This window comes from Microbacterium sp. NPDC089695 (genome assembly GCF_044749085.1).
Taxonomy (GTDB): Bacteria; Actinomycetota; Actinomycetes; order Actinomycetales; family Microbacteriaceae; genus Microbacterium.
In genome coordinates, this window is record NZ_JBIVHG010000001.1 from 221,110 (window position 1) to 443,877 (window position 222,768).

Genomic DNA, 222,768 nt, shown 5'->3' on the forward strand with positions numbered 1-222,768 from the left:
CGCTCGCGCGGCGGCTCTGGCGCCTGCACGAAGATCGGCTGCTGCGCGAAGGCCGGCGCGACGACCGGCTCGGCGACCACGGTCTCGGAGACGAGGGGCTCGGACGGGACGACGCGGGTCTCGGTGTCGTCGGGAGCGGCGTACGCGGTGTCGGCGATCGACGAATCCCGTGCGACGGGTGCCGCGAACACGGCCGTCTCGTCGGCATCCGCGGTCGTCGACGCCGGCGTCGAGAACGTGCCCGGGTGGTCGCGCTCCGCGGCTTCGAACGCGGCGAGGTCGGGATCGACCGCGGGCTCGCTGCGGGGAGCGGGGACGTCGTCCGCGGGGACGTAGGCGGCACCGTCGGACGCGGGCACGTCGGCGCGCGCGGCCTCGGCGGCGTCGAGACCAGCGTTGGCGCTGTCGACGACGTCGTCGACGTCCTTCGGCCGCTCGGGCTGGGGAACCTCGGGGTCACTCATGGCTGCGCCTCTCCTCGGAAGTGTGCTCTGCGAGGCTACCGCCGCCCGCCGACGCCCGAACGGAGGCGTGCCGACGTGTCGTGGACCCCACGGCGTGTCGCGTCCTGCGCCACGCCTCGGCGCTCAGGGCAGGACCGACCGCAGGGTGTCGCCGACGAAGGATGCCAGGACCGGCATGATCGGCATCGACAGCCAGACGAGGCTCAGCACGATCCCGGTGCACACGATGCCCGCGATCCAGCTCATCGTGATGCTGCGTCCTGCGACCCGTGCCATGGCTCAACGGTACGACGCCCCGGGACGCCCGCCGCGGCGCAACGCCGCAACGCCGACCGCCGATCGGCACCAGCGCGGGAACGGCGCGATCGATACACTTTCCTGCATGGCTGACAGTTCCTTTGACATCGTCTCGAAAGTGGATCACCAGGAGGCCGAGAACGCCCTGAACCAGGCGCGCAAGGAGATCGAGCAGCGCTACGACTTCAAGGGCACGGGCGCATCGATCGCCTGGAGCGGCGAGCAGGTGCTCATCATCGCGGGCACCGAGGAGCGCGCGAAGGCGGTCCTCGACGTGTTCCAGTCCAAGCTCATCAAGCGCGGGATCTCGCTCAAGAGCCTCGACACCGGAGAGCCGTTCGCGAGCGGAAAGGAGTTCCGCATCGTCTCCTCCCTCAAGGACGGCATCTCGTCGGAGAACGCGAAGAAGATCGGCAAGATCATCCGCGACGAGGGACCCAAGGGCGTGAAGAGCCAGATCCAGGGCGACGAGCTCCGCGTGCAGTCGAAGAGCCGCGACGACCTCCAGGCGGTCATCGCGCTGCTCAAGGGCGCCGACCTCGACCTCGACCTCCAGTTCGTCAACTACCGCTGACGCACGGCGAGCGGGATATCGGGAGGCGGATGCTGTGGCATCCGCCTCCCGATTCCTTTTCCGGACGGGGCGCGCGCCGAGTGATCACACTCGACCCCGTTACCTGTGAACGGCGGTCGTGTAGACCTGAGGTTTATTGGCATACCAATAGACTTCGTGATGTAGTGGCGTTCCAGGCACGTCATGGGACTCGGGTCTGGAAACGCAGCTGGGGGCACTCCATGAACACCAACCACTCGACGACGGGTGTCCGCGAGAGCAAGCAGTTGCTCGCCGAGGAGGTCTTCCGCCACATCGGCGAGCAGATCGTCGACGGCTCGCTCGGCCCGGGGCACCGCATCCGCGACGTCGACGTGGCCGACTCGCTGCACGTGTCGCGGACTCCGGTGCGCGAGGCGCTGCAGCGCCTCGAACGCCTCGGACTCGTGGTGATGTACCCGAGCAGGTACACCGAGGTCACCGGGGTGACCCCGGAGGTCATCGAACAGACTCTCGAGTTCGCCGGATACCAGGCGGGCATGGCGGCGCGCATGGGCGTCGCGCGTATGGGTCCCCGCGACCGCGAGCGGGCCGCCGCACTGGTCGAAGAGCTGTACGTCGATTCGGACGACGCTTTCCACGACTTCGAGACGCGATGGGCGGTGTTCACGTTCCTGAGCGATCGCAGCCTCAACGTGCAGCACCAGATCCTGCTGAACGACGCCAGCATGGCGCTCGCGCGCAACCTGCGGACCTGGACGGTTCCCGCAGCTGACCGCGAGCGGATGCAGGGCATCTACCGCGACTTCCGTCAAGCCATCCTGGCGGGCGACCCCGACGCCGCAGAGCGCCTCGCCCGCGCGATGTACCTCGTCTGACGCGCCTCAGTTCTCCGCTGCCGACCAGCCCCGCACCCAGCGCGAGAGCCGGGCGTACGCCTCCTCGCGGGCCTCATGGCGAGAGAGGAAGACGTCGTGCAGCGCGCCGTCGATGCGTTCGATCGTCACGGACGGACCGAGCTTCAGCGCGGCGCGCGCGATGTCGTCCACCACGAGCACCGAGTCCGTGCGGGTCAGGTCGTCCGACCACCGCGTCGGCGTCGCCGATCGCGACGACAGCAGCACGCACACCGGCGCGTCGATGGAGAGACCGGCGGCGACGGCGGCGTGCCCCGTGAGGATCGCGTGGAACCATCCGGCGTGCACGGCCATCGTCTGCGCCGGGCGCCATGCGAGGTTCACGTCCATCGGATCGTCGGGGTCGGCGACCTCCTGTTGCGCGCGCGTGTAGAAGCCGAGATCGACCTGCGGCGCGACATCACGGGGAGACCAGCGCGCCTGCAACTCGGCCACGGGCGCGATGAGCGGCCGCGCCGAGGCGACCTGGAACTCCAGCCAGGGGCTGTTGAGGATCACCGCGTCGGCGACCCCGCGGTGCCGCGCGGCCCAGAGGCTCAGGGTCAGCCCGCCGGTCGAATGCCCGAGCAGCACGAGGCGGCGCGACGACGAGCCCGCGTCGTCCCCACGACCCATCGCCGCGAGCGCAGCCTCGATGTCCTCGTCGTACGTCGCGAGATCGGTGATGAAGCCGGGGGTCTGCCCCTCGCGCAGGCTCCGGCCGTACTTGCGCAGATCCAGCGCATGGAACCGCGCACCGCGAGCCGTCCAGAACCGCGCGAGCCTCTTCTGGAAGAAGTAGTCCGACCAGCCGTGCACGTACAGCACGTCGACGTCGTCCAGCATCCGCCGCCGGCCCGACCAGCGGGCCCACCACCCCTGCGCGGGAGGCAGCGCCCGCACCAGCGTCGCGACGACCGGCCCCTCGTCATCGGGAGCGAGTTCGAGCGTCAGCTGCTCGAACTCGTCACCGAGCACGTCGGGGACCCAGTGAGCCATGCCGCCAGGGTAGCCGATGCCTCGCGTCACTCCGGAGCCGTGACTCCCTTGGTGAGGTTGCGCACGACGGTCGGGGCGTAGGCGGTCGGGTCGGCGGCTCCCGAGCCGTTGTCGTAGGTCATCAGGCGGATCCAGTCGAGCCCGATCCGCAGGTCGAGGTAGCGCTGTCCGTGCTGGCCCTCGCTCGCGAGGGCGGCGTCCGCCCCCTCGATGTCGACGGCCGTGCCGACCTGCTTCTCGAACGCCCAGGCTCCGGCCGGGAGCGACGTGACCATCAGATAGCTCCGAGCCGTCTCCATGTTCCCCTCGGCCGACATGAAGTAGCAGATGCGAGAGCCGTTCACGACCTCGTAGATCTCGGCCGGGATGCCCCACCCGTCGAAACGCGTCGAGAGCGAGACGTCCTCGCCCGCGATGTCCCGCACGGCCTCCTTCGTGATGAAGTACTCGCACGGCATGCCGACGATGTCACTGTCGACGTACGTCACCTCGCGGATGCTCGCGGCCGCCGTGGTCGAGAGCCGACGCAAGGCCTCAGCCACGCGGTCCGTGTCGCCTGCGCCGAGAGCGGTGTCGCGGATCGACGCGGAGAGGAAGACGCCCCCGTCGGGGAACTCGAAGATGCAGGTGCCGGCGTCGCACCAGCCGACCTCGCCCCAGTACCCGCCGCGCTCCGTGGCTCCGGCGACGATCGAATCGGCGCCGGGCACGATCGACACCTCCCAGTTGCGCGACGAGTCGCCGGTCGAGCACGCGATGCCCGCCGCGCGCTGGAACATGTACTGCGCGGGTCCGGGAAGCCACCCCGGGCCGGAGACGAGGCTCAGCGCCGGGTCCACGGGGGTCGCCGGCTCGCCCACCAGGCCGGACAGCTCGGCGGCGACGTCGTCGCAGGTCACGTCGAACGCCGCCTCCGGTTCGACGGCCGGCTCGGGCGTCGGAGTCGGCGTGGGCGTCACCGTCGCCGAGGCCGTGGGCGTCGGCTCGGGGTCGGGCTCAGGGGCGCATCCGGACAGGACGATCAAGGCGGCCGTGCCGAGCACGAGGAGAGGACGCAGTCGCATGCGTTCAGCCTATTGACGAGGCCCGCCCGACACGCGTCGGACCGGACAACGATCCGGTGACGCTCACTCGCCCCGGGAGACCCTGACCATGTCCTCGCGCGGCACGACCTTGACCCGAGCGCGCTCCTGCGGGGCACCCAGCGCGATCTCGTGCTCGTCGAGCCGGTGCCAGCCGTCGAGGTCGGTCCACCGCACGCCCCGCTCCTGCAGCAGCGCCACGATCGCCTCCTCCGACGGGTCCTCCGGGTGCCACCACGAGCCCTGGTCGTTGATGATGTGACGCACGGTCTCCATCGCATCCGACTTGGTGTGCCCGATGAGCCCGACGGGTCCGCGCTTGATCCATCCGGTGGCGTAGACGCCCGACATCTGCTGGTTCGAGTCCTTCGCGAGCACCTGTCCCTCGCGGTTGGGGATCACGCCGTGCTTCTTGTCGAAGGGCACCCCGGGAAGCGGCGATCCGAAGTAGCCGATCGCGCGGTACAGCGCCTGCAGCGGCACCTCCCGCATCTCACCGGTGCCGGTCGCCCCGCCCTGTCCGTCGGGCTGCGTGCGCTCGTACACGAGCGCCGCGACGCGGCCGGCGTCGTCGGTGCGCACCTCGACCGGACGCGCCCAGAAGTGCAGGTGCAGTCGGCGGGATGCCGTGCCGCCGGCGTTGTTCACCGAGTCGCGCTTGCGCCACGACTGCAGGATGCGGTCGATGACCATGACCTGCTTGTTGCTGGCGACGGCATCCTTCGACGCCTCGTCGTAGTCGAAGTCCTCGTCGTACACGACCATGTCGACATCGCGGAGCTCGCCGAGCTCGCGGAGCTCGAGCGGGGTGAACTTCACCTGCGCGGGGCCGCGGCGGCCGAACACGTGCACGTCGGTGATCTCGCTCGCCTTCAGACCGTCGTAGACGTTCTCCGGCACCTCGGTGACCAGCAGGTCCTCGGCGTGCTTCGCGAGCATGCGGGCGACGTCGAGGGCGACGTTGCCGTTGCCGAGAACGCCCACGGACGCCGCGTCCAGCGGCCACTCGCGCGGCACGTCGGGGTGACCGTCGAACCAGCTCACGTAGTCGGCCGCGCCGTAGGAGGCGACGGCGTCGATGCCCGGGATGTCGAGCGTGGTGTCGCGGATCGCCCCGGTCGCGAAGATCACCGCGTTGTAGTGCTTCTTGAGGTCGTCGAGGGTGATGTCCTCGCCGAAGCGCACGTTGCCGAACAGCCGGATGTCGCCCCGGTCGAGCACGTCGCGCAGCGCCGTGATGATGCCCTTGATGCGGGGGTGGTCGGGCGCGACGCCGTACCGGACGAGACCGTAGGGCGCGGGCAGCTGCTCGAACAGGTCGATCGAGACGTCGAACTTGCGCTCGGCCTTCAGCAGGATGTCGGCGGCGTAGATGCCGGCCGGGCCCGCGCCGACGATGGCCAGTCGGAGCTTGGTCATAACAGGGTCCTTTCGTGAGCCGAGACGCTCGGACGGGCGCGGGCTGGGCCGCGAGCCGGTCAGCTGGAGCGTTCGACGAGGGTCTCGGCGAAGCGCGTGAGCGCCTCGCGCACGGTGCCGCGCGGGAGCGGGGCGAGCGCGTCGATCGCATCCTGTGTCCAGGTGTGCGCGAGCGCCAGTGTCTTCTGCGTGCCGGTGTGGTCACGCAGCTCGGCGAGCGGACCGTCGAGGATCGTGGGGTCGGCGCCGTCGGCGATGCGGGCGACGCCCTCGTCGATGCGCGCCGCGAGGTCGACCGACGCGGCATCCGGCTCGGCCTTGAGCAGGAGGTACGGCATGGTCGGCACGCCCGCGCGCAGATCGGTGCCGGGGACCTTGCCCGTGTCCTCGGGCTTGGCGGAGAGGTCGATCACGTCGTCGAGCAGCTGGAAGGCCACGCCGATCTTCTCGCCGTACACGCGCAGGGGCTCCTCGTATTCGCGGGGAGCGTTCGAGAAGATGACGCCGCCCTGCGTGGCCGCGGCGATCAGCGATCCCGTCTTGTCGGCGAGCACCTGGATGTAGAACTCGATCGGGTCGTCGTCGGGCTGCGCGCCGATCGTCTCGTGCATCTGTCCGAGCACGAGACGCTCGAAGGTGTCGGCCTGCAGGCGGATCGCCCGCTCGCCGAGACGCGACATCAACTGGCTCGCGCGGGAGAACAGGATGTCGCCCGTGAGGATCGCGATGTTGTTGCCCCACACGGTCTGCGCCGCCGGGACGCCCCGGCGACGGTCGGCGCCGTCCATGACGTCGTCGTGGTACAGCGAGCCCAGATGGGTGATCTCGAGCGCCTTCGCGACGTCGATGACCTGCTCGGTGTTGCCGTCGCCGAGCTGGGCGGCGAGCAGCGTCAGCACCGGACGGATGCGCTTGCCACCTGCCTCGTACAGGTAGCGGCTCGCGGCGTCGGCCAGGGGGTCGGCGACCCGCACGTCCTCCGCGAGTCCGGTCTCGACTCTCTCGAGTCCGTCTTCGATCGCCTGGGCGATGCGGCGACCGGCTGTGCCGATGAACACGCGGTCGCTGAAGCCGAGACGGCTCGCCAGTCGCGAACCCGGGGCAACGCGGCTCGAAGTCACGAGTTCAGCCTACCGTCGTCCGTGGTGCCGGTCCGCGCGCGATGCTCACGCGGTCGCGCTCGTGCGCGGCTTGCGGGCTCGGTGCAGGGCCACGATGCCGAACGACAGGTTGCGGTATGCGACATCGCTCCAGCCGGCATCCCGGATCCACGCCGCGAGCGTCTTCTGGTCTGGCCACTCCCTGATCGACTCGTTGAGGTAGTCGTAGGCCTCGCCGTTCGTGCCGGCGACGCGTGCGACGCGCGGCAGCACCTGCGCGTTGTAGAAGCGGTAGGCCGAACGGAACAGCGGCGCGGGCGGGGTCGAGAACTCGTTGATCACGAGGCGGCCGCCCGGCTTGGTGACGCGCAGCAGCTCGCGCAGCGCCTTCTTCGGGTCGTTCACGTTGCGCAGCGCGTACGACATCGTGACGGCGTCGAACTCCTCGTCGCCGAACGGCAGATCCGTGGCATCCGCCTGCACGAACGAGAGGTTGCGCATGCTGCCGTGTCGGCGGCGCCCTTCGGCGAGCATCCCCGGCGAGAAATCGGCGGCGACGACCTCGGCCCCGCTGCGGGCCAGGGATGCCGACGACGAGGCTGTACCGGCACCGAGGTCGAGGATCCGCTCCCCCGGCTTCGGCGCGACGGCACGGGTCGTGGCCGCGCGCCAGAGCGCGTCGTTGCCGACCGTCATCGCCGTGTTCGTGCGGTCGTATCCGGCGGCGACCTGGTCGAACATGCCGCTCACGCGGTCGGGGTCCTTGCCCAGGTCGGCGCGGTTCACATCGTTCGGGGTCACGCGTCCAGTCTAGGCGCGGGTCCTGGGCGGCAGCCCGAGTGCGTCGAGGCGATCGAGCCACGCGTCGGCCGTCGCGTCGTCGAACGGCGCGACCTGCGCGCGCACGCGGTCTTCGAGGTCGAGGGCGAGCGCTTCGAGTCGTACGACCACATCGGCCGGATACCCGAACAGCACGCGGTGCTCGGCCCACTCGTCGCGGTCGTCGACCCAGGTGCCGCGTTCGCCCACGACGCGCACCACGTCGAGGTCCATGTCGATGCCGGTCGCGAGCAGCGGGTCGTCCGACCACCGCACGTCCCACCCGAGGTCGATGTACACGCGCATGCCCCGCGGGTGATCCCGGTTCACCGTGAGCGCGAAATCGGGCTGCCGCGGGATGAGCGTCACGTTCGGCGTCTCCGCGATGAACGAGGCCCCGGGCCGGGCGCTCGGCCAGCCGGTGGGCTGACCGAGCCAGTCCCCCCACTCGTCGGCGCCCAGATACACGCACTCGTGCCGCCAGTGCGGAGAACCGTCCCACTTGCGCCACTGGAAGATCATCTCCGCACCGGGGGCCGGTCGCACGTCGGTCATGCCCTCAGCGTATGCCCGGTGCGGTGCGGTGCGTTTCGTCTCGCGGAGACCCGCTCTGAGCGAGCGCAGCGAGTCGAAGCGTCGCTCAACGACCGGCGAGAAGGTCGTTGAGCGAGGAGCGAAGCGACGAGACGAAACGCGTCGGGCCGGTAGGCGGCGAACGGGCGCCGGGGCCGAACTAGGCTGAGAGGGTGAGCAGCAGGCTGGTCGTGCGGACCCGTGAGATCGATCCGATCGAGGACCCCCTGGCCTACGCCGACCCCGATCGGCCGCTCGCGTGGCTGCGACGCGGAGACGGGATCGTGGCCGTGGGCCCCGGCGTCGTCGACACGATCCGTGTGCCCGCCGGTGCGTCGCCGCGGCGCTCGGATGCGATCGCCGCGGCATGGCGCGCGCTGACCGACGGCGCCGACGTCGACGACCCGATCGGCGTTCCTGGCAGCGGGCTCGTCGCCTTCGGCGCTCTGACCTTCGACGAGGACTCGACCTCCGACAGCGTGCTGATCGTGCCGGCGCTCGTGCTCGGCCGCCACCAGGGGCGCACCTGGCTCACCAGCATCCGCCGCGAGCACGAGGCCGACGACGCGCACACCGCGATGCCGACGACCGCCCCGTACGGACCGCACTGGGCGGGCACCGTCGGACCGGGCGCGCAGAGCCCGCAGGGCTATCAGGATGCCGTGCGCGACGCGCTCGCCCGCATCGCGGACGGCGAGCTGAGCAAGGTCGTGCTCGCGCGCGACCTCACCGGCAGCATCCCCGCAGGGTCCGATCTGCGTCGCCTCGTCAGGGCGCTGTCGACCGGCTATCCCGACACCTGGGCGTTCGCGGTCGACGGTCTGATCGGCGCGAGCCCCGAGACCCTCGTGACCGTGCAGGATCGCACCGTCACGGCCCGCGTGCTCGCCGGGACGATCGGACGCGGCGCCGACCCCGACGCCGACACCGCGGCATCCGCCCACCTCGCCTCCAGCATCAAGGACCTCGACGAGCACCAGTACGCCGTGCAGAGCGTCATCGCATCGCTGCGCCCGCACACGCGTGCCCTCGCCGCGAGCGAGCAGCCCTTCCTGCTGAAGCTGCCGAATCTCTTCCACCTCGCGACCGACGTCGAGGGCGAGCTCGCCGACGGCGGGTCGTCGCTCGACCTGGTGGGCGCCCTGCATCCGACCGCCGCGGTCGCGGGCACGCCGACGCCCGCCGCGATCGCGGCGATCCGCGAGATCGAGCCCTTCGACCGCGGCCGCTACGCCGGTCCGGTCGGCTGGGTGGATGCCGCTGGCAACGGCGAATGGGCGATCGCGCTGCGCTGCGCGCAGTTCTCCCCCGCGGCCGAGGGCATCGCCGTGACGGCGTACGCGGGCGCGGGGATCGTCGCGGGCTCGGACCCGGAGTCGGAGCTGCTGGAGACGCGGGTCAAGTTCCGCCCGCTGGTCGACGCGCTGGCCTGAGGCCTTCTGCGGGGCGTGGCGCGTTTCGTCTCGTCGCTGCGCTCCTCGCTCAACGACCGGGAGGGCCGCACTCCTCGTTCGAAGATCTGGTGAGGACGCACCCCGGTCGTTGAGCGAGCGCAGCGAGACGAAACGCTCGGGGGCCTCAACTCGCGGCGAGGCGCTTCTTCTCGGCCTCGACGTCGAAGTCCGCGGCCGGCCACTGCGGATCGATGCGCTGCAGGGCGTCGAGCAGCAGCTCCTGCACGGCGAGCCGCGCGTACCACTTGCGGTCGGCGGGCACGACGTGCCACGGCGCCGCCTCGGTGGAGGTGCGCTCGAACACGGTCTGGTAGGCCGCCATGTACTCGTCCCACAGCATCCGCTCGTCGACGTCGCCGGGGTTGTACTTCCAGTGCTTGTCCGGACGCTCGAGGCGCTCCATCAGGCGCGCCTTCTGCTCCTCGGGAGAGATGTGCAGCATGACCTTGACGATGCGCGTGCCGGCCGCGGTCGCGGCATCCTCGAAAGCGGTGATCGCCCCGAACCGGCGTTCGATCTCCTCGGCCGGGGCGAGCGCGCGCACGCGTCCGATCAGCACGTCCTCATAGTGCGACCGGTCGAACACGCCGATGAACCCGGGTTCGGGCAACCGCTTCTCGACGCGCCAGAGGAAGTCGTGCGCGAGCTCCTCCGCCGTCGGCGCCTTGAACGCGGTGAGCATCACTCCCTGCGGGTCGACCCCGCCGACCACGTGCCGCACGATGCCGCCCTTGCCCGCCGAGTCCATGGCCTGCAGGATCAGCAGCACCGAGTCCTCCGCCACCCCGACACGGCTCTCGGCGAACAGCCGCTCCTGCAGGATGTTCAGCTCGTCGAGGCCGGCGGCGAGGTCGCGGGCGCCCTCCGCCTTGCGTCCGTGGTAGCCGGGCGTGCTCGCGGGGTCGACGTCGGCGAGGCGGAAGCCGTCGCCCACCTGCAGGGTGCGGGACCAGGAGTGCGCGTTCATGTGCCCATCCTGCCGCGACGCGCGTGCCGAGCGCGAGAACCCGCACGGCGCGGATCCGCGTCAGCGCGGCAGCGGCACCTCGATTAGCTGGCGTCCGCCGGCGGGGGCGGTCAGCACCTGGTCGAGCGCCGACCTCGTCGTGACGCGCCGGTACTCCCACCCGTATGCCGTCGCGAGGTGCTCGAGGCGCACGGTGTGCGGGGTGTAGAAAGCCCGATCCAGAGTCGAGCGCTCGGTCGTCGCGGCGACCTCGAGCGCGTCGAAGATCGTGCCGCCGCCGTCGTTGCCGACGATGACCTGCAGGCGCGGTTCGGCCTCGTCGGGCGGCAGCAGCAGCGCCCCGACATCGTGCAGCATCGTGAGGTCGCCGAGCAGCACACGCGTCACGCCGGGGGCCCCGCCCGCCTGGCTGGCCAGCGCGATGCCCGTCGCGGTCGCGATCGTGCCGTCGATGCCGGCGAGGCCGCGGTTGGCGTGCACCGGCACCTTCTTCCCCGACAGCACGGCGTCGGCGACCCGCACGAGACGAGAGGATCCGAACACCAGACGGTCGTGCGGCCAGGTCGCCCGCCACACCGCGTCGACGAGCAGCTCGCGGTCGAGCGGACGACGCACGGCCGCGAGCTCGGCGGCCACGGCGTCGCGCCGGGCAGCCGGATCGGACGAGACGAGACCGTCCGGGTCGGGCGCCGCGTCGCTGAGGTCGACCGCATGCGCCGCGGATTCCGTGAGCCAGGCGCCAAGCCACTCGCGGTCCCCCTCCCCGGCGGGGACCGCGACGGACGAGGCCGCCAGGGTACGTCCGTTGAGATCGAGCGTCTCACCGCCACGGCGTACCGCGATCACCTCGACCTCGGGCCGCGCGAGCAGCCGCACGACCTGACGGCTCAGCGTCGGATGCCCGAACACGACCGCGCGCTCGACCCGCCCGCCGAGCGCGGGGTCATCGAGGAGCGCGCGGTAGCCGTGCACGAGCCGGCGACCGAAACGGGCGCCGCTCACGACCTCGGCCAGCAGCGGCCAGGATGCGAGGTGCGCGAGCTCCTCGGCATCCGGCCCCGCATCGGCACCCGCGATCACGATCGTGCGCGGCCCCTGCGTCAGACGCGTCGGCTCCACCGCCGTCGGCCGCGGCGCCTCGCCCGCGACGAGCTCGACGTCGCCCTGCGGACCCGACAGCGGCTCACGGGACGGGAGGTTGAGATGCACGGGCCCCGCGACACCGGGGAGCCCCTGCGTCGCGGCGCCGCCCATCGCGGCGGTCACCGCACGGATGCCGAGACCCGACCACGCGTCGGCGCGATCACCGGGCACCGGGGCGTCGATCTGCTCCCGGGCCCACGCCGCGAACATGCCCGGCTGCACCGTGGCCTGGTTCGCGCCGACCCCGCGCAGTTCGGGCGGACGGTCGGCCGTCAGCAGCAGCAGTGGCACTCCCGCGTGGAACGCCTCCATCGCCGCGGGCAGCAGATTCGCGGCGGCGGTGCCGGAGGTGCAGATCACCGCAGCCGGCACCCCGCTCTCACGGGAGAGGCCGAGAGCCGTGAAGCCCGCGACGCGCTCGTCGATGCGCACGTGCACGCGGAGCGCCCCGCTGTCGGCGGCGCGCACCGCGGCGAGCGCGAGCGCCTGAGAGCGCGAACCCGGCGACAGCACGACGTCGCGCACCCCGTGGGCCACGAGTTCCGCGATGAGGGATACCGCGGCATCCGTCGCCGGCGATGAGGTCACGGACGCGGATCCGGCGCCGGACCGTCGTCGGACTCGTCCTCGAGCTTCGCGAGCTCCTCTTCGAGGCGGCGGATGCGGGCATCCTGCTCGCTCTTGCTGATGCTGCGGAGGAACTCGGGATCGTCATCGGGGGCGATCACCCGGATCGCGCCCTTCTCGTTGGCGCGGCGGCGGCCGATCGTGAACCACAGGATGCCGCCGATGACGGGGATGAGGACGACGATGAGGATCCAGACCGCTTTGCGCACGCCCCGGTGCCGCGTCGACGGCTGCACGGCGCAGTCGACGATGCTGAACACCCAGAACACCGCGGCCAGGAAGCCGCCCACGATCAACAGTCTTGCCACCCCTTCAGTCTAGGCGCGCGCGTCGGCGACGGCTCGGCAGCAGGCTCCGGAGGTGCCACCGAGGCCGGATTGTTAGACTGCGCGCACCATGCGCACCCCATCGGATCACCCGCTGCAGCGCGGGACCGAGCGGATGCTGATCGCCAGGGTCGCTCTCGCTCTCGGCCTCGCCCTGCTGCTCGTGATCGGCGCCTGGGCGACGTCGCACCGCACGGCCGACGCGCATACGGCGCTCTGTCTCGCGACGGGCGTCTCGACGTCGACGGCCGACCACGGCGGCACCTCCGCGGTCGTCGACGCGTCGCTGGTCGACGCCGGCGCCCTCGTGATCGCTGCGGTGTGCGGCGTGCTCCTCGTGCTGCTCCTGCTCCGGTTCGCCGCCCGGGCACCGTGGCGGGCCGGCGTGCGACTCCGGCGCACGGTCACTCCCCCACGGGCGGGGCCGGTGCGCGTCGTCCCCGCGCTCACCCTCGTGCAGCTCTCCCTCTCCCGCACCTGATCCGGCACGCCGCACCGCGGCATCCGCCATCGTCCGCGCCGCGCGGGCGACCCCATCCGTGCCTGAACGACCCCTCTGGAGAGACCCCGTGAAGACCCCTGTCAAAGCAACCCTGATCGCCCTCGGCGTCGCGATCGTGCTCGCGATCGTCGCCATCGTCTACGCCATGACGCAGCGCGCGGCCGAACCTGCGCCCGCCGACGGCGAACGGCTGCAGACCGTGCGCACGAACTCCCACGTGCTCGACCAGGGCGGGGAGGGCGCCGTGACCGTCGTCGAGTTCCTCGACTTCGAGTGCGAGGCCTGCGGGGCGTTCTATCCGATCGTCGAAGATCTGCGCGCGCAGTTCGACGGCGAGATCACGTACGTCGTGCGCTACTTCCCCCTCCCCGGCCACATCAACTCGACGCAGGCGGCGCTCGCGGCCGAGGCCGCCGCGCAGCAGGACCGCTTCGAGGACATGTACCACCGCCTGTTCGAGACCCAGGCGCAGTGGGGCGAGAACAGCGTCGAGACCCCGGAGGTGTTCCGCGGCTTCGCCGAGGACCTCGGCCTCGACCTCGCGGCGTACGACGCCGCGATCGCCGACCCGGCGACGCTCGAGCGCGTGCAGACCGACGTGCGCGACGGCGAGCGACTGGGCGTGCGCAGCACCCCGAGCTTCTTCGTCGACGGCGAGGCCGTCGAGCTGCAGGCCTTCGGCGATCTCGAGACAGCGATCTCGGCGGCCGTCGGCACCGACCGCTGACGATCGATCGGATGGGTGCCGCGGGCTCGTCCTCGGCATCCATCCGCTCAGTCCTGCAACACGGGCACGATGCGGTCGTCTCCGTCGCGCGGGGTCCCCCGACCGTCGGTGTTGTTCGTCAGCACCCAGACGCCGCCGCCGGGGGTGACGACGACGTCGCGCAGTCGGCCGAGTCCGCCGGTGTCGCTCTCGGTGCTCGTCGACAGGTCGTCGAGGGGCACCATGCGCAGACGCTCCCCGCGCAGGTTGGCGATGAGGATCGATCCACCAGCCACCGCGATGCCGCTCGGACTCGCCTCGTCGGGAGTCCACTGCTGCACGGGGTCGATGTACCGCTCGTCGCCCGCGATGCCTTCGACCTCCGGCCATCCGTAGTCGCCGCCCGGTTCGATCACATTGAGCTCGTCCCACGTGTCCTGGCCGAACTCGCTCGCGTACATCGTGCCGTCGGCATCCCAGGCGATGCCCTGCGGGTTGCGGTGGCCGGAGGTGTACACGGGCGAGCCCGCGAACGGGTTGTCGTCGGGCACGGCGCCGTCGGGTGTGAGCCGAAGGATCTTGCCCGACAGCGCGTCGAGGTCCTGCGCGCTGTCGCGATCGCCCGCATCGCCGGTCGTGACGTACAGCATGCCGTCGGGGCCGAACGCGAGCCGTCCGCCGTTGTGGGTGCGCGCCGCGGGGATGCCGTCGATCACGACCGTCGCATCGCCGAGGGTCAGTGCACCCGGCTCGCCGCGGATCTCGCGCCGCTCGACCCGGTTCTCCCCGTCGGCCGTGAGGTAGGCGAACAGCTCGTCGTCGTGCACGGCGAGCCCGAGCAGTCCGCCCTCGCCACCGGGCACGACGCCATCGATCACCGCGACCTCTCGGGTCGAGCCGTCGTCGCCGATCTCGACGATCCGCGCGCTGTCGCGTTCGCTCACGAGCGCTGTGCCGTCGTGGAACGCGATCGACCAGGGCGCATCGAGCCCCTGGACGATCGCCTCTGTTGCCGGGGCGGATGCGGGTGCACCCGAGGTCGCGGAGCACGCGGCGAGCGCTCCGGCCAGCACCAGGACGGATGCCGCGGCAGAAGCCTGCCGGGCCCGATTCCTCGTCATCGGACGGCGTCGGAGCGCGTGGGGGACATGCCTCCATCCCACAACGGATCCGCCGCGCGGGCAAGGAGATCGCGCCTGCGGGACGGGTGCGATCGCCCGGTGCGCCCCTCGCGCAGGCCCCGCGCGAGACCTCCCGCGCGACCACCGCCGTCGCTACGCTGAGCGCATGACCGAGGCGCCCAGCACCCCGCATCCGGTTCTGTCGTTCGCGCGGCGGATTCCGGCGACGCTGACGATGGTGCTGCTGATCCTCGTCGTGGGCGTGGTGTGGCAGGGACTCTGGCGACCCTTCGAGGACTCGGCCCTGTTCGGGGATGTCGCCTACGGCCTGCCGAACCTGCTCGACGGCAAGTGGTGGACGCCGGTCACGGGGACCTTCTTCGTGAACCAGCCGTGGGTGTACGTCTTCACGGTCGCCGGGTTCTGGGGCATGGCCTACCTGGAGCACCGTCGGGGAAGTCGCGTCGCCCTCGCCTACTACGCCGTCGGCCAGTTGTTCGCGATCCTCGCGACGGCCCTCCTGCTGTCGGCGCTGTCCACGTTCCCCTGGGCGTGGGCCGACACTCAGGCGCAGGCCCTCGATGTGGGGGCGTCCGGCGGCACGATGGCCTGCATCGCGGCGGCCGTCGGACTGTTCCGCCCGCCGTGGCGTGTGCGCGGCTGGTTGATCCTGCTCGGCTTCGTGTTCATCGCGATGCTGTTCTGGGGCAAGGTCGCCGACCTCGAGCACCTGCTCGCGGTGCTGCTGATCCTCGTCGTCGATCGCTCCCTGAGGGTGGCCCGCACGACCGTGCGCGAGCAGCGTCTGATCGCGGTGGTGGCGATCCTCGTGCTCGGCGCGGTCGAGGTCATCACGACCCTCGTCGCGACCGACGGCCCGTTCGGTCCCACCGAGCCGGTATCGGGAGGGTTCATCGATCTGGCCATCGACCTGGTCGTGATCCTCGTGCTCGTGAACGGACTGCGCCGCGGCCGTCGTTTCGCCTGGGTGCTGGCGATCCTGCTCGGCCTGTTCAACGTGCTCATCGCGGCCCTCGTGCTCACCCTCATCACCGTGTTCAGTCAGGCGCAGGTGGACTTCCGGTGGGACGGCGAGACCGAGCTCGCGCTCGCCAACGGATTCCTCTGGATCGTGATGCTCGTCTACCTCGTGGGCGTGCGCCGGGCGTTCCGGGCGCGGCGGCGATCGTTGCTCGGCATCCAGCCCGCGCCCTCCGTCGACGACGTCCGCGCGGCCCTGCGCGCGCACGGCGGCGGGACGCTGTCGTGGATGACGACCTGGGACGGCAACAGTTATGCCCGCACCGGCGGCGGGATCGTCGCCTATCAGCGGCGGAACGGCGTGGCGCTCGCCCTGGCCGACCCGATCGGCCCTGCGCCCGATCGCCCCGCGGCCGTCGCGGAGTTCATCCGCGCCGCCGAACACGCGGGCCTCGCTCCCTGCTTCTTCAGCGCCGACGGCGCGACGCGCGACGCAGTGCCGTCGGGGTGGCGCAGCCTCGTGGTCGCGGACGACACGATCGTCGACCTCCCGGGGCTCGAGTTCACCGGCAAGCGCTGGAACTCCGTGCGCACCTCGCTCAACAAGGCCGGCCGTGAGGACATGACGTTCCGCATGACCCATCTGAAGGCCGAGTCCTGGGGCGTGCAGCAGCAACTGCGCGCGATCTCGGAGGCGTGGGTCGGCGACAAGGACCTCCCCGAGATGCGCTTCACGCTCGGGACTCTCGAGGAGGCCGAGGACCCCGAGGTGCGTCTGGCCCTCGCGCTGGCGCCCAACGGCGACGTCGACGGATTCCTCTCCTGGTTGCCCGTGTACGGCGGCGACGGGGTCGTGCGCGGCTGGACTCTCGACCTCATGCGGCGCCGCGACGGCGGCTTCGGACCGGTCATGGAGTTCCTGATCGGCTCCTCGGCCCGGCTGTTCTCCGACGAGGGCGCCGAGATCATGTCGCTGTCGGGCGCGCCGCTCGCCCACGACTACCCGCCGGATGCCGGCATGATCGCCGCTCTCAGCGACCGGCTCGCCGACGCGCTCGAGCCCGTGTACGGGTTCGGCTCACTGCACCGGTTCAAGCAGAAGTTCCACCCTCGGTACGAGACCATGTACCTGCTGTTCCGCGACGAGAGCGACCTCGCCGCGATCGGGCCGGCCCTGACCCGGGCTTTCCTGCCCGATGCGACGTTGCGTCAGTTCGCCGGTGCCGGGCTCGAGCTCGTGCGGGGCGGCCGGGACTGACGGCCCCGCCGTCGTCACATCATCTTCACGTGATGTCCGCCGTCGACGGGCAGGATCACACCGTTCACGAACTCGGCGTCGTCTGACGCGAGGAACAGCGCGGCGGCCGCGACGTCCCACGGGGTGCCCATGCGTCCACGGGGCGTGAGCGCGTCGCGGGCGCGGAGCATCTCGTCGACCGATCCGTACTGATCGGCGATCTCGCGGAACATCAGCGGCGTGGAGATCACTCCGGGAGCGACGGCGTTCACCCGGATGCCGTGCCGGGCGTACTCCACGGCGAGCACCGCCGTGAGCTGGTTCACGGCGGCCTTCGCCGCGCTGTACGCGGGATAGGGGTACCCGGTGTACCGCAGCGACGCCACCGAGGAGATGTTCACGATCGCCCCTCGACCCTGGGCCACCATGTGCGGCAGCACGGCCTTCGCGGTGAGGAACACGGACCCCAGGTTCAGGCGCAGCGAGCGATCCCAGTCGCTCAGCGACACGTCGGGCGGCAGACCCATCAGCGTGCTGCCGACGTTGTTGTGCAGCACGTCGATGCGACCGTGACGCTCGACGACGGCGGCGACGGCGGCCTCGACCTGATCCTCCGCGCGCACGTCGGCGAGCTGAGCCGTCATGGAGATCCCCTCGGCCGCCGCATCGTCGACGGTGCGCTGCGCGGCGTCGCGGTCGTGATCGACCACCACCACGGCCGCGCCCTCCCTGGCGTACGACAGCGCCGCGGCGCTTCCCAGGGTGTCACCGCTCTCGGGGCGGCCTCCGCCGACCACCATCACGATGCGTTCCTCGAACCGGCTCATGCCCGTACCTCTCCTTCGGCCGCGAGCGCGACGGCGTCGCGCAGCGGCATCCCCACGCGCACACCCTGCGCCTCCGCGAGCGGATTCGCGTGCGAGACCACGCCGCCGGCCCAGTGGTCGTCGGCGTCGCCGATGCGCGCGCTCTCGTTCGACACCGTGCACGCGGGCACACCGGCATCCTGCAATCGCACGAGCGCCCGGGTGCCGGCGTCGTCTTTGCCGCCGCCGGCATCGTTGAACGACACCCAGCACGGGGCGTGCTCGAGCGCGACGACGCCCGCATAGTCGCCGCCGTGCGACGCGCACACGACGATCGTGCCGACGTCTTCGCCCGTCAGGAGCGAGATCGAGTCCATCAGCACCACCCTCCGCCCCGACATCTCGATCTCCCGCCTCATCGCGTCTCCTCCGAGTACTCGCGCCGCAGCGCCTTCTTGTCGACCTTGCCGAACGGGGTGAGCGGGAGGACCCCGCGCACCTCGACGCGCTTCGGGCGCTTGTACGCCCCGAGACGTTCGCGACTCCAGGCCGTCAGCTCGACCGGGTCGACGACGCCGTTGGGCACGACGACCGCGCACACCAGCTCTCCCCAGTCGTCGTCACGGAGGCCAACGACCGCCACGGCGTCGACCCCCGGATGCTGTTCGAGCACCCGCTCGATCTCGGACGGGTACACGTTGTAGCCGCCCGTGATGATCAGGTCGGAGAGCCTGTCTTTGAGATGCACGTAGCCGTCGTCGTCCATGAGTCCCAGATCGCGCGTGTGCACCCACCCGTCGCGCAGGGACTCCGCGGTCGCCTCGGGGGCGTCGAGGTAGCGGTCCATGACGTACGGCGCGCGGAGGAGGACCTCCCCGACCTCGCCGCGCGGCAGGCGCCGCCCGGTCTCGGGGTCGCCGATCGCGACCTCCGCCAGCGTGCTGGCTCGCCCGCAGCTCCCGAGGAGCGCGGGTTCGCGGAGCGCCCGCAGGTGATCGGACTTGGTCAGGGTGGTGCCGAAGTTCGGACACTCCGACTGACCGAACAGCTGCACGAGCACGGGCCCGAAGAGGTCGATCGCCTGAGCCAGCCGTGCCGGCGTGATCGGGGCCGAGCCGTAGACGATCGTGCGCACCCCCGGTGCGTCGTCCGCAGCGCCGATCGCATCGAGGATGCGGTAGAGCATGGTCGGCACGACCGAGAGGAACGTCACTCCGTGCGCGGCGATGAGCCGCAGGTACGCCTCCGCGTCGAACTTCTCCTGCAGCACGACCGTCGCGCCGCGAGCGAGGGCGGCCTGAGCGAAGAGTCCGGCCGAATGCGACAGGGCGCTCGCGAGCAGCATGACCTCGTCGGATCGCACTTCGGCCTCGACGATGTGGGTCAGCACCGTCGCCGCGACCGAGGCCTGCGAGTGCACGACGCCTTTCGGCCGACCGCTCGTGCCGCCCGTGTACAGGATCACACCGTCGGCAGCCGCGTCGGCGTCGCGGCTCGGCACGGCCGGAGCGGCGTGCACATGCGTGCGCACCGCCTCGTCGTCGAGCACGACGAGACGGCATCCCGCCCTCTCGATCTCGCGGGCGACACCGGCGAGGCGCGGCTCGAGGTCCCGCGTCACGAGGAGGATGCTCGCCCCGGAGTGCCCCGCGATGTAGGCGATGTCGTCGGGGTCGAGCATCGGGTTGACGGGTATCTTCACGAGCCCCGCCCTCATCACGGCGAGATCGGCGACGAGATAGGTCGGCGTCGTGCCGAGCAGCAGCGCCACCCGCGCGCCCGGCTCGAGCTCCTGCGTCAGGTACGAGGCCACCGCGCGCACCTCGTCGTCGAGCTGCCGGTAGGTCATGGCCGTGTCACCCGCGATCACCGCGACGCGGTCTCCGCCGTCGCGCAGCGACTTGCGCAGCAACGACCACCCGCGATCCAGGGGCGCCGCGGTCATGAGCCGACCGCCATCACGACGCAGCCGTTGCCACTGAGGCCGGCGACGTTGCCGCCCATGGTCTCGACGAGTCCGACGTCGGCACGGGCGAGCTGGCGCCCGCCGGCACGACCGGTCACCTGCCAGGCGATCTCGGCGACCTGCGCGACGCCGGTGGCGCCGAGCGGATGCCCCCTCGACAGCAGCCCGCCGCTCGGGTTCACCACGAGGTCGGCCCCGGGGAGGGTCCGCCCCTCCAGCGTCGCCTTGCCGGCCGTGCCCTCGGGGAAGAACCCGAGCCCCTCCAGCGTGACGAGCTCGCCGATCGTGAACGCGTCGTGCAACTCGATCACGTCGATGTCGGCGTGACGGAGGCCCGCCTGCGCCAGCGCATGCCGCGACGTGTCGGCGATCAGATCGAAGTTCCACACCCGGTCGTCGCCGTGGGGCCATGGGCGTCCGCTCTCGACGTGCGACGAGAGGATCTTCGGCTTGCCCTCCCCTGCCCCGCCCGTCAGCACGACGGCCGCGGCGCCGTCGGACACCGGGCTGCACTGCAGGAGCGTGAGCGGATCCGCGATCACCCGGCTGTCGAGGACCTCCTGCACCGAGTAGTCGCCCGAATACTGCGCCCGCGGGTTCTGCAGCGCATTGCGGTGGTTCTTCACCGAGACGAACGCCAGCTCCTCGGGAGTCACGCCGTGCACGGACATGTACCGCCGCGCGCTCATGCCGTACACCCCGGGGAGCACCATGCCGAACGCCGCCTCCGGGTCGGTGAGGTCGACCGGGATCGGACCCCGCACGGTGTCGGACATCTTCTCCATGCCGACGGCGAGCACGGTGCGCGCCCGTCCGGTCGCGATCGCCTCGACGCCCAGGTGCACGGCGAGCGTGCCGCTCGCGCACGCGCTCTCGACGGTCGTGATCGGGGGACGCGCGAGACCGGCGGCCCGGAGTGCGCGGTTCGTCGTGCCGGGGTAGTTGAACACCGTGCCGATCACGACCGCATCGATGTCGGCCGGTTCGAGTTCGGCATCCTCCAGTGCTTCGCGTACCGCGGCATCGACGAGCTCCTCGGCGGTCGCCGACTGCTTGCCGAACATCGACGTGCCGACGCCCGCGATGACGGCGAGGTGGTCGCGGCTCATCGGGAGACCTCCTCGGCGATGGCGGGGCGGCCGTCGACCTCGACCACGCTGATGCGCTGACCGACCGCGACGGTCGGCACCGCCGCGGCGGGGACGTCGCAGAGGATGCGGGGGCCGTCGGCGAGGTCGACGTACGCGAGGGTGAACGGGGGTGTGCGCCCCGGTGCGGGCGTCGTGATGGTCGTGTACGACCACACCACTCCCGCCGGCCCGAAGACCGCCTCCTCGAGTCGCCGCCCGCAGTCCGGACATACGAAGTCCGCGTACGCGGTGGTGTGGTGCGCCTCGGGGCACCGACGTCCGACGACCCGGAGGCCGTCGTCGGATCGGACGAGCCGAAGCGGTCCGTTGAGCTGTCCTGTGTCGTTCACGTGTCACTCCTGACGGCGCGGCACTCCCTGTCGAGTGCACTGCGCGAGCGGCGGCGTCATCGCGTCGCTCTGGTGACAACCCTCACAGCGACGCCTCGTCGCGATCTGGTGCCTGTGTCGGAACTATGCTCGACACATGTCGAAGGGGTCATGCGCATGAAGCTTCAGGATGTGGTCGAGGAGCTCGCCGTCGAGCTCGGGCGGAGCGTGGTCATCAACGACCTGGAGTTCAAGCCGCTGGCGGCCAGTGCGCAGGGCGACGACGTCGACCCCATCCGCGTGAACTCGCTGCTACAGCGGTCGACGCCGTCTGCGGCCGTGGACTACCTGCGCGAACTCGATCTGGAGAACCTCCGCGGCAGCCGGACCATCGACCTCTCACGGTTCGACGCGCTCGAGCGTCTCGTGACCCCGATCCGCGCCGACGGCCGTACCGTCGCGTACCTCTGGCTCATAACGGGAGACCGCCCGCACCTGACGCACGCGCAGCTCGACGCGCTCGACGCGGCCGTGGCGATGGCGGCCGCCGAGCTCGGCGCGACGGGAGGCCCGACCGCCACCGACCGCCTCCTCGCCGAGCTGTTCTCGCCGATGCGGGCGGCGCGGCTCACCGCCCTGCAGGATGCCGTGAAGCAGCGCGTGCTGCCCTCGGTCGACGCATACAGCGTCGTGGCCGTGGACGCCGCGCTCGACGACACCGCGTTCGAGATCAGGCGGGGACCGCTTCAGCGGTCGATCAACGCCCCCGGCGCCCGCCCCGTGCACGTGGCCGCGATGCACCTCGGTCGGGCGCTGATCGTCGCGTCCCACACCGCCGACAACGACGTCTTCGTGCGCGTCCGCGAGGGCTTCCGCCGCTCCGGAGTCGAGGTCGCCGGTGTCGGATGCAGCGGCGGAGCCGACGAGGACGACCCGCTCGCCGTCGCCGAACGGGCGATCGACGCCGCGCGCTATTCGGCCGCGCTGCCCGAGCATCCGGGGGTGCGGTACGAGGACATCGGCGCGCTCGCCCTCGTGAACCCGGAGTCCGTGAGCCCGCGGCGCATCGCCGGGATCTCGGCGGCCGCGCGCGTGCTGCTCGGCCCGGGCATGGACACGGCCCGGCAGACCGTGCTCGCGTTCCTCGAAGCGGCCGGGGACGTGCGTCGCGCGTGCGACGCCCTGCACCTGCACCGCACCACCCTGTACTACCGCCTCGACCGCCTCGACCCCGTGGTCCGCGCGGCCCTCGACGACGGCTGGGGGCGGACGTCACTGCACGTCGCGCTGCGCCTCGCAGCGCTGCGCGACGAGGACGCCTGACCCCTGCGCAGCGCTGCGCGCGGCATCCGTCCGTCCGAGGTCAGTCGCGGAAGATCCACCTCAGCGTCTCGGGGAAGACCGATGCGGCGTGCTTGAGCGTGTGCCCGCCCTCGCCGAACTCGAGCCGGACGTCGTAGTCGCGGTACTCGAGGGCGGCGAGCATCTCGCGGTTCGCGAGCGGGATGTTGCCGAACTCGATGTCGAGATCCTTCGCGCCGGTCTGCAGGTGCACGCGGATGCCGCGGAAGTCGGCGAGCCGGATGGTCGACGGATACAGGTGCCCGCCCAGGATGTTGATGTAACTGCCGCAGTGGCTGATCACGCGGCGGAAGAGGTCGGGCCGGTGCCATGCGGCCGTGAACGAGCAGATGCCGCCGGAGCTGAAGCCGCAGATCGCGCGGCGCTCAGGGTCGTCGGTGACGGCGAGACCGTCGAGCGCGACGGGCATGAGCTCCTCGGCGAGGAAGCGGGCGTAGTCGTCGTCGACGGCGTCGTACTCGATCTGCCGGTTGCTCGTGCCACCCCACATGTGGCCGGGGCCCGGTGATCCCGGCTCGACGAACAGCGCGATGGTGGGTGCGAGGTCGCCGGACGCGATCAGGTTGTCGAGCACGACGGCCGCCGAGAACGACTCGTCGAGGTACGCCGAGCCGTCCTGGAAGACCAGGAGGTTCGCCGGCGCATCCGGCGAGTACTGCTGCGGCACGTACACCGTGTAGGCCCGCGACGTGCCGGGGTAGATGCGCGACGACGCGAACACGCCCGACTGGAGTCGTCCTTCGGGCACTCCATCGGTGCGGCGGGACTCCGGGCCGAGTTCGTACGGCTCGTCGCCCGACATGCTGTGGGCGTACGTCGCGACGTCCTTCGGCGCCATGATGCGGGCCGAGCCGAACGGGTTGTGTCGTGAGTCCACGTGCTCCTCCTTGGTCGTGCGTGTCGTGTGCGGTGCGGTTCTGGTTCAGGCCGTCTTCTGCGCGAGCCGTGCCCTCCGGCGCGCGGCCTGCTCGTCGGGGTCGGCGACGAGCGACGCCCCGACCAGCCGACGCGTGTACTCCTCGGCGGGGCGGTCGATCACGTCGGCCGTGCGCCCCTCCTCCACCAGCACACCATGCCGGAGCACGACCGTGCGATCGGCCACGTGGCGCACGACCCCGAGGTCGTGGGTGATGAAGAGGTAGGCGACGCCGAACTCGTGCTGCAGGTCGGCGAGCAGGTTCAGGATCTGCGCCTGCACCGACAGATCGAGAGCGGACACGGCCTCGTCGCACACGACCAGTCGCGGCTGCGGGAGGAGCGCTCGCGCGATCGCGATGCGCTGACGCTGACCACCCGAGAACTGGGGCGGGTATCGGGTGACGGCCGCGGGGTCGATCCCCACCCTCGCCAGCATGTCGACCACGCGGGCCCGCACCTGCGCCGCCGGCACGCCCTTGCCCGCGAGCGTCTCGCCCACGGACTGGCCGATCGTGCGATTCGGGTTGAACGACGAATACGGGTCCTGGAACACGGCCTGGATGTCGGAGCTCAGCGCCCGGCGCTGCGTCGGCGTCGCCCGGGTGATGTCCGTGCCGTCGAACACCACCCGCCCGGCGGACGCCGGCACGAGGCCGAGGACCACGTTCGCCAGGGTGCTCTTGCCCGAACCCGACTCGCCGACGAGTCCGACCGTCTCCCCCGCGTGCAGAGTGAGGTCGACGCCGTCGAGCGCGGGCCGCGCGGCGCGCCCGCGCCGTTGCCGGTACTCGACCGAGAGCCCCTGCGCCTCAAGCAGAACGTCGCTCATCGCGCGCCTCCTCCGTCATCAGCTCGTCCACGTGGATGCATCGGCTCTCCTGCCCGCTCGGCAGAACCACGACCGGCACGGGTGCGTCGGTGCACGCCGCGGTCGCGAACGCGCAGCGAGGCGCGAACCGGCAGGCGGAGGACCACGCGGTCGGTGGCGGCACGGTGCCGGGGATCGTGCGCAGGCGCTCGCCCGGCACCGCTTCCGACAGGTCGGATGCCAGGAGCGCGGCGGAGTACGGATGAGAGGGGTGCCGGGTCAGCGCGCGGATGTCGGCGCGCTCCACGACCTGCCCCGCGTACATCACCAGGGCGCGGTCGCAGCTGTCGGCGAGGACTCCCCAGTCGTGCGTCACGATGATCATGGCCATACCCGTCGTCTCGCGAAGCTCGCGCATGAGGTCGAGGATCTCCGCCTGCACCGTGACGTCGAGAGCGGTCGTCGGCTCGTCGGCGATCAGCAGCGCCGGTCTCCCCGCGAGTGCGCGGGCGATCGCGATCCGCTGCGCCATGCCGCCGGAGAGCTCGTGCGGATACTTGCGCGCCACCTCCGCGGGGTCGGGGAGACGCACCTGCGCCAGGAGCTCGAGCGCGATCGCCTTCGCCTCGCGCCGGCTCACGCCGCGGTGCACCCGCACCGCCTCGGCGATCTGCTGACCGGCGGTGTACACCGGGTCCAGGCTCGAGATCGGCTCCTGGGAGATATAGGCGATCCCGGTGCCGCGAACCGACTGCATCCTCCGCTCGGACAGCGACAGGAGATCCTGCCCGTCGAAGGTCATGCGGCCGGCGCGCAGCGTCGCTCCGGGCGGCAGCACACGGGTGAGTCCGCTGACCGTCATCGACTTGCCGCATCCCGACTCGCCCACGAGGCCGAGCGACTCGCCGCGGGCGAGCGAGAACGAGACGCCGTCGACGATCGTCACGGCCCCCGAGTCGCCGATCACCTCGATGCGCATGTCGTCGACGTCGAGCAGCGCCTCGGCCGCGGCCGATGAGCCGGGCGTCGTCTCCTCGACATCCGCCGCCAGGGTGCGCCAGCTGAGCTCGCCGCGCTGCCGGCTGGTGCGACCTGCGTACGCGGCCCGGATGCCGGAGCCCAGCAGGGTGAGCGCCAGCGACACGAGCGTCACCGCGCCGCCGGTGGGCACCAGCATCCACGGGGCGATCCCGATCGCGAGCTGCGCGTCCTTGATGAGGTTGCCCCAGGTGGGATACGGGGCCGGCACACCCAGCCCGAGGAAGCTGATGCTGGCCTCGATCAGGATCGCCGCTCCCGCGAGCACGCTCACCTGGGTCAGCACGGGGCCGACGACCGCGGGCAGCAGGTGGCGGATCTGCACCTGGAGTGCCGAGAGCCCGGCGACGCGCGCGGCGGCGACGAACTGCTCGTGCCGCACGTCGATGATCGCCCCACGGACGACACGCGTGAGCCCGGGGGCGACCAGCACGCCGAGGGTGAGCATCGCGGCCGACTCGTTGCCGGTGAAGATCGCCAGGATGACGAGGAGCACGATGAGGCCGGGGACCGACTGGATGAGATCCACGACGCGCATGATCGCGGCGTCCACGAGCCCCGGACGCGAACCGGCGACCACGCCGGCGATCACACCGACGATCGTGAAGACGAGCACGGCCTGCAGGGCGCCGACGAGCGTCACCTGCCCGCCGTAGAGGAGGCGCGTGAGGATGTCGCGTCCCAGTTGGTCGGTGCCGAGCAGGTGCGCGGCCGAGGGCAACGCGTACACCTCGGTGAGGTTCTGGGCGAGAGGGCCCGCTGGGGCCAGCAGCGGCGCAGCCGCGCACGCGGCGATCACCAGCACGATCGCGATCCCCGACACCACGGCGACGGGCTGGCGCAGCAGTCGTCGAAGGACGCCGTGGGTGCGGATGGTCGCGGGGCTGTCGACGGGCGTGAGCTCGATTCCGGTCATCGGGTCCTCACCTTCGGGTTCAGGTAGGCGGAGGCCAGGTCGTTCACCAGGAAGACCACGACCACGATGAGCGTGTAGAAGACGACGAGCCCCTGCAGCACCGGGAGGTCGTGCTGCGAGACGGACTTCACCATCTGGGCGCCGAGTCCGGCCATGCCGAACACCTGCTCCATCAGGATGGTCCCGCCCATCAGACCGACGACCGTGAGGCTGAGGATCGTGAGCACGGGCGAGGCGGCGTTGCGCAGCACGTGCGCGAACACGATGCGTGCACCGGGGATGCCGTTCGCCCTCAGCCCGCGCACGAAGTCGCTGCGCATGGCGTTCTGCATCTCGGCGCGGGTGATGATGGCGACGAGCGCGATCTCACCGAGTGCGAGCGCGAGCACCGGGAGCACGAGAGAGCTGAGCCACAGCTCGGGGGACGTCGCGAAGTCCACGTACCCGGAGACCGGGAACCACATCAGCTGCGCGCCGAACACGGCGACGAGCACGATGGCGAGCCAGAAGTTGGGGATGGAGCGCAGCAGCACGGCGCCGACCTCGAGGATCTGCGCGAGCGCGCCTCCGCGGATCGCGGCGAGCACACCCAGGGAGATGCCCACCACGATCACGAGCACGAGTGTGAGGAGTGTGAGCGAGAGGGTGATCGGCAGTCGTGACTGGATGATCAGCCCCACCGCCTGCCCCGTGTAGATGGAGACGCCGAGGTCGCCGGTGAGCGCGCCGGTGAGCCAGGACCAGTACTGCACGAGCACCGGACGGTCGAGTCCGAGTTCGCGGTTCAACGCCGCGATCTCCTCGGGAGTCGCTCCCCCGCCGCCACCGGTGAGCATCGTCTCGGCGGGGCTGCCGGGTGCGAGCGAGGCCAGCAGGAAGGTGAGCAGGGACACTGCCAGGAGGAGCGGGACCGTCCACAGGAGTCGACGGATGACGACGTGCATCATCGTTGTCTGCTTTCGTCGGGATGCGGGTGCGGGGCCCGGGCGTCAGTGCACCGGGCCCCGCGGGATTTCACTTCGAGGGCGCCCACGACACGATGTCGAAGGCTCCCAGCGCGGTGGACGTGCCGATGTCGATGCCCTTCGAGAACACCGGGGCGTACGCCTGGGTGATCGGGACGAACCACGACTTCTCGGTCATGACGGTGTTGAACTCGATGGATCGGGTCTCGACCTCTTCGGGCGTGGTCGCCGTCGCGAGCGACGAGTACGCGGCGTCGAGGTCGGGGTCGGTCGAGCGGAACGGGTTCCACACGTTCGAGTACGGCTGCTTGTAGAGGCGGACCGCATCGAAGTACACGTCTCCGAGCATGCCGTACGGGACGATCGTCGCGGGGTACTGCTTGTTGCCGATCGCGCCGAAGAAGTCGCCGGCTGCGGTGGGGTTGGCCACTGCGGTGACGCCGATCTCTGCCCATTGGGCGATCACGGCCTGGGTCGCGGTGTCGGCGCCGCCGACCGCCGGCGTGATGATCGGCAGTTCGAAGCCGTCGGCGTACCCGGCGTCGGCGAGGAGCTGCTTCGCCTGCTCGGGGTCGTAGTCGTAGTCGGCCGAGGGGTCGGATCCGAGGAACCCGTTGACCGCGAACTGCGCGATGGGCTCGTTGCCCTCGCCCAGTGCGTCGGCGATGCTCTGCCGGTCGACCGCGAGGTTGAGCGCCATCCGCACCCGCTCGTCGGCGAGCGCCGGTACCTGCTCGCCCGCTCGGTCGAACAGCATCACCGCGGTGCCCTGCACCTGCCCCTGGGAGACGTCGATGCCCTTGGCTTCGGCGCCCTCGATGAGCCCGGTGTCGGGAACCATGCTCACCTGCACCTGGCCGCTCTGCACGGCCGCGTACGCCGTGTTGGGGTCGGCGATCACACGTACGACGACCTTCTCCCAGTGCTGGCGGTCGGGCTCGTAGTAGTTCGGGTTCTTCGTGTAGGTGTAGTGGTCGTCGAACACGGTGTCGGCCGTGTCGAGCACATAGGGACCCGCGCCGAACATGTCGGTGGCCATCTTGTCGGGGTCGGCGAGCCCCGCCGCGCTGATGATGAGGCCGTTGTTGCACTCGCCGTCCGAGGCGAGCAGGGTCTCCATGCCGATGAAGGGCTCGTCGTACTCGATGCGCACCGTGTTGTCGTCGCCGGCCTCGATCACCGTGAACGGCTCCAGGTACCCCTGGTTGAGACCGGGGTTGTCGCGGTAGTAGGTGAGCGTGTCGACGACCGACTGGGCCGTCAGGTCTGTGCCGTCGGCGAACTTCACGTCGTCGCGGATGTCCATCGTGAAGACGGTGTTGTTGTCGGAGTACTCCCAGGACTCGGCGATCCCGGGCTCGTATCCGCCGTCGGCGTCGACGCGGATGAGCGGCTCGTAGGCGAGCGCGAACACGGCGTTCGTGCAGTTGGTGGGCAGCGCGAGACTGGTCGGCGCGGCCTGGATCGCGATCGTCAGCGTGTCGGTGGTCGCGGCGGCGTTGCCCCCGCCGCCGGCGCAACCGGTGAGTGCGATGGCGGCGGCGACGATGCCCGCCGCGGCGGCGCGTCCGCGCGCCGCTCTCGTGGTGCTGCGCCCTGCCCGGGCGTACGGGTGTTCCATGCGATGAGCCTCCTCGATCATGCAAGCGACTCCGGGATGTCCCGGATGAACGGCCTCCGTCGACGGGTCGATCGGTGCCTTCCGGCGAGCGTAGTTTTCGCCTCCGATGGGGCATGAGGGCGGGATGTCGAAACTCGCTTCGACGATTGTCGAAGCGCTGTGGTGCGGCCCGCGTCAGCCCTCCGGCGGTCGTCGACGGAGCTGTTTGACGTCGGTGCGGCGATGCTTCGCCGTGAGTCGACGCTCCTTCGAACCACGGCTCGGCTTCGTCGCGCGACGCGGCGGAGCAGGCGGTCTGATCGCCTCCGCGACGACCGTCGCGAGACGCTCGCGGGCGGCATCCCGGTTGCGCAGCTGCGCCCTGTGCTCCGAGGCGGCGATCGTGAGCACGCCGCCGACCAGACGGGTGCCGAGGCGCTCGCGGAGCCGTGTGCGCTGCACCTCCGACAGCGCGGCGCTGTTCGCGGCGTCCCACACGAGTTCCACCCGTGAGTCGGCCGTGTTGACGCCCTGGCCTCCGGGACCGGACGACCGCGAGAACCGCCACGACAGCTCGGCTTCGGGGATCGTGAGCGCACCGGACACCCGAAGACCGGGGCGATGCGAGGCTGTCATCCCTCCATCATCCACCCCGGGCCGGGATGAGCGCGGCGTCACGGATCCGGACACGCGTGCGGATCTCGGACGAGTCGGGGCGATTCGTCCGCGATCCGGGGCATACTCCGGATTCCGGATGCGGCGCTCAGCGCGCGACGGACTCGAGCGTCCCGGACTCGAGCGTCCCGGTCTCGAGCGTCCCGGTCTCGAGTGCCGCGGCGGATGCCGGTTCGCGCTTGGCCGTGTTCGCGACGTGCGCGCGGCCGACGACCACCGCGGCGACGATCATGAGCACGACGCCGAGCGCGTACGGCGCCGCGTGGCTGACGGTCGTGTAGAGCGCAGCGGCGATCAGCGGGGCTACCGTGCTCATCGCGGCGTTCAGCGACTGGGTCGCTCCTCCCAGCCACCCCTGCTCGTCGTCGCCGACGGCGTTCGACATCGCACCGTCCATCGCGGCCTGCGACGCCCCCTGACCGGCGGCGAGCAGCAGCGCGCCGACGATGAACACCCACGGCTGGGCGAGAACGGACGCGACGATCGCGAGCCCGGCGAGCCCCACGGCCTGCGCGACGATGCCGCTCACGATCACGCCGCGCTCGCCCATCCGCGGCAGCAGGATGCCGAGCAGCACGCCCTGGATCAGGATGTCGATGATGCCGACCGCGGCCGTCAGGAGGCCGATCTGCGTCGGACCCCATTGGATCGAGTCGAGCGCGAGCACGCTGAAGTTGTTGACGAAGAATCCGAAGGGCAGCGCGAGCAGGCCGAACCCGATCATGAGCGCGCGAAGCTCGCGGCGGCCGAACGCCTCGCGGAAGACGGCGAACGGCTGCACGTCGCGGGCACGGATGGCGGGGATGCGGTTCTCGGGCTTGAGGCTCTCGGGGAGCAGGAAGATGCTGAGGATCGCGATCACGAGCGAGACCGCCGCCGTGAGGAACACCGGCAGCTGCAGGCTGACCGCCGCGAGCAGGCCGCCGATCGCCGGGCCGAGCATCATGCCGATACCGGAGAGCGCGCCGAGGAGACCGAAGCGCTGGGCGCGCTTCTCGGGCGGGGTGATGTCGGCCAGGTATGCGAAGAGGGCAGGCATGTCACCGGCGGTGAGTCCCTGGATGACGCGCGCGAGGACGAGCACCCAGATGGCGCCGCCGATGCCGAACAGCGCCATCGAGAAGGCGGCGCCGAACGCCGCGGCGACGATCACGGGGCGGCGACCGAAGCGATCGGACAGCCGTCCGAGGAACGGTGCGACGAGGAAGGCGCAGAGCCCGTTGATGGCCTCGAGCACACCGACCCAGAGCGCGAGGTCGTGCTCGTGGGTGACGTACTGCAGAACGACGAAGGGCAGCACGGGGAGGACGACGGTCATGCCGATGACGGTGAGCATCGTGAGGACGATGAGCATGACCCAGGCGCGCGTGTCGCCGCGTGCAGACGTGTTGAGTGAAGTCACTTCGTAACTGTATCAATACCAGTTTTGATGTCAACCCATTTCTGTATCAAGTTCGCGATAGAGTGGCGGCATGTCGACCACCGAGCCCCTCGGCCGCCGCGAGCGCAAGAAGGCCGCCACACGCAAGAACATCTCCGACGTCGCGACCAGGATGTTCCTCGAGCGCGGGTTCGACGAGGTCAGCATCCGCGAGGTGGCAGACGCCGCCGACGTCTCCCCCACCACCGTCTTCGCGCACTTCCCGCAGAAGGAGGCGCTCGTGTTCGACGAGGACGACGAGCAGCGCGACCGCCTCGTCGCCGCGGTGCGCGAGCGCGCGGAGGGCGCGACGATCAGCCGGGCGATCCATGACTTCTACCGGAGCGAGGTCGGCATGAACCTCGACGAGCACGGTGAGGACATGGCCCGCATCTTCATGCACTTCCTGAACGAGACCCCGGCGCTGCGCGACTACGCCGCGAAGATGTGGCTGCGTCATGAGGACGCCCTCGCCGACGCGATCGCCGACGAACTCGCCCTCGATGCGCCGACGGCCGAGGTGCGGGTCTTCTCGCGATTCGTGCTGCAGATGCAGCTGCTCGTGACCGACAGTGACGACCAGCTGGCGACCCTCGAGGCGGGCTTCCGCGTGCTCGACGGCGGTTGGGATCGCATCGAGCGGGGGCTCGCGCCGGAATCCTGAGCGTCGGCCTCCAGCACTCCCCAGCAATGTCAGATGCCTCTGCTACGCTGGCCCCGCCGGCGAAAAGAGGTCCAGGGGATCTCTTCCCTCAGGGGATAGCCGGCACACTTCTTCCTGCGGTGCCCCACGGCGTGAACATCGTGGCCAACGATGGCTCGACGGATTCGCGGAACCACGCTCCGCCCTTGCCCACCAGGTGCCGGTGAACGCCCCAGAGCGCGTAGTCGGCAACCTGTAGACCCCACGATGTCGACGCATCCCACTCGCAGAGGGTGACTCGCCGGTCTATCTGATTGCACACGTCCTGAATCGCCTCCCTGGCCTGCGACGCTCGGGCCCTGGTTCCGAAGCTCCCCGCGATGATCACCACGCGGTCGGAAGACGATGACACCCGACGGACCACCTCCTTGATGTGGAGATACCAGGCGAGTTTGTACAAGTACATCTGGCCTCTGGCGCGGACGTAGTCATAGGCGTTGGTCTTGTAGAGGAATGTGGTGTCCACCCTCGGTGCCAGATCGCGGATCACGGCGAACATCTCGTTTCGCGTGGCGACGCTGTCGTTCTTCGCGTGGAACCCGCTGGGAAGCTGAAATCCTTGCGCAGCGAGCGTCGTGCGCAACTCATGGCCGCGCCACAGCGCATCGCCGTGCGCGTTCTCGAACATGACGGTGCCGAAACCGAAATACCCGGACTCCGTCGGTGCGGCGACAGCGTCGTAGTCGAGATTCCCCGTCTCGTCCGCGTACAGGTAGATGTCTGCCATCGTCGGATCGTAGGCTCGCCGACGAACCCATCGCTGCCACGACCCGAGATATCGCGCGAGCGCTGAGGGGTGTGCGGATCAGTCGTCGAGGGCGCGGGCGAGAGCGCCGGGAGCGAGGCCCAGGGTCCATTCGGTCACGTCCGCGACGAACAGGCGGTACGCCGGGTGTGAGAGGTCGGCGATGCGGTTCACGTACGAGCCCCGGCCGTCGACCGCCGCGAAGATGCGGATGCTCGCACCCTCGGCATCCACGTCGGCGAACTCCCCCGCGGCGACGCCGTCGACGATGATCGCCGACAGCCGAGCGCGGTCGAGCGCATCCTGCTCTTCGAGCGCGGCGTCGAGCGCGGGGATGAAGCGCGCGAGGTGCTGCGCGTTCAGCCACAGCCTCGCGAGCGCCGACGACAGACCCTGCTGCACGTAGTCGACGAAGTGCGCCATGCGTCGCAGCGCCGACCCCTCGCCGTCGGGGAAGAACTTCTCCCGCTGGTTCACGGCCGCGCGAGAGAACGCTTCGACGACGAGGTCCTCCGCGGCCGGGAAATAATGCGTGATCAGGCCGGGACGCACGCCCAGGCGCTCGGCGACGGCGCGCAGGGTGATGCGCTCCATGCCCGACTCGAGAGCGATCGCGGCGGCGGCGTCGACGATCTCCTCGCGCCGCTCCTCCGGCCTCTTCCGAGATCGCGCGGGCGTGGGGGTTGACGACATGGCTCCGATGCTATTGAATTACTGACCAATAGTCCATTGGGCACCCGACCAATAAGCCCGATCCCGGTTCGAAGGAGAACCCATGTCCCTGGCTCAGCACGACGAGGACTCCGGCACCGCCACGCATCCCGAGACGCGCGGCATCGAACTCGTCTCCGACTCCGAGCGCCACGGCCGCGCCCGCGACCTGTTCTTCATCTGGGCGGCGCCGAACTTCAGCATCCTCAACTTCACGATGGGCGCGACGCTCATCCTGCTCGGCCTCGAACTCTGGCAAGCCCTGCTCGTGATCGCCGCCGCCTGCTGCCTGTGGGTGCTCCCCGGCATCATCGCCGTGAGCGGCCCCGCCGCCGGGACGTCGGGCTCGGTCGTCACCCGCGCGATGTACGGCCTGCGCGGCAACAAGGTCTTCGTGGCGTTCGTCGGATGGTTCATCGGCGCCGTCTTCCTCTCGCTCACCTGGCTGGCGTCGTCGTTCATGGGCGCCGACCTGCTCGGCCGTCTGGGGCTCGACGACCCGGTGTGGGTGCCGATCGGCGTGACCGTCGTGGTCGCCGCCATCACGATCGTCATCGCGATCTTCGGCCACGGTCTCATCCTGCGCGTGTACCCGCTCGTGGCCGTCGCACTGGCGGTGATCTTCGTGCTCGTGGCGGCGTTCATCCTCCCGACGGTCGACTGGCAGTACACGGCGCCCGCGCCGCTCACCGGCATCGCCCTGTGGTCGTCGATCTCGATCGGGTTCACGATCCTCGCCTCGAATCCGCTCTCGTACATCAACAGCCCCGACATCGCCCGCTATCTCCCCCGTTCGACGAAGCCCTCGCACATCGCCGCCGCGACCGCTCTGGGCGGGGCGCTCCCCTCGTTCGTCTTCACGTCGGTGGGAGCCCTCCTCGCGACCGGCGTCGGGGTCGACGGCTTCGCAGCCGGCATCGACGCCGTCATCTTCGAGATGCTCCCGAGCTGGCTGGGCCCTGTGCTCGTGGTCGGCGTCGTGCTCAACACGATCGCGCTGAACTCGATGACCGCGTACACCTCGAGCATGTCGCTGCAGGCGATCGGTCTGCCGCTCAAGCGCATCCCCGCGACCGTGATCGTCGGCGCCGTGGGCATGGCGCTCACGATCTACCTCGTCACCGCCTCGACGTTCCTCGACGCCGTGAACCTGATGATGCAGTTCCTGGTCGTCGTCTCGGGTCCCGCCATGGCGATCTACGTGGTCGACGCCCTTCGACGCCGGTTCGCGTACGACGGGCTCGCCCTGTTCGACGACAGACGCGGACGCGCCTACTGGTACAGCGGCGGATGGTCGATCCCCGGGATGACCGCGCTCCTCAGCGGCGGACTCGTCAGCATCCTGTGCCTGTCGACCGACCTCTGGGTCGGACCGATCGCGCAGGCCACCGGCTTCATCGACCTGTCGGTACCCGCCGGCACGATCGTCGCCGCCGTCCTCTACACCGCTCTCTCCCGCACGTCACTCGCGAAGGACTCCACCCGATGAGCACTCTCTACCGCAACGCCCGCGTCTTCACCGCCGACGCGGATCCGGCAGGCGCCTGGGCAGAGGCCTTCACGGTCGACGACGATCGGATCGCCTGGGTCGGCGCGGATGCCGACGCGCCCGCCGCTGATCACGTCGTCGACCTCGACGGCCGCCTCGTGCTGCCCGGATTCGTCGACGCGCACACCCACCTGCTGATGATGGGCGAGGCGCTCGGGCAGATCCCGCTCACGCACGCCCGGTCGATCGAGGAGATCCAGCAGGCCCTGCGCGACGCACGCGCAGCCGCCCCGGACGCGACGGCGCTCGTGGGACGCGGATGGCTTTTCGACGCCGTTCCGGACGGCCGGCCCCTGGCATCCCTGATCGACGAGGTCGTCGCCGACATCCCCGTGTACCTGGATGCGAACGACTACCACTCGTGCTGGCTCAACACGGCAGCGCTCGCGGAGATCGGCATCACGCGCGACACCCCCGATCCGCACGGCGGATCGATCGTGCGCGACCCCGACGGCCATCCCACCGGACTCGTGCTCGAGACCGCGGCGACCCAGTACGTCTGGGCGCACCGCGAGGCCGCGGCGACCGACGCCGCCCGCGATCACGCACTGCGGCGGGCGATCGACGCGTACCTCGAATCGGGCGTGACCGGAGTCGTCGACATGATGCTCGACGAGTACGGGCTCGCCGCCCTCCTGCGCGAACAGGAGCGCCGAGGCGGTGAGCTGCCGCTGCGCGTCGCGGCGCACTGGTTCGTCGGCAACCTCGACGACCCCGATGCCACGCTGGCGCAGGTGGGTCGCGCCGCCGAGCTCGCCGCGGCACCCTCGACGCACTGGCTGCGCGTCGTGGGGATCAAGCTCGTGCTCGACGGCGTGATCGATGCGTGCACCGCCGCCATGAACCGGCCGTACGCCGACGGGAGCTCCGCGGCGCCGATCTGGTCGCTGACCGACCTGAAGCCGGTCGTCGCCGCGGCCGACGCCGCGGGCCTGCAGGTCGCGCTGCATGCGATCGGCGACCACGCGATCGACATCGCGCTCGACGCGGTCGCGCATGCCGCGGCGGCGAACGGCGACCTTCCGCGACGGCACCGCATCGAGCACCTCGAGTACGCGGCACCGGGCACGGCCGAGCGCATGGCGCGGCTCGGCGTCACGGCGTCGATGCAGCCCGTGCACTCGGACCCCGCGATCTTCGCGAACTGGGCAGCGATGCTGGGCGACGACCGGGTCGACCGCGCGTTCGCCTGGCCGGAGTACGAGGATGCCGGTGCGCTGCTCGCCTTCTCGACCGATGCCCCCACGGCGCCGCACGAGGCTCTGGCGAACATGTACGTCGCCGCGACCCGCGCCTCGGCGTTGAACCCCGAGGTGCCCGCCACGCATCCGCAGTACGCCCTGCCGCTGGAGCGCGCGCTCGGCCATGCCACGCGTGACGCCGCTGCTTCGGTCGGCGACGGCGAGTGGCGAGGGCGCATCGCCCCGGGGTTCGCAGCCGACGTGATCGTGCTCGACATCGATCCGTTCAGGGCGGGGAACGCGGCGCTTCTGGACGCGCGGGTCGTCGAGACGATCGTCGCCGGACGGACGAGGTTCCGGCGGTAGACCGCGCGAAGAACGAGTGGACGCGACGGCGGGAGTCGAACCCGCAACGCCGTCAGATATGAGCTGAGGCCCGGGACCGCCCGGATCGCCGCGATGGGGACGACGTTACCCCGCCGTGATCCGACGCACCAGCACCATTCCCTGGATTAACCCCGCGTGTCGCCGCGTGACGGCATCCGTCATCCGGCGACATCCGCGGCGGCTGCCGCGGTGTCGGCGGGTTCGGTGTAGCGTCGCGGGCATGGCCGCCGTCGTCGACTCCGCCTCCACCGGCCAGAAGACGCATCGGTACCTGCGGCTCTCGCTCGTGCTCGTCGTCTTCGCTCTGCTGGCGGGCGTCGCGCTGCAGAGCGTCGTCATCACGTGGGAGCCGCTCCGCGTCGGCTGGCGCCCGCTCGCATCGATCAGCCATCTGTTCTACACGCCGATGCGAGACGTGTTCACCGGCGCTCTGATCGCGGTCTCGGTCGCACTGCTGGCGCTGTCGGGCCGCAGTCGCGCGACCACGCTGCTCGACGTGTGCGCGGTGTTCGCGCCGCTGATCGCGATCGTGCCCACGGGGATCGCCTACTCCGGCGCTCCGGACAGTCTCTCCTGCGGCGGCCCGGTCGACTGCATACCGACCACGGCCATCGCCTCGGCGAAGGCCGGGATCGCCGTGTACGCGATCGTCGTCGTCGCGACGGTGACCGTGATGGCGGTGATCCGCACCCGCACGCGACGGCCGAACCGCTCCGCGGTGATCGTGTCGACGATCGCCCTCGCCACGGCCGCGGCCGTCTCGGTGCTCGCGTTCTCTCCGGCCCTGAACGAGCACTTCCCCTTCAACTTCTGGCCCGTGAACAGCATCCACTTCGCGGTCACGCTGCTGTTCTTCGGGTGCTTCGCCGCGGTGCCTATCCTCTACGCGGGCGGTCCGCTCGATGTGCACGAGACCCCGCCGACACCCCGCCAACGCCGCGTGTACCGCTGGATCGCGGGCCTGCTGATCGCCGACCTGTTGTTCCTCGCGGCTGCGATCCTCTTCCGTCAGGTGTTCGGCGAGACCCCGGCCGTCCTGATCGGCGAGGTCGTCGCGCTGGTGCTGTTCGCGTGGTTCTGGATCATGCAGACGTTCCAGCGCTGGTACGACGAGAACCCGCCGTCGATCCTCCCGGCTCGCTGACGTGCGGCCTCACCGCCCCTGATCCGGTCGGAAGCGCGACGGCGGAGCGGGCGCGTCGAGCGCGCGGACGAGCCGGCCGAGCGCCTCGCGCAGCTCGGAACGGTGCGGCTCGGGGAAGTCCGTCGTGTACTCGACACCGGGCGGCACGTAGAACATGCCGTACACGGCCTCGCGCCAGTCCGAGCCGCCGATCGGCCAGCGCGTGCGATCGCCCTCGGCGAGCGCACCGTCGGCCCAGATGCCGAAATGCGCCCGCATGGCCTCGAGCGGCAGCTCCATCACGACATCCGCCTCGATCTTCTGCGGCGACCACGACGTCGCGAGCAGGATGCGCTCCTGCACCTCCTCCTCCGACATCTCGCGCGGCGGGAACAGCACGCGGGTGTGCTCGACCGAGACGATGCGGTCGACGCGCAGCGTGCGCCAGTCGTCGCGCTCGAGATCCCAGCAGAGGAGGTACCAGTTGCGGTCGGCGGGCGACAGCACGTGCGGCTCCACGCGGCGGATGCTCTCGACGCCCTCGCGGTCGACGTAGCGCAGTCGCACCCGTTCATGGTCGCGGGCGGCGAGCGCGAGCTCGCCCAGCACGAGAGGCGAGATCACGGGCGCGGTGCGCGCCGACGCCGGCTGCACGGCCGCGGCGAGCGCGTTCACCCGGCGGCGCAGCGCGGCAGGCAGCACCTGCTCGAGCTTGGCGAGCGCGGTCAGGGTGACCTCAGCGCCCCCGGCGATCTGCTGCGTGGCGGCGACGCGCAACCCGATGGCCATGGTGACGGCCTCGTCGTCGGTGAGCAGCAGAGGCGGCACCGCGCTGCCCGCCTCGAGCCGGTAGCCGCCGGCGGCGCCCGGCGTCGACTCGACGCGGTACCCGAGGTCGCGCAGCCGGTCGACGTCGCGGCGCACCGTGCGCTCGGTGACGCCGAGCCGGGCGGCGAGTTCGGTCCCCGGCCAGTGCCGGTGGGTCTGCAGCAGGTTGAGCAGTGCCAGCGCGCGGGAGGTGGTGTCGGACATGCGTCCAGAGTCGCAGATATCGCGGACAGGATCTGTCCTGGTTGGGTTCTACCGTCGGGGCATGGCGAATGAACCCATCATCGAAACCGAGGGCCTGACGAAGGTCTTCACCGTCAAGAAGACATCGGTCGAAGCCGTGACCGATCTCTCCTTCACCGCCGTGCGCGGCGAGCTCGTCGCTTTCCTCGGGCCCAACGGCGCCGGCAAGTCCACGAGCCTGCGCATGCTCACGACGCTCATCCCTCCGACATCCGGCTCGGCACGCGTCGTCGGGCGCGACATCCGCACGGATGCCGCGGGTGTGCGCGCCCGGATCGGCTACGTCGGCCAGCTCACGAGCGGCAGCTTCGCACAACGCGTGCGCGACGAACTGCTCAGTCAGGGCGCGTTCTACGGCATGACGCGGCGCGACAGCATCCGACGAGCCGAACAGCTGATCGAGTCGCTCGACCTCGGATCGTTCCAGACCCGCTCGGTGCAGCAGCTCAGCGGCGGCCAGAAGCGACGACTCGACATCGCGCTCGGGCTCATGCACGCCCCGCCGCTGCTCTTCCTCGACGAGCCGTCGACGGGCCTCGACCCGCAGAGCCGCGCGAACCTCTGGGAGCACATCCTCGATCTGCGCACGCAGCACGGCACGACCGTCTTCCTCACGACGCACTACCTGGAGGAGGCCGATCGCTACGCCGAGCGCGTCATGGTCATGGACAAGGGCCGCATCATCGCCGACGACGACGCGACCTCGCTCAAGGCGACGCTCGCCGGAGACCTGCTGACGTTCGGCTTCGAGACGGCAGCGGATGCAGCGGCAGCTCGCCCCGTGATCGCACGCATCAGCGACGCCGCACTCACGCTCCACGACGACGCGGTGTCGTTCGCCGCTCCGGACGGCGACCACCTGCTGCCTCGGATCGTCCGCGAGCTCGACGCGGCGGGCATCCTCGTGCAGCGGGCGACCGGCGTGCCGCCCACGCTCGACGACGTCTTCCTCGCGCTCACGGGACGCACGCTGCGGGAGGCGGGAGAGGGCACCGGCGAGGATCCGGCATCCGATACGACCGAGACCGACAAGACAGGAGTGCTCTCATGACCGACCTCACGACCGCCACCGCGACGCCGGACACCCGCGTGCGCCCGAACCTCGCCCGCGACACACGTCACGTGCTCACCCGCGAGCTGCGTCCGGTGCTGCGCGATCCGTTCACCCTGATCTTCAGTCTGCTGCAGCCGCTCGTGTTCCTCGGGCTGTTCGCCCCGCTGCTCGTCGGCGGATCAGGCGAGCCCGTGGGCGAGACCCTCGGCTGGTTCGTGCCGGGCGTGCTCGTGATGATCGTGCTCTTCGGCACCGGTGCGACCGGGTCGAACCTTCAGTACGAGATGATGACGGGTTCGCACGAACGCACCCTCGTCGCCCCGCTCGCCCGCTCGTCGCTGCTCGTGGGCCGCGCCCTCAAGGAGATCGCGCCGATCGTCGTGCAGGCGCTCGTGATCGTGCTGATCGCCTGGCCGTTCGGCTTCGCGATCGACGTGCCTGGTCTCCTGATCGGCCTCGCACTGCTCGCGGTGTTCGGCGTCGGACTCGGCTCGCTGTCGTACGCGCTCGCGCTCGGCACCAAGGACCGCGAGTGGCTGTTCTGGGGTGTGCAGCAGTCGCTGATCTTCCCGCTGCTCATCCTCTCGGGCATGCTGCTGCCGCTCGACGACGGCCCGGCCTGGATGCGGGCGGTCGCCACGGTGAACCCCGTCAACTGGGTGGTGCAGGCCGAGCGCGCGCTGTTCGCGGGCGACCTGAGCGACGTCACGGTGCTGTGGGGATGGATCGCGGCGCTCGCCGTCGCCGCGATCGGCCTCGTGGTGGGCGTACGGGCGATCCGCCGCAGCAGCTGACGGCCCGGACCGGAACGGAGCCGTGCCCTGACTCAGCGCCGGATCGAGTCGTGGAACGGGTTCGGCTCGAGCGTGAAATCCGTCGAGGGGTCGGCCCACGTGGCGCCCTCGGCGGATGCCCGGCCGCTGCGCAGGCGTGCGAGCGCCGCAGTGGCCGGGATGCCGAGCGTCAGCGCCACGGCGCCGCGCAGCGTCCTGTCTTCACGCCCGAGGACGCTCGCGCGATGCCATGCCACGTGCATCGATCCGCCGCGCGGGGCCGGGATGCGCCGTGCCGGCAGCGCACCGGCGCGACGGAGCGCCACGAGCTTCTCGACCCGCTGCCACCACGTCGACTCCGCCGCGGGATGGAAGTAGTTGTCGCGCAGCCAGTCGGGGTGCGGATGCCGGAAGCGTCCGGCGACCACCTCGCTGCGCCCGCCGAGCAGACCGCTGCCGACGAACACCGTGTTCAACAGCCCCTTGCTGACGCCGAAGGAGTCAAGAGCGATCACCGGGACGCCGAGCGCGACCGCCTCGATCGCCGCGGTCGAGCTCACCGTCACGAGACCGGCGGCGGTCGAGAGCGCCTGCCCCATGGAGTCGTACGACACGACGAGGTTCTGCGGGCGGCGCGCGGGCAGCAGGTCGAGGTACGGGTCGCGCTCGAGGTGGGTCTCGGACTCCCCCGGTCGCGAGCGCAGCTTCACGACGACCCGGCGACGCGGGTCGGCCTCGGCCGCACGCACGAGAGTGGCCGCGATCTCGGCCCGCTCGTCGCGCCCGACCGGCACCAGCGCCTGCGCGGCGAACACGATGTCGGTGGCGGGCGTGCGCACCGCACGCTGCGGCCCGGTGCCGGTCGGCGGCTCCGAGCGCTCCGCGAGCAGCGTCGCGCCCGCCCTCTCCGTCAGCGAGCCCGTGACGACCTTCGCCCGTTCCGCGGCGATCATGCGCGACCGCGGCCGCGCGAACGGCAGGGTCGCGAGTGCGGTCGGCATCTCGACGCCGATGCGGCGTCCGAGCTCGGCGAACGCGCGTTGCTCCCGGTGCGAGTGCACCACGAGCAGGTCGGCGTGGCGGCGGTAGTCGAGCGCTCCGCGCTGCGCAGGGATCGCCATGCCGGGCAGGCCCGCGACCACGACCGGGCGTCGCGCGAGCCGGTCGATCACCCGCCCCATCAGCCGCACGAACGGACCCCGCCCGGCGAGCACCACCACGTCGGGGCGCTGCCCGTCGAGCCATCCCGCGGTCTCGCCGAACGAGAGGCGCGTGACGGCGTGCTCCGGCATCCCGGTGCCCGCGAGCGCCGTGCGCTGCTGCTGCTCGCTCGCCGTGAGCGGTGTGCGCACGATGAGCAGGTGAGGACGGATGCCGTCGACGCCGCCGAGCATCGACGCCGACCACTTCACGAACGAGTCGGCGTCGGCGATCGCGACGACGCGCAGCGCCTGCGATGCACTCATGCTCATACCCGCGGCTCCCGTCACGCGGTGACGCGACGCAGCTTCGCCATGGGGGCGCGCTCGCTGTCGAACACGCGCTTGACGCCGTCGCCGAGTGCCGTCTCGATCACGCGGATGTCGCGCACGAGGTGCTCGAGACCGGTCGGCTCGAGGGAGGCCGCGTGGTCGGAGCCCCACATCGTGCGGTCGAGCGTGATGTGGCGCTCGACCGCGACGGCTCCGAGGGCGACCGCGGCGAGCGAGATCTGCAGACCGCGCTCGTGGCCCGAGTACCCGACCGGAACGCCGGCGTAGCGGTCGCGCAGCGTCGCGATCATGCGCAGGTTCGCCTCTTCGGGCTCGAGAGGGTAGGTCGAGGTCGCGTGCAGCAGCACCACGCGGTCGGTGCCGAGCGTGTCGAGGGCCCGGTCGATCTGCTCCATGGTCGACATGCCGGTCGAGAGGATGACGGGCTTGCCGGTGTCGCGCAGGGCGACGAGAAGCTCGGTGTCGGTGAGGCTCGCGGACGCGACCTTGTGGGCGGGCACGTTCAGGTCTTCGAGGAACTCGACGCTCGGCACGTCCCACGGCGAGGCGAACCAGTCGAGTCCGAGCATCGTGGCGTGGTCGCCGATCTCGACGTACTCGTCACGACCGAACTCGATGCGCTTGCGGTACTCGAAGTACGTCATGGTGCCCCAGGGCGTCTCCCGCGGGACGTCGCGCATGTGCTCGGGGGTGGAGATCTCCGGCGTGCGCTTCTGGAACTTCACGGCGTCGGCGCCGGCCTTGGCCGCGACGTCGATCAGTCGCTTCGCGATCTCGACGTCGCCGTTGTGGTTGAGGCCGATCTCCGCGATGACGTAGGCGGGACGACCGCTTCCGATGACACGCGATCCGATGCTGACAGTCATGATTCCTCCGGTCGTCGAAAGGGCCTTCTGTCCTGGGTACGCGCCGAGGGTGAACTCCGTGCGACAGGAGGGTTACCGGCACCGGTCAGCCCGGCAACACGCGTTCGATCAGCTCGCGCACGGCGCCGTGTCCGCCGTGTCGGGCCAGCACGACCCGCGCCTCGGCGAGGACTCGCGGGTGGGCGTTCGCGACCGCGATCGGCCACCCCACGATCCGCATCGCCGGGAGGTCGTTGACATCGTTGCCGAGGTAGGCGATCTCGTCGAGGTCGAGGCCGTTCTCCTCCGCCCATCCCCGCAGAGCCGACTCCTTGTCGTCGATCCCGTGCAGCACCGGGACCTTGAGCTTCTCGGCCCGCGCTCGGACGACCGCGTTCACCTCGGTCGACAGGATGAGCATCGGGATGCCGGCGCGACGCAGCAGCGCGACGCCCATGCCGTCCTCCCGGCTCACCCGCACCCGCTCGACGCCGTCGGCGTCGAGGCTCGCGGTGTCGTCGGTGTGCACGCCGTCGAAGTCCGTGACGACCGCACGCACGGGGATGCGCTCCGGCGTCTCGTGCAGCGAGGCGAGCGCCCGGGCGATCTCGAGCTGCTGCGTGTCGTCGATCTCGATCGCGGTCCATTCCGGCACTTCCGCGATGCGGATGCGACCGAAGAACCGGTGTCTGGCGGTGCGGAAGCCGTCGGCCCGGAACACGTAGAACGCGCCCGTCTCGAGATAGTGCGGCTCGCGGTCCTGGCGGCGCGGTCGATGCCCGGCCTCGTGGTTGAGTGCGACGGCGGCGTCGTCGCCCGTGCGCCCCCACAGGAAGCCGTAGGTCTCGTGGGCCGAGAAGACGCTGTCGGCGCGATCGCCGTGCACGTCGCGCACGGCGGCGGACAGCGCGTCGCTCGGTATGAACGGCGACGTCGCCTGCAGGAACGCCACGACGTCGATGCTCTCTCCCGCGGCTTCGAGCTCGTCGAGGGCATGCAGGATCGCGCTCTCGGACGACGCGGTATCGCCCGAGATGTCGACCGGACGACGGATGACGACCGCCCCGGCTGCCGCTGCCACCGCGGCGATCTCGGCATCATCGGTCGACACCGCGACGAGGTCGATGCCGTCGGCGGCGAGCGCGGCGCGCACGGCACGTTCGACCAGCGGCACACCGCCGACCCGCTGCACGTTCTTGCGCGGCACCCCCTTGGAGCCGCCCCGCGCCGGGATGATCGCGACCGTCGTCATCGTGCACCCTTTCGTCCGTGGTCTCGTGTCATATCGGGATTCACCGGCCCCGCAGCGCCCGCCAGGCGCGCCCCACTCGTCGCCGGGCGCCGAGAGCCGTGAGCTTGAGCTCCTCGACGCGCCCGACTCCTCCGACGGGACGGATGGCCCGACCCACGAGGCCCTGCTGCGGCGCTCCGGGCAGACGCAGCTCGAGCAGTCGCTCCGGAGAGAAGTACCGGTCGCGGTCGTCGGGGCCGATGCCGTCGAGCAGCAGTTCCGCGCGTTCGCGCAGGTGCGCGGCGATCACCGGTTGCATGGCGTAGCCGACGGCGTCGACGAGCAGCTGCAGCCGCGCGGGTTCACGGTACGGCGAGTCCTGGCGCGTGAGCGCGTCGACGATCGTGGCCGGGATGCGGTTGCTGTTCTCGTACGGGCTGAGGCGCCGCAGCACGGCATCCGTGCCGACGGCGTCGATGTCGCGGCCGAACAGCGCCCGCACCGTCGGCAGCGCGGTCGAGAAGCCGGCGATCACGGCCTGCGCGTCGAGGCGTTCGGCGAGCAGCTCGGCCGACAGGGCGCCCCGGTACTCGACGAACTCGACGTCGTGGAAGGCAGCGCGTTCGCGAAGTGCGTCGGTCACCCGCGGGGGCGCCGAAGGGTGCGGCTTGAACACGATGCGATGCGGCGAGCGCCGTGCGGCACGGTCGATCATGTCGCGCTGCAGATCGACCTCCTCGGCGTCGGTCATGAGGCCCAGAGCCGCGAGGTACTGACCGAGCACGAGCACGACCGGGCCGTCGGGCACGGCATCCGCGGGTGCGGCGTCGTCGGGAGCGGCGTCGGCCAGCGCACGCCGGAACAGCTCGGGGCCGACCGGCACGGGCACGGCGTGCGGCGACCCGACCAGCGGCGCGACGCCCGGCACGACGTCGGCGTGCACGACCCGTGTGATCCGGGCGGTGACCGTGTGCGGCATCCGCACCCGCATCGGCGAGTACGTCATGAGCCCGTCGCCGATGACCGTGAGCCGCGCGCGCGGGAACATCGCCATGAGGGTGCGCGCAGGCGCGACCTGCGGGCTCTGCACGAGCAGTTCGAGGTCGTCGGCGTCGAGACCCCAGGCCCGCGTGAGCAGTCGTTCGAGCACGGGGAGGTCGGCGTCGTCGGGAGCCCAGGAACTCGGATGCAGGGGGCCGAGCAGCGCGTCGAGATCCTCGATCCGGTCGAAGCGCTCCCGCAGCCGCGCGAGCGCCGGGTCCGCCGCGATGCCGACCGTGGTCTCGGGGACGCGCGCCGATACGAAGGGCACGAGCAGCCGGTCGCCGTGGTCGCCGAGCAGTCCCCCGTCGATCGCCGCGGCGGCCGTCGCGAGGCCGTAGGCGCTGTGCAGAGCGAAGAGCTGGGTCATGCGACGCGACCCGCCGTGCGCAGGAGCGGCGCGAGCACACGGCGCCGGGGACCGTCGAGTCGCCGCAGCACCGCCTCCGACTCGGCGTCCGGCAGGCGTCCGAGCAGATCGCGGATGCCGGAGCGCATCTCCGCGCGCAGCGACGGCGTCATGCGGCGGGCGCGCACCAGGTGTCGTGCACTCAGCGCCAGCACGGTCCACACCGCCTTGGGCAGGAAGCGCTCCGCCTCGGCATCCGCGGTCACGATGTCGACGACCTCGCCCATGGCTCTCGCGAAGTCGAGCTGTCGCCTGTCGCGCACCTGGGTGAGCGAGGTCGCGACGCCCCGGCGATAGAGCAGCGCGGGGGCGTCGACCACCGCGAACGATCGCGCGCGCAGGTGCAGACGCCAGATCCAGGGGCGGTCCTCGGCCGTGAACAGCCCGGGGGTGAAGTCGGCGAATCCCTCGTCGAGCACCCGGCGATGCAGCAGACCCGCCCACGCGAACGGATAGTCGACCATGGTCGGCTCGTCGTCGGGCAGGATCGCGTCGCGCGGCGAGGCGACCGTCTCGCGCCACGCGAACGGCGCGCGCATCAGGACGCGCGCGCTTCCCCGCACCGTCACGTGATCGGTGCGCACGATGTCGCAGTCGAGGTCGCGCAGGCGCCGGGCGAGCACCGCGAGCCGCTGCGGCTGCATCCAGTCGTCGCCGTCGAGGAACGTGAAGGTCTCACCCTCGACGTGCGCGAGCCCCTGGTTGCGGGCCGTCGCCAGTCCCTGCGCGTGCGCGTTGCGGATGACCGTGGCATGCGGCATCCGCTCGGCGTAGCTGCGCATGATGGCGCCGGTGTCGTCGCGGGAGCCGTCGTCGATCGCGACGAGCTGCAGGTCCGCAGGGTCGTCGAACTGTCGGGTGAGCGTCTCGAGCGTCGTGCCGATGTAGGCGCCGGCGTCTTTCGCGGGCAGGACGACGGTGACGAGGGGTGTGCGCACGGATCTCCCGGGGTGGACGGTTCCGGCATGGTGCCAGTCGCTCGTTGCCGACCGGCGACCTGCAGGTGAACGCCGGGTGTCCCGAGTGCCCGGCGGCGGAGTCGGGTTCGCGCGATCCGCCGCTATCGACCACCATGGAGAGCATGCTCTGGCCGTTCGGAACCACCTGGCGCCCGGTGCGGCAGAAGCGGCGCACCGCGATCGACCTGCGCTGGCTGACGGCGCGATCGTGGACCCGCCGCTGGTACCCGCAGGGCGTCGACGTCGGCGAGTGGCACGGTCGTCGCACCCTGGCCGTGAGCTGGTTCCGGCAGCGTCTCGACGGACAGCACCTCGCGTCGCGCGTGGCCCTCGTCGACCTCGAACGCTCGAGGCACCTCGACGTGCTGCTGGCGGTCGACGAGGAGGGTGTGCTGCAGCCCGCCCCCATCCATGCCGGAGGGCTCGCCTGGTGCGGCGACCGGCTGTTCGTCGCCGCCACGGGTCGGGGCATCTGGGAGTTCGACCTGTCTCGCATCCGCCGCGTGCACGGCGCCGATGCGCGACGGATCGCCGGCGCGCGAGCGCGCGGTCATCGAGTCAGCGCCCTCGTCGCGGTGCGCACCCGCGTGCATCCGATCGATCTGCGCTGCTCGTTCCTCGGCCGTGTGGTCGACGCCGACGGTACGACGCTCGACCGCGTGCTGATCGGCGAGTACAAGGCCGACGACACCGGGCGCATCGCGGAGTTCGACGTTCCCGAGGGCGCAGGCGGCTTCACCGAGCGCGAGCGCTTCTCCCCCGGCATCCCCCGTATGCAGGGCGCGGTGCGCTGGGGTGAGCGGCACTTCGTGTCGCAGTCCGACCACCTGCGACCCGGCGTGCTGTGGACGGGCCCGCGCGACGCGATGACGCGCAGCCGCATCCCGCTGCCGATCGGATGCGAGGATCTCGCGCTCGACCCCGAGGCACGGCTGCTCTGGACGCTCGGCGAGCACCCGTGGAAGCGCGTCGTGCGGGGCATCCCTCTCGGTGCCCTCGGCCTCTGAACCTGCGCACCCAGCCTGCTGATCAGCGCCCGAACGTAGACTGGCGGGGTGAAGAAACCAGCACCCCTCCTCGTCTACACCGTGCTCCGGCTGCTGGCGTTCCTCGTGCCGCTCGCGATCCTCTGGTTCTTCTTCCCGATCTTCCGGGAGTTCTGGTGGCTCGCCGCGATCTTCGCCGCACTCATCGGCGTGAGCATCTCGATGCTGTTCCTTCGTGCCCCGCTGACCGACGCGTCCGCGCGGATCCAGGAGCGGCGCTCCAGCCGGTCAGCGGGTGCGCAGGCCGACGCGGATGCCGAGGATGCAGCCGTCGACGCCGACGAGTCCGACCGCCCCTGAGGTCGTCGAGCGAGCGCCCCGCGCACCCGGCGTCAGGCCACGAACGCCCAGAACACGGCACCCGCGTACAGCAGCGCGGTGAGTGACGTGAGTGCGAGCGCGATCACGAGCTCCTTGGCCTCGCGGTACGTCCACACGATGAGGATCGCCGGGAGCCCCGCGAGAAGCGCGAGCAGACCGATCCACGCGATCGGGTAGAGCAGTGCGAGGAACGCGAGGATGCCGAACGGCACGAGCACGAAGAGCGTGAACAGCACCTGCGTCGCGCGGCGTCCGATGAGCACTGTGAGCGTGCGCTTGCCGACGAGGCGGTCCTGGTCGATGTCGCGCAGGTTGTTCGCGAGAAGCACCGCGCAGGCGAACAGCCCGGCCGCGATCGCGCCCAGCCACGCCTGCGAGGGCAGCGCGAAGATCTGCACCCAGGTGGTGCCGAGCGTCGCGACGAGTCCGAAGAACACGAAGACGAAGACCTCGCCGAGGCCGTAGTACCCGTAGGGGCGCTTGCCGCCGGTGTAGAACCACGCGGCGACGATGCACGCGGCGCCGATCGCCAGCATCCACCACTGACCTGTGCGCACCACGATCGCGATGCCGACGGCGGCGGCGAGCGCGAAGAACAGCAATCCGATGATCAGCACGGTGCGCGGCTTCACTCGGCCGGAGGCTGTGAGGCGCGCGGGGCCGACCCGCACGGCGTCGGTGCCGCGGATGCCGTCGCTGTAGTCGTTCGTGAAGTTCACACCGATCTGCAGCAGCACGGCGACCGCGAGGCAGGCGAGGGCGATGACCCAGTGGAACTCGGGCCCGGTGCTGCGCGCGGCCCCGGTGCCGATCACGACGGGGGCGATCGCGAGAGGCAGAGTGCGCAGGCGTGCCGCGCCGATCCAGTCGCGCGCGGTGATCGGGCCCGCCTCGACCACCGGACGCTTGGCGGGATTCCCGCTCGATCGGACCGGCTTGCGGGTGCTCTTGGTGCTCTTCTTGCGCTGTGAGGATGCTGCCACGCAGGGAATCCTACTGGCCGGGCCTATCAGGGATTCGGGTTCGAGTCCTTGCCGTCGAGCCAGAGCGTGTCGGACTTGTCACCGTGCGCGCCGCCCTTGCCGACGTGCGTGGAGCTGATCTTCGGCCCCTTGAGGATCACATGCACCATGGCCTGCGCGTGCCCGTGACCGAGGCCGTACTCCCCTTTGAGCCAGTTCAGCACGACGGTCGACTTCGTGGTCTCGTCGAAGCCCTGTTCCTTCGCGAGCTCGATGAACTGCCGCGGGGTGAGACCGGTCTGAGCCTCGACCTTGTCGAGATACGCCTGGAAGGACATCGATGCTCCTGGGTTCGGGGACGACGCTCACGGTACCGCGCTGCGCGCGATGCGCACTACCCCTGGGTGACTGTGACGATCGGCCGGTGCTCGTAGTAGGTCTGCAGCACCACGGTGGTGCGCGTGTTCACGTTCGCCGCGAGACGGATGTCGCGCACGAGCTCCTCGAGGTCGCGAGGCGTCGCGACCCGCACGAACAGCATGTAGCTGGCGTCGCCGGCGATCGAGTGACAGGCTTCGATCGCGCTGAGGTGCTGGAGCCGGTCAGGCGCATCGTCGGGCTGTGCGGGGTCGAGCGGCGTGATCTCGATGAACGCCGACAGCGGAGCGCCGACCTGCTCGGGGTCGAGCACGGCACGGTATCCGGTGATCACCCCGCGGGTCTCGAGGCGGCGCAGCCGCGACTGCACGGCCGACACCGAGAGGCCAACGGCGTCAGAGAGCTGGGCCAGCGTGGCACGCCCGTCTCGGGAGATCGCGGCGAGGATCGAACGGTCGACAGCATCATCCATGGATGTAAGATTATCGTCAGGATTCCGCTATCGCCGGAATATTTCCGCCCATACCCGCGATCGGAGGTTCCATGTCCACTCCCACCCTGAACACTCAGGCCATCGTCGGCGAACCCGAGGTCGTCGAGGACGCCGCGACCGCCGAGCAGAGCGCGGCCTGGGCGCAGCTGAAGGACGCCGCGATGGCGATCCGCGAGCTGCAGGTGAAGGACGGCTCGATCCCGGATGCGGCGCACCACGCCGCCGCCCGCGAGCTGGTCGCCGGCATCACCGCCGCGATCCGGGCGCTGACCCCCGCCTTCCCCCACGACGCCGACTACCTCTCGGCGTCGGTCGTCGACTTCGAGCGCTGGGTGGCCGAGGGCTTCGGCGTGCCCGACTTCCTCGATTCGCTGCTCGCCTTCCAGCCGCAGCAGCACCGCATCGACGGCATCCGCCATCTCGTGGTCTTCCCGATGTACACGCAGAACGGATCGAGCGATCGCCTGGTCGAGGCGTTGATCGTCGAGACGATCTGGCCCGAGTTCATCGCGGCCCTCGAAGCCGGCGACTACGGCAACAAGCTGTTCGTCTCGCTGCGTCTCGTGGACTTCACCCCCGGGTACGACACGAACTCGGCCGTGCTGTTCCCCGAGACGGTCGCGATGCGCGAGATCCCGTCGTTCACGTGGGGTGCGATCTTCCAGGACCGCGAGGCCGCCCGCTACCGCCGCGTCACCCGCGCAGCCGCCGGGATCACGAACCTCGAGCTGCCCGAGCGCGCCGCCGCGATGCTCGACGACCAGGCCCTCACCGAGCGTGCGTTCGTGATGTGGGACATCATCCACGACCGCACGCACATGCGCGGTGACCTGCCGTTCGATCCGTTCATGATCAAGCAGCGAATGCCGTTCTTCCTCTACTCGCTCGAGGAGATGCGCTGCGACATGACCGCGTTCCGCGAGTCCGTCAAGATCGAGCGCGCCCTCGCGGCTCGCATGGAGGCCGGCGAAGAGCTCACCGACGCCGAGCGTGAGATGCACGAGCACGCCGGACTCGTGCAGTACGCCGTGATCTTCGACCGGATCTTCCGCTTCGCGATCACCGGCACGCGCGTCCGCAACTACGACGCCGTGGGCGGCCAGCTGCTGTTCGCGTGGCTGCACCAGCGCGGCGTGCTGCACTGGACCGATACGGCCCTCGCGTTCGACTGGGACGCTGTTCCCGACGCGGTCGTGGCTCTGGGCGACGCGATCGACGACCTCTACTGGCACTCGATCGACCGCCCGAAGGTCGCCCATTGGCTCGCGGCGTACGAGCTCGTGCGCGGTACGCTCACCCCGCACCCGGCCTCGCAGTGGGCCCGCGGTCTGTCCGACGAGATCCTCGCCGGCGCGCCCAAGGGGTACACGGATGCCGTGATGGACGACGAGTTCCCGCTGTCGATGTTCTTCGAGACCCTCGACAAGAAGATGAAGCCGGTCATCGAGTCGACCGTCGGCATCCGCGGGACGGACGACTGATCTCGACGCAGTTTCTGGGGAGCTCGGCCGCGCCCCTGCGGCCGGGCGCAACTTCTGCGGCCACTCCAGGGGGCAGTGGCCGCAGAAGTCGTTCCGATCCGCGAGAGGTGAGCACATGAACGTCGAACACCGCACGATCGTCCTGGCCGGGGCCACGAGCGCCTCGGGACTCGCCGTCGCCTCCGCGCTGATCGAGGCGGGCGCACGCGTCGTCGCGACCGGACGCTCCGCCGACCGCCTGGCGCCGCTGCGCGAGCTGGGGGCCGAGATCGAGGTCGCGGATGCGACATCGCTCTCCTCGATGTCCGACCTCGCGGCCCGGCTCGGCGCCGTCGACGCGGTCGTGCCGCTCGTCGGAGGGTGGCGCGGCGGCGGTGGGCTCGCCGGGCAGTCGGATGACGACTTCGCGGCGCTCCTCCCCGCTCTTGAGGCGGTGCGGGCGACGAGCCGTGCGTTCGACGCGCTGCTGCGCGCCGCAGATGCCGGACGCTTCGCGATCGTGTCCTCGACCGCCGTGGCACGCCCGCTCGCGGGCGGAGCGAACTACGCGGCGGTCAAGATGGCGAGCGAGGCGTGGGCGCGTGCCGTAGCGCAGGGCTTCGCGAAGGCGGCGCGAGATGCCGGGGAGCCGTTGCGCGCCGCATCCGTGGTCTTCCGGGCGAAGGCGCTGGACCCGTCGTCCCTCGCCCCGCGCATCGCGGCCCTGTGGGACGAGGACGCCGCAGACCTCAACGACCAGGTGCGTCTGCTCGACGACTGACTCAGTGGCGCCGGTCGGGGTTCAGCGCCCCGGCTCGTGATGCGGCGCCCGCGCTCGCGTCTCAGCGCTCGCGCTCAGCGCCCCGGCTCGGGGTTCGGCGGCGGCGTGCCGCGAACGGGGGCGGGAGCGTCGACCACTCGGGCCTCCCCCGTTGTCTCGACCTCCACGTCGGCGAGGTCGCCGTTCGCGTCGTCTGCGCGCGAGCTGTCTGTGACCGCAGGCCCCGACTCCCCTCCCTCTGCAGGCAGCTTCTGCTCCGGCGCATTCGCGTACAGGTCGGTGAGCCGGCGGTACGAACGGGTGAAGAAGGCGAGCGTGCCGACGACGACCATGACGAGTCCGGCGAATAGGCAGATCAGCGCGATGCCCCGGGCGTCGCCCTCGCCGAGCAGCCAGCCCCACTGCTGCTGACCGGGCCGCGAATCCATGTACGGGATGATGAGGAACTCGGCGATCGGTGCGATCAGGAACGCCGTGATCGGAGCGGCCGCCGCCTCCATCGCGGCGGCGACGCCGAACACGCGCCCCTGCCGATCGAAGCGCACGACCTTCTGGATCACGGTCTGCTCGGCGGCCTCGGCCGGCGGGACGAGCGCCATGTAGACCCAGATGCCCACCACGTAGAGCGGCCACCACTCGCGCAGCATGAACACCGCGCCCAGCAGCCCCATCGCGATCACGACGAGCAGCAATGTGCGCATGGGCTTCTCGCCCAGGCCGAACTTCGCCACGAGCCCGCCGCCGATCAGGAAGCCGGTCGACGCGAACGCGAGCGCGAACCCCCAGGTCTGCGCGTCGAACAGCGTCAGACCGTATGGGTCCATGAGGGCTATGTAGACGCCGCCGATGAGGTTGTTGAACGTCGAGAAGATGATGAGGGCGAAGAGACCGGGGGCCTGGCGGATCGCCGTCACACTGCCGCGGAAGTCGAGCGCGCTCGACGCGTCGGGGTCGGGGGTCGGCGCGCCCTCGGGGATGCGGATGAACAGCAGGTGCACGAAGGTGACCACCATCGCGACGATCGCGATGCCGAGGGTCCATCCCATGCCCAGGAATCCGATGGAGAGCCCGGAGAACACGCTCGTCACGAGGAACGCCAGCCCCTGCACGGTGCCGACCAGCCCGTTCGCGTTCGCGCGCCGCTCTTCGGGCACGAGCAGTGTGACGGTGGTCGACAGAGCGATGTTGCGCATCTGCTCGATCACCCCGCCGAACAGGATCAGCACCGAGAACGCCCAGAACCACGGACCGCCGAGGTCGAGCAGCGCGGACTCGGGCTGCCACACGTACAGAACCCCTGCGAGCAGGAACGCCACGGCCGAGACGACGCTCGAGATCAGCATGACCGTGTGCTTGCGATAGCGATCGACGATCGTGCCGAAGATCATCGCGAAGAACGCGATGAACAGCATGTAGGCACCGCCGATGATGCCCGTGGCGAGCACCGACTGGGTCTCGATGTACACCCAGAACGTGAGCGCGAACCACAGGAAGCTCGTCGTCACGTTCGCGATGAGCGTGTTGACGAGAACGTTCGCGAAGGCCGTCTTCGCCGCAGTCCGTTCCATGCGTCCGAGGGTAGGGGGTGCCTCCGACATCCGGTAGGGCATCCGCCGATTAGGCTTGTCCGGTGACCATTCAGCATGACCCCGCGATCCGCGGATTCGCCAGCGACAACTACTCCGGCGTGCACCCCGAGGTGCTCGAGGCGATCGCCCTCGCCAACGGCGGACACCAGATCGCCTACGGCGAGGACGCCTACACCGAGCGTCTGCAGGAGGTCTTCCGCGGCCACTTCGGCGACGGTGTGCAGGCGTTCCCCGTTTTCAACGGCACGGGCGCGAACGTCACCGGCATCCAGTCGATGCTGCCCCGCTGGGGTGCCGTCATCGCGGCATCCACCGCCCACATCAACGTCGACGAGGGTGGAGCGCCCGAGCGCATCGGCGGGTTCAAGATCCTCTCCGTCCCCACCGACGACGGCAAGCTCACCCCCGAGCTCGTCGACCGCGAGGCCTGGGGGTGGGGCGACGAGCACCGGGCGCAGCCGCTCGTGGTGTCGATCACGCAGTCGACCGAGCTCGGCACCCTGTACTCGGTCGACGAGATCCGCGCGCTCGCGGATCACGCCCACGAGCGCGGCATGACGCTGCACCTCGACGGCGCCCGCATCTCGAACGCCGCCGCGGCCCTCGACCTGCCCCTCCGGGCTTTCACCCGCGACGCCGGGGTCGACGTGCTGAGCTTCGGCGGCACCAAGAACGGAGCGATGCTGAGCGAGGCCATCGTGGTGCTGAACCCCGAGGCGTCGACTGGACTCACGTACTCGCGCAAGTTCAACATGCAGCTGTCGTCGAAGATGCGGTTCGTGTCGGCCCAGCTGATCGCCCTGCTCGAGGGCGACCTGTGGCTGCGCAACGCCCGTCACGCGAACGCGATGGCCCAGCGCCTGCGCGGCTCGATCGAGACGGGCATCGCCGACGGCTCCATCTCGGGCGTGACGTTCACCCAGCCCACGCAGTCGAACGGCGTGTTCGCAGCGCTGCCCGAGGGCGTCGCCGACCGGCTGCGCGAGAGCTTCCGCTTCTACGACTGGGATGCCGCCAAGCGCGAGGTCCGCTGGATGTGCGGCTTCGACACCGAGGAGTCCGACGTCGACCAGTTCGTCGCCGAACTCGCCCGCCTCACCTCCGCCTGAGCGGCCGCTCCGCCGGCTCGCGCAGGGCGGTCAGCGCAGCAGACCGAGGTTCGCGAGCGCGTGGCGGATGAGCGTGCCTCGACCGCCCTCCATCTCGGCGGCGACGGCGTCGGACGCCGCGGCCTCGGGCGTGAACCACGTGACCTCGAGTGCGTCCTGACGCGGTTCGCACGTGCCGCTCACCGGCACCACGAACGCGAGCGACACGGCGTGCTGCCGGTCGTCGTGGTACGCGCTGACGCCGGGCAGCGGGAAGTACTCGGCCACCGTGAAGGGCAGCGGGGATGCCGGGAGCAGCGGGAACGCCATGGGACCCAGGTCGTTCTCGACGTGCCGGAACAGCGCGTCGCGGATCGTCTCGCCGAAGCGCACCCGACCCGACACGATCGTGCGGGTCATCTCGCCGAGCGGCGTGGAGCGCAGCAGGATGCCGATCTCGGTGACCTGCCCCGAGCCGTCCGTGCGCACCGGGATCGCCTCGACGTAGAGCATCGGCAGGTGCCGCCGGGCCTCTTCGAGTTCGATGTCGCTGAGCCATCCGGGGTTCGAGTCGGGTGCCGGCGGCTTCGCATCGCCGAACCCGCCGATGCCGTCGTCGGGCTCGGGATCGGGATCGGGGGTGCGGACAGCCATGTGTCCTTTCTACCAGCCGCACCCTCGACCCGACAGCGACGACCGGCATACTGGGGCCGAGCCCTTCGCCTGGCAGCGGAGCTGCCGCACGAACGTGGGTGGCGGGGCGAGCAACCGCCGCCGCGCCTACAAGTCGCTGCTAGCGGGGTCGGATTCGCGGGGTATCCCGCCGAGAACCACTCGACGTCTGAGGGCGTTCGGGGCCATGCCCGCTACAGCACGAGATCTCCAGCCCGCAGGGGGCGTTCGAGGAGGGCTAGGTGCTCTTCGAATGCTGAGAGGAAGAACATGAGGTTCGACTCGAGCGAAGGTTCGTCGGGGTCTGGATCTTGGGGTATGACGACGCGCGAGAACTCGACATGTGTTTTCCCCGCGCGGCCATGGAGGGTGAGCCAGCCCCCGTCGTCAGTCACGCCGCGGTCGCTGTCGACGGTGAGCGCGAACTCTGTGTCGATGTCGTCGAGTTGGCGGGCGATCATCGTTCGAGCTCGCTCGAGCTCGTATGCCAAATCGAGTTCGTCAGCAGCCACAGTTCTCACCTCGCTGGTAGGCGGTAATCACTCCGACGGGTCGACCGTCGTTGCTAGCCTTGTCGACCCTACCGGTCCAGACAACGTAGATGACGATGTCCGGGTTTCCTTCGATGGATCTTCTACAGGTGTATTTGCCACTCACCGCAGTCGGGTTCTTGCACCCAGGACCTGTCAGAACCCGCTCGATTTGCTTGGACCAGAAGGAATACGTTGCTTCAGATGCGTGCCCCTGAGCCACCATGTGGTTCCAACCGAATCCGGTTTGAGTAGATGTGTCGGCCCGCCCCCATCGGAGGGGTACATCATGACCGCCCGCTGAGACATAGGTCGTTCGCACGCTCCAGTTCGTGACTGCCGAGGCGGCCTGAGGAAGGGCGACGCCAGCCCCCACGACAACCAGCACGGCAGCGATGCCTGCGAGAACCCGCCCCCGGACAGAAGTAGATGTGTTTCTCATCATTCAGCACTCCTTCGACGCTATCGGTAGCGATCAAAGTACCTGCGGGAGAGATATCTGTCTGTCCCCTTTCCGACGGACAGACATTTGACGAGATGGTGGATGTTATGGCGCATCCGGGATCATTTTGTTAACTTCTCGTTCGAGATAGATGTAAACAATGTCAGGACCCGCGGACAGAATCCTGAGTATAAAAGCAACCGGTCTAGCGTCATGGATCGGCTGGGACGATGCCCGTCGGGGAGCGCGGGGAACGCGAGTCGCGGCGGGCCGGATGTCGGCACCCGCTGGCAGGATGGACGCGTGACCGACGAACTGAGACTCGACGACGCGCTCACCCGGTGGTCGACCCACGAGCGCAGCGGGACGCCGCTGCTGGTGCTGCTGCACGGTTACGGCGCCGACGAGCACGACCTGTTCGGCCTCGTCCCCTACCTTCCCGACGGCATCGCGGTGGCATCCGTCGCGGCACCATTGGCTCCGCCGTGGCCGATGCCCGGGCGATCGTGGTATCCGATCGAGGGCCTCGACGGGCGCAGCTCGCAGAGCGTGACGGCAGCCGCCGAGGCGTTCCTGCGCTGGGTCGATGAGAACGCCTCGGATGCCGCCTCCGTCGCGTTCCTGGGCTTCTCACAGGGCGCGGCTGTGGCGCTGCAGGCGCTGCGCCTCGCCCCCGAGCGCGTCGATGCCGTCGTGGCGTTGAGCGGGTACGCCGCCCCGGGCGACCTCCCGCGCGACGAGGAGCTCGCCGAACTCCGCCCCCATGTCTTCTGGGGTCGCGGCACGCACGACGATGTGATCCCCGAGGCGCTCGTCGCGCACACCGCCGAGTGGCTGCCGGCGCACGCCGAGCTCTCGGGCCGCGTCTACACCGGGCTCACGCACAGCATCTCGGAGGAGGAGCTCGGCGACGTCCGCGCGTTCCTCGCCCGCTGGCTGGAGCGCGTCGCCACGGCCTGAGCGCTACCGCGGATGCGGTCCGTCGATGTCACGAGGATCGTCGGGATTCTCGTCGAGCTCGTCTCCGGGCAGGCCCTCGTCGCCCGGCATCCGCTTCTCCCGACGCCACGGCGCCTGGCTCAGCGCGACCGACAGCGACAGGCCGATCACCAGACCGATGCTGATGCCGAGGATCCAGTTGTCGAGCGAGACGCCCAGCGCGACGCCGACGCCCATGCCGACCGCGAGCCCCGCGCCCAGCCCGAGCCGGGTGCGCATCTCGTGGGGACTCGGTTCGCGATCTGCCATGACTCCACCGTACGGAAGGCGCACGACGACGGCATCCCCCGCACGGCGGAGACCGCGACACGCCCGGGAGGTTGCGCGCGCCGACACGCCCGGGTATCGTCGGGGAGTCCTGTCCGCCGTGTCTGGAAGTCCTTTGATCTGAATCGTCGCCTCCGCGCTCTCTCATCCGCGCGCTGACCCGACGATCGCCGACTCCACGGCCGACCACCGCCCGCTGTCTCTCTGACGGCATCCGCCTCTCGCGGTCCGCTTCCGCAGGCCCGGGCGCCCGGTGTCAGTGCACCCTCGCACACGACAGGAGACCCCATGACCACCCCCACCCTTCACGCCTCCGTCACGCTCGACCGCGTGACCTTCACCTGGCCCGACGGCTCGACGGCCCTCGATGCGGTGTCCGGCTCGTTCGGCACCGGCCGCACGGGACTCGTCGGTCGCAACGGCGCCGGCAAATCGACGTTGTTGCGCCTCATAGCCGGCGAGCTCGCCCCGGCGTCGGGAGTCCTCTCGACCACGGGCGAGGTCGCGTACCTGCCGCAACAGCTCACGCTCGACGTCGATCGCCGGGTCGCCGACCTGCTCGGCGTCGCAGAGACGCTCGATGCGGTGCGCGCGATCTCGGCCGGCGACGTAGACCCCGCGCACTTCGACACGGTCGGCGACGACTGGGACATCGAGGCACGCGCCGAGGTCGCTCTAGCGGAGGCCGGACTCGCCCCGGACTTCCTCGACCGTCGCGTCGGCGAGCTGTCGGGCGGCGAGGCGGTGCTCGTCGCGATCGCCGGCATCCGCCTGCGTCAAGCGCCGATCACGCTGCTCGACGAGCCGACCAACAACCTCGACCGTCACGCACGGGCCGCGCTCGCGGCGATGGTGCGCGCCTGGAAGGGAACGCTCATCGTCGTGAGCCACGACTTGTCGTTGCTCGAACTCATGGACGACACGGCCGAGCTGTACGCGCAGACGCTGAGTGTGTTCGGCGGACCGTATTCCGAGTGGCGCGCCTGGCTGGACGCAGAGCAGGATGCCGCGCGGCAGGCCGAGGCGACCGCGAAGCAGGAGTTCCGCAAGGAGAAGCGCCAGCGCATCGAGGCCGAGGTCAAGCTCGCGCATCGCGCCCGCACCGCGAAGAAGGCCGAGATCGAGAAGCGCGTGCCGAAGATCATCGCTCATGGGCGTCGCGGTGCGGCGCAGGTGTCGGCCGGACGCCTTCGCACCGAGGTGGCGGGCAAGGAGGAGACGGCGCGGGCTGCCCTCGACGATTCCGGACGCCGCATCCGCGCCGACGCCTCGATGAAGATCGAGCTGCCCGATCCGCAGGTGTCGCCCGGGCGGCGGATCGCCGAACTCGGCGACGGCGAGCGCACCTGGGTAGTGCAGGGCGCAGAGCGGGTCGCGCTGATCGGCCGCAACGGCGCCGGCAAGACGACCCTGCTGGAGCGGTTGGTGCATCGAGGCGTCCACAACTCCGGAGATCTGGGCATCGAGGGGTCGGATTACCCGGGAACAGACGCTGTCGGCGCGGATCTCCGGAGTTATGAGCAGCGACCGCAGGTGGCGACCGCGCTGCCGCTGACCGACCGCATCGGTTACCTGCCTCAGCGGGTCGACGGGCTCGACGAGGCGCGGTCGGTATTCGAGAACATCGCGGATACCGCGCCGCACGTGCCCGAGAAAGAGCTGCGCAACCGCCTGGCGCGCTTCCTGATCCGCGGGGCGACGGCCGACCGTCCGGTGTCCGCACTGTCGGGCGGCGAGAGGTTCCGGGTCGCGCTCGCGAAACTGCTGCTGTCCGACCCCGCGCCGCACCTGGTACTGCTCGACGAGCCGACGAACAACCTCGACATCGACACGGTCGACCAGCTCGTCGAAGCGCTGCGCGCGTATCGCGGCGCGGTGCTCGTGGTGAGCCACGACGACGCGTTCCTCACCCGACTCGATCTCGATCTCACGCTCGAGATCGACGCGGAGGGGATGCTGCGGGAGGTGGATTGACCCTCAGGCCCGCCGACTCCGCATCGCTCTCGTGTGGGCGACCGCGGGGTCGGCGGCGCGGAGCGCGTACTCCTCGGACTCTCGCGGCACGAGTGCGACGCGGCCTTCCGCGTCGTGATCGAGGCCCCATCCATAGCGCTTGCCGAGCGGCGAAGATCGCAGGCACGGCTGCCCCTTCGCGAAGAACGCCTCGCGGGCGGCGATGTCGTCGGGGTCGATGCCCTGCCGCAGCGCGTGGGTCGTGAAGATCACGTCGTCGGACGTGAGCGCGTACGGCTGCTCGGCGATGAGTCGGTAGTGCAGGGCCGCGATCGTGGGCTTCTCGCCCGCTGGCGGCTCTTCGGCGTGGTCGACCGGGCAGTCCTCGGCGACCTCGATGAACGTGGTGCGGTAGTTCGTGGTGTGCGCGGCCATGCCTACAGCATGCTCCCGGCCTCCGACAATCCGGAACCCGATGTCGGTGGCACCCACGATGATGGAGGGATGGGTGACGTCCTCGAGCGCTTCACCCCGGCCACGCAGGACTGGTTCCGGGGCGCCTTCACCGCGCCCACGCCCGCGCAGGCCGGAGCGTGGGAGGCGATCTCGCAGGGCAAGCACGCGCTCGTGGTCGCCCCGACCGGGTCTGGCAAGACGCTCTCCGCATTCCTCTGGGCGATCGACAGCGTCTTCCGCGAGCGCATCGCCGCGGGAGCCGTCGCCGACCAGGCGGAGAAGAAGACGAAGAAGGATGCCGGGGCGTCGCGCACCCGCATCCTCTACATCTCCCCGCTCAAGGCGCTGGGCGTCGACGTCGAGCGCAACCTGCGCTCCCCGCTGATCGGCATCGGGCAGTCGGCGCGGCGGCTCGACCTGCCGGCGCCGGCGGTGACGGTCGGCGTCCGGTCCGGTGACACCACGTCGAGCGACCGTCGCAAGCTCGTGTCGGATCCGCCCGACATCCTCATCACGACCCCCGAGTCGCTGTACCTCATGCTCACGAGCCGCGCGGGTGAGACGCTGCGCGACGTGCACACCGTCATCATCGACGAGGTGCACGCGGTGGCCGCGACGAAACGCGGAGCGCACCTCGCGGTGAGCCTCGAACGCCTCGACTCGCTGCGGGCGTCGCACGGACACGAAGCCCCGGCTCAGCGCATCGGCCTGTCGGCGACCGTGCGGCCGATCGACGAGGTCGCGCGCTTCCTCGGCGGCGCGGCACCCGTCGAGATCGTCGCCCCGCCCGCCTCGAAGACGTTCGAGCTCGGCGTGGTCGTGCCCATGGATGACATGACCAACCCGCCCCCACCGCCCGGGGCCTCCACCACGACCGCCGATGACGACGCGGCCGAGTACACCGAGGTCACGGGTTCGGTGTGGCCGCACGTCGAAGAGGCGATCGTCGACCGCATCCTGCAGAACAATTCGACGATCGTGTTCTCGAACTCCCGTCGCCTGGCCGAGCGACTGACCGGGCGGCTCAACGAGATCTACTCCGAGCGCATCGGCGTCCCTCTGCCCGAGAGTTCTGTGCCGGCGTCGATGATGGCGCAGGCCGGGGCGACGGCCGGTGCCGATCCCGTGCTCGCGAAGGCGCACCACGGCTCGGTGTCGAAGGAGCAGCGCGCACAGGTCGAGGAGGAGCTGAAGTCCGGGGTGCTGCGCTGCGTCGTCGCGACGAGCAGCCTCGAGCTCGGCATCGACATGGGCGCGGTCGACCTCGTGATCCAGGTCGAGGCGCCGCCCTCGGCCGCCTCGGGCTTGCAGCGAGTGGGCCGCGCGGGCCACCAGGTCGGCGAGATCAGCCGCGCGGCGCTCTTCCCCAAGCACCGCGGCGACGTGCTGCACACCGCGATCGTGACCGAGCGGATGCTGGCGGGCAAGATCGAGGCGATCCAGGTGCCCCGCAATCCGCTCGACATCCTCGCGCAGCAGACCGTCGCGGCCAGCGCGCTGGGGGCGATCAGCGTCGAGGAGTGGTTCGAGACCGTGCGGCGGTCGGCGCCCTTCCAGTCGCTCCCCCGGTCGGCGTACGAGGCGACGCTCGACCTGCTCGCGGGGCGATTCCCGTCCGACGAGTTCGCCGAGCTGCGGCCGCGGCTCGTGTGGGACCGGGATGCCGGAACGCTGACGGGGCGTCCTGGCGCACAGCGCATCGCCGTGACGAGCGGCGGCACGATCCCCGATCGCGGACTGTTCGGTGTGTTCGTGGCGGGCGAGTCGACCGGCGCCCGGGTCGGCGAGCTCGACGAGGAGATGGTCTACGAGTCGCGCGTGGGCGATGTGTTCACGCTCGGCACGACGAGCTGGCGCATCGCCGAGATCACTCACGACCGCGTCAACGTGATCCCCGCCTACGGGCAGCCCGGCAAGGTGCCGTTCTGGCACGGCGACGGCATCGGGCGCCCGTTCGAACTCGGCGAGGCGCTCGGCAAGTTCTCCCGCGAGGTGTCGTCGGCTGCGCCCGAGAAGGCGGCACAGAGGCTGATCGACGCCGGGCTCGACGAGCAGGCGCGGACGAACCTCATGGCGCATCTGACCGAGCAGCGCGAGGCGACGGGGACGCTGCCGACCGACCGCACGCTCACGGTCGAGCGCGGGCACGACGAGGTCGGCGACTGGCGGGTGATCCTGCATTCCCCCTACGGCATGAAGGTGCATGCGCCGTGGGCGTTGGCGATCAACGCTCGCGTGCGCGAGCGCCTCGGCGTCGAGGGATCGGCGGTCGCGAGCGACGACGGCATCATCGTGCGGTTGCCTGACGCGGAGTCCGAGCCGCCGGGCGCCGAGCTCTTCGTGTTCGACCCCGACGAGCTCGAGCAGCTCGTCACACAGGAGGTCGGCGGCTCGGCTCTGTTCGCGTCACGGTTCCGCGAGTGCGCCGCGCGGGCACTCCTCATGCCGCGCACCAATCCCAACCGTCGAACGCCACTGTGGCAGCAGCGGCAGCGGTCGGCCCAACTGCTCGAGGTCGCGCGACGGCATCCGACGTTCCCGGTGATCCTCGAGACGCTGCGCGAAGTGCTGCAGGACGTCTACGACCTGCCGTCGCTCCGGCGCCTCGCGACCTCGATCGCCGACCGCCGCATCCGGCTCGTCGAGACACAGCCGTCGCAGCCCTCGCCCTACGCGCGCGACCTGCTGTTCGGGTACGTCGGGGCGTTCATGTACGAGGGCGACTCGCCCCTCGCCGAACGCCGCGCCGCCGCGCTCTCGGTCGATCCGGCCCTGCTCGGCGAGCTGCTCGGCACGGTCGAACTGCGGGAACTGCTCGACCCCGCGGTGATCGCGCAGTTCGAGCGCGAGGTGCAGCGCCTCGCCCCCGAACGGCGGGCACGCGGGCTGGAGGGCGTCGCCGACCTGCTGCGCATGCTCGGCCCGATGGATGCCGAAGAGGTCGCGCTCAGGTTGGACCCGGCTGCTGACCCGGCCCCGGGCTCGCCGACTGGTACGACCACGGACTCGCATGCGGTTGCGGGCTCGACGGCAGACCCGATCTCGGGGTCTGCGACCGACACGGCGTCGGATCCGGACGCGGCGACCGACGCGGCGACCGATCCGTCCGCCGCAGGACTGTCCGTCGCCGAGGCCGCCGCGCACCTCGACGCCCTCGTCCCGGCACGGCGCGCCATCCCCGTGACGATCGCCGGCACGACCCGCATCGCCGCGATCGAAGACGCAGGACGCTTGCGCGATGCGCTCGGCGCGGCACTGCCCACCGGCATCCCGGTCGCGTTCCTCGAACCGCTGGCCGACCCGCTCGGCGATCTCGTCGCGCGCTACGCCCGCACCCACGGGCCGTTCAGCACCGACGCCCTCGCATCACGACTCGGCATCGGCGCGGCGGTCGCCCGGCATACCCTGCAACGACTCGAACACTCGGGTCACCTCACCAGCGGGTACTTCCTGCCCGAGGCGTCAGGGTCGGGCACCGAGACCGAGTGGTGCGACACCGAGGTGCTGCGGCGGCTGCGGATGCGGTCGCTCGCGGCCATCCGAGGCAGCGTCGAACCCGTCTCCCCCGAGGCCTATGCGCGGTTCCTGCCCGAGTGGCAGCACCTCCACCGTCCGCTCGAGGGCATAGACGGCGTCCTCACCGTGATCGAGCAGTTCGCGGGTGTCCCGATCCCGGCAAGCGCCTGGGAATCCCTCGTGCTGCCGTCGCGGGTGCGCGGCTACTCCCCCGCTCTGCTCGACGAGCTGACGTCATCGGGCGAGGTGATCTGGTCGGGCCACGGCACCCTCCCCGGTCGTGATGGCTGGGTCTCGCTGCATCCGGCCGACCTCGCCCCGTTCACGCTGCCCGAGCCCGACGCAGAGATCGCCGCCGAGTCGCTCGAAGCCCGCATCCTCGACGCGCTCGGCGCGGGCGGCGCGTACTTCGCGGCGCAGCTGCGCGAGATGGCCGAGGCCGAGAACGAGCAGTCGGTGCTCGACGCGCTGTGGTCGCTGACCTGGGCCGGGCGCGTGACCAACGACACGTTCGCCCCCATCCGCTCGCTGCTCGCCGGCGGATCCCAAGCCCACCGCGTCACGCGCAAGGCTCCGCGCACCCGCGCCTACCGCGGCATGTCGCTCGCTCGCCCCGCTCCCCGCCCCTCGTCGGTGGGCGGACGCTGGTCGCTGCTCCCGACGATCGAGACGGACGCCGCCCGCCGCGCCACCGTCACGGCGGGCCTGCTGCTCGACCGCTACGGCGTCGTGACCCGCGGCGCGGTGCAGTCGGAGGGCGTTCCCGGCGGTTTCGCCCAGGCGTACCGCGTGCTCGCCGGCTTCGAGGAGGCCGGGCACTGTCGGCGCGGTTATGTGATCGAGCGCCTCGGTGCCGCACAGTTCGCGGCATCGGCCACGGTCGATCGCCTGCGCACCTTCGCCGGTCTCGCCGATCCGCCGCCGCGCACCGCCGTGACCCTCGCCGCGACCGACCCCGCGAACCCCTACGGCGCCGCTCTCGGCTGGCCGCGCCGCGATGACGTCTCGCATCGGCCGGGCCGCAAGGCCGGCGGTCTGGTCGTGATCGTCGACGGATCGCTCGTGCTGTACCTCGAACGCGGCGGCCGCACGGTGCTGTCGTTCACCGACGACGGCGAGGTGCTGCGCGCCGCGACAGCCGACCTCGTCGCCACCGCGCGCGCGCGACGCCTCGACACGCTCACGGTCGAGAAGGTCGACGGCGACGCCGTGTACGGCACCGAGCTCGCGACCGCACTGCAGGAGGCCGGTTTCGTCGCGACGCCGCGCGGCTTCACGCTCCGCAAGGCGATCTGAGGGCGGTCACCGCCGAGGCGCACGACAGCGCTCAGCCCGTCTGCCGCGTGAGCGACATCCCCTGCAGCGAGGCCTGCACCTGGAACGTCATGACGTCGGGGAGGTACCGGTCGTCCCCCGCCTCGATCGCACGCCCGTCGGCGGCGTAGCTCACCCGGTTCACGCGCAGCAGCGGACTCGACCGCCGCACGTCGAGCAATCGCGCGTCCTCGCTCGGCGCCGCGATCGCATCGATCGCGTGTTCGCCGTGCACCATGCGCACCCCGCGGGCCTCGAGGGCTCCGACGACGGAGGGTTCTTCGGGCGACAGGTCCTCCACGAGAGGCGCGATCCATGACGGATACGCCGTGCGTTCGAGCATCACGACCCGTCCGTTGAGCATGCGCAGCCGCACGACCTCGAGAACCTCGCCGATCCCGTGCCCGCCGCGGAACCTCCGCACCTCGCTCGCCGTCGCCGCCCGTCGCCGCTGGGCGACAACGCGACCGCCGGGTTCCATACCGCGGCTCCGTGCCCACTGCGCGAACGAGCGCATCTCCGAGAACCGCTGGCTCAGCGCGGTGGTTCGCACGAGCCATCCCGATCCGCGTCGAGGCGCGATCGCGCCCTGCCGCGCCATGAGCACGAGGGCGTTGCGCACCGTCCCGCGCGAGACGTCATAGGTGACGGCGAGCTGCGCCTCGGGAGGCAACATGCCCGTGGCGTCGAACGCGCCCTCTGCGATCTGCATCGTGATGTCGCGGGCGATCTCCCGGTACCGGTGCACAGCGACGTCTCCTCTCCGCGGCGCCCCTCGGGTTCGGGCGGCGCGCTGGGTCCGCCGTCAGCGTAGTCGCGCTCCCACGGCCTCGAACGCCGTACCCCCGGCATCCTGCACACGTGCACGCAGCTGTCTGCGGAGTTTCCCCGTCCGTCCTCCTCGCGTTCATCCGCCGTTCTCCCGCGGGCCGCGCTCCGGTCGCCTCGCGACGACGGGATGGACGTGGCGGTCCGTTCGAGATCGGCGTGACCGGAGGAGCACCATGACAGACGACGCCCCGCCGAGCTGGGGAGTGCTGAGCGACATGGACGGCACACTCCTCGACACCGAGAACACCTGGCTGCGCGTCGTGGAGCGGTTCGTCGACGACCATGACGGTGCGGATGCCGCGGGCCTGGCGGCCGCGTCCGAGGGCCTCGACCTCGACCGGGCCGCGGCGCTGCTGCGCACGCGTCTGGGCCTCGACGACACGCACGAGGCCGTGGCACACGATCTCGATCGCCGCGCCCTGGCGGCGTACGCCGAGTCGGTCACCTGGCGCCCAGGCGCCCCGGAGCTGCTGCGCGCTCTCGTCGACGCCGAGGTGCCCCTCGCTCTCGTCACCTCGTCGCCGCGGCACTGGGTCGAGCGCTTCACGCGGAGCGTCGACCTGTCGGCGTTCCGCGTCTCGGTCACGGCCGACGACACCACGCGCACGAAGCCGGCGCCCGACCCCTATCTCGACGGCGCCGCCGCCCTGGGACTCGACGCCGGGCGCTGCGTGGTGCTCGAGGACTCGCTGGTCGGTGCGTGGTCGGCTGTCTCCGCCGGGTGCGCCACCGTCGTCGTGGGCGATCCCGACAGGAGCCTGCCCCCGGGCGTGCACCGCGTCCGCTCGCTGAACGAGGTCGACGTGCGGATGCTGCGCACGATCGCCCACACCCCCTGATCTCCCGAGGCGACGACGTCCTCCACGCTCATGTCGGCGCCCCCTCCTAGGCTGGACGCATGATCCGCGAGTTCGGCGAGGGCGTGCGCATGCTGCTGCGCGGTTTCGGCACGTGGCGCACCCGCCCGCGCCTCATGGCGCTCGGACTCGTGCCCGCCGTGATCGCGGCCGTGCTGCTGTTCGCGGCGCTGATCCCGCTCGCGCTGTCTCTGGGGGCGATCGCCGACGCCTTGACGCCGTTCGCCGACGGGTGGATCGCCCCGTGGCGCGCACTGTTCCGCGGCGCGGTCGGCATCGTCCTGTTCGCGGCCGCGCTCGCTCTCGCCAGCGCGGTGTTCAGCGCTCTGGCCCTCGCGATCGGCGACCCGTTCTACCAGCGCATCTGGCGAGCGGTCGAGACCGACCTGGGCGACGCGCCCGCGACCGACGGCGGCGGCTTCTGGTCGGCGCTGGGCGAGGGGCTCCGACTCGTGCTCCTCGGCATCCTCGCAGCGATCGTCGTTCTGCTGCTCGGACTCGTCCCGCTGATCGGGGGCGTGCTCGGCCCTGTCGTCGGTGTGATCCTCACCGGACGGATGCTGGCGCGAGAACTCACCGCCAGGGCCTTCGACGCCCGCGATCTGACGTCGATCGATCGGGCGGAGCTGTTCCGCGGAAGCCGCGCCCGCGTGCTCGGGTTCGGTGTCGCCACTCAGCTATGCTTTCTGGTGCCCGGCGGCGCGGTCGCCGTGATGCCGGCCGCTGTCGCGGGATCCACGGTCCTCGCCCGCACGATGCTGCAGCGGACCCCGCTCACCGCACAGCCGCAACCGCAACCGCAACCGACACCCCCGCCGCCGCCCGCCGCTGACGCGAGACCCGCACCGCTCCCGCCGCCTCCCGGCGCAGGACCCGCCTGATGCCCGAGGGCGATACCGTCTTCCGCACCGCCCGCCGTCTGGAGCAGGCTCTGGTCGGCGACGAGGTCGTGCGCTTCGACCTCCGCGTGCCGCAGGCGGCCACGGTCGATCTGACGGGGCAGGCCGTCGTGTCGTCGGGTTCCCGCGGCAAGCATCTGCTGCTGCGCATCGGCGACACGACGCTGCATTCCCACCTGCGCATGGACGGCGCCTGGCTCGTCTACCGTCCGGGCGAGAGGTGGCGGCATCCAGCCTTCAAGGTGCGTGCGATCGTCGGCACCGCCCGCAGCGAGGCCGTGGGGATCGACCTCGCCGACATCGAGGTCGTACCGACCCGTGACGAGCACGAGCTCGTCGGGCACCTCGGCCCCGATCCCCTCGCCTCCGACTGGGATGCCGTCGAGGCGGTGCGGCGGCTGAGCGCCGACGCCCGCAGCATCCATGTCGCCCTGCTCGATCAACGCAACGTCGCGGGTTTCGGCAACGAGTATGCGGCCGAGCTGCTGTTCCTGCGTGGCGTGCTGCCGACGACGCCGACGCCCGAGGTCGACGTCCCGGCGCTGCTCGACCTCGGCGTGCGCACGATCCGCGCGAACCGCGATCGCCGGCACCGCACCTTCACGGGGGTCGACCGACCGGGGCAGGGCACGTGGGTGTACGGGCGCTCGGGTCGTCCGTGCCGTCGCTGCGGCACTCTCATCCGGCGCGGCGAGCTGGGCGCCGACCCGACGCGCGAGCGCGTCACGTTCTGGTGCCCGGTCTGCCAACGGTGACACGCCGCATCCATCCCATCCATTCCGGGGAATGAATCCGAACACCAAGTGGTTGTTCATATATCCGGGAAGCTCCGGAACACGGGAGGAATCGTGGGCAAGAACTACGTCGACATCGAGAACGACCGAGGCGACACGCTGCGTTACCGCAAGCACGCCAACGGTCGGGGTCTCGTCGCGCATGGCGCGAAGGTCCATCCGAAGGCGCACATCGAGGCCGGCGCCTACATCGAACCCGGCGCGCGCGTCGGCGCCGGGGCGTCCATCGCCCGCGGCGCGTGGATCGAACCGGATGCCGTGATCGGCGAAGGAGCGTTCATCGACGCGCACGCACACATCGGCGAGGGCGCGGCCGTGGGAGACCACGCGCACATCGGCGTCCGCACCGAGATCGGCGCCGGAGCGCGCATCGTCCGCGGCGCCCGAATCGGCGACGACGAGACCGTCGCCGCGGGTCTCACGATCGCCACCACCCCGAAGGGACTCTGGCTCGCGGCGTGACCTGCTGAGCTTCTGCGCCTGCAGGAGGTGACGTGGCCCGCCGCACGCTCCGCGACGCGGCGAGTAGCCTGGAGCACATGGCGAACCAGGGACGACGACCGGCGCGCGGCTCCGGCAAGGGAACGCCCGCGCGCCGCAACAAGGCCGCTCCCGCGCAGCGCTTCCCGCCGGCCAAGCCCCCGCGCAAGACCGCGAAGATCGTGTTCGATGCTCCGGCGGCCGAGCCGGAGGAGCCGCGCACCTTCCGCCTCGGAGCGGTGCCGGGAGCGACACCGGGCAAGTGGATCGATGCCTGGAAGCAGCGCATGTCGCACGTGCCGCTCGATCTCGTGCCGATCGAGATCGCGGGCCAGCGCGCCGCTCTCGACGATCTCGACGCCGCCCTGGTGCGCCTGCCGATCGCCGATGACGGCCTGCACATCATTCCCCTCTATGACGAGGTGCCGGTGGTCGTGGCCTCGAGCGAATCGCATCTGCTCGCCGCTGACGAGCTCACGACCGCGGACCTCGCGGGCGAGGTCGTGATCGCTCTGACCGACGACGCGCTCCCGGCTCTCGACATACCGGGTGCGGTCGCCGCGCGCTTCTCCGCGATGTCGACGGCCGACGCGATCGCCACCGCCTCCGCGGGCACCGCAATCGTGATCGTGCCGATGTCACTCGCGCGACTGCATCACCGCAAGGATGTCGGGCACCGACCCCTCGTCGACGGCCCCGCCTCGACGGTCGCGCTGGCGTGGCGGCGAGACCGGACGACCGCCGATGTCGACACCTTCGTCGGCATCGTGCGCGGCCGCACCGCGAACTCGTCCCGGTGACAGGTGCGTCGGGCGACATCGTCCGCGCTCGTTAGACTCTCGTGGTGGTCTCGCTTCTCTACGTGTGCGTACGCCCGGAGCGCGGGGCGGCGGATGCCGAGCACGCGTCGTTCCGGCGGGCGCTCGGCGTCGACGTCGTCGACCGCCTCGATCTGCTCTCGCACCGCCTCGACACGGTCGACCTGAGCCGGTACCGCGGCGTCGTGGTGGGCGGGTCGCCGTTCAACGTGAGCGACGATCACAAGACGCCGGAGCAGCAGCGGGTCGAGACCGACCTCGAGACACTGGCCCGGCTCGCGATCGACCGACGCATCGCGGCGTTCTTCACGTGTTTCAGCATCGGTGTCGTGACGCGGATGCTGGGTGGCGAGGTCACGACGGCGACGCCGGAGCCGGCCAGCGCGACCGTGATCGAGACGACCGCGGCCGGAGCCGCCGACCCGGTGTTCGGCCCCAGCGCGCCGGCGCTCACGGTCTTCACGGCGCACAAGGAGAGTGCGGTGGCGCTGCCCGACGGCGCCGTGCTGCTCGCGACGAACGCGACGTGCCCCGTGCAGGCCTACCGCGTGGGCACGCACCTGTACACGGCACAGTTCCACCCGGAGCCCACGCCGCGCGACTTCGCCGACCGCATGACGTTCTACCGGACGACCGGGTACTTCGACCCCGAGGAGTTCGACCTCGTTCAGGGCCAGGTGCTCGCGGCCTCCGTGACGGAGGGCGCCGCGCTGCTGCGTCGCTTCGCGGAGACGTTCGCCGGCTGACGCGCGACGCGTGTCGCCTCGTCGCTGTGCTCCTCGCTCAACGACCGGGATGCAGGAGCTCGATGCGTTCGCGCAGATACGCCTCCAACGGCATCCATCCGCCGGCCGTGCTCCAGTGCACCGAGGGCACGCCGTCGACGACCGCGAGCGGCCCTGACGCTCCCCCGGCATCCACGGCGTCGACGTCGATGACCGACCATCCGACGTGCGCGACCTCGCCCTCGTCGAACCCGCCGCGCAGGGCCAGCGCCCGGCGCTCGGCCCGTTCGCGCGCCGACTCGGCGGTGTAGCCGCGCCGGCCGGGGTCGGCGGCGCGCAGCACCTCGGCCGTCGCGAGCGCATGCGTGTCGGTGAGCAGGAGCACGCCGAGGTGCCAGACCCGGCCGATCTTCACGATGCGGTGGCCTCGCCAGCGCGACTCCCGCTCCTCTCCCAGCCCCTCCGTGGGGGCGCCCTGCAGAGCGACTCTCGCGTCGGCGAGCAGCTGCGAGGCGAGGGGTGCGGGCGTCTGCATCCCTCCAGGTTATGGCCGCGATTCGCCCGGTGGTCGCATCCACGGCAGAATCGATGCACACCCCCGAGGAGTCCCCATGCCCCAGCCCGACACCGCCCGCCTGCTGATCGCCTGCGACGACCAGCCCGGCATCGTCGCCGCCGTCGCGGGTGTGCTCGCGCAGCACGGCGCGAACATCATCTCGCTCGACCAGCACTCGACGGACTCCGAGGGCGGACGCTTCTTCCAGCGCACGGTGATCCACCTTCCGGGGCTCTCCGCCGCCCGCACCGCGCTCGAGGCCGATCTCGCCGTCGTTGCCGATCGCTTCGGCATGGAGTGGTCGCTGCACGACACCGCCCGCCGCAAGCGCGTCGCGATCTTCGTCTCGAAGTACGACCACTGCCTCATGGAGCTGCTGTGGCGCACGCAGCGCGGTCAGCTCGACATCGACGTGACGATGGTCGTGTCGAACCACCCCGATCTCGCCGAGGCCGTGCGCTCGTTCGGGGTGCCCTTCGTGCACATCCCCTCGGGCGACAAGGAGACGATGGAGCAGCGCCAGCTCGATCTGCTGCGCGGCAACGTCGACCTCGTGGTGCTCGCGCGTTACATGCAGATCCTCACCGACGACTTCATCGAGCGCCTAGAAGCTCCGGTGATCAACATCCACCACTCGTTCCTGCCCGCGTTCATCGGCGCGAACCCCTACGCGCGAGCCAAGGAGCGCGGCGTCAAGCTCATCGGCGCCACGGCGCACTACGCGACGGCCGACCTCGACGAGGGGCCGATCATCGAGCAGGACGTCACGCGCGTCACGCACTCCGAGTCCGCGGCCGAGCTGCAACGCCGGGGCGCCGACGTCGAGCGTCTCGTGCTCGCGCGAGCCGTGCAGTGGCATGCCGAGGACCGTGTGATCGTGCACGGCCGCTCGACCGTCATCCTCTAGCGGCGAAGCGCCGTCAGGGCGAGCCGCCGTCGTCGATCACGTCGACGGCGAGACCATGCGACGCGGATGCGAGCCTTCGGTCGTTCGTCCAGAACTCCGCGCATCCCGAGAGCTGCGCGGCGGCGAGATGCAAGGCGTCCGGCGTCTTGACCCCGAAGTCGGCGCGGAGCTCAGCGGCACGCACGAAGACAGCTGTGTCAAGGGGGATGCTTTCGAGGTGATCGAAGAGCGCCAGATATCGATCCCGCACCTCGAGGTTCCGCTCCCGGATCGGGAGCACGAGACACTCCTGCAGCGCGAGCGGACTCGACGCCACCGTCTCGTCCGTGCTCCGAAGCCGGCGGCGAACGGCATCGCCGCGGGGCCCTGCGTCCTCGAGTGCGTAGATCAGGATGCAGGAGTCGAGATAGATCATTCCCAGGCGTCCCGATTCTCGGCGATCTGCGCGTCGATCTCGCGCGCGAGGCGCGTGAGCCGCGGTGGGAGCGGCGAGCTCTCGATCCACTCCACGAGCAGTCGTCCGCTCTGAATCATGTCGACGGGTCCGACGGGCACGAGCCGGACGACAGGAGTGCCGCGCCGGGTGATGACGACGTCTTCGCCGCTCTGCGACTCCACGATCAATCGCGAGAGGTTGTTCCGCGCATCCAGAACATTATGGGTCGACATGTGTGCATTCTAGCCAGCTCTCTAGCCATATCCGAATCAGTTTCGTTCCGGCACCCCCGCCAACAGTTCCGCGAAGGCCTCGGATGCCGTGCGCCCGCGCGCCAGCGGAGCGCCCTGCCCCATCCACAGCGACTGCAGCTCCCCGAGGCCCTGCTCGTTCGCCACGGCGCGGAACTTTCCGGTGAGCCAGTTCTGCATGGGGAACGGCGCGATCGTGCCGCTCGCCTCGATCGCCCGCACGGCACGGTTGCGCGCCCCGCGGGCGAGACGTCCGCTCATCGCCCGCGTGAGCATGGTCTCGTCGGCCGCCGTCGAGCGGATCGCCTCGCGGTGGGCGTCGGTCGTGGCCGACTCCGCGGTCGCGAGGAACGCCGTGCCGACCTGCACGGCCGAGGCGCCGAGTGCGAACGCCGCGGCGACCCCTCGCCGGTCGGCGATGCCTCCCGCCGCGATCACGGGCACGTCCACGGCGTCGACGACCTGCGGCACGAGCGCCAGCGTGCCGATCAGCGAATCCTCCGCCGGGCGCAGGAAAGACACCCGGTGGCCTCCTGCCTCCAGGCCGGTCGTGACGACGGCATCCACCCGCGCCTCGGCGAGCGCGATCGCCTCGGCGACGGTCGTGGCGGTGCCGACGATGCGGATGCCGCGGCGACGCGCCTCGTCGATCATCTCGCCCGAGGGCACGCCGAACACGACGCTGAGCACGGGAGGCGCCGCCTCCCAGATCGCGTCGAGCTGCTCGTCGAGCGACGGCAGGTACTGCTCCGGGCGCCCGGGGACCTCGAGTCCGACGGCTTCGTAGAACGGCTGCAGCGCCTGCGCGAACACGGTGTGCTGGGCGTTCGGCTCGACCTCGTCGCCGGTGGGCAGCCAGATGTTCACCGCGAAGGGGTGCGCCGTCGCCTCCCTGAGCTCCGCGACGGTCGAGCGGATGCGGTCGCCGTCGAACCCGTACAGACCGAAGCCGCCGAGGCCGCCCGCCTCGCTCACCGCGGCGGTCAGTGCGACAGACGAGAGGCCGCCGAACGGGCCGAGGACGATCGGATGCTCGATGCCGAACAGGTCGCGCAGATCACTCATGTCTCGAGGCTACGCCCGCAGCGGACAGAGCGGCTTCGACGACTGACGGACCATGCCCCGGTGTTACGCTCGCCGGAAGGGAGGTGTGTGCGCATGGGCGACTGGTTCGGTCAGATGCTGACCTTCGTCGCGTCCGCGCTCGGCCTCGTGGCGGTGCCCGATGCCGCCGCCCTCGGTCTCGCGATCGCGCTGATCGCGCTGACCACCCTCACGATCGCCGTCGCGCTGAGCCTGGCGCCGCCGACACCGCGCAGCGCCCCGCATCCGCTGCGCGCGATCGACGCCTCGACGCTGCTCGCGCAGAGCGATCCGGATGCCGCGGGGCATCCTCGTCCTCGTGCGCCGGGAGTCGCCTCCGCCGCGTAGTCCGTCCTCCGTACGGGATCGCGCGGCCTTCGCCGACCCATCCCGACACACGAACGGACTTCCATGGACATCTTCGCCTTCCCTCCCATCGCCGCTCTGCTCGACGCCGCCTACGGCGCGCTGGCCGGCCTCGCCACCCTCGTCGAACCGCTCGCCGGAGCATCCGCCGCGGCCCTCGCGGTCGTGCTCGTGACCCTTCTGGTGCGCGCCCTGCTGATCCCCGTCGGGGTCTCGCAGGCCAAGGCCGAGCAGATCAGGGCGCGTCTCGCGCCTCGACTGCGCGCACTGCAGAAGCGCCACAAGAAGAACCCGGAGCGGCTGCAGAAGGAGATGATGGAGCTGTATCGCTCCGAGAACACCTCGCCCTTCGCGGGCATGCTGCCCGTGCTCGCCCAGGCGCCGGTCGTGGGCCTGATCTACACGCTGTTCCTGCGACCCGAGATCGCCGGTCACCCCAACGATCTGCTCACGCACGAGCTGTTCGGCGCCCCGCTGGGCACGAGCCTGATCTCGGCGCTGTTCGGCGGCACCGCGACCGCCTCGACGTTCCTCGTGTTCGGCGTGCTGCTGGCGATCATCGTGGCCGTCGCCGAGATCTCGCGACGGGTCTTCCGCCCCGTGCCGGTCGAGGGCGCCGAGGAGTCGCCCCTGAACTCCCCGGCCATGATGCGCGTGGCGGGAGCTCTGCACTACCTCACGGCCGTGTTCGCCGCGTTCGTGCCCCTCGCCGCGGCGATCTACCTCACGGTCACCGTCGCGTGGACGCTGGTGCAGCGCGTGCTCCTTCGGCGGCGCTACCCGCTGCCGTCCGCGGCCTCCGTCGCGGCGTGACGGCCTCCTTTGCGGAGCGACCCCTCAGTCGGGAAGCGGGATGGGCGCGGTGAACGGGCCGGTGTCGGTGCGCCCGCCCTCGTCCCGCCGTCGGCGTGCGCCGAGGGTCGTCCCGACGCTCGCGACCACCACGAGCGCGATGGCCAGCATCTTGAGCGGGGTGGCCGACTGCCCGAGCACCAGCCAGCCGGCCAGCGTCGCGAATGCGGGCTCGAGACTCAGCAGCACGCCGAACACGCGCTGCGGCAGTCGACGGAGCGCGGCGAGCTCGAAGCTGTAGGGGATCACCGACGACAGCACAGCGGTGATCGCGGCGAGCAGCAGCAGCTGCAGGTCGCCCGCCACCGTGACGGCGGCCGGGATGCCGACCGGGACGAGCAGCACGGCGGCGACGGCCAAACCCATCGCCAGACCTCCGCTGCCGGGGATGAGCGCGCCGACGCGCGCGCTCATCCGGATGTACATGACCCAGAATCCGGCGGCGATGAGCGCGAACATGACGCCGATGGGGTCCAGCGGCTCGGCGCCGATCAGTCCGTCGACGCCCAGCAGCCCGATGCCGACGACCGCGACGCCGACCCACGCGGCGTCGGCGAGCCGGCGGGTGAGCACCGCGGCGAGCACGAGCGGACCGAGGAACTCGATCGCGACCGCAGGACCGAGCGGGATGCGGTCGATCGCGGCGTAGAAGCTCGCGTTCATCGCCGCGAGCGAGAGACCGAACAGGGCCGCTGCGGCCCACTGCGCGCGGTTCCAGCCACGCGGCTTCGGACGCACGATCGCCAGCAGCAGCAGGGCCGCGATGGCGACCCGCAAGGAGGTCACGCCCCAGGGGCCGAGCACCGGGAAGAGCTGGGCCGCGACGGCGGCGCCGAACGGCAGCGAGAGGCAGGAGCCGATGACGAGGGCGACGCCCACCAGCGGGCGAGACGACGCGGACTTCTGCACCCGTCCAGCCTAGGGGCCGGCGACACGGATGGTGGTCGACGGCCGCGTCCGGTCGCGGGTCAGACCTGCGGCGTCACCGATTCATCGACGTGCTCTGCCGCCGCGTGCGACTCCTGCGGTTCGGGTACGAGATGCAGGCCGCTCGGCGCATTGGCGGTGAAGGCCAGCGCCTCGATCCACGCGCGGTTGATCGACGGCTGACGGCTGCCGAAGTACTTGAATACGAGGGAGCTGCCCGGCTGCACCCACACCGTGGTACGCCCACCGCCCACGCTCGCATCCTCCCGCCAGCTGAAGGGGAACGGCTCGGAGCGTCGCAGCTTCGCGGTGATCACGAGCTGCAGGTGCGTGAGAGCCCGATCCTCGATCTCGGTCTTGACGTTGCCCTCGTAGATGAACTTGCCCATCGGACCTCTCCCGCCCGTTCTCCTCGCCACGGATGCCGCACGGTGACCGGCGCATCGACGTGGATGGCTCGATCCTAAGCGACGGGTGCGACATGTCTCGCATCGACTGACGGCGCGGACCCGGGAAGTCAACCCCTCTTTGCGGCTTCCTCGCCTGCGCCTAGCATCGTCGTACACATCGAGGAGGCCTGCTCATGAACGCACGACACATCGACGACCGCCCGGACGAGGGGTACACCCCCACGACGACGCACGCGGAGTACGGCGCCGGAAACCCGCGTCTGCGTGTGAACCACGACGACGACCGGTCCGAGTTCGCGCTCGAGAGCGAGGTCGTGCGCATCGGCTCGTCCGCAGACGCCGATCTGCGCATCCCCGACGCCGATCCCGTGCACGCGACGATCACGCACGATGAGCGCGACGAGTACGTGCTCGAGATGCACGGCGAGGGTGGTATGAACACCAACCCCGCGGCGGATGCGACGCATGCGGGCGACCGCAGCGAGACGCTGCGCACGGGCGCGCAGTTCACGATCGGCGACTGGACGCTGACGTTCGCGCGCGAGGAGTTCGCCGACCACGGGCGACCGTTCGGAGGGCGGCTCGGCGGCGAGTACTCCGACCAGCCGCTGCAGCAGCCGCGGCCCGACTACGCGGACCAGGGGGATGCCGCGCACGACGCCGAGGGCGGGGCGGACGGCGCCGAGGGCGGGGCGGACGGCGCCGAGAAGACCGGCTGACTGCGGCGGGCAGACGTCCTTGCGCCGGCGCGCGGTGGACGTGCGGGATGCCGGTATGTTCCGTGACACAACGGTTCAGGTTCGAATATTTGTTCTAAACTCGAGGTATGGCATCGACCACCGACCTCGACCTCGACATGCAGGAGCGGTGTCGTCTGCTCGATGAGTGGGTCGAGACCCGACGGCAGATCGCGACGCTCGAAGCGCGCGCGTCCGGCTTGCTGGTCGAGCGGATCGCGGTGCACGACGCGGATGCCGCCGGAAGCCCGTTCCACCGGGATGCGATCTACCGATCGATGATCGCGGAGTACGCGGCCGCGGGTCGCACACCTCAAGCCACGGTGGAGCACTCCTTCACCGACGCCCGCACCCTCGCTCTCGATCTGCCCGCGGTGCGGGCAGCGTTCGAGGTGGGGGCGATCAGCGCGGGGCACGTGCGGGAGATCGTGCGCGCGAGCGGCGTGGTGGGCGAGGCCGTGCGGAGCAACCGGGTGGATGCCGAGACGTTGACCCTGTTCGAGGCGGCGGTGCTCGTCGTCGCCGAGAACGACACCGCCGCTCGCACCCGCGCCCACGCCCGCCAGGTGGCCGCGTCCCTCGCGGGTGAGACCATCGTCGAACGACACCGCCGTGCCGCCGGCGAACGCTGCGTCACCGTGCGGGCGGTCGACGACGGCCTCGCCCTGCTCAGCGCCGTGCTCCCCGAATGGCTCGCCGTCGCGATCGCCGATCGCCTCACCGCCATGGCCCGCCACATCGTCCGCACTCGAGACGATCGCGCCCCGGTCCTCCCGCCCCTCGAACCCCTCGGTGATCACCCACCCACCGAGCGCGACCCATCCGCGGCGATCTTCGGACACAGCGACACGTTCACGACCGACCCCACCACGGGAGACTCCGATCCGCTCGCCGGACTGGTCGATCCGCTCACAGACCCGTCCAGCCCCGACATCGAACACGTCTCCGGCGACGAGCGCACGCTCGACCAGATCCGCGCCGACCTCCTGGCCGACCTGCTCCTCACCTCCGCCCCGAGTGAGGCACTCGGGGCGGGGCTCGGGGCCATCCAGCCACGCATCCAGGTGACGGTCGCCGCGAGCACCCTGACCGGTGGCGACGACCGCCCCGCAGAACTCGACGGCCACGGACCTCTCGACCCCGACATCGCCCGCGCTCTCGCCGGACACACGACCGGATGGACCCGCCTCTTCCTCGACCCCGCCGGGCTGGTGACCGAGACCGACACCTACACCCCGACGGAGTCGATGCGACGGTTCCTCCGCGCCCGCGACCAGCACTGTCGCTTCCCCGGGTGCCGCGCCCCGGTGCACCGCTGCGACATCGACCACAATCACGACCACGCCCTCGGCGGCCGAACCCACATCGACAACCTCGCGCACCTCTGCAGAGGCCACCACACGCTCAAACACCCCGACGTCCACGAGGAGCACCGGTGGACCGCGCACCAACAGCCCGGCGGCGACCTCACCTGGACCAGCCCCCTCCGGCGCCGCTACACCGACCCACCCCGACGACGAGTCATGTTCGTGTGATCGGTGTGCGTCGTGATGAGCGTGCGTGGTGTGAGTGCGCTTCGTGATGAGTGCGCGTCGTGCAGGCGTCGCGCCGGCGCGGCGGGACGCGTCGACGGCGCGATCCGCGCGAGCACGAGCCGCTGACCACGGCACCAGAACGCAAGACGCCCGATCTGCGAACCACGGCCCGAACCCCACGACCACGACCCGAGAATCCCGTGACCACAACCCGCGATCCGAAACCCGCGACCCGCGAACCCCACGACCCGCGAACCCCGCAGCCCAAACCCCGCAACCCGCAATCCGCCTGTCACGACCCACGACCCACGACCCGCGGCTCGCGCGCCTCTCGCCTCACCGCCCGGGGATGAGTCCGATCCGCAGGGGCGCGTCGGGTGCGGATGCCGCGGCGAGCGCATCGTCGATCGCCGCGAGCTGGCGCACCTCGCCGACCGCCTCCGCGAAGGGATACGCCCGGCCTCGCCCGGCCAGGAACGCCACAGCATCGGCCAGATCCGCGCCCGTGTAATTGTGCACCCCGGCGATCGTGACCAACCGGCGCACGGCGCTCTCGGCGTCGAACGGCACGGGATCGGCCGGGAACACGCTTCCGACGAGTACGACGATGCCTCCGGTGGCGACTCCGTCGAGGGCCTCGACCACGGCATGTCCCGATGCCTCGATCACGACGTCCGGGTCACGGTGCCCGCACCCTGCACCGAAGCGTGTCGCGAGAGCACGTCGGCGTGGATTCGGGTCGAGCACCTCGACCGTCGCTCCCTGCTCGACTGCGATGGCGGCGGCCGAGAGCCCGACCAGGCCCGCGCCGTGGATGCGCACGACGGCGCCGTCGAGGTCGTGCTCGCGCGCTGCACGAGCGACCGCCGCCCACGCCGTCGCGGTCGCGCAGGACGCGGGCGCGAGCACGGCCGCCGGCAGCGACTCCGGCGCTCGCACGATCGCCGTGCCCGCGCGCACCTGCACATGGCTCGCGAAAGCACCCGCGAGGTCGCCGTGCACGCCGATGCGATCGTGTCCGTACTTGCCGAGCGTGCGACACTTCTGCGGCAGACCGCCGTCGCAGCGATCGCAGGAACCGCACGACACCGTGACCGACCAGACGATGCGATCGCCGATGCGCACCGGCGTCCCGTCGACGGTCGTGGCGCCGACGTCGCCCGTGGCGATCACACGCCCGACGCTCTCGTGCCCCAGAACGAGAGGCGTCGGCGCCGACCGACGACCCTGCACGGTGTGCACATCCGACCCGCAGATGGTCGACAGTTCGACCGCGACGAGCACGTCGCCGTCACCGAGCGCGACCCCGGGCACCGCGATCGTCTCGTGCGGGTGTCCTTCTCCGATCCAGACCATGGCGGTCGCGGCGGGTCGCAACGCGACGTCCCGACGATGGCCGGGAGGACGGATCAGCAGTGTGCCCATGCCCGGGCCTCAGGAGGCCGTGACCAGGGGTAGCAGACCGCGCGCCGTCAGCGCTCCGTGCAGCCCCGTGACATCGGCGAGCACCGCGTCGGCGCCCGCGTCCGCGAGAGCGCGAGCGTCGTGGGCGCCGGTCAGCACTCCCGCGACGAAGCCGGCACCCGCGCGGCATCCGGACTCGACGTCGCTGACCGTGTCGCCGACGACAGCGACGGCCGCGACCGACGACGTCTCCATGCGCATCAACGCCGTGAGCACGAGGTCGGGTGCGGGGCGGCCTCGTCCGGCATCCACCGGCGACAGGGCGAGGTCGACGAGCCCGCGCCATCCGAGAGCGTCGATCAGCGCGTCGCGGGTGACGGGTGCGAATCCGGTCGTCAGCGCGACCGCGAGGCCGGCTGCCTTGAGCTCACGGATCGCGTCCGCCGCACCGGCGACGGGCGTCACCCCCTGCTCGGCGACGATCTCGGCGTAGGCGTCCTCGAAAGCTGCGGTCGCGCGGGCCGCCGCGTCGCGGTCACCCGCCGCGAGGTGCGTGAAGACGTCGATCTTCGACTGCCCCATGGTGTCGCGCACGTACTGCAGCGCGTCGTCCCAGGGCATCCGGTCGGCGACGCCGGTGCGCTCTGCCGCGCGCTGGAACGCGGATTCCACGACGCCGTCGTCGCGCACGGTCGTGCCGGCCATGTCGAGCACGACGAGTTCGAGGGGACGAGATCCGGGAGCGGTCATGATGTTCCTTCCAATGCGGGTGTCCACCCGAAGGCGGCGGTGAGATTCTCTTCGGCGAGCCCCAGTCCCGTCGTCATGCCGATGCCGGTGGTCGCGGCGAGCACCAGCACCCCCTCGACGCCCCGGTCGACGAGGAAGTCCTGCGGTCCCTTGGCGTACACGCCCTGCCAGCGCTCCAGTACTCGCAGGGCGCGCATGTCGAACAGCGACTCCGCCTCGGTGAGGAACGCCGAGAAGGCGGCCTCGGGCTGGAAGGGCTCCGGCGCCGCGGCGGTCGCGTGCGAATCGCCCAGGATGAGCGTGCCGTCGGGCAGCTGTGTGTACATCTGGTTGAGGTCGAGCGCCGCGAGATCGGGTCGCTCGGCGTGCAGCCGCTCGCGCACGGCCTGACCAGCCGCACCCGCCGAGAACCGTCCGTACCGCACCAACGACCACCCGGTGAGGAGCGGTGCGGAGAGCGGGCGCGGCAGATCGACCGCGATGCGCATCATGTCGAGGGCGCAGCGCTCCACACCCGCGCGTTCGGCGAGCTCGGGCATCAGCTGGTCGATGTCGTGGTTGGCCGCGACGACGACGGCGCCGGCCGCGATCGTCCCCCGTGTCGTGCGCACGATGCCCGTGGAGACCTCCGTGACCGCGGTGCGGAACCGGAACTCGACGCCGAGCGCCGCGAGATGCCGCACGATCGCGGGTGCAGCGGCCCGCGGATCGGTCTGCAGGTCGGTCTCGATGTGCGCTCCGCCGACGAGCCCCTCGGCGCGGAGCGGTGCGAGACGCCGCAGCTCGTCAGCATCCAGCATCCGGATGCCGCCGTCCCGCGCCGCGTGCGCGAGCACGGCCATCTCGTCATCGTGCCGCGCGGCGACCAGCGTGCCCGACTCGCGGAGCCAGAATCCGGCGTCACGTGCGAGACGCAGCCAGAGTTCGCGCGAGAGGTCCGCGTAACGTCGCGCCTCACCCGACTGCGCGCCGATGCACAGATGTCCGAAGTTGCGGATCGTCGCCCCGACGGGAGCGGCCGAGCGATCGACGACCACGACACGCAGCCCTCGCCGCGCAGCCGCGTAGGCCGCGCCGAGTCCGACGATGCCCGACCCGACGACGACGAGGTCGGCGGAGTCCTGCGCTCTCGGACTCGGAGTGCCCGGGCTCTCCGCGCCGCTCACCGGAAGACCGTCAGCACCCGAGACCGGAACACCACCCGCACCCGTCACCGGAACACCTTCCGCATCCGTCACCGGAAGACCTTCCGCACCCGTCACCGGAACACCATCCGCACCCGTCACCGGAACACCATCCGCACCCGTCACCGGAACACCATCCGCACCCGTCACCGGAACACCATCCGCACCCGAGCCCGGAACACCATCCGCGCCGCTCACCGGAACACCTTCCGCATCCACATCGCGAGGCCCTCGACCACGAGCACCGTGACGAGGATCATGAGCACGATCGCCGTCACCGTCTCGTAACGGGAACCCTGACTCGCGTTCAGCAGGTAGTAGCCGACGCCCCCGCCACCGACGATGCCGAGGATCGTGGCCGCGCGGATGTTCGTGTCGAGCATGTAGAAGCTGTGCCCGATGAGCGCCTGTGCGCCCTGCGGCACGGTGGCCGAGGCATAGGTCTGCAGGCGCGTCGCACCCACCGCTCGCAGCGCGCGCTCGGGGCCGCGGTCGACCTCTTCGAAGGAGTCAGCGATGAGTTTGCCGAGCAGACCGATGCCTCCGATCGCGAGCGCGATCACGCCGGCCTGCGCTCCGAGCCCGGTGATGACGACGAGCACGATCGCGAGGATCAGCTCGGGGATGCCGCGGATGCCGACGAGCAGCAGACGCGCGGCGCCGCGGATGCCGGAGTTCGGCGCGACGTTCGAGGCTGCGAGCGATCCGAGCAGCAACGACGGCAGCAGCGTGAGCACCGTCGCCGCGAGCGCGATGGCCACGGTGTCGCGCATCGCGAGGAACATCGCCGAGGCGTCGTAACTGCCGAACGACGGCGGCCAGAACTTCACAGCGACCTCGGGCAGCTTGCCCCAGAAGGTGAAGAAGTCCATCCAGTTGATCTGACTGACCACGATGCTGCCGATCACGACGAGCACCGCGACGGCGATACCGGTCGTGTTCCGCACCCGTTCGGCGGTCCAGGGCCGACGCACGGCCGTCTCCGGCGACGTGGCCCACGCGGGGCTCTCGGCGGGCGCGACGGCCTCCGCATCCCGCATCCGCGGGTGGATGATCCGGTCGATCCACGAGCGCGTGTGCTTCTGCTGTCCGAGCATCGCGCCGCGCACCATGCTCGACACGATCTCCATGGCGATGCAGAGCACGAAGATCACGAGCGCGATGCCGAGGCCCTTGCCGTAGTTGAGCGCCTTGAAGGCATACGACATCTCGAGGCCGAGACCCGCGACGCCGACGTAGCCGAGCACGACGCTGCCGCGGAGATTGATGTCGTTGCGGTGCAGCACGGTGGCGACCCAGCTCGGCAGCACCTGCGGGAGGATGCCGGCCGTGAACTCCTGCACCTTCGAGCCGCCCGCCGCACGGATCGCCAGACGGGGTCCCTCGTCGATCTGCTCGATCGCGTCGGCGAACATCTTCGAGATCATGCCGATCGAATGGATGCCGATCGCGAGGATGCCGGGGAGCGTGCCGAGCGAGAACATGAGCACGAACGCCATCGCGAGCACCACGTCGGGGAGCGCGCGGGTGAGCACGCCGACGAACCGCGCGGCGGCGCGCCATCCGTTGCCTGGGGTCGTGTTCACGGCGGCGAGGTACGCGATCGGCACCGACAGCACGGCGGCGAGCAGCGTCCCCACGAGCACGAGTCCGACCGTGAGGGCGATGAGCCACACCAGGTCGCCGAACTCGGGGAACGCGAGTTCGCCGACCCGGGCCATGAAGTTCTCGGCGTTGCCCCAGCTCTGCACCATCGCGGGGATCGAGATGTCGACCTCGCGCACCGCGAGGATGCCGAGCACGACGAGCGCGAGCAGGGTGAGTCCGGCGGCGATGCGTTCGGGCGAGACGGGGCGACGGGGTGCGCGGTGCGCGACGGTGCCGCCCGAGTCGGATGCCGGCCCCTGCGGGGAATCCGCGACGTCGAGGAGCGTCATGAGGTGGCGGCCGCGCTCGTGGAGACAGCGGATGCGGTGGGGACGGCGGATGCGGTGGGGACGGCGGACGCGGTCGGGACGGCAGACGCGGTGGGGACGGCGGACGCGGTGGGGACGGTAGACGCGGCGGCTTCGCGGTCGTGGTGCGCGACATCCGCCGCCGTCAGGGCGAGCTCGACCTGGACGGCCTGGATCTCGGCGGTCGACGTCGCGACGCGCCCGTAGATCTCCATGACCTCGGACTTCGTGAGGTCGGTCGTCGGGGTGTCGAGCACGATCTCGCCGTGGCGGAGCCCGACGATGCGGTCGGCCCACGAGATCGCGAGGTCGACCTGGTGCAGGCTGCACACGACGGTGAGTCCCCGGTCGGCGGCGATCTCGCGGATGAGCGCCATGACCTGATCGCTGGACTCGGGGTCGAGCGACGCGACGGGCTCGTCGGCGAGCAGGATGTCCGGGTCCTGCATGAGGGCGCGGGCGATCGCCACACGCTGCTGCTGGCCGCCCGAGAGCGTGTCGCTGCGCTGATAGGCGCGGTCGAGCAGGCCGACGCGGTCGAGGTGCTCGAGCGCGCGGATCTTGGCCGCCCTCGAGTAGCCCCAGAGCCCGAGCCTGGGTCCGCGCACGGTGGAGAGTGATCCGGTCAGCACGTTCTCGAGGACGCTCAGCGAGGGGACGAGCTCGAACTGCTGGAAGATGAAGCCGACGCGACTGCGCAGCGCGCGCAGACGGCGGCCCGTGAGCGCCGGGACCTGCTCGCCGAGCACCTGCACCGCGCCGGCGGTCGGGGTCTCGAGGCCGTCGAGGTGTCGCAGGAGCGTCGACTTGCCCGATCCGGAGAGTCCCAGGAGGACGACGATCTCGCCGCGCGCGACCCGGAGCGACGCGTCTTTCAGTGCCGTCGTCGAGCCGAAGGTCTTGGTCACGCCGTCGAGGCGGATCAGGTCGGCGGATTCGGGGTTCATGTCTGTGTCTCCTGGTTCTGGTCGTTGAGCGAGCGAAGCGAGACGGAACGCGCCGGAGTCGACGCGTTCCGCCTCGTTCAGGAGGTCAGGCCTTGCACTGCTCCGCTTCGGTCTCCGCGCAGATGTCGCGGATCAGGTCGTAGTACGCGTCGTCGACCGGCTCGGTCGCGTGGAAGACGTTGCGGAACGACTCGCTGTCGGCGCTGTCGATTCCGGCCGCGATGATGTCGTCGACAGTGATCTCACCGAGTCCGTCGATCAGCACCTGGGCGATGTCGTCGGGGAGGGTCGAGGAGTAGACGAGGGGCGCACCAGGGACCATGGTCTCGTCGATCACCTTCACCTTGTCGGACTTCGCGACCTCGGAGTCCTCGGCGAAGCCGACCTCGCATTCGACGCCTTCGCCGACCTTCTGCACCGACACGTCGTGCTTGCCCGCGAACACCGGGGTGATGTCAGAGGTCGGGTCGATGCCCGCTTCGATGAGGTTGTACGACGGGAAGAGGTAGCCGGACGTCGAAGACGGGTCGACGAAGCAGACCTTCTTGCCCGCGAAGTCCTCGATGCTGTCGATGTCGCTGTCCACCGGGACGATCGCCTGCGAGTAGTACCCGGGCTCCTGGCCCTCCTCAGTGACGATCGAGGAGATCGGGGTGAGCTTCGCGCCGTTGTTCGTCGCGGTCACGTAGGTGAAGCCCGAGAAGGAGGCGACGTCGACCTTGCCGGCGACGGCGGCTTCGATCAGCGCCGCGTAGTCGGTCGACTCGTGGTACTCGACCGTCTTGCCGGTGATCTCGGCGATGTAGTCCATGAGCGGCTGGTAGTTCGTCTCGGTGTCGACCGAGTCGGGCACGACGCCGAAGACGAGCGTGTTCTCGTCGACCGCGAACCCGCCGGCGGTGGACGCCGTGTCGGCGTCGGAGCCGGTCGCCTCGGCGGCGCCGGAACAGCCTGCGAGACCGAGCGCGAGGATCGCTGCGCCGGCGAGAACGGGGAGAGCGCGAAGCTTCATGAGGACCTTTCAGAGGTGGGAGGGGTGATCCACCCGTAACTCTGACAGCGCCATGACCGACTTGTGTACCTAACTCGGAAGAGTTCAGGGGTCGTTCACTCCCGATTTCCCCGAGTGAACACACACGAAACAGCGGAACGGTGGTGGGTATGGAGAAGTAGTATGCCTATGTGGCCGAAGCTGTGTACACCAGAATCGCCGACGACCTGCGCGAGCGGATCGCGTCGGGGGCGCTGCGTCCCGGCGAGGACGTGCCGACCGAGGCCGAGCTCGCCGAACGCTGGAGCACCTCGCGCGGGCCGATCCGCAACGCGCTCGCGCGACTGCGCAGCGAGGGCCTCATCGAGACGGGGCGCGGCAGGCCGGCGCGCGTCGTCGCGCGCAAGCAGAGTCAGGCCGTCGACGTGTCGGTCCCGTTCACCCGCTGGGCCCGCGACCTCGGCGTCACGCCGGGCGCGCGCACGCAGGAGCTGAGCCTGCGCCGGGCGGGCGAGCGAGCCGATCTCCTCGGCGTCGACCCCGACGACACGATCGTGAGCGTCGTCCGACTGCGACTGCTCGATGGACGTCCGACCATGCTCGAGAGACTCTTCTACACGGAGGTCCCAGGGCGGCGCCTGTTCGAGGTGGACACCGACGCGGTGTCGATCACCGACTATCTGGCATCCGTCGGCCACCCGATCGTCGGCCTGCAGCACCAGATCGACGCGGTCGCGGCAGACGAACAGGATGCCGCACTGCTGCGCATCCCGCAGGGCGCCCCGATCCTGCGCCTGAGCAGGATCTCCCGCGATGCCGACGGGCGGGTGTTCGAAGCATCGGAGGATCGCTATCTCAGCGAGGTCGTGCGCTTCACGGTCGCGGCGTCCGGGATCTCGACGGACGGCCACTACATGCGTGCGGTGGGCGGCTGACGGATCGTCATGGATCCGCGTACCGGGATGTCGATGCTCGTCAGGAGATGACGGCGATCGCTTCCGGAGAAGAAGCCGATCGCGAGCGCGATGGGGATCAGATTCCAAGGATCGCGCTCGCGATCAAAGCGCTGGGGATGCGCTATTTCTGGGGTGCTACCAAGGTAAGCGTCCAGATGCACCATGGAACACTGTCGAACGTCGAGACCTTACATAGACTTTCGTCTAGTCCTGCGGGGAACCCGGATCTCGAGGCGAGTGCTCTCCGACGAGCCTACCGTGTCGACTGTGTCGCCGCGTGCATCGAGCGCGGGAGCGTCGTCATCACGCGCCTGGCGCGCGATGGGCAGGTGCGCCTCGACGACCCAGCGCCCGTCGACCTCTCCGGCGTCGAAGCGTCCGCTCGCGCCGAGCACGCGCTCGGCCATGCGGCCGATCCCGGTGCGGCTGGACGACAGTTCACGTCGCGGGGTCGAAGAGAGCGGGCTGCTCACCGCGAGTCCGGCGGAGTCGTCCGTCACGTCGAGTCGGATCTCGACCTGCCCGGGCCCGGCGTACTTGAGCACGTTGGTCGCGGATTCGCGCATGATGCGCGCGAAGATGATCTCGGCGGCGCGCGGGATGCGCTCGTCGGCGGGGTCGCCGACGATCAGCACCGAGTGGCCGGCCGATTCGAACTCCTCCGAGGCCTCGGCGATCGACGCGGCCAGGTCGCCGGCCGGCATCCCCGCGGCACGGGGGCCGTCGTCGGCGAGGTCGATCACGAATCGGAGGTCCGTCATGGCCTTGCGGGCCGCGATGCGGATGGCCTCCTGCGATGCCGGACTCGCATCGGCGTCGTCCAGCATCTGCACGTGCAGCGACACCACCGTGAGGTGGTGGGCGATGCTGTCGTGCAACTCGCCGGCGATCCAACGTCGCTCGGCGAGAACCGCCTGTCGTTCCTGTTCGGCCTTCTCGGCCAGTTCCACCTCGAGCTTGCGCCCGCGGGCGAAGGCGAGGCGGAGTGCGTAGCCGACCGCGCCCGAGACCACGGCGCTGATAAGGAAGATGCCGATGTTGATCGGTTCTTGCGTGTCCACCAACGCGACGACTGCCGTCGCGAGGAGGAAGAGACCGGCATACGAGAGGATCAGTGCGTTCCATCCCAGACGCATGATCAGACCCGCTGCGAAAGCGGCCACGATCACGACCTGGGTCTCACTGCCGGTGAGGAAGGAGAGAGCGAACACTGCCGCGAGGGAGATCGTCGCGATGAGCGGCGACCACACGTACACGGCGAGAACCAGAGTCGACGCGATACCGATCGCGGCGACGAAGGGGTCCACTCCAGGCGGAAGGAAGAGACCGATGACGTCGACGATGACGATCGTCCCGACGACGGCGAGCACGGCGATCCGTTCGATCGCGGAGAGCTTCTCTCCCTTGCCGAGGCGCGTTGCGGTGGATTCGCGTTCGCTTCTCGGACTTAAAGCCATGCTTCAGTATCTCCTATTCGCCAGGTAGATTAGCGAGTAAAGCCAAAGAACTTGCCGACACCCTGCCAAAAAGTCATATCAATTCACCTCCTGAGTTGGTCTTTTGTGAAGTCGTGATTACATCTTCTCGATGAGTGGCGCTCCTACACATCTGTCTTCCGTCTAGACCTCACTGGCCAAACGTCTAGTTCTTCTCGCTTGGGCTCGCCGCAGGTAGGCTTCCTCCATGCCGGAAATCCGTGTCGTGATCGTCGACGACGATCCCCTCGTGCGCTCTGCTCTGTCCCACTTCGTGTCCCGCGACCCCGAGATCACCGTGATCGCCGAGGCCGAGACCGGGCTCGAGGGCATCGACACGGTCGAGCGCGAGCGCCCCGACGTCGTCATGATGGATGTCCAGATGCCCGAGATGAACGGCATCGAGGCCACCGCCGTGATCGCCGAACGCTGGCCGGAGATCCGCATCCTCGCCGTCACGACCCTCGACGGCAGCGACACCGTGCTGCCCATGCTCAGCGCCGGCGCGTCGGGATACATGCTGAAGGACTCGAGCGCCGCGAGCATCGTCTCCGCCGTGCGCGAGGTGTACAGCGGTCAGAGCTCGCTGTCGCCGCGCATCGCATCCCTTCTCATCAAGCACGTGCGCGACACCGAGCCGATCACGAGCGACGGCACCCTCGAAGACCTGACCGATCGCGAGCAGGAGGTGCTCCAGCGCCTCGCTCAAGGCATGTCCAACGCTGAGATCGCCCGCTCGCTCATCGTGTCGGAGGGCACGGTGAAGGCCCATCTCGGACGCATCATGTCGAAGTGGCACGTGCGCGACCGCGTGCAGATCCTCGTGACGGCCGCGCACGCAGGACTCGTCGAGTTCCGCTGACGCGACGGCCCGAGGCGACGTGCGCCCGCAGCGCGGCGCGCACAGTGCCCGTGGCGCGGCGCGCGCAGAGCCAGTAGGACGCACACAGCGCTCGCAGAAAGCGCATGGCGCAGTAGAACGCTCACAGCGGGAGCAGAACGCGCACAACGCCTGCAGGTCGCTCACAGCGCGAGCAGGACGATCACAGCGGGAGCGGAACGCACACAGCGCCCGCCGGAGGCCCACAGGTCGCTCACAGCGCGAGCAGGACGATGCCGCCCGCGACGACGACGGAGGCTGTGATCCGCCACCCCGGGCGGCTCTCGCGCAGCACGACGACGCCGAACAGGCTCACGAGCACGACGCTCACCTCGCGCAGCGGGGCGACCAATGCGACCGGCGCGATCTGAATCGCGGTGAGCACCAGGATGTACGACAGCGGCGACAGGATGCTGAACGCCACGATCCGTCGCCACTGGGTGAGCCACAGCATCCGCACGGCCGGCCAGCGCCTGCGCACGCCCGCCGTGTAGAACGGGATCTCGAGCAGCGTCGTGCCGACCATGAACGCCACCGGCGAGAGGCTCCAGGTGCGTACGGCGTTGGCATCCCAGATCGTGTAGGCCGCGATCGCGACGCCGGTGAGCACGCCGAACACGAGCCCGGGGTCGAGGCGCCGCCGCACGCCGCCGGGACGCCCACGGTCGACCAGGCCGATCGCCACGACGCCGGCGATGACGGTGGCCACTCCGACCAGAGCGATCGCGAACGGCCGCTCGCCCAGCAGCAGCACCGCCACGATGACCGTGAGGAACGGGCCGGTGCCGCGTGCGGTCGCGTACACGGTCGACAGGGTGCCCTCGCGATAGCCGCGCTGCAGCACGGCCATGTACAGGACGTGCAGCACCCCTGACACGGCGACGCCCAGCGCGAACCCCCACAGGTCGTCGGTACCAAGACCGCCGGTGAAGGGGATGACGCCGACCCACACCACCGTGCTGCCGACGGCGCCCCACCAGAGGAACGGCGTGCCCGCCCGGCTCACGCCGTGAGCGATCACGTTCCACGACGCGTGCGCTATCGCCGCAGTGATGACGAGTACGAAAGCGAACGCGGACATGACCGACCCTTCCGCCCGTCGCGGGGCGCGACGAACAGGGTCCTCCGGGCTTTTGTCCTGTCAGATGACGGCACCCCTGCGGAGGGCTGCCGTGGCGCCGCTCGGACCAGTCGGGGCGGCACCGGCATGCGATCCGTCGCCGCGCCCCGGAACCCTAGGCGCTATCGAGTGCCACCGTAGTCCGCGGAGATGACCGGCGGGTGAACAGGAGTGATCACACCTCCCGCATCCGTCGTCGACGGACGGCGCCGGCCCAGAGCAGGCCTCCACCGGCCAGCAACAGGATCGCGAGCGTCCCTCCGACGATCGTGGCTCCCGTGGCCGGAAGCGTGCGGAGGTCGACGGTCGCCTCCCCCGAGGCCGACACCACCGACAGGCCCGCATCACCCGCGACCGTCGCGACGTTCACGACCTCTCCGGCCGCGACGTCCGCGGCGGTGAGCCGGTAGACGATCGGTCCGCACTCGGTCTGCGCGCCCGGCTCGAGCGCGGGGAGATCGCAGTCGACCTCGCCACCGAGCATCGGATCGACGATCGTGAGGTCGGTGAGCACGACCGCGCCGGTGTTGCGCACCGTGAAGCGGAACGACACGATGTCGCCCACTCCGAACGTGCCGTCGCCGTCGGAGTCGACGGCCTCACCCGTCTTCTCGAGCTCGACCGCCGGCTGGACGTCGAGCGCCGTATCCACGGTGTCCGACGCGGCCACCGGGTCGGCGCCGAAGCCCTGAGCCGAGACGGAGGCGGTGTTCACGATCAGCCTCGCGTCGATCTCCGCCTGCGTGAGCACCGCCGCCGGCCCCGTGCAGAGCGTCGATCGGGCCGGCGCGAGCGTGTCGGTTCCGCAGTCGACAGCACCCTCGAGACGCGGGTCCTCGACCGCGATCGCGGTGAGAGTCGTGGTGCCGGAGTTCGTCACGGCGAACGTGTACGCGATCGTGTCGCCCGCGTCGCGTCGGCCGTTGCCGTTCGCATCCACCGCCGCGGCGGCGGACTTCTCGATCGCCACCTCGTCGACGCCGACGGCATCCACATCCGCACCGGCCGTGTCCGCGACTGCGCCGACCGGCGAGGATGCGGCGACGGACGCGTCGTTGTGCACCGTGCCGGCGTCGATGTCCACCTGGGTCAGCACGTACGCCGTCGGGGCGCAGTCCACGGTCGCGCCGGGTGCGAGCGTGGCGGCCTCGCACACGGCCGCGGCGCCGAGGAGCGGGTCGGTGACCGCGACCGCGCTGAGCGTGGCCGTTCCCGTGTTGCGCACCGTGAACGAGAACGGGATCGTGTCGCCTGCGCCGACGCGACCATCGCCCGTCGCGTCCACCGGCTGTCCGGCCGCCTTCGTGAGCTCGACCCCCGCCGTCCGATCGACGTCGACCGACGCCGATCCCTCGTCCGTGACCGCACGACCGGCTGCGTCGGCCGTCACCGTGGCGGTATTGCGCACGATGCCGGCGTCGATGTCGCCCTGCACCAGCGCGTGGTCCACCGGTGCGCATTCCGCCGACGCCCCCGGGGCGAGTTCGACCCCGTCGAGCGCCGCACAGTCCACAGCGCCGCCGAGCATCGGGTCGACGATGCCGACGTTCTGCAGGGTGGTCGTGCCGGAGTTCGTCGCCGTGAACGTGTACGCGATGGTGTCACCCGGGGTCGCCTGTCCGTCGCCGTCGACGTCCACCAGGGCGCCCGCGACCTTCGACAGCACGATGCTGTCGACTCCCGCGACGGCGACGTCCGCCTCCGCGGCGTCGGCGGCCTGTCCGCGGGGTGTCTCCGCCGCCACCGACGCCTCGTTGTGCACGGTGCCGGCATCGACGTCGGCCTGCGTCAGCGTGTAGGTCACGGGCGCGCACACGGCCTCCGCGCCCGGAGCGATCGGTGCGCCGAGCGCCGTGCACGTGACAGCGCCCCCGAGCAGGGCATCGGTGATCGATGCGCTCGCGATCGTGACCGCCCCGGTGTTGCGCACCGTGAACGTGTAGTCGATCGTGTCGCCGGCATCCGTGCGCCCCGTGCCGTTGGCATCGGCAGGTGCGGCGCCGACCTTGATCAGCTCGACGGCGGGCGTTCCTGCCAGGCCGATCGTCACGGTCGACGAGTTGTTCGCGGGGTCGGGGTCCGGCGTCGTGGATGCCACGCTCGCCGTGTTCGTCATCGTCGCCGCGGCCGACGCCGGGTCGATGCGTCCGCTCACGGACGCCGTGAAGGTGCCGCCTGACGGGATCGAGTCGCCCGCACACCGGAGTTCACCGCCCGCGATCGTGCACCCGGGCGTCGGAGTCGTCGGATCGAGCAGGTCGGCGGGCAGCTGATCGACGACGGTCACGGCTGCCGCGGCGCTCGGCCCGGCGTTGCTCACGACGAGCGTGAAGGTGAGCGACGCGTTCGCGATGCCGGGGTCGGCAGAACTCGTCTTGACGATCGACAGGTCGGCGGAGGGCGTGACGGTCATGGTCGCCGTGCCGGTGTTGCTCTCCGGCGCCGGGTCGATCGCCGAGGACGTGCCCGACGCCGTGTTCGTCTGCGCACCCGTCGCTGTCGCGCGAGCCGTCACCGCGAGCGATGCCGACCCTCCCGGTTGCACGGAACCGACGAACCAGCGCGACTCCCCCGCCGACCAGACGCCGACCGACGGTGTCGCAGTCGTGACGAACAACCCGCTCGGCGCCAGCTCGTCGACCACGACGGCGTCGGCGACCGAGGGTCCGTCGTTGCGCACGGTGATCACGAAGGCCGCGTCGCCCCCGAGCGGGACGGTAGGAGTCGACGTGGTCTTCTCGACGACGATGTCGGCACGCGGCGCGAGGGTGCGCTGGACGGTCGAGGCGTTGTTGGTCGCATCGGGATCGGGTGTGGGCGACGCGGCCGATGCCGTGTTGGTCAGCGTTCCCGTCGCACCGGGGGCGAGAGTGCCGTCGAGGCGCACGGCTGCATCCTGACCGACCGCGAGGTCGCCGAACGCGCACGTGACGGTGGCGCCCGCCACCGTGCATCCGTCCGGGACGGCACCGAGCGCGAACGCGGACGGCAGGGTGTCGCTCACCACGACTCCCCGAGCGAGAGACGGCCCGGCGTTCGTCGTGGTGAGGGTGTATCCGAACGCCGCACCGGGAATCGCCGCGGCATCGGCCGTCTTGACGATCGACACGTCGGCGCTCTGCACGATCTCGACGTCGACGGCGCTCGCGTTGTTCGCGGGGTTCGGATCGTCGACCGGCGACGTGACCGACGCCGTGTTCGTCGTGAGGCCCGCGGGCGCATCGGCGGCGACGGTCGCCTGCACGGTCACCGTGCCGGATGCCCCGCTCGCGAGCGTGGCCCAGGTGCAGCGCACGGACGCACCGTCGGGCTGCGTGCACGTCGCGGTGCCCGCGTCGATCGCGGAGACCGCGAACCCCTGCGGCAGCGTGTCCGCGAGCACGACGTTCACGGCGTCGGAGGCTCCGGCGTTCGTGGCCACGAGCGTGTAGGTGATCGTCTCGCCGGCCGCGGCCTGCGTGGCCGACGCCGTCTTCGTGAGCCCCAGGTCCGCGATCCGCGAGGGATCGAAGCTCGTCGACGAGGTGTTGTCTGCGGGGTCGGGGTCGGACGTGCTGCTCGACACCGAGGCCGTGTTCTGCACGACGGCCGTGCCGCCCGGCGCGAGCGTCACGACAAGCGGGACGGTGACGGTCGCTCCCGCGCCGATCGTCCCGAGGTCGCACGTGAGCGTCTGCGCGGCGACGGCGCAGGTTCCCTGCGGCGGCGTCGCGCTCACGAAGGTGCTCGCGGGGTCGAGCGGGTCGGTGATGCGCACGGCGCGAGCGTCGGAGGGACCGTCGTTGCGGACGGTCAGCGCGTACGTGACGCTCCCGCCCGCCACCGGCGTCGCCGGCGAGAAGCTCTTGGTCATCACGAGATCGGCCGACGTCGTGACGGTGCCGGCGACGGTGGCGGTGTTGTTCCCGGGCGTGGGATCCGTCAGCGCGCCTGCGACGGATGCTGTGTTCGTCAGCGCGGATCCGGGGTCGAGGGAGGGGGAGACGGTGCCCACGACGGTCACCGTTGTGCTCGCGCCGCTCGCCAGATCGGGCAATGCGCAGTCGATGCTCGCGCCGACCGTGCAGGTACCGCCGCTCGGAGTCGCCTGCACGTTCGTGAGACCGGCCGGGATGACGTCCGTCAGGGTGACGCCGGTGCCCGTCTGCGGGCCGTTGTTGGTCACCGTCACGGTGAACGTCGTGGGCAGACCGGCGACCAGGGGCGCGGTGTCGAGGGTCTTCGCGACAGCCAGATCGGCGGCCGCCCCGACGGGCGTCTGCGTACGATCGCTCAGCGCGACACGGTCGGTGTTCCCCACGGGGTCGCGGAACGCGACGGACGCTGCGTTGCCGATGGTCGTCGCCGCGGCATCCGTGGCCACCCTCACATCGAACGTGTACGACGTGATCGCTCCCGGAACCAGATCGCCGCCCGCCGTTCCGGTCGCACCGGCACCGAGACGGACGACGACGGTGCGCGTGTCGCCGGCGTACTCACCGCGGTCGTCTCCGGCCGCGTCCGTAGACGTGCCGGTGCCGGGGCCGGTCGCGATGCGGATGGATCCCGGCACGAAGACGACCCCTGCTGGAAGCGCGTCCGACGAGATCGTCTGCTGGGAGGCGTTTCCGCCGTCATTCCGCACGGCGACGGTATACCGCAGCGTGTCGCCGACCTCGGCCGTCGCGCCGGCGCGCGAGAGGTTCACCACCGACTTCGAGGGCAGGAGGCAGGGCCCGGTGCCGAAGTCCACGTCGTCGATGAGATTCCCCGCGACCGGGTCGTTCGCCGACGTCTGCACCGATTCGAAGGCGATGCGCGTCGACGTCTGCCCGGTCGGCACGGCGTAGGCGCCGCTGTGCGCACCCCAGGCCCCCGCACCGTCGGTGAGAGAGCCGCTGACGTCGGTGAGCGTTCCACCGGCGGCTCCGATCAGCACCCTCATGGTGTCGTCGCCGTCGCGACCGCGGTGCTTCAGCGACCAGCGCAGCGTCTGCCCCGGTTCGGTCGCCACGTCCTGGTAGGTCCGCCCCGCCTGGCCCGCGTTGAGCTCGATGAACTGCGTGCCGTCGACTGCCGGCGTGCCCGCAGGATTGCTCGCGGCGGGCCAGATCTCGATCGCGTCGTCGCCGGCGGTCGTCTCCCATCCTGGCACCGCGCTCTCGGCGACCGCGGTGGCGCCGGTCACGACGGGCTGCTCGAAGCTGCGGTTCTGGAGCGCGACGACACCGTCGCACCGCGTGGGGTCGGGAATCGACAGGGAGTAGGCCCATCCGTCGGAGGATGTCGAGAGGGTGCTGCTCACGGCACTGTTGCGCAGCGAGATCTGCTGGATCAGGCCGCTGGCCGCCGAGATGCGCAGCGAGCCGCAGGCGCCATTGGGGTTCGCACCGGCATTGGTCTCGCATCCGCTCTGACCCGCCTGCACCTGCACCGAGTTCCAGCGACTGCCCGACGATTCGAGCTCGTTGTTGCCCGAGATGCGCTGCACCGTGATCGGCGCGCCGGTCGTGCTCACGCCGGTGATCTCCAGGTACGAGCCGTCGAGACCGATGACGTGGATCATGGGCTCCGCGATCGGTCGGTCGAACGTGATCGTGAAGTCCCGGGTGCCGCGGGTGGCGCTGGGACCGATTCCGAGGCAGGTGACCGCGGACGCGGGCGTGGCCGCGGGAACGGCAGGGGTCACGAACGACGCCAGGTTCGTGCCGGCGAACGCGATGACGCCGCTCATACCGCACGCCTGCCCCGTCGTCGCCACGGTCCGTTCGGTCGCCGTCACTCCGGTCGCACCGAACGTGAGTGTGCGGCTCGCATTCGTGCCCGTGCCTGAGGTCGCGGAGATCGCGGTCACCCACTGCTGCGCGATGGTCCCATCGGCACCCGCGGCAGATGGGAGCGCCGTGACGGAGCCCGCCACCGTCAGTCCGGCGGCGACGAGGAGCGCTGCTCCGACACCGGCGATGGTGCGCCGCATGGCGGCACGGACGTTCGCAGACATGGCCTGTCTCCCTCTTCTCCCCGACCGTCGACGGTGCCGGGAAGCATTCGCGCACCACGGACGGCGGTGCTTCTCTCTCGTGGGGAAGCTACTGGAGATGCACGGGCCTTTCCCAGGAAGCCGGTGCGCCATACCGGTATAGCGAAATACAGCACCGAAGAGGTGTAACGACCGCACTCGCGAGACGACGTCGACGCGCCGATTACGATCGAAGGACGCCACCAGGAAGGTCGACCATGCCCGTCACTCCCGACGCCATCGCCCACGCCGAGGACCTCGCCGACTTCGTCGCCGCCTCGCCCTCCAGCTATCACGCCGCCGCCGAGACGGCTCGTCGCGTCGAGGACGCGGGCTTCACGCGCCTGCACGAGGAACAGGCATGGGAGATCGTGCCCGGCGGGCGCTACGTGGTCGTGCGCGACGGCGCCGCGATCGCCTGGAGTGTGCCGGCGGACGCCACCGCGACGACCCCGACGCACGTCTTCGGCGCGCACACCGACTCCCCCGGATTCAAGCTCAAGCCGCAGCCCACGACCGGAGCGAAGGGCTGGCTGCAGGCCGCGGTCGAGGTGTACGGCGGTCCCCTGCTGAACTCCTGGCTCGACCGCGAGCTGCGCCTCGCCGGCCGCCTCGCGCTCGCCGACGGACGCGTCGTCCTGGCCGACACCGGCGCCCTGCTGCGGCTCCCCCAGCTCGCGGTGCACCTCGACCGCGGCGTCAACAACAACGGGCTCGCACTCGACAAGCAGGCCGAGACGCAGCCGGTGTGGGGACTGGGCGACGCCGCAGAGGCCGATGTGCTCGCCGAGCTCGCGGCATCCGCCGGCGTCTCCGCCGACGAGGTGCGCGGATACGACGTCGTGATCGCCGACGCCGCGCGCGGCGCAGTGTTCGGCAAGGACGACGCGTTCTTCGCCTCGGGCCGACTCGACGACCTCGCCTCGGTGCACGCCGGGCTCGTGGCGTTCGAGAGAGCGGGCGTCGCGGAGTCCGGCCCCATCGCCGTGCTCGCGGCGTTCGACCACGAGGAGCTCGGCTCGAACTCGCGCTCCGGGGCAGCCGGCCCCTTCCTCGAGGACGTGCTGGGACGCGTGTACGACGCCCTGGGCGCCGATGCCTCGCAGCGCCGTCAGGCGTTCGCCTCGTCGTGGTGCCTGTCGAGCGACGTCGGCCACTCCGTGCACCCCAACTACGCGCAGAAGCACGACCCGATCGTGCAGCCCGTGCTCGGCTCCGGTCCGATCCTCAAGCTCAACGCCAACCAGCGCTACGCGACGGATGCCGTCGGCTCCGCCGCCTGGCGCCACTGGTGCGACGCCGCCGACGTCGTGACGCAGGAGTTCGTGTCGAACAACAACGTGCCCTGCGGGTCGACGATCGGCCCCATCACGGCCACGCGTCTCGGCATCCGCACGGTCGACGTCGGCATCCCGATCCTGTCGATGCACTCGGCGCGCGAGCTCGCCGGGGTCAGCGACCTGCACGACCTCACACGGGTCGCCGCAGCGTTCTTCGCCGGCTGAGCGTCACGCGCGCACGATTCCCGCCCCGAAACCCCGGGGGCAGTGCCAACACGACGAGCACAGTGCATCACGACGAGCACAGTGCCAACACGACGAGCGTGCCATCATGACCAGCACAGTGCCATCATGAGCAGATGACGCAGATCCAGCCGGTCGAGACCCGCGGCGCCCTCATCGAGCGCGCGGGCATCGAGATCATCCCCGAGTCCGAGCGCACCGCGAAGCCACGCGACCTGTTCTGGCCGTGGTTCGCGGCGAACGTGTCGGTGTTCGGACTGTCGTACGGCTCGTTCGTGCTGGGCTTTGGCATCTCGTTCTGGCAGGCCACGATCGTGTCGGTCATCGGCATCGTCGTGTCGTTCCTGCTGTGCGGGCTCATCGCGATCGCAGGCAAACGCGGATCGGCGCCGACCATGGTGCTCTCCCGCGCGGCGTTCGGCGTGCAGGGGCAGAAGGTGCCCGGCATCGTGTCTTGGCTCACGTCGATCGGGTGGGAGACCTTCCTCGCGATCATGGCCGTGCTCGCGACCGCGACCGTGATCACGCAGCTCGGCGGCGACGGCGAGAGCATCGCGCTCAGGATCGTCGCGACGATCATCGTCGCCGCGCTCATCGTCGCGGCCTCGGTGCTCGGCTATCACACGATCATGAAGCTTCAGTCGGTGCTCACGTGGGTCACGGGCGCCGTCACGGTGCTCTACGTGATCCTCGCCGCGCCCAGCATCGACATCGCCGCCGTGATGGCACGCCCCGACGGCGGGCTCGGCCAGGTCATCGGCGCGCTCGTCATGGTCATGACCGGCTTCGGCCTCGGCTGGATCAACATCGCCGCCGACTGGTCGCGGTACCAGAAGCGCACGGCATCCGACGGCGCGATCGTCGCGTGGAACACGATCGGCGGATCGATCGCCCCCGTCATCCTCGTGATCTTCGGGCTTCTACTCGCCGGCTCGAACGACGATCTCATGACCGCGATCGCCGCCGACCCGATCGGTGCGCTCGCGACGCTCCTGCCCGTGTGGGTGCTCGTGCCGTTCCTGCTCACCGCCGTACTGGCCCTCGTCTCGGGCGCCGTGCTCGGGATCTACTCCTCCGGGCTGACCCTGATCAGTCTCGGCATCCGCATCCCCCGGCCCTCTGCGGCAGCGATCGACGGGGTGATCCTCACGCTCGGCACGATCTACGTCGTGTTCTTCGCGACCGACTTCCTCGGGCCGTTCCAGAGCTTCCTCATCACGTTGGGCGTGCCTCTCGCGTCGTGGGCCGGCATCCTCATCGCCGACATCCTGCGCCGGAAGAAGGACTACGACGAGGACGCGCTGTTCGACAGCCGCGGTCGCTACGGCGCCTGGGACTGGACGTCGATCGGCACCATGGTCGTCACGAGCGCGATCGGCTGGGGCCTGGTGGTCAACAACTTCGCGGCGGATGCTCCGTGGAACAACTGGCAGGGGTATCTGCTGTTCGTCATCGGCGGTCGCGAGGGCGACTGGGCCTACGCCAACCTCGGCGTCTTCTTCGCGCTCGTGCTGTCGTTCGTGTTCACATGGTTCGCGCGCGCCGGGAGGATCCGCCGGCAGGAAGCCGCGTGAGCACGCCCGACGCGCGACCCTGGCTGGTCGTGATCGACCCGCAGAACATCTTCGCGTCGCCCGACTCGGCGTGGGGCTCGCCGTTCTTCGCGGACGCGATCGTGCGCATCCGCGAGCTCGCGTCGGCGTTCGGCGACCGCGTGCTCGTCACCCGATGGATGCCGACGGCCGACCGTTTCACGGCCTGGGGCGACTACTTCGCGGAGTGGCCGTTCGCCGACCGCCCCGCCGACGATCCGCTGTTCGATCTCGTTCCCGACGAACGGGACCTGTCGCCGCATCCGACCCTCGACCTGCCGACGTTCGGCAAGTGGGGGCCCGAGATCGAGGCGATCGTCGGACGCGGTGCGCACGTCGTGCTGACTGGCGTCTCGACCGACTGCTGCGTGCTGTCGACGGCGCTGGCCGCCGCGGATGCCGGGGCGCACGCGACCGTCGTCGCCGACGCCTGCGCCGGGTCGACGGCCGAGAACCAGGCCGCCGCCCTGCACGTCATGGGGCTGTACCCGCCGCAGCTGACGATCGCCGACACGACCGCGGTGCTCGCGGGTCTCTGATCGGGGCTATCGGTGAGGTGTCGCTCCGTCACTTCGGGGGCCGACACGCCACATCTCGGACCGTTCGCCCGCATCCATCCGACATCCGGCGTGTCGGCCCCCGAAGTGTATGCCGGGGTGCGGGCCGATGCCGGGGCGCGGGCTGGTGAGGGTGCGGGTCGGACGTCAGCCGGCGGCGCGCACCGCCGCGGCGATGTCGGCGGGGGTGCCGTGCCAGGGCGCTCCGTGCCCGGGCAGCACCCAGGATGCCGCGACGTCGGCGAGCCGGTCGAGGGAGGCTATCGCCTGCTCGGGCTCGTCGGTGAACGGCGCCGGCTGGGCACCCTCCCGCCCGGTGAGCACGTGCCGTGTCGTGAGCGCGTCGCCCACGAAGACCGCATCGACGGCGGGCACGTGGATCGCGACGCTGCCCGGCGAATGCCCCGGCATCCCGACGATGACCGGCGATCCCGGGAGGTCGAGCACATCACCGTCGGCGACCTCGACGACCTCGGCCACGTGCCGGGTGCGCAGGGCGTTCTTGCGGATGCCGTAGGCGAGGAACCCCAGGAGCGGACCGAGCCGCGACGGCCCCATGGCGGTCTTGGGCTTCTCCCCCGTGCGCACGCGATGCGCGTCGGCGGCATGGATGAACACCGGGACCCCGGCCTCTGTGCGGAGGCGCTCCGCGAAGCCGATGTGGTCGCTGTCACCGTGGGTGAGGACGACCCCGCGGATGTCGGACACGGGTCGCCCGATCTCGGCCAGCTCGCGCTGCAGGTCGTGCCAGTGTCCCGGCATCCCCGCGTCGATCAGCGTGATGCCTTCGGGGAGATCGATGAGATAGGAGGCGACGATGTCGTCACCCAGTCGGTGGAGGTGCGGTGCGAGCTTCATGGCGGTTCCTTGTCGAAGTTGCGATGTCGAGGGTGAGATGTCGCGGTTGCGATGGCTACGTTACATAGCTATCATGGCTAACGTCAATAGCCATGATTCTTATTCCCGGAGGACCGGATGCCGACTCCCGACCGCACGTCGCTCGCCGCCATCGTCGAGGCCGGCCGCGCCATCCTCGAGGCGACCGGCCCCTCCGGCGTGACGATGCAGGCGGTCGCCGCACGCGTCGGAGTCCGGGCGCCCTCCCTGTACAAACGCGTCCGCGACCGCGATGCGCTCCTGGCCGAGGTCGTGCAGGCGACGGCCGACGACCTCACCGCACGCCTCGAGCGCACCGACGGCGGCCTCGCCGAGATCGCCGCCGCCTACCGCCGATTCGCCCGCGAGCAGCCCGAGGGGTTCCGCCTGCTGTTCACGGCATCCGCTCCGCCCGACGCCCTGCGCGACGCCGCGGTGCCCGTGCTGCGCGCCTGCGAGGCGCTCGTCGGCGCCGACGAGGCACTCGACGCGGCACGCCTCTTCACGGCCTGGGCGACCGGATTCCTGCAGATGGAACTGAGCGGGGCGTTCCGCCTCGGTGGCGACGTCGATGCGGCTTTCGACTACGCGACGCAGCGCATCATCCGCGCGCTCACGACCTGACGGCGGGACTCAGACCTGACCCGACCCACGCGCCATCTCCCGATCGGCCGAGCCCCTGGCGGGGTCAGTCACCGAACCCGGGACCGGGAGGGCAGATCGGCACCTTCCGAAGACGGTCAATCACCACCGGGTCCATGCCGCCCACAGGTCGGCGTAGGGACCGGCATCCGCCACGAGCTCGTCGTGCGTGCCCGACTGCACCACCCGTCCGTCCTGCATCACGAGGATGCGGTCGGCCACGACCGCCTGGCTCAGCCGGTGTGCGATCACGATGCCGGTGCGACCGCCGATCGCCCCGAGCGAGGCGCCGTCGAGCATCTCCGAATCGGCAGACCCGGCCTCGGCCGTGGCCTCGTCGAGGATCACGACGGATGCCGTCGACAGCGCGACCCGCACGAGCGCGAGGTGCTGCGCCTGACCGGGGGTGAGCGGATGCCCCGCCTCGCCGATCACGGTGTCGAGCCCCTCGGGGAGCCGCAGGATCCAGTCGGCGCCGAGACGCTCGATCGCCTCGCGCATCCGGTCCTCGTCACCGTCGCCGAACAGGGCCAGGTCGTCGCGCACGGTGCCGGCGAACACATGCGGCTCCTGGCTGAGCATCACGACTGCGTCGCGCAGATCGTGCGGATGCCAGTCCTCGATGCCCCGGTCGTCGTGCCGCACCGTGCCATCGCCGACGGGCAGCGCGCCGGCGAGCACCCGTGCGAGGGTGGTCTTGCCGGCGCCGCTCGCCCCGACGATCGCGATCGTGTCGCCGGGAGCCGCACGCAGCGAGACCGCGTCGAGGTCGCGCCGATCGGCGCGGTGCCCGAACGAGAGGTCGTCGACGTCGATCGCACCGCGGCGCTCCGCCCGGGCGGAGTCGGCGGAGCGCTCCCGGGGCGTCGGGAGTCCGATCACGCCGAACAGGCGGGCGAGGCTGGCCCCGGCATCCTGCAGTTCGTCGATGCGGTACAGCAGGGTTCCCATCGGTCCGAAGAGTCCGAGGAAGTACAGCGCCGCAGCCGTCGCCGCGCCGAGCTCGACGTACCCGCCGGTGACCAGCAGGTAGCCGACCACGAGCACGGCCGAGAGGCCGACGAGCTCGGCCCCGTTCAGGAACACGTTGAAGTCGTTGCGCACCTTCGTGGCCCGCACCTCGAGCGCGATCGCCTGCTCGCTGGACTCGGCGATCCGATCGAGGTGGCGCTCCTCCGCGCGCAGGGCGCGGACCGTGTCGACGCCGCGCACCGCTTCGATCGTGCGCTGACCGCGCTCGGCGACCACCGCCCGGTGCTCCCGGTAGACCGGGGCGGAGCGGCGTAGGAACCAGCGCAGCGAGAAGTACTGGATCGGAGCCGCGGCGAGCGCGGCCAGCGCGAAGCGCCAGTCCAGCAGCCCGAGTCCGAGGAGACTGAGCACGATGCCGAACAGCGCCGTGAGGAACGCGGGAAGAGCCTCCTCGACCACCTCGCCGACCGCACGCACGTCGCCGGAGAGGCGCGCGACGAGGTCGCCGGTGCCCGCGGCCTCGATGCGTGCCGTCGGCTGAGCGAGCGCGGTGCCGAACGCGGCCTCGCGCACCTCGCGGATCGTCCCCTGACCGAGGCGGGCGAGCAGCACGCGGCCGACCCAGGTGAGGCCGGCGCCCACGGCGAGCGAACCGGCGAGGGCCAGACCGTAGGGCAGCAGCGCTCCACCTCCGGCCACGATGTCGTCGACCATGAGGCCGATCACCCACGGGGCGACGAGCGCGGCGCCGACCCCGGCGCACAGCGTCAGCATGGAGGCGAGCGCGAGCCCGCGTCGGTGCCCGAGTGCGGTCAGCAGTCCGCGGGCGGTGTCGCGGCGCGAGGCGATCGGGAGCTTCTCCGCGGTCATGCGTGCGCCTCCCTCACGTCGTGCACGCGATGGCAGGTGGAGAGAAGCGACGCGCGGTCGGTGAGCAGCAATGCCTCCGCGATCATGCGTGCGCCTCCCTCACGTCGTGCACGCGATGGCAGGTGGAGAGAAGCGACGCGCGGTCGGTGAGCAGCAATGTCTCCGCGGTCATGCGTGCGCCTCCCGCAGGTCGTGCACACGATGGCAGGAGGAGAGGAGCGACGCGCGGTCGGTGAGCAGCACGATCGTGCGGCCCTCACTCGCGAGCCCCGTCGCGACCTGCGCCTCCGTGATCGGATCGATCGCGGTCGTGGGTTCGTGCAGCACGAGGAGCGGTTGTGGCTGGTGCAGCGCGCGGGCGAGCAGGAGTCGCTGCCGCTGCCCGCCGGAGAGCCGCAGGCCGCGTTCGCCGACCTTCTCGTCGAGTCCGTCGGGCAGCCGACGCAGCACCTCGTCGAACGCGGATGCCGACAGATGCGCGTCATGGATGTCCGCCGCGATGTTCTCGGCCGCGGTGCCGCTGAACACGGCGGCGTCGTGCGGGGGCGCGAACACGGCCTCGCGCAGCCCGGCGTCGCCGAGGTGCACGGCATCCGTGCCGTCGATCACGAGCTCGCCCGGCGTCGCGGGCCGGAGGCCGCCGAAGAGACGCGCGAGGTCGACGATGCGCTCGGGATCGGCACGGATGCCGGTGACCTGGCTTGCGACGACCTCGATGCCGCGGCCGTCGACCGACAGGCGCGCGATGACCTCGCGGCCTGACGCGTTCGGGTCCGTGAATCCGGCCGTGGGCGCCTCGGGTTCGGCGAGCACCCCCGTGCCAGGAGCCACCTCGACGGCCGCCTCGACGGCCGCAACCGGTCCGCCCTGCGCGAGCGCTCCCGCGTCCTGTGAGAACTCCGCGATGCGCCGAGCGGATCCGTGCTTCGAGGCGATCGCGGCCGGCAGGTACCCGAGCGACTGCAGGGGACCGCGGATGGTCTGCGCGAGGCCCATCGCGGTCACGAAGCCGCCGACCGTGATCGCCCCGTCGAGCGCGAGCCACCCCCCGAGCATCGCGATCCCGGTGAAGGCGAGCCCGCTCACGAGGAGGTTCAACGCCGTGAGGCCGGCGGCGGCCTTCTCGGCCCGATAGGCGGCCTCGGCCGCGACCGCGCTCTCGGCGACGTAGCGCCGGGTCGCACGGGAGGCGCCGCCGAGCGCACCGAGCACACGCAGCCCGGTCGCGAAGTCGGTGCTCACGGCGTCGAGTCTCGCGGCCTGCTTCTGCGCCTCGTATCCGCGACGACGCAGTCCGCCGCTCACGACGTGCACGAGGAACGCCTGCACCAGAGTGCCGATCACGACCGCGACCGCGAGCGGCCACGCGATCGTGAGCAGGGTGATGCAGGCGACGAGCACCGCGGTGGCGGCTGCGGCCTGCTCGGCGATGACCCAGAAGAACCCGGCGGTCTGTCCGGCATCCGACGAGGAGATCGTCAGCACCTCGCCAGCGGGCCGACGCGTGCGGCGGTGCAGGGCGAGGCCGAGCACTCCCTGGCGCAGCGCGTGCTCGCCCCGCGCGTAGACCACGGTGCCCGCGCGGTCGCCGAGCTGCCACGCGCAGATGAGCACCGCGAACACGGCGACGAGGAAGGCGAGCGCCCATCCGAGGGCGACCGGGTCTCCCGGGGCGATGGCCCGGTCGATCACGACGCCGACCGCGACGGGCACCATGACCTCGGCGAGCTGGTGGCCGCAGAACCCCACGACCGACAGCACGGCGCGCATCCGGCGACCGCGGCCCCAGACCCCCTCGGCGAAGACCGTGCCGACCGTGGTGGTCACGTCGGATCCGCGGCGGGAAGACGGCGCGCGGGCGCAGGAGTGCAAAGGGACATCGGGGCTCCGGAGAGGCGAGGGTGGTGCGGCGCGGATCGGCGCGACGGCGAAAGCCTTCTCTCACGATAGGCGAACCGGATGTCGCGGAACGGCCGGGTCGTGCGCCGCCGACGCCGAACTTCCGGGCCGCATGCGGATCAGCTGTCGCCGTCAGAGCGGCGGGTCCAACTCTTTCAGCGCGGCATCCATCCGCTCTGCCATCTCCGCGTACCCCTCGTCGGACGGATGCACTCCATCTGCTGCCATCCAACTGTCCTCCGACTCGGCGTAATGCCCGTCGAGCCAGCGGCTCGCTCCCGGGATCCAGTCGGCGCCGATCGTGGCGGCCGCGTCCTCGACCCACCCGCTGATGATCTCGACGGAGTCGGGGCGGTCATCGGTGTACCAGAACGGCTCGACCACGACGAAGCGCGCATCGGGGAGTTCGTCGCGCAACCGGGTGAGGTCATCGACGATGGTCTCCCGGATGAGGTCGGCACGGAGGTCGTAGCTGAAGTTGTCGTTGAGCCCCATCGTGATGAAGACGATGTCGGGGTGCTCCGCGATGATCAGCGCGGGGAGGTCGTCTTCACCGAAGGAGGTCCGCTGATTCACGAACCCGAGCCCGTTCACGCTCGGATTGAACTCCCGCCATCCGCGTGCCGCACTGATGACCGTCGACCACCGGTTCGCCTCGTCGCTCGCCCCGGTCCCGAGCGTGTACGAGTCGCCGTAGAACGCCACCAGCGGCCCATCGCCCGGCGTGGGCGACGCGTCGGGGGCGGGGGAAGGACTGCACGCCGTCAGGCCCAGGGCGAGGGCGAGGGCGAGGGCGAACACGGACACGAGAGCGGATCTGCGCACCCCGCCCTCACCTCATCGTGTCGAGGATGCCGGTGAGCTCCTCGAACGTCGTGAGCGGGTTGAGGATCGCGAAGCGGGTGTTCGGCCGGCCGCGGTGCGAGCTCGGCACGACGAACGCGCGCTGCGAGTCGAGCAGCTCGTCGGACCAGCGGTCGTAGTCGGCGCGCTCCCATCCCTCGCGCTCGAACACGACGACCGAGAGCTGAGGGTCGCGCACGAGGCGGAGCTCGGGGCGGGCGGCGATCTCGGCGGCGATGCGCTGCGTGAGCGCCAGCGTCGCGCTGACCGCGTCGCGATAGGCCTCGACCCCGTACGTGGCGAGCGAGAACCACAGGGGCAGTCCGCGCGGTCGCCGCGTGAGCTGGATCGAGTAGTCAGAGGGGCTGTAGTCCCCGGCATCCGTCAGGGTGTCGAGGTACTCGGCGTGCTGGGTGTGGGCCCGGCGGCCCGCCTCGGGGTCGCGGTAGATCAGGGCGCAGCAGTCGAACGGCGCGAACAGCCACTTGTGCGGGTCGACGATGACGGAGTCGGCGCGCTCGACGCCCGCGAACACGGGTCGCGCCTCGGGGGCGAGCATCGCGGTCAACCCGTAGGCGCCGTCGATGTGCAGCCAGAAGTCGAACTCGTCCTTGAGCGCCGCGATGCCGCGGATGTCGTCGACGATGCCGAAGTTCGTCGATCCGCCGGTCGCCACGACGGCGCAGATCTCGTCGCCGTGCTCCTCGAGCGCCGCGCGCACCGCATCCGCCCGCAGCACGCCGTCGTCGCCCGCGGGCACGAGCAGCACGTCGGCGTCCATCACCTTCGCGGCGGATTTGTTCGACGAGTGCGCCTCGACGCTGCAGACGATCTTCCACCGTGCGGGCGGCTCGACGCCGCGCTCCGCCAGCCGCGCCTTCGCCGACTCGCGCGCGGCGACGAGGGCCGACAGGTTGCCGATCGTGCCACCCTGCACGAACACGCCCCCGGCGGTGTCGGGCAGTCCGAACTCCGCAGCGAGGAACGACAGCACCTCGTTCTCTGCGTGCACGGCGCCCGCGCCCTCGAGCCAGCTGCCGCCGTAGAGCCCGGACGCCGAGACGACGAGGTCGAACGCGATCGACGCGATCGTCGGCGCGGTCGGGATGAACGACAGGTAAGAGGGGTGGCTCGTGGTGAGGCACGCCGGCGCCAGGATGTGCTCGAACACGCTGAGTGCCCGCTGTGCGCCGAGGCCGGCGTCGGTGATGGTCGTGCCGACGAGGCGGTTCAGCTCGGCCGGGGTCTGCGGCTTGTCGAGCGGCACGTCGGCTGCCAGCATCCGTCGTCGCGAGTAGTCGAGCACGGCGTCGACGATCGCGGTCGACTCCGGCGATGCGGCATGCATGCGATCTGCGGCCATGGGTGTGTCCTAACTCTTCATCCCCGCCGCAGCGAGGGGGTGGTCGTCAGCGGGTGCGCCGAGCACGGCGGCGAGGGTGCGCCGGGCGAGGGCGGCGCGGTCACGCGGCTCCCATCCGACCAGGGAATGGGCGCTCATGCCGTCGACCATCGCGAGCAGCATCCACGCCGAGAACACAGGATCGACGCGGACACGTGGGTCTTCGGCGACCGCGCGGGCGATGAGATCTTCGAGCGCGCTCTGCCAGCTGTCCATCTCGGCGCGCACGCAGACGGCGAGCGTCTCGTTGCGGGCGCCCATCGCCCACGACTGCGCCCACACCATCGCGACGTCGTCGCGGGCGGAGTCGAGCAGGGTCTCGATGAGTCGCAGCAGATTGGTGCGGAGGTCGACGGCGGGGTCGTACGACGCGATGACCTCGTCGCGTTCGGCCGACACGATCGACGTGAACACCTCGGCGACGAACTCGTCCATGACCGGGCGGTAGTGCGCCACGAGCGCCGGAGTCACGCCGACCGTGGCGGCCACCGCGCGCACCGTGAGGGCTTCGAGGCCGCTCTCGGAGGCGAGCGCCGTCGCGCCGAGCACGATCGATCGCTCGCGCTCCTCCGGCGGGAGGCGGCGAGCGGCGGGTCTTGACGGTTCTGTCATCACGGGTTACCGTAGCACTCGTTGATCACATGTTCAATAGTGTCGGCGCGACGTCGCTCCGACAGCGAGGAGACGAGCACATGGCCTGGCACATGCCCGCCGAGACCGCGCCGCACGAGCGCACGTGGATGGCGTTCCCCGCCGAGGGGGTGACGCTCGGCGAGAGCACCTCGGAGCGCGAGGAGGGCTATGCCACCTGGACGGCGGTCGCCCATGCCGTCGCCGAGTTCGAACCCGTCACGATGCTCGTCGATCCCTCCGAGATCGCCCGTGCGCGGCGCATGCTGAGCGGCGCCGTCGAGATCGTCGAGGCGCCCGTCGACGAGTTCTGGATGCGCGACTCCGGCCCCACGTTCGTGGTCGACGACGACCGGCCGGGCGTGCTCGGCGCGGTCGACTGGATCTTCAACGGCTGGGGCGCCCCCGCCTGGGCGCAGTGGCGCAAGGCCGCCGAGCACGCCCGGATCATCGCCGGGGCGGTCGGTGCCGAACTCGCCAGCTCGACGCTCGTGAACGAGGGCGGCGGCATCCACGTCGACGGCGAGGGCACCGTGCTGCTCACCGAGACCGTGCAGCTCGACCCGCGACGCAACCCGTACGCCGACCGGCAGCGGGTCGAGGCCGAGATGGCGCGCACGCTGGGCGCCACGAAGGCCGTGTGGCTGCCGCGCGGCCTGACGCGCGACTACGACGAGTTCGGCACGAACGGGCACGTCGACATCGTCGCGACCCTCACCTCGCCCGGGCATCTGCTGCTGCACGAACAGCGCGACCCCGATCACCCCGACCACGCCGTCACCCGCGACCTGCGCGCGCATCTCGCGGAACAGACGGATGCCGCGGGTCGGCGCTTCGAGATCACCGACCTCCCGGCGCCCTCGACGCTGCGCGACAGCGAGGGATTCGTCGACTGGAGCTACGTCAACCACCTCGTCACGAACGACGGCGTGGTCGCATGCGGTTTCGGCGACGAGCACGCGGATGCCGCGGCCCGCGCCATCCTGTCGGACGTCTATCCGGGACGCCGGGTCGTCACGGTCGACGCCCGCCCGCTGTTCGACCGCGGCGGCGGCATCCACTGCATCACGCAGCAGCAGCCGCGCATCACGGCGGTGAGCTCGTGAACGTCCACGAAGCCTCCATCGCCGACCTCCGCCACGCGCTCGAGACCGGCACGGCGACCGCCGTCGACCTCGTCGACGCGTACCTCGCCCGCATCGCGGCCTTCGACGCCCCCGGCACCGCGACCGCGCTCAACGCCGTGGTCGTCGCGAATCCCGAGGCGCGCGCCGAGGCCGAGGCCTCCGACGCCCGGCGGGCACGCGGAGAGACGCGCGGGCCGCTCGACGGCATCCCGTATACCGCGAAGGACAGCTACCTCGTTCGGGGCCTCACCGCGGCATCCGGCAGCCCGGCGTTCGCCGAGCTCGTCGCCCAGCACGACGCCTTCACGATCGAGCGCCTCCGCGCCGGCGGGGCCATCTGCCTGGGCCTCACGAACATGCCGCCCATGGCGAACGGCGGCATGCAGCGCGGCGTCTACGGCCGCGCCGAGAGTCCGTACAACGGCGAGTTCCTCACGGCGCCGTTCGCCTCGGGGTCGTCGAACGGATCCGGCACCGCGACGGCGGCGAGCTTCGCGGCGTTCGGGCTCGGCGAGGAGACCTGGTCGAGCGGCCGCGGACCCGCGACGAACAACGCCCTGTGCGCCTACACCCCCTCGCGCGGTGTGATCTCGACGCGCGGCAACTGGCCCCTCGTCCCGACCATGGACGTCGTGGTGCCGCACGCCCGCTCGATGGCCGATCTGCTCGAGGTGCTCGACGTGATCGTGGCCGACGACGCCGAGACGCGCGGCGACTTCTGGCGCGCGCAGCCGTGGATCGAGATCCCGGCGCCGTCGAGCGTGCGACCGGGGTCGTATCCGGCGCTCGCGGATGCCGCGTCGCTCGAGGGCGCCCGCATCGGCATCCCCCGCATGTACATCAACGCGGATCCGGATGCCGGTACCGCCGCCGACCCCGGAATCGGCGGCCCGACGGGCCTGCACATCGAGACCCGCGCATCCGTCATCGCGCGCTGGGAGGCGGCCCGCCGCGACCTCGAGGCCGCCGGAGCCACGGTGGTCGAGGTCGACTTCCCCGTCGTGTCGAACTACGAGGGCGATCGCCCCGGCGCGCCGACGATCGCGACCAGAGGCCTCGTGTCGCCGGAGTACCTGCACCGCGAGATCGTCGACCTGTCGGCCTGGGGCTGGGAGGACTTCCTGCAGGCGAACGGCGACCCGCACCTGTCGACCCTCGTCGACGTCGACGGCTCCCGGATCTTCCCGCACCCGGAGGGGGCGCTTCCCGACCGCTACACGGGCTTCGACGACGACATCGCCGAGTACCCCGACTGGGTGCGCGCGAACCCCGGCGTCGGCATCGCGGACATGCCGGAGCTCCCCGACGGCCTGCGCGGACTCGAAGAGACCCGTCGTGTCGACCTGGAGGAGTGGATGGACAGCCTCGGCCTCGACGCGGTCGTCTTCCCCGCGGTCGCCGACGTCGGCCCGGCCGACATGGACGTGAACGAGTCCTCCGCCGACCTCGGCTGGCGCAACGGCACCTGGATCGCGAACGGCAACCTCACGGTGCGCCACCTCGGCATCCCGACCGTGACGGTGCCGATGGGCCTGATGGCCGACATCGGGATGCCGATCGGCCTGACGTTCGCGGGTCGCGCCTACGACGACACGAGGCTGCTGCGCCTCGCGGCCGCGTTCGAGGCGAGCGGAGCACCCGGCGAGCGACGCACTCCCCCGCCGCGGACGCCGGCCCTGTAGACGTCGGGAGGAGTCAGTGGGTCCAGGTGTGCACGGGCTCGCCGGCCTGCATCCGCTCGAGGTAACCCGCGAGCATCCCGTGCAGCGCCTCGGTCCGCGATGCGCCGGAGCGCTCGCGCGCCGCGACATCCTCGCGTTGCCAGACGGCACCGTTCTGGCCCGTGACACACCGCTGCGCGATGATGCCGAGATACCGATCGCGTACCTCGGGGTCGACGCCGAAGGCCTCCAGTCCCTCGGCCGCCGCCGGCAGCAGCCGTCGCAGCACGAGCTCTCGCGCGCTGATCCAGCCTGCGTCGGGCCAGTACAGACGCGAATCGATACCCTCGCGCGCTGCGGCCCGCAGGTTCTCGGCCGCGGCGTCGAAGGTCATCTGTGTCCAGATCGGTCGGTCGGCCTCTGCCATGCTGCGCACGAGGCCGTAGTAGAACGCGGCGTCCGCCATCACGTCGACGACGCTCGGTCCGCCCGGCAGCACCCGGTTCTCGAGCCGCAGGTGGGCGGTGCCGTCACCGGCGTCGTAGATCGGACGGTTCCAGCGATAGACCGTGCCGTTGTGCATGCGCAGCTCGGAGAGTTCGGGGGCGCGCCCCTCGTCGAGCGCCGCGAAGGGGTCTTCGTCGGAGCACACCGGCAGCAGCGCCGAGAAGTACTGCGAGTTCTCCTCGAAGAGGTCGAAGATCGACGTGATCCAGCGCTCACCGAACCACACGCGGGGCCGCACACCCTGATTCTTGAGCTCCTGCGGACGGATGTCGGTGGCCTGCTCGAACATCGGGATGCGGGTCTCGTGCCACAGCGCAGTGCCCGCGAAGAACGGCGAGTTCGCGGCGAGCGCCACCTGCGGGCCGGCGATCGCCTGCGCCGCGTTCCAGTACGAGGCGAATGAGTCGGGTGCGACCTGGAGATGCAGCTGCACCGAGGTGCAAGCGGCCTCGGGCAGGATCGTGTCGCACACCATCGAGAGCCGCTCCGCGGGGCGGCCGTCGCTGAGCGGCACCCCGTCGATCTGCAGCTCGATGTCCTCACCCCGCGCCGCGAGGATCTGCTGGCCCAGCACGCTGTAGCGAGCATCGGCCGAGAACCACCGCTCCGTGAAGTGCGTCTCGTCGAGCGTCGGGAGCATCCCGATCATCGCCAGACCGCTGCCGGTCGAGCGCGCCCGCTGGTCGGCTACGTCGAGCGCCCCGCGCAGCACGTCTTCGAGCTCGCGGAGGTGGCCGCCGCCGATCGGTCGCGGCGCCACGTTCACCTCCACGTTGAAGCGCGCGAGCTCGGTCTGGAACGCCGGCGACGCGATCGCGTCGAGCACGGCCGCATTGCTGCGGGCCGGTGCCCCCTGCTCGTCGACGAGATTCAGTTCGATCTCCATGCCGAGCTGCGAGTCCGGTGCATCGACGGGGGCGAACCGCCCATCCGCCAGCATGGCCGCGAGCGCATCGAGGCAGCGCTCGGTCTTCGCACGGAACTGCGTACGGTCCTGACGCGTGAACGTCCGCGCCTCGATGCTGTCACCCATGTGTTCGACGGTAGCCATCCGGGCGGGTGCTCGTCGAGGATGGACGCCCCCTTGACAGGGGCTACTGTGAGCGCATGGACAACGGCGCGTTCTTCTTCTCGATCTTCGGGCTTCCGTGGGCGCTGATCGTGCTCGTCCTGCTGCTCCTGGCGACATCCACCATCGTCTGGATCGCGGTGGCCGTGGTCCTGGGGATTCTCGAGACACGGAGAGCGGCACGCGAGCGGCCCCTCGCGAACTCACCCTCAGGGGAGGATGCGCTCGCCGTCTTCCGCGGTGCCGGAACCGGGACGAGATGATCGCCCCGCAAGAAACCATGTCGGGTGAGCTGATGGAGAGCCTCGTCTTCCTCGTGCTCTACGGCCCCCTCCTCCTTCTTTTCGGGACGCTGACGCTCGTGCTCCTGCACCTGTCGATCCGTCAGATCGTCACCGCCCTGCTCGCCGCACACCGGCGCAGGAGGGGACGAGCCTTCGTGCGCAAGTACAACGAGGCATATCATCTCTGTGACGCTCGCCACTAAAGTGATACATTCGGGATATGAGCCCCGAGAACGAGCGCGCGCTGGAGTCCGGCATCGTCACCGACCTGAGCGGCAGGATGACGTACGGGTCGTACCTGTCGCTCGACCAGCTGCTCACGGCACAGCATCCGGTGAGCGTGCCCGAGCACCACGACGAGCTGCTGTTCATCATCCAGCACCAGACCACCGAGCTGTGGCTCAAGCAGCTGCTGCACGAGCTGTCGTCGGCGCGTGAACTGCTCGCCCGTGACGACCTGCGCGAGGCGCTCAAGCGCATCGCCCGCATCAAGCGCATCCAAGACGTCATCACGCAGCAGTGGGCGATCCTCGCGACCCTGACGCCCACCGAGTACGCGCAGTTCCGTGGCGCGCTCGGCAATTCCTCCGGTTTCCAGTCGGTGCAGTACCGCGCCGTGGAGTTCGCGCTCGGCAACAAGAACGAGAAGATGCTCGGCGTCTTCGCCGACCACCCCGCCAACCGGGCCCTGCTCGAAGCCGAGTGGGAGAAGCCGACGCTGTACGACGAGTTCCTGCGTTTCGCGGCTCGACGCGGGCTGCCCGTGCCTGCCGAGATCCTCGATCGCGATGTGCGGCTCCCCTACCGCGAGACGCCGGCGCTCGTACCCGCGATCCGCGAGATCTATCAGGACCCGAGCACGTACTGGGATCTCTACGAGGCCTGCGAGGACCTCGTCGACCTGGAGGACAACTTCCAGTTCTGGCGGTTCCGCCACCTCAAGACCGTGGCCCGCACGATCGGCATGAAGATCGGCACGGGCGGATCGAGCGGCGTCGGCTTCCTGCAGCGCGCCCTCGACCTCACCTTCTTCCCCGAGCTGTACACGGTGCGCACCGAGATCGGCGGCTGATGCGCACAGCGACGTTCTTCGACGGGGAGGGATGGCGCGAGGGCGTCGTCTCGCTCGACGACGACGGGCGGATGCTCGTGCGCGACGAGCCCGCATCCTCCGGCATCCCCCGCCTCGACGGCGTGATCGTCGGCGGGTACACCGACCACCACGTGCACCTGCAGCTCGTCGAGCACGAGCTGCTCGCGGACTCGCGGCTGGGACGGGTCGTGGATCTCGGCGGGAACCCCTCGGTCGTGGCGACGCTGGCCCGCGGGGTCGAAAAGGCATCCGCCGGCCGGCGCGGGGTCGAAAAGACATCGGAAACCCGCGAATCGGATGCGTTTTCGACCCCGCGCCCGCTCCGCGCCACCCGGATCGAGTACGCCGGGGCGTTCCTCACGCCGGTCGGCGGCTACCCGTCCGACCGCGACTGGGCGCCGATCGGCTCGTTCCGCGAGATCGCGAACGACGCCTCCAGCACGGCACTCGCCGCGGCAGCCGTCGCCGAGATGGCGGATGCCGGGGCGTCATGCATCAAGGTCGCGAGCAACCGTGCCGTGGGGCCGGTGTTCGACGACATCGTGTTCCGGGCGATCGTCGAGGCGGCGCGCGCGCACGGCCTGCCCGTCGTCGCGCACGCCGAAGGTCGTGGCGAGGCGCAGCGCGTCGCGCGGCTGGGAGCCGCGACCCTCGCGCACGCGCCCTTCACCGAGCGCCTCGACGACGAGGAGATCGCCGAGCAGGCGGCATCCGTGTCGTGGATCTCGACGCTCGCGATCCACGGTGGCGCCGATCTGCACGTCGCCGTCGACAACGTCCGCCGCTTCCACGCCGCGGGCGGGCGGATGCTGTACGGCACCGACCTGGGCAACGGGCCGATGCCCGTCGACCTGAATCCGCTCGAGGTCGCCGCCCTCGGCGACGCGGGGCTCGACACCGACGCCCTGCGGAGCGCCCTCGCGCCCTGCGACCCTCGCGACCCGGCATCCGTCCTGCTGCTCCTGCCGCATCCCGACGCCGACCCCACTCACGCCCGCCGCCTCATCGCGGCCGACCTGGAGGCCTGACATGACCCACAGCTCCCGCCCCGCGGCCGACACCCTGCTCGAGCTCGCCGCCGCCCTCGACGCCTCCGACCCGCTCGGCGCGCATCTCGACGCCTTCGCCCCGGCGCCGGGCGTCACGGCGTACCTCGACGGCAACTCGCTCGGGCGCCCGCTGCGCGACATCCCCGAGCGGCTGGCCGCGTTCGCCCGCGACGATTGGGGGACCCGGCTCATCCGCTCGTGGGACGAGCAGTGGATGGCGCTGCCGATGGAGCTCGGCGACCGCATCGGCGCGCTCACCCTCGGCGCAGCGCCCGGGCAGACCGTCGTGGCCGACTCGACGAGCGTGCTCATCTACAAGCTCATGCGCGCCGCTCTGGCCCACGACTCCTCGCGCACGGAACTCGTGATCGAAACCGGCAACTTCCCCACCGACAGGTTCCTCGCAGAAGGCGTCGCCGCCGAGACGGGTGCGACGATCCGCTGGATCGAACCCGACCCGGTGCACGGTGTGCAGGTCTCCGACGTCGAGGCGGTGCTCTCGGATCGCACGGCGCTCGTGTCGCTGAGCCATGTCGACTATCGCTCCGGCGCGCTCGCCGACATGCCGGCGATCACGACGGCGGCCCACGGAGCCGGCGCCCTCATGATGTGGGACCTCTGCCACTCCGCCGGTGTCGTGCCGATGCAGCTCGACGAGTGGGGCGTCGACCTCGCGGTCGGGTGCACCTACAAGTACCTCAACGGCGGGCCGGGCTCCCCCGCCTTCGCGTACCTGCGCCACTCGCTGCAGGGTGTGCTGCGGCAGCCGATCCAGGGCTGGTGGAGCGCCGCCGACATCTTCGCCATGGGGCCGGAGTACGTGCCGGCCGGCGACATCCGGCAGTTGCTCAGCGGCACGCCGCCGGTCACCTCGATGCTCGCGATGCAGGGGATGCTCGACCTCATCGAACAGGCCTCGATCGACGCCGTGCGGGCCAAGTCCGAGTCGCTCACCGACCTCGCGGTGCGCGCGCACGACGAGTTGCTCGCGCCGCTCGGTGTACGCCTGCTGAGCCCGCGAGACGCCGCGCTGCGCGGCGGTCACGTCACGATCGGCCACCCGGACTTCCGCGCCGTCACGCAGCGCCTGTGGGCCGACGGCATCATCCCCGATTTCCGCTTCCCCGACGGCATCCGCCTCGGTCTCTCGCCGCTCAGCACCTCGTTCGTCGAGACCGTGACGGGTGTGATCGCGGTGCGCGACGCCCTGGAGTCGCATGAACGCTGACGCCGGGGTCGCGGGCGCGGCAGCAGGGGGTGCGGTGCTCGACGACATCGATGCCCGTCCCGGCAGCACCGCGTCACTGCTGCGCACCGTGATCGGACTGTACCTGCGCCCGCTCGGCGGATGGATCTCGACCGCGCACCTCGTCACGCTGGCGGCGGAGCTCGGCATCCCGTCGGCACCCGCGCGCACCGGCATCGCACGCCTCAAGCAGAAGGGGCTGCTGCTCGCCGAGCGCCGCGACGCCGCGGGCTACCGACTGAACCCGGCCGCGGTCCCGATGCTCGAACGCGGTGATCGGCGCATCTTCGCGATGCGGGAGATGACGGATGCCGACGACTGGTGCCTCGTGTCGTTCTCGATACCCGAGAGCGCACGCAGCGTGCGGCACCAGCTCCGGCGCCGGCTGCACTGGATCGGCGCGGGGGCGGTGTCGGCGGCGCTGTGGATCTGTCCCGGTCATCTGCAGGACGAGGTGCGCGAGGTCGTCGACGACCTGGGTGCTCAGGGGTGGGTGACGCTGTTCCGGGGCGCGCAGCCGGTCGTCGACGTGTCGCTCGCCGAGGCCGCGGCGTCGTGGTGGGATCTCGGTGCGCTCCGCGACGAGCACCTCGCGTTCCAGCGCTCGCTCGCCGCACTGCCGTCCGAGCCCTTCGCCGCGTATGTGCAGCTCCTCGACGCCTGGCGCGTGCTGCCGTACATCGACCCCGGACTCCCCCCGGCGATGCTCCCGCGCGACTGGCCCGGCCGTCGCAGCGTCGACGAGTTCACGCGGCTCTCCGCCGACCTCGCCGACGCGGCGTCGGCCCGTATGCGCGCGGTCGTCTCCCGCGCCTGACCGCCCCCTCCGCGGCGGCGCCCCACGCGACCCATCCGCAGGACCGAAGCACGGATGCAGGACGAAACCGCCGAAACGGCCCTGCATCCGCGCCCGGCTCCTGCAGATGACACGGCCCGGCCCGCGCGCCGGACCTAGCCGGCGACGGCCGAGACGAACCCGGCGACGTGCTCCTGCAGCGCCAGGATGCGCATGTCGCGCGCGAGCTCGCGATCGTAGCCCTGGTACGCGAGCGGAGGCAGGATGCGCACGTTCTTCGAGCATCCGAATTCCGCGCAGGTCAGGGTGCCGATCGTGTCGCCCTTGCGACCGGCGGGACCTGCCTTGCGCGCGACGAACAGCTGCACGTCGTTGCGCAGCGTCACGTCGTCGCACCACGAGCACTGGGCCCGGGCGATCACGCGCTGTTCTGCCCGCTGCAGGACCACGCCGGTCGCGACGTCATCGATCCACACCACGACGTAGGCGCGGCGGGGCATCTTCGGGTCGGTCCAGCCGAGATAGTCGAGCTTCTCGAAGTCGATCTCGTCGAAGCCGGGCGGGAGGTGCAGGTCGGAGACCTCCTTGCGGGAGGCGTTGATGAAGGAGGCGCGGAGAACGCGCTCGTCGAGGGGACGCATGGATGTGTGCTTTCGAAAGGGCCGCGGTCACGCGGCGGGGTGTCAGAAGAAGAGGCCCGACAGGATGCCGGGTACGACGTGGCACCGGGGGCGGGATGTTCCGCCTCCGGCCGTTCGTCAGCCTCTGTCCGCGGCGCTGATCGCGCCTGCGGCTCCGTTCCGCACCCGCTGCGGGGCGCTCATCGATGACAGCACCCGGCGAGTCTACGCCCGTTTGTGTCGTCGCGTGTCGGCACGGATTCCGCAGCGACCGACGATCGACCTACTCTTTCCGAACACCCGCTACCGAAGGAGACCCCGTGTCCACGCCGCAGAACCACCTCTCACCCTCGACGGTGCGTGAGCGTTCGGCGTGCATGTGCGACCACGGCGACGTCTGCTCCTCCTACGCACCAGGGCACGCGCTTCACCTGATCCAGGCGCGGATGGCGTCGGCGACGCCGTCCGACTGGAACGACGCCCTCGTCGAGCACGCGGATGCCGCGGCCGGGCGCCTCGTCGTCCGTACGCTCGACGGCGCAGCGCACGACCTCTGGAGCGCCGCGGGAGCAGCCCTCGAGGCGCCGGTCGGTACGCCTGTCGCGCTGCACGGACGCTACGGCGTGCTCGCCGTCGGGCGCACGAAGTTCAACGTCGCCCGGGTCTGAGCACGTTTCGTCTCGCTCCGCTCGCTCAACGACCGAGGTCGCCCGGGTCTGAGGGACCTCCCGCCCCGGATCAGGCCGGCATGAGCATCGCGCGCACGGCCATGCAGGCGTCCATGCACGCCTGACACGCCTGCGCGCACATCCGACAGACGTCGCTGTGTGCGGCGTGCTCCATGCACTCGTCCATGCACGTCTGGCACATGGCGATGCACGCGTCGAGCATCGCCATCATCGACGCGGGCGTCATGCCCTGCATCCGCATCATCGCGCGCATCATGGTGCCTGCCATGTCCGCGCAGTTCATGCACGCGGGCGCGCAGTCCATCATCTGCGTCGAGCACACCGTGCACGCCTGTTCGCACGCCGAGCACGCGTCCATGCAAGCCTGCAGAACCGACATGTCCATCGCGGCCATGTCCATCATCGAGGCATCCGGCATCGAGGACATGTTCGTCCGCCAGGCATCCATCATCATCGAGTCCATCGCGCACCGCTTCCGTCGTCGGCCTGGGCCGGAGGTGAGAGCGGGCAGGTCCACCCGCCTGAGGCCAGGGTAGCCCCGGATGCCGCGGGCGTCGACGGCGGATTCCGCTGTCACGACAGCCGCCGGTTGTCAATCCCGTGGCCGGTTGCGCGCGCGGGTGCGAGGGTGGCAGTCCCGTTGATCGGACGACGAAAGGACACCCATCATGAGTGCTGGCGACGACATCAAGAACACCGCCGAGAAGCTGACCGGAAAGGTCAAGGAGGGCATCGGCAAGGTCACCGACAACGAGCGTCTCGAGGCGGAGGGCAAGGCCGATCAGGTCAAGGCCTCGGCCAAGCAGGCCGGCTCGAACGTGAAGGATGCCGCCAAGAACGTGGGCGACGGCCTGAAGGACGGCTTCCGCGAGTAGACGAGAAAAGGGGGCCCGCCATGGCGGGCCCCCTTTTCAGCTGTTCGGGTCAGCGCGTGCGGTTCCCCGAGATCGATCGGATCAACCAGGCGATCACGGCGATCGCGAGCAGCACGAGTCCAACCCACAGCAGGAACTGCAGCGACTGGACGAGTCCACCGGTGATGGCCAGGATGACGGCGATAACGATGATGATGATCAGAAGGATGTTCATCGGTCTTTCCCTTCTCTCGGGGCGCGGTGGCGCCCGTCTCTGCGTTTCAACCTAGTCCCGGGCACACAGTCGGCCAGAGGGGCTTGACGCGGGGCATCCGCACGTGAGTAGTGCGGAGCATCCGCTCGCGAGGAAGGGATGACATGCCGGGACGCAGGAACAGTCCGTTGAACGATCCGGAGCTGTACGAGAAGCTCCGTGACGACGGGGCGTCGAAGGAGAAGGCCGCGCGGATCTCGAACGCGGCCGCCCGCGACGGTCGCAGCGCCGTCGGACGCCGTGGTGGCGAGAGCGGCGACTACGAGGACTGGACCGTCCCGGAGCTGCGGAAGAGGGCGAGGGAGATCGGTCTCACCGGATACAGCGGCCTGCGCAAGGCGGACCTCATCTCGGCGCTGCGGAATCACTAGCCGCGCCGACGAGCCGGGTCGGCGTCGATGGTGCGCCCGAGGGCGTCGAAAGATCTGAAACGCCTCCCCGCGGCATCCTTCCGATGCGTTTCTGATCTCTCCCGGGCCCCGAGCCTTCTCCGCGGCAGTAGTGTCGGCCTGTGGCAACCTCTCGCTTCGCTCCGCTCCAACGACTGGTGATCTCGGTCGCGGTCCTCGCCTCGTTCGTGACGTTCCTCGACGGGACGGTCGTCACGGTCGCGCTGCCCGCGATCAGCCGTGAGCTCGGCGGAGGGATCTCGACCCAGCAGTGGGTCGTCGACGCGTACCTCATCACCCTGAGCGCCCTGATCCTGCTCGCCGGCTCGCTCTCCGACGCCTACGGCCGCGTGCTGGTGATGCGCGTCGGTCTGATCGCCTTCGGCGTGGCCTCCGTCGCGGTCGCCGCGGCCCCCGACCCGCTCGTGCTGATCATCGCCCGCGCCGCCCAGGGCGCGGCCGGCGCCCTCCTCGTCCCCAGCTCGCTCGCCCTCATCACGGCCACGATGCGCTCCGACGTGCAGTCCCGGGCGATCGGGGTGTGGACGGCGTTCACGACGGGGGCGCAGCTGGTCGGACCGCTGCTCGGCGGACTATTCGTCGACTTCCTGTCGTGGCGCCTGGTGTTCCTCATCAACGTGCTCCCGATCGGCGTGACCCTGCTGCTGCTCGCGCGTCTGAAGCTCAACGAGAAGCCGAGCGGCGTCCGCGTCGACTGGACCAGCGGCATCCTGTGCGCGGTCGGACTCGGCGCCGTCGTGTTCGCGCTGATCGAGCAGCCCAACCTCGGATGGTCGTCGCCCGCGATCTGGCTGCCCGGCATCGTCGGCGCCGCGCTGTTCGCATGGTTCCTGGTGCGGCAGCAACGATCGGCGTCGCCGCTCATGCCGATGTCGCTGTTCCGCGTGCGCGACTTCGCGTGGGGCAACCTCGCGACCCTGTTCGTCTACGCCGCGCTGTCGCTCAACGGCTTCGTCGTCGGGGTGTACCTGCAGCAGGGCGCCGGGCTCACCGCGACCGCCGCGGGGCTCGCGAGCCTGCCGATGACCATCCTGATGATCCTCGTGAGCTCGCGAGCCGGGTCGTGGGCCGGTCGATACGGGCCGCGCATCTTCATGACCGTCGGCCCTCTCGTGATGGCCGCAGGCGCTGTCATGCTGCTGCTCGTGTCCGAGGATTTCGACTACTGGTGGCAGGTGCTCCCGGCCATGATCGTGATGGGACTCGGCCTGTCGCTGACGGTCGCACCGCTCACCTCGGCCATCCTCGGCGCGATCGACGAGTCGCGCTCGGGCATCGCCTCGGCCGTGAACAACGCGGTCTCGCGCGTCGCCGGACTGCTCGTGGTCGCGATGCTGTCGACCATCATCGGCGGCACCCTGAACCTCGCCGGCTTCCACAGCGCGGCGTGGGTGACGGCGGCGCTGCTCGTGCTCGGCGGCGTCGTCTCGTGGATCGGCATCCGCCGCAATCCCGCCGAGGAGCAGCCGATCGAGGCGGTGGCGGCACCGGAGGCGTGAACGCACGGGATGCCTGACCGCACGGGATGCCGGACCGCACGGGATGCCGGACCGCACAGGGCGTTGACGGTGTCGGTGGCCGGGCGCAGACTGAGGGGCACGTCGCCGCGCACACGTGGTGACGCGCACATCGACCGCATCCGGAGGCCATCATGAGCACGACCGAGACAGCCCGCCCGCCCGTCGTCGACGCCGCCGCGTGGCGTCGTGAGCTCGACGCCCTCCGCGTGCGCGAGAAGGCGGCCACGCGCGAACTGGATGCGATCGCGGCCCAGCGCCGGAGGCTGCCCATGGTCGAGCTGCCGGAGTACACGCTGGTCGGAGCCGAGGGGCCGGTGCGTCTCGCCGACGTGTTCGACGGGCACTCCCAGCTCATCGTCTACAACCACATGTGGTCGGACGGCAACGAATGGCAGTGCCCCGGATGCACGGGCTTCACCTCGCAGTTCACCCGCCTCGACACGATCGAGCGGTACTACGACGCCCGCTTCGTGATCGTGACGAACGGTCCGATCGACGAGGCCCTCGCCTACCGCGACAAGGTGGGCAACACCATGGCGTGGTACTCGAGCGCCGACAGCTCCTTCGGCGCCGACATGGACGCGGGCCCCGACGAGGGCTTCGGGGTGAACGTCTTCCTCCGCGACGGCGACACGGTCTACCGCACCTGGCACACGAACGGTCGAGGCACCGAGCGCCTCAGCTACCTGCAGGGGCTCGTCGATCTGCTCCCCTACGGCCGCCAGGAGGAGTGGGAGGACTCGCCGGAGGGCTGGCCGCAGCATCCGACGTATGCGCAGGGCATGGGGTCGAAGGAGATCGCCGAACTGTACGGCCCGGCGCACTGAGCGGGGCGGAGCGGGAACCTCGTCGCCGGCGATAGGTTTCCATCATGACTTCCCGTGCTCGCCGACGACGATTCGGCACGCTCGCTCTCGCGGCGCTGATCTGCTCGACGTCCGTGCTGTCCGGCTGCTCGACCGACGGCGGTCCCGACGAGCACAGCACCGGGTCCGCAGCGGCCGACGCGCCGGCGTTCCCCGCGTCAGCGACCCCCGACTACCAGCTCGGCGGCGCGTACGACCCCGCCGACGGGGTCGGGATCGTGGGCCGCGACCGTGCCGACGATCCGGCCGACGGGCTGTACTCGATCTGCTACGTCAACGGGTTCCAGACGCAGCCCGGCGAGCTCGACTCCTGGCCTGAGGATCTCCTGCTGCAGGGCGACGACGGACCAGTGTTCGACCCGGACTGGCCCGACGAGGCGCTGCTCGACACGTCGACCTCCGAGAAGCGCGAAGCCATCGCGGCGATCGTCGGCCCGTGGATCGAGGGCTGCGCGGCGAGCGGCTTCCAGGCGGTGGAGTTCGACAACCTCGACACCTACTCGCGCTCCGACGGCGCGCTGACGCTCGACGACAACCTCGCGATGGCGACCCTGCTGGTGGGCGTCGCGCATGACAGCGGCCTCGCCGCCGGGCAGAAGAACGCCGCGGAGGACGCCGCCGACCTCCGCGGCAGCGCGGGGTTCGACTTCGCGGTGGTCGAGGAATGCGCGGCCTACCGCGAATGCGAGGCGTACACCCGGGTGTACGGCGACCACGTGATCGACATCGAGTACACCGACGAACTGCCGCGGTCGTTCGCCGAGATGTGCGCCGATCCCGAGACTCCTCGATCGGTCGTGCTGCGCGACCGCGACCTGCGCCCGGCGGGCGTCGAGGGGCACGTGTTCGAGACCTGTCCGTGATTCGAAGGAGCACTCGATCGTAATTTTTTCTTGATTGCAGTTGTCAAGCGAAGAAAATTCGGCGATGATGGACGCGGGCTCACCCGCCCCCTCACGACGAAGTGGAACGACTCCGATGACGAAGACGCATGTGATGGCCCTGGATGCCGGCACCGGCAGTGTGCGCGCGATCCTGTTCGCCCATGACGGGTCGATCACGCACATCGCCCAGGAGGAGTTCCCCCAGCACTACCCGCAGCCCGGGTGGGTCGAGCACGACGCCGACGTGATCTGGGAGGCACAGCTGCGGGTCGCGCATCGCGTGCTGTCCGAGTCCGGCGTACGAGCGGATGAGATCGCCTCGATCGGCATCGCGAACCAGCGCGAGACCTGCGTCGTGTGGGACAGGTACACCGGTGCGCCCGTGCATCGGGCCCTCGTCTGGCAGGACGGCCGCACGGCGGAGTTCTGCGACCGCCTCCGCGAGGACGGTCACGCCGACCTGATCCGCTCGGCGACGGGCCTCCCCATCGACACCTACTTCTCCGCGACGAAGCTCCGGTGGATCCTCGAGACCGTGCCGGGGGTGCGCGAGCGCGCGGAGGCGGGCGACCTCCTCTGCGGCACGATCGACTCGTGGTTGATCTGGAAGCTCACCGACGGCGCAGCCCACGTCACCGACGTCTCGAACGCCTCGCGGACCCTGTGCTTCAACATCCACACCCTTGACTGGGACGACGAGATCCTCGAGCTCCTCGACATCCCGCGAACGATACTTCCCGAGGTGCGCCCCTCGAGCGCGGTATACGGCTCGACCGGATCAGCCGCAGGCTTCGCGGCGGCGATCCCCGTCGCTGCCGCGGTCGGTGACCAGCAGAGTGCGCTCTTCGGCCAGGCCTGCTTCACCCCGGGTGCGGTCAAGGCCACCTACGGTACGGGCGGCTCGGTCATGATGAACACCGGGACGACCCCGGTGATGTCGGATGCCGGACTCCTGACCACGGTGGCCTGGGGCCTCGGCGACCAGGTCGAGTACGCACTCGAGGGGGTGTTCTTCGCCGTCGGCGCCACCGTGATGTGGTTGCGCGACGAGCTGCGGATCATCGACTCCGCCTCCGATACGGCCGCCCTGGCGGCATCCGTCCCCGACACCGGAGGGGTCTACATCGTGCCCGCGTTCCACGGTCTGGGCTCTCCGTACTGGGACCAGTACGCCCGGGCGGCCGTTCTCGGGATCACACCCGGCACGGGCCGCGCGCACCTCGTGCGGGCCGCGCTCGAGTCGATGAGCTACACCTACCGTGACGCGATCGAGGTCATGGTCGCCGAATCCGGAGCGCCGCTGCCCGAGCTCCGCGTCGACGGCGGCGCAGTGTCGAACGACTTCCACCTGCAGTTCCAGGCCGACCAGCTCGGCGTCCCCGTGCATCGCGCGCGTGTGACCGAGTCGACCGCGCGGGGGGCCGCCTTCCTCGCCGGACTCGCCGTCGGGTTCTGGAACTCGAAGGACGAGTTGCGCGACTCGATCGCGATCGAGGCCTCGTTCACGCCGGCGGCCGACCCCGCCGAACGCGACCGCCTGTACGCGGGGTGGCGCAAGGCCGTCGAGCGGGCCCGCGACTGGGTGGACCATTGAGCCGCCGACGCGCGCGACCGGGTCAGTGGGTACTACCGGTCCCGCGCGTCGGCTTGATCGCCGCGAGATAACTCGCCTGCAGGTAGTCCGCGGTCTCCTCGTAGTAGCGAGCCGCGTAGGTCGCGTAGAGCGCGTCGATCGCCAGGAGCTGACCCCACTTGCCCGTCACGGACTCGCCGTAGACGTCGGAGCTCGCGACCGTCCCCGCAGTGAGCACCACACTGTCGACGACGGCGGCGAGTGCCGAGTCGATGTTCGACGTGACGCCGAGCACGAACGCACCGTGGAACTTCGCGATCTGCGCGGACGAGACGATCGGGGTGGAATCCCCCGAGTCGCTGATCGCGATCAGCACATCGCCCTCCCCGGCCGTCGCGCTCCCCATCGACTGGATGCTCTGGTCGCGGAAGAAGAGGCAACGCTTGCCTGCGCGCACGAAGCGCATGATCGCGTTCTCCGCCGAGGTCGCGGAAGACCCCATCGCCGCGAAGTAGATGCACGACGCGGCATGGATCCGCTCGGCGGCGTCGTCGAGCACCGCCGGGTCGAGGCGCTCCGCGGTGCGGTGCAGCGCCTCGACGCTTCCATGCAGCACTTTCTCGAGGATCTGCTCGCGGCTGTCGCCCCGCAGCACCCCCTCGTACACCCACGTCGCCCGCTGATCCGCGGCCGCCGGACGCGAGTAGATCGCCTGCGCGATGCCCAGACGGAGCTGGTTGTAGCCGTCGAGGTCGAGTTCGCGCAGGAATCGCGAGACCGTCGAGTCGGCCACGCCGGCGCGGCTCGCGAGCTCGGTGATCGAGAGCGACTGCGCGTCTTCGGGGTTCGCGAGGATGACGTCCGCGACACCGCGCAGAGCCGGGCTCAGCGAGCTCGCCCGGCGGGAGATCTGATGGAGCAGATTCCCGCCCTCGTCCTGGTCAGCCACGTCTGGAGTCTATGACATCGGCCGAGCACGTCATCGGAAGGTCAGGACCGACTTCATGCCCGCTCCCGAGCGGGAGTGATCCATCGCGGCCTCGATGTCGGCGAGGTCGAACCGGGCGGAGACGATCGGCGTCAGGTCGATGGCGCCGTCGGCGACGATGCCGATGACGTCGCCGTAATCGTCCACGCTCGACCCCGTGGTGCCGGTGAGCACCTGCTCCCGGTAGTGCAGAGCGTTGACGTCGATCGCCGGGCGCGCCTGGTCGCCGAGGCCCGAGAACACGTTGATGCGTCCCCGCCGACCTGCGAGCTCCGTGGACGCGGCGATCACCTCAGGTTTCGAGACGCACGTGATCACCACATCGACCCCGGCTCCGTCCGTGAGTGCCATGACCTCGGCATGCAGATCCTTCTGCCCGACGTTGATGACATGGTCGGCGCCGAGGCGCGCCGCGATGTCGAGCCGGGGCTGGCGCGTGTTGGCCACGACGACCTGGCGGGCTCCGGCGCGCTTCGCGAGCACCGTGTGGAAGCATCCGATCGGACCGGCACCGATGATGAGCACGGAGTCCTCCGGTGAGACCGAGACCGCGCGCTGCCCGTGCAGGCAGCACGACAGGGGTTCCATGAGTGCGGCGGTCTCGTCGGAGACCGTGTCGGGCACGCGGAACACGTTGCCGCGCTCGATCGCCGACGCCGGGATCCGCAGATACTCCTGGAAGCCACCGTCCCAGGTGATGCCGAACGCGTCGTACGTCGGGCACAGCTGGTTGAGACCGCGCGTGCACATCGCGCAGATCCCGCATCCGACGTTGGGCGCCACGCTGACCCTGTCGCCCACCGCGAACCGCGAGACGTCGCGACCGGCGTCCACGACGCGTCCGGTGAGCTCGTGGCCGAGCACGCGACGGGTCCCGTCGGGGATGCGGAAGTGCCCGTGCGTGAGGATCCGCAGGTCGGTGCCGCAGATGCTGGCCGCTGCGACCTCGACGAGCAGGTCGCCGTCGCCGATCTCGGGAATCGCGACGTCCTCGACCTCGATGCGTCCCGGCTCGACGAAGACCGCGGCCCTCATGCGTGCACCGCGCGCGCGGAGAGCGACCGGGCGAGCGCTGCCTCGCGTTCGGCCCGAGCATCGTCGGAGATCGCGAAGAGCGTCTTGTTCGACCATTCGCCGCGGTCGGCCAGCCGTGCGAAAACCGCCGGGGCATCGTCCAGGCGTTCGACGTGGCTGACAAGGTCTTCCACCCGCAGGGTGCCCTGCGCGAGACAGGCCGTCACCATCTCCCAGTCGTTGGTCGTCCGCGGCGTGATGACCGCGTTCCATGTTCCGCGGAGTACGAGCTCACGGCGCAGGATGCGGGACACGAGCTCCTTCGGGAGGTCGACGTCGTCGCGCAGATCGCCGAGGAGGATGACCTGGCCGCGATGCGCGGCGGCGCGGAGCGCCTGGAGGAACGTCACCGCCAACCCGCTCGCCTCGACGGCGATGTCGACGCCGCGTCCGTCCGTCGCTGCGACCGCGAGGTCGTCCGAGGACCCGGCTGTGGCGTCGAGGACCTCGAAGCCGAGGTGCTCGGCGATCTCGCGCTTGCGCGGGTCCACATCCGACACCAGCACCCGTACGACGCCGAGGATCCGCAGCCACTGGGCGGCGAGGAGCCCGATCGGACCCGCGCCGATCACGAGCGCCGACGCATTGGGCGGCACATGCGCCTTGCGCACGGCGTGCAGCGCGACGCCGGCCGGCTCCACCATTGCTCCCGCGAGCAGCGAGGTTCCCGCCGGAAGCGGCACGAGGTTGCGTTCGGGCACGTACAGGTACTCCTCCAACCCGCCGTCCCGACGGGACCCGAAGTAGTCGTAGCGTTCGGCGAGTGTGAACTCGCCGATCTCGGTCATGGGGTCGTCGGCGTCCGGGATGCACGGGAAGATCGCGACACGATCCCCGGGGCACAGCAGACCGCTCGGCGACGGCTCGACGACCGTGCCCGACATCTCGTGCCCGAGCACCAGCGGGAACCCGTATCCCTTTCCGACCGCATAGCGGAGGACGTCGGAGCCGCACACGCCGACCGCGCCGATGCGCACGAGCACCGCGTCCGTGCCGACGGGCTCGGGGTCGGGGACGTCGACGACCGCCATGTCGCGGACGCCGCGCAGCACCGCCGCGCGCACGGTCACACCTCCATGCCGTACCGGAGCACCTTGTGCGTCGGGTACAGCGAGAAGGTCGGAATGGTCACGTCGGGGGTGCGCGTCGCGATGTACAGGGCGGCGTCGGCGACGTTGGAGACGTCGATGCAGGTGGCGGAGAGTCCTTCGGCGATCTCCTTCTCGTCGAGCCACCCGTCGGTGTAGGCCGGCAGGTCGCCGTCGTAGAGACCCTTGTCGATGATCTCGGTCATCGGCGTGCGCACGTGGGAGGGGTTCAGCACGGTGACGCCGATGTTCTTGTGCATCCCCTCGATGAGGATGTTCTTCGAGAAGCCGAGCATCCCGTGCTTCGACGCGCGGTAGGGGCTGTGGCCAGGTCCGGAGGCGACCTTGGTCGACGACGAACCCATGTTGATGATGCGGCCGCCGGTTTCCTGCGTCTCCATGACGCGGAACGCCTCGCGGCAGCAGAGGAAGACGCCTGTGAGGTTCGGCCCGATCGTCTTGTTCCACTCCTCGAGCGTCACCTCGGTGACCGGCGGCGCGAGAGAATCACGGCCGGCGCTGTTGATGACCAGGTCGATGCGGCCCCACGCGGCGACCGTACGGGCGAAGAAGTCCTGCACGGCGCCCTCGGAGGCGACGTCGGCGACGATCGCCAGCACCTCGCCTCCGCGCGCCGTGATATCGGCGGCGACCTGGTCGAGCCGCGCGGCGTCGATGTCGATGAGGGCGACACGACTGCCGTTGGCGGCGTAGATGCGAGCGACGGCCTCGCCGATCCCCGATGCCGCACCGGTGATGAGCGCGACCTTTCCGGTGAGGGCCGTGCCGTGTTCGGGGAGATAGTCGGGCACCATGATGGCGTTCCTTTCGTGTGCCTGTGGAGTGTTGTCCGGGATGGAAGGACTCATGACGTGATCCCCAACTGCTCGGGTGTCTTGGCGCCGACCATGAGCGCGACGGCATCCGCCATGTCGATCTGCGAGGTCTCGACCAGGGCGATGCGCCGACCGAGTCGTTGGATGTGGATGCGATCCGCGACCTCGAAGATCTGCGGCATGTTGTGGCTGATGAGGATGACGGGGATGCCGCGGGCGTTGATGTCCTTGATGAGCTTCACGACACGGCCCGATTCCTTGACACCCAGCGCGGCGGTCGGCTCATCGAGGATCACGACCTTGGAGCCGAAGGCCGCGGCGCGGGCGACCGCTACTCCCTGGCGCTGCCCGCCGGAGAGAGTCTCGACCGATTGACCGATGTTCTGCAGGGTCTGGAGTCCGAGTTGCGACATCACCTCGAGCGCTTGCTCGCGCATCCGCTTCTTGTCGAGCATCCGGAACACTGATCCGGCGATCCCCGGTCGACGCAGTTCGCGCCCGAGGAAGATGTTGCTCGCGATGTCGAGCGCGGGCGAGACCGCGAGGCTCTGGAAGACGGTCTCGATCCCGAGTCGACGGGCCTCGACGGGGGACCTCAGCGTCGTGACTTCACCGCTCACCCGCAGCTCTCCCTCATCGGGTTGGACGGCCCCGGCCAGGACCTGGATCAGCGACGACTTGCCGGCGCCGTTGTCGCCGATGACGGCCAGCACCTCGCCCTGCCTGATCTCGAAGTCGGTGTGGTCGAGCGCGACCACCCGTCCGTATCTCTTGACGATGCCGCGAGCCTCGAGAACGAGCTCGGCGACGGTGGAGTCCGTGGTGGTCATGTCATCGTCCGATCTTGCGCAGGCGCTGGTCGACCGCGACCGCGCCGATGATGAGGATGCCGATCGTGAACTCCTGCCACAGGCTGTCGAAGCCCGCGAGCGAGAGTCCGCTGGAGAAGACGCCGACGATCAGCGAGCCGAGCAGGGTGCCCATGATCCGCCCCCGTCCGCCGAAGAGGCTTGTGCCGCCGATCACGACGGCCGTGATGGATGCGAGGTTGTACGCGGCGCCGGCCGTCGGGGAGATCGATCCGATCCGCCCGATGAGGAGCCACGCGGTGATGCCGATGATGAGCCCGGCGATCACGTACACCGACATCAGCACGCGGTCGACCCGGATGCCGCTCAGCCGTGCGGCCTCGAGGTTATCGCCCACGGCGTACACGTGCGTCCCCCAGGCGGTGTTGCGCAGGATGTAGGCGAACAGCGCGAACATGAGCAGCGTGAGGACCTGGCCCCAGGTGAACGTCGTGCCGAGGATCTGGAACCCGCTGCCGAGCCACGTGAGAAGCGCGGGCACCTCGGCGAAGGGCACGCTCTCCCCGTCGGAGATGAAGATGTTGAGCGCGTAGAAGATGCTCAGCGAGCCCAGGGTCGCGATGAAGGGCGGGATGTTGAGCTTGGTCACGATGAGGCCGTTGATCGCACCGCAGACGACGCCGACCAGGATGCCGAGCACGAGCGAGAGCTCCACCGGAAGACCCATCGCGACGGCGAACCGACCCATCGCCACCTGTGCGAGCAGCATCACGGCCGCGACCGAGAGGTCGATGCCGGCCGTGAGGATGATGAGCGTCTGCGCGATGCCGAGCATCGCGATGACCTGCACCTGCTGCAGGATCAGGGAGAAGTTCTGCAGCGTGCCGAAGTTCGGGGACACGATCGAGAACACGATGACGGCGAGCACGAGTACCGCCAGCGGTCCGATCAGCGGACGCGAGAGCATCTTGCGCTCGATCCACTGCAGCGGCGTCGGCCGCGCGCCCTGGTCGATCTCGACGAGCCCCATCGAGAATCCGGCCGTGACCGTGCTCGGCCGCTCGTCGTCGGGGATGTCCGTTGCGCTTCTGTTCATGGTCGGCTCTCCTCGCCGTCGAGTGCGGGGCGTCAGCCCCAGCACTCCTCCAGGCCGAACGCGGAATCCTCCGACTCGATCCCGGACTGCGGGAGGTCGGTGATGAGCGTCACGCCGGTGTTCGTGAAGTCGAGGCCGTCGCTGTTCTTCGGCTTCGTGCCGTCGGCGAGATAGGCGTCGACGGCCTGCAGCGCCTGCGCGGCCATGTCGAGCGGGAACTGCATCGACGTCGCGTCGATGATGCCCTTCTGCACGTTGGCGATGCCGGGGCATCCGCCGTCGATCGAGACGATCATGATCTGTTCCTGCAGCCCGGCGGCGACGATCGCCTGGTAGGCGCCGGCGGCGGCGGGTTCGTTGACCGTATAGACGAGGTTGATCGTCGGATCCTTCTGCAGGAGCTTCTCCATGCCGGTGCGGCCGCCCGCCTCGTTGGCGTCGGTCACCTCGTGTCCGACGAGCCGTGGATCGTCCTCGTCCCACATCTTGGCCGGGTCGGCGACGTCGATGCCGAAGCCCTCGAGGAAGCCCTGATTGCGCGCGACGTCGACCGGGATCTGATCCGTGCTGAGGTCGAGGGTGCCGATGCGCGGCTCCTGGTCTTCGAGCGCGGCGCGGGCCCACTCCCCCACCAGTTCACCGGCGAGATGGTTGTCCGTGGCGAATGTGCCGTCGACCCCGGAGTCTGCTCCGAGCGGGGAGTCGAGCGCGAACACGAGTACGCCCGCCTGCTGTGCCTTGCGGATGGCGGGGATGATCCCGTCTCCGGCCGGAGTCACGAGAATCGCCTTGGCGCCTTGCGCGGTGAAGTTCTCGATCGCCGTGATCTGCGAATCGACGTCGCTCTGACCGTCGCCGCTCGCGATCTGGAGGTTGAGACTGAGCGACGCGGCCTCGTCCTTCGCGCCCTCGGTCATCTTCACGTAGAACGGGTTGTCCTGCGTCTTGATGACGAGTCCGACGAGGGGCTCGTCGGATCCCGCTGACGATGCGGCGCAGCCGCTGAGCCCGAGGAGCGCCGTCGCTCCGATGGCTGTCGCAGCGACGATGCTGCGGATGTGTGCGTGCATGATCTCCCTTTCGGATCACCAGCTCGAAATGTTTACCGACAAGACCAAGGTACCGGAAATTTCTATTTTGTCGAGAGCGAGGGGAAAATTCCCGAGATCGACGTCCGACCCGTGAGCTGCGGAGCCGTCGCAGCGGCTCGCTAGGCTGACCTCGTGACCAGGTCGGGGGGAGACGGCGCGGCAGCGCGCACCGGCTCCGTCGCGCGCTCCGTCGTGCGACGCTGGATCCGCGCGGTCGCCGACGTGCCGCGATGGATCTGGTTCGCGGCCGCCGCGCTCGCCGTCGGACTCGTCGTCGTCGCCGCGACCGGTGGACTCGCAGCGACGCAGCCATCCGCCGACGAGGTCGGAGCGGGCGCGGAGGTGCGCACCTCCGCGTACGCGATCACGGTTCTCGACGCCGAGCTCACCGACGAGGTCGAGTCGGAGTTCCTCCGCGCCGACGACGGCGAGGTGCTGCTCGTGCTCACCACGCGCATGGAGAACCTCTCGGACGAGGCGATCGGCGTCGCGACCTCGGCGGATCGCACCAGAGCCGGATTCGTGAACACCGACACCCCGCTGCTCGACCTCGCCGGGGTGACGCCGCTGGGTGTGACCTCGGTCTGGCGCGACGACGGCTCCTCGGGGCAGGTCGTGCTGCAGCCCGGCGTCCCGAGCGAGGTGACGTTCGCGTTCACGGTGCCCGACGACGCGTACGCCGATCGACCCGTCGCACTCGAGGTGCACGACGTCGAGGTGCGCCGAGGCGCGGTCATCCTCTCCTCCCGCGTCGTGACCTGGCGCCCCGCCGCCCTGGTCGCACGCATCGTGCTGCCCACGGACGGGATGTCATGAGGCGCGCGCTCCCCTGGATCCTCGGCGCCGCGCTCGCGATCGGCGCCGGAGCCGTGACCGCGGTGACTCCGACGGACGACGACGTGCTCGCGCCGTTCTCGCTCCGCGCGGAGGTCGGCGACGCGGTCTCCTCCCGCACGATGGCCGCGACTGTCACCGCGGCGACGCTCGCCGACGAGATCGTGGTGCCGGATGCCGGATGGAGCGCCGAGGGCGACTGGTTGGTCGTGACGATCGAGGCGTCGGCCCGGCACACCGAGGTCGATGCGGCGGTGCAGCTCGCGACGCTCACGGTCGACGGACGTGTGTTCCTCGCGAGCGAGCGGCCGTCCGCAGCGCTGCGGGGCACGCCCTTGCGCGCGGGCATCGACACCGCCGGGATGCTCGCGTTCGAGCTGCCGCCCGACGCGACCGGCGGGACGGCCGAGCTGCGGCTCACGACGGCGTTCATCACCTCGGAGCTCGACGACATGATCGTCGTGACGATCGACCTCGACGACCTCGACCGCACGGCGAGCGTCGATCTCACCGCGTCCGAAGTGGTCGGCCGATGAGCTGGTGGCGGAGGCAGCGCCTCGCCCTCATCGCTCTGGGCGTCGCGGCCGTCGCAGCCGTGGGTGCCATCGTGTGGCTCGACGTGCTGCCCTCGCTGCGGCCGAGCGACCGGGTGATCACCGCAGAGGACGCGGTCGACCTCTCGGGTCAGACTCTCACGATGGGGCCGGCCGAGTGGGGCGAGTTCGAGTCGCCCGCGGGCACGCGCACCCTGAGCATCCGGCTGCGGGCGAGCGGCGGCGCGGACGCCGCCCTGTGCGGAGTCGCCACGCTGAGCGACGCGTCGCGCACGTGGGTCAGCTCGCGCGAGGGCCTCGACGTGCCGTCGGGAGAGGGTGAGACGTCATGCGTCCCCGAGGCCTCGTCGTACCGCATCCTCCTGGTGTTCCTGCTCCCCGACGACGCCGACGGACCCTTCCGTCTCGACATCGAAGGCGCCGATGACGTGACCGCCCGGTTCGACATCGACCCCTGACGGGCCGGTCGCGGATGCCGGGGCGGCGTCGACCCCCGACGGGCGCGTGTCGAGCCCGGCCTGCGGGCGCCCGATCACGCCGTCGTACGCCGTCGCGACGATCGCGACCCGCAGCGGCTCGGCGAGAGCGCCGACCGCGATCAGCACCAGCGGATACACGCCCGCCCAGAACGAGCTCTCGTGTCCGCCGATGAGCTGCAGCACTCCCCTCGTGCCGTTCTGCTCGGCCCACCCCCACGCCGCATAGGCGAGCGCGTACGCGCCGAACAGCAGGGGTCCGCCGCGCCAGATGACCGCGACCGCCGCCCACAGCCCCTCGAGCCGCATCACGATCGTGCGCGCGATGCTCACCACGGCTCCGCGCATCGCGCCGCCGCCCCACCGTGCGAACGACGGCGTGGAGTCGAACGTCGTGCCGAAGATCACACCGGCGACCGTGAGCCACGCAGCCGGGACGATCACGGCGGCGATCACGATGCCGACCACGGCCGTCGCGACCTCCCACACGACCGCGACCGGGGCGAGATTCACGGCGAACCAGTCACCGAAGACCTGCAGCCATCCGACGACCTCGCGCTGTGCGATCCACTCCACGATCCCGCTCCACCAGCGCGCGACGAGTGTGAACAGCATGAACGTCCAGAGCACCTCGGCGTAGACGCCGAGCACGACGCACCAGCGCGGCAGTCGCGCGGAGACACGCATGTAGACCAGCCGTGCGGCGAGCGCGATCACGAGCACCGTGACGGGCAGCACGCCGACGCCGATGAGGCCGCCGCGGTCGCCGATCTGGTCGAGCTGATACCCCGAATCGGCGAGCGCGATCGCACTGGCGACGCGGAAGAACTCGATCTGATCGGCGTCCAGCATCCCCCACGCCGTGTAGAACGCGAAGAACGGCAGGATCGCCGCGAGGGTGGCCGAGGCGAATTCGCGCGGACCTCCGGCATCCGCCCGTCGGCTGTGCGGCAGCGACGGGCGCACGGTGAGGTACATCGCGACGTACGACACCAGCCGCGCCGCGACCGCGAGCGGCAGGAGCAGGAGTCCTCCGAGGGTCGTGTGGCCGCCGACGAACCCGGCGAGCTCGATGAGCAGGCGGTGCAGCGCCTCGCCGCCGAGGTACCAGGCCATCAGCGCGGGCCAGTGCCGCGCGAGGATGCGCCCGAACGTGCGGAGGGCCGGTGACATACGCCCTACCGTAGCGGGCGGGTCGTCCGAACGACGCGGCCGGCTCCCGGATGCACAGGGGGTGTTGCGGTTCGTCGCCTATCCTGGAGTCCGTGATGTGAGAGTCGGTGCATCGGCACCGCGAGGCGAACGGGACGACCCGGTCGCCATCCTCAGTCGGGGACGGCCCCACCTCCAAGGAATGCACCATGTCACCCACCATCCGGAGTCTGGTCCGCCCCACTGACATCGGGCGCATCGCGCTCGGCTGGGGCGCGTTCGGCGCCGTCATCCTCGCCCACCCGCTGCTCGCCGCACCGGCGCCGGCGTTCGTCCTGATCGTCGGGCTGTGCGCCATCGTGGCGGTGATCCTCGTGTGCGCGTTCGGCGTCGTGAAGCAGGCCGAGGCGCTCGCTCACCGGCTCGGCGACCCGTACGGATCGCTCGTGCTCACGCTGTCGATCGTGCTGATCGAGGTCATCCTGATCTCCGCGGTCATGCTCGGCCCCGGCGAGCACGCCACGATCGCGCGCGACTCCGTCATGGCGGTCGCGATGATCATCATGAACCTCGTGATCGGCCTCGCGCTCCTCGTCGGCGGCCTCCGGCACCGAGGGCTGCAGCACAACCGCACCGGCACCTCGGCCTACCTCGCGATGCTCGTGCTGCTCGTGACGCTCGCGTTCGGTCTGCCGGCGCTCGTCGGCGTCGACGGCGCCTTCACGGTCGCGCAGGAGATCCCGATCGTCATCCTGACGCTCGGGATCTACGCGTTCTTCCTCGTGCGGCAGATGGGCGCGCAGGCCGCGGACTTCACCGAGGTGGGCGCGCACTCCTCGGCGGATGCCGGACACTCCCGCGCATCCTCGACGACCGGCATCCTGCAGACGATCGCCGCTCACCGCACCGAGGTCGCGGTGCGGCTCGCCCTGCTCGTCGTCACGGTGCTCCCGATCGTGCTGCTCTCGCACGACATGGCGGCGCTGCTCGACGACGGACTCGGCCGCCTCGGCGCTCCTCCCGCGCTCGCGGGCGTGCTCATCGCGGCGATCGTGTTCCTCCCGGAGTCGATCACGGCGGTGCGGGCGGCGCTCGGAGGCGAGGCCCAGCGCGTCAACAACCTGTGCCACGGCGCGCTCGTGTCGACGGTCGGACTCACGATCCCCGCGGTGCTCGTGATCGGGATGCTGACCGGTCAGACCGTGATCCTCGCGGAGTCCCCCGCGAACCTGCTGTTGCTCGGTGTGACGCTGCTGCTCTCGGTGACCACGTTCTCGGCCCGCCGCGTCACGGCGATGCACGGCGCCACGCACCTGGTGCTGTTCGCCGCCTACGTGATCGTCCTGTTCAGCTGAGCACGTCGGTGCGCGCCTGCGCGCGGGTTCTCGCCTGCGCGCGGGCGCTCAGCGGTCGCCGCTGAGGTCGCCGAGCAGCGACACGAAGCGGTCGAGGTCCTCGGCCGACCACCCGCGCACCCGCTCGCCCAGGCGGGCCTCGTACCGCGAGCGAGCCGCCGCGATGCGCTCCTGCGCGAGAGGCGTCGCGACGAGCACGCGGGCACGGCCGTCGGCGGGGTCGGGCACGCTCTCGACCAACCCGAGCTGTTCGAGCTGTCGCACATGACGGCTGACCGCGGACTTGTCGGTCTGCAGGCGATCGATGATCGCGCCCGCCGACGTCGCGGCACCCGACGCGATCGACGTCAGCACCTGGTAGCCGAGCGGCTGCAGGTCGGGGTGCACCGTGATGGCCGCCTCGCGCCATCCCACCCGGATGCGGGCGAACAGCCGTCCGAGCTCGTGCTCGACGCGGTGCACGGCCTCGTCGACATCGGCGGGTCGGTCGGCGTCGCTCATGCTCGACAGCTTACGGCGAACCGACGCTCGCCCTGTGCGCTCCCGCCAATCGCGCCCTACTACGATTCCGCCGCGACGTGCCCGGGCTCTCACAGACCGAATTCAAGCGTGTGGCTGGTGATCTTGGCCAAAGGTCTGTCCACCGAAGAGAGGACATACAGAATTGTTGATCTCCGTCTATCTTTCTGGCTATGGAGCGAGATCTACTCGCACCGTATGCGAGCGGGGTTCAGATGCGTCGGATATCAGGCAGATCGTCGGTTGTCGGTGCCGCGGTGGCTGTTGTGGTCATGATGATGGTGGGAGTGCCTGGACTCCCGACGGTAGCTGACGAGCAGAGCGCAGCGGATGGTGTGGCCGTGGATCCGACATCGCAGAGCGTAACGGTGGAATCGAGTGATGTGGGCCTCCAGTTACCGGGAGATCTGACAACCGTCACAGTGGACACCTCCCTCATCTCCGATGACGTGTTCTCCGGTCAGGGGGCATCGTTGCTGAACACCTCCGTGCAATCCGCTGTGCTCAGCAGTTATGCCACCGTGGACGGCGTACAGACCCTCATCCAGATCGCCGGCGCGGACGCGCCTACTGAGTATCGTTTCCCATTGAACCTTCCTGAGGGCGGGCAAGCGGCACTCTTCGATGACGGGGCTGTGATCATTTCGGATGGGTCCGGGGCCTCCGTCAGCGGATTCCGTGCACCCTGGGCCCTCGATGCAAACGGAACAGCAGTACCGACATCGTTTCGTGTCGAAGGAAACGAACTCGTCCAGGTGGTCGGTTTCAACGCGGACACAGCGTTCCCCGTTACCGCAGATCCCGACCTCGGCACAGAATGGTGGGGCTACTACGTGCAGCTCACTCGCGCCGAAACCAAGAGGGTCGCCACGATCATCGCCAACAACCAGGGACCCGCCGTTCTCGCTGGTGTTGCCTGTGGAGCACTCCCCGCACCACCCGCTGTGATTGCCTGCGGTGCGGCGATCGCACTCGCATACTTCAAGATCATCGACCCCATCAACAAGGCCAACACTGCAGGAAAGTGCGCCGCGGTCAACTACCCGTGGCTCGTGATCTCGAACCCGCAGATTGGGTGGACCTCGATCAACGTGACTACCGTCAACTGCCGGAGGTAAATAATGTCCAAATACCTATCCAGAGCGCTGATAGCCGTCCCGTTCGCACTGTTCCTATTGCTGTTCCCGTTGATATCCGGGCTGCCGATAACCTGGTGGAACATCGTCGGTTCGGTCCTGTTCGTCGTCGTCTTCTATGTCAGCCAGAGCATCTACGACAGACGACGAGACCGGAACAGCAGGCCGGACACCCATCTCTAGACCGACCCGCCCGGCCCGCATCCGTGGTTCGGGCATGCAGGTGAGCACGCGACGGCGCGGGGCTCACACCTCCGACAGCAACCGGAAGACCTTCGACGCCGCGCGGATCTCGTCGGGCGAGAGCTCCGCCATGACGGCGTGCAGGCGCAGGCTGTGGTCGCGGCGCAGCGCGGTCAACGCCTCCTGCGCGACCGGCGTCGCGCTGAGCACGCGCAGCCGGCCGTCGCGCTCGTCCGGCCGCGACTCGAGCAGGCCCAGCTCCTCCAGCATCCGCACCTGGCGGCTGATGACGGACTTGTCGATCTCGAAGCGCTCCGCGAGCTCGTGCGCACTCGCCGTCCCCGCCCGGTCGATGAACGTCAGCAGCTTGTAGCTCCCCACCTGCAGGTCGGGGGCGATGCGCGCCGCCGACTCCTTCCACAGGGCCCGCGTCCTCGCGAAGATGAGGTTCAGGTGCGTCTGGAGGTCGCCGATCGCGGTCTCCACGTCGGGAGCATCGGCGGCGGGCTCCGCCACGAGGGCGGAGTCCGCGCCGAGGGATGCCGGGGCGTCCGACATGCTCATGTCAGTCCTTCGACTCCCGGTCGTCCTCGCGCTCGAGGACGGCGACCGGAGAGGTCGTGGGTGCGGACGACGACGTTCCCGCGAGCCCGGAGATCCGGATGACGCCGGTGGAGGCGCCGACCTCGGCCTCAGAGACCTCGATCACCGACTCCTCGACCTGATCGCGCATCTGCTCGGCGGCGTTCTTGGTCGACAGCGGCTTGTTGCGGATGAACGCGATCGCGATGATCGCGATGACGGCGAGCGGGATCGCGATGACGAACGCGTCCGCGATGCCGTGGCCGTAGGCGCCCTCGACGATCGCGCGGATGCTGTCGGGCAGCTGCCCCACCTTCGGCACATCACCCGAGCCGAGGTGCTGCAGCGCGTCGATCTCGTCCTGCGTGGTGGGCGCGAAGCCCTCCAGACCGTCCTTCACGTAGGTGGCGACGCTCGACGAGAGCAGCGACCCCATGATCGTGACGCCGATCGTGCCGGCGATCGTGCGGAAGAAGTTCACGTTCGACGAGGCGGCGCCCAACTGCTGCGGCGCGGTGTCGTTCTGCACGATGAGCGTGAGGTTCTGCATGACCATGCCGAGGCCGGCGCCGAGCACGAACATGTACGTCGCGACGAGGCCGAACGGGGTGTCGTAGCGGAGGGTCGCCATGAGCGAGACCCCGACCGTGGTGAGCACCGAACCGGTCAGCATCCATCCCTTCCACTTGCCGAAGCGGCTGACGAGCTGGCCGATGATGATCGACGCACCCATCTGCCCGATGATCATCGGGATGGTCATGAGGCCCGACTCGGTGGGCGTGGCGCCACGCGCGAGCTGGAAGTACTGCGCGAGGAACACCGAGGTCGCGAACATCGAGACGCCGATCGCGATCGATGCGATCACCGAGAGCGTGAAGGTGCGGTTGCGGAAGAGCGACATCGGGACGATGGGCTCCTTGACGAAGAACTCGACCGTGATGAACGCGGCGAGCGCGACGGCGGCGATGACCGCGAGCATGATGCTGGTGGAGGAGTCCCACTCGAACTGGCTGCCTCCCATCGACACCCAGATCAGCAGGGTCGAGACGCCGACCGCGAGCAGCACGATGCCGAAGTAGTCGATCGACACCTTGGTGTCGCGTTGCGGCTTCGGCAGGTGCAGGGTGAACTGCAGCAGCACGAGGGCGAGGATCGCGAAGGGCACGCCCACGAAGAAGTTGGAGCGCCAGCCCCACACGTCGGTGAGGAGGCCGCCGAGCAGCGGTCCGCCGATCGTGCCGAGGGCCATGATGCCGCCGACGACGCCCATGTACTTGCCGCGCTCGCGCGGGGAGATGATGAGGGCGACCGCGATCATGACGAGGGACATGAGTCCGCCGACGCCGATGCCCTGGATCACGCGGACCGCGATGAGCATGTTCGTGTCGGTCGAGAAACCGGCGATCACGGTGCCGATCGTGAAGAGGATGAGCGAGATCTGCACGAGGATCTTGCGGTCGACGAGGTCGGCGAGCTTGCCCCAGATCGGAGTGCTGACCGCGGTGGCCAGCAGGCTCGCGGTGATGACCCAGGTGTACTGGGACTGGGTGCCGCCGAGGTCGGCGATGATGACCGGCATCGAGGTCGAGACCACGGTGCCCGAGAGCACGGCGACGAACATGCCGACGACGAGTCCCGAGATCGCGGTGAAGACCTCGCGCGCCGAGCGGGTGGTCTCGGTGGAGGTGGATGTGGGGGTTGTCACTGTAGGAGAGCTCCGTCTAGAAAGTTGATAAGTATCAACTATAGAACAAGTGGTTGCAAAAGCGCAACTATTCGAGGGAGTCGATTCCGATGCGAGGATCGGAGGATGACGGATGCCTGGGAGCTGCGCCTGTGGTTCGAGGACTACCTCGACGCCTGCAACCGGCACGACCTCGACGCCGTGCGCGAGCTCCTCGACCCCCGGGTGCGACGCGCACACCTCCCCGCCGGCGCCGACGCATGGATCGACGACCTCGCCGACCTCTTCCATGGGTTTCCGGATTGGCAGTGGCGGCGCATCCAGATCGTCGTCGAGGACGACCGTGTCGCCGTGCACCTCCGGGGCAGCGGGACCCACTCCGGCGTGTACCGCGGCATCGCTCCCACCCGACGGCACGTGAACGTCGCCGAGTTCGGGATGTACCGTGTCGCCGGTGGACGCGCGACCGAGTTCAGCGGCACCGGGACGACGCACTGCTGCGAGCTATCGGGGTGTGACCGCACACCCCATCAGCGTCGGCGGTATGCGAGCAGGCGGATGCCAGCAGCGACGACGACCTCGGTGCCGTTGTGGCGCCGCCAGTTGTCGGCGATCCCGGCTCCGATATCGCGACAGGCGTTCACGACGATCCGCCTCGTCGTGTCATCGCCGATCAGGTCGGCGAACAACGTCTTGAGGTCGGATGGCTGCGCCCCGGGTGCCGGAGTGCGGTGAGTGGTGTTCTCGATGGTCATGATGGTCCTTCTCTCTCGATCGCGCACCGTCTTTCGGTACGTTCCGACTCTGAGGCCGCGGGCCGCGAGACAGAAGCCGCGATCTGTCCGGCATCTGTCTCCCGGTGTCCGACGCTTTCCCGCGGCCGTCCGGTGTCGACCCCGCACACACCGTCGGGCTGGCATGATCGGTGATGTGCACGACACCGACGGCCTGACCCTGAGCAAGGCCCTGTGGGATGCGCTGCCGAGCGACCTACGCGAGTTGTCGCGCCCAGCGGCCGCAACAACGGTCGCGGTCGCCGTTTTCGTCGACGCCCTTTCCGAGGGTTACGGCATGGCCGATGAACAGGACGAGGAGCTCCTGCGGCGCGCGCAGCAGGCAGCCGAGGCCGTTCCCGGGCTCGCGCGACTGCTGTCCCCCGAGACCGGAGCGCTCGATGCCGAGGATCTTCGCGACCGCCTCTATCGTTCCCTGACGCACCTGGTCTCGTCGCCCCTGCCCAACGAGACCACCGAGCGGATCCTGCGATCCGCTCAGATCTACTGGGCGCTGTCATGGCACGAAGAGACCCGCCCGCTGCTGCCGCTCCGTGGCGGTGAGCCGGTCGAGGACGCAGACACGCTCGGCCGACCGATCAGACTCAAGGCCTCCATCGGCTTGTCGAGCCGCGGGGCGGACTTCGCGCGTCTGCGTCGCACGGCGCGCACGGAAGATGCCCGGGGCATGAGACAGACCTCGGGGAACGCTCTGCGAGAGGAGGGTGCGCGCATCGCGCTCCGGGTCGCCGAACACCTCGTGGACTCGGTCGGCGTCGACACACCACTCTTCCCGGATGCGCGCATCGTCGAGGCACCCTCCGGCGCAAGGGTGACGCGCACGCTCGTGCTGCACAGACCCGCCGCACGGCCCCCGGCCGCACGACCGACTGGGAACGACCACGTCTCCGCACACCGCGGCATCCAGGAGCAGGCACGCGACCTGGAGGCGAGCGGCCTGTTCGTCGAAGCGGCGGAGATGCACTCGATGCTGGTCGGCCTCATCCGGCGCCGGTCCGAGAGCGCGCCAGGCGACCACGAGGGGGCGCTCGCCGCCGCAAGCCTCAGCGCGGGATTCGCGCAGTACCAGGCGGGCGATGCCTCGACGGCGATCACGCACTTCGACACGACCGCGCGGATCAGTGAGATGCTCGCCGTCCTCGACGCGCGCACCGTCTCGCACACGATCCACCTCGGAACCGCGCTGACGATGCGCGGGCTGATTCTCCTTCTCCGTGGAGAACCCGTTGACGCGGTCGCGGCGCTGGCACGCGCCGTCGGTGCGCTCAGAGACGGAGCCGACGTCCATGATGAGTGCGAGCATCTGTTGTCCGGAGCGCTCAGCCTCCTCGGAGCCTGCAAGCTTCAGACCGGCGACACCGACGGCGGCCTCATCGACATCACGCGAGCGGTGGCCATCACCCGCAAACTTACACGCCGAGAACCCGCCGATGCCGACATCCGCCTACTCCTGGCCGGAACCCTCTTGTCGTCGGGCGTCCTCCACCTCCGGTCGGGCGACCTCCGCGCGGCCGGGGCACAGCTCAGCGAGTCAGCGGAGATCGCCGACGCACTCGCGACCGCACATCGCGCCGACTGGACGTTCCGATTCCAGCTCGCGACCTCGCTCAGCACGCTCGGTGGGCTGCGGCTCGCCGAAGACCAGACGGACGAGGCGTTGTCCCACCTCGACCGAGCCGAGGCCGCCCTGAGCGAGCTCGTCGACGAACGCGGATCCGATCGCCACGTGCACCTCATCCGTGCTGTGACGCTCGTATCGCGCGCGATGTGCCATGTAGTGAGCGACGACGAAGCTGCTCTCGCCGCCGATGCGGAGCTCGCCGTTCGCGAGTTCGAGTGGTCGGACGACGGCGCCGGCACGGGCAACAGCATCCCGGAGATGCTGAGCAGGTCGCCCTACGCGTTGGCCGTGCTGTTCGCCGCGCACGCACGTTTCGAAGCCGGCGAGGAGTCGCGCGCCGAGGACGTGCTCCGCCGCGGGGTCGGCGCGCTCCGTCATCCGCGCGACGACGACGAGCGCGAACGGCTATCCGACCTGCTGTCGGTCCTCGCGGAGCTCTACGAGGACCAGGACCGCCACGACGACCTCCGCGACGTCCGCGCCGCGCTGGGCGACCTGGGCGTTCCGTAGGCGTCCCCGACGCCGCGTTCCACGGCCACGCTGCCGCCATGCGTCAGAATGGGTCGTGGGCCGCGCGCCCGGAGGAGGCAATGGTGGCAGAGAGCGGTGCACGCACCCCCGTCGCGGATCAGATGTACGAGGTCCTGCTGGGTCAGTTCATGGACGGCATCCGCGGAGCCGGCGAGCCCCTCAACATCGGTGCGCTGTCACGCGAGCTGAACGTCAGCCCCACCCCCCTGCGCGAGGCGCTGGCCCGCCTCGAGCACACCGGTCTCGTGCATCGCGAGGCGCTGCGCGGCTACCGCGTGGCCCCGATGATGAGTCTCACCGAGGTGCGCCAGCTGCGCGACGCCCGGCTGCTCATCGAGCCGCATCTCGCGGCGGAGGCCACGGCGCGCGCGACCGACTCGTTCGTCGCGAGCCTCGAGGAGACGGTGCGCGACTTCGAGTCCTCGATCGACCACGCCGACCGCGAGACCGAGGGGTTCCGGATCTACTGGCGCTCGGACGACCGCTTCCACCGGCTGATCGCGGCACACGCGGGCAATCCGTTCCTCGCGACCGCCTACGACACGCTGGCGGGGCAGATCCAGCGCTTCCGTCTGTTCTCCAAGCTGGGACGCACGGGGGCGAAGTGGGCCGCACCCGAGCACCGGGCCATCCTCGACGCGATCCGCGCGAAAGACGTGGAGGGCACGCGGGAGCGGATGCGCGAGCACATCGAAGGTGCCGCGGGCCGCCTGCTCGACCCCTGAGGCCGACCGCCCACTCCTGAGAGGCCCTCGTTCCCTGCACCGACCTCAGTCGGCACACAGTCATGCGCTCTCGACCCAGTGCAATACTATTGTCGATAGTATTGATTGCGGGCGTGTCGACGAGGACCCCATGACTCCCCGCCCGAAGGGAGAATCGACCCATGTACTCGCTGCACTCGCTCGTCGACGGCTTCCCCGGCAAGTCCTCCTCGCACGGGGCCTTCGGCTGGAGCAGTCTCTGGCTGCTCCAGGACGGTGAGCGTCGCGTGCTCGTCGATGCCGGGCCGCCCGCCTACATCCCCCTGATCCACGCGGGACTCGCCGATCTCGGCCTCACCACCGCCGACATCACCGACGTGCTCGTGACGCACCTGCACTGGGACCACGTCGGCAACTTCACGATGTACCCGAACGCCACGACGTGGGTCGGCGAGGCCGAGCTCGCCTGGGCGTCGACGCAGCCGGCCGGCACTCCGTTCGTGCCCGACCTGCACGTCCAGGAGCTGCGGCGCCGCACAGACGGCGTCGAGCGCATGCGCGACGGCGTAGAGGTGCTGCCCGGCATCACGGCGATCGCGAGCCCCGGCCACACCCCCGGCCACCTCGCGTTCCACGTCGAGGCCGCCGACCGCGCGCACGTGTTCGCGGGCGACGCCGTGAAGAACGTGTTCGAACTCAACACGCTGCGCGTCGACTCGACGATGGATGCCGACGCGAGCCGCGCGAGCGTCGACCGGCTGCGCTCGCTGCTCCGCGACACCGACGGGCTCCTCGTTCCCGGCCACGACGTCGCCCTCGGACTCGATGCGGGCGAAGCCGTGCGGCTGACGTCGCAGAGTGCGCGGATCGGGTTCTTCGCCGATGGCGTCCGCGGCGAGACCGACCGGAGCATCCGCTGACCATGAGCCGGCCGCCGCTGACCGCCCGCCCCGAGGAGAGACCATGACCACCCTGCGATTCGATGCCAATCTCAAGTGGCTGTTCACCGAGCATCCCTTCGAGGAGCGGTTCGACGCCGCGGCCCGCGCCGGCTTCCGCGGCGTCGAGTTCCCGGCGCCGTACGCGTACGCCCCGGAGCGTCTCGCGGAGTTGCTGCGGCAGGCGGGCCTCTCGCAGGTGCTGGTCAACACCCCCATGGGCCCGGCGGGATCGCCCACACGTCAAGGGCTCGCGTGTGTCCCTGGGGCGGAGGAGTCGTTCCGGGCGGGGGTGCTCGACGGCCTCCGGTACGCGACCGCGCTCGATGCGCCGTTCCTGCACGTGGTGGCCGGCATCGTCCCCGACGGGGTGGAGCGCGATCGCGCCTTCGCGCTGTACCAGGACAACATCGGGTGGGCGGCGGAGCAGGCGAGGGGCACCGGCATCCGCCTGCTGCTGGAGCCGCAGAACAAGCGCGACGCCCCCGGCTTCGTGCTCGACACGCAGGCACAGGCCGCCGCCGTGGTCGACACGGTCGGGCGGGACGCCGCCGGCCTGCTCATGGACTTCTACCACGCGCAGATCGACGAGGGCGACCTGATCACCACCTACCTCGCGCACCGCGAGCAGATCGCGCACATCCAGATCGCCGACCCTCCGGGACGCCACGAGCCCGGCACCGGCGAGATCGCGTTCGACCGCATCTTCGCGACGATCGCCGAGTCCGGCTACGACGGCTGGATCGGCTGCGAGTACCAGCCGCTCTCCGACACCGTGAGCGGCCTCGACTGGATGAAGGGCCTCACCGCATGACCACCACCACCCCGCGCATCGCCCTGATCAGCGCCGTCACGGCCGCGATCGGCCCGGCCACCGCGGCGCTCGGCGAGCTGTATCCCGAGGCCGAGGTCTGGAACATCCTCGACGACCGGCTGCTCGTCGACGCCGACGAGCGCGGCGGTCTCGACGACGCCCTGCGCGCGCGCATGACGCGACTGATCGACCATGCCCTGTCCGAGGGCGCCGACGGCGTGCTGCTCACCTGCTCTCTTTACGGCCCGGTGGCTGCGGAGACACGCAGCGACGCGCCGGTGCTCGCGCCGGACGACGCGGCCTTCGCCGAGATCGCGGAGACGGGATACCGCCGCGTGCTCGTGGTCGCCTCGTTCGAAGGCGCCAAGAACGACTCGGTCGCACGCCTGCGCGCGGCGCTGACGCGCTCCGGATCGTCGACGACCGTCACGGGCGTCGCGGTGCCGGCCGCGATGGCGGCGACGAAGGCGCAGGATGCCGACGCCCTGCTGACCGCGCTCGTCGAGGCGTGCCGTCCCCTCGCGGACGACGTGGATGCGATCCTCCTCGCCCAATACTCACTCGCCCCGGCCGGGCCCGCGCTCGGCGCGGCCGTGGATCTCCCGGTGGTGTCCGGCCCGGCGAGCTCCGCGGTCGCGCTGCGCACCCGCCTCTCGCCGCGGGAGGAGGCGCGATGATCGGCATCATCGCCGACGACGTCACCGGGGGCACCGACGTGGCCGTCGCGTGTCGCCGGCAGGGCCTGCGCACCGGGATCGTGTTCGGCATCCCGCGCGCCGATGCGATCGACGTGTCGTGGGACGTCGCGGTCGTGGCGCTCAAGACGCGTACCGTGCCCGCGGCGGATGCCGTGGCGCAGTCGCTCGCGGCGGCAGAGGCGCTCCGCGCGGCGGGCGCGACCCAGCTGTATCTGAAGTACTGCTCGACCTTCGACTCCACCGCGGAGGGGAACATCGGGCCGGTGCTCGACGCTCTCGCTGCGCTCGTGGGCGCGGAGCGCGTGGTGACGACACCGAGCTCGCCCGAGCACGGACGGACGGTCGAGGCCGGACAGCTGTTCGTGCACGGCACGCCCCTCGCGGAGTCGCCCATGCGCGACCACCCGCTCACCCCGATGCGCGACTCCGACCTCGTGCGCCTGCTCGACCGACAGCTCTCCGCGCCCGCGAGCGCCACGATCCCGCTCGACGTCGTGCGCCAGGGCACCGGGGCACTGACCGACGCGATGCCCGCTCTCGAGCCCGGCATCCGCTATGTGCTCCCGGATGCCGTCACGGACGACGACCTTGTCACGGTCGCCCGCGCATCGGCGGGCGATGCGCTCTGGGGTGGCGCGGCAGGATTCGCCGGAGCGCTCGCCCGCGTCATCGCCGAGCAGCGCGGCGGCGACGTCGCGACCGCGGCACCGCCCACCGCTACGGGCCGCGCGGTCGTGCTCGCCGGCTCCTGCTCACGGCGCACGCTCGAGCAGATCGACGCCATGCTCGACGCCGGACGCGCCGCGTTCCGGCTCGACGCCCTCCGCGAGCAGGACCCGGAGCGTCTCGCCGCCGAGGCGCTGTCCTGGTACGACGCGCTCGACCACGACGCCGCCCCTCTCGTGTACGCCTCTCTCCCGCCCGAGCAGCTGCACCAGGTGCAGGAGCAGCTCGGCGTCGCGGAGTCCGCGGCCATCCTCGAAGGAGCCCTGTCGCTCGTGGCCCGGGGCCTCCGCGAGCGGGGCGTGGACCGATTCGTCACGGCGGGCGGCGAGACGTCGGGAGCCGTCGTCGCAGCCCTCGGAGTGGATGCCGGCGAGATCGGCGCCGAGGCCGCCCGCGGCGTGCCCTGGATCCACTCCGCCGACGGCATCCGCCTGCTGCTCAAGTCCGGCAACTTCGGCGACGTCGACCTGCTCCTCTGCGCCTCCGAGGATCCCGACGCGGATGCCGGCGGAGACGCCTCGTGACCGCGGAACGCACGGCGGTGGTCCGCGCGGCGAGGTCGCTGTTCGATCGCGGGCTCACGCACGGCAGCACGGGCAACGTGTCGCTGCGCACCGACGACGGCATCCTCGTGACCCCGACCGGATCGAGTCTCGGCACCGTCACGGAGGACGACCTGTCGCTCATCGACGCCTCGGGAGCCCACATCGCCGGCCCCCGACCGTCGAAGGAGGCGTTCCTGCACGCGGCCGTGCTGCGCGCACGCCCCTCCGCGCGCGCAGTCGTGCACACGCACTCCACGCACGCCGCGGCCGTGTCGTGCCTGCGCGACGTGGACCACGACGACGTGCTCCCGCCACTGACCGCGTACTTCGCGATGCGGGTCGGACGCCTGCCGCTGCTGCCGTACCACGCCCCCGGCGACGACGCGCTCGAGAGCCTCGCGGAGGCCACGGCACGGAACCACCGGGCGCTGCTCCTGAGCAACCACGGACCCGTCGTCGCCGGTTCCTCTCTGTCGGCGGCCATGGATGCTCTCGAGGAGCTCGAGGAGACCGCGAAGCTCTTCCTGCTGCTGCGCGGCATCCCCACCCGCCCGCTCACTCCGGCGGAGGCCGCGGCGCTCCGGCCCACCGACTGATCCGGCGACGCACGAGAAGGGGCGGGTGAGGATTCCTCACCCGCCCCTTCTCGCATCCGTTCGTCAGCGATGCGCGATGACCGCCGCCGTCAGCGCGTCGGCCACGGCCGCGGCGTCGATGTCGAACAGCACGTCGACGTTCGGCTCACCCTTCCAGCGGTCGATCATCTGCACGACGGTCTGCCCGCGGGTGTGCTCGCCGTGCAGCTCGATATCCACGTGCAGCCGGCGCACCGTGAACCACTCGGGGTTCAGCGCGTAGGCGACACACGGCACGTCGTTCAGGTGCATGCCCTCGGTCTTCCACTCCGGCATCTCATCGGGGTCGTCGTGCCGGTCGGGGTAGCCGATCATCTCGCACAGCGCACGCCCCATCGGCGCACCCGACTCCCACAGCGTCGCGATGTGGGCGGGGCTGAGGGCGAAGCTCCGCGACACGTCGAGTCCGACCTGGGTGAGGGGAGCGCCCGACTTCACGACGATCTCCGCAGCCTCGGGGTCGTTGTAGATGTTCGCGCTCGCGACGGGAGTCACGTTGCCCCATGTGAGCGCCGCGCCGCCCATGTAGATGATGCGGCGCACCGACTGCGCGAAACGGGGCTCCAGCTTGATGGCCAGCGCGACGTTCGTGAGCGGCGCGAGCGCCATGATCGTGATCTCGCCGGGCGACGACATGACCGCGTCGATCATCCGCAGCACGGCGTCGGAGGGGACGACGGCATCGGGGTCGGGGTCGGGGTACTCCCAGTAGCCGACGCCTCCGGGGCGGTGGATGTGCTCCGCGAAGTGCGGCTCGCCGACGAGGGGGCGCGCCGCGCCGCTCCAGATCGGCAGGTCGGGGCGGCCGGCGAGGGTCGCGATCTTGCGGGCGTTGGCGGTCGCCGTCTCGACGGGCACGTTGCCGAAGACGGTCGTCAGCGCCTCGATCTGGAACGCATCGGATGCGAGAGCCCAGAACAGCGCTCCGGCGTCGTCGATCCCCGGGTCGGTGTCGATGATCAGTCTTACCATGTCCATGCTTTCTTTCCGGTCCTAGCGGCGGGGCTGCCGCACGGACGCTTCCGTGGAGTCGGGGATGGGGGTGGAGGTCGTCTCCGCCCGCGCGGTTCGCGCCGCCCGTGCACCCCGGATGAGGTACACGACGTTGATCGCGATCAGGGTCACGTTGAGCGCGACCATCGGCGCGGAGCCGAGCAGGAGGTTGTAGGCCATGAGCAGCGTCGACGCCCCCAGGTTGACCCACCGCAGGCGCGAGATCGTCGGCTGCATCAGCGATGTGATCAGGAGGGCGCTTCCGGCCCACCCGACGATCTCGCGCCAGAGGTCCATCAGGTCGTCACTTTCCCACGAAGAGGCCGTTGCGCCGCTTCGCGACGACGTACAGCACGACGCTGACGGCGCACAGGGTCGCGATGTAGATCGGGAACACCCACATCAGGCCCAGGCTCTGCAGCCAGAGCAGCAGATACGAGGCCGTGCCGCCGAAGATCGCGACGCCGAGTCCGTAACCGAGCCCGAGAGCCGTGCCGCGGATGTGCTGGGGCAGGAGGGAGTTCGACACGACGACGAAGATCGTCATGTTGAGCAGCAGCACGATCGCGCCACCGAACATCACGCCGGCGAGAGTGCCGACGCCGGGCTGCGAGTACAGCAGGGCGAGGAAGATGGTCGGGATGGCCAGCAGCCGGGCGATGACGAACCAGCGCGACATCGGGAACCGGTCGAGGACGCGGCTGAGCGCCAGCGCTCCCAGAGTGAGGAACACGCCCATTCCGGTCGTGATCGCGAACACCGCGGTGGGATCCTCGCCGAACGTGCCATTCGCGAGGTTGGGGAGTCCGGCGATCCACGTGTAGTTGTACGCCTGGATCGCGCCGACGATGAAGATCGCCGCGAGCACGCTCAGCCAGTACTTGCGCACCTCACGCCATACGGAGTTCTCCGGCGTGGGCACGGCGCCTACGGTGCGGATCGCCTCGGTGTTCAGCGTCTCGGGCAGCGTTCGACGCAGCCACAGGACGAGAAGTCCGAACACGCCGCCGATCAGGAACGGGATGCGCCAACCGTACTCGGCCAGTACCGCCGGGCCGAGGAGGGAGCTGATCGCGAAGATCGACAGCGGCGCCAGGAGATTGCCGAGGTTGTTGAAGAACGCGAAGAAGCCGGCGACATAGCCCGGCCGGTTGGGCACCAGCTCGAGTGCGTAGGCGGTGCCGAGGGGAGCCTCGACGCCCGCCGAGAGGCCCTGCAGCAGACGGGCGGCCACGACGATGATCGGGGCGGCCACGCCGATCGTCTGGTAATCGGGGAGCACGCCGATCACGAAGCTGCCGAGGGCGACGGCGCCGATCGCGAAGATCATGATCTTGCGTCGGCCGAAGCGGTCGGCCACGAAGCCGAACACGACGCCGCCGAGCGGGCGGGCGACGAATCCGACGGCGAAGACCGCGAGGGCGTTCAGCGTCGACGCGAGCGGATTGTCGGAGGGGAAGAACGCCGCCCCGAGGTACACCGACAGCAATCCGAAGATCGCCCAGTCGTACCATTCCAGCGCATGCCCCCAGCTCAGTGCACGGAGGTTGCGACGCTCGGTCTTGCTCGCCTTCCCCTTCAGCTGCTGCGGTGCGGTCGTCTTCACTGCTTCATCAGTACTCATTCGAGCTCCTTCGCTCTACCCCGTGAGAGTGGGGTGGTCGGGTGTGGGGTATTCGGGTGGGTGTTCAGTTCCAGGGCACGGGCCGGCGCAGGGTCTCGCCGATGAGGTCGAGCACGCCGTCGAAGTCCATGTCGAAGATGACGCGGTGCAGCGGCCGGGTCTCGCCGCGCACCGGGTGCACACCGGCGAGGTAGCGGTCGCCGGTGGCCGGGTCTTCGAACGTCTGCAGCGGACGCCGCACGGCGCCGGCCACGAGTTCGGGGCGCAGCAGCGTCGCCACCGCGAGGCTGTCGTTGATGCCCATGATGCGCCGATCGTCCGGCTGCTCGTACGAGCGCGTGTAGAAGCCGGCATAGTCGGCGCTGATCGCTGTGATCAGCTGTGCGGCGGGCGATCCGGTCTCTTCGGCGATGTCGAGGAAGAACCGCTCGGGTACGAGGGCCTGCCGGGTGACGTAGGGACCGCACCAGGTGACGTCGCCCTCGTGACGCGCGACCTCCTGTGTCGCGTCGGGGTCGAACGAGACGTTGGGGTCGCGGGAGACGCGGAACCGTCGATCGGCCCACGGCTCGGTGTCGTGATACAGCGCGGGGCCGAGCGTGCCGACGATCGTGACGCTGCGCAAGCGCTCGATCAGGCGAGGCTCGCGCTGGAGCGCGAGGGCGAGGTTCGTCTGCGGTCCGAGCGCGACGTAGTCGATCTCCCCGTCGTGCGCGTCGACGAGATCGAGCAGCATCTGCACGCCGTCGGGTTCTGCGGGGACAGAGACGGCGGGGCGCAGCCCGGTGTTGCCGAAACCGTCGTCGCCGTGCACGCCGGGGTTGAGCTGCAGCTCCTGCACGAGAGGCACGGATGCTCCGCGGTAGACGGGCACGTCGGATCGCCCGCAGGTGTCGAGCACGTAGCGCGCGTTGTCGGCGGCCCGCTCGCTCTCGCAGTTGCCGAAGACGCTGATCGCGGCGAGGAGCTCGACCTCGGGATCCGCGGCGAGCAGCATCAGCGCGAGCGCGTCGTCGACGCCCGTGTCGGTGTCGACAATGACTTTTCTCATGTTCCTCTTCTTTCGGGTGAGGGGATGTCGGTGGACGGATGCCGTCAGGGAGCGCTGAGGCCGATGTCCGCGAAGGCGCGACGGGCCGCAGGCTGCAGGAGGTTCTCGGCGAACACCGACGCGGCTGGTGCCTCGGCCCGTACGCCGATCGCGAAGCGCCCGTACGACTGCAGAGCCTGCGGCAGTGGTGCGACGACGTGGGGGCCGGCGACCGCGCGCAGCTCGCTGATCTGCTGGATCGCGACGGTCGCCCGTCCGTCGATGACGGCCTCGGCCGTGAGCCCGGACGGGAATCGCACGGCTCTCTCGTCGATCTCGTCGAGCAGGTCGCGCTCGCGCAGCACGGACATGAAGTGCAGTCCGCTCGCTCCGCTCAGCGTGTAGGCGACCGCGGGCGCCGCCCGGAGGTACTCGACGAAGGCGGCCTCCCCGTCGTCGGCGGGTGCGGGGCTCTCGGGGAGCCGGGCGAAGCCGACCGCCGACACCGCGATGTCGGCCACTTGCGCGGGATCGAGCACGCCCTGCTCCGCGAGCTCGCGCACCGACGACGACACCCCGAGCAGCAGGTCGGGGCGCTCGCCCGCGGCGATGCGGTCGAGCAGCACGGTGGTGGGCTCGAACGTCGTGGCGACGCGCTCTCCCGTCGCCCGCTCGAACGCGGGGATCACGGTCTCTTCGAGCGCCTGCTTGACGACCAGGCCGCTGAACAGCGAGATCACGCCGGCACCTCCCGCGACTCGACCGCGCGGTGCGCCACGGCGCGGTGCTCGGGGTTCACCACGAACGGCGGCTCTCCCCCGCCGAGCACCGCGATCACGGTGGCGGCGGCGATGCGGCCGGATTCGCCGCGCGCCTCACGCGTGGCGCCGGCGACATGGGTGGTCGCGAGGATGCCGGGCGTGTGCAACAGCGCGCTGTCGGCGGGCAACGGCTCCTGAGCGAACACGTCGAGGGCGGCGCCGCCGATGACGCCGCGCTCCACGGCATCCACGAGCGCGTCCTCGTCGATGATCCCTCCGCGTGCGGTGTTGATGAGGATCGCGTCGTCCTTCATGAGTGCGAGGCGGTCGGCGTCGATGAGGTTGCGCGTGGAGTCGTCGAGGAACAGGTGCAGGGTCACGAAGTCCGACTCCGCGAGCACCTCGTCGAGAGTCGCCCGGCGGATGCCGTTCGCCGCAGCGAACTCCTCGTCGAAGTAGGGGTCGTACGCCGCGACGTGCATGCCGAAGCCGCGCGCGATCGTCGCGACGGCCTTGCCGATCGAACCGAGACCGAGGATGCCGAGGGTCGCCCCGCGCAGCTCCCGTCCGGTGAGCTGGTTCCAGCGGCCGTCCGCGAGGTTGCGGATGTTCTCGGAAACGCGTCGCGCCGACGAGAGCATGAGCGCGAAGACGTGTTCGGCGACGGCCTGGCGGTTGGCTCCGGCGGTGATGCAGACCGGGATGCCGCGTCGCGTCGCCGTGTCGACGTCGACGCTGTCGTAGCCGACGCCGGTGCGCACGACGACCTGCAGGTCGTCGGCGGCGATGAGGTCGTCGGCGCCGAGCGGCCGGGTGCCGGCGATGATGGCGCGGACGCCCGCGAGCACGGCGGCGCGCTCCTCGACGGGGAGGGTGTCGAGCTCGGGCTCGTGCCGGGTCGCGAGACCGGCGTCGTGCAGCAGGGCGTCGACCTCGTCGCCGGGTGCGAGGAACGCGGTCGTGATGAGGACGTCGGTGCGCGGCGCCTCGTGGTTCTGCGTGGCGGTCACCAGATTCCTCCCTCGTAGTCGGCGGCGGTGAAGGCGCCCCCGTGCCGGCGCGGTGCCGGGGCATCGGTGTCGATCCCGTCGGCATGGTCGGCGGCGTCGTCCTGCGGCGCGTAGCCGATCGCGGCCCAACCGGCGGTGCCGTCCCACCACGAGTCGCTGTTGGCGGAGCATCCGTAGACGACCTGACAGCCCACCGGGCCGTTCTCGATCGCGCACCGGACGAGCTCGATGCCGTCGCGCCAGCTGAGCCACAGCGCGAGCTGGCGGGCGTCTTCGGGTTCGGGGCGGAACGTGCCGATGCGCAGCAGCACCGATTCGACGCCCCACTTGTCGTGATAGAGGCTGGCGAGCGCCTCGCCGAAGGCCTTCGAGACGCCGTAGAACGTGTCGGGACGCAGCGGGGCGCTCTCGTCGAGCACGGTCGTCGCGTCGTGGAAGCCGATCACGTGGTTGGAGCTCGCGTAGACGACACGGCGTACTCCGGCCCGCCGCGCCGCCTCGTACACGTGCTGGGTGCCGTCGATGTTCGAGGCGCGGATGCTCTCGTAGGTGGATTCGTCGGCGATGCCGCCGAGGTGCACGATGACGTCGACGTCCGTCGCGGCCGCGGTGAGGCCGTCGAGGTCGGCGAGGTCGCCGATCACGACCTCCTCCCCCGGGTGCAACGGCTCCTCCGGGGAGTGACGCGTGAACAGGACGACGCGGTCGTAGCGGCCGGCGAGGCCTTCTCGGATCACCCGCCCCATGCGGCCGGTGCCTCCCGTGTACAGAACTGTGGTCATCTTCGTCCTTCGATCGCGTTCCGAATCAAATAGTATTTTACATAGTATTGGATTTGGGTCTAGTCCCGAACCCGAAAAACTCCACCCGAGACCTCGAGGTCCAGTCTCCCACCGGCGAGGATGCACACGGAGCAGGGGCGCCGGCCCGGGCGGAGCACCGGCTCAGGATCGGACGCCGCACGGGCATCCGACGTCCGCGGTGTGCCGGTACCTACCGCGAGAGCACCCGCCCACCCGAGACGCGACTACCGCGCGCGGGTGATGCGCGCGACCGCCTCGGCGACCTCGCCCGGGTCGCGCGGCTCCTCGTCGAGCGCACGGTGGATCGAGATCCCCTCGATCATGGCGTCGAGCAGTCGGGCGGTGTCGTGGTCGAAATGGCGCTCGAGCGCGGCCCTGCTGCGTCGCATCCACGCCGTGGTGAGCGCGCGGTAGGCGGGCTCGCGTGCGGCGAGCGTGTACAGCTCGTGCGACAGGACGAGCTCCCGCGCGTCGCCGAACACGTCGCCGTGGATGATCTCGACCACGGCGGCGCGGGCCTCCTCGGCGCCGACCGCGGAGGCCATCCGGGTCTCGAAGCGCTCGCTGATCGTGTGCGAGAACAGTGTGAACGACTCGAACAGCAGCTCGTCGATGCCGTCGAAGTGATACGTCATCGACCCCAGAGGCACACCCGCGGCCTGCGCGATGCGGCGATGCGATGCGCCGGCGACACCCGACTCGGCGATGACGTCGAGGCACGCCGCGATGATGCGATCGCGACGTTCCGGGTCGTTCTTGCGCCCGCTGCGGCTGCCCGCGCCCGGTGATTCAGTCATGCGATGCCTCGATCGATCGCACCACGCGGGCGGGACTCCCCACCGCCACGACGTTCGCCGGGATGTCGCGCGTCACCACCGATCCGGCGCCGATCACGCTGTGGTCGCCGATCGTGACGCCGGGGCACACGATCACTCCCCCGCCGAGCCACACGTTGTCGCCGATCACGATCGGCTCGGCTGCCTCGAGCTTGTCGCGGCGCAGATCGGGATCGATCGGATGCGTCGGCGTGAGCAGCTGCACGTTCGGACCGATCTGACAGTCGGCGCCGATCGTGATGCGGGCGACGTCGAGGGCCGTGAGTCCGAGGTTGACGAAGGTGCGGGCGCCGATCGAGATGTGGTCGCCGTAGTCGACGTGCAGCGGCGGACGGATGACGACGCCCTCACCGAGATCGCCGATCAGGTCTTCGAGCCACCCCCGTGCCGCCGGGTCGCCCGACAGGGTCTGCCGCTCGTACAGGTCAGCCAGTCGGGCGGCCCTCGCACTGCGGGCCGCCAGCTCGGGGTCGTCGCCGATGTAGAGGTCGCCCGCGAGCATCCGCTCCCGGTTGGTGCGGGGGTCGCCTGCGAAATGGTCGGTCATGACCCGACTCTAGCAGGGTGCGTACGTTCGTACTCAAAGGCCGTCGGTCATGATGCCGCCGTCCCCCGAGCCCCGAGCGGCACCACCGCGCTCAACACGACGAGCGAGACGGCGCCGAGTGCGGCGATGCCGGCGGGGATCCAGAAGAGGTGCGGCATCCCGAGCCAGGCGGCGCCGACGCTGCCGAGGAAACCGCCGAGCGCCGCGTTGAGCGCGTAGGAGCTGAGGAAGACACTGGATGCCGTGCCGACGCGCTCGGGCAGCAGTCGTTGCGCCACCGTGATGCCGAGCACGCCGAACGTCGCGATGACACCGGCCATGAGCAGCTGTCCGAGGATGAGCAGCAGGATCGGCTGCGCCACCGCGTCCGCCGACGCGTAGGCCACGTGCGCGCCGACCGCCATCGTCGCGCCGCCGAGCAGCACGCGCACGACGCCGACACGGTCGGCGAGCTTCGCTGCGACCAGCATGAGCGGCAGCTCGACGAGAGGCTGCAGGCCGATCACGGCTCCGCGGAGCCCCGCATCCATCCCCAGCGTCCTGTCCATGTACAGCGGGAGGTACGCGAGCTTCACGGTCTCGCCGCACATGATGAGGATGTAGATCGCGGTGAACAGCAGCAGCGGGGCCATCGAGCGGCGCACCGCGACGATCGTCGCGCCGGTGGCGGCCGCACCGAGCTCGGCCGGGTCGTCGGGGGCCGAACGGATCGGCGACGAGCGCTCCGCGCGCACCGGCGGCGTCCGCACGCCGATCAGCGGAACGATCGAGAGCAGGATGCTGAGTCCCGTGAGCAGCAGCAGCGGACGCAGCCCGAGAGCCGCGCCGAGCACGGCACCCAGCACGGGGCCGACGACCCATCCGAACGCCATCGCGGTGCGCATGACGGCGATCACGCTGTTGTCGGCCGGGGTCGGCCTCGCGTTGAGCTCGTCACGGACGGCCGCCTGGAGCTGGGCGGCTCCGGCGCCGGCGGCGCTCAGCAGCAGCATGTTGATCGCGAACGGCATCCACGCCTGCATCGCGACGGCCATGAGCGCCCAGCCGACGAAGCCCGCGACCGCGGAGATGCGGAACACGAGCAGCCGCGATCCCATCCGGTCGGAGAGCGAGCCGACGATGTAGCCGGTGATCGGCGCGACGAGGTTCGTGAGGAAGTACAGCCCCGCCTGCGAGTCGGTGAGGTGCAGCTCCTCGACGAGGAACAGCGTGATCTGCGGCGCGGTGATCGACATGCCGATCCCCGAGACGACGAGGCTCAGGAAGGCGCCGCGCAGCAGACGCGACCGGAGGATGTACCTCGTGGCCGACGCCTCGGGCCGTGGCGGCTGCTCGTGCGACACGCGTGACCGCCTCTCGGGCGTCAGGGGGATAAGGAAGGAGAGGTTACAAACCTCGGGAACCTCCATCGTATCGATTCGACGCCGGCAGGTCGGCCCCCTGCACCACAGGCGCCGCACATACCCGCGCGATACGCTGGACGCATGCCCTCCCTCGCGATCTCCGGCGCCGTGCGCGCCCCGCGAGAGCTGCCGTCGGCCACGCCGATGGCATCCTGGGCGAAGGTCGTCATGCACCCGGGGACCAACGGGTGGACGAGCGTGTGGGGCACCCTCTCGCACGGCGAGATCGCGGGCTGCCCGCCGCCACGGCACTGACGCGCCGCCGTCCCTCGGCGTGCGCACGCGTGTCCGTGTCACCCTTCACCCGAGGTCCCACCATGTCTTCGTCGTCTTCACCGTCCCGTCTTCCCGTCGCCCGCCACGAGCTGTGGCGCGGCATCCGTTCCACCGTCCGCAGCGACGTCACCGCCGGCGTGCTGCTCCTCACCGCGACCGTCGCCGCGCTGATCCTCGCCAACGGGCCCGCCGCAGAGTGGTACACCGCCCTGCGCGATGTCAGGTTCGGTCCGGCGGCCCTGCACCTCGACCTCAGCGTCGGGGCGTGGGCGGCCGACGGCCTGCTCGCGATCTTCTTCTTCGTCGTCGGCCTGGAGCTCAAGGAGGAGTTCACCACCGGACGCCTCCGCGATCCCCGCGCGGCCACCCTCCCCGTCGCCGCGGCGATCGGCGGGGTGATCACCCCGGCCCTCATCTTCCTCCTGATCACCGCCGGGAGCGGAGCCGATGCCGCACGAGGATGGGCGATCCCCACCGCGACGGACATCGCCTTCGCGGTCGCCGTGATCGCCGTCGTCGGCAGGTTCCTGCCGCCCTCGTTGCGGGTGTTCCTGCTGACCCTGGCCGTCGTCGACGACCTCATCGCGATCACGATCATCGCGACGGTCTACACCGACAGCATCGAGCTGGTGTGGCTCGGCCTCGCACTCCTGCCCCTCGCGGCCTTCGCGATCGCGGCCCAGCGCGGCATCCGCTCCTGGTGGATCCTGCTGCCGCTCGCGGTCGCGACCTGGGCGCTCGTGCACGCCTCGGGAGTGCACGCCACCGTCGCCGGCGTACTCCTCGCGTTCACAGTGCCGGTGCGACCGACCGACCGCGCGCACGTGCTCGTGCGGCACGACGGCGAGGTCGAGCGCGAGGGCCTCGCCCCGCACTGGGCCGACCGATGGGGCGTGGTCGCGACCCTGTTCGCCGTGCCCGTGTTCGCGTTCTTCTCCGCCGGGGTCGCGATCGGCGGCGTCGACGGTCTGCGCTCGGCGTTCGCCGATCCGATCACGCTCGGCATCATGTTGGGCCTCGTGCTCGGCAAGCCGATCGGCATCCTGCTCACCACCCTCGCCGTCGGACGCATCCCCGCGCTGCGCCGAGACCCGAGCCTCCGGTGGTTCGATCTGATCGGCATGTCGTTCGTCGCCGGGATCGGCTTCACGGTGTCGCTGCTGATCGGCGAACTCGCGTTCGGCAGCGCTTCCGTCGCCGACGAGCACGTCAAGATCGGGGTGCTGACGGGATCGCTCGTCGCCGCACTCGTCGGCGGCACCCTGCTCGCGATCGGCAGCCGACGGCACCGGCGGGGTCGGCTCGACGCCTGACCCCGCCGGCGCACCGACGGATCGCCCGCGTCACACGGTCGCGGGCAGGAGCTCCCGGAGCAGGTCGTCGAGGGTCACGACGCCGAGCATGGTCTCGCCGTCGACGACCACGGCGAGCTGCACGTGCTCGCGACGCATGCGGCTCAGCGTGTCGTAGGCCGTGAGACCCGACGCGACCGTGGTCGCGGCGCGTGCGATGTCGGCGACCGGCGTACCCGCATCGAGCGGGAGGGTGTCGCGCACGTGCACGACGCGCACACCGGCGCCCTCCCCCACGAGGATCCGCAGGTGACCCGACGCGGCGGCCACGGCCTGCACGTCGGCCACGGTCGCGGATGTCGCGACGGCGGTCGGCGCGGTGTCCGTGCGCACGATCTCGCCGACCGTGAGCGACTGCAGCGAGATCGCCCGCACGATCGGCTCGGAGTACTCGACCTCGAGCGTTCCCGCCGCGCTCGAGTGCGCGACGAGCTCACGGATCGTGTCGACGTCCTGCCCGCCGGCCGCGGCCTTCTCGACCGGTTCGACGCCCGACGCCTTCACCAGACGGTTCGCGATGCGGTTGATCCACAGCAGGAACGGCCGCAGCGGCCAGGTGAGAGCGCGGGCAAGGATGCTCGTGGCCTTCGCCGCGGTCTCGGGGTGCGCGATCGCCCACGACTTGGGCGCCATCTCGCCGATCACGAGGTGCAGGAACGTCACCACGATGAGGGCGAGCATGAACGCGATGATGTCGGCGGCGACGTACGGCAGCCCCCACGCCTCGAACACGGGCGACAGCGCGTAGTCGATCGCGGGCTTCGTGATCGCGCCGAGCAGGAACGTGCACGCCGTGATGCCCAGCTGGGCGAACGCGAGCATGACCGTGAGCTCGTTGAGGCCGCGCAGCGCCGACCGCGCCGCGGCGCTCGTGTCGGCCTCGGCCTCGAGCCGGTGCCGCCGCGCGGCGAGCAGGGCGAACTCGACGATGACGAAGAAGGCGCTCGCGACGATCAGCAGCGTCGTGATCAGGGTGACCATCCACCAGCTCATCGGGCCACCTCCTCTGTCGTCCCGGCGCCCGGCTCCTGGCCGCGCTCCGCGTCATGACCGCGTTCCGTCTCGACGAGCGCGATGTGCACGACGGCGGGAACGTGACGCGCGACCTCGACGATCCGCACGTCGAGCCGGCGGTCGATCTCGATGCCCTGCACGGTCTCGGCCGCCTTCGCGGGCAGGTCGATGCGCACGACCTCGCCCTCTGCGGGCAGATCGCCGTGCACGCTGACCACGAGACCCGCGATGGTCTCGGCGTCGTCGTCGGGTGCGAAGTCGTGCCCGATCAGGCGCTCGATCTCGTCGAGGTGCACGTCGCCCGCGAGAGTCCAGCCGTCCTCACCGCTCGCCACGACCACGGCATCCGGGTCGTGCTCGTCCTCGATCTCGCCGACGACCTCCTCCGTGAGGTCCTCGATCGTGAGGATGCCGTCGAAGTTGCCGTACTCGTCGACCACGCACGCCAGCTCGTTGCGGGTCTGGCGCATACGGTCGAGCGCGAGCGGCAGGCGCATCGCGGTCGGGAGGATGACGGGTGGGCGCATGACGTCGCCGACCGGGGTGCCGCCGCCCGGGGCGAGACGCAGCAGGTCGATGAGCTCGACGACGCCGACGGGGATGTCCTCGTCGCCGATCACCGGGTAGCGGGTGTGGCCCGTGGACATGAGCTCGCGCACCTCGGCGACGGTCGTCTCGGGGGCGACCGTGTCGACCTTCGACCGCGGGACCATGGCGTGCTCGACGTCGCGCTCGGGGAAGTCGAGCATCCGGTCGATGATGATCGACAGGTCATCGGGCAGGTCGCCGCTCACGCGGGACTCCTCGACGATCGCCTCGAGGTCGCGCGCCGTGGCGCTCTCGTCGACGTCTTCCAAGGGCTCGATGCGCACGAGTCGCAGCAGCGCGTTCGCGGCGACGTCGAACACCGTGATGAGCCAGCCGAACGCCGCGAGGTAGATGCGCGTCGGCAGCGCGAGCGCGCGGGCGAGGGGCTCGGGGCTCGCGATCGCGAGGTTCTTCGGGTACAGCTCGCCGAAGATCATCGTGACGATCGTGGCGAGCAGCAGCGCTCCGGTCGTGCCGATCAGCACCGACACCCCGGTGGGGATGCCGACGCCGCCGAGCAGTGTGCCGATGGAGGCGCCGATCAGCGGCTCCGCGACGTAGCCGATGAGGAGGCCGGTGACCGTGATGCCGAGCTGGGCGCCCGAGAGCATGAACGAGGTGCGCTTCGTGATCGCGAGGACGCGTTTGGCCTGCGCGTCGCCCTTCTCGGCGAGGGCCGCCATGCGCGATCTGTCGACCGACATGTAGGCGAACTCCTGCGCGACGAAGAAGCCGCACGCGGCGATGATCGCCAGCGTCAGCAGCACGCCGAGCAGCAGTGTCAGCACTGCCTCCAGCATCCGAACTCACCCCCTCGCACGAAGACGAAGGGGTCGGTAGATCGACCCTCCTGATCAGGGGCAGGGCGGTGACGGCTCACAGGTCTCTTCCTGGGGGTCGTGTGGAGGTCGGTCGTCCGGCGGACGGCGCACCCTCAATCTAGCGGCAGAAGCCTGTGATCGCGATGAGCGGGGTCAGCCGCCCAGTGACTCCTCGAGGAGCACGTCGCCGTCGCCCGTGAGGATCGACACGGAGGCGATCTCGTCGACGCGCAGCGATGAGGCCGCGTCGAGCGACATGCTCCCGCCCGGCACGGCCAGCCAGCTCGCGACCGTGGTGGCCGTGCCGTCGTCGTCGGTGAGCACGAGCGCGTACGACCACAGACCGTCGTCGTCCCGCCAGTCGCTCCCGGACGGGTAGTCGCAGTCGACCACGATGCGGGTCCCCCACTCGACGTCGTGGAACTCGAGGTCGACCGTCATCCCCGTGGATGCCGTGAGCCCGAACGCCACCGCGGCATCCGGCGGGTCCGTGGTCAGCGCGATGGGCACGGCCACCGCGGCGACGACGACGGCCGCGGCCGTCAGACCCGCGATGATCGTGCGGCGCGTGCGCTGCGACCGCGCACGGTCGATGCGGTCGACCGTGCGTGACAGGAGATCGTGCGGTGGGTCAGGCACCTCCGGGGCGGCGACGAGCGATGCTGCTCCTGCGCGCGCGAGCAGGCCCGGCATCCCGGCGAGCTCGCCGACGGCATCCCGGCATATCGCGCATCCCTGCATGTGCTGCTCGAACAGACGCCGATCGGTCGGCGTGAGAGCTCCCAGCACGTACGCGGCATCCCACTCGGCCATCCGTCGGTGCTCGGCGTCGACGCCTCCGCGTTCGTGGTTCATCTGCTCACCCCTCTCTCCTGCAGCGCCAGACGCAGCGCGCGCAGACCGTAGTGCAGCCGCGACTTCACGGTGCCCTCGGCGATCTGCAGCTCCTCGGCGAGCTCGACGGTCGTCATCGAACCGAAGTAGGCGCGCACGATCACCTCGCGGTGCAGCGTGCTCACCGCGGCGAGCGCCTCCTGCAGCAGCATCGCGTCGAACATCTGGTCGACGCGATCCGAGATCGGCCGGTCGGGCTGGTCGACCGCCGTGTGCTCGTGCCGGCGCTGCGCGCTGCGCACGCGGTCGATCACGAGGTTGCGTGCGACCGTGAACAGCCGTCCTCCGAGCTTCTCGGGCGGATCGTCGAGGATCCCCTTCGCCTTCCACGCGCGGATCAGCGTCTCCTGCACGACATCGTCGGCCTCGGCCGCGTCGCCCGTGAGCGACATGACGTAGCGCCACAGCGGAGCGGCGTGCCTCTCGTGCACGTCGCGCAGGGCCTGGGCCCGAGCCTGTCGCATGCGGAATCCGCTCCCGATCCTGATGACGCTCCGGTCACGTCACAGGAGTACCACGAGAGCGGATGCCGTCTGGTTCAGTCGGATCCGGCTGTGGATAAGTCGCGAGCGGACCCCGGGTCAGGCGTGCGCCCAGAGCCGGTCGATCGGCACCTCGCGTCCCAGCACCCGCTCAGCGGCCCGGTGCCCCGAGAACATCGCGGCGGGCACCGTGGCGGGGTCGTCGGTCCAGGTCGCCTCGCCGGCCAGATGCAGGATGCCGTCGATCGGCGTCGCGAGGTCGTCGTGGTCGGACGTCGTCGAGCCGAGCGTCATGAAGGCGTAGGAGCCGTGCGACCAGGGGTCGTCCTGCCAGTGGGTGCGGTGCATGCCGACCGGCTGCGGCACCCCGTCGCCGAACAGGCGCCGCAACGGCGCCAGCACCGACTCGACGACCTCGTCGTCCGACCAGTCGCGGATGCCGTGGGCGGCCGGGCCCGCCGCGAACGTGAGCAGCGTGGGCTCGCCGTGCAGGGCCGTGAGGTCGTACCAGGAATGCCACCATCGCGCCTCGGGCCCCTGCTGCCGGATCGCGTAGACGCCGTCGTCCCAGAACCGCTCGCCGAAGCGCAGGAACACCTTCTCGAAGGCGTTCATCTCCAGACGCGACAGCGCCTCGGCGTTCACGGGAGGCAGCGGCGGGATGACCTCGATCGAGCCGGAGCGCAGCACCCCGACCGGGACCGTCACGACGGCGGCATCCGCCGCGAACTCCCCCTGAGCGGTGTGGATGCGGATGCCGTCACGGCGGTCGACCGCGGTGACCGCATGGCCGAGGCGCACGTCGAGACCCTCCGCGAGCCGGGTCGGCAGCACGTCGTACCCCTCGGGGAAGACGACCTCGTCGCCGTCGATCGAGTCGTCGTCGAGCCCATGCGCGGCGAGGTCGTCGATCCAGGCGCCGTACTGCTCCTCCGAGCGGTGCTCGAGGTACTCGCGCACGCGCTGCACGCGGTCGGCATCCCACCCCTGCCGAGCCAGAGCGGCCTCGGTCACGTCGCGGTACGAGGCGTCGGGGGCGGAGTCCGCGATCACCGTGCGCAAGGTCGCATCCACCGCGTGCACGTCGTCGGCGAAGGCCCGCGCCGCGTCGTCGTCCAGCCGCGATCCGTCAGGACCGTAGTAGGCGATCGGGCGACTGTCGGGCTGGTAGCCGCCGACCGTGAACTCGACCGTCGGCATGCCGAACGCGGCGGCTGCCGCCGCCACGGGGCTGTCGGTGACACCGTGGATCCACGACGCTCCGAGATCCGTCGCTGCGCCCGAGCGATCGGTGTGCACCCGGCCGCCCACGCGGTCCCGCGCCTCCAGCACCACGACGCGCTGCCCGGCATCCGCCAGCAGTCGCGCCGCGCTGAGCCCCGAGACGCCCGCCCCCACCACGATCGTGTCGACGTGCTCCATCGCCTGTCCTTCCGTCAGCATCCCCCACCTCCGAGAATACGGACGCAGACGCCCTCACCGGTAGAGTGCCGGGCATGGCCGCTACGACGCAGACCCCGAAACGCGAGGCCTTCGGCTCGCGGAACGTCTTCATCCTCTCCGCGATCGGATCCGCGGTGGGCCTCGGCAACATCTGGCGCTTCCCGTACGTCGCGTACGAGGGCGGCGGCGGCGCATTCCTGATCCCGTACCTGTGCGCGCTGCTGACCGCCGGCATCCCGCTGCTGTTCCTCGACTACGCGATCGGGCACCGCTACCGCGGCTCCGCTCCGCTCGCGTTCCGACGCATGCACCGCGCCGCCGAGCCGCTCGGATGGTGGCAGGTGCTGATCTGCGTCGTGATCGCCGTGTACTACGCCGTCATCGTGGCGTGGGCGGGCATGTACACGTGGTTCTCGGCGCAGCTGACCTGGGGAGCGGGCAACGAGGAGGACTTCTTCTTCACCGACTTCCTCCGCTCGGCCGACGTCGCCGAGGTCGGCCTGTCGGGCGAATTCGTGCCGCAGGTCGGCATCCCGCTTGTCGTCGTCTGGCTGCTCGTGATCGTCATCATGGCCCTCGGCGTCAAGCGCGGCATCGGCGCGGCCAACATGATCCTCATGCCGCTGCTCACGGTCATGTTCGCCGTGCTCGTCGTGCAGTCGCTGTTCCTGCCCGGAGCCATGCAGGGGCTGAACGCGTTCTTCACCCCTGACTGGCAGGCGCTCGGCGACCCGGCCGTCTGGGCCTCCGCCTACGGCCACATCTTCTTCTCGCTGTCGGTGGCGTTCGGCATCATGGTCACCTACTCGTCGTACCTGAAGCGCAAGACCGACCTCACCGGCTCCGGCCTCGTCGTCGGCTTCGCGAACTCCGGCTTCGAGATCCTCGCGGGCATCGGCGTCTTCGCCGCGCTCGGCTTCATGGCGCAGGCGCAGGGCGTCGACGTCGACGGCGTCGCGTCGTCGGGCATCGGGCTCGCCTTCGTGGCGTTCCCGACGATCGTGTCGCAGGCCACCGGCGGGTCCATCATCGGGGTGCTGTTCTTCGGCGCGCTGGTGTTCGCCGGCATCACCTCGCTCATCTCGATCCTCGAGGTCATCGTCGCGGCATTGCAGGACAAACTGGGCTGGCGACGGGTGCGCACGACCCTCATGGTCACCATCCCCCTCGCGGTCATCTCCATGGCGCTGTTCTCGACCACCACCGCGCTGTCGGTGCTCGACACGACGGATGCGTTCGTCAACGCGTTCGGCATCATGGCCGTCGCGCTCGTCGCGGTCGTGGTCGTCGCCTGGCTGCTGCACAAGCTCCCCGCGCTGGCCGAGCATCTCGATCGGCGCTCCAGCTTCCGCGTCGGTCGTATCTGGAAGCTGCTGGTGGGCGTGCTCGCGCCGCTCGTGCTCGGGTACCTGCTGATCAGCGAGCTCGTGTCGAAGATCACCGAGCCCTACGGCGGCTACCCCGACTGGTTCCTCGGGGTGTTCGGCTGGGGCATGGTCATCGCCCTCGTCGTGCTCGGGCTGCTGCTCGCGGCACTGCCCTGGGGTGCGCACTCGCACGCGAAGGACGACCCCGACTACGACGAGTTCCTCGCCAGCGAGGAGTACCAGCCCGACCCCGAGACCGCCGCCGTGCCGACGGCATCCGCCGCGAGCGAGAGGAGCGAGGCATGACCCCCGTCGCGATCGTCATGATGGTCATCGCCATGGTCACCGTGTGGGGCGGCCTGATCGCCGCCGTCGTCAACCTGGCGCGGCACCCCGAGGTCGCCGAGAGCGAGCCGCAGCCGCCCGTCGAGCTGTAGACGGAGACGCCCCTTTCATCGTCGTCTCCGGAGTTGTTAGGGTCGTCGGACATGGCTTCCGAGAGCAGCAGACGACGCGCGGCGCGCCGCGCGAAGCCCGGCGACGGCCACGAACTGCAGCGCTACCGGTGGTGGCAGCCGTTCTCCCGGTCGCTGTTCCATCTGAGGATCGTCGGGCCCGACGGCGTCCTCCAGACCTGGTCGGTCGACGTGCGTCACGGCGGCGACGAGAACGGCGTCGTGCGGGCGCAACTCTACCGCGACGGCGTCAACCAGGCGCGATCGAAGCTCCCGGCGGCGTTCGCCGTGACCGGTGGGGTGATCGAGGTCGCGGCGAGCGGCTACGGGCTCAAGCGCTGCCACTACGTCGCCGATGACGGCACGGAGCGCGCGCTCTCCCCCGACGCCTCCTCCGCCGAGGGCTGGCGGGCGCGACTCCATCGCCGCGCCCCGGGCGTGAGCCGCGCGATCGGAGCCGTGTCGATCTTCGTGCTCGTGGTCGCCCTCGTTCTCGGCATCCCGCAGATCATCGAGCAGATCACCCACATCCCGCCCGTCGCCGACGCGATCGGCACGTTCGAGAGTCCGATCCACCTGCCCGCGTGGCTCAACATCTCCCTCGTCGTGGGCGCGCTCGTCGCCAGCACCGAGCGGGCGTTGCGTCTGCGCTACAACTGGCTGCTGGACGGCGGGTTCTTCGACGGCGAGGACTGACACGGGGCGGGGTCACGGACCAGACTGTCGTCATGAACTCCCTCCTCTACGAAGGCGCCCTGCAGGTCGTGCCGTTGCTGCTGAGATCGACCGGCGGCGCACGATGAATGCACGCCCGCAGCCGCCACGCGAACAGAGCCCGCAGCTGCGTGCCGCGGCCCTGAAAGAGCGCGTCTACGTCACCTTCACCGCCCTCGCCGTCGTGCTCGCGATGCTGTCGCACAGCGCCGACTTGACCGTCGGCGGCGCAGCCACCACCCTCACCATCTCGGTGCTCGGCACCGCGCTCGCGGTATTCGTGGCCGACTTCGTCTCACACATCGCCGTGCACCAGCATCTGCCGACCGCGGCGGAGACCCGCGACATGATCGGCACGTCGGCGAGCGCTCTCGCGGTGCTCCCCGTACCGCTGCTCACGCTCGGCGGGGCCGCTCTCGACTGGTGGAGCCTGACCGGCGCGCTCACCGCCGCGATGTGGGTGCTGCTGGGAACGCTGATCGTGATCGGCTACCTCGCGATCCGGCGCGTGCGACTCCCCTGGTGGCAGCGACTCGTCGTTCTCGGCGCCGAAGCCGTGCTCGGAGCCGCGGTGATCGCGCTGGAGCTCATCGCGCACGGGTGAGAGTTCACGACTCGACGGCTACGGGCGGGAACGCAGCCCGAACGGCACCCGCGGCAGCCGTCGATCCACGGCGAGCAGGATCGCAGTGAGGATGATCGTGAAGACCACGATCATCCCCGCGCCGGCGAGCGCGGCACCGAGTCCGACCTTCGGGACGTCGAGGAACAGGTACGGGTACCATCCCGTGATCGCGCCACGGACGAAGGTCCCGACGAGCCACGCGACCGGCCAGATGAACGCCAGCGGGATGATCTTCCACGTCCACTGACGACGCGGACCCCACAGCAGCCATCCGAGCGCCATCGCGATCGGAGACACGTTGTGGAAGAGGGCGGTCACGACGGCCGCCACACCCCGCAGCTGCAGGTCCGGATCGAGGATGAAGCTGAACGCCGCACCCGTGACGATGATCCCCAACAGCGCATCGAGATAGACCACACGTCCGACCCGGCCAAGCGTGCCCCGAATCGCCAGGAGCAACGCCGCGATCAGGACGAACAGGTTGCTCTGCACGGTGAAGAAGCTGAACAGCCGCACGAACCGCACTCCGAGCGGGATCGTGTTGCCGGCGTCACCGGAGTTCGCATCGGCACCGCCCGTGAACAGGAGGTAGAACTGCAGCACGAACCCGACGAACACGACGACGGCCACGCCCGCGAACCAGGCTCGGCCCCACACGCTCACACGATTCTCCACGCCATCATCCTGGCGCATGGATGGCGTCTTCCCGTGTGCGTCGCCGCTACTCGGCGTTAGCTGCTGCGTCCCAGGTGGCGGGGTCCCATTGCAGATCGGGAAGCGGAAGCCGGTGCAGTTCTTCGAAGGCGAGTTCGGTGAGAACGTTGTCGCCTGAGTTGAGGCCGTGCTTGACCTTGCCCCACCCCGCGATGAGGAGGTCCCAGTTGGGCACGCGGGTCGTGAACACGGCGCGGTAGCGGAAGGTGAGTGGGATGACGGAGTTGCGGGCGATGTCGACGAGCACGCTGTTGGGGCACAGCTCGAGGAGTGCGTCGTAGAGGCGGAGGGTTGCGTGCATGTGCGTTTCGACGTCGCGGGCGCGTGCCGCGTCGATGGAACCCTGCACCAGCGCGACGAGTCGTTCTCGCGTCGCCGCGTCGAGCTCGCCGACGGTGACGCGGATCACCGCGCCGATGACGCCGCCGATGGCCTGGAGGCTCTCCTCGACCTCCTCCGCGGTCACGGTCGCCACGCGTGTTCCCGACTGCGGACTGATGACGACGAGCCCTTCGAACTGGAGCCGAACGAGCGCGTCGCGCACCGGGGTGCGGGATACTCCGAGCCAGGTCATGAGCGCAGAATCCTCGAGCGTCTCCCCGGGCTTCAGCGTGCCGTCGAGGATCGCCGCGCGGATCGAGTCCGCGGCCTCGTCGCGGAGCAGCCGACGGGCGACCTTTGCTGAGGAGGAAGGCACGGGCATGGTGCGATTATGGCATCCCGGCCGCGAGCTCGGCTCCGACCACCCAGAGGACGCGAACCTGGCCGTCGACCGTCACCTGCACGCAGACGGGTGCGTCGTTCGCGGAGATGACCGCGCGCCATCCGCCGTCGTCGCCCTCCGTGATCTCGACGGGGAGATCGCCGACCCGAAGACGCACACCTTCGAGGTCGGCATCGCCGCGAAGAGTGAGGTCGTAACCGTCGGCCGATTGCTTCGCCGACACGCGGACGTCGACCGAGTCATTCACTTGTTCGACGAGTGCGTCTGCAGTGTCGTCCCCGAGGGTCGCCGTGAGGCGGATGACATCGACCGCCACGCCCTGAGGGAGCGTCAGAGACCATCTGCCGTCGTCGTCGGCGGTCACGACGGCGAGTTCGTCAGTCCCCGTCTGTTCGCAGGCCTGCTCCTCAGGATCTTTCGACTCGGCCGGCGCGGTGTCGGAGGTGCCTGTGCAGACCTTCTCCGTGTGGAGGGTGACGTCGGCACCAGGCTGTGCCGTGCCTGTGACCGCGAGCGCGTCATCGATGACGTTCTCGTATCGGCTTTCCGTGAACGTCAACGGCATCGACGACGCGTCCTCAGCCTCCGCGACGTCGTCCTGTGCTCGCGGGAGCGTGGGGCGGGTGGGCCGGTCGGCCGCCGTGCCGTTGACCACGACGTCGAGTCGTGTGTCACTGGCGGCGGCATGGACGTCGGTGACGACCGAACGGTCGAGCGGGGGGATGTCGCGCGAGACCTCCACCGGGAACTTCAACCTTCCAGCAGGGACACTCGAGCCGAAGTTGCTGTCCTTGGAGATGCCCCAACCCCAGAGCGATCCGTCCTCGGCGACCGCGATCACGGATGTCCAGCCCATATCGAGGCGCTGAATCGGCGGGACGTCATTGACAGGGAACGGTGACCACATGTTGCCCCGGCCTCCCACCCCCAGGGTCAGGTAGTCATCGTTTCCCCACCCGAACACTTTGCCCGAGGCGGTGAGCACTGCGACACTGCCTCGATAATCGTTGGACACGACCTCCACGACATCCGCGAGCCCAGGAATCTGCGTCGGGATGATCTTGGACTCCACACCGTACCCGTGACCGAGGAATCCGTCACCCCGTGAGTCGATTCCCCAGGTGTAGACCGAACCATCGGTAAGACGCGCTACGGCCCCGAAAGACTTGAAGTCCAGGATGTTGTCGAACTGTCGGCCGGTGACGCGGGTCTCTGCCAGCTGAGACGCGGAAAACGGCAAGGCCTGCCTGAGCGCGGAAGGGCGCGCGACGGGTACTCCTTCCGTGTCGAAACGGTCGAGAAGGGAGTATCGGGAGTTCCCCACGCCGAGCAGTTCGCCCGACTTCATGCGGAACCACGCGCCCGTCGTGACGGGAAAGATGGCGTCGACGTTGGTCGTCACATTCGCCGGAGTGTGAACCCCACTGGTGGCCCCGGTGCCGAGGGCGCCGTGCGTCGCGGTTCCCCACGCGACCACGCTGCCGTTCTCGGTGAGTGCGTAGGCGGCACGCGTGCTGACGACGATGTCGACGACGCGCGAGGTGGCTGCGTATGTACTCCCGAATCTGATCTTCTGCGGGAGAAGGCTCGCGCTGTTAGACGCTCCGAACCCCGTCAGGCCATTGCGATCCGTGCCCCAGGAGTAGACGCTGCCTTTGTCGGTGATGACGAAGCTGACGAGGTTGTAGTGCACGCGCTTGATGATCTTCTCATCTGCGGGCACCATCGCCTGGTAGTCGACGGCGGAGTAGTTGGTCATGACTCCGCCCGAACCGGTGCCCGCTTGTCCGCGGTCGTTCTGCCCGGCGAACAGCGACATCGGCGTCTTCTTCGAGTAGTCGAGGCCGATGGTGTTGCCTTCGATGATGGCTTCCGGCGGGAACTCGGTCGCGTCGACCGGCGTCATGACTGGCGCGGTGGACAGAATCGTGAGCGCGGCGAGCACGGCTGCGATGATTCGGCTGGCGCGCGTGGCCGGGAGTCCTACCCGGCGACGGGTGAAAGCATCAAGCATTGTCTGTCTTCTTTCGCGTTCCTGCGAGCATGGCACCGGCGAGAAGAGTCGCTCCGGCAATGCCGAGCGCGAGCGCGGGGATTCCCGTACCGGTCTCGGCGAGGTGTTCCCCGATGGCGATGGATTCGAACTGCAGATCTGCCGTGGCGATCCCGGCCGGCGCGTCGGTCGCGTCGGGGAGCAGCGCGACGGAGATGCAGATGTCACGAGTCTCGCCGGGTTCGAGGCGTCCGTGCTCGATGCTCTGCCCGCTCGTGAGGGCGACATCGTGGGTCGTGGGGCAGTCGCCAGTGGACGCGGCGAACATGATCTGGTCCGTGGACCCGGTCGGGCCCCAGTGGTCCGTTACGGTCGAGGAGAGGTGAACGAGAACCGGCTCGGAGCTGGCGTTGGTCAGCGTCGCCCGACGCTGTTCGCTTTCGCCGGCATACAGGCGCACGTCGAACAGCGCGGTACGCGGAGAGACGATGAGACCACCGGTATCTCCACCGGTCGTGTCGGTCACCACCCCATCGCTGGATCCGGCGGACGTCGGTTGAGCACGGTCCCCAGAGCTCCCGCTGGCGGCTGTCGCCGTCGCAGCGGCGAGGAGAATGGCTCCGGTCGCGCACAGGGCGCCGAGCGCTGCGGCGGTGGTTCTCACGGCCTTGTTCATGAGCGATGTACTTTCTCGTTGGCGCGGCAGGAAGTGACGGTCACGGAGTGGCGGGCAGGTGGTCGAACCGGAAGTCGACGGTGAGGCTCGTGCCATCGGCGATGCCCGCGGCTTGGAAGGCCGCGGCATCCTTGATGTAGACCTCGACACGAATCTCGTCCGTCGTCGCGGCGGTGAGCACTGTTCGGCTCGCTTCAGGGATCGACATCGCGTTCAGGGGCCCCGTCTCCACCGTCGTCGTTCCACGGACGATCCGCGTGTGGAGTGCTGCCATCAGCTTCAGCGTCTCGGGAGTCTCCGACACCAGTCGTGCGGCGACGTCGTACTTCACATCACGGTCAGAGGTCACGTTACGCAGATCGAAATACTCGTACGCATACTCGCCGTCGATCACACCGCTGAACGTCGCCGTCAGCGGTGTGCCGCTGACGGCGAGGTACACCGGCACTGAGGCCACGCCGAAGACGTTGTCGAAGACAGTGCTGTCACGCGTGACCAGCGCACCGCCGGTGGACACACCAGCGACGAGCATGGCAGCGACACCGCCCGCGACGAGCGCGCGTTTGCGGATCTTCTTAATCATGGGAGTGGCTCTCTGCGGGGGTGTGGTCGGCTCAGACGGTTGCGAGCTCGACGTCGGGTGTGACATTCGTGCGGGAGGGCCGGGAGCCGCGTCGAGCGGACACGACGAAGGCGGGAAGCATCACTGCGGCGATGCCGATCCGACCGCCCCAGCTCTCGATGAATCGGAACGCGTCAGCGACCGGCCCCTGGAGGGCGAACCGGGGAGAACCCATGACGAGGTCCTGCGTGACCGGCGAGGGATCCTGCCGCTCGTTGCCGTCGCCCTTGAGGATCGCGTCGGTGTCGGTGTGCGACAGCACGCGGTGCACGTACTGGGTGTCCTTATCGCCGGGGGTCATGGTGACGACGACGATGTTCCCGTCGACGCGCAGCTCGTCGCCCTGGGGGCGCTGCACGGCGAGCACGTCGCCGATCTCGTAGGTCGGGAGCATGGATTCGCCCGTGACCACCATGAAGTAGTCGCCGGTCACACGCTCCCAGACGAACGGGGAGACGAGGGTGAGCAGCGCGATGCTCGCAAGCACGCGCCAGATGATGATGAGAGTCTTCATGGGAGGCTTTCGGCGTGAGGGGTTCGGCGGGGTTTCGGGCCCCGTGGGGTGGGCCGAGGACGGACCTCGGCCCACCGGAGTTCTTCTCGGATCAGCTGAAGATGCTGTTGTAGAGGAAGTCGACCGTGAGCTGCGTGCCGACCGGGATGTTCGCGGCCTTGAACGCGGCGGCGTCCTTGATGTAGACCTCGACGCGGACGGTGACGTCCTTGTTCGCGGCGAGCTCGGGGAGCTGCGCGGTCGGGATGTTCATCTTGTCGAGCTTGCCGGTCTCGATGGTCGTGCCGTTCACGACGATGCGGGTGTCGAGGTTCGCCATGAGCTTCAGGACGTTGGCGTTCTGCGACTGCGGCAGCGCCGAGACGTTGAACTTCAGCTTGTTCGTGGCCGACTTGTTCGCGACCGTGTAGTACTCGAACTTCGACTCGCCGGACTGCGCGCCGGTGAAGTCGTACGTCATCGAGGGACCGGCGACGGTCATCTCGGCCGGGTTCGCCGGAGCGGCGACCGCACCGAAGACGTTGTTGAAGATGGTGCTGTCGCGCGTCACGAGTGCACCACCGGCGGTCACGCCGGCGACGAGGACGGCGGCGATACCACCGGCGATGAGCGAACGCTTACGGGTGTTCTTCTGCATGGGATTTTCCTTCGTGTGAAAGCTGTGGCGACGGTTTCGCCGGACAACACACGAGCATGACCGGTGATGGATTAGCACGCTAAAATTTCACTTTGCGAGATGCGCGACGTCTCGAACCGGCGCGGCATCAACCGATGCCGATACATCGGTGTGCGAGGTTCCGGCGGGTCCGGATCGATGGTTCCAAGCTGGACGAGGCAGCGGCCCGGGTTCAGCGGACGTTCGGGTGTTCGCAGGGTTTTCGGCGAGGGCCGCTGCCGTTCTCCGTTCGCGGGGTCGGCATCTCTTCATCGCGAGATGTCGAGGGCTTCGATGACGCCGCTCTGCGCCGCGTCGCCATCCCCGGCCAGGATGGCCGCGAGAACACGGTCGACATCCTCACGCAGACGCGTCGCGGCCGCCTCGGGCAGCCGTGCGGCCGCCACCGAGCGCAACAGGTGCAGCCCGAGGTGGTCCCGGAGCAGAGCGTGCACGACGTTGTTGCCCGTCAGCACCACGATCTGCTCGAAGAATCGATACCACCGCGTCAGGCCGGCGATCTCGACGAGTTCTCGCCCCTCGAGTTCGTGGACGCCGTCGCGAGAGCGGCAGAGGCCCGCGAGAGCATCAGTCGCAGCGTCGGCGGCGAGGTGGCGGGCGCAGTGACCGATCAGAGCGTGCGCCGCGCCCATACGCTCCCGTTGGAGGGTCGGGTCGATCGGCGCGACCCGCGTGTACCGGTTCGCGCTGATGTCGATCAGGCCCAGGTGCGCGAGTCGCAGGAGCGCCTCGCGAATCGGAGTGCGCGACACCCCGAACTCGGCTTGCAGATCGCTCGCGCAGATCTCGTCCATCGGCTGCAGCCGCCCGGACACGATGTCGCGGGCGATGCGGTCGAAGACCTGCTCGCGGATCAACGTGCGTGGTCGAAGTCGCTGGAACTGGGGATTGTCGCTCATCGGCAGTCAGGGTAAGCGTCGAGCGCGCGACGCCGTGGCACCCTGCAAGCTGATGTATCAGTTGATCCGTGAGTCGTTCTCGAGGAAGGGCACAGTGACGAAAGCGTAGAGGTCGCGGACGATGTCGACCCCTTCGTCGCGGTCTCCCATCCGCACGGCGACGGAGAGCGCCTCAACAGCGGAGATCAGCATCTTGGCGTTGCGGGGACGGGTGAGGTGCGCGATGCCGAAGGCGAGCGCATGACGCTTCTCTTCGTGGAGGCGGGCGATGTGCCTGTTGCCTGACCAGTCGGCGAGCAGTTGGATCAGATCCCAGACCGCAGCGGACGCGGAGAGCTGGTCGACGGTCGGAGCCATCCAGGCTGCTCGGGCTCGAGCTGCGTGATCGGCGAAGGCCTCCCGCTCCTCGTCTGTCGCGTTCGCGATACCCAGGTCGGTCGCTGCGATGGACAGGCCGGCGCACTCCGCCGCCATCGCGACGTACCACTTCGGGGTCGGCGTGACGATGCGAGAGGGGCGGTTCGGCTGCTCTTCCACGAGGTTCAGCGTGTTGAGCGCGGCCAGTGCTTCGCGGACGGTGGCCGCCGCCACGCCGAATTGCTTCGCCAGAGTCGAGACCGTGAGCTTCTCGCCGGGCGCGAGGGTCCCGTTGTCGATGGCAGCGAGGAACGCGTCGACGACGACGTCGCGTTGCGACAGGGAGTGAATCGGCTGCGGCTCCCCGTCGTCGTCACCGCGCACCCATTCGATGCGCCCGTCAGTCATGATCCCTGGTCTCCGACGTCGCCATTCGGATGCGCGACGTGCGCACTCCATGCGTGCTTCTGCTCTGCCGCGTGCAGTTCGATCGCGCGCAGCATCGGGGCCGTCACCGTCACGGTGAACGCGTTGATGATGAGGTCTCGGGCCGCGTGGCCATCGCGCCGGGCGAACGTCGATTCGATCTCGTCGACGTACCGCTCCAGGTACGCGATCATGTCGTCGGGCATGCGCGCCTTCAGCACCGACCGCAGGAGATGCAGTCCGAGCTGTTCGCGTAGCAACGTGTAGATCACACTGTTTCCGGCCATGCGAACGATGGCCTCGTAGAAGTCGTACCAGAGCACGAGCCCTTCGTGCTTCGCGAAGTCGCCGGTGTCGAAGGCGCGGATCACGTTCAGGAGTCGAGACAGCTCAGCGAGTTCCTCATCAGTGATCCGTGGCGCGAGTTGGAGCGCAGAGTGTCCGATCAGAGCGTGGGCGGCTTCGGTGCGCTGCAACTGAAGCTGCAGATCGATGGGCGCGACGCGGGTGAACCTGTTCGAACTCAACTCGATCAGGTCGAGATCGGCGAGTCGGATCATCGCCTCCCGGATCGGCGTGCGAGACACACCGTACTCCGCCTGCAGGTCCGCATCCCGGATCTCCTCGAGCGGTTGCAGACGTCCGGAAACGATGTCGTTGGCAAGCCGGTTGAAGACCTGATCGCGGATCAGAGTTCGCGGGCGGAGCCTTCGGAAGTTCGGAGCATCACTCATCGCTGTCATGGTAGGTGCCGAGAGCACCGCAATGCCAGACCTCACTCAGTGACATACCGGTCGTCGCTGAACCCAGGACATCACCGCTGAGTGCGTAGTGACATTTCAGCGCGCTGACTCCGGGGGTCGTAGCGTGAACGCAGTCGACGACACCAGGCATTCCCCAGTGCAGGCTTTCCCAGAGCGCACGTCGTCGCCGTCGCCGAGCGGGGCGGCCTCACGGCCTCCCCCTCGGTGGGGTGCCGCGCCGTACGCCTCCTGGGCTTCAGCTCCCCCTCGCGACGGAGGACGGCACCGATAAGGCCCCGCATCCCAGTGATATCAAAGGGAGGCGGGGCCTTCGTGGCGGTGACGGTGGGATTTGAACCCACGGTAGGGGGTTACCCTACACAACTTTTCGAGAGTTGCACCTTCGGCCGCTCGGACACGTCACCGCCGACTAGCTTACGACAGTCCGCGCCCCCGCGCGAATCGGGGCCTCGGGGTTATGCACGGTCGCACTCCTGCGGGACGCGCGAAGGATAGTTAGGATGGCCTAAGCGACGCGAGGGAGGGAAGCGTACATGGGGTTCATCACGTCAGAGGCACTGGCCGAGACCGGCTATGTCGTACTCGACGACCACGACCAGGCATCCGACCCGGCCGAATGGCTCGATCTCGAGTACATCGGCTGGCGCTCCTCGGGGGTCACCCGCTTCGCGCCGCTCGCGAGCTACGCGGGCGAGATCGAGTGCAACGGATTCTGGAACCACACGCCCCCGCGCACCGACAAGGACGGCGTGTGGGTGCCGTCGCAGGTGGCGATCGCGCCGACCCTGCAGCGCCGCGCGCTCGAACCCGGCGCCGGCATCGGTCGCTGCCGCGTGATCGAGCTGCAGCCGAACACCTACGCCGACGCGATCTACAACCTGCACCAGGACGACAACAACCGTCTGAACGACGATGGCACCGGCTGGGTCGTGCGCGGTTACTACAACCTCACCGACGACCCCGACTCGCTGCTCATCCTGCGCAGCGACCGCTTCGACCCGGCGACCGAGATCCGCCTGCCGCTCCGCGAGGGCTCGCGCATCATCGTCGACACCCAGCGCTTCTGGCACGCGGTGTGGCACCGCGGCACGGCTCCCCGCTACGCGCTGATCACCTCATGGACGTCGGGCCCCGAGCTCGACGCCTACATCTCCGCGCACCACGGCGACCCGCATCCCCCGGCGGTCGATCTCGACCCGCAGCTCGTCGACGACGCCCAGGTCGAGCTGCACCGCCGCATCGAGGAGCGTCGCCGCGCCTTCGAGGCCCAGGGCATCGTCATGGAACCCCGCGCCGACCTGAACGTCTGAGACCGCCGGCGACCCCGGCCCAGGCACGCCTGCAGTACCGCGGCACGCCTGCAGGACCAGAATCCCGGATGCCGTCGGCACACCGTGCCCGGCTCCTGCAGATGGCCCGCCCGGCGCCGCCAGAACCTCAGACCGTGCGGCCGTCCTCCAGGCGCACGACCCGGCACACCTGCAGGACCGCGGCACACCTGTAGGACCAGAACCCCGGATGCCGTCGGCACACCGTGCCCGGCTCCTGCAGATGGCCCGCCCGGCGCCGCCAGAACCTCAGACGGTGCGGCCGTCCTCCAGGCGCACGACCCGGTCGACCGTCCCGGCGGGCGGGGCGACGTGCGAGATCAGCAGCACCGACTGCTCCCCTGCGGCGCCGAGGAGGTCGCTGAGCAGCGCGTCCGACGCCTCCGGGTCGACACCCGCGGTCGGCTCGTCGAGCACGAGCACCGGGAAGCCGCGCAGCAGCGCCCTCGCGAGCGCCAGACGCTGCGCCTGCCCGCCCGAGACCAGCGCTCCGCGATCGCCGACCCGCGCGTCGAGGCCACCACGCTCCCGCACCCAGTCGCCCAGACCGACCCGCGCGAGCACGGCGAGCAGCTCCTCATCGGTCGCGGTGTCACGCGCGAACAGGAGGTTCTGGCGCACGTCCTCGTCGAACAGCTGCGGGCTCTGCTCGCACAGGCCTATCGTGCGCCGCAGCGCCGGGCCCGACAGCTCGGCCGCAGGGACGCCAGCGACCGTAAACGACCCCTCGGCACGCAGGAACCCGACGAGCACCGCCGCGAGCGAGCTCTTGCCCGCGCCGCTCGGGCCCGAGACGAGCACCCTCTCCCCCGGATGCAGGTCGAGATCCACTCCGCGCAGCGCCGGGGTCCCTCCCGGCCAGGCGGCCCGCACGTCGCGCAGACGCAGCGTGACGGCCCCGTCGGGAGCGGCGTCCTCCCCGGCATCCGGTCGCAGCTGCTCCGGCATCCGCTCGGGCAGCACGTCGACGATGCGCTCGGCGCTCGCACGCACGCTCCGCCAGGATGCCGCGGCGATCGGCACCGCGCCGAAGACCTCGAACACGACCATCGGCACGAGCACGGCGACCGCGAGCCACGGTCCGTCGATCGCGCTGCCCAGTCCGGGCGCCGCAGCAGCGAGCGCCCACACCGAGGCCGCACCCGCCACCGCCGACACGACCCCTGCCGCGACGGCCTGCGCCAGCGACGCCCGACCGACGGCCTGCCGCAGCGCAGCATCCGCGCGGCGCACCCGTTCCCGCGCCTCGGACTCCGCGCCGTACGCGACCAGCACGTCGAGGGCGCCGAGGTAGTCGGTGAGCGCGGCCGACAGGTCGCCGCGGCGACGGGACACCACGGCCTCGGCGCGCGAGCCGAACAGCCACCCGAGACCCACCGCGGCGAGCGCGGCGATCACGAGGCAGGCCGCCAGAGTGAGCGCCGCCGGCACGGAGACGAACAGCAGGAAGACGACCGCTCCCCCGGCCACGACCGCCGACACGGCGAGCGGCTGCACGACGCGCAGCGGCACGTTCTGCAGGTTCTCGACGTCGTCGACGAGCGCCGAGAGCACGCGGCCGTGATCCGTGCGTCCGAGCCCGGCGGGCGAGAGCGGCGTGAACCGGCGGACCATGTCGGCCCGCGTCGCGGCGAGCTGCCGCAGGGCGGCGTCGTGTCCGCTCAGACGCTCGAGGTATCGCGTGACCGCGCGGGTGACGGCGAAGAACCTCACCCCGACCACGGCGATCGACAGCGGGACGAGCGAGTCGACGATCGAGGCGCTCACGATCAGCCAGCCGCTCACGGCCAGCAGACTCACCGCCGCGCCGGCCGAGAGCACGCCCCAGACGAGCCCGGGCAGGAACCGCGCGAACGGCGGCTGCGCGAGACGCAGCACCTCGCGGATGCGCTCGGCACGGGATGCGGTGCGGATGCCGGTGCTCATACCCGCACCCCCAGCTCGACGACCCGGTCGGCGATGTCGCGCGCGGAGCGTCGATGCGACACGAGCAGCACGGTGGCTCCGGCATCGGCCCGCGCGCGCAACGTGGCCCAGAGACGCTGCTCGGTGTCGGCGTCGAGCGCGCTGGACGGCTCGTCGAGCGCGAGCACGGCATCCGGACGCCGGGCGTGACGGTACAGGGCCCGCGCGACCGCGACGCGCTGCGACTGCCCGCCCGAGAGACCGCTGCCCTGCACCCCGAGCTCGAGGGCGGCGTCGACCTCGCCGGCACACGCCTCGTCGAGCGCGCGGCGGATCGCGGCGACATCCGGTTCCCCGTCGCCGAGGGCCACGTTCACGGCCACCGTGCCGCGACTCAGCTGCGGTCGCTGCCCCGCCCACGCGAGCCAGTCGGCCGGCGAGAGCGCTCGGACGTCGACGCCGCCCACCGTCGCGGTGCCCTCGAAGTCGACCGCACCGCGGAGGGCGGCGAGCAGACTCGACTTCCCGGCGCCACTCGGCCCCTCGATCAGGGTGACCGTGCCTGGTTCGGCCGTGAAGGACACCGGCGGGAGATCGCGCACGCGCAGGTCCCGCACGATCAGGTCTCTGCGGACCGCCGTTCGCAACTCCGGAGATCCGGCACCCGAAACCGCCTCAGCCGAGCCGGGAAGCCGCCCGGGCGACGCTTCTCCGGAGTTATGAACGCCGCCGTCTACAGCCCCGGCCTCGTCGAGCACCGCGAACACGTCCTCGGTCGCGGCTACGCCCTCCGCGGCGGCGTGGAACTGCACCCCGACCTGGCGGATCGGCAGGAACGCCTCCGGCGCGAGCAGCAGCACGAACAGACCGACCTCGAGCGACAGGTCGCCCGACAGCAGTCGGAACCCGACTGCGACGGCGATCAGCGCGACCGCGAGCGATGACAGCAGCTCCATCGCGAATCCCGACAGGAACGAGAACCGCAGCACCTTCATGGTCTCGCGGCGGTAGTCGTCGGCCGTCGTCTCGATCTGCGCGGCGGCGCGCCCCTCGCGACCGAACAGCCGGAGCGTCGCGAGCCCCTGCACCGTGTCGGCGAAGCGCGCGGCGAGCCGCTGCAGCGTCTGCCACTGACGGCGCTGCACGGTGCGCGTCGCGATCCCGATGAGGATGAGGAAGAGCGGGATGAGCGGCAGGGTGATGATCGCGGTGAGTCCGCTCGGCCAGTCCTGCCACCACATGATGGCGACGATCACCGGCGTCGCGACCACCGTGAGCACGAGCTGCGGGATGTAGCGGGCGAAGTACGCGTCGAGCGCCTCCAGACCGTGGCCGGCGGTGAGGGCGAGTCCGGCGCGGTTGCGCTGCGCGAGCCATCCGGGTCCGAGCCTCCCGATCGCGGAGAGCAGGGCGGCACGGAGCTGCATCCCGGTCCTCGCGGCGGCGCGCATGCCCGCGGCATCGGAGGCGGCGATCAGCACCCCGCGCAGCGCGGCGAGCGCGAGCAGCCACAGCAGGGATGCCGTCACGTCGCGCCCCGCGAGGGCGCCGGTGACGGCATCCGTGAGCATCCAGGCGAAGGCGATCACGACCGCGGTCTGGAGCACGCCGATGGCTCCCGACAGCAGCAGGAACCCGCGCGCCGCGCTCGCGTATCGGATCAGTCGGATGTCGACGGGCTTCACGCGTGCGCCGGAGCCCCCTCGATCGAACGGCGGGTGACGCGCTTGCGGAACACCCAGTAGGTCCACGCCTGGTAGGCGAGCACGAGCGGGGTCGCGATCAGCGCCGTCCAGCTCATGATCTCCAGCGTATATCGCGTGCTCGACGCGTTCGCGATCGTCAGGCTGTTCGCATCGGCGATGGTCGACGGCATCACGTACGGGAACAGCGCGGCGAACAGCATCACGACTGCGAGCATCACCGTGACCATTCCGGCGACGAACGCCCAGCCGTCCCGCCGCACGAGCGACAGGCCGACCGCGGCGATCAGCGCGACCGCGGCCACGGCCCCGGCTCCGATCACGAGCCACAGCAGCGGAGCCTCCCGGTTCATCGCGATCACGGCGGTCCACACCACGGTCCCGGCGGCGGCGAGGATCGTCGGACCAGCCGCGAGCTTCGCCAGTCGGTGCGCGTCCTCGTGCACGGGTCCGTCGGTCTTGAGCGCCACGAACAGCACGCCGTGCAGGAAGAACAGCAGCAGGGTCGTCACGCCGACCAGCAGGGCGTAGGGGTTCAGCAGCGCGAAGAAGCCGCCCACGTAGATGTGGTTCTCATCGAGCGCCACCCCCTGCACGATGTTGCCGAACGCGACGCCCCAGAGCAGGGCGGGCACGACCGAGCCGATCACGATCATCCGGTCGAAGCCGCGTTTCCACGCGAGGCTGTCGCGCTGATGCCGGTACTCGAAAGAGACCCCGCGCAGGATCAGCGCGAGCAGGATGAGCAGCAGCGGCAGGTAGAACCCGCTGAACAGCGTCGCGTACCACTCGGGGAACGACGCGAACAGCACAGCGCCGGCGACGATGACCCACGTCTCGTTGAGGTCCCACACGGGGCCGATCGTGTTGATGACCTGGCGGCGCGAGACGTCGTCCTTGCCGAGGAACGGCAGCGACATGCCGACGCCGAAGTCGAATCCGTCGAGCACGAAGTAGCCGACGAAGAAGAAGGCGACGATGAAGAACCAGAGCGTTGCGAGATCCATGGTGTTCCTTCCTCTCAGTAGACGACCGACGGCAGCTGGGCCGTCTCCTCGTGGGGTTGCTCGTCGGTGTCGGGGCCCTTCTGCGCGGCCTTGACGATGAGCCTGACCTCGACGACCGCGAGCGAGGCGTAGATCAGCGTGAACGCGATGAGCGAGATCAGCACGTCGACGCCGGTCACGCCCGGCGAGACGCCGTCCTGCGTGGTCATCAGGCCGAACACGATCCACGGCTGACGCCCCATCTCGGTGAACACCCAGCCCATGATGTTGGCGACGAGCGCGAGCGGGAACGACCAGATCGCGAGCTTCCACATCCACGGCGCCGGCGGCTTCTTGGCGCCCTTGCGGGTCACCCACAGGCCGATCACGGCGACGAGGCCGGCGGCCATGCCGAGGCCGATCATCCAGCGGAACGCCCAGTACGTGACCCAGAGGATCGGGGCGAACTCGGTGAGTCCCGTGTCGGCGTACGTCGTGGCGTACTCGGCGTTCAGGTCGTTGATGCCGTGCACGCACGCGTCGAACGTGTGCGTCGACAGCAGCGACAGCAGGTACGGCACGCGGATGCTGAACAGCTCGGAGCTCCCGTCGGGGGTGCCGAGCGTGAAGAGGCTGAACGCGGCGTCCGGTCCGCAGACCGTGTTGAACGTCGCCTCCGCCGCGGCCATCTTCATGGGCTGCGCGGCGTACATCGCGAGTCCGAGCTGGTCACCCGTGAGGAGCACGCCCGCGGTCGAGAAGATCATCGCCCACAGGCCGAACTTGAGCGAGATGCGCATGGTGTCGAAGTGCTGGCCTCGGGCGAGGTGCCAGGCCGACACCGAGATCACGACGCCGGCGGCGAACATCAGCGCGCCGAAGATCGTGTGCGGGAACGCGGCGAGCGCGACGGGGTTCGTCAGCAGGGCCCAGAAGTCGACGAGCTCGGCGCGGTTCGTGACGGGGTTGTAGGTGTACCCGACGGGGTTCTGCATGAACGCGTTCGCCGCGATGATGAAGTACGCCGAGAGGATGCTGCCGATCGAGACACACCAGATCGTGGCCAGGTGCAGCTTCTGCGGGAGCTTGTCCCACCCGAAGATCCAGAGTCCGATGAACGTGGCCTCGAAGAAGAACGCGAGCAGCCCCTCGAAGGCGAGGGGGGCGCCGAACACGTCGCCGACGAAGCGGGAGTAGTCCGACCAGTTCATGCCGAACTGGAACTCCTGCACGATGCCGGTGACCACGCCCATCGCGAAGTTGATGAGGAAGATCTTCCCGAAGAAGCGCGTGAGGTGCAGGTACTGCACCTTGCCGGTGCGCACCCACGCGGTCTGGAAGATCGCCGCGACGAGCGCCATGCCGATCGTGAGAGGCACGAACAGGTAGTGGTAGACGGTCGTCAGACCGAACTGCCACCGCGAGAGGGCGAGCGGATCGAGCCATTCCATGGTGGCCACTCCTTCTTGTCTGCCTGAGGCCGCGCTTCCGAGGACCGGCGGTCCTCGTGGGACCGTCGGCGGGGTGTGCAGATGGACGCCTAGGCGGCGGTCATCTCCGTCAGACGCAGCTGCACGGTGCATTCCAGGGGCGCGCAGTCCTCCGGGAGTCCGGAGGCGCGCACGGCCTCGGCAGCGAGCGGCCCGCCTGCTTCGGCGAGCACCCCCTGCATGAGGCCGAGATGCACGGAGCACAGCATCGGGCGGTCTTCGAGGCGGCCCGCGGCGTGCGGGCACGGGGTGAGGTCGACCGTGAGCTGCTCGTCGTCGACGACGGGCTCGAAGCCGCTCTCCTCCAAGTGTTCGATCAGGGCGTCCAGCTGGTAGGTCGCGTCGCGACCGAGAGCGGATGCGGATGGGGATGCGGATGCCGGGAGCATCCGGCGCAGCAGATCGCCGCGGTGCGCGGCGGCCTTGGCCTTGTCCCGTGCGATGGGACTCGAGGCCTCCGGTGCGCCGGTCGCCGCGCGGTAGAGCGTGCGCGGCCGACCGCGGGTCGTGCGGTGCTCGGTGGCCTGCAGCACATAACCGCCCTCGATCAGGCGCTGCAGGTGCTCGCGCACCGTGTTGGGGTGCAGGCCTGTGGCCTCGCACAGCTCGCCGATCGTGCAGGTGCCGCGGGATTCGGCCGTGCCGGACTCGAACAGCGCGTGCAGGATCCGCACTCGCGAGAAGGTCGAGATGGGCCCGCAGACGGGCGCTCCGTTGGCCATGGATCCAGTATCGCGTGGCCGCTGCGCGACATCGAGGGGTTCGACCGTGAATAATCGACGCCGCGATAGGGATGTCGGATGCCGGCGATAGCCTGGCTGCATGGCTGCCCGTAAACCCGCTCCCCCCGCCTATGTCTGCACCGAGTGCGGGTGGACGACGGCCAAGTGGGTCGGCCGGTGCGGCGAGTGCCAGCAGTGGGGAACGGTGCAGGAGCAGGGCGCGCAGACCGGCATCCTCAACCGCATCACGCCGCTCGCACCCACCGCCGAGCGGGCGGCGCGGCCGATCACGCAGATCACCACGACCGACGCGCCCCGGCGTTCGAGCGGCGTCGGCGAGTTCGACCGCGTGCTGGGCGGCGGCATCGTGCCGGGGGCCGCGATCCTGTTGAGCGGAGAACCGGGGGTCGGCAAGTCGACCCTGTTGCTCGAGGTCGCGGCGAAGGCCGCGCAGGCCGGGCGCCGAGTGCTCTACGCGAGTGCCGAGGAGTCCCCGGCCCAGGTGCGCCTGCGCGCCGAGCGCACGGGAGCGCTGCACGACGAGCTGTACCTCGCGAGCGAGACCGATCTCGCGACGATCCTCGGACACATCGACGAGGTCGAGCCGCAGCTCGTGATCGTCGACTCCGTGCAGACCGTGTCGTCGGCGCTGATCGACGGCGCCGCTGGTCAACCGAGCCAGGTGCGCGATGTCGCGTCGACCCTGATCCGCGTGGCGAAAGAACGCAGTCTGCCGATCGTCATCGTCGGGCACGTCACGAAAGACGGCCAGGTCGCGGGCCCTCGCGTGCTGGAGCACCTGGTCGACGTCGTCTGCCACTTCGAGGGCGATCGGCAGACCTCGCTGCGCTTCATCCGCGCGCTCAAGAACCGCTTCGGACCGACCGACGAGGTCGGATGCTTCGAGATGACCGGCGACGGGATCGCCGAGGTTCCCGACCCGTCCGGCCTGTTCCTGTCGCAGGGCGCGACCGAGCCGGGCACGTGCGTCGCGATCTCGCTCGAAGGTCGCCGCGCGCTGCCGGTCGAGGTGCAGGCGCTCACGGTGGGCACGACGGCGCCGAACCCGCGGCGCGTCGTGCACGGCCTCGACTCCTCACGCGTGGCGATGGTGCTCGCTATCCTCGAGCGACGCGCGGGTATCAAGACCAGCACGCTCGACGTCTACGTCTCGACCGTGGGCGGGGTGCGGTTCACCGAGCCGGCCGCCGACCTCGCGATCGCGATCGCCGTGGCGGGCTCGATCCAGCAGATCTCGGTGCCGCGCACGGTCGCGGCGGTCGGCGAGCTCAGCCTGGCCGGAGAGATCCGTCCCGTGACGCAGTCCGCTCAGCGGCGCTCCGAGGCCGCGCGCCTGGGTTACGAGCAGGTGGTCGACGATCGGTCGAAGACGCTGCGCGCCGCGCTGAACGACGTCCGCGCGCGCAACACCTCACGGCGCGGAGAAGCCGACATCCCGCCGTTCTGAAGACCGGCAGACCCGGTCAGGCGTCGAGCGCCTTGAGCAGTTCCTCGGGAGACGCCTGCATCGGATGCGGTCCCGCGATGTCGAGGAATACCGTGGTGATGGGATGCGTCGCGAGGAACTTACGCAGCCAGTCGGCGGAGTAGATGCCGACGCCGGGCGGGAGGTTGGCCGGCTTGTTCTTCGCATCGCTGAACAGGAGCAGCGCGAGATCGCCGGTGTTCGGGTCGCGGTACGTCCAGACCTCGCCGCTGTCGAGAGGATTGTCGCGCGCACCGGGCTTGACGAGCGGGACGACCGTGGTGCCGTGGCGCAACGCGAGGGCGACCGCCGCGACGTCCTGCTTCTCGAGTGCCTGCGCGAGAGCATCCGAGCGGAAGTCCTCCGGTGCGGGCTTGGCGCCGCGCTTCGCCTTCTTCGATGCCATGACTCCAGCGTAGTCACGGGGCGGACGGCACCGCGTCGCATCGGCTCAGGAAAGGATTGGGCCCTCTCGAGCCCCACATTGGGGACTGGGGTACTCGAGAGGGCCTCGGGCTCTCGCGCGGCAGTGTCGAAGCGCTGGGGACGCTGTGAGTCGACGCCACTGGGGATGGCATGGAAGCCGCATGATCTGAGAGCCGTTTTCAATGGTATCCCAAAGAATGCGAGGTGTCAGCCCCGATACTGAGTACAGGGATGTATTCGGGCGTGTCGCACCGTCGCCGCAGTCGCGTCAGTACAGCAGGATCTGCTTCGTGGTCGCGCCGGCGAACCCGCCGATCTCGACCGCCACATGGTACGACGAGCCCCCGCCCGGTGCCCGCGGACGGTTCTCCTGCGCGCAGGTCTCGACGCTCGATCGCGTGCGGTCCCACACCACCGGCACCTTGCTCGTCACGGTGGCGCCGGCCGCCAGCGTCGCGATCATGCTGCTCGGGTTCTCCTGGCAGTCGGTCGACCGCCACCACACGTCGGCGCCGCTCGAGACCGTGAACACCTGGGTGGTCGATCCGACGTCGATCGTACAGTCGGTCGCGCCGTTGTTGGTCAGCGAGATCGACAGGTTCGGGAGCACGCCGGCCGCATAGGAATCGGCGTCGGTGACCGCGGCGACCGTGATGTCTCCGGCTTCGCACGCCACCACGCCGGGAGTCTCCTCGGCCGAGGGGCCGGGTGACGGCGACTCGGCGCCGTCGGTCGGCGTCGTGTTCGGCGTCGGCTTGCCGGTCGGGGTCGACGTCGGCACGGGCGTCGCGTCCGTCGCCGCCGCCCACGGGCGTGTGATCAGCAGCCACGCCGAGACGCCCACGAACGCGATGAAGAGGATCAGCCCGATGAGCGCCACGATGCGCCGGCGACGGTAGACGGCGGCGGACTGACGGGGCATGAACCCAGGTTAAGCGATCGACCTGCCGATCTCTCGGAGCGTCAGCCCGGTATTCCGATGCGGCGTTCTCCGGAGCGCAGCTGTTGGATCACGACGGCGATCACGAGGAGGGCGCCCTGGGCGACGTTCTGCCAGAACGAGTTCACACCGAGGATGGTCATGCCGTTGGTCAGCACGCCCAGCAGGATCACGGCGAGGATGGTCCCGGAGATCGTGCCCTTGCCGCCCTTGAGCGCCGCGCCGCCGAGTGCCGCGGCGGTGATGGCCTGCAGCTCCAGGCCCTCAGATCCCGAGATCGGCTGCCCTGACCCGGTGCGGGCGGTGATGAGGATGCCGGCGATCGCCGCGACCGCACCGGTCACCATGTACACGCCGATGATGTAGCGGTTGATGTCGATGCCCGCGAGGCGGGACGCGATGTTGTTGCCGCCGACCGCGTAGATGTTGCGGCCGACCGAGGTGTACCGCAGCACGATGTGCGCGAGCAGCGCGACCAGGAGCAGGACGAGGATGAGGGTCGGGATGCCGCCGATCGCGCCTCGTGCGAGGAACACGAAGAACGGGTCGGCACCGGTGTACCCCTGCGCCCGGCCGTCGGAGATCAACTGCGCGATGCCTTTGAACGCCGCGAGGGTCGCGAGCGTCGCGATCACGGGATTGACCCGTCCGAACACGATGATGCAGCCGTTCACGAGGCCGCACAGCACGCCGATGCCGATCGCGCCGGCGACGCCGAGCACGGGTCCGGCCGCGGTGAAGATCATCGCCGACGTCACCGAGGTGAGACCGGCGATCGATCCGACCGAGATGTCGAGCGCCCCGAGGATGATGACGATCGTCTGCACCACCGCCAGCAGGCCCATGATCGCGATGGCGGTGCCGATGACCTTGAGATTCGCGACGCTGAAGAACAGCGGGTTCTGCAGTCCGATGATCGCGACGACCAGCACGATCGCGAGGATCAGCGACACGTTCTGCACGCCCACGCCGCCGAGGATCCGGCGCATCCTGGAGGGGCCCTCCACGTCGGGTCTCTCGAACGTGGCCGTCGCGGCCGCACCGGTCTTCACGACCTCCGGGTTATCGATCCTGTCGCTCATGCGGCGACCTCCTCGTCCATCGCGAGCGCGAGAATGCTCTCTTCGGTTGCCTCGGCGCGCGGGAGCTCTCCCGTGATGCGGCCGTGAGCCATGACATAGATGCGGTCCGAGACGCCGAGCACCTCGGGGAGTTCGCTGGAGACGACGATCACCGCGACGCCCTCGTGCGCGAGGCGGTCGATGATCGCGTAGATCTCGGCCTTGGCGCCGACGTCGATGCCGCGCGTCGGTTCGTCGAGCAGCAGCATCCGTGGTGCCGTGGCGAGCCATCTGGCGAGCACCACCTTCTGCTGGTTGCCGCCCGAGAGGCGTCCGACGAGCTGTTCGGTGCCGGGGGTGCGGATGCGGAGGGAATCGACGTAGCCCTGCGCGAGGGCGGTCTCGGCGGAGCCCTTGACGAAGATCCAGCGGGAGAGCGATCGGAGCACCGCGAGGGCGGCGTTGTCGCGCACGCTGCGTTCGAGCAGCAGCGCCTCGGCCTTGCGCTCCTCGGGGGCGAAGCCGATGCCGGCGCGGATGCTGTCGCGCGGGCTCCGGAACCGTGTGGCCCTCCCGTCGACCCGGATCGTGCCGCCGTCGACCGGGAGGTCACCCGCGATGGTCTTCATGAGCTCACTGCGTCCGGCGCCGACGAGACCGGCGATGCCGACCACCTCGCCCGCCCTCACCTGCAGCGAGATGTCCTGCACGAACTCGTTCGACACGTCGTCGAGCTCGAGGACGACCTCGCCGAGGGCGGCCGGCTCGCGGTGGAAGAACTGGGTCAGGTCGCGGCCGACCATCATGCGTACGAGCTCATCGTGATCGGTCTCGTCGACGGGCTTGGTACCGACGAAGGCACCATCGCGGAGCACGGTGATGCGGTCCGCGAGCTGGAAGATCTCGCCCATCCGGTGGGAGACGTAACCGATCGCGACGCCCTCCGCCTGCAGCTGGCGGATCAGCGCGAAGAGCAGAGTCACCTCCTCGTCGCCGAGCGACGATGTCGGCTCGTCGAAGCAGATGACCTTCGGGCGGGCGATCACGGCGCGCATGATCTCGACGATCTGGCGCTGCGCGGGCGAGAGGTCGGCGCCGAGCGTGCGGGCGTCGATGACGCGGTCGAAGCCCCAACGACGGAGCTCCTCGGTGGCGGTGCGCTCGAGGCGGCTGCGGCGGAATCCACCGACGCCCAGGGCGCCGATGTAGATGTTCTCGGCGACCGAGACCCAGGGGACGATCTCGGGCTCCTGGGCGATGACGCGCAGCCCGGCGTCCCGGGCATCGGCGGGACCCGAGAAGGTCACGGCCTCTCCCCCGATCGCGAGCTCGCCGCCGTCCGGCTGATAGTCGCCGCCGAGGATCTTGAGGAGCGTCGACTTGCCGGCCCCGTTCTCGCCCATGAGCGCCGTGACTTCGCCGGCCCGGAGCTCCAGTTCGACGCCACGCAGCGCCCGTACGGGGCCGAACGACTTGGTGATCGCCTGTGCGCGCAGCGCGACGGCCTGATCGGTCATGTTGTCCTCTCGTGATCGGATGCCGGGGAGGCGGCGGGGCGGCCCTGCTCACGGCCGCCCCGCGGGAGACGTCAGGTGCAGACGACGCCCTTCTCCTCCCAGTTGGACGCATCGACGATCTCGGTGTTCGCGACGGTCTTCGGCGGCAGCTCGGTGCCGTTGCGCAGCAGGTCGACCATGGAGGTGACGGCAGCCTTGCCCACCTCGACGCCCGAGATGAAGAGCGCGGACTTGTTGCCGGTCTCCTGTCCGGCGTTCCAGTCCTTGCAGGTCAGGTATGCGCCGAGCCCGACGCCGACGATATCGGCGGGGGCGACGCCGGCGTTCTGCAGGGCCGTCACGACGCCCGTCTCGTTCTCGTCGTTGCAGCCCCAGACCACCCAGTGCTTCACGCCGGAATTGGCGGTGATGACGGCGCCGGCCTTGTCCTGCGCATCGGTGGCGGAGTTGTCGGTGCCGACCTCGATGACCTCCGGTCCCTCGGACACGGCCTGCGAGAAGGCGTCGATCGCGCCGTCGACGCGCTCGACGCAGTTCGGCTGGTCCTGCTTGTAGGCGGAGAGGATGCGGGTGTCGGCGGACGTCCATCCGGCCTCCTGGTAGAGGCGGGCGGCGTCCGCGCCGACCTTCTCGCCCATCGAGGTGCCGTCGAATCCGGTGAACGGGGCGGCGTCTCCCTTGGCGTCGACGATCGGGTCGTCCGCGGCCATGAGGGGGATGCCGGCGTCGGCGGCGAGCTGGATCACCTGCGGGCCGATCTGCGTGTCCGGCACGACGATGATGATGCCGTCGACACCCTGGGCGATCGCGGCCTCCACCTCGGAGATCGCCTTGTTCGAGTCGCTACTGACGTCGACGACGTTGATCGTGACGTCGCCGTCGTCCTTCGCCGCCTCCTTCGCCCCGTTCGCCTCGTCGATGAAGTACTGCTGATCGCCCTGCTTCTGGATGAGGGCGATGGTGAGCGGGCCGTCCGACGTGCCCCCACCGCCGGCGGCGGGCTCGGCGGTCTCCATTCCGGACGAACAGGCGGTGAGCGCTGCGAGCGCGAGGACGGCGGCGCCGCCAGCGGCGGTCCTCGCCCAGAGGCGGCTGCGGGTGGCGAACATTGAGACTCCTTCGTCTTCGTGCGTGACCGGCCAGGACGACCGGCAGGTGTGCGGAACAGATCGAACGTACATCGCGCGAACGGCGCGCGTGGAGGACGATCAAACGGATCATATGGACGTTCCTCTGACGCCGCCTCTCCCCGTTCGACACGGATCTGCTCGTATCGTCATCGGCGAGGGGCATTATCCTGGCAGTGACGAGTCGTCACGGCGACCCATCGCACCGCCGACCTTCGGGACACCTCATGGACGAGACGCCTATTGCCCCTCCGCCGCATTACCGGATGGAGGGCTTCGAGCATCAGCGCCTGTGCGTGCTGCCGAGGCCCCTGGTCGACACCGCTCTCAGCGCGGCCGGCACGCGACGCCTCCTCGTCACCGACGCCGGATACTTCCCGAATGCCCGCGGGCATCGACGGGTACGGCCGCGCGGCACCGCCGAGACCGTCGTGCTCCTCTGCGTGGCCGGACGCGGCACCGTGACGATCGCGGGCGAGTCGCATGCGCTCACCCCGTCGACCTCGATCGCGATCTCGGCCGGCACGCCTCACTCGTACGAGGCGTCGGACGACGACCCGTGGAGCATCTGGTGGCTGCATGTGCGCGGGACGGATGCCGCGGAGCTCGCCGTGCAGACCCTCGGCCGGCAGAGCCCCACCACGCGGCTGCGGTCGATCGACCGGGTCGTCGCCCTGTTCGACGAGCTCGTCACGGTGCTCGAGAGGCGACTGTCCCCTCCGCAGCTGCTCGTCGCTTCGGGCATCGCCTGGAATCTGCTCACGCGCATCGCGGCCGACAGCATCCTGCCCGGCGAGGGATCCGCGCTGGAGCGGGCGATGCGATACCTGGAGTCGCGTGTCGACGGCAACATCCAGGTCGCGGAGCTCGCAGCGCTCGTCGGCATGTCGCCGTCGCATCTGAGCGCGCTGTTCCGCCAGGCGACAGGGAGCGGACCGGCCGCGTTCCACACGTCTCTGCGCATGACCCGTGCCCGCCACCTGCTCGACACGACCCCACTGTCGGTGCGCGAGATCGCGACCGCGGTCGGCTACACCGATCCGCTGTACTTCTCGCGGCACTTCCGACGTCTGCACGGCGTGAACCCGACGAGCTATCGCGCCCAGCACAAGGGCTGATCGCAGGGGCTGCGCACCAGGACTCACCGGGACGAGGATGCCGCGTCACCGCCCGACACTGCGGATCACCCACCCCGCGCCCGCCGACCCGCCGGGCGGCACGATGATCAGGTCCCGACCCGAGCGGAACGCATCCGGCGGACAGCTCGTCGGCTCGACCGCGAGGCCGGCGCGGTGGGCGGCGCCGTCGCCGTGGTCGGCCGTGTAGACCTGCGCCCACGGGCACCGCGCGTCCCACTCGACCTCGACGCCGCGTCCCTCGTCGTCGGTCAGACGCGCCCGATGGCGGCCGTCGCGGAGCGCCAGCCCGGTGAACGCGTTGTTCACGACCGTGTCGCCGAGGCGACGAGGGCGTCGGAAGTCGCGGCGTGCGACGTCGTCCTCGACCGCGATGAGGCGGTCGGGCAGCATCCGGTCCTCGGTCACGAGCAGCACGCGCTCGGCGTGCAGCTCGAAGGTCAGCGCGTCGATGGACCGCGCGCCGGCGGACCCTGCGGTGAGATAGGGATGCCCGCCGAGCCCGACCGGCGCCGCCGTGCCGCTCTCGTTGGTCACCGCGACCTCCTGCGCGAGCCCGTCCGGTCCGAGCCGGAACTCCACATCGATGCGCAGCCGCCACGGATACCCGGGCTGCGGAGCGACGACCGCCGAGAGCACGGCCCGGTCGACCGCCGACTCGACGACCGCGAAGTCGCTCCACGCGACGAGGCCGTGCGCGGCGGTGCGCGTCTCCGTCTCGTTCTGCGGGAGCCGGTGCACGGCTCCGCCGAACACGTACTCGCCGTCGGCGATCCGGTTAGGCCACGGCACCAGCAGCGCTCCCCGCATCGCCGGACGGATCTCGTCGGCTCCGAACGGCACGACCAGGTCGACGCCGTCGTGCTGCAGCATCCGCACCGTGGCGCCGACGCTCGCGATCGAGGCGCGGTAGCGACCGAGGCGCAACTCGACCGGGATGCCGGAGAGCGGCGCGCTCACGAATCGTCCTCGCCCTCCTGCGTGAACAGCAGCAGTTCGGGAAGGCTCGTGGCGAAATAGTCGGTCACGCCGTCGTCGCGCTTCGCCACCGGCGGCACGTAGGCCGCGCGGGCCTCGCCGAGCGACGCCGGCGGGTCGGCAGGCGGCATCCCGAGCGCATCGAGCGTGAGATCCCACGTCGCGATGGCCCGCCCCTCCCCGCCCTCCCACGGTCGGAACTGCCGCGTGAGCAGGATGCTGTGCGCACGTGCGGCGTCGCCCTCGGCGACAAGCAGCCGGATGTACTCGATCGCGAAGTCGTCGCGCGTGAGCACCAGGTCCTCGACCGGGCGCAGCGTCGTGAGACGCCGCGACGCGTCGTGACCGAGCCGCGCGGCGAGCTGGTCCTGCTCGTAACGGATGCGAGCGTCGTCCGGCGCGAGCTCAACCGCCTCGGCGTACAGCGCCCACGCCCGGTCGGCGTCGTGTTCGATGTTGTACGCCGCGAGTGCCGCGTTGCGCAGCAGCACGGCATCCCGGTGTCCGCTGTCGATCGCGCGGTTCCACGCCGCGGCCGCGTCGCGTCGACGTCCGTGCGCGTACAGCAGCATGCCCAGGAGAGAGAGGGCGACGCCGTCGGACGGATCGGCCGCGATCGCGTGCTCCAGCGCCTGCAGCGCGTCAATGCCGAACGGGAAGGCCCAGCGCTGATCCGCGCGCTGTGCGCGGCGGCGATGGCTCGCGGCCTCCGCGCGCCTGCCACGACGGTCGAGGAGCGCGGCCGCCAGGTAGTCGGCGATCGGGCGCACGTTCCCCGATCGCCGAACGGGCACGGCGACGGCAGCCTCGAGCAGAAGAAGAGCGTCGTCATCCGCCCCGGCGACCGCCAGATCGATCGCCACATCGAGTACCAGCCCGGCGTCATCGCCGAGGCCGCGTCCGACGAGAACCCTGAGCGTGGCATCGAGCGGGTCGTCGGCCAGTGCCGCGCGCGCGACCGCGTCCGCTCTGACCGCGTCGCCACGGGCGCGCAGCGCCAGCACCCGGAGCGCGATGCGCCGAGTGTCGTATCCTGCTGTCGCGTCGAGCTGGTCGAGCACCCGCAGCGCGGAGCGCACGCGACCAGTGCGCAACAGCGACCGTACGAGTTCGACCCCGGATGCCGCAGCCCACGTCCCATCCCATCCGGCCTTGCCGAACATCTGCTGCGCGTCGTCCTCACGACCCAGCCGAGCGAGCGCCAGGCCGGCGACATAGTAGGCCTCGGTATCGGTGGGATTGGCGTTGCGACGGGTCAGCCGCGCGATCGCGGTGCGGGCGTGCTCCAGCGCGACCTCGAAGCGCCCTGCTCGGAACGCGCGGTCGGCGAGGGCGAGGTGCGTGCGCGCGTCGCCGGGGTCGATTCGCAGCGCCGCCCGCCAGTACGGCAGTGGCGAGCGGGTGGGATGCCGATTCTGGGCGAGGTGCAGACCTGTGAGAAACAGCTCCTCGACGGTGTCGATCTCATCGGGGCCGGGCGGTTCCGCGGCGACCCATGGCTCCTCGTCCGGGGCGTCGGAGGGCGCCCAGCGCACGAGCAGCCGACCGTCGACATCCAGGAGCTCGACCGACAGATCGGACGACGGCGCGGCATCCGCATCCAGCGTCTGAGGCTCGCCCGGAATGAGGTCGGACGTGCGCTCGGCGATCACGCGTTCCCCGTCTCGGATGCGCAGCACCGCGCCGGGACGCGGGCTCGTCACGGCGAACAGAGCGGAGACCGTGCTCCCCCGTTCGACGTGCACGGCGGCGTCGGGTGTGGCCTGGTGCGCGGCGCCGATCGCGGGGATCGGGTACCAGTACTGCGAGAAGACCTTCGTCTCGCCGGGTAGCAGCCATGCGAAGTCCGGCTGGTTGTCGGTGTAGACCCCGGCCATGAGTTCGACGTAGGGGCCGTCGCCATCCGTCAACTGCGCGTCCCACGCGTGGCCGAACGGCGCGTCCCCCCACGTCCACTGCTTCTTGCCGGGGGCGTGACGACGCTCGGCCCAGTGCACGAACCCCGCGCCGGCGGCGTGGTCGTAGCCGCCGAAGAAGTCCTGCTGCGAGTCGACGATCATGTACGACGTCGGCACGGGGATGTTCCGGTAGAAGTCGATGCGGTCGGCGCCCTCGCGCTCGGCGGCGAGCGCCGGATAGTCGACGCCGTAATAGGGACGGTCGGCTGCGGGGAACGCCGTGAGCGCGCGGCGCGCGTGGTCGGCGACGTACCGCACGTCCTCCGGGAAGAACGACTGGTAGTCGTCGTGCACGCGCGCCGCGACGTTCGCCCACCAGAGGAACGACTGCCGCTCGCTCGTGCGATTGTGCAGACGGGCGACGAGCTCGACCACCGAGCTTCCCGGACGCAGGCGGATGCCATGCTGCGCCGACATGCGGGTGAACGGGTCGTGGTCGTGGCACCACACCGTCACGGACCCGTCGTCGGCCTTCTCGATGCTCGTCTCGACGGGCAGGTAGGTGCCCGGTCGGTGGTGCTGCGGCCAGTTGAACTCAACGCCGCCGCTGATCCACGGACCCGCGAGCCCGACGAGCGCGGGCTTGATGACGTTGTTGCGGTAGAAGAAGTCGTAGCCGGTGGTCTTGTCGAAGCCGATGTGGATGCGGCCGCCGAGCTCGGGAAGCACGACGAGACGCAGGTACTCGTTCTCGAGGTGGATCGCCTCCCACTCGCGCACCACCGGCTCGTCTGCGATGTGCTCGGTGAACGGGATCGGATAGACCTTGCCGCTCGACCCCTGGTACACCCGCTGATCGAGGTAGAGCGGATGGATGCTGGGCTCCCCCGCCTCGTAGGTACGGATCGGCAGCGGCTCGCTCCATGCCACCGCGGCGCCGCGATCGAGAGCCTCACGCTCTTCTCCCGTCGCCTCGGGCAGGACGATCCGGTGACCGGTCGGCACATCTCCCGCGGGCGGGTATATGGTCGATCCGACGTCGGGGTGGCGGTCGTTCATCTGAGGGTCCTCCGTGGAGCCAGGGGCCGCCGACATCGCTCCATCGACGACAGGACGCGTGGTCCCGCCACGAAGCTATCCGTGCCGGGGGCGCGCCCCCATGGTGCGAACGGGGGAGAACATGGACGATCCGATGGATCGTCGCGACGAGGAGCGACGGACGCGGCGTCAGAGCCGCTTCAGCATCCTGGTGTTGCCGAGCGTGTTCGGCTTGACGTGCGCGAGGTCGAGGAACTCCTCGACACCGGCGTCGCCGCTGCGCAGCAGCTGGGAGTACACGTCGGGGTCGACGACCTGCTCGCCGATCGGCGTGTAGCCGCGACGGCCGAAGAACTCGACCTCGAACGTGAGGCAGAACAGACGGCTGAGACCGAGTTCGCGTGCGTGCTCCTCGAGGCGTCCGACGATCGCACCGCCCACGCCGTGGTGAAGCCAGTCCTCGCGCACCATGAGCGTGCGCACCTCGCCCAGGTCTTCCCAGAACACGTGCAGGGCGCCGCACGCGATGAGCTCGCCTTCGGCTTCGGCGACCACGAACTCCTGCACAGCGCCGTACAGCACCGCGAGATCCTTGCCGAGCAGGATTCGTCGTTCGACCATCGGCTGCAGGAGATTGCGGATGCCGACGATGTCCGCGCTGCGCGCCGGACGGACGATGTACTCGCTCACCCGTCCAGCCTAGAACCCGTCCCCTGATCGAGCGCCGGACACGACGAAGGGGCGGATGCCGCAGCATCCGCCCCTTCGTGTGTTTACAGGCTCAGTCGTTGCCGGTGATCGCGAGGTCCGGCGTGGCCGAGATCTCGCCGCCGCCGGTGTTCACGCCGACCGCGACCTTCTCGCCGCGCGGGCCGTGCTCGAACAGGAACTCGCCGTCCTTCGCGTCGACCTTCACGTGATCGCCGGGGTTCAGCTCGCCGTGCAGGATCTTCTCCGACAGACGATCCTCGACCTCGTGCTGCATCGCGCGACGCAGCGGCCGGGCGCCGAGGGCCGGGTCGAACCCGATCTCGATCAGGCGCTCCTTGGCGGCCAGCGAGAGCTCGATCGTCATGTCGCGGTCCAGCAGACGCTCGCCGAGGCGCTTGGTGAACAGATCGACGATCTGCACCAGCTCCTCCTTGTTCAGCTGCGGGAACACGATGATGTCGTCGACACGGTTCAGGAACTCGGGCTTGAAGTTGCGCTTCAGCTCCTCGTTGACCTTGCCCTTCATGCGCTCGTAGGTCGTGGCGTTGCTGCCCTCGATCTGGAAGCCCACGGGACCGCCGGCGATGTCACGAGCACCGAGGTTGGTGGTCATGATGATGACGGTGTTCTTGAAGTCGATCACGCGACCCTGGCCGTCGGTCAGACGACCCTCTTCCAGGATCTGCAGGAGCGAGTTGAAGATGTCCGGGTGCGCCTTCTCGATCTCGTCGAAGAGCACGACGCTGAACGGCTTGCGACGCACCTTCTCGGTGAGTTGGCCGCCCTCTTCGAATCCGACGAATCCGGGAGGGGCACCGAACAGACGCGAGACGGTGTGCTTCTCACCGAACTCGCTCATGTCGAGCGAGATCAGTGCGGCCTCATCGTCGAACAGGAACTCCGCGAGGGCCTTCGCGAGCTCGGTCTTTCCCACACCGGTCGGGCCGGCGAAGATGAACGAGCCCGAGGGGCGCTTCGGGTCCTTGAGGCCGGCGCGCTGACGACGGATCGTCTTGGAGAGAGCCGCGATGGCCTCCTCCTGACCGATGACGCGCTGGTGCAGCGCCTTCTCCATGAAGACGAGACGCGAGGACTCCTCCTCGGTCAGCTTGAACACCGGGATGCCGGTGGCCTGCGCGAGCACCTCGGCGATCAGACCCTCGTCGACGACCGCCTGGGTCGCGACGTCGCCCGAACGCCACTGCTTCTCGAGGCGCAGACGCTCGGCGAGGAGGCTCTTCTCCTCGTCGCGCAGCGACGCGGCCTTCTCGAAGTCCTGCTCCTCGGAGGCGACCTCCTTCTGCTCGCGCACGGCGGCGATCTTCTCATCGAACTCGCGCAGCTCGGGCGGGCTCGAGAGGATCGACAGACGCAGGCGCGCGCCGGCCTCGTCGATCAGGTCGATCGCCTTGTCGGGCAGGAAGCGGTCGGACACGTAGCGGTCGGCGAGGTTCGCCGCCGCGACGATCGCGCCGTCGGTGATCTGCACCTTGTGGTGCGCCTCGTAGCGGTCGCGCAGCCCCTTGAGGATGTTGATCGCGTGCGGCAGGCTCGGCTCGTTCACCTGGATCGGCTGGAAGCGGCGCTCGAGCGCGGCATCCTTCTCGAAGTGCTTGCGGTACTCGTCGAGCGTCGTGGCGCCGATCGTCTGCAGCTCGCCGCGCGCGAGGAGCGGCTTGAGGATGCTGGCCGCGTCGATCGCACCTTCGGCGGCACCCGCACCCACCAGGGTGTGGATCTCGTCGATGAAGACGATGATGTCGCCGCGCGTGCGGATCTCCTTCGTGACCTTCTTCAGGCGCTCCTCGAAGTCACCGCGGTAGCGGGAACCGGCGATGAGCGAGCCGAGGTCGAGCGAGTAGAGCTGCTTGTCCTTCAGCGTCTCGGGCACGTCGCCCTTGACGATGGCCTGTGCGAGGCCCTCGACGACGGCGGTCTTGCCGACGCCGGGCTCACCGATCAGGACCGGGTTGTTCTTGGAGCGACGCGAGAGGATCTGCATGACCCGCTCGATCTCCTTCTCGCGCCCGATGACCGGGTCGAGCTTGTTGTCGCGCGCGGCCTGCGTGAGGTTGCGGCCGAACTGGTCGAGCACCTGCGAGCCGCCCTGGGCGCTCGGGGTGTCGTTCGACTGCGCGCCGACGGATGCCGGCTCGCGACCGGGAGCGCCGGACAGCAGCTGGATGACCTGCTGACGGACCTTGTTCAGGTCGGCGCCGAGCTTGACGAGCACCTGGGCGGCCACGCCCTCGCCCTCACGGATGAGGCCGAGCAGGATGTGCTCGGTGCCGATGTAGTTGTGGCCGAGCTGGAGGGCCTCGCGGAGGCTGAGCTCGAGCACCTTCTTGGCGCGCGGCGTGAACGGGATGTGCCCGGTCGGCTGCTGCTGACCCTGGCCGATGATGTCCTGCACCTGCTCGCGGACGGCGTCAAGGGAGATGCCGAGACTCTCGAGCGCCTTGGCGGCGACGCCCTCACCCTCGTGGATGAGGCCGAGCAGGATGTGCTCGGTGCCGATGTAGTTGTGGTTGAGCATCTTCGCCTCTTCCTGGGCGAGGACGACCACACGACGGGCTCGGTCGGTGAATCTCTCGAACATGCTGTGACTCCTTTATTCGCACGTGTTGTTCGACACTGGCGAAGACGCATGAAGCGCTTGTACATCGAGAGTAACCACCGCGGCGAGGAGGTATGCCCGTGTTCGCCGTCGGCATAGCGCCGTGACGGCCGGTGACGGACGGATGCTTGACGGGCTTATCGACAGTCGTTATGTTAACGATCAACGATAATAACGACAGTCGATAAGGAGTGGATCATGAGCTCGACGAAGGACCGCGCGCTCAGCCGCGGCGACATCGGCGCACTCGTCGCCTTCTGCATCGCGGGAGCCATCATTGCGATCTATCTCTCGGTGTTCTCGATCGTCCGGATCATCGAGCTCGCGGGCAGGCAGCGGGTACCGGTGCTCGTCGAGTTCCGCGGCGAGAACGTCGACCTCCCTCTCACGACCGGCGGGAGCATCCCGGTCGGACTCGAGAGCGGGACCATCATCGCCCCGGAGCTCCCCCTCGTCGCCATGGTCCCGGGGATCATCGCCCAGGTGGTGCAGATCATCACGGTGATCGTCGTGATCGCGTGCCTGATCCTCCTCGCCCGTATGACGATCGGGGGCCGGATCTTCGGTCGGGGCCGCACGGCACTGGTCGCCACGGCGGGCATCACCGGTCTCCTCGGCTTCTCCGGTGTGCGCTTCTTCGACAACATGCTCGCGAATGCCACGGTCGCGCACGTCGCCGACAACGGCGTCGACAACGCCGTGCTCACGGTCGAGCCGTTCACCTTCATCCTCGCCGCGTTCGTCGTCGCGCTCATCACCACGGTGTTCTCGATCGGCGACCGCCTGCAGCGCGCCCACAGCTCGCTCGAGAAGGACACAGAGGGCCTGGTCTGATGTTCACGTTCGGATCGGAGTCGCTGGACTCGTCCCTGCTCAGCATCGGCATCGCCCTGGCGGTGTTCGCCGTCATCGTCGCCGTCATCGCGATCGTCGGGCGGATGCGCGGCAGCCGCACGATCGCCCTCGACGCGACCCTCGCGATCTCGGGCCTGTGGGTCGTGATGGCGATCGTGGGCCTCGTGATCTGGGTCGTCAAGGCGTTCACCGTCGACTGGGCGGAGTTCGCGGGATCGGACGTCACGTCGATCCCCTGGCCCGCCGACCTCCCCTGCTCCCGAGACGGCGAGACGGATGGAGGAACGTCCGCCGCGATGCTCCGTTGCGGCGCGGAGAACCTCTCCGACTTCACGGTCGTGAACGCCTCACTCGGACTCCGCCTGCTCGCGGCCACCGCGCAGATCAGCGCGCTGGCACTCGCGACGACCCCGATCGTGATGCTGTGGATCGTCTGCTTCCAGACCGCACGCGGCCGCACGTTCTCCCAGACGATCACGCGCGCGCTGACCGCCGGGGCCGTCGCGGTGCTCGTGTTCGGGATCGCCGCCGACCTGCTCCGCGGGATCGCCGCGACGGCCGGACTGCGCGAGGTGTTCGCTCCCGACGACTACGCCTGGTACCCGTCGGTGTACCAGCTGACCGTGACGCCGTTGCCCTTCGCCGGAGCGCTCATGCTCGCGGGTCTCGCGGCGGTGTTCCGACACGGGCGTCGGCTGCAACTCGAGCGCGATGCACTGCAGAGCGAGAACACGAAGCTCGCCGATGACACCCGGGGCCTTGTATGACGCCGGCCGAGAACGACGACGAGCTCACCGGCATCCACTGCCGTCTCGACGAGCTGCTCGCCGAGCGCGGCATGACCCTGACCGAGCTGAGCGCCCGCGTCGGCGTGAGCATCGTCAACCTGTCGGTGCTCAAGAACGACCGCGCGCGGGCGATCCGCTATTCGACGCTGCGCGGGATCTGCGACGCGCTGCAGTGCGAGGTCGGCGACCTGCTCGTACTCGCCTGAGGGCGCGATCGCGCGGTTCGTGGGGAATTCTCCCCATGCAACCCCCTTCTATGGATTCGCTGTGTACCAATAGTGTGGAGGGCATGAAGCTCAACGACCGGAACCTGCGCCCCGCCACCCGCATCCTCATGGCCCTGCCCATCGCCGCCCTCGCCTTCTCGCTCGCCGCCTGCGGCGGTGCCGCCGTCGAGCGCCCCTCCGCCGAGGACGTCTCCGACGGCCTCATGAAGGTCCTCGAGGACCAGGGCATGGGCGATGCGCTCACCGAGCCCATCATCATGTGCCTCTCCGAGGCCCTGGTCGACTCCGAGGTCTCGGACGAGACCCTCGCGACGATCGCGAAGGGCGACGCCGAGGCACAGACCAGCCAGGACGACTACGACCTCGTCCAGTCGACGATCACCGACGCGGCGATGGACTGCGCCTCCGCCGAGTGACCTCCCGCACGCGTCGTCGGAGGACGACGCGTGCGCACACCGTGAAGGATGACGGATGCCTCGGCATCCGTCATCCTTCGTCATAACGGCCCGGGGAATGACAGGGCGCTCCTAGCGTTGTCGGATATGGCGCGCATTCTGCGCGCATCGATCCGTCCTCGCGCGTCCCCAGCGCGCAACGACCCTGGAGTCCCCACCCCATGAGCACCACCGCGCGCGCCGCCAAGGCGCCAGACACCCGCGGGCCGGTCCGGAAGCTGCTGACCTCGTTCGGCTTCCAGATCCTCGCGGCCCTCGTCCTCGGCATCGGCGCAGGCCTCATCGCCCGCCAGCTCGGCGCCACCGCCGAGAGCCCCAACGGCCTCTCCGCGACGCTCGACACGATCGGGAGCTCGTACGTGACACTGCTGCGCGCCGCGGTCGTGCCGCTGATCTTCACCGCCATCGTCGCGAGCATCTCGAACCTGCGCCGCGTGCAGAACGCCGCACGCCTCGCGGGCCAGACGCTGCTGTGGTTCGCGATCACCGCGTTCATCGCCGTCACGATCGGCATCGTGCTGGGCCTCGTGATCCAGCCCGGCTCCCGCGCGGGCGAGGGCCTCGAGCCCAGCTCGCCGTACACGGTCGGCACGTGGTGGAACTTCCTGCTCGGCCTGATCCCGCAGAACTTCCTCGGGATCGGCGTCAGCACCAACCCCGGCGCTGTCGAGGGCACGTTCACCTCGAGCGTGAACTTCAACATCCTGCAGGTCATCGTCGTCGCGGTCGCCGTGGGCATCGCGGCCCTCAAGGCCGGCAAGAAGGCCGAACCGTTCCTGGCGTTCACCGAATCGCTGCTCAAGGTCATCCAGCGCGTGCTGTGGTGGATCATCCGCATCGCCCCGATCGGCACGTTCGGCCTGATCGGCGCCGCGGTCGTCAAGTACGGCTGGGAGAAGCTCGCCGCCCTCGGATGGTTCGCGATCGCCGTGTACATCGGCCTCGCGCTCGTGCTGTTCGTCGTCTACCCCGTGCTCGTGAAGACCCACGGCCTGTCGATCAAGCAGTACTTCTCGGGCGTGTGGCCCGCCGTGCAGCTCGGCTTCGTCAGCCGTTCGTCGATCGGCACGCTGCCCCTCACCGAGCGCGTGACCGAGCGCAACCTCGGTGTGCCCCGCTCGTACGCCTCGTTCGCCGTGCCGTTCGGCGCGACCACCAAGATGGACGGCTGCGCCGCGATCTACCCGGCCATCGCCGCGATCTTCGTCGCCCAGTTCTTCGGCATCGAGCTGAACATCGTGCAGTACCTGCTGATCGTGCTCGTCTCGGTCGTCGGTTCGGCCGCCACCGCCGGCACCACGGGCGCGACCGTGATGCTCACGCTCACGCTGTCGACCCTGGGCCTGCCGCTCGAGGGCGTCGGTCTGCTGCTCGCGATCGACCCGATCCTCGACATGGGCCGTACCGCGGTCAACGTCGCGGGTCAGGCGCTCGTGCCGGCGATCGTGGCGAAGCGCGAGGGCATCCTGAACGAGGAGCTCTACAACGCGCCGCGCGAGGGCCTGCCCTTCGCCGACGACAGCGACGACGAGCCCGAGGCGGACGCCACGGCATCCTCGTCGGAGCCCGCCGCCACACGCTGACGTTCGCGTCACGCCGTGAAGCGCCTCGCCCCCTCCGGGGCGGGGCGCTTCTGCATCCTTCCCCTGCCCTTCCCGCGGCCCGCCCGCCGAGAGTGTATGAAGTCGCCCAGATGACCACATCCCGACGCCGCTTTCATACGGTTTCGGCGGGAACATGCACTTTCGGCGCCCAGACAGGGCGAGGGCACGGATAGGGCGAGGGCGTGGGCGAGAGACAGGATGCCGTCAGGCGCGGCCCTGCTGGCGGGTCGCGCCTCTCGTGTCGAGCGCCAGCTCCTCGGCATCCATCGCCGTCATGAGTTCGCGCATGACCTCCTCGTCGAGGTTGCCGGCGTCGCGCTCCTGCACGAGGATGTCGCGCCGCACCTGCAGCCACCCGCGCGACAGCGCGACGAGGTCGTCGAACGAGGGGCGGTGCACCGCGGCGTCCTCGACCTCCTGCGCCTCGTCGGTGTCCTTCTGCACCCGGGTCATGCGCTTCGTGAACGCGTCGAACATGTCGAGGTCGGCGGGGCCGTGCTTCGCCTCCCACTGCGCACGCTTCTCGGCGAGGAACTCCTTGCCCGCCTCACGGCTCTTCGCCTTGACGGCCTCGAGCGCGCGCTCGTCCTCCTCCTCCTCGGCATCGGTCGCGATACCCAGACGACGGATCAGCATGGGCAGCGTGAGTCCCTGCAGCAGCAGCGTCCCGACCGTGACGATGAAGGCGACCACCACGATCGCGTGCGAGGGCTCGGTGTCGAGCCCTGCGAGGTCGGCCGCGGCGAGTGCGGTGGCCAGCGTCACGACGCCGCGCATCCCCGCCCAGGAGATCACGGCGTTGTCCTTCCACGTGAGCTGGAGCCCCGCCATCCGATCGCGCACGATCTTCGACCGCAACTCCTCGGGCGTGTACTCCTTCCAGCGCTTCGACTCGCGGCGGCGTTCGTCGAAGGCCCCGGAGGCGACGCTGCGGTCCCAGCGCTCGAGGCGCCGGCGGTCCTGGAAGTTCGACCACATGTTGGTCGGATACACGTAGAGCGGGCGCATGACCAGCACGACGAGCAGCACGGCCCCGGAGAGCAGCAGGATGCGCGGGACCTCCTCGCCGCCCAGATCGCTCAGCACCCGCGGGAACTGCAGGCCGATGTACGCGAACACGAAGCTCTCGAGCAGCAGGTCGGCCGACAGCCACAGCGGCTTCTCCTGCTGACGGGTCGTGTAGTCGGTGCGCGGCGAGTTGTAGCCGACGAACAGACCCATCGCGACGACCGCGAGCACACCGGAGCCGAGCAGGTGCTCCGCGATCGCGTAGGCCCCGAACGGGGCGAGGAGCCCGAACGTGCCGATCACGACCGCGTCGTTCACGCGCATGCGCAGCTGGTGCAGCACCGCGCCGAACACGAGTCCGACGGCGACGCCCACGCCGACCGCCAGGAGGAACTGCCAGACGCCGTCCCACACCGTGAGCGTCGCCCCCGCGATGATCGCCGCGAACACGCGGTACAGCGTCAGCGAGGTCGCGTCGTTGATCAGGCTCTCCCCCGACAGCACGGTCATGATGCGGCGGGGCAGGCCGAGCTTGCGGCCGATCGCGGCGGCCGAGACCGCGTCGGGCGGGGCGACGATCGCGCCGAGCAGCAGCGCGCCCGGCAGCGTGAGCGAGGGCAGGATCCACCACGCCACGAGCCCGACCGCGAGCGAGGTCAGCAGCACGAGAGTGATGCCGAGCCGGCGGATCTGCGGCAGGCTGCGCTTGAACCCCACGAACGACACGTCGAGCGCAGCCGAGTACAGCAGCGGCGGCAGCACGAGGTTCAGCAGCAGGTGCCCGTCGATGTCGACGTCGGGCACGAAGGGCAGGAAGGATGCCGCGAGCGCGACCACTGTCACGAGCAGCGGCGCCGGCCAGCCGCGCCATCGCGCGACCGCCGCCACGACCACCGCACCGACGAGCACATAGAAGATCTCGGCATCCATGCCCCTCAAGATACGGGGAATTCCTGCCCGCGCGGATGCGTTGGTGTCGGGGTGACCGCTCTCTCCGTCCTCGACCTCGTCCCGGTGCGCACCGGGCAGACCAGCGCCGAGGCCATCGCGGCCTCCCTGTCCCTCGCCGAGCAGGCCGACCGGCTGGGCTACCGCCGTTTCTGGTTCGCCGAGCACCACAACATGCCGGCGGTGGCCTCCACCACTCCCCCGGTGCTGATCGCCGCGGCCGCGATGCGTACGTCGCGGATCCGCCTGGGGTCGGGCGGCGTCATGCTGCCGAACCACGCGCCGCTGATCGTCGCCGAGCAGTTCGCTGCGCTCGAGGCCATGGCACCGGGGCGCATCGACCTCGGACTCGGTCGCGCACCGGGCAGCGACCCGGTGATCACGCAACTGCTGCGCGGCTCGGGCACGACGAGCGACGTCGAGCAGTTCCCGCGACATGTGCAGGACATCGGGGCGCTCACCTCGGATGAGGGCGCGACCGTGCGCTTCACCTCGGGCGGCGAGTACACGGTGCGGGCCACGCCCGCCGCGACCGGCGCCCCGGAGATCTGGCTGCTCGGATCGAGCGACTACTCGGCGCAGCTGGCCGCCTCGCACGGGCTGCCGTACGTGTTCGCGAACCACTTCTCGGGCCAGGGCCTAGAACGCGCGCTCGATCTGTACCGGAGCTCGTACCGCCCGAGCGAGGAGCACCCCGAGCCGCGGACCTTCCTCACCGTCAACGCGGTCGCCGCTCCCACGCAGGAGGAGGCCGAGGCCCGCGCCCTGCCCCAGCTGCGCATGATGGCTCGGCTGCGCCTCAACAAGCCGCTCATCGCCCTCGAGACGGTCGAGGAGGCGCAGGCCGCCACGATCGAATCGGCCGAACAACAGGTGATCGAGGCCGCGCGCTCGCGCTGGTTCGTCGGCACGGGCGCATCCGTGGCCGCCGAGGTGCAGGAGTTCGCCACGACGCACGGGGTCGACGAGGTCATGCTCTCGCCGGTCGCGGGAGCCTACGAGGCCGAGCCGCGCGACGCCGCCGGCGGCCGCGCCCTGACCCTCGAGCTCATCGCCGGGGCATCCTGATCCGCGGCTCGCGACGATCGCCCCGGCAAGGGCTGGTTTTCGGGCGCCGTCGGGCGTAGCGTCACCCTCATCGACAGAAGGGGTTCGACCATGAGCACGAAGACCCTGGCCCTCTGGGTGGCATACGGAACGAACGGCGTGGTCGGCAGCATCCGACATGACGACGAGGGATACACGGTCGTCATGGCCGGGTCGGATGCCGCGACGGGCACCTACCCGAGCCTCGCCTCGGCGAAGGGCGCCCTGCACTCGAAGATGCGACCGGGCAGCGACTGGCCGATGTTCCGCGAGCACTGACCCTGCCCGGCGGGCCGGGCGACGAAAGATCAGAAACGCGTCCGAACAGCCGCTTTCCGGAGCATTTCTCATCTTTCGGGCCGGTCTCGCGCCGCGAGTGCACGACGGATGCGGGCGAGGAACTCGGTCGGCTCGACCAGGTCCCGTTGGGTGAGGCGGATCACGCTTCACCCCAGGTCCTCGAGACGACGCTGTCGCGCGACATCGCGTCGCCACTGCGCCTTGTCGGTGCGATGGCCGTCGCCCTCGTACTCGATCCCGATGAGCGAACGCGGGTAGGAGAGGTCGATGCGCGCGACGAACTCGCGGCCCGCCCACACCTCGTGCTGGATCGTCGGCTCCGGCAGGCCGGCGGCGACGATCATCAACCTGGTCTGCGTCGCCTTGGGAGACTCCACCGCCTCACGCGTCGACCCCAGGGCCCGCCGAGCGACGACGGCGCCGGGGAACCGTCCCCATTCGTCCATCCGCTCGCCGATCTCCTCGGTCGTGAGGATCGGGCGGCGGACGATGTCGAGCCCCGGATAGTTGACGCTCGTCGTGACGAGAGCATCGAACAGCACTATGAGTTCGCCTGTGGAGAGCCGCGGAACGAGACTGAGGACCGCAGCGACCGGATCGACCGCGGGAGCACCCTGAACCCGGCAGGTCTGCGCGCGCGATTCCAGGAGGCGTCGTCCGCTCACGCCTCGCGCACGCGGCGGACTCCGGTCGGGTGCGACGGCGATCTCGAGCGGTTCCCCCGGTCGCCAGGGGCGGGGATGGGGAAGCTGCCACAACCGCACAGCGGTGCGTCCGATGAATCGCTGCCCGTCACGCAGGCGCGGGAGGTACGCCCGGACTGTCTCGATGAACGTCGTCGGCCGCTCGATCGAACGCACCCCGTGGAACGGGCGCGTCAGGTCTGCAGCATCCGTCCTCCCCCTGCCGATTCCGAGTGCCCCGGACTGAGCCACATGGAAGTGCGCTCCGAGGGTGGTCGGGATCTCCGTGACGTGTCGCATCCGGGAATCATCTCCGGCTCGCGACCTCGGCGGCGTGCCGCACGCCTCGCTCTGTCGCGATCGGAGAAGAGCTCACTTCCCGCGCCGGTTGTGCAGGCCGAGTCGCACGGAGGGGAGATCAGAAATGCCTCGGAAGACTCTCGTTCCGAGGCACTTTTGATCTTTCGTCCGGGAGAGACACCCGGGCCCGGGCTACGCCTCGGGTTCGCCGGAGAGGATGCCGCGCAGCCAGTCGCGCGCCTCGACGAACACGTCGTCGGCGTACCGGTCGGGGTACTGCACGATCTGCCGGTCGGCCCGGGGGTACGACCCCAGGAACACGACGCGCGGACTGAACCGACGGATGCCGAGCAGTGCGTCAGCCATGCGTTCGTGCGAGATGTGCCCGTCGGCGTCGATCACGAACCGGTAGCGGCCGAGCTCGTCGCCGATGGGCCGTGACTGGATCAGCGACAGGTTGATCCCGCGGGTCGAGAACTGCTCGAGCATCTCGAGGAGCGAACCGGGGTGGTCGTTCGGCAGCTCGACGATGAGCGAGGTCTTGTCGGCGCCGGTCGGCTCCGGCGCCGTGGTGGTGCGCGTGACGAGCACGAACCGCGTGACGGCCTGAGCGTTGTCGCCGATGCCCTCCGCGAGCACGTCGACGTCGAGGTGCTTCACGACTCCGGGAGCGGCGATGGCCGCCTGCGCGGGCAGCGTCCCGTCGAGCATGCCGATCGCCGAGGCGACGTTGCTCGCGGCGGGCACGTGCGAGTGGGTTGGCAGGTGCTCACCCAGCCAGCCGTGACACTGGGCGTAGGCCACGGGATGCGCGGCGATGACCGAGACGTCGGAGAGCTGCGTGCCCCGCGGGGCGACGAGCACGAAGTTGACCTGCACGAGGTACTCGCCGATGATCCGGAGCCCGGGGATGGTGGCGAGGGCGTCCTGCGTGGTCGAGACGCCGCCCTCGATCGAGTTCTCGATCGCGATCATGGCCGCGTGGCTGCGCCCCTCGAGCACGTCGGCGAGAGCCTCGCCCACGTTGTGCACGGCCCGGCGGTCCTGTCCGCGGGCGTCGGCGACCTGGTCGAGAGCCGCCTCCGTGAACGTTCCGGCGGGGCCCAGATAACTGTAGGTGCGGCGTTCGGTCACGCGTTTCACTGTAGGGCACGCCCGCCCTGCCACCGACCGACTCCGAGGGTGCGCGGATGCCGAGATGGGGGCAGACTGTCTGCATGACGAGCCGTGCCGGCCTCCCCGCGGAGGACACTGACCTGATCGACGTCGACGAGCTGATCGCCGCCTACTACGATCGCCGCCCGGACCCCGCCGTCGCGGCCGAACGCGTCGTCTTCGGCACGAGCGGCCACCGCGGGTCGTCACTGACGAAGAGCTTCAACGAGGACCACATCCTCGCCACGACGCAGGCGATCGTCGACTACCGCACAGCTCAAGGCATCACCGGCCCCCTGTTCCTCGGTCGCGACACGCACGCGCTGTCGCTCCCCGCCGAGCGCAGCGCGATCGAGGTGCTGGTCGCGAACGGCGTCGACGTACGGGTCGACTCGCGCGACGCCTGGGTGCCCACGCCGGCGCTCAGCCATGCGATCCTGACGTACAACCGCGACCTCGCTCCGGATGCCGCGGGCCGCGCCGACGGCATCGTCGTGACCCCGTCGCACAACCCGCCGCGCGACGGCGGGTTCAAGTACAACCCGCCGCACGGCGGCCCCGCCGACACCGACGCGACCGGCTGGATCGCGAACCGCGCGAACGAGCTCATCGCCGCGGGGCTCGACGGCGTGAAGCGCGAGCGCTTCTCGGACATCGACTGGGATGCTCTGCCCGGCTACGACTTCCGCGACGCGTACGTGCGCGACCTGTCGTCGATCATCGACGTCGACGCGATCCGCCGCGCCGGCGTGCGCATCGGCGCCGACCCGCTCGGCGGCGCCTCGGTCGAGTACTGGCAGCTCATCAAGGAGGTCCACGACCTCGACCTCACGGTCGTGAACCCCGAGGTCGACCCGACGTGGCGCTTCATGACGCTCGACTGGGACGAGAAGATCCGCATGGATCCGTCGTCGCCCTCGGCGATGGCCTCGCTCGTCGCCAAGAAGGGCGACTTCGACGTGCTCACCGGCAACGACGCGGATGCCGACCGCCACGGCATCGTCACCCCCGACGCCGGACTCATGAACCCCAACCACTACCTCGCGGTCGCGATCGACTACCTGTTCTCGCACCGCGCCGAGTGGCCGCGCGACGCCGCGATCGGCAAGACGCTCGTGTCGTCGATGATCATCGACCGGGTGGCCGAATCACTGGGACGTCGTCTGCTCGAGGTACCCGTCGGGTTCAAGTGGTTCGTGCCCGGCCTGCTCGACGGCAGCGTCGCGTTCGGCGGCGAGGAGTCGGCCGGCGCCTCGTTCCTCCGCAAGGACGGCTCGGTCTGGTCGACCGACAAGGACGGCATCCTGCTGTGCCTGTTGGCCGCCGAGATCATCGCGGTGACGGGCAAGACCCCGTCGGAGCGCTACGCCGAACTCGAAGCGGCGTTCGGAGCATCCGCGTATCAGCGCGTCGACGCGCCGGCGACGCCCGAGCAGAAGAGCACCCTCGGCAGGCTCGCGCCGGATGCCGTGACCGCCACGGCCCTCGCGGGGGAGCCGATCACCGCCAAGCTGTCGCACGCGCCGGGCAACGGCGCCGCGATCGGCGGCCTCAAGGTGCAGACCGAGCACGCGTGGTTCGCGGCGCGCCCCTCGGGCACGGAGGACGTCTACAAGCTGTACGCCGAGAGCCTGCGCGGGCCCGAGCACCTCGCCGAGGTGCAGGAGGAGGCGAGGGCCGTCGTGTCGGCCGCGCTCGAGGGCTGAGCAGGAGCGCCAGGTCACCGCGTTTCGTCTCGCTGCGCTCGCTCAACGACCATCGGCTCTCCTGGTCGTTGAGCGAGGAGCGCAGCGACGAGACGAAACGCGCGGCGTCAGACCGCGCGGGCCAGCACCGATCCGGCTTCCCGCAGCCAGCGGGCGGGCTCCCGCAGCGCGGCATCCGATGACCCGGCGAGGTCGGTGAGCGAAGCGGATGCCGCGAACAGCGCCGTGTCGGCGTCGTCGGCGATGCGTCCGGCGGCGAGCAGCGCCGTCGCGCCCGCGGAGGCGGCGATCGCGGCGAGGAACGAGGGGACCTTGCCGTCGCCCGACTGCCCGTCGTACGACCCCTCGCCCGTGATCACGACGTCGGCGTCGCGGACGGCCTGCTCGAGTCCGACGAGCTCGGCGACCTCGGCCGCGCCCGGCGCCAGGGTCGCTCCCCAGACGAGCAGCGCACCCCCGGTTCCACCCGCCGCCCCTGTGCCGGCTGTCGTCGGATCGAGGTCGAGCAGAGCCGCGAGGCGCGCGAGACCGGCGTCGACGGCGCCGATGTCCGCCGCGGCGACGAGACCCTTCTGCGGGCCGAACACGGCCGCCGCCCCACGCGAGCCGATCAGCGGGTTCGTGACATCGGTGAGCACGCGCACCTCGGGGGCCGCCCGCAGCCCGCTGAGATCGACCGTGTGGATGTCGGCGAGCCCTCGGGCGCCACGTGGCACCGGCACGCCGTCCGCGTCGACGACCCTCGCGCCCAGCACGGTCAGCATGCCGATGCCGCCGTCGGTCGACGCACTCGATCCGATGCCGACGACGAGGCGCGAGACGCCGTGGTCGAGAGCCGCGGCGATCGCCTGCCCGAATCCCGTCGTGTCGGCATCCCAGGGGCGCAGGTCGTCGAGCAGTTCGATGCCCGAGGTCGAGGCGAGATCGACGACGGCGGTTCCGCCGGGGTTCGCCGGGTCGGGTGGAAGCAGGAGCCATGTCGTGTCGATGCGTCGACCGGCGGGGCCGTCGACCGCGACCGGCATCCGACGCGCGCCCGGGACCGCCGCCGCGAACGCGGCCACTGTGCCCTCCCCGCCGTCGGCCATCGGGCGGCGCACGAACTCCGCGGTCGGATCGACCGACGCCCATCCCTCGGCGAGCGCGTCCGCGGCGTCGGCAGCCGTGATCGAGCCCTTGAAACTGTCGGGAGCGAGCACCACGCGGGTCATGCGGCGACCCCGAAGGGGCCTGTCGACCGCACTCGCGAGAGGGTTTGCGAGAGGCTCATGAGCCGAGCCTACTGGCGAGGAGACTCCTGTCGTCGGGCCGTCGCCGCCGGTCAGACATCGCAACCGACGGACCGTCCCGTCAGCGGCTGCTGGAGCGCTCGATCAGGGTCGTCGGGACGACCGTGGATGCCGGCGACGCCGCCCCCTCGATCTCGGCGACGAGCAGCGCGACGGCGCGATGCGCCAGCGCCTCGAAGTCCTGGCGGACCGTGGTGAGAGGCGGGCGGAAGTTCGCCGCCTCGGGTACGTCGTCGAAGCCGATCACGGCGACGTCGTCGGGCACCCGGAGCCCTGAGTCGGCGAGCGCTCGCAGCAGCCCCAATGCCATCTGGTCGTTGGCACAGAAGACGGCTGCCGCGTCGCCGAGCCGCTGCCCCGCGGCATAACCCGCCTCGGCCGTCCAGTCGCCGCGCACGACGGGTGGCACGTCCGCGCCCGCCGCGAGCAGGGTCTCCCGCCATCCTCGCTCGCGCTCGCTCGCCGCGAACGAGTCCGCAGGGCCCGCGAGGTGGTGCACGGTCGCCGCCCCCGTCGCCAGCAGACGCCCGGTCGCGGCGGCCGCCCCTCCCGCGTGGTCGCTGTGCACGACGACGAGGCCGTGGTCGGCGGGGGCGTCGACCACGACGAGCCGCAGATCGGCGGGTCGCTCGGCGGCCGGCACGAGCGCCGACGCCTCGTTCAGCACGAGAGCTCCGTCGACCTCCTGCTCGACGAGCCGGGCGAAGGCCTCTCCCACCGAGTCGCCGGCGGTCATGAGCATGAGAGCGTAGCCGCGAGCCGCCGCCGCATCGGCCGTGGCCTGCAGCATCCGCGAGTTGCCGACCGTCGCGAGCGTCGTGACGACCAACCCGATCGTGTGCGAGCGCCCGGTGCGCAGCGCGCGCGCCGCGCGATGCGGGCGGTACCCCAGCTCGGCCATCGCGCGCTCGACGCGCTCACGGGTCGCGGGGTCGACGCGCGGGCTCCCGTTCACGACGCGCGAGACCGTCTGTCCCGAGACGCCGGCCGCGGCTGCCACCGTGGCCATCGACACCCGTGCGGGGGTCGACCTCGGCGCGACCTGCCCTGCGGGGATGCGGTCACTCACCTGCCACCCCTCTCCTGTCGCAACTCCGGCATGTTGACGTTACCACGCACCCCGTGCGACCATGTTGACGTGAACATGGTCAATTCTCCGGAGTTCCGCGCCGAGACCCTCCGCGCCGGCGTCGTGAAGCGCGCGACGACGCTCGCCGACGGACGGGAGCTGCTGTACTTCGACGATCCCGGCACGACCCTCGGCCCCGAACGCGCCGTCGACACCCGCGCGCTCGACGCCCGCGGCGAGACGGCAACGATGCGGTTCGACGTGCTGTCGGGAGACTGGATCACGGTCGCAGCGAACCGCCAGAACCGCGTCATGATGCCGAGCGCCGACGCCGATCCGCTCGCCCCGCAGACCCCGACCAACCCCTCGGAGGTGCCGTCGCGCTACGACGTCGCCGTGTTCGAGAACCGCTCCCCCGCCTTCGGCCCCGCGCTCGCCACGGCGCACGGCCACGCGCCGGCGGCGAGTGATCCGCCCCGCGGCCTCGACGACCTGGCGACGCCCGGGCTCGGACGCACCCGCACCTCGGTCGGACGCTGCGAGGTCGTCTGCTTCAGCCCCGAGCACACCGGATCGTTCGGCACCCAGACCGCGACCCGCGCCCGCACCGTGATCGAGGCGTGGGCCGACCGCACCGCCGCCCTCTCCGCGCTGCCAGGCATCGAGCAGGTCTTCCCGTTCGAGAACCGTGGCGAGGCGATCGGCGTCACCCTTCCGCATCCGCACGGCCAGATCTACGCCTACCCGTACGTGACGCCGCGCACGACCCGCACCCTCGAGAGCATCGCCCGCAGCGGGCCCGACCTGTTCGCCCGCATCCTCGCCTTCGAACAGGACTCGGAGCGCGTCGTCCTGCGCGGCGAGCACTGGACCGCGTTCGTGCCGTTCGCGGCGCGCTGGCCGCTCGAGGTGCACCTCATGCCGCACCGTCACGTCGCCGACCTCGCGGAGACCACGGATGCCGAGCGCGACGAGCTCGCACCCCTCTACCTGCGGCTGCTGCGCGGCGTCGACGCCCTGTACGACACGCCGACGCCCTACATCGCGGCGTGGCATCAGGCCCCCGTGCACACCGGACGCGACAGCGTGCGCCTGCACCTGCAGCTCACCAGTCCGCGGCGCGCCGCCGACAAGCTCAAGTTCCTCGCCGGGTCCGAGGCCGCGATGGGCGCCTGGGCGGCCGAGGTCACCCCCGAGCAGGGAGCGGCACGTCTGCGCGCCGCCGTCGAGAGCATTCCGGAGGTGACGGCATGACCACGACGCTGCACGCGGCATCCGCTCTGTTCACGGCCTCGACCGGCGCCGAGCCTACGGGGCTGTGGTCGGCACCCGGTCGGGTCAACCTCATCGGCGAGCACACCGACTACAACGACGGCTTCGTGCTGCCGTTCGCGATCCCGCACCGCACGGTCGCGGCGGTCGGCCCCCGTGACGACGGTCGCATCCGGGTCGCCTCGACGTTCGCCGATGCCCCGGTCGAGGTCGCCCTCGACGAGCTCGACGATCTGTTCCCGACCCCGACGGGCGATGCGCCGCGCGTGCCCGAGTGGGCCGCCTACCCGCTCGGCGTCGCCTGGGCGCTGCGCCGAGCGGGCGTGACCGGCCACGGCGTCGACATCGCGATCACCTCCGACGTGCCGGTCGGCGCCGGGCTCTCCTCCTCGGCCGCGATCGAGGGAGCCACGGCATCCGCCCTGAACGACCTCTGGGCCGCCGGACTCGATCGCACGGCTCTCGCCCGCATCGGCCGCACCGCCGAGAACGAGGCGGTGGGCGCTCCCACCGGCATCATGGACCAGATGGCGTCGATGCTCGGCGAACCGGATGCCGCGATCTTCCTCGACTGCCGCTCGCTCGAAGCCGAACCCGTGCCGGTCGGCGTCGTCGAGGCCGGTCTCGCGATCCTCGTGATCGACACCCGTGTCGCGCACGCGCACTCGACGGGCGGGTACCGCGAACGCCGTGCCTCGTGCGAGCTCGGCGCCCGCACGCTCGGCGTCGCGAGCCTGCGCGATGTCTCGGTCGACGATCTCGATCGCGCGCGCGAGCTCCTCGACGACGTGACGTTCCGGCGCGTGCGCCACGTCGTGACCGAGAACCAGCGCGTGCTCGACACGGTGCGCACGCTGCGCGCACAGGGCGCCAGGGGCATCGGAGACCTGCTGGTGGCCTCGCACGCCTCGATGCGCGACGACTTCGAGATCTCGGTTCCCGAGCTCGACACGGCCGTCGACGCCGCGCTCGCGGCGGGGGCGATCGGCGCGCGCATGACGGGCGGCGGCTTCGGGGGCGCGGCGATCGCGTTGATCGAGCGCGACGCGGAAGCCGCGGTGACGGATGCCGTGCGCGCGGCGTTCTCGGCATCCGTCTTCGCCGACCCCGAGGTGTTCACGGTGACGCCGTCGGCGGGCGCCCGGCGCGACGCCTGACACGCGCACCTGGGCGCGAGCCCGGAAACTGCGCGACCGCGACCTGGAAGAATCGGACCGAGCCGCGTCGCGCGGCAGGAGAGGAACGCATGTCCTGGATCGTCACCGGCGGCGCCGGCTACATCGGAGCCCACGTCGTCCGCGCACTCGCGGACGCCGGACTCACCCCCGTGATCATCGACGACCTCTCCAGCGGCGTCGACTCGTTCGCGCCCGAGGGCGTGCCGTTCGTGCGCGGCAGCATCCTCGATCGCGAGCTCGTCGAGAACACGTTGCGCGAGTACGCGGCCGAGGGCGTCATCCACGTCGCCGGCTACAAGTACGCGGGCGTCTCTGTGCAGCGGCCCCTGCACACGTACGCGCAGAACGTCGAGGGCACTCGCGTCATCCTGGAGGCGATGCAGGCGACCGGCGTGCAGAACATCGTGTTCTCGTCGTCGGCCGCGGTGTTCGGCACCCCCGACGTACCGCTGGTCGTCGAGGACACCCCCAAGCGTCCCGCGAGCCCCTACGGCGAGTCGAAGCTGATCGGCGAGTGGCTGCTGCGCGACCAGGCGGTCGCCACGGCGGACTCGGATGCTCCGCTGCGCCACACGTCGCTGCGCTACTTCAACGTGGTCGGCTCGGCCGACCCGACCGTGTACGACGTGAGCCCGCACAACCTGTTCCCGATCGTGTTCGAGGCGCTGCTCGACGGGCGCACCCCGAAGATCTTCGGCGACGACTACGCGACCGACGACGGCACGAACGTGCGCGACTACGTGCACGTCGGCGACATCGCAGCAGCCCACGTCGCCGCCGCGAAGCGCATGGCGGCAGGCGAGGCGATCGAGCCCGCGTACAACCTCGGCTCGGGCGACGGGCTGAGCGTGAAGCAGATCATGGATGCCGTGGCCCGTGTCACCGGCATCGACTTCACCCCGGAGGTCGGCCCGCGGCGCCCGGGCGACCCCGACCGCATCGTGGCCACCGGAGAGCTCGCGGCGCGTGACCTCGACTGGACGATGCGCTACTCGGTCGACGAGATGGTGCGCACCGGCTGGGAGGCCCGCCGCCGCGCGAGCTAGACGTCGCGCGAGCGGATCGGGTAGAGCCAGAAGCAGAGCCAGGCGAGCGCGGTGAAGACGAGCGGCACGACCGCGACCATGATGCGGATGCCGCCGTCGACCGTGTCGGGCTGAGCGTCGCCGAACGACGCGTCGAAACCGGATGCCGTGAGCACGGCCGCCGCCACGACCGCCTGCAGCACGACCGATCCGCGCACCACGAAGCCGTTGATCCCGAAGTAGGCACCCTCGCGTCGATGCCCCGTGCGGACCGCATCCTCGTCGATGATCTGCGCCAGCACCACCTCGAGCAGCTGCAGCAGACCGCCGACGCCGACGCCGACGGCGACGCCCACGAGGGCCGCGGCGAGAACGCTCGACGGCAGCAGATAGCCGAGCACGGCCACCCCGAACACGGCGACGCTCCACAGCAGGGCGGTGCGCGGCGAGGTGCGGCGGACGACGGCACTCCACAGCACGATCGAGGGGATCGCGGTGACGAAGATCGCACCGAGCAGCAGGCTGCCCTCGCCCTCTGCGGCGCCCAGCGAGTACCGCACGTAGAACGGGATCGCGGCGAGGATGACGGCGATCGACGTCTGTACGAAGAGCGAGCCGAGCACGTACGGCACGAACGCCCGGTTCGCGAACGTGTAGCGCAGCTGGTCGCCCCAGCGCATGGCCTCGGAGGAGGCCTCGGGCACGCGGCGCTCGATCATGCCGCCTGCGAACGACCACACCAGCATCCCGAGGCACACGGCCGAGAGCACGATCGCCATGCCCGCCCAGCCGATCATGCCGTACAGGGCGGGGGCTCCCGCCGTGCCCAGCACCATGCCGAGGATCGCGAAAATCTGCCGCGGCACGTTGCCGCGGGCGCGCTCTTCGGTGGTGCGGAAGATCTCGGGGAACAGGGCCGAGACGTTGAGCACGACCACCACGAACGCGATGTCGTACACCGCGACGACCACGAGGAACCAGACGATGAGGCCGGCGGTCGGCAGGTCGGGCGGCATCCACACGAGAGCGAACGCGACCACGAGCGGCACGATGCCGATCCCGATCCACGGGATGCGGCGACCCCACGGGGTGCGGATGCGGTCGGACAGCGCCCCGACGACCGGATTCAGCACCGCGTTGAGGACGCCGTGCGCGATCATGGCGGCCGCGACCCAGCCCGGCGCGACACCGAGGTGCGTGACGTAGAAGTAGACGACGAACGCCGAGAACGTCTGCGCCATGAGCTGCGTCGGGAACCCGGAGGCCCCGAACGCCACGGCCCGAGCTCTGGTGGGTGCGACGTCCAGTCGCCGGTCACGCAGCCGCGACGTCAGCGAGGTCACGAGCGCTCCCCTCTCTGCAGTGCGCGCAGCTCGCGCCACCCGATGCGCACGAGGCCTTCGTCCTCGACGGCCTGCAGCACGGCGGGGTCGTCGAGCAGACGCAGCTCGTGGCCGCGCTTCTCGGCGCCGACATCGACGACGGCGCGCAGCTCCTCGTCATCCGTCATGGGATGCAGGTAGATCTCGGTGACCCCGGCGGGCACAGCGCGCAGCAGGGCGATGAATCCGTCACGCACCTGCTCGTAAGTCTCGCCGGGGGCGGGCTCGAACGGATGCGTCCACAGGCGGTCGACGATCTCGACGCCGAGCGCGTCGGCCGCGGCGGCGGCTTCGGTGAGTTGGGCCTGGAGCGCGGGATCGCCGGCGGCGCCCTCCATCGTGCGGGGCAGGCGGAACGGCAGCCCGTGCCGGGCGGCGATCTCGAGCACCGGTGCGAGGAAGTCGCGTCCCGTGAGCAGCCCGTAGACCGAGCCCATGTGGTTGTCGAGGTGTGTGACGTCGACGCCGGCGTCGAGGGCCGCCTGCAGCTGCGCCGCGACCTCGGCGGCCACGTCGACCGTGGTCGCGTCACGCTCGACCGCGAGCACATCGGCGGGGAAGAACCCGGCGGCATCGACCAGCGACGTGCCCGTGCCGGTGAGCGGGCGCCACCGGTACCTCGTCCACTCGCTGGTCAGCACCAGGTGCACGCCCACGTCGAGATCGGGCCGGGATGCCGCGAACGCCAGTGCCTCCGGCGCCCACGCGCACGGCACCATGACGGTCGTGGAGTCGATGCGACCGGTCGAGAGGAGGCGGATGATGGCGGTGTTGGCCGCGTGGCACATGCCGAAGTCGTCGGCGTTGACGATGACGGCCCTCGCGCCGGGCTCGAGGCCCAGGCGATCTGCGAGGTCGGAGATCATCGATCGGCCTGCCCGAGGAGCGACCCCCGCTCGACCGAGGGGACGAGTCGGGAGAAGACGGTCGCCCGCAGCGCGTCGGCCGACTCCTGCACGGCGCCGACGAGCGGTGCCTCGGGGCCGAACGTCGACACGAGGAATCGCATCGGCAGCTGCGCCGCGTACTCGTCGGCGACGCGTGCGACGGCGTCGACGAGCACGGGGTGCGCCGCGACACCGCCGAGGATGAACGCCTCGGGGTCGAGCACGAGCGCGATGCTGCCCGCGACGATCGTCAGCCGGCGGCCCATCTCCGCGGCCATCGCGAGCGCGGCCTCGTCGCCCTCCGCCGCCGCGTCGAGGTGCTCGTGGATGCTCTGCTCCGCGTCACGCCCGTGCGCGAGCGCGAGGTCGCGCACGACCGTGTCGCCGAGCACGGGGGCGCCGATCGGCACGGGGGTCTGCGGCAGGAACGCGATCTCGCCCGCGACGCCGGAGAATCCGCGGTGCAGGGTGCCGTCGATCACGATGCCGCCGCCGAGCCCGTCGTCGAGCAGCAGCAGCGCGAAGCTCGCGAGCTCGGCGCCGCGGCCGTCGGCCAGCTCCGCGAGCGCCGCGAGGTTCACGTCGTTCTCGACCCGTACCGGTGCTCCCAACCGGGAGGCGAGTGCCGAACGGAATGCGCCGCCGTCCGGTCCCTGGTCGTCGCGGATGGAACCGTCGGCCGTGACGATGCCCGGCACGCCCACGATCGTGATGTGCAGCGGTCCGTGCACGCGTTCGAGGCAGGCCTCGATCAGCTCGGCGACCGGGCCGACGCGGTCGCCGCGCGACGGGAGCGGGCCGTGGTTCTCGACGCGCACGGCTCCGGTCGCGTCGACCAGGGCGACATGGGCGGCCGAGGGCTCGACGTGCACGGCGGCGGCGAATCCGAGCGTGGGATGCAGCCCGACGCGTCCGGCCGCGGGGCCGCGGGTCTCACGGTCGACGCCGGCCGCGGCGACGGCATCCGAGCCCTCCAGCATCCTCAGCACCTGCGTCACAGCAGTGCGGGAGAGGCCGGTCTCGCTCATGAGCTCGGCGCGGGTGAGCGGCCCCCGACGGGCGAGCGATTCGAGGATCGCGCGGCCGTTCAGAGTGCGCAACAGCGTCTGCGGACCGGCGAGCGGTCGTGCCATGAGTGTCTCCCCGGGTCGACGTCCGACCCAGCATAGACACATCGTGTCCGACTGGTCGAGCCGCAGGGCGCCGTCTCAGTCGAGCGCGGTCATGACGTGCTTGAGGCGCGTGTAGTCGTCGAAACCGTACTGCGAGAGGTCCTTGCCGTACCCCGAGTGCTTGAAGCCGCCGTGCGGCATGTCCGACACGAAGGGGATGTGGGTGTTGATCCACACGCAGCCGAAGTCGAGGTCGCGGGAGAACCGCATGGCCCTGGCGTGGTCGGTCGTCCACACGGACGAGGCGAGCGCGTAGGGCACGTCGTTCGCCATCGCGAGCGCTTCCTCCTCGGTCTCGAACGACTGCACCGTGAGCACCGGCCCGAAGATCTCGCCCTGCACCGCTTCGTCGTCCTGGCGCATCCCCGTGACGATCGTGGCCTCGTAGAAGTAGCCGGTCTCACCCTGGCGCCGCCCACCGGTCACGACGGTCGCGTGCGCGGGCAGGCGCTCGACGAAGCCGGACACCTGGTCGAGCTGCGCCGCGCTGCTGAGCGGTCCGTACAGCACGCCCTCCTCGTGCGGGCCGCCGGTGCGGGCATCCGTCCTCGTCCGCTCGACGAGCGCGGCGACCAGTTCGTCGTGCACCGAGGAGTGCACGAGCACGCGCGTCGCCGCCGTGCAGTCCTGACCCGCGTTGAAGAAGGCGCCGGTGACGATGCCGGAGGCGGCCTTCTCGATCGACGCGTCGGGGAACACGATCGCCGGAGCCTTGCCGCCGAGTTCGAGGTGCACGCGCTTGACGTCGGCGGCGGCCGAGCGGGCGACCGCCATGCCGGCGCGCACCGAACCCGTGATCGCGACCATCTGCGGAGTCGGATGCTCGACGAGCGCCACGCCCGTGTCGCGATCGCCCAGCACGACGTTCAGCGTTCCCGCCGGGGTGTGCACCGCGACGATCTCGGCGAGCAGCAGTGTGGTGAGCGGCGTCGACTCAGCGGGCTTGAGCACGACCGTGTTGCCGGCGGCCAGTGCCGGGGCGATCTTCCACACCGCCATGTTGAGGGGGTAGTTCCACGGCGTGACCTGGCCGATCACGCCGATCGGCTCGCGGCGCACGAACGAGGTGTGACCCGCGAGGTACTCCGCGGCCGCGCGACCCTCCAGACTGCGCGCAGCGCCAGCGAAGAAGCGCAGCTGATCGATCGACTGCACGATCTCGTCGGCCACGAGACTCGCGCGCGGCTTGCCCGTGTCCTTCGATTCGAGATCGGCGAACTCCTCGGCACGCGCCTGCATCTCGTCGGCGATGCGGAAGAGCGCGAGCTGCCGGTCGGCCGGGGTCGTATCGCGCCAGATCGGGAACGCGGCGGCGGCCGCGGCGTACGCGGCGTCGACGTCGGTGACGTCGGAGATCGGCAGCTCGCCATACGTCTGCTCGGTCGCCGGATCGATCAACGGCATCCGTCCCGTGCCGTTCGCGGCGACGAACGCCCCGCCGATGAAGTTCTGCAGAAGCTCGGTGCGCGCATGCTCGGTGGCCATGGTCGCCATGGTAGCGAGCGGAGTGCGAATACAGAAGAGTCACCTGAGAATGACGATGGAATCAGTTGCGTGACTACCGTTCGCCTGTCAATATCGACACATGAACGCCCCGACGAAGCAGCCCGTGCTCGACGACATCTCGAAGCGGATCGTCGAGTTGCTGCAGGAGGACGGCCGCCGCCCCTACGCCGAGATCGGCCGCGAGGTGGGTCTGAGCGAAGCCGCGGCGCGCCAGCGCGTGCAGCGCATGACCGAAGCCGGCATCATCCAGATCGTCGCGGTCACCGACCCCATGCAGCTCGGCTTCCACCGCATGTCGATGATCGGCATCCGCGTCACGGGGGATCCGCGCGCGATCGCCGAGAAGCTCACCGAGATCACCGAGCTCGCGTACGTCGTCGTCACGCTCGGCACCTACGACATCCTCGTCGAGGCCGTGTGCGAGAGCGATGCCGACCTGCTCGATCTCATCGCGACCCGCATCCGCACCATCCCGGGCGTGACGCACACCGAGAGCCTGCTGTACGCGGGGCTCTACAAAGACCTCTACAACTGGGGCACGCGCTGACGCGCGCCCGCCACCGCATCGGAGTGACCATGGGAACCACCGTCTTCGAACGCCAGCGCCCGTCGGATGCCGTCATCGACGCGTCCCTGCAGGGCACGGCGCTGAGCGTGTTCTGGCTCGACGACGTCGAGCGGCCTGCCCACCCGCCGCTCCGCGGCAGCACCAGGGCCGACCTCGTGATCATCGGCGGCGGCTACACGGGGCTGTGGACGGCGATCAGGGCGAAGGAGCGCGACCCCGGCCGCTCGGTCGTGCTGTTGGAGGCCGCGCGCATCGCGTGGGCGGCGTCCGGCCGCAACGGCGGATTCTGCGAGGCGAGCCTCACGCACGGCCACGAGAACGGCGTCACGCGCTGGCCGGAGGAGATCGACCGCCTCGAAGAGCTGGGCCTCGAGAACCTCGACGGGATCGAGGCGACCGTGCGCCGCTACGAGATGGATGCCGACTTCGAGCGCACAGGTCAACTGGCCGTCGCGGTCGAGCCGCACCAGGTCGAGTGGCTGCGCGAGGAGGAGGGCTTCCTCGACCGGGAGGCCGTGCAGGCCGAGGTGCACTCCCCCACGTTCCTCGCCGGCGCCTGGGAGCGCGACGCCTGCGCCATGGTGCACCCCGCCAAACTCGGACTGGAGCTCGCGCGCGTCGCCGTCGAACTGGGCGTCGAGATCCACGAGAACTCGCTCGTGCGCGAGATCTCCGGTGACGGGTCGGGCCCGGTCACGGTCGTGACCCGCGACGGCGGACGGGTGACAGCCGACGCGGTGGCCCTCGGCACGAACGTGTTCCCCTCGCTCCTGAAGCGCAACCGCCTCATGACCGTGCCCGTGTACGACTACGTGCTCATGACCGAGCCGCTGTCGACCGAGCAGCTCGCGGCGATCGGCTGGTCGAACCGGCAGGGGCTCGCCGACAGCGCGAACCAGTTCCACTACTACCGGCTCACGGCCGACAACCGCATCCTGTTCGGCGGCTACGACGCCGTGTACCACTTCGGCGGCAAGGTGCGCCCGCAGTACGAAGACCGGATGGAGAGCCACCGCAAGCTCGCCTCGCACTTCTTCACGACCTTCCCGCAACTGGAGGGACTGCGGTTCACGCACCGTTGGGCCGGCGCGATCGACTCGTCGAGCCGTTTCTGCGCGTTCTTCGGCACGGCTCGTCGCGGTCGGGTCGCGTACGCGACCGGCTTCACTGGACTGGGCGTCGGAGCCGCGCGCTTCGCGGCAGACGTCATGCTCGACAAGCTGTCGGGCGAGACCACGGAGCGCACCGAGCTCGCGATGGTGCGCGAGAAGCCGATCCCGTTCCCGCCCGAGCCCGCCGCAGCGATCGGCATCAACCTGGTGCGCGCCGCGATGGATCAGGCGGATCACAACGAGGGCAGGCGCAACCTGTTCCTCAAGACCCTGGATGCCGTCGGCATGGGGTTCGACTCGTGACCTCGCTCGCTCCGGGGGCCGCGGTGGATGCTGCGACGCTGCCGCTCGTGCACACGGCGCTACCGGCATCCGAGGTGGCGCTCGGCTCTCCGACGACCGGCACCGTCGCGGTGGACGAGCTGGCCGGGGTCGAGGTCGGGGTGTGGGAGATGACGCCGGGCACGGCGTCCGACACCGAGGCCGACGAGGTGTTCGTGGTGCTGTCCGGACGCGCACTCATCGAGTTCACCGAGCCGGCGCTGCCGTCGATCGAGGTGGGCCCCGGGTCGCTCGTGCGTCTCGCCGAGGGCATGCGCACCGTGTGGACCGTCACCGAGACCCTCCGCAAGGTCTACATCGCCTGAAGGCTCAGAGTCACACGCCCGATACGAGTCGAACGCCGGCTCCGATCTGGGTCAACAGGTACGCGGCGAGTCGTCCGGCCGGGTAAGGGTCGAGAAACTCCCGACTGACGGGGCCGACCTGGCTGACGTTGGCGACCGAGTCCCGATCGAGGCCGGACGCGGCAGCCGGAACGAGCACGTTTCCGGGAAAGCCCTCGAGGGTCGTGTTGGAGGTCAACGGCACGACCAGGACTGTCTCGATTCTCGTGTCGAGAAGCCAATCCTCCTGCAGCACGACCGCCGGGCGAACCTTCGCCGGCTCCGAGCCGCGCGGAACTCCGAAGTCCACCCAGACGACGTCTCCGCGACGGATCACCAGTCCGCGCTTCCGCCCAGACGCTCCTCGTTCGCTCGCACGAACAGGTCATCACCGGGAGCA

The 222,768-nt window shown here is 70.2% G+C and carries 216 protein-coding genes, 1 tRNA gene and 1 pseudogene (2 of these 218 cut by a window edge); 88 read left to right on the plus strand and 130 right to left on the minus strand.

The window, feature by feature from the left end:
• A protein-coding gene (locus ACIPYT_RS01160; protein WP_401069638.1) for an ABC transporter crosses the window boundary here: on the minus strand, positions 1-464 show its beginning. Its footprint begins 523 nt before the window's first position; 464 of the gene's 987 nt are visible here — the first part of the coding sequence; it begins with the start codon at positions 462-464; its stop codon lies off the left edge, out of view.
• Between the two features lie 123 nt (positions 465-587).
• On the minus strand, positions 588-740 hold the full coding sequence (locus tag ACIPYT_RS01165) for a hypothetical protein (RefSeq protein ID WP_401069641.1): 153 nt from the start codon (positions 738-740) through the stop codon (positions 588-590).
• Positions 741-846: 106 nt separating this feature from the next.
• Here ACIPYT_RS01165 and ACIPYT_RS01170 point away from each other — a divergent pair, with 106 nt between their 5' ends.
• Positions 847-1,335: a YajQ family cyclic di-GMP-binding protein gene (locus tag ACIPYT_RS01170; RefSeq protein ID WP_401069644.1), complete on the plus strand. Its 489-nt coding sequence runs from the start codon at positions 847-849 to the stop codon at positions 1,333-1,335.
• 221 nt (positions 1,336-1,556) lie between these two features.
• On the plus strand, positions 1,557-2,192 hold the full coding sequence (locus ACIPYT_RS01175; protein ID WP_401069647.1) for a GntR family transcriptional regulator: 636 nt from the start codon (positions 1,557-1,559) through the stop codon (positions 2,190-2,192).
• A gap of 6 nt (positions 2,193-2,198) precedes the next feature.
• Here the strand turns inward: ACIPYT_RS01175 and ACIPYT_RS01180 are convergent, their stop codons facing one another.
• The 6 genes from ACIPYT_RS01180 to ACIPYT_RS01205 all read right to left on the minus strand — a co-directional run bounded on the left by ACIPYT_RS01180 (position 2,199) and on the right by ACIPYT_RS01205 (position 8,184).
• Positions 2,199-3,209 (minus strand): alpha/beta hydrolase, encoded by a 1,011-nt coding sequence (locus ACIPYT_RS01180; RefSeq protein ID WP_401069650.1) that lies wholly within the window; start codon positions 3,207-3,209, stop codon positions 2,199-2,201.
• 26 nt (positions 3,210-3,235) lie between these two features.
• Entirely contained in the window at positions 3,236-4,273 is a 1,038-nt protein-coding gene (locus tag ACIPYT_RS01185; RefSeq protein ID WP_401069653.1) for a hypothetical protein, read from the minus strand.
• A 63-nt stretch (positions 4,274-4,336) separates the two neighbouring features.
• Entirely contained in the window at positions 4,337-5,710 is a 1,374-nt protein-coding gene (locus ACIPYT_RS01190) for an FAD-dependent oxidoreductase (RefSeq protein WP_401069656.1), read from the minus strand.
• A 59-nt stretch (positions 5,711-5,769) separates the two neighbouring features.
• Positions 5,770-6,831, minus strand: a complete 1,062-nt coding sequence (locus ACIPYT_RS01195) for a polyprenyl synthetase family protein (protein ID WP_401069659.1) — start codon at positions 6,829-6,831, stop codon at positions 5,770-5,772.
• A 45-nt stretch (positions 6,832-6,876) separates the two neighbouring features.
• Entirely contained in the window at positions 6,877-7,611 is a 735-nt protein-coding gene (locus ACIPYT_RS01200) for a class I SAM-dependent methyltransferase (RefSeq protein WP_401069662.1), read from the minus strand.
• A gap of 9 nt (positions 7,612-7,620) precedes the next feature.
• Positions 7,621-8,184, minus strand: a complete 564-nt coding sequence (locus ACIPYT_RS01205; RefSeq protein ID WP_401069664.1) for a hypothetical protein — start codon at positions 8,182-8,184, stop codon at positions 7,621-7,623.
• A 191-nt stretch (positions 8,185-8,375) separates the two neighbouring features.
• On the opposite strand from ACIPYT_RS01205, the gene ACIPYT_RS01210 reads away from it, so the two are divergent.
• On the plus strand, positions 8,376-9,635 hold the full coding sequence (locus ACIPYT_RS01210; protein WP_401069667.1) for an isochorismate synthase MenF: 1,260 nt from the start codon (positions 8,376-8,378) through the stop codon (positions 9,633-9,635).
• A gap of 145 nt (positions 9,636-9,780) precedes the next feature.
• Here ACIPYT_RS01210 and ACIPYT_RS01215 read toward each other — a convergent pair whose 3' ends face one another.
• The 3 genes from ACIPYT_RS01215 to ACIPYT_RS01225 are packed head-to-tail and all read right to left on the minus strand — an operon-like array spanning position 9,781 to position 12,701.
• Positions 9,781-10,623 (minus strand): polyphosphate kinase 2 family protein, encoded by an 843-nt coding sequence (locus ACIPYT_RS01215; RefSeq protein WP_401069670.1) that lies wholly within the window; start codon positions 10,621-10,623, stop codon positions 9,781-9,783.
• A 60-nt stretch (positions 10,624-10,683) separates the two neighbouring features.
• On the minus strand, positions 10,684-12,354 hold the full coding sequence (gene menD, locus ACIPYT_RS01220) for a 2-succinyl-5-enolpyruvyl-6-hydroxy-3-cyclohexene-1-carboxylic-acid synthase (RefSeq protein WP_401069672.1): 1,671 nt from the start codon (positions 12,352-12,354) through the stop codon (positions 10,684-10,686).
• Complete coding sequence (locus ACIPYT_RS01225) at positions 12,351-12,701, minus strand: PLD nuclease N-terminal domain-containing protein (protein WP_401069675.1); 351 nt, start codon at positions 12,699-12,701, stop codon at positions 12,351-12,353. The genes menD and ACIPYT_RS01225 overlap by 4 nt, the downstream gene beginning before the upstream one ends.
• An 88-nt stretch (positions 12,702-12,789) precedes the next feature.
• Between ACIPYT_RS01225 and ACIPYT_RS01230 the strand changes: the two genes are divergently transcribed.
• Positions 12,790-13,200, plus strand: a complete 411-nt coding sequence (locus tag ACIPYT_RS01230; protein ID WP_401069677.1) for a hypothetical protein — start codon at positions 12,790-12,792, stop codon at positions 13,198-13,200.
• Positions 13,201-13,288: 88 nt separating this feature from the next.
• Positions 13,289-13,948, plus strand: a complete 660-nt coding sequence (locus tag ACIPYT_RS01235; RefSeq protein WP_401069680.1) for a DsbA family protein — start codon at positions 13,289-13,291, stop codon at positions 13,946-13,948.
• 47 nt (positions 13,949-13,995) lie between these two features.
• On the opposite strand, the gene ACIPYT_RS01240 is transcribed toward ACIPYT_RS01235, so the two are convergent.
• Positions 13,996-15,048: a PQQ-dependent sugar dehydrogenase gene (locus ACIPYT_RS01240; protein ID WP_401069683.1), complete on the minus strand. Its 1,053-nt coding sequence runs from the start codon at positions 15,046-15,048 to the stop codon at positions 13,996-13,998.
• A gap of 166 nt (positions 15,049-15,214) precedes the next feature.
• Between ACIPYT_RS01240 and ACIPYT_RS01245 the strand changes: the two genes are divergently transcribed.
• The gene (locus ACIPYT_RS01245; protein ID WP_401069685.1) at positions 15,215-17,287 is read left to right on the plus strand and encodes a bifunctional lysylphosphatidylglycerol flippase/synthetase MprF; all 2,073 of its coding nucleotides are present in this window, start codon (positions 15,215-15,217) and stop codon (positions 17,285-17,287) included.
• A gap of 14 nt (positions 17,288-17,301) precedes the next feature.
• Here ACIPYT_RS01245 and ACIPYT_RS01250 read toward each other — a convergent pair whose 3' ends face one another.
• The 5 genes from ACIPYT_RS01250 to ACIPYT_RS01270 are packed head-to-tail and all read right to left on the minus strand — an operon-like array spanning position 17,302 to position 21,518.
• Entirely contained in the window at positions 17,302-18,093 is a 792-nt protein-coding gene (locus tag ACIPYT_RS01250; protein WP_401069688.1) for an SDR family NAD(P)-dependent oxidoreductase, read from the minus strand.
• On the minus strand, positions 18,090-18,491 hold the full coding sequence (locus ACIPYT_RS01255) for a hypothetical protein (protein ID WP_401069691.1): 402 nt from the start codon (positions 18,489-18,491) through the stop codon (positions 18,090-18,092). The genes ACIPYT_RS01250 and ACIPYT_RS01255 overlap by 4 nt, the downstream gene beginning before the upstream one ends.
• Positions 18,488-20,017, minus strand: coding sequence for a class I adenylate-forming enzyme family protein (locus tag ACIPYT_RS01260; protein WP_401069694.1), 1,530 nt, complete (start codon positions 20,015-20,017; stop codon positions 18,488-18,490). Before ACIPYT_RS01260 ends, ACIPYT_RS01255 begins: the two co-directional genes overlap by 4 nt.
• Positions 20,014-21,147, minus strand: a complete 1,134-nt coding sequence (locus tag ACIPYT_RS01265; RefSeq protein ID WP_401069698.1) for a thiolase family protein — start codon at positions 21,145-21,147, stop codon at positions 20,014-20,016. The genes ACIPYT_RS01260 and ACIPYT_RS01265 overlap by 4 nt, the downstream gene beginning before the upstream one ends.
• Entirely contained in the window at positions 21,144-21,518 is a 375-nt protein-coding gene (locus tag ACIPYT_RS01270) for a Zn-ribbon domain-containing OB-fold protein (RefSeq protein ID WP_401069700.1), read from the minus strand. The genes ACIPYT_RS01265 and ACIPYT_RS01270 overlap by 4 nt, the downstream gene beginning before the upstream one ends.
• A 156-nt stretch (positions 21,519-21,674) precedes the next feature.
• Between ACIPYT_RS01270 and ACIPYT_RS01275 the strand changes: the two genes are divergently transcribed.
• Positions 21,675-22,820 carry a helix-turn-helix domain-containing protein gene (locus ACIPYT_RS01275; RefSeq protein WP_401069702.1) on the plus strand — a complete coding sequence of 382 codons (1,146 nt, stop codon included), beginning with the start codon at positions 21,675-21,677 and terminating at the stop codon, positions 22,818-22,820.
• A 40-nt stretch (positions 22,821-22,860) separates the two neighbouring features.
• Here ACIPYT_RS01275 and ACIPYT_RS01280 read toward each other — a convergent pair whose 3' ends face one another.
• From ACIPYT_RS01280 to ACIPYT_RS01310, 7 genes are all read right to left on the minus strand, one after another.
• On the minus strand, positions 22,861-23,736 hold the full coding sequence (locus ACIPYT_RS01280; protein ID WP_401069705.1) for an alpha/beta hydrolase: 876 nt from the start codon (positions 23,734-23,736) through the stop codon (positions 22,861-22,863).
• Positions 23,737-23,781: 45 nt separating this feature from the next.
• Positions 23,782-24,606: an ATP-binding cassette domain-containing protein gene (locus ACIPYT_RS01285; protein WP_401069707.1), complete on the minus strand. Its 825-nt coding sequence runs from the start codon at positions 24,604-24,606 to the stop codon at positions 23,782-23,784.
• A complete protein-coding gene (locus tag ACIPYT_RS01290; protein WP_401069710.1) occupies positions 24,587-26,539 on the minus strand; it encodes a dipeptide/oligopeptide/nickel ABC transporter permease/ATP-binding protein in 1,953 nt (650 codons plus the stop codon). The genes ACIPYT_RS01285 and ACIPYT_RS01290 overlap by 20 nt, the downstream gene beginning before the upstream one ends.
• Positions 26,536-27,486 (minus strand): ABC transporter permease, encoded by a 951-nt coding sequence (locus tag ACIPYT_RS01295; RefSeq protein WP_401069712.1) that lies wholly within the window; start codon positions 27,484-27,486, stop codon positions 26,536-26,538. Before ACIPYT_RS01295 ends, ACIPYT_RS01290 begins: the two co-directional genes overlap by 4 nt.
• A gap of 67 nt (positions 27,487-27,553) precedes the next feature.
• Positions 27,554-29,125 (minus strand): ABC transporter substrate-binding protein, encoded by a 1,572-nt coding sequence (locus ACIPYT_RS01300; RefSeq protein WP_401069714.1) that lies wholly within the window; start codon positions 29,123-29,125, stop codon positions 27,554-27,556.
• Between the two features lie 174 nt (positions 29,126-29,299).
• A complete protein-coding gene (arfB, locus tag ACIPYT_RS01305) occupies positions 29,300-29,740 on the minus strand; it encodes an alternative ribosome rescue aminoacyl-tRNA hydrolase ArfB (RefSeq protein WP_401069716.1) in 441 nt (146 codons plus the stop codon).
• A 127-nt stretch (positions 29,741-29,867) separates the two neighbouring features.
• Positions 29,868-31,181 (minus strand): MFS transporter, encoded by a 1,314-nt coding sequence (locus ACIPYT_RS01310; protein WP_401069719.1) that lies wholly within the window; start codon positions 31,179-31,181, stop codon positions 29,868-29,870.
• A 70-nt stretch (positions 31,182-31,251) separates the two neighbouring features.
• On the opposite strand from ACIPYT_RS01310, the gene ACIPYT_RS01315 reads away from it, so the two are divergent.
• Complete coding sequence (locus tag ACIPYT_RS01315) at positions 31,252-31,863, plus strand: TetR/AcrR family transcriptional regulator (protein ID WP_401069722.1); 612 nt, start codon at positions 31,252-31,254, stop codon at positions 31,861-31,863.
• An 88-nt stretch (positions 31,864-31,951) separates the two neighbouring features.
• On the opposite strand, the gene ACIPYT_RS01320 is transcribed toward ACIPYT_RS01315, so the two are convergent.
• Together ACIPYT_RS01320 and ACIPYT_RS01325 are read right to left on the minus strand one after the other, a co-directional pair.
• On the minus strand, positions 31,952-32,629 hold the full coding sequence (locus ACIPYT_RS01320) for a DUF3800 domain-containing protein (protein WP_401069725.1): 678 nt from the start codon (positions 32,627-32,629) through the stop codon (positions 31,952-31,954).
• A 78-nt stretch (positions 32,630-32,707) separates the two neighbouring features.
• Positions 32,708-33,340: a TetR family transcriptional regulator gene (locus tag ACIPYT_RS01325; protein ID WP_401069728.1), complete on the minus strand. Its 633-nt coding sequence runs from the start codon at positions 33,338-33,340 to the stop codon at positions 32,708-32,710.
• Between the two features lie 82 nt (positions 33,341-33,422).
• Between ACIPYT_RS01325 and ACIPYT_RS01330 the strand changes: the two genes are divergently transcribed.
• Entirely contained in the window at positions 33,423-34,847 is a 1,425-nt protein-coding gene (locus tag ACIPYT_RS01330; protein WP_401069731.1) for a purine-cytosine permease family protein, read from the plus strand.
• Positions 34,844-36,454 carry an amidohydrolase gene (locus ACIPYT_RS01335; protein WP_401069733.1) on the plus strand — a complete coding sequence of 537 codons (1,611 nt, stop codon included), beginning with the start codon at positions 34,844-34,846 and terminating at the stop codon, positions 36,452-36,454. The genes ACIPYT_RS01330 and ACIPYT_RS01335 overlap by 4 nt, the downstream gene beginning before the upstream one ends.
• A gap of 17 nt (positions 36,455-36,471) precedes the next feature.
• On the opposite strand, the pseudogene ACIPYT_RS01340 reads toward ACIPYT_RS01335, so the two are convergent.
• Positions 36,472-36,547: pseudogene (locus ACIPYT_RS01340) on the minus strand.
• A gap of 148 nt (positions 36,548-36,695) precedes the next feature.
• Here ACIPYT_RS01340 and ACIPYT_RS01345 point away from each other — a divergent pair.
• Entirely contained in the window at positions 36,696-37,619 is a 924-nt protein-coding gene (locus ACIPYT_RS01345; RefSeq protein WP_401069736.1) for a hypothetical protein, read from the plus strand.
• A gap of 9 nt (positions 37,620-37,628) precedes the next feature.
• On the opposite strand, the gene ACIPYT_RS01350 is transcribed toward ACIPYT_RS01345, so the two are convergent.
• Positions 37,629-38,630 (minus strand): helix-turn-helix transcriptional regulator, encoded by a 1,002-nt coding sequence (locus ACIPYT_RS01350; protein WP_401069738.1) that lies wholly within the window; start codon positions 38,628-38,630, stop codon positions 37,629-37,631.
• Between the two features lie 61 nt (positions 38,631-38,691).
• Here ACIPYT_RS01350 and ACIPYT_RS01355 point away from each other — a divergent pair, with 61 nt between their 5' ends.
• Together ACIPYT_RS01355 and ACIPYT_RS01360 are read left to right on the plus strand one after the other, a co-directional pair.
• The gene (locus ACIPYT_RS01355) at positions 38,692-39,720 is read left to right on the plus strand and encodes an ABC transporter ATP-binding protein (RefSeq protein ID WP_401069741.1); all 1,029 of its coding nucleotides are present in this window, start codon (positions 38,692-38,694) and stop codon (positions 39,718-39,720) included.
• Complete coding sequence (locus tag ACIPYT_RS01360) at positions 39,717-40,517, plus strand: ABC transporter permease (protein ID WP_401069744.1); 801 nt, start codon at positions 39,717-39,719, stop codon at positions 40,515-40,517. The genes ACIPYT_RS01355 and ACIPYT_RS01360 overlap by 4 nt, the downstream gene beginning before the upstream one ends.
• Positions 40,518-40,549: 32 nt before the next feature.
• Here the strand turns inward: ACIPYT_RS01360 and ACIPYT_RS01365 are convergent, their stop codons facing one another.
• The 5 genes from ACIPYT_RS01365 to ACIPYT_RS01385 form a co-directional block, all read right to left on the minus strand.
• Positions 40,550-41,962: a DUF6716 putative glycosyltransferase gene (locus tag ACIPYT_RS01365; RefSeq protein WP_401069746.1), complete on the minus strand. Its 1,413-nt coding sequence runs from the start codon at positions 41,960-41,962 to the stop codon at positions 40,550-40,552.
• Positions 41,963-41,982: 20 nt separating this feature from the next.
• The gene (locus tag ACIPYT_RS01370) at positions 41,983-42,855 is read right to left on the minus strand and encodes an N-acetylneuraminate synthase family protein (protein WP_401069748.1); all 873 of its coding nucleotides are present in this window, start codon (positions 42,853-42,855) and stop codon (positions 41,983-41,985) included.
• Between the two features lie 85 nt (positions 42,856-42,940).
• On the minus strand, positions 42,941-44,086 hold the full coding sequence (locus ACIPYT_RS01375) for a cytidylyltransferase domain-containing protein (protein ID WP_401069751.1): 1,146 nt from the start codon (positions 44,084-44,086) through the stop codon (positions 42,941-42,943).
• A gap of 40 nt (positions 44,087-44,126) precedes the next feature.
• Positions 44,127-45,476: a polysialyltransferase family glycosyltransferase gene (locus ACIPYT_RS01380; protein WP_401069754.1), complete on the minus strand. Its 1,350-nt coding sequence runs from the start codon at positions 45,474-45,476 to the stop codon at positions 44,127-44,129.
• The gene (locus tag ACIPYT_RS01385) at positions 45,473-46,453 is read right to left on the minus strand and encodes a glycosyltransferase family 2 protein (protein ID WP_401069757.1); all 981 of its coding nucleotides are present in this window, start codon (positions 46,451-46,453) and stop codon (positions 45,473-45,475) included. The genes ACIPYT_RS01380 and ACIPYT_RS01385 overlap by 4 nt, the downstream gene beginning before the upstream one ends.
• Before the next feature lie 143 nt (positions 46,454-46,596).
• Here ACIPYT_RS01385 and ACIPYT_RS01390 point away from each other — a divergent pair, with 143 nt between their 5' ends.
• Both ACIPYT_RS01390 and ACIPYT_RS01395 read left to right on the plus strand, forming a co-directional pair.
• Positions 46,597-47,481: a hypothetical protein gene (locus tag ACIPYT_RS01390; protein WP_401069760.1), complete on the plus strand. Its 885-nt coding sequence runs from the start codon at positions 46,597-46,599 to the stop codon at positions 47,479-47,481.
• A gap of 48 nt (positions 47,482-47,529) precedes the next feature.
• Entirely contained in the window at positions 47,530-47,820 is a 291-nt protein-coding gene (locus tag ACIPYT_RS01395) for a DUF4229 domain-containing protein (protein WP_401069763.1), read from the plus strand.
• Between the two features lie 32 nt (positions 47,821-47,852).
• Here the strand turns inward: ACIPYT_RS01395 and ACIPYT_RS01400 are convergent, their stop codons facing one another.
• Genes ACIPYT_RS01400 through ACIPYT_RS01410 form a run of 3 tightly spaced genes read right to left on the minus strand, consistent with a single transcriptional unit; the run spans position 47,853 to position 49,653 of the window.
• Positions 47,853-48,824 carry a 1,4-dihydroxy-2-naphthoate polyprenyltransferase gene (locus ACIPYT_RS01400; RefSeq protein ID WP_401069766.1) on the minus strand — a complete coding sequence of 324 codons (972 nt, stop codon included), beginning with the start codon at positions 48,822-48,824 and terminating at the stop codon, positions 47,853-47,855.
• Between the two features lie 26 nt (positions 48,825-48,850).
• Entirely contained in the window at positions 48,851-49,141 is a 291-nt protein-coding gene (locus ACIPYT_RS01405; protein WP_401069769.1) for a DUF4287 domain-containing protein, read from the minus strand.
• A gap of 56 nt (positions 49,142-49,197) precedes the next feature.
• On the minus strand, positions 49,198-49,653 hold the full coding sequence (locus tag ACIPYT_RS01410) for an Lrp/AsnC family transcriptional regulator (RefSeq protein WP_401069772.1): 456 nt from the start codon (positions 49,651-49,653) through the stop codon (positions 49,198-49,200).
• Between the two features lie 71 nt (positions 49,654-49,724).
• On the opposite strand from ACIPYT_RS01410, the gene ACIPYT_RS01415 reads away from it, so the two are divergent.
• Positions 49,725-51,155, plus strand: coding sequence for a DUF6421 family protein (locus ACIPYT_RS01415; protein ID WP_401069775.1), 1,431 nt, complete (start codon positions 49,725-49,727; stop codon positions 51,153-51,155).
• Positions 51,156-51,270: 115 nt separating this feature from the next.
• Positions 51,271-51,915 (plus strand): SDR family NAD(P)-dependent oxidoreductase, encoded by a 645-nt coding sequence (locus tag ACIPYT_RS01420; protein WP_401069777.1) that lies wholly within the window; start codon positions 51,271-51,273, stop codon positions 51,913-51,915.
• Between the two features lie 74 nt (positions 51,916-51,989).
• On the opposite strand, the gene ACIPYT_RS01425 is transcribed toward ACIPYT_RS01420, so the two are convergent.
• A complete protein-coding gene (locus ACIPYT_RS01425; protein WP_401069780.1) occupies positions 51,990-53,483 on the minus strand; it encodes an MFS transporter in 1,494 nt (497 codons plus the stop codon).
• Between the two features lie 62 nt (positions 53,484-53,545).
• Here ACIPYT_RS01425 and ACIPYT_RS01430 point away from each other — a divergent pair, with 62 nt between their 5' ends.
• A complete protein-coding gene (locus ACIPYT_RS01430; protein WP_401069783.1) occupies positions 53,546-54,613 on the plus strand; it encodes a threonine aldolase family protein in 1,068 nt (355 codons plus the stop codon).
• A 30-nt stretch (positions 54,614-54,643) separates the two neighbouring features.
• Here ACIPYT_RS01430 and ACIPYT_RS01435 read toward each other — a convergent pair whose 3' ends face one another.
• Positions 54,644-55,246 carry an NUDIX hydrolase family protein gene (locus ACIPYT_RS01435; protein ID WP_401069786.1) on the minus strand — a complete coding sequence of 201 codons (603 nt, stop codon included), beginning with the start codon at positions 55,244-55,246 and terminating at the stop codon, positions 54,644-54,646.
• Positions 55,247-55,458: 212 nt separating this feature from the next.
• A complete protein-coding gene (locus ACIPYT_RS01440) occupies positions 55,459-55,776 on the minus strand; it encodes a hypothetical protein (RefSeq protein ID WP_401069789.1) in 318 nt (105 codons plus the stop codon).
• A 763-nt stretch (positions 55,777-56,539) separates the two neighbouring features.
• On the opposite strand from ACIPYT_RS01440, the gene ACIPYT_RS01445 reads away from it, so the two are divergent.
• Positions 56,540-57,196 carry an alpha/beta hydrolase gene (locus tag ACIPYT_RS01445; RefSeq protein ID WP_401069792.1) on the plus strand — a complete coding sequence of 219 codons (657 nt, stop codon included), beginning with the start codon at positions 56,540-56,542 and terminating at the stop codon, positions 57,194-57,196.
• Between the two features lie 3 nt (positions 57,197-57,199).
• Here ACIPYT_RS01445 and ACIPYT_RS01450 read toward each other — a convergent pair whose 3' ends face one another.
• On the minus strand, positions 57,200-57,484 hold the full coding sequence (locus ACIPYT_RS01450) for a hypothetical protein (protein ID WP_401069794.1): 285 nt from the start codon (positions 57,482-57,484) through the stop codon (positions 57,200-57,202).
• Positions 57,485-57,790: 306 nt separating this feature from the next.
• Here ACIPYT_RS01450 and ACIPYT_RS01455 point away from each other — a divergent pair, with 306 nt between their 5' ends.
• The gene (locus tag ACIPYT_RS01455) at positions 57,791-59,476 is read left to right on the plus strand and encodes an ABC-F family ATP-binding cassette domain-containing protein (protein ID WP_401069797.1); all 1,686 of its coding nucleotides are present in this window, start codon (positions 57,791-57,793) and stop codon (positions 59,474-59,476) included.
• Between the two features lie 3 nt (positions 59,477-59,479).
• Here ACIPYT_RS01455 and ACIPYT_RS01460 read toward each other — a convergent pair whose 3' ends face one another.
• Positions 59,480-59,890: a DUF6157 family protein gene (locus ACIPYT_RS01460; RefSeq protein ID WP_401069799.1), complete on the minus strand. Its 411-nt coding sequence runs from the start codon at positions 59,888-59,890 to the stop codon at positions 59,480-59,482.
• Between the two features lie 69 nt (positions 59,891-59,959).
• Between ACIPYT_RS01460 and ACIPYT_RS01465 the strand changes: the two genes are divergently transcribed.
• On the plus strand, positions 59,960-64,723 hold the full coding sequence (locus tag ACIPYT_RS01465; RefSeq protein ID WP_401069801.1) for a DEAD/DEAH box helicase: 4,764 nt from the start codon (positions 59,960-59,962) through the stop codon (positions 64,721-64,723).
• A 31-nt stretch (positions 64,724-64,754) separates the two neighbouring features.
• Here the strand turns inward: ACIPYT_RS01465 and ACIPYT_RS01470 are convergent, their stop codons facing one another.
• A complete protein-coding gene (locus ACIPYT_RS01470) occupies positions 64,755-65,489 on the minus strand; it encodes a GntR family transcriptional regulator (RefSeq protein ID WP_401069803.1) in 735 nt (244 codons plus the stop codon).
• A 256-nt stretch (positions 65,490-65,745) separates the two neighbouring features.
• Between ACIPYT_RS01470 and ACIPYT_RS01475 the strand changes: the two genes are divergently transcribed.
• The 6 genes from ACIPYT_RS01475 to ACIPYT_RS01500 all read left to right on the plus strand — a co-directional run bounded on the left by ACIPYT_RS01475 (position 65,746) and on the right by ACIPYT_RS01500 (position 70,166).
• Entirely contained in the window at positions 65,746-66,411 is a 666-nt protein-coding gene (locus ACIPYT_RS01475; protein ID WP_401069806.1) for an HAD family hydrolase, read from the plus strand.
• A 59-nt stretch (positions 66,412-66,470) separates the two neighbouring features.
• The gene (locus ACIPYT_RS01480; RefSeq protein ID WP_401069809.1) at positions 66,471-67,310 is read left to right on the plus strand and encodes an EI24 domain-containing protein; all 840 of its coding nucleotides are present in this window, start codon (positions 66,471-66,473) and stop codon (positions 67,308-67,310) included.
• Positions 67,310-68,083, plus strand: a complete 774-nt coding sequence (locus ACIPYT_RS01485; protein ID WP_401069812.1) for a DNA-formamidopyrimidine glycosylase family protein — start codon at positions 67,310-67,312, stop codon at positions 68,081-68,083. The genes ACIPYT_RS01480 and ACIPYT_RS01485 overlap by 1 nt, the downstream gene beginning before the upstream one ends.
• 93 nt (positions 68,084-68,176) lie before the next feature.
• The gene (locus tag ACIPYT_RS01490) at positions 68,177-68,584 is read left to right on the plus strand and encodes a DapH/DapD/GlmU-related protein (protein WP_400818923.1); all 408 of its coding nucleotides are present in this window, start codon (positions 68,177-68,179) and stop codon (positions 68,582-68,584) included.
• A gap of 77 nt (positions 68,585-68,661) precedes the next feature.
• Positions 68,662-69,402: a LysR substrate-binding domain-containing protein gene (locus ACIPYT_RS01495; protein ID WP_401069815.1), complete on the plus strand. Its 741-nt coding sequence runs from the start codon at positions 68,662-68,664 to the stop codon at positions 69,400-69,402.
• Positions 69,403-69,446: 44 nt separating this feature from the next.
• Positions 69,447-70,166 (plus strand): GMP synthase, encoded by a 720-nt coding sequence (locus ACIPYT_RS01500; protein ID WP_401069818.1) that lies wholly within the window; start codon positions 69,447-69,449, stop codon positions 70,164-70,166.
• Between the two features lie 37 nt (positions 70,167-70,203).
• On the opposite strand, the gene ACIPYT_RS01505 is transcribed toward ACIPYT_RS01500, so the two are convergent.
• Entirely contained in the window at positions 70,204-70,680 is a 477-nt protein-coding gene (locus tag ACIPYT_RS01505; RefSeq protein ID WP_401069821.1) for a glutaminase, read from the minus strand.
• Positions 70,681-70,756: 76 nt separating this feature from the next.
• Here ACIPYT_RS01505 and purU point away from each other — a divergent pair, with 76 nt between their 5' ends.
• Positions 70,757-71,608: a formyltetrahydrofolate deformylase gene (purU, locus tag ACIPYT_RS01510; protein WP_401069823.1), complete on the plus strand. Its 852-nt coding sequence runs from the start codon at positions 70,757-70,759 to the stop codon at positions 71,606-71,608.
• 13 nt (positions 71,609-71,621) lie between these two features.
• Here the strand turns inward: purU and ACIPYT_RS01515 are convergent, their stop codons facing one another.
• The 3 genes from ACIPYT_RS01515 to ACIPYT_RS01525 are packed head-to-tail and all read right to left on the minus strand — an operon-like array spanning position 71,622 to position 73,360.
• Positions 71,622-72,023 carry a type II toxin-antitoxin system VapC family toxin gene (locus ACIPYT_RS01515; RefSeq protein WP_401069825.1) on the minus strand — a complete coding sequence of 134 codons (402 nt, stop codon included), beginning with the start codon at positions 72,021-72,023 and terminating at the stop codon, positions 71,622-71,624.
• Positions 72,020-72,277, minus strand: a complete 258-nt coding sequence (locus tag ACIPYT_RS01520) for a type II toxin-antitoxin system Phd/YefM family antitoxin (RefSeq protein WP_401069828.1) — start codon at positions 72,275-72,277, stop codon at positions 72,020-72,022. Before ACIPYT_RS01520 ends, ACIPYT_RS01515 begins: the two co-directional genes overlap by 4 nt.
• A gap of 36 nt (positions 72,278-72,313) precedes the next feature.
• Positions 72,314-73,360, minus strand: a complete 1,047-nt coding sequence (locus tag ACIPYT_RS01525) for an NAD(P)H-dependent flavin oxidoreductase (RefSeq protein ID WP_401069831.1) — start codon at positions 73,358-73,360, stop codon at positions 72,314-72,316.
• 93 nt (positions 73,361-73,453) lie between these two features.
• On the opposite strand from ACIPYT_RS01525, the gene ACIPYT_RS01530 reads away from it, so the two are divergent.
• Together ACIPYT_RS01530 and ACIPYT_RS01535 are read left to right on the plus strand one after the other, a co-directional pair.
• Positions 73,454-73,726: a DUF6412 domain-containing protein gene (locus ACIPYT_RS01530; RefSeq protein ID WP_401069834.1), complete on the plus strand. Its 273-nt coding sequence runs from the start codon at positions 73,454-73,456 to the stop codon at positions 73,724-73,726.
• A gap of 63 nt (positions 73,727-73,789) precedes the next feature.
• Positions 73,790-74,557: a YidC/Oxa1 family membrane protein insertase gene (locus ACIPYT_RS01535; protein WP_401069836.1), complete on the plus strand. Its 768-nt coding sequence runs from the start codon at positions 73,790-73,792 to the stop codon at positions 74,555-74,557.
• A 24-nt stretch (positions 74,558-74,581) separates the two neighbouring features.
• On the opposite strand, the gene ACIPYT_RS01540 is transcribed toward ACIPYT_RS01535, so the two are convergent.
• Together ACIPYT_RS01540 and ACIPYT_RS01545 are read right to left on the minus strand one after the other, a co-directional pair.
• Positions 74,582-75,505 (minus strand): EamA family transporter, encoded by a 924-nt coding sequence (locus ACIPYT_RS01540; protein WP_401069839.1) that lies wholly within the window; start codon positions 75,503-75,505, stop codon positions 74,582-74,584.
• Between the two features lie 59 nt (positions 75,506-75,564).
• Positions 75,565-75,912, minus strand: a complete 348-nt coding sequence (locus ACIPYT_RS01545; protein ID WP_401069841.1) for an ATP-dependent DNA ligase — start codon at positions 75,910-75,912, stop codon at positions 75,565-75,567.
• Positions 75,913-76,106: 194 nt separating this feature from the next.
• Here ACIPYT_RS01545 and ACIPYT_RS01550 point away from each other — a divergent pair, with 194 nt between their 5' ends.
• Together ACIPYT_RS01550 and ACIPYT_RS01555 are read left to right on the plus strand one after the other, a co-directional pair.
• Complete coding sequence (locus ACIPYT_RS01550) at positions 76,107-76,652, plus strand: FHA domain-containing protein (RefSeq protein WP_401069844.1); 546 nt, start codon at positions 76,107-76,109, stop codon at positions 76,650-76,652.
• A 107-nt stretch (positions 76,653-76,759) separates the two neighbouring features.
• Positions 76,760-78,205 carry a DUF222 domain-containing protein gene (locus ACIPYT_RS01555; protein ID WP_401069847.1) on the plus strand — a complete coding sequence of 482 codons (1,446 nt, stop codon included), beginning with the start codon at positions 76,760-76,762 and terminating at the stop codon, positions 78,203-78,205.
• A 336-nt stretch (positions 78,206-78,541) separates the two neighbouring features.
• Here the strand turns inward: ACIPYT_RS01555 and ACIPYT_RS01560 are convergent, their stop codons facing one another.
• From ACIPYT_RS01560 to phnD, 6 genes are all read right to left on the minus strand, one after another.
• Positions 78,542-79,630 carry an alcohol dehydrogenase catalytic domain-containing protein gene (locus tag ACIPYT_RS01560; RefSeq protein WP_401069850.1) on the minus strand — a complete coding sequence of 363 codons (1,089 nt, stop codon included), beginning with the start codon at positions 79,628-79,630 and terminating at the stop codon, positions 78,542-78,544.
• A 9-nt stretch (positions 79,631-79,639) separates the two neighbouring features.
• Positions 79,640-80,359 carry an HAD family hydrolase gene (locus ACIPYT_RS01565; protein WP_401069852.1) on the minus strand — a complete coding sequence of 240 codons (720 nt, stop codon included), beginning with the start codon at positions 80,357-80,359 and terminating at the stop codon, positions 79,640-79,642.
• Positions 80,356-81,525: a TIGR03364 family FAD-dependent oxidoreductase gene (locus ACIPYT_RS01570; RefSeq protein WP_401069854.1), complete on the minus strand. Its 1,170-nt coding sequence runs from the start codon at positions 81,523-81,525 to the stop codon at positions 80,356-80,358. Before ACIPYT_RS01570 ends, ACIPYT_RS01565 begins: the two co-directional genes overlap by 4 nt.
• Before the next feature lie 212 nt (positions 81,526-81,737).
• Positions 81,738-83,480 carry a PhnE/PtxC family ABC transporter permease gene (locus ACIPYT_RS01575; RefSeq protein ID WP_401069857.1) on the minus strand — a complete coding sequence of 581 codons (1,743 nt, stop codon included), beginning with the start codon at positions 83,478-83,480 and terminating at the stop codon, positions 81,738-81,740.
• Positions 83,477-84,445 carry a phosphonate ABC transporter ATP-binding protein gene (gene phnC / locus ACIPYT_RS01580; RefSeq protein WP_401069860.1) on the minus strand — a complete coding sequence of 323 codons (969 nt, stop codon included), beginning with the start codon at positions 84,443-84,445 and terminating at the stop codon, positions 83,477-83,479. Before phnC ends, ACIPYT_RS01575 begins: the two co-directional genes overlap by 4 nt.
• An 85-nt stretch (positions 84,446-84,530) precedes the next feature.
• Positions 84,531-85,457: a phosphate/phosphite/phosphonate ABC transporter substrate-binding protein gene (gene phnD, locus ACIPYT_RS01585; RefSeq protein WP_401069863.1), complete on the minus strand. Its 927-nt coding sequence runs from the start codon at positions 85,455-85,457 to the stop codon at positions 84,531-84,533.
• A 170-nt stretch (positions 85,458-85,627) separates the two neighbouring features.
• Between phnD and ACIPYT_RS01590 the strand changes: the two genes are divergently transcribed.
• Positions 85,628-86,371, plus strand: coding sequence for a GntR family transcriptional regulator (locus ACIPYT_RS01590; protein ID WP_401069867.1), 744 nt, complete (start codon positions 85,628-85,630; stop codon positions 86,369-86,371).
• Here ACIPYT_RS01590 and ACIPYT_RS01595 read toward each other — a convergent pair.
• Positions 86,347-86,556 carry a hypothetical protein gene (locus ACIPYT_RS01595; RefSeq protein WP_401069870.1) on the minus strand — a complete coding sequence of 70 codons (210 nt, stop codon included), beginning with the start codon at positions 86,554-86,556 and terminating at the stop codon, positions 86,347-86,349. The genes ACIPYT_RS01590 and ACIPYT_RS01595 overlap by 25 nt on opposite strands.
• Positions 86,557-86,580: 24 nt before the next feature.
• Positions 86,581-87,849: a sensor histidine kinase gene (locus tag ACIPYT_RS01600; RefSeq protein WP_401069872.1), complete on the minus strand. Its 1,269-nt coding sequence runs from the start codon at positions 87,847-87,849 to the stop codon at positions 86,581-86,583.
• Positions 87,850-88,075: 226 nt separating this feature from the next.
• On the opposite strand from ACIPYT_RS01600, the gene ACIPYT_RS01605 reads away from it, so the two are divergent.
• On the plus strand, positions 88,076-88,729 hold the full coding sequence (locus tag ACIPYT_RS01605) for a response regulator (RefSeq protein ID WP_401069874.1): 654 nt from the start codon (positions 88,076-88,078) through the stop codon (positions 88,727-88,729).
• A gap of 232 nt (positions 88,730-88,961) precedes the next feature.
• Here the strand turns inward: ACIPYT_RS01605 and ACIPYT_RS01610 are convergent, their stop codons facing one another.
• On the minus strand, positions 88,962-89,828 hold the full coding sequence (locus tag ACIPYT_RS01610) for a hypothetical protein (protein WP_401069877.1): 867 nt from the start codon (positions 89,826-89,828) through the stop codon (positions 88,962-88,964).
• Between the two features lie 214 nt (positions 89,829-90,042).
• Positions 90,043-95,847, minus strand: coding sequence for a hypothetical protein (locus ACIPYT_RS01615; protein WP_401069880.1), 5,805 nt, complete (start codon positions 95,845-95,847; stop codon positions 90,043-90,045).
• 236 nt (positions 95,848-96,083) lie between these two features.
• Between ACIPYT_RS01615 and ACIPYT_RS01620 the strand changes: the two genes are divergently transcribed.
• The 3 genes from ACIPYT_RS01620 to ACIPYT_RS01630 all read left to right on the plus strand — a co-directional run bounded on the left by ACIPYT_RS01620 (position 96,084) and on the right by ACIPYT_RS01630 (position 99,519).
• Positions 96,084-97,370, plus strand: a complete 1,287-nt coding sequence (locus tag ACIPYT_RS01620) for a M18 family aminopeptidase (RefSeq protein ID WP_401069882.1) — start codon at positions 96,084-96,086, stop codon at positions 97,368-97,370.
• A gap of 134 nt (positions 97,371-97,504) precedes the next feature.
• Complete coding sequence (locus ACIPYT_RS01625; RefSeq protein WP_401069885.1) at positions 97,505-98,962, plus strand: purine-cytosine permease family protein; 1,458 nt, start codon at positions 97,505-97,507, stop codon at positions 98,960-98,962.
• The gene (locus tag ACIPYT_RS01630) at positions 98,959-99,519 is read left to right on the plus strand and encodes a cysteine hydrolase family protein (RefSeq protein ID WP_401069887.1); all 561 of its coding nucleotides are present in this window, start codon (positions 98,959-98,961) and stop codon (positions 99,517-99,519) included. The genes ACIPYT_RS01625 and ACIPYT_RS01630 overlap by 4 nt, the downstream gene beginning before the upstream one ends.
• A gap of 165 nt (positions 99,520-99,684) precedes the next feature.
• Here ACIPYT_RS01630 and ACIPYT_RS01635 read toward each other — a convergent pair whose 3' ends face one another.
• The gene (locus ACIPYT_RS01635; RefSeq protein ID WP_401069890.1) at positions 99,685-100,395 is read right to left on the minus strand and encodes an MBL fold metallo-hydrolase; all 711 of its coding nucleotides are present in this window, start codon (positions 100,393-100,395) and stop codon (positions 99,685-99,687) included.
• Between the two features lie 117 nt (positions 100,396-100,512).
• Here ACIPYT_RS01635 and ACIPYT_RS01640 point away from each other — a divergent pair, with 117 nt between their 5' ends.
• Positions 100,513-101,037, plus strand: coding sequence for a TetR/AcrR family transcriptional regulator (locus tag ACIPYT_RS01640; protein WP_401069893.1), 525 nt, complete (start codon positions 100,513-100,515; stop codon positions 101,035-101,037).
• A 120-nt stretch (positions 101,038-101,157) separates the two neighbouring features.
• Here ACIPYT_RS01640 and ACIPYT_RS01645 read toward each other — a convergent pair whose 3' ends face one another.
• From ACIPYT_RS01645 to ACIPYT_RS01665, 5 genes are all read right to left on the minus strand, one after another.
• Positions 101,158-102,897, minus strand: coding sequence for an ABC transporter ATP-binding protein (locus ACIPYT_RS01645; RefSeq protein ID WP_401069896.1), 1,740 nt, complete (start codon positions 102,895-102,897; stop codon positions 101,158-101,160).
• A gap of 168 nt (positions 102,898-103,065) precedes the next feature.
• Entirely contained in the window at positions 103,066-104,724 is a 1,659-nt protein-coding gene (locus ACIPYT_RS01650; RefSeq protein WP_401069898.1) for an ABC transporter transmembrane domain-containing protein, read from the minus strand.
• A gap of 204 nt (positions 104,725-104,928) precedes the next feature.
• Complete coding sequence (locus ACIPYT_RS01655; RefSeq protein WP_401069900.1) at positions 104,929-105,621, minus strand: SGNH/GDSL hydrolase family protein; 693 nt, start codon at positions 105,619-105,621, stop codon at positions 104,929-104,931.
• 7 nt (positions 105,622-105,628) lie between these two features.
• Complete coding sequence (locus ACIPYT_RS01660; protein WP_401069903.1) at positions 105,629-107,002, minus strand: pyridoxal phosphate-dependent decarboxylase family protein; 1,374 nt, start codon at positions 107,000-107,002, stop codon at positions 105,629-105,631.
• 9 nt (positions 107,003-107,011) lie between these two features.
• Positions 107,012-107,653, minus strand: coding sequence for a TetR/AcrR family transcriptional regulator (locus ACIPYT_RS01665; RefSeq protein ID WP_401069906.1), 642 nt, complete (start codon positions 107,651-107,653; stop codon positions 107,012-107,014).
• Between the two features lie 80 nt (positions 107,654-107,733).
• Here ACIPYT_RS01665 and ACIPYT_RS01670 point away from each other — a divergent pair, with 80 nt between their 5' ends.
• The gene (locus ACIPYT_RS01670) at positions 107,734-108,777 is read left to right on the plus strand and encodes an agmatine/peptidylarginine deiminase (RefSeq protein ID WP_401069909.1); all 1,044 of its coding nucleotides are present in this window, start codon (positions 107,734-107,736) and stop codon (positions 108,775-108,777) included.
• Entirely contained in the window at positions 108,774-110,480 is a 1,707-nt protein-coding gene (locus tag ACIPYT_RS01675) for an amidase (protein WP_401069912.1), read from the plus strand. The genes ACIPYT_RS01670 and ACIPYT_RS01675 overlap by 4 nt, the downstream gene beginning before the upstream one ends.
• 13 nt (positions 110,481-110,493) lie before the next feature.
• Here the strand turns inward: ACIPYT_RS01675 and ACIPYT_RS01680 are convergent, their stop codons facing one another.
• Entirely contained in the window at positions 110,494-111,999 is a 1,506-nt protein-coding gene (locus ACIPYT_RS01680) for a glutamate--cysteine ligase (protein ID WP_401069914.1), read from the minus strand.
• 74 nt (positions 112,000-112,073) lie between these two features.
• On the opposite strand from ACIPYT_RS01680, the gene ACIPYT_RS01685 reads away from it, so the two are divergent.
• Genes ACIPYT_RS01685 through ACIPYT_RS01710 form a run of 6 tightly spaced genes read left to right on the plus strand, consistent with a single transcriptional unit; the run spans position 112,074 to position 116,524 of the window.
• Positions 112,074-112,298 (plus strand): hypothetical protein, encoded by a 225-nt coding sequence (locus ACIPYT_RS01685; protein ID WP_401069917.1) that lies wholly within the window; start codon positions 112,074-112,076, stop codon positions 112,296-112,298.
• A 17-nt stretch (positions 112,299-112,315) separates the two neighbouring features.
• Entirely contained in the window at positions 112,316-112,522 is a 207-nt protein-coding gene (locus ACIPYT_RS01690; RefSeq protein ID WP_401069920.1) for a hypothetical protein, read from the plus strand.
• A 17-nt stretch (positions 112,523-112,539) separates the two neighbouring features.
• A complete protein-coding gene (locus ACIPYT_RS01695) occupies positions 112,540-113,391 on the plus strand; it encodes a tryptophan 2,3-dioxygenase (protein ID WP_401069923.1) in 852 nt (283 codons plus the stop codon).
• Entirely contained in the window at positions 113,391-114,440 is a 1,050-nt protein-coding gene (locus tag ACIPYT_RS01700) for a hydrolase (protein WP_401069925.1), read from the plus strand. The genes ACIPYT_RS01695 and ACIPYT_RS01700 overlap by 1 nt, the downstream gene beginning before the upstream one ends.
• Position 114,441: 1 nt before the next feature.
• Positions 114,442-115,689, plus strand: coding sequence for a kynureninase (locus ACIPYT_RS01705; RefSeq protein WP_401069926.1), 1,248 nt, complete (start codon positions 114,442-114,444; stop codon positions 115,687-115,689).
• A complete protein-coding gene (locus tag ACIPYT_RS01710; RefSeq protein ID WP_401069929.1) occupies positions 115,679-116,524 on the plus strand; it encodes a PaaX family transcriptional regulator C-terminal domain-containing protein in 846 nt (281 codons plus the stop codon). Before ACIPYT_RS01705 ends, ACIPYT_RS01710 begins: the two co-directional genes overlap by 11 nt.
• 134 nt (positions 116,525-116,658) lie before the next feature.
• On the opposite strand, the gene ACIPYT_RS01715 is transcribed toward ACIPYT_RS01710, so the two are convergent.
• Positions 116,659-117,144, minus strand: coding sequence for an FBP domain-containing protein (locus tag ACIPYT_RS01715; protein ID WP_401069932.1), 486 nt, complete (start codon positions 117,142-117,144; stop codon positions 116,659-116,661).
• Between the two features lie 299 nt (positions 117,145-117,443).
• On the opposite strand from ACIPYT_RS01715, the gene ACIPYT_RS01720 reads away from it, so the two are divergent.
• On the plus strand, positions 117,444-117,791 hold the full coding sequence (locus ACIPYT_RS01720; RefSeq protein ID WP_401069934.1) for a hypothetical protein: 348 nt from the start codon (positions 117,444-117,446) through the stop codon (positions 117,789-117,791).
• Positions 117,792-117,861: 70 nt separating this feature from the next.
• On the opposite strand, the gene ACIPYT_RS01725 is transcribed toward ACIPYT_RS01720, so the two are convergent.
• Entirely contained in the window at positions 117,862-118,230 is a 369-nt protein-coding gene (locus ACIPYT_RS01725) for a hypothetical protein (RefSeq protein ID WP_401069936.1), read from the minus strand.
• A 250-nt stretch (positions 118,231-118,480) separates the two neighbouring features.
• On the opposite strand from ACIPYT_RS01725, the gene ACIPYT_RS01730 reads away from it, so the two are divergent.
• On the plus strand, positions 118,481-118,687 hold the full coding sequence (locus tag ACIPYT_RS01730; RefSeq protein ID WP_401069939.1) for a CsbD family protein: 207 nt from the start codon (positions 118,481-118,483) through the stop codon (positions 118,685-118,687).
• Between the two features lie 49 nt (positions 118,688-118,736).
• On the opposite strand, the gene ACIPYT_RS01735 is transcribed toward ACIPYT_RS01730, so the two are convergent.
• On the minus strand, positions 118,737-118,901 hold the full coding sequence (locus tag ACIPYT_RS01735) for a hypothetical protein (protein ID WP_401069942.1): 165 nt from the start codon (positions 118,899-118,901) through the stop codon (positions 118,737-118,739).
• 143 nt (positions 118,902-119,044) lie between these two features.
• On the opposite strand from ACIPYT_RS01735, the gene ACIPYT_RS01740 reads away from it, so the two are divergent.
• From ACIPYT_RS01740 to glpK, 5 genes are all read left to right on the plus strand, one after another.
• On the plus strand, positions 119,045-119,311 hold the full coding sequence (locus ACIPYT_RS01740) for a Rho termination factor N-terminal domain-containing protein (RefSeq protein WP_401069945.1): 267 nt from the start codon (positions 119,045-119,047) through the stop codon (positions 119,309-119,311).
• Positions 119,312-119,451: 140 nt separating this feature from the next.
• Positions 119,452-120,849: an MFS transporter gene (locus ACIPYT_RS01745; RefSeq protein WP_401069948.1), complete on the plus strand. Its 1,398-nt coding sequence runs from the start codon at positions 119,452-119,454 to the stop codon at positions 120,847-120,849.
• Between the two features lie 152 nt (positions 120,850-121,001).
• On the plus strand, positions 121,002-121,697 hold the full coding sequence (locus tag ACIPYT_RS01750; protein WP_401069951.1) for a DUF899 domain-containing protein: 696 nt from the start codon (positions 121,002-121,004) through the stop codon (positions 121,695-121,697).
• Between the two features lie 44 nt (positions 121,698-121,741).
• Positions 121,742-122,599: an endo alpha-1,4 polygalactosaminidase gene (locus tag ACIPYT_RS01755; RefSeq protein WP_401069953.1), complete on the plus strand. Its 858-nt coding sequence runs from the start codon at positions 121,742-121,744 to the stop codon at positions 122,597-122,599.
• Between the two features lie 115 nt (positions 122,600-122,714).
• Entirely contained in the window at positions 122,715-124,214 is a 1,500-nt protein-coding gene (gene glpK / locus ACIPYT_RS01760; RefSeq protein WP_401069956.1) for a glycerol kinase GlpK, read from the plus strand.
• Between the two features lie 22 nt (positions 124,215-124,236).
• Here the strand turns inward: glpK and ACIPYT_RS01765 are convergent, their stop codons facing one another.
• From ACIPYT_RS01765 to ACIPYT_RS01795, 7 genes are read right to left on the minus strand one after another with little or no spacing between them, the layout of a single operon-like run.
• A complete protein-coding gene (locus ACIPYT_RS01765; RefSeq protein WP_401069958.1) occupies positions 124,237-125,142 on the minus strand; it encodes a MurR/RpiR family transcriptional regulator in 906 nt (301 codons plus the stop codon).
• Between the two features lie 30 nt (positions 125,143-125,172).
• A complete protein-coding gene (locus ACIPYT_RS01770; RefSeq protein ID WP_401069960.1) occupies positions 125,173-126,216 on the minus strand; it encodes a zinc-dependent dehydrogenase in 1,044 nt (347 codons plus the stop codon).
• Positions 126,213-127,325 (minus strand): galactitol-1-phosphate 5-dehydrogenase, encoded by a 1,113-nt coding sequence (locus ACIPYT_RS01775; RefSeq protein ID WP_401069962.1) that lies wholly within the window; start codon positions 127,323-127,325, stop codon positions 126,213-126,215. Before ACIPYT_RS01775 ends, ACIPYT_RS01770 begins: the two co-directional genes overlap by 4 nt.
• Positions 127,322-128,158, minus strand: coding sequence for an SDR family oxidoreductase (locus tag ACIPYT_RS01780; RefSeq protein WP_401069964.1), 837 nt, complete (start codon positions 128,156-128,158; stop codon positions 127,322-127,324). The genes ACIPYT_RS01775 and ACIPYT_RS01780 overlap by 4 nt, the downstream gene beginning before the upstream one ends.
• Positions 128,159-128,208: 50 nt before the next feature.
• On the minus strand, positions 128,209-129,009 hold the full coding sequence (locus tag ACIPYT_RS01785) for an ATP-binding cassette domain-containing protein (protein WP_401069966.1): 801 nt from the start codon (positions 129,007-129,009) through the stop codon (positions 128,209-128,211).
• A 1-nt stretch (position 129,010) separates the two neighbouring features.
• Complete coding sequence (locus ACIPYT_RS01790) at positions 129,011-130,084, minus strand: ABC transporter permease (RefSeq protein WP_401069968.1); 1,074 nt, start codon at positions 130,082-130,084, stop codon at positions 129,011-129,013.
• Positions 130,085-130,116: 32 nt separating this feature from the next.
• A complete protein-coding gene (locus ACIPYT_RS01795; RefSeq protein ID WP_401069970.1) occupies positions 130,117-131,154 on the minus strand; it encodes a substrate-binding domain-containing protein in 1,038 nt (345 codons plus the stop codon).
• Between the two features lie 153 nt (positions 131,155-131,307).
• Between ACIPYT_RS01795 and ACIPYT_RS01800 the strand changes: the two genes are divergently transcribed.
• Complete coding sequence (locus ACIPYT_RS01800) at positions 131,308-131,991, plus strand: hypothetical protein (protein ID WP_401069973.1); 684 nt, start codon at positions 131,308-131,310, stop codon at positions 131,989-131,991.
• Positions 131,988-132,545: a hypothetical protein gene (locus ACIPYT_RS01805; protein WP_401069976.1), complete on the plus strand. Its 558-nt coding sequence runs from the start codon at positions 131,988-131,990 to the stop codon at positions 132,543-132,545. The genes ACIPYT_RS01800 and ACIPYT_RS01805 overlap by 4 nt, the downstream gene beginning before the upstream one ends.
• A gap of 344 nt (positions 132,546-132,889) precedes the next feature.
• Here ACIPYT_RS01805 and ACIPYT_RS01810 read toward each other — a convergent pair whose 3' ends face one another.
• Complete coding sequence (locus ACIPYT_RS01810; RefSeq protein ID WP_401069979.1) at positions 132,890-134,212, minus strand: hypothetical protein; 1,323 nt, start codon at positions 134,210-134,212, stop codon at positions 132,890-132,892.
• Between the two features lie 188 nt (positions 134,213-134,400).
• On the opposite strand from ACIPYT_RS01810, the gene ACIPYT_RS01815 reads away from it, so the two are divergent.
• The gene (locus ACIPYT_RS01815) at positions 134,401-135,546 is read left to right on the plus strand and encodes a calcium:proton antiporter (RefSeq protein WP_401069982.1); all 1,146 of its coding nucleotides are present in this window, start codon (positions 134,401-134,403) and stop codon (positions 135,544-135,546) included.
• Between the two features lie 48 nt (positions 135,547-135,594).
• Here ACIPYT_RS01815 and ACIPYT_RS01820 read toward each other — a convergent pair whose 3' ends face one another.
• Entirely contained in the window at positions 135,595-136,047 is a 453-nt protein-coding gene (locus ACIPYT_RS01820; protein ID WP_401069985.1) for a MarR family winged helix-turn-helix transcriptional regulator, read from the minus strand.
• Positions 136,048-136,238: 191 nt separating this feature from the next.
• Here ACIPYT_RS01820 and ACIPYT_RS01825 point away from each other — a divergent pair, with 191 nt between their 5' ends.
• Complete coding sequence (locus ACIPYT_RS01825; protein ID WP_401069988.1) at positions 136,239-137,183, plus strand: hypothetical protein; 945 nt, start codon at positions 136,239-136,241, stop codon at positions 137,181-137,183.
• Between the two features lie 264 nt (positions 137,184-137,447).
• Here the strand turns inward: ACIPYT_RS01825 and ACIPYT_RS01830 are convergent, their stop codons facing one another.
• Positions 137,448-137,948 (minus strand): MarR family winged helix-turn-helix transcriptional regulator, encoded by a 501-nt coding sequence (locus ACIPYT_RS01830; RefSeq protein WP_401069991.1) that lies wholly within the window; start codon positions 137,946-137,948, stop codon positions 137,448-137,450.
• Between the two features lies 1 nt (position 137,949).
• The gene (locus ACIPYT_RS01835; RefSeq protein ID WP_401069994.1) at positions 137,950-139,671 is read right to left on the minus strand and encodes an MDR family MFS transporter; all 1,722 of its coding nucleotides are present in this window, start codon (positions 139,669-139,671) and stop codon (positions 137,950-137,952) included.
• A gap of 105 nt (positions 139,672-139,776) precedes the next feature.
• Between ACIPYT_RS01835 and ACIPYT_RS01840 the strand changes: the two genes are divergently transcribed.
• From ACIPYT_RS01840 to otnC, 8 genes are all read left to right on the plus strand, one after another.
• Positions 139,777-140,385: an ester cyclase gene (locus tag ACIPYT_RS01840; RefSeq protein WP_401069997.1), complete on the plus strand. Its 609-nt coding sequence runs from the start codon at positions 139,777-139,779 to the stop codon at positions 140,383-140,385.
• 183 nt (positions 140,386-140,568) lie between these two features.
• Positions 140,569-142,575 (plus strand): hypothetical protein, encoded by a 2,007-nt coding sequence (locus ACIPYT_RS01845; protein ID WP_401070000.1) that lies wholly within the window; start codon positions 140,569-140,571, stop codon positions 142,573-142,575.
• An 83-nt stretch (positions 142,576-142,658) separates the two neighbouring features.
• A complete protein-coding gene (locus ACIPYT_RS01850) occupies positions 142,659-143,321 on the plus strand; it encodes a GntR family transcriptional regulator (protein ID WP_401070003.1) in 663 nt (220 codons plus the stop codon).
• A gap of 161 nt (positions 143,322-143,482) precedes the next feature.
• A complete protein-coding gene (locus ACIPYT_RS01855) occupies positions 143,483-144,220 on the plus strand; it encodes an MBL fold metallo-hydrolase (protein ID WP_401070006.1) in 738 nt (245 codons plus the stop codon).
• A gap of 43 nt (positions 144,221-144,263) precedes the next feature.
• Positions 144,264-145,052 (plus strand): hydroxypyruvate isomerase family protein, encoded by a 789-nt coding sequence (locus ACIPYT_RS01860; protein WP_401070009.1) that lies wholly within the window; start codon positions 144,264-144,266, stop codon positions 145,050-145,052.
• Positions 145,049-145,729: an aspartate/glutamate racemase family protein gene (locus tag ACIPYT_RS01865; protein ID WP_401070012.1), complete on the plus strand. Its 681-nt coding sequence runs from the start codon at positions 145,049-145,051 to the stop codon at positions 145,727-145,729. The genes ACIPYT_RS01860 and ACIPYT_RS01865 overlap by 4 nt, the downstream gene beginning before the upstream one ends.
• Positions 145,726-147,000: a 3-oxo-tetronate kinase gene (gene otnK / locus ACIPYT_RS01870; protein WP_401070015.1), complete on the plus strand. Its 1,275-nt coding sequence runs from the start codon at positions 145,726-145,728 to the stop codon at positions 146,998-147,000. The genes ACIPYT_RS01865 and otnK overlap by 4 nt, the downstream gene beginning before the upstream one ends.
• A complete protein-coding gene (otnC, locus tag ACIPYT_RS01875; RefSeq protein WP_401070018.1) occupies positions 146,997-147,617 on the plus strand; it encodes a 3-oxo-tetronate 4-phosphate decarboxylase in 621 nt (206 codons plus the stop codon). Before otnK ends, otnC begins: the two co-directional genes overlap by 4 nt.
• A gap of 63 nt (positions 147,618-147,680) precedes the next feature.
• Here otnC and ACIPYT_RS01880 read toward each other — a convergent pair whose 3' ends face one another.
• From ACIPYT_RS01880 to ACIPYT_RS01925, 10 genes are all read right to left on the minus strand, one after another.
• On the minus strand, positions 147,681-148,628 hold the full coding sequence (locus tag ACIPYT_RS01880) for a nucleoside hydrolase (RefSeq protein WP_401070021.1): 948 nt from the start codon (positions 148,626-148,628) through the stop codon (positions 147,681-147,683).
• Positions 148,629-148,649: 21 nt separating this feature from the next.
• Positions 148,650-148,946 carry a hypothetical protein gene (locus ACIPYT_RS01885; protein WP_401070027.1) on the minus strand — a complete coding sequence of 99 codons (297 nt, stop codon included), beginning with the start codon at positions 148,944-148,946 and terminating at the stop codon, positions 148,650-148,652.
• Positions 148,947-148,953: 7 nt separating this feature from the next.
• The gene (locus ACIPYT_RS01890; protein WP_401070029.1) at positions 148,954-150,273 is read right to left on the minus strand and encodes an MFS transporter; all 1,320 of its coding nucleotides are present in this window, start codon (positions 150,271-150,273) and stop codon (positions 148,954-148,956) included.
• 64 nt (positions 150,274-150,337) lie between these two features.
• Positions 150,338-151,324 (minus strand): nucleoside hydrolase, encoded by a 987-nt coding sequence (locus ACIPYT_RS01895; RefSeq protein ID WP_401070032.1) that lies wholly within the window; start codon positions 151,322-151,324, stop codon positions 150,338-150,340.
• A gap of 44 nt (positions 151,325-151,368) precedes the next feature.
• Positions 151,369-152,043, minus strand: coding sequence for a substrate-binding domain-containing protein (locus ACIPYT_RS01900; RefSeq protein ID WP_401070035.1), 675 nt, complete (start codon positions 152,041-152,043; stop codon positions 151,369-151,371).
• A complete protein-coding gene (locus ACIPYT_RS01905) occupies positions 152,040-153,074 on the minus strand; it encodes a phosphoglycerate dehydrogenase (RefSeq protein WP_401070038.1) in 1,035 nt (344 codons plus the stop codon). The genes ACIPYT_RS01900 and ACIPYT_RS01905 overlap by 4 nt, the downstream gene beginning before the upstream one ends.
• Complete coding sequence (locus ACIPYT_RS01910; protein ID WP_401070040.1) at positions 153,071-153,856, minus strand: NAD-dependent epimerase/dehydratase family protein; 786 nt, start codon at positions 153,854-153,856, stop codon at positions 153,071-153,073. The genes ACIPYT_RS01905 and ACIPYT_RS01910 overlap by 4 nt, the downstream gene beginning before the upstream one ends.
• 245 nt (positions 153,857-154,101) lie before the next feature.
• A complete protein-coding gene (locus ACIPYT_RS01915) occupies positions 154,102-154,674 on the minus strand; it encodes a TetR/AcrR family transcriptional regulator (protein WP_401070043.1) in 573 nt (190 codons plus the stop codon).
• Positions 154,667-155,260, minus strand: coding sequence for a sugar O-acetyltransferase (locus ACIPYT_RS01920; RefSeq protein ID WP_401070046.1), 594 nt, complete (start codon positions 155,258-155,260; stop codon positions 154,667-154,669). Before ACIPYT_RS01920 ends, ACIPYT_RS01915 begins: the two co-directional genes overlap by 8 nt.
• A gap of 47 nt (positions 155,261-155,307) precedes the next feature.
• Positions 155,308-156,669 (minus strand): MFS transporter, encoded by a 1,362-nt coding sequence (locus tag ACIPYT_RS01925; RefSeq protein ID WP_401070049.1) that lies wholly within the window; start codon positions 156,667-156,669, stop codon positions 155,308-155,310.
• A gap of 75 nt (positions 156,670-156,744) precedes the next feature.
• Here ACIPYT_RS01925 and ACIPYT_RS01930 point away from each other — a divergent pair, with 75 nt between their 5' ends.
• Both ACIPYT_RS01930 and nhaA read left to right on the plus strand, forming a co-directional pair.
• Positions 156,745-156,918 carry a hypothetical protein gene (locus tag ACIPYT_RS01930; RefSeq protein WP_401070052.1) on the plus strand — a complete coding sequence of 58 codons (174 nt, stop codon included), beginning with the start codon at positions 156,745-156,747 and terminating at the stop codon, positions 156,916-156,918.
• Positions 156,919-156,980: 62 nt separating this feature from the next.
• Positions 156,981-158,252 (plus strand): Na+/H+ antiporter NhaA, encoded by a 1,272-nt coding sequence (nhaA, locus tag ACIPYT_RS01935; protein WP_401070055.1) that lies wholly within the window; start codon positions 156,981-156,983, stop codon positions 158,250-158,252.
• A 30-nt stretch (positions 158,253-158,282) separates the two neighbouring features.
• Here nhaA and ACIPYT_RS01940 read toward each other — a convergent pair whose 3' ends face one another.
• The 5 genes from ACIPYT_RS01940 to ACIPYT_RS01960 form a co-directional block, all read right to left on the minus strand.
• Positions 158,283-159,284: a CNNM domain-containing protein gene (locus tag ACIPYT_RS01940; protein WP_401070058.1), complete on the minus strand. Its 1,002-nt coding sequence runs from the start codon at positions 159,282-159,284 to the stop codon at positions 158,283-158,285.
• On the minus strand, positions 159,281-160,693 hold the full coding sequence (locus tag ACIPYT_RS01945) for a hemolysin family protein (protein ID WP_401070061.1): 1,413 nt from the start codon (positions 160,691-160,693) through the stop codon (positions 159,281-159,283). The genes ACIPYT_RS01940 and ACIPYT_RS01945 overlap by 4 nt, the downstream gene beginning before the upstream one ends.
• Before the next feature lie 174 nt (positions 160,694-160,867).
• The gene (locus tag ACIPYT_RS01950) at positions 160,868-161,569 is read right to left on the minus strand and encodes a zf-HC2 domain-containing protein (protein WP_401070064.1); all 702 of its coding nucleotides are present in this window, start codon (positions 161,567-161,569) and stop codon (positions 160,868-160,870) included.
• Positions 161,566-162,072 carry a sigma-70 family RNA polymerase sigma factor gene (locus tag ACIPYT_RS01955; protein ID WP_401070067.1) on the minus strand — a complete coding sequence of 169 codons (507 nt, stop codon included), beginning with the start codon at positions 162,070-162,072 and terminating at the stop codon, positions 161,566-161,568. Before ACIPYT_RS01955 ends, ACIPYT_RS01950 begins: the two co-directional genes overlap by 4 nt.
• 117 nt (positions 162,073-162,189) lie before the next feature.
• Entirely contained in the window at positions 162,190-163,512 is a 1,323-nt protein-coding gene (locus ACIPYT_RS01960) for a flavin monoamine oxidase family protein (RefSeq protein WP_401074710.1), read from the minus strand.
• 74 nt (positions 163,513-163,586) lie between these two features.
• Here ACIPYT_RS01960 and ACIPYT_RS01965 point away from each other — a divergent pair, with 74 nt between their 5' ends.
• The 4 genes from ACIPYT_RS01965 to ACIPYT_RS01980 all read left to right on the plus strand — a co-directional run bounded on the left by ACIPYT_RS01965 (position 163,587) and on the right by ACIPYT_RS01980 (position 166,673).
• Positions 163,587-165,206 (plus strand): sodium-dependent transporter, encoded by a 1,620-nt coding sequence (locus ACIPYT_RS01965; RefSeq protein ID WP_401070070.1) that lies wholly within the window; start codon positions 163,587-163,589, stop codon positions 165,204-165,206.
• Positions 165,203-165,337: a methionine/alanine import family NSS transporter small subunit gene (locus tag ACIPYT_RS01970; protein WP_082297520.1), complete on the plus strand. Its 135-nt coding sequence runs from the start codon at positions 165,203-165,205 to the stop codon at positions 165,335-165,337. The genes ACIPYT_RS01965 and ACIPYT_RS01970 overlap by 4 nt, the downstream gene beginning before the upstream one ends.
• A 51-nt stretch (positions 165,338-165,388) precedes the next feature.
• A complete protein-coding gene (locus ACIPYT_RS01975; protein ID WP_401070073.1) occupies positions 165,389-166,051 on the plus strand; it encodes a hypothetical protein in 663 nt (220 codons plus the stop codon).
• A 103-nt stretch (positions 166,052-166,154) separates the two neighbouring features.
• The gene (locus ACIPYT_RS01980) at positions 166,155-166,673 is read left to right on the plus strand and encodes a hypothetical protein (RefSeq protein WP_401070076.1); all 519 of its coding nucleotides are present in this window, start codon (positions 166,155-166,157) and stop codon (positions 166,671-166,673) included.
• A gap of 18 nt (positions 166,674-166,691) precedes the next feature.
• Here the strand turns inward: ACIPYT_RS01980 and ACIPYT_RS01985 are convergent, their stop codons facing one another.
• The 11 genes from ACIPYT_RS01985 to ACIPYT_RS02035 form a co-directional block, all read right to left on the minus strand.
• Positions 166,692-167,369 (minus strand): Pr6Pr family membrane protein, encoded by a 678-nt coding sequence (locus ACIPYT_RS01985; protein WP_401070079.1) that lies wholly within the window; start codon positions 167,367-167,369, stop codon positions 166,692-166,694.
• A gap of 46 nt (positions 167,370-167,415) precedes the next feature.
• Positions 167,416-168,111: a GntR family transcriptional regulator gene (locus ACIPYT_RS01990; RefSeq protein ID WP_401070081.1), complete on the minus strand. Its 696-nt coding sequence runs from the start codon at positions 168,109-168,111 to the stop codon at positions 167,416-167,418.
• A gap of 7 nt (positions 168,112-168,118) precedes the next feature.
• Complete coding sequence (locus ACIPYT_RS01995) at positions 168,119-170,206, minus strand: RCC1 domain-containing protein (RefSeq protein WP_401070084.1); 2,088 nt, start codon at positions 170,204-170,206, stop codon at positions 168,119-168,121.
• Positions 170,139-170,651, minus strand: coding sequence for an LPXTG cell wall anchor domain-containing protein (locus ACIPYT_RS02000; protein WP_401070086.1), 513 nt, complete (start codon positions 170,649-170,651; stop codon positions 170,139-170,141). The genes ACIPYT_RS01995 and ACIPYT_RS02000 overlap by 68 nt, the downstream gene beginning before the upstream one ends.
• 190 nt (positions 170,652-170,841) lie before the next feature.
• Positions 170,842-171,384 (minus strand): hypothetical protein, encoded by a 543-nt coding sequence (locus tag ACIPYT_RS02005; RefSeq protein ID WP_401070088.1) that lies wholly within the window; start codon positions 171,382-171,384, stop codon positions 170,842-170,844.
• A gap of 31 nt (positions 171,385-171,415) precedes the next feature.
• The gene (locus ACIPYT_RS02010; protein ID WP_401070091.1) at positions 171,416-171,937 is read right to left on the minus strand and encodes a S26 family signal peptidase; all 522 of its coding nucleotides are present in this window, start codon (positions 171,935-171,937) and stop codon (positions 171,416-171,418) included.
• Positions 171,938-172,028: 91 nt separating this feature from the next.
• Positions 172,029-172,574, minus strand: coding sequence for a hypothetical protein (locus ACIPYT_RS02015; protein ID WP_401070094.1), 546 nt, complete (start codon positions 172,572-172,574; stop codon positions 172,029-172,031).
• A 287-nt stretch (positions 172,575-172,861) separates the two neighbouring features.
• Entirely contained in the window at positions 172,862-173,512 is a 651-nt protein-coding gene (locus ACIPYT_RS02020) for a GntR family transcriptional regulator (protein WP_401070097.1), read from the minus strand.
• Positions 173,513-173,569: 57 nt separating this feature from the next.
• Positions 173,570-174,277: a GntR family transcriptional regulator gene (locus ACIPYT_RS02025; RefSeq protein WP_401070100.1), complete on the minus strand. Its 708-nt coding sequence runs from the start codon at positions 174,275-174,277 to the stop codon at positions 173,570-173,572.
• Positions 174,274-175,029: a GntR family transcriptional regulator gene (locus tag ACIPYT_RS02030; protein WP_401070103.1), complete on the minus strand. Its 756-nt coding sequence runs from the start codon at positions 175,027-175,029 to the stop codon at positions 174,274-174,276. The genes ACIPYT_RS02025 and ACIPYT_RS02030 overlap by 4 nt, the downstream gene beginning before the upstream one ends.
• A 343-nt stretch (positions 175,030-175,372) precedes the next feature.
• Positions 175,373-175,463, minus strand: a tRNA-Ser gene (locus ACIPYT_RS02035).
• Between the two features lie 129 nt (positions 175,464-175,592).
• On the opposite strand from ACIPYT_RS02035, the gene ACIPYT_RS02040 reads away from it, so the two are divergent.
• Positions 175,593-176,369 carry a hypothetical protein gene (locus ACIPYT_RS02040; RefSeq protein WP_401070106.1) on the plus strand — a complete coding sequence of 259 codons (777 nt, stop codon included), beginning with the start codon at positions 175,593-175,595 and terminating at the stop codon, positions 176,367-176,369.
• Positions 176,370-176,636: 267 nt separating this feature from the next.
• Here ACIPYT_RS02040 and cydC read toward each other — a convergent pair whose 3' ends face one another.
• From cydC to ACIPYT_RS02065, 5 genes are all read right to left on the minus strand, one after another.
• Positions 176,637-178,313: a thiol reductant ABC exporter subunit CydC gene (cydC, locus tag ACIPYT_RS02045; protein ID WP_401070108.1), complete on the minus strand. Its 1,677-nt coding sequence runs from the start codon at positions 178,311-178,313 to the stop codon at positions 176,637-176,639.
• A complete protein-coding gene (gene cydD / locus ACIPYT_RS02050; RefSeq protein WP_401070110.1) occupies positions 178,310-179,977 on the minus strand; it encodes a thiol reductant ABC exporter subunit CydD in 1,668 nt (555 codons plus the stop codon). The genes cydC and cydD overlap by 4 nt, the downstream gene beginning before the upstream one ends.
• Positions 179,974-181,002: a cytochrome d ubiquinol oxidase subunit II gene (cydB, locus tag ACIPYT_RS02055; protein ID WP_401070113.1), complete on the minus strand. Its 1,029-nt coding sequence runs from the start codon at positions 181,000-181,002 to the stop codon at positions 179,974-179,976. Before cydB ends, cydD begins: the two co-directional genes overlap by 4 nt.
• Positions 181,003-181,016: 14 nt before the next feature.
• Entirely contained in the window at positions 181,017-182,432 is a 1,416-nt protein-coding gene (locus tag ACIPYT_RS02060; RefSeq protein ID WP_401070116.1) for a cytochrome ubiquinol oxidase subunit I, read from the minus strand.
• An 89-nt stretch (positions 182,433-182,521) separates the two neighbouring features.
• On the minus strand, positions 182,522-183,193 hold the full coding sequence (locus ACIPYT_RS02065) for a helix-turn-helix transcriptional regulator (protein ID WP_401070119.1): 672 nt from the start codon (positions 183,191-183,193) through the stop codon (positions 182,522-182,524).
• A 100-nt stretch (positions 183,194-183,293) separates the two neighbouring features.
• Here ACIPYT_RS02065 and radA point away from each other — a divergent pair, with 100 nt between their 5' ends.
• Positions 183,294-184,661, plus strand: coding sequence for a DNA repair protein RadA (gene radA, locus ACIPYT_RS02070; RefSeq protein ID WP_401070121.1), 1,368 nt, complete (start codon positions 183,294-183,296; stop codon positions 184,659-184,661).
• 16 nt (positions 184,662-184,677) lie between these two features.
• On the opposite strand, the gene ACIPYT_RS02075 is transcribed toward radA, so the two are convergent.
• The 5 genes from ACIPYT_RS02075 to ACIPYT_RS02095 all read right to left on the minus strand — a co-directional run bounded on the left by ACIPYT_RS02075 (position 184,678) and on the right by ACIPYT_RS02095 (position 189,732).
• Positions 184,678-185,085, minus strand: a complete 408-nt coding sequence (locus tag ACIPYT_RS02075; protein WP_401070124.1) for a dehydrogenase — start codon at positions 185,083-185,085, stop codon at positions 184,678-184,680.
• A 288-nt stretch (positions 185,086-185,373) separates the two neighbouring features.
• Positions 185,374-186,027, minus strand: coding sequence for a hypothetical protein (locus ACIPYT_RS02080; RefSeq protein ID WP_401070127.1), 654 nt, complete (start codon positions 186,025-186,027; stop codon positions 185,374-185,376).
• Between the two features lie 41 nt (positions 186,028-186,068).
• Positions 186,069-187,127 carry an ABC transporter permease gene (locus ACIPYT_RS02085; RefSeq protein ID WP_401070130.1) on the minus strand — a complete coding sequence of 353 codons (1,059 nt, stop codon included), beginning with the start codon at positions 187,125-187,127 and terminating at the stop codon, positions 186,069-186,071.
• The gene (locus tag ACIPYT_RS02090; RefSeq protein WP_401070133.1) at positions 187,124-188,623 is read right to left on the minus strand and encodes a sugar ABC transporter ATP-binding protein; all 1,500 of its coding nucleotides are present in this window, start codon (positions 188,621-188,623) and stop codon (positions 187,124-187,126) included. Before ACIPYT_RS02090 ends, ACIPYT_RS02085 begins: the two co-directional genes overlap by 4 nt.
• Before the next feature lie 71 nt (positions 188,624-188,694).
• On the minus strand, positions 188,695-189,732 hold the full coding sequence (locus ACIPYT_RS02095) for a substrate-binding domain-containing protein (RefSeq protein WP_401070136.1): 1,038 nt from the start codon (positions 189,730-189,732) through the stop codon (positions 188,695-188,697).
• 284 nt (positions 189,733-190,016) lie between these two features.
• Here ACIPYT_RS02095 and ACIPYT_RS02100 point away from each other — a divergent pair, with 284 nt between their 5' ends.
• Positions 190,017-190,868, plus strand: coding sequence for a helix-turn-helix domain-containing protein (locus tag ACIPYT_RS02100; RefSeq protein WP_401070139.1), 852 nt, complete (start codon positions 190,017-190,019; stop codon positions 190,866-190,868).
• Between the two features lie 45 nt (positions 190,869-190,913).
• On the opposite strand, the gene ACIPYT_RS02105 is transcribed toward ACIPYT_RS02100, so the two are convergent.
• The 4 genes from ACIPYT_RS02105 to ACIPYT_RS02120 all read right to left on the minus strand — a co-directional run bounded on the left by ACIPYT_RS02105 (position 190,914) and on the right by ACIPYT_RS02120 (position 198,110).
• Positions 190,914-191,846, minus strand: a complete 933-nt coding sequence (locus tag ACIPYT_RS02105; protein WP_401070141.1) for an aldose 1-epimerase family protein — start codon at positions 191,844-191,846, stop codon at positions 190,914-190,916.
• The gene (locus tag ACIPYT_RS02110; protein WP_401070144.1) at positions 191,843-194,821 is read right to left on the minus strand and encodes a DUF5107 domain-containing protein; all 2,979 of its coding nucleotides are present in this window, start codon (positions 194,819-194,821) and stop codon (positions 191,843-191,845) included. Before ACIPYT_RS02110 ends, ACIPYT_RS02105 begins: the two co-directional genes overlap by 4 nt.
• Before the next feature lie 168 nt (positions 194,822-194,989).
• The gene (locus ACIPYT_RS02115) at positions 194,990-195,490 is read right to left on the minus strand and encodes an amino-acid N-acetyltransferase (RefSeq protein ID WP_401070146.1); all 501 of its coding nucleotides are present in this window, start codon (positions 195,488-195,490) and stop codon (positions 194,990-194,992) included.
• A gap of 91 nt (positions 195,491-195,581) precedes the next feature.
• The gene (locus ACIPYT_RS02120; RefSeq protein ID WP_401070149.1) at positions 195,582-198,110 is read right to left on the minus strand and encodes an ATP-dependent Clp protease ATP-binding subunit; all 2,529 of its coding nucleotides are present in this window, start codon (positions 198,108-198,110) and stop codon (positions 195,582-195,584) included.
• 216 nt (positions 198,111-198,326) lie between these two features.
• On the opposite strand from ACIPYT_RS02120, the gene ACIPYT_RS02125 reads away from it, so the two are divergent.
• The 5 genes from ACIPYT_RS02125 to ACIPYT_RS02145 all read left to right on the plus strand — a co-directional run bounded on the left by ACIPYT_RS02125 (position 198,327) and on the right by ACIPYT_RS02145 (position 202,036).
• Positions 198,327-198,962, plus strand: coding sequence for a hypothetical protein (locus ACIPYT_RS02125; RefSeq protein WP_401070152.1), 636 nt, complete (start codon positions 198,327-198,329; stop codon positions 198,960-198,962).
• Positions 198,962-199,750: a hypothetical protein gene (locus ACIPYT_RS02130; RefSeq protein ID WP_401070154.1), complete on the plus strand. Its 789-nt coding sequence runs from the start codon at positions 198,962-198,964 to the stop codon at positions 199,748-199,750. Before ACIPYT_RS02125 ends, ACIPYT_RS02130 begins: the two co-directional genes overlap by 1 nt.
• Positions 199,747-199,977, plus strand: coding sequence for a helix-turn-helix domain-containing protein (locus ACIPYT_RS02135; RefSeq protein WP_401070157.1), 231 nt, complete (start codon positions 199,747-199,749; stop codon positions 199,975-199,977). Before ACIPYT_RS02130 ends, ACIPYT_RS02135 begins: the two co-directional genes overlap by 4 nt.
• Before the next feature lie 83 nt (positions 199,978-200,060).
• Positions 200,061-200,414, plus strand: coding sequence for a hypothetical protein (locus ACIPYT_RS02140; protein ID WP_401070160.1), 354 nt, complete (start codon positions 200,061-200,063; stop codon positions 200,412-200,414).
• 200 nt (positions 200,415-200,614) lie between these two features.
• Complete coding sequence (locus ACIPYT_RS02145; RefSeq protein ID WP_401070162.1) at positions 200,615-202,036, plus strand: dicarboxylate/amino acid:cation symporter; 1,422 nt, start codon at positions 200,615-200,617, stop codon at positions 202,034-202,036.
• 225 nt (positions 202,037-202,261) lie between these two features.
• On the opposite strand, the gene ACIPYT_RS02150 is transcribed toward ACIPYT_RS02145, so the two are convergent.
• Entirely contained in the window at positions 202,262-203,995 is a 1,734-nt protein-coding gene (locus ACIPYT_RS02150; protein ID WP_401070164.1) for a cation:proton antiporter, read from the minus strand.
• 51 nt (positions 203,996-204,046) lie between these two features.
• Here ACIPYT_RS02150 and ACIPYT_RS02155 point away from each other — a divergent pair, with 51 nt between their 5' ends.
• Together ACIPYT_RS02155 and ACIPYT_RS02160 are read left to right on the plus strand one after the other, a co-directional pair.
• The gene (locus ACIPYT_RS02155; RefSeq protein ID WP_401070167.1) at positions 204,047-205,081 is read left to right on the plus strand and encodes an LLM class flavin-dependent oxidoreductase; all 1,035 of its coding nucleotides are present in this window, start codon (positions 204,047-204,049) and stop codon (positions 205,079-205,081) included.
• Between the two features lie 90 nt (positions 205,082-205,171).
• Positions 205,172-205,378, plus strand: a complete 207-nt coding sequence (locus ACIPYT_RS02160; protein WP_401070169.1) for a methyltransferase — start codon at positions 205,172-205,174, stop codon at positions 205,376-205,378.
• 167 nt (positions 205,379-205,545) lie between these two features.
• Here the strand turns inward: ACIPYT_RS02160 and ACIPYT_RS02165 are convergent, their stop codons facing one another.
• Both ACIPYT_RS02165 and pheA read right to left on the minus strand, forming a co-directional pair.
• Positions 205,546-206,382: a hypothetical protein gene (locus ACIPYT_RS02165; protein ID WP_401070171.1), complete on the minus strand. Its 837-nt coding sequence runs from the start codon at positions 206,380-206,382 to the stop codon at positions 205,546-205,548.
• A gap of 192 nt (positions 206,383-206,574) precedes the next feature.
• Entirely contained in the window at positions 206,575-207,525 is a 951-nt protein-coding gene (gene pheA, locus ACIPYT_RS02170; RefSeq protein WP_401070174.1) for a prephenate dehydratase, read from the minus strand.
• Positions 207,526-207,599: 74 nt separating this feature from the next.
• Between pheA and pgm the strand changes: the two genes are divergently transcribed.
• On the plus strand, positions 207,600-209,243 hold the full coding sequence (gene pgm, locus ACIPYT_RS02175) for a phosphoglucomutase (alpha-D-glucose-1,6-bisphosphate-dependent) (RefSeq protein ID WP_401070178.1): 1,644 nt from the start codon (positions 207,600-207,602) through the stop codon (positions 209,241-209,243).
• Between the two features lie 107 nt (positions 209,244-209,350).
• Here the strand turns inward: pgm and ACIPYT_RS02180 are convergent, their stop codons facing one another.
• Both ACIPYT_RS02180 and ACIPYT_RS02185 read right to left on the minus strand, forming a co-directional pair.
• A complete protein-coding gene (locus ACIPYT_RS02180; protein WP_401070180.1) occupies positions 209,351-210,454 on the minus strand; it encodes a glycerate kinase in 1,104 nt (367 codons plus the stop codon).
• Between the two features lie 139 nt (positions 210,455-210,593).
• Positions 210,594-211,541, minus strand: a complete 948-nt coding sequence (locus ACIPYT_RS02185) for a LacI family DNA-binding transcriptional regulator (protein WP_401074712.1) — start codon at positions 211,539-211,541, stop codon at positions 210,594-210,596.
• Between the two features lie 135 nt (positions 211,542-211,676).
• On the opposite strand from ACIPYT_RS02185, the gene galT reads away from it, so the two are divergent.
• The 3 genes from galT to galE all read left to right on the plus strand — a co-directional run bounded on the left by galT (position 211,677) and on the right by galE (position 215,097).
• Positions 211,677-212,855, plus strand: coding sequence for a galactose-1-phosphate uridylyltransferase (galT, locus tag ACIPYT_RS02190; protein WP_401074715.1), 1,179 nt, complete (start codon positions 211,677-211,679; stop codon positions 212,853-212,855).
• Complete coding sequence (galK, locus tag ACIPYT_RS02195; protein WP_401070183.1) at positions 212,852-214,030, plus strand: galactokinase; 1,179 nt, start codon at positions 212,852-212,854, stop codon at positions 214,028-214,030. The genes galT and galK overlap by 4 nt, the downstream gene beginning before the upstream one ends.
• 89 nt (positions 214,031-214,119) lie before the next feature.
• On the plus strand, positions 214,120-215,097 hold the full coding sequence (gene galE, locus ACIPYT_RS02200; RefSeq protein ID WP_401070186.1) for a UDP-glucose 4-epimerase GalE: 978 nt from the start codon (positions 214,120-214,122) through the stop codon (positions 215,095-215,097).
• Here galE and ACIPYT_RS02205 read toward each other — a convergent pair.
• From ACIPYT_RS02205 to ACIPYT_RS02220, 4 genes are all read right to left on the minus strand, one after another.
• Positions 215,094-216,419 (minus strand): MFS transporter, encoded by a 1,326-nt coding sequence (locus tag ACIPYT_RS02205; RefSeq protein ID WP_401070189.1) that lies wholly within the window; start codon positions 216,417-216,419, stop codon positions 215,094-215,096. The genes galE and ACIPYT_RS02205 overlap by 4 nt on opposite strands.
• Complete coding sequence (locus ACIPYT_RS02210) at positions 216,416-217,324, minus strand: polysaccharide deacetylase family protein (protein WP_401070192.1); 909 nt, start codon at positions 217,322-217,324, stop codon at positions 216,416-216,418. The genes ACIPYT_RS02205 and ACIPYT_RS02210 overlap by 4 nt, the downstream gene beginning before the upstream one ends.
• Positions 217,321-218,478: an ROK family transcriptional regulator gene (locus tag ACIPYT_RS02215; protein WP_401070195.1), complete on the minus strand. Its 1,158-nt coding sequence runs from the start codon at positions 218,476-218,478 to the stop codon at positions 217,321-217,323. Before ACIPYT_RS02215 ends, ACIPYT_RS02210 begins: the two co-directional genes overlap by 4 nt.
• A gap of 75 nt (positions 218,479-218,553) precedes the next feature.
• Positions 218,554-220,002: a gamma-aminobutyraldehyde dehydrogenase gene (locus tag ACIPYT_RS02220; RefSeq protein WP_401070197.1), complete on the minus strand. Its 1,449-nt coding sequence runs from the start codon at positions 220,000-220,002 to the stop codon at positions 218,554-218,556.
• 100 nt (positions 220,003-220,102) lie between these two features.
• On the opposite strand from ACIPYT_RS02220, the gene ACIPYT_RS02225 reads away from it, so the two are divergent.
• Genes ACIPYT_RS02225 through ACIPYT_RS02235 form a run of 3 tightly spaced genes read left to right on the plus strand, consistent with a single transcriptional unit; the run spans position 220,103 to position 222,350 of the window.
• Positions 220,103-220,570 (plus strand): Lrp/AsnC family transcriptional regulator, encoded by a 468-nt coding sequence (locus ACIPYT_RS02225; RefSeq protein WP_401070200.1) that lies wholly within the window; start codon positions 220,103-220,105, stop codon positions 220,568-220,570.
• A 29-nt stretch (positions 220,571-220,599) separates the two neighbouring features.
• Positions 220,600-222,006: an NAD(P)/FAD-dependent oxidoreductase gene (locus tag ACIPYT_RS02230; protein ID WP_401070202.1), complete on the plus strand. Its 1,407-nt coding sequence runs from the start codon at positions 220,600-220,602 to the stop codon at positions 222,004-222,006.
• On the plus strand, positions 222,003-222,350 hold the full coding sequence (locus ACIPYT_RS02235; protein WP_401070205.1) for a cupin domain-containing protein: 348 nt from the start codon (positions 222,003-222,005) through the stop codon (positions 222,348-222,350). The genes ACIPYT_RS02230 and ACIPYT_RS02235 overlap by 4 nt, the downstream gene beginning before the upstream one ends.
• A 10-nt stretch (positions 222,351-222,360) precedes the next feature.
• Here ACIPYT_RS02235 and ACIPYT_RS02240 read toward each other — a convergent pair whose 3' ends face one another.
• Positions 222,361-222,705, minus strand: a complete 345-nt coding sequence (locus ACIPYT_RS02240; RefSeq protein WP_401070208.1) for a type II toxin-antitoxin system PemK/MazF family toxin — start codon at positions 222,703-222,705, stop codon at positions 222,361-222,363.
• On the minus strand, positions 222,702-222,768 hold the 3' end of the coding sequence (locus ACIPYT_RS02245; protein WP_401070211.1) for a CopG family transcriptional regulator. The gene runs 179 nt beyond the window's last position; 67 of the gene's 246 nt are visible here — the last part of the coding sequence; its start codon lies off the right edge, out of view; its stop codon occupies positions 222,702-222,704. The genes ACIPYT_RS02240 and ACIPYT_RS02245 overlap by 4 nt, the downstream gene beginning before the upstream one ends.

Excerpts from the sequence above, each read along its gene's own strand:
- ACIPYT_RS01695 (WP_401069923.1), top strand. The coding sequence starts at position 112,540 with ATGAGCCCCGAGAACGAGCGCGCGCTGGAGTCCGGCATCGTCACCGAC.
- ACIPYT_RS02120 (WP_401070149.1), bottom strand. The coding sequence starts at position 198,110 with ATGTTCGAGAGATTCACCGACCGAGCCCGTCGTGTGGTCGTCCTCGCC.
- ACIPYT_RS01890 (WP_401070029.1), bottom strand. The coding sequence starts at position 150,273 with ATGAGTACTGATGAAGCAGTGAAGACGACCGCACCGCAGCAGCTGAAG.
- ACIPYT_RS01710 (WP_401069929.1), top strand. The coding sequence starts at position 115,679 with ATGAACGCTGACGCCGGGGTCGCGGGCGCGGCAGCAGGGGGTGCGGTG.
- ACIPYT_RS01750 (WP_401069951.1), top strand. The coding sequence starts at position 121,002 with ATGAGCACGACCGAGACAGCCCGCCCGCCCGTCGTCGACGCCGCCGCG.
- ACIPYT_RS02145 (WP_401070162.1), top strand. The coding sequence starts at position 200,615 with ATGAGCACCACCGCGCGCGCCGCCAAGGCGCCAGACACCCGCGGGCCG.
- ACIPYT_RS01240 (WP_401069683.1), bottom strand. The coding sequence starts at position 15,048 with ATGACGAGGAATCGGGCCCGGCAGGCTTCTGCCGCGGCATCCGTCCTG.
- ACIPYT_RS01260 (WP_401069694.1), bottom strand. The coding sequence starts at position 20,017 with ATGACCGCGGCGCCCCTGGATCGCGGGTGGTCGTTGCTGCGCAAGTCG.
- ACIPYT_RS01345 (WP_401069736.1), top strand. The coding sequence starts at position 36,696 with ATGGCCGCCGTCGTCGACTCCGCCTCCACCGGCCAGAAGACGCATCGG.
- ACIPYT_RS01460 (WP_401069799.1), bottom strand. The coding sequence starts at position 59,890 with ATGGCCGCGCACACCACGAACTACCGCACCACGTTCATCGAGGTCGCC.
- ACIPYT_RS02080 (WP_401070127.1), bottom strand. The coding sequence starts at position 186,027 with ATGCCCCGTCAGTCCGCCGCCGTCTACCGTCGCCGGCGCATCGTGGCG.
- ACIPYT_RS01785 (WP_401069966.1), bottom strand. The coding sequence starts at position 129,009 with ATGACCACCACGGACTCCACCGTCGCCGAGCTCGTTCTCGAGGCTCGC.
- ACIPYT_RS01950 (WP_401070064.1), bottom strand. The coding sequence starts at position 161,569 with ATGAACCACGAACGCGGAGGCGTCGACGCCGAGCACCGACGGATGGCC.
- ACIPYT_RS01885 (WP_401070027.1), bottom strand. The coding sequence starts at position 148,946 with ATGGACCTCTGGCGCGAGATCGTCGGGTGGGCCGGAAGCGCCCTCCTG.
- ACIPYT_RS01795 (WP_401069970.1), bottom strand. The coding sequence starts at position 131,154 with ATGCACGCACACATCCGCAGCATCGTCGCTGCGACAGCCATCGGAGCG.
- ACIPYT_RS01415 (WP_401069775.1), top strand. The coding sequence starts at position 49,725 with ATGTCCACTCCCACCCTGAACACTCAGGCCATCGTCGGCGAACCCGAG.
- ACIPYT_RS01920 (WP_401070046.1), bottom strand. The coding sequence starts at position 155,260 with ATGACCGACCATTTCGCAGGCGACCCCCGCACCAACCGGGAGCGGATG.
- ACIPYT_RS02095 (WP_401070136.1), bottom strand. The coding sequence starts at position 189,732 with ATGTTCGCCACCCGCAGCCGCCTCTGGGCGAGGACCGCCGCTGGCGGC.
- ACIPYT_RS01180 (WP_401069650.1), bottom strand. The coding sequence starts at position 3,209 with ATGGCTCACTGGGTCCCCGACGTGCTCGGTGACGAGTTCGAGCAGCTG.
- ACIPYT_RS01595 (WP_401069870.1), bottom strand. The coding sequence starts at position 86,556 with ATGGTGCATCTGGACGCTTACCTTGGTAGCACCCCAGAAATAGCGCAT.
- ACIPYT_RS01480 (WP_401069809.1), top strand. The coding sequence starts at position 66,471 with ATGATCCGCGAGTTCGGCGAGGGCGTGCGCATGCTGCTGCGCGGTTTC.
- ACIPYT_RS01770 (WP_401069960.1), bottom strand. The coding sequence starts at position 126,216 with ATGAGGGCCGCGGTCTTCGTCGAGCCGGGACGCATCGAGGTCGAGGAC.
- ACIPYT_RS01485 (WP_401069812.1), top strand. The coding sequence starts at position 67,310 with ATGCCCGAGGGCGATACCGTCTTCCGCACCGCCCGCCGTCTGGAGCAG.
- ACIPYT_RS02160 (WP_401070169.1), top strand. The coding sequence starts at position 205,172 with ATGAGCACGAAGACCCTGGCCCTCTGGGTGGCATACGGAACGAACGGC.
- ACIPYT_RS01505 (WP_401069821.1), bottom strand. The coding sequence starts at position 70,680 with ATGCAGACGCCCGCACCCCTCGCCTCGCAGCTGCTCGCCGACGCGAGA.
- ACIPYT_RS01315 (WP_401069722.1), top strand. The coding sequence starts at position 31,252 with ATGTCGACCACCGAGCCCCTCGGCCGCCGCGAGCGCAAGAAGGCCGCC.
- ACIPYT_RS01575 (WP_401069857.1), bottom strand. The coding sequence starts at position 83,480 with ATGACGCTCCTCGACGTCGCGGATTCCCCGCAGGGGCCGGCATCCGAC.
- ACIPYT_RS01740 (WP_401069945.1), top strand. The coding sequence starts at position 119,045 with ATGCCGGGACGCAGGAACAGTCCGTTGAACGATCCGGAGCTGTACGAG.
- ACIPYT_RS01960 (WP_401074710.1), bottom strand. The coding sequence starts at position 163,512 with ATGGAGCACGTCGACACGATCGTGGTGGGGGCGGGCGTCTCGGGGCTC.
- ACIPYT_RS01300 (WP_401069714.1), bottom strand. The coding sequence starts at position 29,125 with ATGGAACACCCGTACGCCCGGGCAGGGCGCAGCACCACGAGAGCGGCG.
- ACIPYT_RS01615 (WP_401069880.1), bottom strand. The coding sequence starts at position 95,847 with ATGTCTGCGAACGTCCGTGCCGCCATGCGGCGCACCATCGCCGGTGTC.
- ACIPYT_RS01810 (WP_401069979.1), bottom strand. The coding sequence starts at position 134,212 with ATGTCACCGGCCCTCCGCACGTTCGGGCGCATCCTCGCGCGGCACTGG.
- ACIPYT_RS01865 (WP_401070012.1), top strand. The coding sequence starts at position 145,049 with ATGACCACCACCACCCCGCGCATCGCCCTGATCAGCGCCGTCACGGCC.
- ACIPYT_RS01965 (WP_401070070.1), top strand. The coding sequence starts at position 163,587 with ATGGCCGCTACGACGCAGACCCCGAAACGCGAGGCCTTCGGCTCGCGG.
- ACIPYT_RS02140 (WP_401070160.1), top strand. The coding sequence starts at position 200,061 with ATGAAGCTCAACGACCGGAACCTGCGCCCCGCCACCCGCATCCTCATG.
- ACIPYT_RS01475 (WP_401069806.1), top strand. The coding sequence starts at position 65,746 with ATGACAGACGACGCCCCGCCGAGCTGGGGAGTGCTGAGCGACATGGAC.
- ACIPYT_RS01255 (WP_401069691.1), bottom strand. The coding sequence starts at position 18,491 with ATGAGGCGGGAGATCGAGATGTCGGGGCGGAGGGTGGTGCTGATGGAC.
- ACIPYT_RS02220 (WP_401070197.1), bottom strand. The coding sequence starts at position 220,002 with ATGGCCACCGAGCATGCGCGCACCGAGCTTCTGCAGAACTTCATCGGC.
- ACIPYT_RS01330 (WP_401069731.1), top strand. The coding sequence starts at position 33,423 with ATGTCCCTGGCTCAGCACGACGAGGACTCCGGCACCGCCACGCATCCC.
- ACIPYT_RS02020 (WP_401070097.1), bottom strand. The coding sequence starts at position 173,512 with ATGAGCGACAATCCCCAGTTCCAGCGACTTCGACCACGCACGTTGATC.
- ACIPYT_RS01410 (WP_401069772.1), bottom strand. The coding sequence starts at position 49,653 with ATGGATGATGCTGTCGACCGTTCGATCCTCGCCGCGATCTCCCGAGAC.
- ACIPYT_RS01600 (WP_401069872.1), bottom strand. The coding sequence starts at position 87,849 with ATGGCTTTAAGTCCGAGAAGCGAACGCGAATCCACCGCAACGCGCCTC.
- ACIPYT_RS01165 (WP_401069641.1), bottom strand. The coding sequence starts at position 740 with ATGGCACGGGTCGCAGGACGCAGCATCACGATGAGCTGGATCGCGGGC.
- ACIPYT_RS01725 (WP_401069936.1), bottom strand. The coding sequence starts at position 118,230 with ATGCCGGATGCCTCGATGATGGACATGGCCGCGATGGACATGTCGGTT.
- ACIPYT_RS01730 (WP_401069939.1), top strand. The coding sequence starts at position 118,481 with ATGAGTGCTGGCGACGACATCAAGAACACCGCCGAGAAGCTGACCGGA.
- galE (WP_401070186.1), top strand. The coding sequence starts at position 214,120 with ATGTCCTGGATCGTCACCGGCGGCGCCGGCTACATCGGAGCCCACGTC.
- ACIPYT_RS02210 (WP_401070192.1), bottom strand. The coding sequence starts at position 217,324 with ATGATCTCCGACCTCGCAGATCGCCTGGGCCTCGAGCCCGGCGCGAGG.
- ACIPYT_RS01780 (WP_401069964.1), bottom strand. The coding sequence starts at position 128,158 with ATGGTGCCCGACTATCTCCCCGAACACGGCACGGCCCTCACCGGAAAG.
- phnC (WP_401069860.1), bottom strand. The coding sequence starts at position 84,445 with ATGAACCCCGAATCCGCCGACCTGATCCGCCTCGACGGCGTGACCAAG.
- ACIPYT_RS01670 (WP_401069909.1), top strand. The coding sequence starts at position 107,734 with ATGGCCTGGCACATGCCCGCCGAGACCGCGCCGCACGAGCGCACGTGG.
- ACIPYT_RS01685 (WP_401069917.1), top strand. The coding sequence starts at position 112,074 with ATGGACAACGGCGCGTTCTTCTTCTCGATCTTCGGGCTTCCGTGGGCG.
- ACIPYT_RS01815 (WP_401069982.1), top strand. The coding sequence starts at position 134,401 with ATGTCACCCACCATCCGGAGTCTGGTCCGCCCCACTGACATCGGGCGC.
- ACIPYT_RS01555 (WP_401069847.1), top strand. The coding sequence starts at position 76,760 with ATGGCATCGACCACCGACCTCGACCTCGACATGCAGGAGCGGTGTCGT.
- ACIPYT_RS01940 (WP_401070058.1), bottom strand. The coding sequence starts at position 159,284 with ATGAGCTGGTGGATGGTCACCCTGATCACGACGCTGCTGATCGTCGCG.
- ACIPYT_RS01390 (WP_401069760.1), top strand. The coding sequence starts at position 46,597 with ATGCTCTGGCCGTTCGGAACCACCTGGCGCCCGGTGCGGCAGAAGCGG.
- ACIPYT_RS01805 (WP_401069976.1), top strand. The coding sequence starts at position 131,988 with ATGAGGCGCGCGCTCCCCTGGATCCTCGGCGCCGCGCTCGCGATCGGC.
- ACIPYT_RS01360 (WP_401069744.1), top strand. The coding sequence starts at position 39,717 with ATGACCGACCTCACGACCGCCACCGCGACGCCGGACACCCGCGTGCGC.
- radA (WP_401070121.1), top strand. The coding sequence starts at position 183,294 with ATGGCTGCCCGTAAACCCGCTCCCCCCGCCTATGTCTGCACCGAGTGC.
- ACIPYT_RS01355 (WP_401069741.1), top strand. The coding sequence starts at position 38,692 with ATGGCGAATGAACCCATCATCGAAACCGAGGGCCTGACGAAGGTCTTC.
- ACIPYT_RS02135 (WP_401070157.1), top strand. The coding sequence starts at position 199,747 with ATGACGCCGGCCGAGAACGACGACGAGCTCACCGGCATCCACTGCCGT.
- ACIPYT_RS01855 (WP_401070006.1), top strand. The coding sequence starts at position 143,483 with ATGTACTCGCTGCACTCGCTCGTCGACGGCTTCCCCGGCAAGTCCTCC.
- ACIPYT_RS01930 (WP_401070052.1), top strand. The coding sequence starts at position 156,745 with ATGCCCTCCCTCGCGATCTCCGGCGCCGTGCGCGCCCCGCGAGAGCTG.
- ACIPYT_RS01640 (WP_401069893.1), top strand. The coding sequence starts at position 100,513 with ATGCCGACTCCCGACCGCACGTCGCTCGCCGCCATCGTCGAGGCCGGC.
- ACIPYT_RS02110 (WP_401070144.1), bottom strand. The coding sequence starts at position 194,821 with ATGAACGACCGCCACCCCGACGTCGGATCGACCATATACCCGCCCGCG.
- ACIPYT_RS01290 (WP_401069710.1), bottom strand. The coding sequence starts at position 26,539 with ATGACCGGAATCGAGCTCACGCCCGTCGACAGCCCCGCGACCATCCGC.
- ACIPYT_RS01665 (WP_401069906.1), bottom strand. The coding sequence starts at position 107,653 with ATGACAGAACCGTCAAGACCCGCCGCTCGCCGCCTCCCGCCGGAGGAG.
- ACIPYT_RS01825 (WP_401069988.1), top strand. The coding sequence starts at position 136,239 with ATGGAGCGAGATCTACTCGCACCGTATGCGAGCGGGGTTCAGATGCGT.
- ACIPYT_RS01625 (WP_401069885.1), top strand. The coding sequence starts at position 97,505 with ATGACGCAGATCCAGCCGGTCGAGACCCGCGGCGCCCTCATCGAGCGC.
- ACIPYT_RS02130 (WP_401070154.1), top strand. The coding sequence starts at position 198,962 with ATGTTCACGTTCGGATCGGAGTCGCTGGACTCGTCCCTGCTCAGCATC.
- ACIPYT_RS01755 (WP_401069953.1), top strand. The coding sequence starts at position 121,742 with ATGACTTCCCGTGCTCGCCGACGACGATTCGGCACGCTCGCTCTCGCG.
- ACIPYT_RS01830 (WP_401069991.1), bottom strand. The coding sequence starts at position 137,948 with ATGAGCATGTCGGACGCCCCGGCATCCCTCGGCGCGGACTCCGCCCTC.
- arfB (WP_401069716.1), bottom strand. The coding sequence starts at position 29,740 with ATGACAGCCTCGCATCGCCCCGGTCTTCGGGTGTCCGGTGCGCTCACG.
- ACIPYT_RS02065 (WP_401070119.1), bottom strand. The coding sequence starts at position 183,193 with ATGGCCAACGGAGCGCCCGTCTGCGGGCCCATCTCGACCTTCTCGCGA.
- ACIPYT_RS01375 (WP_401069751.1), bottom strand. The coding sequence starts at position 44,086 with ATGACGACGGTCGCGATCATCCCGGCGCGGGGCGGCTCCAAGGGGGTG.
- ACIPYT_RS01420 (WP_401069777.1), top strand. The coding sequence starts at position 51,271 with ATGAACGTCGAACACCGCACGATCGTCCTGGCCGGGGCCACGAGCGCC.
- ACIPYT_RS02010 (WP_401070091.1), bottom strand. The coding sequence starts at position 171,937 with ATGAAGACTCTCATCATCATCTGGCGCGTGCTTGCGAGCATCGCGCTG.
- ACIPYT_RS01245 (WP_401069685.1), top strand. The coding sequence starts at position 15,215 with ATGACCGAGGCGCCCAGCACCCCGCATCCGGTTCTGTCGTTCGCGCGG.
- ACIPYT_RS01955 (WP_401070067.1), bottom strand. The coding sequence starts at position 162,072 with ATGCGACAGGCTCGGGCCCAGGCCCTGCGCGACGTGCACGAGAGGCAC.
- ACIPYT_RS01820 (WP_401069985.1), bottom strand. The coding sequence starts at position 136,047 with ATGAGCGACGCCGACCGACCCGCCGATGTCGACGAGGCCGTGCACCGC.
- ACIPYT_RS02185 (WP_401074712.1), bottom strand. The coding sequence starts at position 211,541 with ATGGCCACGGTGGCAGCCGCGGCCGGCGTCTCGGGACAGACGGTCTCG.
- phnD (WP_401069863.1), bottom strand. The coding sequence starts at position 85,457 with ATGAAGCTTCGCGCTCTCCCCGTTCTCGCCGGCGCAGCGATCCTCGCG.
- ACIPYT_RS01250 (WP_401069688.1), bottom strand. The coding sequence starts at position 18,093 with ATGAGCCGGTTCGAGGAACGCATCGTGATGGTGGTCGGCGGAGGCCGC.
- ACIPYT_RS02165 (WP_401070171.1), bottom strand. The coding sequence starts at position 206,382 with ATGCGACACGTCACGGAGATCCCGACCACCCTCGGAGCGCACTTCCAT.
- ACIPYT_RS01215 (WP_401069670.1), bottom strand. The coding sequence starts at position 10,623 with ATGAACGCGCACTCCTGGTCCCGCACCCTGCAGGTGGGCGACGGCTTC.
- ACIPYT_RS01325 (WP_401069728.1), bottom strand. The coding sequence starts at position 33,340 with ATGTCGTCAACCCCCACGCCCGCGCGATCTCGGAAGAGGCCGGAGGAG.
- ACIPYT_RS01690 (WP_401069920.1), top strand. The coding sequence starts at position 112,316 with ATGTCGGGTGAGCTGATGGAGAGCCTCGTCTTCCTCGTGCTCTACGGC.
- ACIPYT_RS01230 (WP_401069677.1), top strand. The coding sequence starts at position 12,790 with ATGCGCACCCCATCGGATCACCCGCTGCAGCGCGGGACCGAGCGGATG.
- ACIPYT_RS01705 (WP_401069926.1), top strand. The coding sequence starts at position 114,442 with ATGACCCACAGCTCCCGCCCCGCGGCCGACACCCTGCTCGAGCTCGCC.
- ACIPYT_RS01915 (WP_401070043.1), bottom strand. The coding sequence starts at position 154,674 with ATGACTGAATCACCGGGCGCGGGCAGCCGCAGCGGGCGCAAGAACGAC.
- galK (WP_401070183.1), top strand. The coding sequence starts at position 212,852 with ATGACCACGACGCTGCACGCGGCATCCGCTCTGTTCACGGCCTCGACC.
- ACIPYT_RS01680 (WP_401069914.1), bottom strand. The coding sequence starts at position 111,999 with ATGGGTGACAGCATCGAGGCGCGGACGTTCACGCGTCAGGACCGTACG.
- galT (WP_401074715.1), top strand. The coding sequence starts at position 211,677 with ATGGTCAATTCTCCGGAGTTCCGCGCCGAGACCCTCCGCGCCGGCGTC.
- nhaA (WP_401070055.1), top strand. The coding sequence starts at position 156,981 with ATGTCTTCGTCGTCTTCACCGTCCCGTCTTCCCGTCGCCCGCCACGAG.
- ACIPYT_RS01405 (WP_401069769.1), bottom strand. The coding sequence starts at position 49,141 with ATGTCCTTCCAGGCGTATCTCGACAAGGTCGAGGCTCAGACCGGTCTC.
- ACIPYT_RS01910 (WP_401070040.1), bottom strand. The coding sequence starts at position 153,856 with ATGACCACAGTTCTGTACACGGGAGGCACCGGCCGCATGGGGCGGGTG.
- ACIPYT_RS01525 (WP_401069831.1), bottom strand. The coding sequence starts at position 73,360 with ATGAGTGATCTGCGCGACCTGTTCGGCATCGAGCATCCGATCGTCCTC.
- ACIPYT_RS01175 (WP_401069647.1), top strand. The coding sequence starts at position 1,557 with ATGAACACCAACCACTCGACGACGGGTGTCCGCGAGAGCAAGCAGTTG.
- ACIPYT_RS01450 (WP_401069794.1), bottom strand. The coding sequence starts at position 57,484 with ATGGCAGATCGCGAACCGAGTCCCCACGAGATGCGCACCCGGCTCGGG.
- ACIPYT_RS01320 (WP_401069725.1), bottom strand. The coding sequence starts at position 32,629 with ATGGCAGACATCTACCTGTACGCGGACGAGACGGGGAATCTCGACTAC.
- ACIPYT_RS01660 (WP_401069903.1), bottom strand. The coding sequence starts at position 107,002 with ATGGCCGCAGATCGCATGCATGCCGCATCGCCGGAGTCGACCGCGATC.
- ACIPYT_RS02005 (WP_401070088.1), bottom strand. The coding sequence starts at position 171,384 with ATGATTAAGAAGATCCGCAAACGCGCGCTCGTCGCGGGCGGTGTCGCT.
- ACIPYT_RS01495 (WP_401069815.1), top strand. The coding sequence starts at position 68,662 with ATGGCGAACCAGGGACGACGACCGGCGCGCGGCTCCGGCAAGGGAACG.
- ACIPYT_RS02085 (WP_401070130.1), bottom strand. The coding sequence starts at position 187,127 with ATGAGCGACAGGATCGATAACCCGGAGGTCGTGAAGACCGGTGCGGCC.
- ACIPYT_RS01620 (WP_401069882.1), top strand. The coding sequence starts at position 96,084 with ATGCCCGTCACTCCCGACGCCATCGCCCACGCCGAGGACCTCGCCGAC.
- pgm (WP_401070178.1), top strand. The coding sequence starts at position 207,600 with ATGACGAGCCGTGCCGGCCTCCCCGCGGAGGACACTGACCTGATCGAC.
- ACIPYT_RS01610 (WP_401069877.1), bottom strand. The coding sequence starts at position 89,828 with ATGTCCGCGTTCGCTTTCGTACTCGTCATCACTGCGGCGATAGCGCAC.
- ACIPYT_RS02225 (WP_401070200.1), top strand. The coding sequence starts at position 220,103 with ATGAACGCCCCGACGAAGCAGCCCGTGCTCGACGACATCTCGAAGCGG.
- glpK (WP_401069956.1), top strand. The coding sequence starts at position 122,715 with ATGACGAAGACGCATGTGATGGCCCTGGATGCCGGCACCGGCAGTGTG.
- ACIPYT_RS01520 (WP_401069828.1), bottom strand. The coding sequence starts at position 72,277 with ATGTCGACCCATAATGTTCTGGATGCGCGGAACAACCTCTCGCGATTG.
- ACIPYT_RS01700 (WP_401069925.1), top strand. The coding sequence starts at position 113,391 with ATGCGCACAGCGACGTTCTTCGACGGGGAGGGATGGCGCGAGGGCGTC.
- ACIPYT_RS01295 (WP_401069712.1), bottom strand. The coding sequence starts at position 27,486 with ATGATGCACGTCGTCATCCGTCGACTCCTGTGGACGGTCCCGCTCCTC.
- ACIPYT_RS02100 (WP_401070139.1), top strand. The coding sequence starts at position 190,017 with ATGGAGGGCTTCGAGCATCAGCGCCTGTGCGTGCTGCCGAGGCCCCTG.
- ACIPYT_RS01635 (WP_401069890.1), bottom strand. The coding sequence starts at position 100,395 with ATGAAGCTCGCACCGCACCTCCACCGACTGGGTGACGACATCGTCGCC.
- ACIPYT_RS02125 (WP_401070152.1), top strand. The coding sequence starts at position 198,327 with ATGAGCTCGACGAAGGACCGCGCGCTCAGCCGCGGCGACATCGGCGCA.
- ACIPYT_RS01350 (WP_401069738.1), bottom strand. The coding sequence starts at position 38,630 with ATGTCCGACACCACCTCCCGCGCGCTGGCACTGCTCAACCTGCTGCAG.
- otnK (WP_401070015.1), top strand. The coding sequence starts at position 145,726 with ATGATCGGCATCATCGCCGACGACGTCACCGGGGGCACCGACGTGGCC.
- ACIPYT_RS01560 (WP_401069850.1), bottom strand. The coding sequence starts at position 79,630 with ATGGGCACACTGCTGATCCGTCCTCCCGGCCATCGTCGGGACGTCGCG.
- ACIPYT_RS01790 (WP_401069968.1), bottom strand. The coding sequence starts at position 130,084 with ATGAACAGAAGCGCAACGGACATCCCCGACGACGAGCGGCCGAGCACG.
- ACIPYT_RS01435 (WP_401069786.1), bottom strand. The coding sequence starts at position 55,246 with ATGGCTGTCCGCACCCCCGATCCCGATCCCGAGCCCGACGACGGCATC.
- ACIPYT_RS01550 (WP_401069844.1), top strand. The coding sequence starts at position 76,107 with ATGAACGCACGACACATCGACGACCGCCCGGACGAGGGGTACACCCCC.
- ACIPYT_RS01265 (WP_401069698.1), bottom strand. The coding sequence starts at position 21,147 with ATGAGCCGCGACCACCTCGCCGTCATCGCGGGCGTCGGCACGTCGATG.
- ACIPYT_RS01275 (WP_401069702.1), top strand. The coding sequence starts at position 21,675 with ATGAAGCTTCAGGATGTGGTCGAGGAGCTCGCCGTCGAGCTCGGGCGG.
- ACIPYT_RS02230 (WP_401070202.1), top strand. The coding sequence starts at position 220,600 with ATGGGAACCACCGTCTTCGAACGCCAGCGCCCGTCGGATGCCGTCATC.
- ACIPYT_RS02015 (WP_401070094.1), bottom strand. The coding sequence starts at position 172,574 with ATGCAGAAGAACACCCGTAAGCGTTCGCTCATCGCCGGTGGTATCGCC.
- cydB (WP_401070113.1), bottom strand. The coding sequence starts at position 181,002 with ATGGATCTCGCAACGCTCTGGTTCTTCATCGTCGCCTTCTTCTTCGTC.
- cydC (WP_401070108.1), bottom strand. The coding sequence starts at position 178,313 with ATGAGCACCGGCATCCGCACCGCATCCCGTGCCGAGCGCATCCGCGAG.
- ACIPYT_RS01845 (WP_401070000.1), top strand. The coding sequence starts at position 140,569 with ATGATCGGTGATGTGCACGACACCGACGGCCTGACCCTGAGCAAGGCC.
- ACIPYT_RS01465 (WP_401069801.1), top strand. The coding sequence starts at position 59,960 with ATGGGTGACGTCCTCGAGCGCTTCACCCCGGCCACGCAGGACTGGTTC.
- ACIPYT_RS02215 (WP_401070195.1), bottom strand. The coding sequence starts at position 218,478 with ATGGCACGACCGCTCGCCGGTCCGCAGACGCTGTTGCGCACTCTGAAC.
- ACIPYT_RS01205 (WP_401069664.1), bottom strand. The coding sequence starts at position 8,184 with ATGACCGACGTGCGACCGGCCCCCGGTGCGGAGATGATCTTCCAGTGG.
- ACIPYT_RS02180 (WP_401070180.1), bottom strand. The coding sequence starts at position 210,454 with ATGACCCGCGTGGTGCTCGCTCCCGACAGTTTCAAGGGCTCGATCACG.
- ACIPYT_RS01925 (WP_401070049.1), bottom strand. The coding sequence starts at position 156,669 with ATGGAGGTTCCCGAGGTTTGTAACCTCTCCTTCCTTATCCCCCTGACG.
- ACIPYT_RS01975 (WP_401070073.1), top strand. The coding sequence starts at position 165,389 with ATGGCTTCCGAGAGCAGCAGACGACGCGCGGCGCGCCGCGCGAAGCCC.
- ACIPYT_RS01365 (WP_401069746.1), bottom strand. The coding sequence starts at position 41,962 with ATGAGTGCATCGCAGGCGCTGCGCGTCGTCGCGATCGCCGACGCCGAC.
- ACIPYT_RS01715 (WP_401069932.1), bottom strand. The coding sequence starts at position 117,144 with ATGCGTCCCCTCGACGAGCGCGTTCTCCGCGCCTCCTTCATCAACGCC.
- ACIPYT_RS02075 (WP_401070124.1), bottom strand. The coding sequence starts at position 185,085 with ATGGCATCGAAGAAGGCGAAGCGCGGCGCCAAGCCCGCACCGGAGGAC.
- ACIPYT_RS01190 (WP_401069656.1), bottom strand. The coding sequence starts at position 5,710 with ATGACCAAGCTCCGACTGGCCATCGTCGGCGCGGGCCCGGCCGGCATC.
- ACIPYT_RS02030 (WP_401070103.1), bottom strand. The coding sequence starts at position 175,029 with ATGAGTGATGCTCCGAACTTCCGAAGGCTCCGCCCGCGAACTCTGATC.
- ACIPYT_RS02040 (WP_401070106.1), top strand. The coding sequence starts at position 175,593 with ATGGGGTTCATCACGTCAGAGGCACTGGCCGAGACCGGCTATGTCGTA.
- ACIPYT_RS01880 (WP_401070021.1), bottom strand. The coding sequence starts at position 148,628 with ATGGTAAGACTGATCATCGACACCGACCCGGGGATCGACGACGCCGGA.
- ACIPYT_RS01285 (WP_401069707.1), bottom strand. The coding sequence starts at position 24,606 with ATGAGCGACGTTCTGCTTGAGGCGCAGGGGCTCTCGGTCGAGTACCGG.
- ACIPYT_RS01370 (WP_401069748.1), bottom strand. The coding sequence starts at position 42,855 with ATGACTGTCAGCATCGGATCGCGTGTCATCGGAAGCGGTCGTCCCGCC.
- ACIPYT_RS02090 (WP_401070133.1), bottom strand. The coding sequence starts at position 188,623 with ATGACCGATCAGGCCGTCGCGCTGCGCGCACAGGCGATCACCAAGTCG.
- ACIPYT_RS01945 (WP_401070061.1), bottom strand. The coding sequence starts at position 160,693 with ATGCTGGAGGCAGTGCTGACACTGCTGCTCGGCGTGCTGCTGACGCTG.
- ACIPYT_RS01980 (WP_401070076.1), top strand. The coding sequence starts at position 166,155 with ATGAATGCACGCCCGCAGCCGCCACGCGAACAGAGCCCGCAGCTGCGT.
- ACIPYT_RS02025 (WP_401070100.1), bottom strand. The coding sequence starts at position 174,277 with ATGACTGACGGGCGCATCGAATGGGTGCGCGGTGACGACGACGGGGAG.
- ACIPYT_RS01515 (WP_401069825.1), bottom strand. The coding sequence starts at position 72,023 with ATGATCTATCTCGACTCCTGCATCCTGATCTACGCACTCGAGGACGCA.
- ACIPYT_RS01530 (WP_401069834.1), top strand. The coding sequence starts at position 73,454 with ATGGGCGACTGGTTCGGTCAGATGCTGACCTTCGTCGCGTCCGCGCTC.
- ACIPYT_RS01545 (WP_401069841.1), bottom strand. The coding sequence starts at position 75,912 with ATGGGCAAGTTCATCTACGAGGGCAACGTCAAGACCGAGATCGAGGAT.
- ACIPYT_RS01425 (WP_401069780.1), bottom strand. The coding sequence starts at position 53,483 with ATGGAACGGACTGCGGCGAAGACGGCCTTCGCGAACGTTCTCGTCAAC.
- ACIPYT_RS01380 (WP_401069754.1), bottom strand. The coding sequence starts at position 45,476 with ATGACCCAGCTCTTCGCTCTGCACAGCGCCTACGGCCTCGCGACGGCC.
- ACIPYT_RS01605 (WP_401069874.1), top strand. The coding sequence starts at position 88,076 with ATGCCGGAAATCCGTGTCGTGATCGTCGACGACGATCCCCTCGTGCGC.
- ACIPYT_RS01535 (WP_401069836.1), top strand. The coding sequence starts at position 73,790 with ATGGACATCTTCGCCTTCCCTCCCATCGCCGCTCTGCTCGACGCCGCC.
- ACIPYT_RS01970 (WP_082297520.1), top strand. The coding sequence starts at position 165,203 with ATGACCCCCGTCGCGATCGTCATGATGGTCATCGCCATGGTCACCGTG.
- ACIPYT_RS02060 (WP_401070116.1), bottom strand. The coding sequence starts at position 182,432 with ATGGAATGGCTCGATCCGCTCGCCCTCTCGCGGTGGCAGTTCGGTCTG.
- ACIPYT_RS01185 (WP_401069653.1), bottom strand. The coding sequence starts at position 4,273 with ATGCGACTGCGTCCTCTCCTCGTGCTCGGCACGGCCGCCTTGATCGTC.
- ACIPYT_RS01455 (WP_401069797.1), top strand. The coding sequence starts at position 57,791 with ATGACCACCCCCACCCTTCACGCCTCCGTCACGCTCGACCGCGTGACC.
- ACIPYT_RS01645 (WP_401069896.1), bottom strand. The coding sequence starts at position 102,897 with ATGACCGCGGAGAAGCTCCCGATCGCCTCGCGCCGCGACACCGCCCGC.
- ACIPYT_RS01990 (WP_401070081.1), bottom strand. The coding sequence starts at position 168,111 with ATGCCCGTGCCTTCCTCCTCAGCAAAGGTCGCCCGTCGGCTGCTCCGC.
- ACIPYT_RS01170 (WP_401069644.1), top strand. The coding sequence starts at position 847 with ATGGCTGACAGTTCCTTTGACATCGTCTCGAAAGTGGATCACCAGGAG.
- purU (WP_401069823.1), top strand. The coding sequence starts at position 70,757 with ATGCCCCAGCCCGACACCGCCCGCCTGCTGATCGCCTGCGACGACCAG.
- ACIPYT_RS01895 (WP_401070032.1), bottom strand. The coding sequence starts at position 151,324 with ATGAGAAAAGTCATTGTCGACACCGACACGGGCGTCGACGACGCGCTC.
- ACIPYT_RS01840 (WP_401069997.1), top strand. The coding sequence starts at position 139,777 with ATGACGGATGCCTGGGAGCTGCGCCTGTGGTTCGAGGACTACCTCGAC.
- ACIPYT_RS01565 (WP_401069852.1), bottom strand. The coding sequence starts at position 80,359 with ATGACCGCTCCCGGATCTCGTCCCCTCGAACTCGTCGTGCTCGACATG.
- ACIPYT_RS02150 (WP_401070164.1), bottom strand. The coding sequence starts at position 203,995 with ATGGATGCCGAGATCTTCTATGTGCTCGTCGGTGCGGTGGTCGTGGCG.
- ACIPYT_RS01860 (WP_401070009.1), top strand. The coding sequence starts at position 144,264 with ATGACCACCCTGCGATTCGATGCCAATCTCAAGTGGCTGTTCACCGAG.
- ACIPYT_RS01735 (WP_401069942.1), bottom strand. The coding sequence starts at position 118,901 with ATGAACATCCTTCTGATCATCATCATCGTTATCGCCGTCATCCTGGCC.
- ACIPYT_RS01335 (WP_401069733.1), top strand. The coding sequence starts at position 34,844 with ATGAGCACTCTCTACCGCAACGCCCGCGTCTTCACCGCCGACGCGGAT.